Genomic DNA, 230,686 nt, shown 5'->3' on the forward strand with positions numbered 1-230,686 from the left:
CCCCCGGATGTCCTCGTTCAGTCCTATCACTTCCTTGATTGTGCCTGTAGAGGTAGTACCCTGATAAGAAGCCAGCTTGACAAACGAGATTTCACACGGAATGGTTATGTTCTTCATCAAGTCGGCAGCATACATGAACGATCCGTTCAGCACCGCAAGGAAAAGCGGAGTCTTCCCCTCGAAATCCTTGTTTATACGGTCTGCTATCAGCTTTACTCTCTCCAGAATCTTGGCTTCAGGAATGGAAGTCTCGAACGTCTTGTCCTTGATTGTCACTCGACTCATTTCTCTTTAATCTATAATTTAGCGCAAAATTACGAAAATTATACCAAACAATCCCATACGATTAGCATTTATTTTGTAAATTTGCCATCGGTATGAAGATATTCACGAGTGCCCAGATTCACGAACTGGACAGATATACTATAGAGCACGAACCCATCAAGTCGGTCGACCTGATGGAGCGTGCAGCAAAGGCCATTACCCGGGCTGTCGCCGAGGAATGGACGACGCATACACCGGTCGTGGTTTTTGCCGGCCCCGGCAACAACGGCGGTGATGCCCTTGCCGTGGCTCGCCTGCTGACCAATGAAGGTTATAAGGTCAGGACCTATCTATTCAATATCACCAACCACCTTTCCGATGATTGCGTGACAAACCGGCAACGGCTGCTCGACGGCCGGCACGCCAAGGACTTCACGGAAATCACGGCCAAGTTCGACCCTCCTGAACTGACGGCCGACACGCTTGTCATCGACGGCCTTTTCGGTTCCGGGCTCAACAAGCCGCTTGCCGGAGGGTTCGCCTCGTTGGTGAAGTACATCAACCAAAGCCCGGCAAAGGTTGTCAGCATTGATGTTCCGTCAGGCCTGATGTCGGAGGACAATACATATAATGTAAGGGCAAACATTATCCATGCAACACTGACACTGACGCTGCATGAGAAGAAGCTCGCTTTCCTCTTCGGCGATGCACAGCAGTTCATCGGCCGGCTGAAAGTCCTGGACATCCGGCTGAGCCAGGAATATATCCAGAAGACAGAGGCACAGTATTACGTACTCGAAGAGAGCGATGTGCGCTCACGCCTGCTCCATCGCGACGACTTCGCGCACAAAGGCAACATGGGCAATGCACTCATCGTTGCCGGCAGCTACGGTATGTCGGGTGCAGCCATCCTTGCCACACGTGCCTGTCTGCGCAGCGGTGCGGGAAAGGTCACGGTACACACGCCGAAGAAGAACTACGGAGTCATGCAAATATCCGTCCCGGAGGCGGTCCTGCACATGGACCATGAAGAGACGGCATTCACCGAAGCTGTTGATACAGACGGCTTCGATGCTCTGGGGATAGGACCGGGACTGGGATGCCAGGAGACAACGGCAATAGCCATGATCGCCCAGATCCGACGCGCCCAATGTCCGATTGTAGCAGATGCAGATGCCTTGAACATTCTTGCCAGTCACCGTGCATGGATGCAGCAGTTGCCAAAAGGAATCATCATGACCCCGCATCCGAAGGAACTCGACCGGCTGACAGGCTCGCCTGCCAATGCCGACTTCGAACGGCTGCACCGGACACGCGAACTGGCACAGTCGCTTCAGGCATATATCATACTAAAAGGTCACAACAGTGCGCTTTGCCTTCCTGACGGTCAAGTCGTCTTCAACCCTACAGGCAACAGCGGCATGGCTACTGCCGGCAGCGGTGACGTACTGACAGGAATCATCACAGCTCTTCTCGCACGGGGCTACCATCAGCACAACGCCTGCATCGTGGGTATGTATCTCCACGGACTGGCCGGCGACATCGCCGTGAAGACTCTCGGCAAGGAAAGTCTGACGGCAAGTGACATCATCGACTATCTTCCCCATGCCTTCAAGCATTTAGACGATTAACAGCCCGATTGCATACAGACCAGATGACAACAACAATCCCCGCCCGGACATCTCCTGACGAGGATTGTTGTTTCCAACCGATTTCCATTCTTTTCTGAACTACTTCTGTCCGGGCATTATAATGACTGACATAGTCCGTGCTGAGCCTTAACACCCATGGAGAACGCCATCAGCACCAATGGTATTTACCATCAACACACTGACAGGAAACTATCAGAACAACAAAAAGCGGTAGCCTCCACAAAGGAAACTACCGCTAGACTTTATTCAATCAAACTGATATCAATTGATGAGTCGATTAGTCGCAGTTGACGAGCTTACCGTCAGAACCGAGCACATCGGTGATCTTGTGCTTGTACAGATCCACCATGTACTCACGGGCCTTGCCGCAGTACTGACGCGGGTCGAAGTATTCTGGGTGCTCATCGAATGTCTGGCGAACACCAGCGGTGAAGGCGAGACGAGAGTCGGAGTCGATGTTGATCTTGCAGACAGCACTCTTGGCAGCCCTGCGGAGCTGATCCTCTGGAATACCGACAGCGTTTGGCAGTTTACCGCCGTGCTCGTTGATGATGTCAACATACTCCTGTGGAACAGAAGAAGAACCGTGGAGAACGATTGGGAAGCCGGGAAGCTGCTTCTCGATGGCTGCGAGAACGTCAAATGCCAATGGAGGAGGAACGAGACGGCCGGTCTTCGGATCACGTGTACACTGCTCCGGAGTGAATTTGTAAGCACCGTGAGAAGTACCGATGGAGATAGCCAGAGAGTCGCAGCCTGTGCGGGTAGAGAAGTCTACGACCTCTTCAGGCTTGGTGTAGTGAGAAACCTCAGATGCGACCTCGTCCTCAACACCGGCAAGTACACCCAGCTCTGCCTCGACAGTGACGTCGTACTGATGAGCATACTCAACAACCTTCTTGGTCAGTGCGATATTCTCCTCGTAAGGAAGAGCTGAACCGTCGATCATTACAGAAGAGAAGCCGAAGTCAACGCAGCTCTTGCAGGTCTCGAAGCTGTCGCCGTGGTCCAGATGAAGAACAATCTCCGGATGATGGCAACCCAACTCCTTCGCATACTGGACAGCACCTTCTGCAAGGTAGCGGAGCAGTGTCTGGTTGGCATACTTGCGGGCACCCTTGGAAACCTGAAGGATAACCGGTGACTTCAGCTCGGAAGACGCCGTGATGATAGCCTGGAGCTGCTCGAGGTTATTAAAGTTGAATGCCGGGATAGCGTAACCGCCGCCAATCGCTCTCTTGAACATATCACGTGTGTTCACGAGACCTAATTTCTTGTAATCTACTACTGCCATAATTTCTTATGATTTAAATAATGAATAACTCAATACCTATTTACACCTGCAAATTTACAGCTTTATTTTCTGATAACCAAGAGCAGAAGCCTATTAAATGAGCACGAAGTGTTAAATTGCGTAATTAAAAGTCAGCCTAAGAGAGCACCGTCAATTCTCCACACAGACACAGATACCCGCAATTTATCACTTCCCTGCCATACCTATCATGATTTCTTGTTTTGCATCAGTCCCCCTATCAATAAAAAACCGTACCTTTGCATTCTATAAGACAAATACATTCCGGCAACGGAGACTTCTTCCATGGAGCAACGCCGGATCTGTCAAAGGAACGAATATGAAATACAAGATGATCGTGCTGGACCTGGACGGCACACTGACAAACAGCAGGAAAGAGATCACACCCCGTACAAAGCAGGCACTCATGCAGGCACAGGCGAAAGGCATACACGTGGTATTGGCATCGGGCAGACCGACTTACGGCATCATGCCCCTGGCAGAAGAACTGGAATTGAAGAAATACGGCGGATTCATCCTCTCCTTCAATGGCGGGAAAATCATCAACTGCACCGACGGTGCCGTGCTCTTCGAGCAGAAACTGGACGAGAAGCTCGTCCCTCTGCTCTACGACGAGGCGATGAAGGCCGGCATGGCTATCCTGACCTATCAGGGTGAGGGAATAGCTGCTACCGACAAAGAGAACCGGTACGTGCAGGAGGAGGCGTTCATCAACAAGATGCCTGTCGTTCAGTACAATGACTTCCTCGGCCAGCTGGTCTACCCCGTCAACAAATGCCTGATAGTCGGCGACCCTTCCCCACTCCACGAACTGGAGCTGCGGTTAGCCGAGAAGATGGAAGGAAAGATGGAAGTATACCGCTCGGCCGACTACTTCATTGAGTGCGTGCCAAGAGGTATCGACAAAGCACGCTCAATCGACCGTCTCATCACCACGCTCGGTATCCGGCGCGAGGAGGTCATTGCCTGCGGTGACGGCTACAACGACCTCAGCATGATCAGCTTTGCAGGACTGGGCGTTGCCATGGCAAATGCAGCGGAGGGCATCCGTCAGAAGGCCGATTTCATAACTCTTTCCAACGAGGAAGACGGTGTTGCACACGTCGTAGAACGGTTCATTCTTTCAGAAAAGAAAGATATGTAAAGGTGGGAAGGGATTATTGGCCAGCAGTTACAGAATAGAACAGGCAGCCCCGGATGGTGATGACCATCCGGGGCTGCCTGTTTTATCAGGTGTTCTTGTAATCCTTTACCGTATTCTGTCAGCTGCCTTCACCAGGGCTTCATCCGCAAGAATGGCATGGCGCGCAAGCCACAGAAGGATGAAAGCGACGAACGGCAGGCAGGCCGCAAACTCTACGTGGAACGTGAAACCGGTCATAAGTACCTGGCTGAACACGCCGTAGACAACATACCATCCCACAATCATCAGCATGGAAAACAGGCAGAAACGTGCCTGACGCCTGCGGTTGTGATAGTCGAAGATGGCGAAGAGATGGATGGGACAGGTTACCAGAAGAATGGCAAACAAAGCCCACACATTGAAGTTCTTTCCGCCGTTCGCATCACTTATCCAAAGGTTCATCAGCTGGTTCTCCGCCCCCATTCCCTTCGGTTCAAAGCTGCCGACAGGCAGACAGAGACAGGCAATGGTCACAAGGAGGGCAAGAAACAGAAAGATGGTTTGCTTCCGTTGTATCATAATCAGTCTTCTTCCTCGTTCAGAGCGTCCTTGGAAGGATCGCGCCAGTAGACTTCACCCTCTATGAACTCCTGGGTGGCCAGCAGTGTCGGCTTCGGCAGCTTCTCATAATAGCGGCTGATTTCAATCTGCTCTCGGTTCTCGAAAACCTCATCCAGCGAGTCGTTATAAGAAGCAAATTCAGCAAGTTTCTTGCTCAGGTCCTGCTTGATTTCAACCGAGATCTGATTGGCCCGCTTTGCTATGATAGCAACACTCTCATAGATGTTACCAGTATCTTTCCAAAGTTCCTGAACATCCCGGGTCACCGTGTTTGACGGTGCTTTTGACTTCCTGTAATCCATTCTAATTGTCTATGTTTTATAAGTCTGTTATTCTTCTTAGTCCTTTGTTATCTCCTTACATTTCTTTATGTACTCCTCGGCGGTCTTGCGCTCCTTGGAGTCGGGATACTCGTTGATGAATCCGTAGCACTCGTCTTCGGCATCCTGGAAACGCTGCAGTTTCTTTGCCTCGACGCTCATCTGCGCCAGTTCGTACTTGCTCTTCATGACGAGTACGGCGAAATCTTCCCGCATATTGCTGTAAGGATAGTCGTTCAAGGCATTCTGGGCCGTGATGATGCAGGCCTCGTAATTGTTGCCGCCGCTGGTGCAGTTGCCGAAATAGGAACCGAGATTGTAGTACAGCTTTGCACTGAGATACTCCTTTCTGATCAGCTTGTCCTGCAGATCGAACAGCCGCTGCTGGGCCGTACCTTTCAGTTTCCCGTTCGGATAAATGTCCAGATAGTCCTGGAAAGCGGCGATGGCGGCGACAGTAGGCGTCTGGTCAAGACGCGGCTCCGGCGTACCCTCAAAGAGGCTCTGCCCGATGTAGAACGAAGCCATTTCGGCATACTGCCCGCGCGGATAGGTCTGATAGTATTTCTTGAAGGTCTCCGACGCAGCCTGATAGTCTTTCAATCCATATTCTGCCATTCCGAGCATATAAAGGCATTCCTGGGCATTGTCGGTACCTTTCTCCACTGTCACGAGATCCTGCAGCAACGGTACGGCAAAGCCGTACTTCCCCTTTGCAAAACATTCCTTTGCGAACTCATATTTATAATCATTGTTGGTTGTTTTGTAGACCTGATTATATTCATGGGCGCAACTTGTACAGAGCAAGGCGGCGCAAATGCCAATGAGGATTCTTTTCTTCATAATCTGACTTTGAAATGCAAAGTTACATATTATTCTATAAATACGCAAAGGAGGGTTGTTTTTTTAGCAAAAAATCACGGTTAAAGACAAGCTGCCTTCCACTCTTTCAATGATTTTCTGTATATTTGCAAGCAAAGATTATTCCTCTTGAAACATTGCAGATGAATTTCAAACTAACATCGAAATACAGACCGACCGGCGACCAGCCAGAAGCCATCCGCGAACTGACGGACGGGCTGGAACGCGGCGACAAGAGCCAGGTGCTGCTGGGCGTGACGGGGTCAGGCAAGACCTTTACGGTCGCAAACGTAATCGCCAACGTCAACAAGCCGACGCTGATTCTCTCGCACAACAAGACACTGGCCGCACAGCTCTATGAGGAGATGAAAGCCTTTTTCCCCGACAATGCCGTGGAATATTATGTCTCTTATTACGACTACTACCAGCCGGAGGCGTATATGCCGACGACGGACACCTATATCGAGAAAGACCTCGCCATCAACGACGAAATCGACAAGCTGCGCCTGTCCGCCGTTTCCTCGCTGCTGTCAGGCCGGAAGGACGTGATAGTCGTGTCTTCCGTCTCCTGCATCTACGGTATGGGGGCACCTGTAGCCATGAAGGAGAATGTCATTCCTGTCAGGAAAGGGCAGACCGTCGACCGCAATGACTTTCTGCGCCGGCTGGTGGATGCCCTCTATATGCGCAACGACATAGACCTGCAGCGCGGCAATTTCCGTGTCAAGGGCGACACGGTGGACATTGCCATGGCGTATAATGACAACGTGCTGCGCATTACGTGGTGGGACGACGAGATAGACACCATAGAGGAAGTCGACTCCGTCGACTTCCACCGCATTGCCTCCTTTGACGATTATGAGATCTATCCTGCCAATCTCTTCGTCACTTCCAAGGAACAGACCGAGAGTGCCATCCGCCAGATACAGGACGACCTCGTGAAGCAGGTGGACTTCTTCAAGGGCATCGGCGACAACATCAAGGCGCAGCGCATCAAGGAACGTGTGGAATACGACATGGAGATGATCAAGGAGCTGGGCCACTGCTCGGGCATCGAAAACTACTCACGTTATTTTGACGGCAGGCAGGCGGGGCAGCGTCCTTACTGTCTGCTGGACTTCTTCCCCAAGGATTATCTGATGGTCATCGACGAGAGCCACGTGAGCGTACCGCAGATTTCCGCCATGTACGGCGGCGACCGTGCCCGCAAGACCAACCTCGTGGAGTACGGCTTCCGGCTTCCAGCCGCCTTCGACAACCGGCCGCTGCGCTTCGAGGAGTTCCACAGCCTTATCCATCAGGTCATCTACGTGTCGGCCACCCCGGCCGACTACGAGCTGAAGGAAGCTGAAGGCGTCGTCGTCGAACAGCTCATCCGTCCTACGGGGCTGCTCGACCCGGAAATAGAGGTGCGGCCCTCGGAGAACCAGATAGACGACCTGATGAACGAGATTGTCGTCCGTGCCGAGAAGGAAGAACGTGTACTCGTCACGACACTGACCAAGCGAATGGCCGAAGAACTGACGGAATACCTGCTGAACCACGACATCCGGACGGCCTATATCCACAGCGACGTGGCCGGCCTGGACCGCATCGCCATCATCAACGATCTCCGGGCGGGCATCTATAATGTCCTGGTGGGCGTGAACCTGCTCCGCGAAGGTCTGGACCTGCCCGAGGTGTCGCTCGTGGCCATTCTCGATGCCGACAAGGAAGGCTTCCTGCGCAGTCACAGAAGTCTGACGCAGACGGCCGGACGTGCCGCACGCAACATACACGGGAAGGTCATCATGTATGCCGACAACATTACGGAGAGCATGCAGAAGACCATCGACGAGACCATACGGAGGCGCACGAAGCAGCTGAAATACAACGAGGAGCACCACATCACACCGAAACAGATCGTCAGAGCCATCAAGGGAACACTGCCGGCAGGCAGCGAGGGGAATACGACTTCGCAGACGGCATCCATCGCCAGAAAGACAGGACAGGCATACGTCGAACCCGACAACGGCATGCTCTTTGCCGCTGATCCGGTCATCACCAAGATGAGCAGGGCACAGCTGGTGAAGAGCATCGAGAACACGACAGCCCTCATGAAGCAGGCGGCAAAGGATCTCGACTTCCTTCAGGCGGCACAGTACCGTGACGAAATCATCCGGCTGCAGAAAGAACTGGAAACGAAGTAAACGGTCAACGCTCCCCCTGCCGATGCTGCATCTCCATGGTATTCCCAACCGGCCGGGAACACGGTTCCCAGGCCTTGGGACACAGATTCCCGACCGCTGGGAACAGCATTCCCAATCGGTCGGGACCTGCATCACCTGTAAACAATCACTATCTTTGCAGCGTAAACATCCGCTGCTGTAAAAACCCTTCTATGAAGACGAACAAGGACTTACCGGCTCTGGACAAATACCAGTTGTCCGTAGTGGAAGCCGGGCACGGCCATCATCTCGTACTGGCTTCGCCGGGATGCGGAAAGACGCATATCCTGGCCGAGAGAATAAGATACGCAAGGGAACGGGGCGTGAAGTACGAGGATATGCTCTGCCTGACGTTCACGAACCGTGCCGCAAGGGAGATGACCAACCGCATACAGAAAGTCGTGGGAGGCGATTTCTCCGACCTGATGGTGGGCAACGTCCACCGTTTCTGCTCGAAGTTTCTCTTCGAACAGAAACAGATTCCCGCCGACTCAGCCATCATCGACGATGAGGAAGCCGTGAGCATCATCGCCGACTACCGCAACGAAGACGAAGAAGGAGTGACGAGAGACTTCAGCCGCTACAAAGGCTATCAGACGATTATCTTCTTCCAGCATTTCATCTATCAGATGGAACACCGGCATCCCTGGAAATACTACCTGCACCCGGAGAGTTTCACGGACGACGACCGCGAGGCGATAAGGCACATCTGTAAGTCACAGAAGAAGAAATACGACGAACAGGCGGTGGTGGACATCTATCATCATGCACAGGAATACATGGACGAAGCCGATGTGCCCGGACTTGACGGAAAACTGGCTGACAGAATCCGTGTGCTGCTCTGGAAGATGTATTACGCCCGCTGTTACGCCCGCTACAAAGCGGACAACCATCTGCTGGACTTCGAGGACCTGCTGCTCCGCACCTACGATATCTACCGTTCCGACCCTGCATGCAGACGTTATCCGTGGATACAGGTGGACGAGGTGCAGGACCTCAACGCCATGCAGCTTGCCATCATCGACCTGCTGACGGCGGACAACGACCCGACGGTGATGTATCTGGGCGACGAGCAGCAGGCCATCTTCTCTTTCATGGGAGCAAAGGTGGAGACGCTGACGCTCCTGAAGATGCGCTGCAAAGGCCACATCCATCATCTGCAGCGCAACCACCGTTCGCCGAAGTATCTGCTGAATGTCTTCAACGACTATGCTGAGAAGCAGCTGAAAATCGACCGTGAGCTGCTGCCGGTATCTGACTATGACACCCCGGCTGCACCCGGCGACCTGCGAATCATACACAGCACTACGATTGAAGCTGAACGGCAGGAAGTCACGGAGGAGGCGCGCAGACTGTACGAACAGGACAACGACGAACGCACCGCCGTCATCGTCAGTGCCAATTCGGATGCCGACCGTATCAGCGAGACCATGACGCAGGCCGGACTTACCCACTTCAAAGTCTCCGGGCGCGACCTCTTCGACACGCCTGACGTCAAACTGCTGCTGGCTCACCTAAGCGTACTTGCCAACGAGCACAACTCCATTGCCTGGACACGCATCATGAAAGGGGTGCGTGCCTTTCCCTCCCATGCGCTGGCCCGAAGGTTCAACTGGAAGCTGAGACAGCTGGCACTGTCGCCTTCCGACTTCCTGATCTATCCCGGGAGCTGCTATACGGCGGCGTTCCTCCAGGCCTATGATGAGGAAGAAATCATCGTATTCGACACCGAGACAACCGGCCTGGATGTCTTCACCGACGACATCATCGAGATTGCTGCCATGCGCATCAGGGGCGGAGAAATCGTCGGCGAGCCGCTCGACCTGTATATCGAAACCGGCAAGCCCATCCTGCCGAAGCTCGGCGACAAGGAAAACCCCATGTACGCCATCTACCATGAGAAGATGGCTGCCGGCGAGCTGCTCGCTCCGGCAGAAGCCCTGTGCCGCTTCCTTTCCTACATCGGCACGCACTCTATCCTCGGACACAATGCCAGCTACGATTACAACATCCTCGACAACTGTCTGCGAAGATACTGCAACGACACGATGCAGGCACACGGAAACCGCTGTTTCGACTCGCTCAAACTGATACGCCTGCTGGCTCCGAGCCTCCACTCCTACAAACTGGAATCGCTCCTCGAGACCTTCCGTCTGACAGGGCAGAACAGCCACCAGGCCATTGACGACGTGGGGGCAACGGTCAGTCTTGTGCGGCTCTGCGCAGAGAAAGCACGCACAAAGCAGGCACAGCAGCTGGCTTTCATCCGGCATCCGAAGGTGCAGCCCTTTGCCAATGTGCTCTGCAGCAATTACGGGAGCCTCTACCGGGAAGCCGTCAGACGGCTTTACGTCTTGACAGAGGACGATGAACCCGCCCTCGTCAGGGAACTGTCAGCGGCTTACGACACACTGTGCGCCGACAATCTGGTCGGCGAAATTCCCCGGCTGGACTACATCCTCCGGTATCTCCGCATGGATCTGCTGACAGAGGAGACCGTGACCAATGCGCTCGCCCCGCAGCTTTCACGTTACATGATGGATGTCAACACACTGAAAGAAGCCGACTTCTGCAACAGCCGGAGCATACGTGAGCGTGTCTATGTGACGACCGTACACAAGGCGAAAGGACTGGAGTTCGACAATGTCATCATCTACGATGCCGCCGACGGACGCTACCCGAATGTCTACAACAAGACCAGGCAACAGGACGAAGAAGACGCACGGAAATTCTATGTGGCCATGTCGCGCGCCAAACGCCGTCTCTACATCGCCTATGCCATGCAGATGACCGACCGCTACGGACGTGTACACGACCGAGAGCTGACACCGCTGATGGATGCAATACAGAAATACTTCGACTGACGGACAAAATATATCTATGGTTTTCCTTTGCTGTACTTCAAAGAAAAGTATAATCTTTCCCCTAAAGGAAAAAACACCTTTTTTATCCGGCTGGCTTGTAAATCACAGTTTTTATGTAAATTTGCAACCGAAGAATTAAAAATAAAACAGAATTCAGAACAATGAAATCCAAGAGATTTATCATCACGTGCTTCTCCCTGTTCCTGACACTGTCCGTTCTTGCCATAAGCAAGGATTCGCTTCATGCCGTCACGATGGTTTCCTATGAACAGAGGTCAACGGACGACGAGGGGACACTGGCTCTGAGAAATAACACGGGCGAGGACATCAAAGATGTTAGCTTCAGGATCGAATACCTGGACATGGCAGAGAAGCCCCTCGACTACAAGGACTTCACGAAGAAGATAAGCATTGCACCGGGAATGACAAAGAAAGTGAATATTCCGGCGTATGAGCAGAGGCGGAATTACCACTATTACAAAAGTAAAGACGAGCTTTCGGAAACCATCGGAAGCCCGGCTTTCAAGATTGTCTTCAAGCTCAAGGGATACAATGCCCCTGCCATCAAAAATCCTGCCGGCAAGAGCACAGCAGAAGAAGACCGGAACTCCATCACGCTCTCTGATACGGAATCGGAAATCATGGGAACTACTGTGGCCGTCATAGGCATCATCTTCATCGTCGGAATTTACTTCGGCTGGTACGTTCTTGTTGCTGTCATGGCAAAGCACAGAAACCGGAATGCAGCTCTCTGGGTTCTTCTAAGCCTCATAGGAACACCCCTCCTGATGATGATAATCCTTCTTTGCATCGGAAAAGACGAGTCGGCCTCTGCAAGATACGACAGTCCGTCAGACCTCAGGTAGTCGCTGCGGACATAGATGTTACAAAGTTCAATTACACAATTAAAACAAAGAAAATCATGACCAAAGAAAAGTTCTTCACCTCCATGGGATGGGTCGGAATGGTGACATCCATCTTAATGTACATCTTCTATTTCCCGCAGATAGAAAACAATCTTGCCGGACACAAAGGCACCTTCATCCAGCCGTTCATGGCCGGCATCAACTGTACGCTGTGGGTATGTTACGGTCTGTTCAAGGAGAAACGCGACCTTCCGCTGGCCATCGCCAACACGCCCGGCATCATCTTCGGCTTTGTGGCTGCTTTCACCGCATTATAAAGAAGGTCGCCGTTTGCCACTTACAATAAGAAGAGGTAAATTGAAAAACGCACACGACCGTAGCCTGCCGAAATACCGGACAGGCAAAGCCGTTCATGAAAGATAAAGACAGAAAACAGGCTGCTAAGGTTCATCACAGTCACACTGGATGTTCCTTAGCAGCCTGTTGAAATTTTCATAAAAGCCTTTGTCGTCAACATGGGGAAGCAGGCGGATGGCACTGTTCCACCAGCCATAGGTCAGAATCTCTCTGCGTGCATATTCCATTCTGTCCGCCGACCTGTACCGTTCCTCAAAGATACGCTGCAAATGTTCAGGGTCAGCATTCTTCTTTTTCTGTCTTTCGTTCAGGACAGACCACGCCCTAAGCAATCGGCTGCCACCGGCAATAAGGGCGTTACGGAAGAATATACAGTCGCTGTCTACAAGCTTGTAACCGGATAACACTTCAGGATTGGAACGTGCCAGGAGAGTTACCCGCCTAAGTTCGCAGGTACTTTTGACGTATCTAATCATCCTTTTCCTGACTTTCTGCCAGAAAGCGTCATTTATAAACTCACCGTGCTCAAGGACCTCTAATTTCTGCCTGCATTCCTGTTCGAGTGAGGCCAGAAGTACCGCCGGTTCTTCATTGAAATCCGTAGCATCCGTTTCCACATAAGCAGTTCTCCCGCCGCCGTACAGGTAATCGAAGGTGTTTTGCAGCTGCAGTCTCGTATATCTGGTGGAATCGAACTGTGCATTGCAAGTACACAATTCTGTATCATATTGGAAGTCAGCATACTGTGCAGACATACTGACATGGCAGAAGAAGAACATGATTGCCATGATGGCTCTGTACTGCCGGGTGTCTCGTTCTTTCATATTTACGTTTTGTAGGATGAAGCCTCTGCAAAGCCTCCCTTGTCCTGTAACCCATGACTGGTTATCAGTCGATTATTCTTTTTATTGCAGCTCTGGCAGAGGTCTGATGATGTCAGCAGCTCTCATTGAATTGACAAGAAGTCCGTATAAAAACATAGATCCGCACGCCTCGTAAGCCCATAAAAAGGAATGACTTACGGCCACATGATCCATACGTCCCCACTTTGCTGTTTTTTCAGAAGCTGCCTATGTGTTCAATGTTCGTATGTTGCTGTCAGCAGCAGAGCCTGCGCGTACCGTCGGGCTGTTCTTCAATCGTGACCTTAACAGCATTCTCCGGCAGGATTTCCTCAATGAGTTCCGGCCATTCGAGAAGGCAGAGACAACCGCTGTAAAAGTAGTCCTCATAACCCATATCATAGACCTCTTCCAGCTTCTTGATACGGTAGAAGTCGAAGTGGTAGATGGGATTGCCCTGTCCGTCGGTGTATTCATTGATGAGGGAGAAAGTGGGCGATGTGATGACATCCTCTACCCCCAGAACCTCACAGAGAGCCTTGATGAATGTTGTTTTCCCCGCACCCATTTTTCCATAGAATGCGAATACTTTTCCTTTTCCCATCCCTTTGATGAATTCTTTTGCTGCCTCGTGGATGGTGTCGAGGCTCTTGATTGTAATTTCCATATTGCGTTGTAATTTGTAAGCGGTGATAGGCGGTGATAAGCGAGAAGAGGGGATGATGGGGGATGATGGGCGATGATGGGTGGTGACGGGTGGTGATAAGTAATGGCAGGCAAGCATGACATCAGCAACGGGCAATCCGCCAAATGCTCCCCTCCTTCTGAGCGGTTGGGGAAGGTCTTACCTCCTCCTCGGTGTCAATGTCACCAGTGGCACGATCATTTCCTCCATCGATATACCGCCATGCTGGAATGTGTCCTTATAATAAGACACATAATAGTTGTAGTTGTTCGGATAGGCAAAGAACGAGTCGCCGGTGGCAAACACATAGCTTGTGCTCAGGTTTGGAGCCGGCAGCTGTGCAAGGTGGGGATTCTTGATGGTGAAGACCTGCCGCGCATCATAGTTGAGGTTCTTCCCTAACTTATAGCGCAGATTGGTATTCGTGTTCCTGTCACCGATGATCTTCACAGGGTTGGTAGTGCGGATGGAACCGTGGTCAGTAGTGATGATGACCTTGTAGTTCGACTGTGCCAGCTCCTTGAAAACATCTGCCAGCAGACTGTGACGGAACCAGCTGAGCGTAATCGAACGGTAAGCACTCTCGTTGTTTGCCAGCTCGCGTATCATCCGCATCTCCGTACGGGCATGGGAGAGCATATCGATGAAGTTGACGACGAGAACATTGAGGTCGTTCTGTTCCAGGTTCCTGTACTGCTGCATGAACTTGTCAGCACCTGCCGAGTCGTTGATCTTGTGATAGGAGAAGCGATCGTGGCGGCGGTAGCGTTCAATCTGTGTTTCGATGAGCGGTGCCTCGTTGAGGTTCTTCCCCTCTTCTTCGTCTTCATCCACCCACAGGTCAGGGAACAACGTCGCTATCTGCTGGGGCATCAGACCACTGAAGATGGCATTGCGTGCATACTGTGTGGCGGTCGGCAGAATGCTCATATAGAGATCTTCCTCTATGTCGAACATATCGCCGATTTCCTGCGAGAGGATGCGCCACTGGTCGAACCGGAAGTTATCAATGACGATGAGAAACACTTTCTCCCCTTTGTCTATCAATGGGGACACCTTGCGTTTGAAGATGTCAGGACTAAGCAGCGGACGGTCGTCCTCACTGTCTGTCTGCGGCTTCCTGCTGTGTGCGGCCAGCTTGGAAAAACCGTTACCCGACCTTCCGTCCTGCGGTGCCACCCAGTCGAGATAGTTCTTTGCAATGTATTTGGCAAAGCCGTTGTTGGCTTCTTCCTTCTGCATTTTCAGCATCTCTGTCATGTTGCTGTCGGCACTGCTCAACTCCAGTTCCCAGTGTACAAGCCTGCGGTAGACCTCCTTCCAGTCGCCGAACGTACGGCATTCTGCTATCTGCATGGCAATCTGCTGGTAGCTCTGCTGATAACTGCTCTGCGTCACCTCTGTCACAATCTCCTTCTGATGGATGTTCTTCTTGAGCGTCAGAAGAATCTGATTGGGATTGACCGGCTTGATGAGATAGTCGGCGATTTTCGCACCGATGGCCTGGTTCATGATATTCTCTTCCTCGCTCTTTGTCACCATGACGACAGGCGTGGCAGGCTGGATGTCCTTTATCTGCTGCAGCGTTTCGAGTCCCGACAGACCCGGCATCTGCTCATCAAGCAATACGAGGTCGAACGTCTGGGTCTGGCACTGTTCGATAGCATCCGCCCCATTGCTCACCGTAATTACTTCATATCCTTTCTTCTCAAGGAAGATGATGTGAGCTTTCAGCAGTTCGATTTCATCATCCACCCAGAGTAATAATCCGTTGTTCATATATTCTAACTTCTGTTTTTAGAACCCCTCCAGGTCGTAGTACTCATCCTCGATGTCGGGCTGGACGGGCTGTTTCTTTTTATTGTTCTTGCTGTTTGGCTTGTTCTTGTCCTGTTGGGGTTCATCATCGCCGAAATAGATAACCGGACCGTCGTCTACAGGCTTCTTCCTTGCAGGGACTGTCTGCGGTTTCTGTGCAGCAGGCTTTTCCGGACTGCGGGGTGCAACGGGCCTGACCGGTCTGACAGATGAAGCCGGCACTGACGGTCTGACAGGAATTGCCGGTTTCGCAGGTGTGGCAGGCTTCACGGGCCTTTCTTCCGGAATGACGTATGTATTGCCATCTTCCGTTGCCGTTTCCTTCTTTATTGCAGATTTCGTCTCTTCGACAGGAATCTCAAAGACACTTCCATTCCGCTCTTCGGTCTTTTGCTCTGTCTTCACCGGCTTTGGCACATCCAGCGGGATGGTCATCGTGTTGTCAGCAGGCACATCCTGCGTGTCCGGATAGAGGTCAGGAACATTCCCTTGCTTCTGTTCAATCTCCTGCTGCAGGTCACGTTCGCGGGGCGTCGCCACCTCTGCCGGTTCGCTGAGCAGATAACGGCGTGTTACCGTCAGCGGTGCGAAATGTTTCGCATAGAACGCTTCATAATCCTTGTAGCTGTAGGCGGTGCCTATCAGCCTGAGATTCTTGTCACTGATGATGATGCCCTTCGCCGTCCTGCCCATCTGCTGCACGACAGCCTTCGACGCAAAGAGCTGCCGGGCATACTGATAGGCCTCGTCGAAACTGCGGAAGCCCGATACCTGCATCTGGTGCAGGCCGCTGAAATCCTGTATTTCGATCTCGAAGTTACGGACAAGGAAGTTCGTGAAGTTGAACCGTGCCAGTTCGAAGAGCAGCTTGTTCTCGTTCAGTGAGTCAGGATGGTAAACGAGCAGGAATCTGAAGTCTATGTCACGTTCCGGCGAGAGCCTGGCCTGCTGGATACTGTCGCTGTCGTTCAGCACGTTCGACCGGTAGTTCCAGACATTGTCGAGGTCGAACTTCCCGCCACGAAGCCTTTTCCCCGCCTCTACGCCATTGACAATCATGCCTGCCATCTCGCTGATGCGGCTGCCCGGATAGTTCTTCACCACCTCCTTCATGTCACTGATACAGCCCGCAGGATCGCCGCTGTTCAGCCTGCCCAGTCCCCCGATAAAGAGGAACTTGTCCCGGTTGGCCCCCATGGGAAAGCGTGTCCCGGAAATCCGGGTATTGGCCGCCACCTCTCCGTAACGCCCCTGCTTGAAGGCATCGTAGGTCGCTGCATAGAGCGAATCCTCTATCTGCACGCCGAACCGCAGGTTCTGTTTGTAATAGGGATCGGTAAGGAGAACCGTCCACTTGCTCTTCGGATATTTCCGGCTTAGCCGGGTGACGTAGCTGTCAGCCATCTGCTGGTCGCCCTTCCGCATATAAAGAAGATAGAGGTGATAGTACACATCGTCCATCTGTTCATAGTCCGGATAGTCGTCGGACACACGGCGCAAGGCCTTCTTGGACAACCGGAGGTTGTCGAGCCTGTCCTTGAAGATTACGCCGGAATGGTGCAGACCGTCCTCCAGTATCTTGTTGCTTGCCTCCAGCTGTACTGGGGTAAACGGAATCTGTGCCAGATAGTACTCCCGCTTGTGCGGATCGTTCTTCAGCGAGTCTCTGGCATTGTCAATCGAATCCTGCCGTGCCTCGGCCTGCAGGATAGAGTCCCGCTGCTGGTCGGTCAGTTCGACGGGCGTCTTCGTATCACCGATCCTGCCCACGACTCCTTGGTTGATGCGCTGCCAGTTGTCAATGTTCTCACGCTTTCCCCACAGCTGCTGGAACGTGATTTTACCCTGCTGGACAGCCGCCGGACTGTAGAAATACCACGTGCTGCCCTGCTGACGGCGGTTGTCCTGCCGGCTGACGTTCCCAAGGCTGTTACTTCCCATGTCGCCTCCGTTGTCTTGCTGCCGGGCGTTGTCCTGTCCCTGCTGCTGGCTTCTCTCTTCCTTCTCCTTCTTCTTCAGTGCTGCGATGACACGGTCAATCGCCGCATTGCGCTCTTCCTCCGGGCACTTCGCAAGGTGCTGGAGAGAGTCCTGGAGCTGTACGGCATCTGTATAAGGGGCCAGCTCGTCCAGTATCTTCGACCGTTCGGACAGCTGTTCGTAGTCCTTGCGGTCCTTGTCGAGCAGTCCGATGGCTTCACCGTAACAGCGTCGGGCATCACCGAAACGCTCCTTTGCCCAGTAGAGGTCGCCGAGATGGAGCAGCAGCACTCCTTTTTCGATACCGCTCCGTGTGGCTTTCCGGTTCCCCTGTTCGTAGGCGTTGACGGCGGCAAGCGTGTCCCGGTCGGCGAGATAGATGTTGCCCATGGCATAATACACCTGATCGAGATACTCCTTATTGTTGTCTGAAGCAGCCATGTGTTTCAGCTTGCCGATCATCTTCTTCGACTGTCCCTTTGCGGTAACCTCGGTCTGCGCTATACGTGCATTGAAGGCCAGCTCGTAGGGGGGATTGGCACGGATTACCCGCTGGAAGGCCTTGTAGGCTTCCGTATTCCGTCCGAGAGCGGCAAGCACCTGCCCGAGAAGATACAGTTCACGGGCCTTCTGTTTCCGGCGCATTTCATGCTTGATGACCCTCTGGAGATAAGGGACCGCCTTGCTCAGTTCGCCTGAGTGCAGATAATAATCCGCATAGGTATAGTCCCATTCCTTTACGGCCCGCCAGTCCAGGGAGTCCCGCTGCATATTTCGGATAATGTCCTCAGCGTCATAGAGCCATCCTTGTTCTATGTAGCATTTCGCCAGCCATGCCCTTGCCTTGCCGTAGATGGCAGGCTGTCCCTTGTAAATGCGGCTCATGTAAGCGAAGGTGGCGGCCGCTTCCTCAAAAGCCCCTTCGTGGAACTGCGACCGTCCCATCAGCATCCATGCCTTCCACAGGAAAGGATTGTATTCACGGCGTGAGAGCCATTCGATGTCGCGTTCGGTCTTCCGCCTGTTCTTGGTCCACTCCGGTCTCTTCTTGATGCTGTGCCGGGCAATGGCTTTCTCTGCCTTCTCTATCGCCCGGTCGAAGCTGCCCTTGCCTAGTTCACGGCTGCTCTTGTTGCCGACAGTATAGAGCGGTATCAGCTCGGTGAAGTTGTCCTTGTTTCCTTTTTCTTTTTCCAGTGAACCGTCGATGTAAGCCTGCGCACCATTATAATAGACATTATAACGTGTGTTGAAGGCCTGCCACCAGCGCGACTGCGAGGTGTTGCTCTTCGTGGAGCAGCCGGCAGCAGCCAGCAGGACGACTGCCGGGAGAAGGAGAATGATATGTCGGATAGTTCTTTTCTTCACGTTTGTTTTTGTTTTTCCAGAGACTGTGCCTCTGAAGCCGGGACATATTTTCGGAATGGCCGAGCAGAGCAGAAGACAGATGTTCAGCCCTCGATCATCGCTATCAGCTCGTCCTTGATCTGGTCGGGGACATTGATGTCCCGCAGAATGAGGCTCCTGTTCCATCCTTTCGCCTCATGCGGCTGCATGGTGTAGAGCACCTCGGCGAACTCTTCTGCTTCCTTGTCGGTATACTGGTCGGACTGCCGCCCGCGGAAACGGTCGAGCTCTTCGTCGTCATAATACTCTACCTCCTTCGTAGCGGCTTCCATCATGCAGACCTGCTCGCACTTGTCGTCCGTTCCGTCACAGGAGGAGCAGTCGCCCGATGCGGGCATGACGACCTCCGGCTCTCCCTCTTTCCTCCGGGCGAACTTGGTCGTCAGGGCTGCGACAATCGCCAATAGCAGCAGTGAGCATATACCGATAACGAATATATCCATTCTTTCTTTTTTAGTCTGTATATAATAAGGTGAACTTCTCCTGTTGTATGCGAATCGCATAGAAGATTCCGCCCCTTTGTTTCTGTTGATTTCCGGCAGCCATGCCTTGGTTTTCAACCGGGTGTTTACTGGCTTCCAGCCGGACATCGACAGAGCTTCTTCCGGGTTTCAGTCAGAGGACTGCCAGATGTTTTTTCAATGCGTGATCATTTACAAACCGGTTGCTTGTTGATGACGTTTTTAGTGATAGGAAACAGAGCCTGACTTTAGGATTTCTCCGTTGTCCCCCTCCTTGGCAGTCTGGTGTGAAGCAACCAGTTAATCCGTCTGCACGATATGGAATCCGGCCTTTCGCAGATCGTTCCAGTAATGAGGGTAAGACTTCGACACCACCTCCGGGTGGTTGATGCCTATCCGGCCCAGCCGGATGGCCAGCGGAGCAAACGACATTGCCATGCGGTGGTCCTCATAAGTGTCTATGACAGGCTGCGCCGCCGGTTCGCAGCGGTCACCCTCCCATGACAGTTCTGTCCCGCTGTCAGCATGGAGGATATAGCCCAGCTTCTCCATCTCCGTCTTCATCGCCTCGATACGGTCGGTCTCTTTGATTCTCAGGCTTCCAAGCCCTGTGAAGTGGAACGGTATTCCCAGGACAGGACAGGTGGCAATGAGCGTCTGTGCCAGATCGGGCTGATTGGTAAAGTCATAGTCCATACGGTTCAGCATACATGAGTGGCGTGTCAGCGTGGCATCAGTCAGCCGGTCGGCCTCTCTGTCGGCAAAGGCAGTCTTGATACCCAGCAGAGAGAAAATGTACCGGACAGCAGAATCGCCCTGCCGCGACCCGTCCAGCATGCCCGGCAGAACCACTTTCGACCCCAGCTCATCCGTCAGTGCGAGGACTTCATACCAGTAGCTCGCTGCCGTCCAGTCGTTCTCTATCGTATAGGGACGCTGCCGGTAGGGCTGCGGCTTCACCGTGATGCTGTCGATGTCCGTCCACTCCGCTGACACGCCGAACTGGTGCATCAGGTGCAAGGTAAGGTCGATATAGGGCCGGGAGACAATGCCGCCCGTGAGCTTCATTTCCAGTCCCTTCGACAGGACAGGGGCTATCATCAGCAGTGCCGAGATGTACTGTGAGCTGACGTTGCCGGGTATCTCCAGCCGGCCGCCCTCCAGCTGTCTGCCACGGATGCGGAGCGGAGGGAATCCTTTCTCTCCGGCATATTCGATTTCCGCACCCAGGTAACACAGCGCATCTACGAGAACACCTATCGGGCGGTGCTTCATCCGTTCCGTACCCGTTATCGTGTGTTCGCCTTCCGTGACGCTAAGGTATGCCGTCATGAAGCGCATTGCCGTACCGGCCGCCTTGATGTCGATGACCTCCGGCCGATGTGACAGGGCACGGATGATCACTTTCGTATCATCACAGTCCGACAGGTTCTCCGGCATCACGTTTCCTCCTGTAAGCGCATGGATAATCAGCGCACGGTTGCTGATGCTCTTCGATGCAGGAAGCAGGATGCGGGTATCAACGTGTCGGGGGGGAGTTATCATGTATTGCATCGTATTCTGTGCAGATTTATTACAAGACAAAATTACAAAATAAACTTGGCATGAGAGAAAAAGAAGTCCAAAAGTTTGCTAATCTCACAGAAAGTGTGTAATTTTGCACTGCTTTAAACAGAACGGGATGTAGTTCAGTAGGTTTAGAATGCTGGTCTGGGGGACCAGTGGTCGCCAGTTCGAGTCTGGTCATCCCGACAGAAGCAGAGTAAAGGGGGTTGACTGTCAACCCCCTTTTGCTTTTCCAGAGGACGTAACACAACGGAACTGCCAGCCAGCCGCCATCATTCGAGCCGTCTGTTTATGTCAAGATAATTCACCATTGAAAACAAGCAATGCCTGACAGCATTCCCAACAGGCACTAATCGGCCTCCAATAAGTGCCTGATTGAAGCCTTGACAAGGCTTAGTCGGCTTCCAATCAAGCACCTTTTGCAACGGTATGCTTTTCCCCTGTTTTCCAATCAGGTGCCAACCGCAATTCAAATCACTGTAAAATGCTTACAAACAACTTATTAAGAAAAACAGGCCCTGTATTATAAATCAGGAAATATTTTATCCTGCTTTTCCTCCACAACCGAACAAGGAGGAAATCCGGCAGTTAGTTTTGTAAATTTTATTCAAATACCAACAGAACTGTACTGCCGATTCAGGAAAACACATAGAGAGAAGAGGTCTGCTGCCGGGAGCTGGTATCTTCCCGCCTGCCCAGATATTTCCACCTTATTATTATAGGCAGGTCGTAAAAGCTACCTTTGCAGGTTTTCCAGACCGACTGATTCCGTTTTCCCTTGAAAGAACACGGCGGTACGGCTGAAAGATAAAGCAGGATATGCGCATGAAAGCAAAAGGCACGAAGAGGTGGAGACATCCCGCATGAACATAAGTCCATCGGGGGGCTTCAGAACATCTTTATCACGTCTTTACCTTGCGAGTACCGACAGCAAAAACGCCATTGCCCTCCCCCCTGTACAGCGGGACAGCAATGGCGGAAAGCGGTTACGATAAGGATGCGGCAACAGCCGGCAAGGCGACAGGGCCTGCCGGACGGCCGCCGTCACCCACCGTTGTTTCAGTCGATATTCTTCAGGACGGCAAGCAGATGATCCCATACCATCTGGACGGTCGGGATAAGCAGACACTCATCGGGGGTGTGGACATAACGGAGCGTCGGACCGAAACTGATCATGTCCATGTCGGGGTATTTCTCGGAGAAGAGGCCGCACTCGAGCCCGGCATGGATGCCCAGCACCTGCGGATCCTTGCCGAAGAGCTTCCGGTACTGCTCGACGGCGACATTGACCAGCTCCGACTTCGGGTTCATCTTCCATGCCGGATAACTGTCGTCGACGACGACCTCTGCCCCGGCCAGCTCGAAGCAGGCACGGACGGTATTGGTCATGTTCGTCAGGTTGCTCATCACATTCGAACGCTGTGAAGCGACAACCGTCAGCGTATGCTCATCCGTCTGCACACTGGCCACATTGCTCGACGTCTCTACCATGTAAGCCAGCGCCTCGTCCTGGCAATTTGTCAGCGGTCCGTTGTCGACAGCCTGCAGGGCAAGGATGACGTTGTGAGAAATCTGCTTCGGGAGTACACGTTCGGCCTCAGCACTCTCAAGATGCCAGACCATCGCCGTATCAGTCACATGAAACTCATCCTCAACGGCTGCACTGAAGATGTTCCAGTCTGCCTTGACCTCCTCCTTTCTGTCAGCAGGAACAGCGAAGAGCACCTTTCCGTCACGGGGAATCGCATTGTGCATCTTGCCGGAGTTCCAACGGCACAGCCGGAGATCCATCTTCGCCTGTTCGGCATAAAGGAAGCGGGCCAGGAGCTTGACGGCATTGGCGCGCTTCTTGTTGATGTCGTCGCCGGAATGTCCGCCTACAAGTCCCTTCAGGCTTGCTTCCATGAAGAAATAGCCTTCCGGAGCCTGTTCACGGTCGAACCGGAACGTTGCCGTCGCGCTGTTGCCGCCGGCACAGCTGACGAAGATCTGTCCCTCGTCTTCCGAGTCGAGATTGATCAGGTACTTCCCGGTCATGAAGCCTGCCTCCAGACCGAACGCACCCGACAGGCTTGTTTCCTCATCACGTGTGAAGAGACACTCGATGGGACCGTGCTCAATGTCATCCGAATCGAGGAGAGCCAGCTCGAAGGCCACGCCGATACCGTCATCGGCACCGAGCGTAGTGCCCTTGGCATGGAGCCATTCGCCGTCGACATAGGTCTGGATGGCATCCTTGAGGAAGTCGAAGTCAACGTCCACCAGTTTGTCACAGACCATGTCCATATGGCTCTGGAGCACGACCGTCGGCACCTTCTCCATGCCTTTCGTCGCCGGCTTGGAGATAAGCACATTGCCGGTTTTGTCGACCTTTACGGCAAGCCCTCTCTCCTCTGCAAACTTCTGTAAATAAGCAATCATCTGCTCTTCGTGCTTGGAGGGGCGGGGTATCTGATTGATTTTCGCAAACTGCTCGAAGACACGGGCAGGTTTTAATTCTACATTTGCCATTTTTAATAATATTTTATTTTGTAATCTTGCTGTTTTATATTACCTTTGCGGTCAATATCAATGCAAAGATAAAGAAAAATGTTTGTAACTTTATTGTACACACTGTTAATAATTGCTATTGCCATGCTGCTCCTTGGCGTGCGTGTGCTGCTCAGGAAAGATGGGGAATTCCAGTCGCAGCACATCTCGGACAGTGCCTACCTGAAAGCGAAAGGCATCCACTGCGTCATCGATCAGGACAAGGAAGCCCGCAGGAAAAACAGGGCGTATTGAACAGACAGGAAACAATTAATTAAAAATCACATAGAAATGAAGAAATCATTGAGCAATATGGCCGTGCTTGCGATGGCAGCGTTCGCCTTTATTGCATGCAACAACCAACCGCAGAAGAATGACACGACAGCCGGAAAGACAGAAACGGCTTCAGCTGCTCCGGCAGCCGGAAGCCAGAAAGTGGCTTACGTAGAAATCGACTCGATTATGAGCCAGTACACCTACTGGAAGGATGTTACGAAGATCATCAAGGCTAAGGAAGCCAACATACAGCGCACTCTCGCCGGCAAGCAGAAAGCTATTCAGGCCGCCGCCGCTAACTTCCAGCAGAACGTACAGGCCAACAAATACACACAGGCACAGGCACAGCAAATCCAGGCAAGCATACAGAAACAGGCACAGGACGCTGACGCACTGCAACAGCGGTTGGGTGCGGAATACCAGAACGAGGTGGCCAAGTACAACAAGGCTCTGTCTGACAGCGTACACAACTACCTGCGGGATTACAACAAGGACAAGAAATATGCCATCATTCTCGCCAAAAGCGGCGACAACATCCTCTATGCCGACCCTGCTTACAACATTACCAATGAGGTTGTAAAGGGGATGAACCAGGCCTACAAGGGAATGAAGAAATAGCCCGGCAAGTTGACAGGTTGAAGCGTTTTCTGCCGGACAGCAAGAGACCGGCATACCGTCGGGGGGAGACTGTATCAGAAAGGGCATTGATGATGACCGGATTCTGATACAGTCTTTTTTGTCATTTCCTCCCCACCCATGCCGCCTCATCCATTAACACCACCAACACAACCCCGTCTGCGCTTCCTCAAGCACATCCCGGAAACCCTTTGGAGTCGTACAGTCTTGCAGCCGGCACGGCATTTCTCGAACCTCCAGAGGAAGAGACCTTTTTTCGGGAGGGTCGAGAAAAAGGCAGTAGAAAATTTTGAGGAATAAAAATAAAATACTACCTTTGCACTCGCATTTGAGATGATGCGTGGTAATTCGGTTGAAACCCTCTTTGGAAGGATGGGTGAGTGGCTGAAACCAGCAGTTTGCTAAACTGCCGTGCGCATTTCGCGTACCGGGGGTTCGAATCCCCCTCCTTCCGCTTTATCTCGTCAAGACTCAAATGTGTATGGTCGATTCATCTAACGGTTAGGATACAAGATTCTCAATCTTGGCATAGGGGTTCGATTCCCCTATCGACTACCCCCATCTTCATAAGAAATATTTTAACCAGGGTCGATTCATCTAACGGTTAGGATACAAGATTCTCAATCTTGGCATAGGGGTTCGATTCCCCTATCGACTACCCCCATCTTCATAAGAAATATTTTAACCAGGGTCGATTCATCTAACGGTTAGGATACAAGATTCTCAATCTTGGCATAGGGGTTCGATTCCCCTATCGACTACAGACAGAAGTCCGGCTTTACAGCTGGATTTTTTCTTTTCCGCACTTCTCATGGAAAAGATTACCCTTATTCGATTCTTCCTGATAAATGAAGTAATTTACGAAAAAATTTCGTAAATTTGCAGTCACTATTTCAATCCACATTGTATCAAGCATAAGAATACAATCATAAAAGAACGAAGAAGCGAAAACTGATGATGAAGAAAATTTTATTGTCGTGCTGCCTGGCACTGTGTACACTGGCGGCATGGGCGGCCAAAGCCAACCCGACACCTGTCACGGTGACACAGTCTGACGGAACACTGCTCACCGTTTACCAGTATGGTGACGAGCATTTCAGCTGGATTTCCACCGCTGACGGGACACTGCTGACACAGGTCGGGATGGACTTTTATGTTGCAGAAATCGGCAAAGACGGTACGCTGAAAGCAAGCGGACAGCTGGCGCACAACGACGGCCAGCGTTCGGCTGCAGAGAAAGAACTTGTCAGGAAACAGGGAGCGATGCGCAATGCCTTCTTCGACAGCATATCAAGACGACTGAACAAAGAGGCGAAGACACGAGCTGTCGGCAAGCACACCCCACCCTACTTTCCGCACAGCGGCAGTCCGAAAGTACTGGTCATTCTGGCGCAGTTCAGCGACGTGAAGTTCTCTCTTCCTGACCCGGTGAAGAGCTTCAATGATTATTTCAACCACGATGCCAGCGCAGGACCTCTGCCGGATTACGGCAATAACGAGAAACGCAACTATGGCAGTGTGAGACAATACTTCAAGGACATGAGCGGCGGACAGTTCACACCTCAGTTTGTCGTTGTCGGTCCTGTCACCCTTTCCAAGACAAGCAGCTACTATGGTAAGGACGGTACCAACAAAGACACAAATATCGGAGAACTGATACAAGATGCCTGCCATGCCGTAGAAGGCAGTGTCAACTTCAGCGACTATGACGGGAACAACGACGGATACGTAGACCTTGTCTATGTCCTTCATGCCGGGTACGGACAGAACGCTTCCCCCAAGAACCCAGATTTTATATGGCCTAAATCGGGTACGACAACACCTTTCAAGATGGGTGGGAAAACAGTCTGCCGCTATGGGGTAAGCAATGAGTTGAACTACAACCCAGACCATAAGTTTTCCTCTGCTCCCTCCAAACGCATAAACGGTATCGGACTGTTCTGCCATGAATTTTCACATACAATGGGACTGCCCGACTTCTACCCTTACAATAAAGCTGCAGAGAAAGATGACCAGACCATGGAACTCTGGGATCTGATGGACGGCGGAGAGTACACCGACAACGGTTACACGCCGACTCCCTACACTCCCTGGGAGAAAGATGTCATGGGATGGAAGACACTTACCCCCATCCAGGAAACTCCTGCCAAAATCACTCTCAAAGTCGATGAAGCGCTGAAAGTGCCGACCACCTATCAGAAAGAATATCTGATTCTTCACAACATTCAGAAAGAAGGATGGGCTTCCAAACTTCTCGGACAGGGAATGCTGGTGTACCGTGTCAACTACGAGCCGGAGACTATCAATATGTATGACCACGTCAATGATACACCGGGAAAGCCGGGTATGACAATCGTTCCGGCCGACGGGAAGCTCATTTCAAGCTATAGCGTGCATTCTAAAGAGGAACAGCAAAAATACTATGCCAGCCATGCGGGAGACCCGTTCCCCGGAACAAGCCATGTGGACCATATCGGCAGCATCAAGCTGAACCAGAGCACTGTGAACAAGCCGCTCTTTCACATCACAGAAAACACGGACGGCACAATCACCTTCGAGTATCTCAAGGATCTGACAGCCGCCGGTATCAACGACATCACGACAGAGCAGCAGGGAACAGACAACCGCATCTATACGCTCGACGGCAGATTTGTCGGTACGGATCGGACCGTACTTCCTCCCGGCATTTACATTCAGAACCGGAAGAAGTTTGTGAAATAACAGGCAGACTTTCCTGTCCATCACAAAGCAGCCGCTTCCTGACAAAGGGAATTGTCAGAAGGCGGCTTTCATCAGTCTATCCCTTTCTACTTGCTGCAAAGACACGGCAAGAAATTGATCAAGCAGACGATTGCAAGCGCATACAGACTAGTGTCGGTATATTTCTGGATGTATACCGAAAAATGTATGACAGGCTTGCCCGGTACAGTCTTGTGGATTTCCAGAACTTACTTTATAAACCAGGAAAAACAGAAAATCAATGCAACCGGTAGACAGATTGATTTCCAAACATGACTTTCCCCGCCGCCTTTCCGGTCATCTTAGGTGGAAGTTCGTATGTAAGTTCGTAAGTTACCGTCACTGCTGTCATGCGATAATAGATTATAAACAGCTTATAATATGAAAGTTGTGTAAAGTGTTAAAAGTGACAGCAATTAAAAAAGCGGATATGCCTGAGCACATCCGCTTTATGTATAAGGTATCATTCCCGTTAGAAGAAAAGATACCGGTTGTCTACGACATTCGCCTTGAGAATAAGATCCTGCATGAAGTTGCCGACCATCTGCATATTCTGCTGGGCCGTCTGCTGCATCACCATCAGCTCGTTGTACTTGGAACCGGCACGCATCGCCTTCTTGACAACCTGGAACACATACACGCCGGCATTGCCCTTTACAGGAGCTTTGGAGAACTTGCCGGCTGCTGTTGCTGCCACGGCACCAGAGAGTGCAGGCTCGACAGCACCTGTTGCCTGTACGAAGGCTGGAGAAGCAAAAGTAATCTGATTGACCGTACTTACCTTGGCACCCTTTGCCTGGGCAGCGGCAATGCTGCTGACACCCTTGAGTTTCGCCATGAGCAGTTCTGCCTTCTTGTCCTTCATCACCTCACGCTTCAGGATTTCTTTCACCTGTGCATCGTCCCATGCACGGAAGCCCTGCGGATGGATGGCATTGAGGACGATTACCAAGAGATGGTCGTTGTCGCCGCATTCGTAGAGCTGGGACACATCTCCCAGCTTGGCCTCAAAAAGCCACTTGAGGGCATCACGTGTACCATGAATACCTGCCACATAATGTTCGGCAGTTGATATGTCATTGAGAGACTGCACGCGATAGCCATACTTGGAAGCATTCTTCTCAAGATCGGCAACAGTCGTGTTCTTGGCAACAAACTCAGAGAATCTGTTGTAAGCCTCATTGCGTGTTGCCTTGGAGAAGTCGATGAGCTTCTTGATGACAGCCGCAGTCGTCTTGGTTGTCATTGCCTTTTTGTCGAGTACCTGAAGGATGACGTTACCCTGTGCAAGGGCTATGTTCTGGGTTGCATTTACTTCGCCACTCAGCAGTGCATTGATATAAGTACGGTTGTCCTGGCTCATACTTGGTGCAGCCTCATACTGCTGTCCTGTGAACCATACCTTCTCTCCAGTCTGACCATAACGCTTGGCAAGCGCCTCGAAGTCAGCACCGCCTGCCAATGCCTTTTGGATGGAGTCGGCCTTTGCACGTGCCTCATCCGGGGTGTTCGCGGCAACCTGAATCTGACGGAACTGTACAGAGTCTGGCAGCTGCGCCTTTGAGAGTACACGGATGATATTCAGCGTATTGTCCTGCTTGTTCTCTGTCACACCGGTAGTCCCTACAGCAAGCGAGTCAATTCTTGAAGCTATGTCAGGGTATTGCCTGTAAGCCTTGCTGCTTACAGGAACGCCCAGATAAGGAATCTCAGAACCGCTCTTGCTGACAACCGTTGCAGGATCGGCAGCTGTGGCAAGCTGCTTCTGGAGACCGTTCATCTCCTTGACAACAGCGTTGCGGTCAGCAGTGCTTGCCTTGATCTGATAATCGACGAATTTGATGTCACGCGTCTCTACATTCTGGCGGAAAGCCGGCTTCAGCTCGTCATACTTGGCCTTGAGGTCTTCATCTGTAATCTTGATGTCTGCGTCTTTTACAGAACTGTAAGCCAGAGAAGCAAGCTGGATCTGACTTTCTTCATTGTTGTCCTTGAAAGCCATCTTGGCTTCTGCCTTGTTGGAAAGTACACAGCTGGCAAGCAGCGCCTGATACTTCTGGCCGAGAAGCTGTATCCGGAGATTCTTCTCGATAAACAGCCAGTAGTCGTAAACCGTCTGCATCTGGTCGAGCTGGGGAGACTTCTCGGACTTCGCCTTGTTATAGCCGTCCAGGAACTGCTTGAGCGCATTCACGTCAAAACGGCCCGTCTGCTGGTTGACAAACGGTGTCTGCGCCAGCATCGGATTGGTACCATCGTTCAGTACATTCTGTATTTCCTGCTCGGTCACCGTCAGCCCTACCTTCTCTGCATCAGCCTGCAGGACACGGTTGCTGACCAGCTGCTGCCATACCTGGTCCTTCACCTGGTTGAGTTCTTCCTCGGTAAGGTTGTCACGTTGCATGGTAAATTTGATCGCTGACTGGTATTCATCTATCAACTTCTGATAATCCTGGACACTGATTTTCTCGCCCAGGATCTCCCCAATCTGCTGACGGGCTTCCCCCTTGATACCATTACAAGAGCGGAATCCTTCCTCAGCCAAGAAAGCAAACAAGGCCAGACCGATAGCTGCTACCAGCATACCTCCTTTGCTTCTGATTTTTCCTAATGCTGCCATTTTAGATTTATTATTTGATTTTAATTATTTACTCCAGTATGACAAATTGCCTACAAAAATACAAAGAAAAAGGGAAGTATCATAATTTTCCAAGCAGAAATTAGTCTGTCCCGTTGTCTTTCAACCGTACGAGTTCTATTTTTGTCATGGTATTCTTGATAATCCTGAACTCATATTGTCCTACGGTGATGATTTCATTAACCTTTGGAAAACTCTGATAAACGTGCAGCAGCAGACCGCCGACCGTCATGTAGTCATCGCTCTCCGGCAGATCAAGGTTGAACATTTCGTTGACCTTGTCTATTTCCAGCCGGGCTGAAAGAACATATTCATTGTCAGCAATCTGCTTGGCAACATACTTTGTGTTGTCATGCTCATCCTCTATATCTCCGAAGATTTCCTCAACAATATCCTCCAAAGACACGATGCCGCTGGTCCCGCCGAACTCATCCACGACGACCCCGAGACTTTTCTTCTGCTGGAGAAACACCTGCATGAGCTTCTGCGCAGGCATCGTTTCCGGTACGAAAGGCATCTTGCGGATATGCTCTCTCCACCGTTCCGGCGCACGGAACATCTCGGAAGAATGGATGTAACCCTTTACATGGTCGATATCATCCTGATAGACAATAATCTTTGAATTGCCGCTCTCGATGAACATCTGCTGCAGTTCCATCAGCGAACAGTTCTCTTCAACGGCATTGATTTCCGTACGCGGCACCATACAGTCGCGCACCTTCGTGTCCTGGAAGTCCAGGGCATTTTGGAATATCTTCACCTCGTCTTCTATTTCGTCTGCATTCTCTGCATTCTCAATGGAACTCTGGACAAGATAGTCAAGGTCGACCTTCGTGAAAGTACCGTCGTTCTCCTTTTCATCCATCTTCACACCGAACAGCCGCAGGAGGATACGTGCCAGAAAGGTGGCAAATCGACTGATCGGCCAAAGGATGATGAAAAAAAAGTAAGCCAACGGGGCAAAGAAGGTCAGCAGCCGGTTGGGATTGCTCTTGAAGAGGGTCTTGGGAAGAAACTCACCGGTAAAGAGTATGACAAACGTGGAGGAAAGCGTGTCCAGTATCACACGCATGGCAGAATCAAACCCGCTGAAGAGCGTCGCATCAAAGATCTGCGCAAACAGGATACCATAGACGACAAGCACGATGTTGTTACCCACAAGCATCGTTGAGACAAAGCCATTGGGATTCTTATAAAAAACCGTCAGGCATTTCTGAGCAATCCCGTTCTTCTCCCTGTCCATCTCTGCGAGAAGACGGTTGCTGGAAACAAAGGCAATCTCCATTCCCGAGAAGAATGCGGAGAGAACCATTGTAATCAGGATTCCTATGATTAAATTAATATCCAATTTTCCTATTATCGTTGCATTACTACAGGACCCTTCATGTTGTCCGTATGCGTGGTGTCAATCGGAGTAATTCCTGCTTCTGCACCTGGCATCATTTCTTTATCGGAGAAGATGCCCCACCCTTTCGTCTGGCGTATCTCATAGTCTGTCATCTCCTCATCGCTCCGGAACCAGTTGCCCTCCAGATCCTTGTCGGGGGTTCTCAGATGCGAATAAGAGTGTGACCACATCTGATGATTGCGTTCATCCCAATACAGTTCATTGCTGAAAAAAGACAGTCCCTGGGCTGTGAGTATCCGGACACGTCCGTGCAGTTCCCAGCGACGGTCCTGGTCGAAATACACAGCTGTATCACACTGTATATAGCCTACCACGTGCTTCTTCAAATTGAACTGCGTGAGCAGGATCCCCTTGTTGAAAGTCCAGCGGGAAGGCCTTCTGTTCGTATTGACCTCCCACTCTTCAGTGACAATCCTGTATTTTATCACGCCCGAATCGGATATAAGGGTATTGACACCATACGTCGTCATTACCGGAACCGAATCACGGTCATGGATGGCAGGGGCGGTATGCTCCTGCTCCTCTGAACAGGAAAGCACCGCACAGCCTGTTACCGACAGCACCAGACAAAGGAAGAAAGAGCGAAGTCCCGGGCGCATATCACTCAACCTTGAACTTAGCGAACCAGCGTTCATTGAAGGTCAGACCGACATTGATGCGGAACATATTCTCCTTGACGAGGCCCGTAACACTCTGGTTGACCCACTCGGCACTGACATTCAACAGACTGCGGTTGTTGTAACCGTTAACAATTGGAATACCGACACCGAGGCTCGCAGAAAGCTCATGCGGACCGTCCTGGCCGTTTATCTTCAGGTACGGGCTGGCATAGCTCACACCGGCCCGATAGTGCATACGGCTGAAAAAGCCGCGATACCGTTCTCCTTTGCAATAATCACCGCCAAGCGTAACTTTCTGGCGGTCGTTGAAAAGTCCGTCGACAAGACCGTAGCTCGTGGTACCGCCGACGGTATTCAGCTGCGGATAAGCTATCTTTCCCCATTTCTGCAACTGATAGTCAATCCCTATTTTCAGGTTGTTGCTGTGGTTCCACATCAGGCCGATACCGAAAGTATGGGGAAACTCAAGTGCCTTTGAGACGACATAGCGTGTCGTATCGGTCACGCTCGTCTGTGAATTTGTCGAGATGACACTGCACTCCGGATCAGCATTCAGCTTGTGACCGAGCGTGTAGGCCAGGCCCAGGGTCAGCTCGTTCTTCCTGTCAACAGCATAGGTGTACTGCAAGCCAAAATCAAGCCTGTAACTCTTTACCTGTGCCGTGTACTTTCGCGACAGTGTATTGACATAACTGTCACTGTACGTATTCGTCGAGTTACGGTTCAACGTTCCCCACAGATAAGAAATATTCGCACCGAAAGCAAAGCCCTTGAAAGGCTCCCAGCCGGCACCTAAATAGACCTGATGCAGGCCGCCGTCACCGCTGTATATAATAGAATAGGTAGCATTGGGTGATGACGTGCTTGGAAAGGCATTCACATTCTGTGTGTTGCTGAAATTGTAACCGACATTGGAATAAGGCAGAATACCGAAACTGATGCCGACGTGCCTGAATGCACGGAATGATGCGGCGACATACTCTATATCCGCATTGTGTGCATTGACTTTATGGCCGTTCTCCTCGAAATTGGTCAGCTGCAGACTGATGCCTGCATCGAAGATGAATGAAAGAGAGTCGACGGAAGCATAGGAGGCCGGATTCATGTAGTTAACCTGGTTATGCTCGTGAAAACCGTACGCCACACCGTTCATGCCCCGGTTAAAGCCCGTCGCCTGGGAGGCCAGAGAACCCAATCCATACTGGCTGTAAGGAGAATTGGTGCCGCTCTGGGCAGATGCCTGTACCGCAAGTCCGGCAAGGAGCAATACTGCAAATATCTTTTTCATTCGTTTCCTGTTTCTTATTCTGATTATATGTCTGGACAATATAATGGCGCAAAGTTATTAAAAAAAATCAATATAGCAGAAGGACAGTAAGGGATTTTGTTTTTTATAAGACTTCTTTGTGCCATTTATTAAGCCAGGTGTCCACAATCAGGAAATCCACATACAAACAAAAGTCCACATTGACTTTTCAGAACCTGCCGATAATCCTCCCTGCATCCTCCTTCATTCTTCCATACCCCACCAAAGCTGCAAGTCCGACGGCCGCAATCAGCACGAACGACAGCTGATAGCGAACCAATGAGCCGGAGACAGCCGACACGGCAGACGAGACCCTCAACGCCAATGCACCCAGACCGACGCCCAGACCGGAAGCAAGCTGCAGGGCCGTGCTGTAGAGTGTATTGGCCGACGACATCTTCTGCTGCGGCACATCCACGTAGGCTACTGTGTGGAGCGTACTCAGCTGTACGGAACGGAAGCTACCCATCAGGAACAGGCAGATGATGATGGCAATGATGGGAGAAGAGACATCGAAAAACGCACAGGCAGCTGTGGAAAGCGACAGCAGCAGGGCATTGAGAAACAGGATATGCTTGATGCGCCAATGGTGCATCATCCACACCGTGAAAGGCTTGGTTACAAGGTTCCCCAGCATCAGTGACAGCAGGAGCAGACCGGAATGAAAGGCATTGAAGTGCAGTCCGTCCTGGAACAGCAGCGGCAACAGAAACGGAGCAGCTCCGATGACCATCATGGAAAGCGTGCCGTAGACGATCGTCACCGAATAGGTGGGCACACGCATCACCGAGTAGTCTATCAGAGGCGACGGAGAACACAGGGAACGGCGGACGCTGAACGCAAACAGACAGACACACACCGACAGCAGGGAAAGCGGAAGCAGGAAGTCGGCCGCATCACCTCCCAGCAGCTCCAGACTGTACATAACGCCCGACAGCGACAGGGCGCTCAGCAGGAAGTCTGGCACGTCCAGCCGTCCACGCCGCCTGTCGGCAGGCTGTCTGGGGACATACCTTATTGCCAGTAAAAAGACAAGGAGACCGATGGGGATGTTCAGAAAGAAGATCCAGTGCCACGAAAGATAGGTGGCAAGGAAACCGCCTATGGGAGGACCGATGACCGGGGCGACGAGCCCGGGAGTGGTAATCCATGCAATGGCATTCACCAGGTCGCCTTTGTCACAGTTCTTCAACACTGCCAGCCGCCCCACAGGCACCATCATCGCTCCCGCAACGCCTTGCAGGAAGCGCACGACGGCAAACTGCATCAGACCACGGCACAGCGAGCACAGGACGGACGTGCCGATAAACCCCAGCACGGCATAAGCGAACACAGAACGTGTGCCGTACCTGTCGGCTACCCATCCGCTTACAGGAATGAACACTGCAAGCGAAATCATGTACGCCGTAATGCCTATGCTCATCCTTCCGCTCTCCACGCCGAAATCGGCTGCCATCTGAGGCAGGGCGGTCACCAAGGCGGTGGAATCAATATACTCCATGAAGAAAGCCACTGCAACAAGTGCAATGACGATATGTGAGGTGTGCTGTTTCATCTGCCCATTTTCTTTGTCCACTTCCGGCCGGTGGCAACACTGGAAGTCCTTTCTATGCTGGGACTGTACCGGCGGCCGGACACAAAGGTACGTCTTTTTTCCGAAACCGCCATCCGGCTTCCATCCGCCACAGGTTTATTAAATGTTAAATACGAAGCGATTTGAATAAAAAACTTGCTTGTTTACATATTCATTCTTATCTTTGCAACAACAAACGAAGAGGAAGATAACAACAACAGAACACAGACAGAACAAAGAGAAGAAAAGATAAAGTCAGAGTTTATATCGATTATTGCAACAGCATGCAGGAAAAGAGCTGCCGGCAGAAAGGAAAAGAGAATAAAAAGACAAGATACTAGAACTTCCAGATAAATACATACTGTCTGACAGCATACAGTGTTCAGGGCTGTTAACGCTGACTACAGATTCAAAGACATAAGGGTTAGTTTTTAAGGTAAAGGATAACAGACTTGTCCCCTCATGTCCGCCGTCTCCGAAGGGGTGCGGGCATTCGGGAACTGGCAGCCAGTCCCGGTTCCATGTGAGTGGAGCCGGGATTTCTTGTTCTTCCGCCAAATACGTGGACGGTCCGCACATATCTGAAGATATTGTAAACGAGGCATTGTCAGTGCCGACAACATCAATGACTGCTGTTCCCAACAGTCGGGAACAGCAGTCCCAGCGGCTGGGAACAGGATTCCCAACCGGTTGGGAGCATCATTCCCATGCGGTTGGGAACAATCCGGGAAAAGTCCTCCATGGCAGCCAGGAAGTATATGCTTACGGAATGACCTGTTACCCAATGTTTAGGAAAGCATTAAGCACCCAACCTTTCCGTACCGCCAGACGGGCATCCGAAAGCAGGAACAGCCTCCAGCCGACCGGCAAGTGTTTTCAGGGGCTGCCTGTCCGATGCCCGGCTCATCTGTCAACAGTCTCCCGATATTGCTGTTTTATTCTTTCCTCGAGCTCCTCCAGTGTCTCTTTACTGCCCAGCATACTTCTGACAAGCCGGTAGCCGAGCCATATCAGAACCATACCGATGAGTGCAAGGAGATATTGTAGAAGAATACTCTTTACGAGTTCCTCCGTGAAATTCTCACAGATGACGAAACCGGCAATGAAAACAATATAATCCACCCATCCCCAGCTGTTGTAGCTGTGGGCGATGCGCCGGTACTCTTCGTTGTTGGCAAGGACCGTGCTGCGGTTCTCGGCCCATTTTTCTTCAAATTCTTCGTTGGTCATGTCTGGATGTCGATAAGCGATGATGGATGGTAAAAAGACGATGATGGCAGGCGATGATTACACTTTCATCAGCTCACTCATAATCGAGTCGCTGACATAGATGCCCTTGCGGGTCAGATGGAGCCGCCCCCCGTCCTCCTTCAACAGACCTTGCCGCAGAAACGGTACGGCAAGGTGCATGAGATATGAACGGTATTCGGCAGAAAGCAGCGAGAGTTCTATTCCCTCACGTGTGCGGAGAGCCGTCATGACCGTGTCGTTGTAGTGCGTGTCGGCATCAATCACCTCCTCTTCGCAAGGCAGCCGCCTTTCCCGGATGGCATCTATGTAGGCTCTGATGTCCGCCACGTTCCAGCTCCTCTTTCCGTTACCATACGAGTGGGCAGCCGCCCCTATGCCGATGTAGGGAACGTCGTGCCAGTACGAGCTGTTGTGACGGGAGCGGAAAGGGCTTGGGACTTTGAGATTTGAGATTTGAGATTTGAGATTTGAGATTTGAGGGCTGGACTTTGAGGGCTGGACTTTGAGGGTTGGACTTTCATCGCTGAGAGTAGGCGTGAGTCTGGCGAAGTTGCTGATTTCGTAATGTTCGTAGCCTGCACTTCCCAACCGGTCGATAAGCACGTCATACATCTTCCTGTAAAGCTCATCGTCCATCTCCCTGACCTTTCCGGCCTGTAGAAGGCAGTAGAGAGGAGTGCCTTCTTCGTACATGAGACTATAGGCAGAGATGTGTTCAGCCCCCAGCTCGAGCACGTGGGCAATATCGGCCTCCCACTCCTCGAGTGTTTCTCCTGGGAAACCGAACATAAGGTCTACGGATATGTTGCCGATGCCGGCCTCCCTCAGGCGGCCGACCGCACTCACCGCCTCTGCCGCCGTATGCCGCCGGTGCAGGAAACGCAGCCGTTCGTCCGAGAAGGTCTGCACGCCCATGGAGATACGGTTGACAGGCAGCGAGCGCAGTTTCCGGGCAAACTCTGCCGTCACGTCGTCGGGATTACACTCCATGGTAACCTCGATGGGTGCAGCGGCACAGCCCTGTTTCCGGTCCGTCCCCATGTCCCGTCGAAACGGCAGGTGATACACCGTTTCTATCGTATGGAACAGCCTGTGCAGGCTCTGGAAGGACAGCTGGGAAGGCGTGCCTCCACCCAGGTAGATGCTGGTCAGCTCCGCAGTCTCTCCGCCGGATACGGCTTCTTCATCCGTCCTCAGTTCCATCTCATGGCACATCGCATCCACATACCGTTCCTCTACAGACTTCCCCTTTCCATCCCCTCCGGACGGAACGGTGGAATAGAAGCCGCAGTAGATGCAGCGGCTGGCGCAGAAAGGAACGTGTATGTAAAGTCCTGCCATGATGTAGGGAATACGTATATATATAATATGTGTAATGCGGTAAGTCCTGCAAATGTACTAATAAGTTTTAAAAGAATAGGGGTTTTCAGTAAGAACTTTTGGCACTTTCAATGAAAATGTCTACCTTAGACGGCTGAAAGGATGAGCTTCGGCTTGTCTCTTGAGACGAATAAGCATTTTATTACTAACAGCTTAAATCTATCAGATATGAGAGTATATCAGACAAACGAGATCAAGAACATTGCCTTGGTCGGCAGTGCGGGTAGCGGCAAGACGACTCTTGCCGAAAGTATGTTGTTCGAAGCTGGTGTAATCAAACGCCGCGGAACGGTTGAGGCAAAGAACACGGTCAGCGACTATTTCCCTGTTGAGCAGGAATACGGCTACTCGGTGTTCCCGACGGTGTTCCATGTGGAGTGGAACAACAGGAAGCTGAACATCATCGACTGTCCGGGAAGCGACGACTTCGTCGGCGGTGCCATCACGGCACTGAACGTGACCGACGAGGCTGTCATCCTCATCAACGGCCAGTACGGTCCGGAGGTAGGCACACAGAACAACTTCCGTTATACCGAGAAACTCAAGAAGCCTGTTATCTTCCTGATCAACCAGCTGGATTCCGACAAGTGCGACTTCGACAACCTCATTGCCACAATGCAGGAAATCTACGGATCGAAGTGTGTGCCGGTGCAGTATCCTATCGAGACCGGACCGGGATTCAACAGTCTGATAGATGTCCTGCTGATGAAGAAATACAGCTGGAAGCCGGAGGGCGGCGAGCCTGTCATCGAGGACATTCCGGCCGACCAGATGGACAAGGCGATGGAACTGCACAAGGCTCTCGTCGAGGCGGCTGCCGAGAACAATGAAGGGCTGATGGAGAAGTTCTTTGAAGAGGAGACCCTCACGGAAGACGAACTGCGTGAGGGCATCCGCAAGGGGCTTGTCACCCGTTCCATCTTCCCGGTCTTCTGCGTATGTGCCGGCAAGAGCATGGGGGTACGCCGCCTGATGGAGTTCCTGGGCAACGTCGTTCCGTTCGTCGACGAGATGCCGAAGATACACAATACACGCGGCGAGGAGGTCGCTCCGGACAGCAAGGGACCGGAGTCGCTTTACTTCTTCAAGACCGGTATGGAACCGCACATCGGTGAAGTAAGCTACTTCAAGGTGATGAGCGGATGCGTAAAACCGGGCGACGACCTTACCAATGCCGACCGTGGATCGAAAGAACGTATGGGGCAGATCTATGCCTGCGCCGGTGCCAACCGCATTCCCGTCGAGCAGCTGAATGCCGGCGACCTGGGCTGCACGGTGAAGCTGAAAGACGTGAAGACGGGCAATACCCTGAACGGAAAAGGGACTGACCAGCGTTTCGACTTCATCAAATATCCCAATTCAAAATACTCGCGTGCCATCGAAGCAAAAAACACTCAGGACACAGAGAAGCTCATGGCAGCCCTGCTGAAGATGCGGCAGGAAGACCCGACATGGGTGGTGGAGCAGAGCAAGGAACTCCGGCAGACCATCGTCCACGGACAGGGAGAGTTCCATCTCCGTACCCTGAAATGGCGGCTGGAGAACAACGAGAAGCTGCAGGTTGTCTTCAAAGAGCCAAAGATCCCTTACCGGGAGACGATTACCAAACAGGCAAAAGCAGAATACCGCCACAAGAAGCAGAGCGGCGGTGCCGGCCAGTTCGGCGAAGTCCACCTGATAGTCGAGCCTTACGCAGAAGGAATGCCGGACCCGACAACCTATAAGTTCAACGGACAGGAATTCAAGATGAACATCAAGGGGCGCGAGGAGCGCGACCTGCCCTGGGGCGGCAAGCTCGTCTTCATCAATTCCGTTGTAGGCGGCGCCATCGATGCCCGCTTCATGCCGGCTATATTGAAAGGTGTGATGGACTGCATGGAACGCGGGCCGCTGACAGGCAGCTATGCACGTGATGTTCGAGTGATTGTCTACGACGGAAAGATGCACCCGGTCGACTCCAACGAGCTTTCCTTCACCCTGGCAGCCCGCCATGCCTTCTCGGATGCTTTCAAGGCGGCAGGTCCGAAGATTCTCGAGCCTATCTACGACCTGGAGGTATTCGTGCCCGGCGACTATATGGGTGACGTGATGAGCGATCTGCAGGGCCGGCGTGCCATGATCATGGGCATGGACTCTGAAGCCGGCTACCAGAAGCTGCAGGCGAAAATCCCACTGAAGGAACTTTCCAACTACAGTATCTCGCTGAGTTCGCTTACCGGCGGACGTGCAAGCTTCACGACCAAGTTCGCAAGCTATGAGCTTGTCCCGAACGACCTCCAGCAGAAACTGATTGCTGAACATGAAGCGGAAGCAAAAGAGGAAGACGAATAATCTCGCCACAAGGTAAGAACCGTTCAACAAGGAAAGGGGAATATCAGAAAGACCGCCACGGACAATTCTTCTGATATTCCCTCTCTTGTTTTGTCTTTCAAGGACCACCCTCCACTGACAGACAAGTCCCCCACTGACAGAGAGAACAGGACCTTCACAGACACTGACTGAAAAAGGCAAGGAGTATGATGCTCCTTGCCTTTTCCGGCCGATACCACCGGTCGTAGAAAGTTCCACACCCCTGTCCGTGTCCCCTCTCCCGCCCCATGGCAGGACAGACGACAGACCTGACAGGTCTACAGCAGAGCCTCAATCTGCTTAGCGATATTCTCTATCTTCTCTGTCGGTTCAAAGCGAGCGACGACCTGCCCCTTCTTGTTGATCAGGAACTTGGTGAAGTTCCATTTGATATCAGATTTCTCCTTGTAGTCAGGATCAGCTTCAGAAAGCATCTTGTCGAGAACAGGATAAAGCTCGTGCGATTCGTCCCAGCCGGCAAATCCCTTCTGCTCCTTGAGGAACTTGAAGAGCGGATCGGCATCGTCGCCATTCACTTTCACTTTCTTGAAGCGCGGGAATTCTGTTCCGTAGGTGAGCTTGCAGAACTCATGGATGCTCTCGTCGGTACCCGGAGCCTGCTGTCCGAACTGGTTGCAGGGGAAATCGAGAACCTCAAAGCCCTGTGCATGGTACTTCTCATAGAGTGCTTCCAGCTGGTCGTAGGTAGGTGTGAAGCCGCACTTGGTAGCTGTGTTGACTATCAGCAGCACCTCGTTGGCATACTCTTTCAATGATACTTCTTTTCCTTTTCTGTCCTTGACAGAGAATTCATAAACTGTTCTCATTTCTGTTTCTTATCTTCGCTTTATATTAAATGCCTGTTTGTTATATGTTGCAAATGTACGAATTTAATTTCGTTTTCTACTTCATTGCCCGAAAGATTTTGTAGGAAATCCCCATCCCAGGCTCCATGCCGCATTCACAGACAACGTCTTCCCGTGCCTCATCTCGGCATCAAGATGCAATGCCTGTTATAACAGCGTCAGTATCCAACTGATGATGGCAAGTACGACAAGGGTGATGAAGATACGGACAAGACAGCCGGTAATCTTCCTGATGAGAAAAAGACCGACCACAAGTGCTGCAAGCAGGGCGATGTAAAGCTGTAAATGTTCCATAGGGAAAGCCGTTTCCTGTTATTTGAACAGATGCCGGAAAGTTGCCGGAACAGGGGTCTCGAACTCCATGCGCTGATGCGTCACGGGATGATGGAAGCAGAGCACATAGGCATGCAGACAGAGCCGGTGCAGCGGGTCGTCGCCGTTGCCGTACTTCACGTCGCCGCAGACAGGATGGCCCATGTCGGCCGAGTGTACGCGAATCTGATTCTTCCGTCCTGTCTCCAGCCGGTATTCCACGAGACTGTACGCCACCGTACGGTCGAGGACATGGAAATGGGTGACGGCATATTTACCGCCATTATCCACTGGTGAACTGTAAGTGACGTATGCCTTGTTGTCCTTCAGCCAGTTGGCCACCGTTCCTTCGTCCTGTTCCATCTCACCGCTCACTACGCCCACATAACGGCGGTCGTAGACAATGTTGTGCCAGTCATGCTCGAACAGCTGCTCGGTCTGCATGTCCTTGGCATAAATCATCAGTCCCGACGTATCGCGGTCGAGTCGATGCACGACATGTGCCGTACACTTCTGGCGGGTCTTGTAGAAGTAGTCGTCCAGAATGCTCTTCACGTTCAGCGAAGCATGACCGGCAGCCATGGAGAGGATACCGATATTTTTCTCCACCACCACGAGGAAGCGGTCTTCGTAGACTATCTTCACATAGCGGCTGCGGAACTGACCGTTCTTCTTACTCTTGCTGACAGACACCTTGTCGCCAGCCTTCAGCTGACGGTCGAACTGTGTGACGCAGCTGCCGTTCACCCTGATGCCGCGGTTCTGCAGCGTCGCCTTCACCTTGCTCTTGCTCTCTTTCAGGTTTGCCAGCAGCCACTCAAGCAGAGGGGCCGGCTCCGTCACCCTGTAATGCGAATATTTCTCTTCCGTATAGGGATTCTTTCTTATCATGCTGCAAATGTACAAAGAATAAATAAAACAGCAATCCATTCCAGACATAATATACCTGAAATCCTCCATATACGCCGCACCTCCCTGCTGTCCGCTGCAGAGCAGCCGCCATTCTCCGGTGCTTCACATACCCATGGGCACACAGTCTGGAAAGATTCAAGCAGGCTGCCGGGAAGACAACCGAAAGGATCATCAGACATCACAGAATCATGTCACAGAACCATCAGGCAGAGAACAGGAATGGTCGTGAGGCGACAGAGTCCAGACACTGTGAAGCAGACCTGTCGGAACATACCGGATTCCAACACGCCACATCGTACACAGGAAACAAGGCTCAGCCGCAGTGCAGACAGACGTTGATCGGCACTGCAATCAACGCCTCTCCGGCTCCCGATCAAACCTTGTCATCCTTACGATGATGTACTGATTTCAGCGGGGACATACGAAAAAGTCATAAGTCGGAGGCTGTAAGTTCTTTGTTTTTTGTAACTTTGCACACATTGATATCTATCAGACAAAAGCAAAGCAGAATAAGCATGAAAACTTGGAAAAGACTTCTTCCCGATGTGATGGCCGTCGTGTTGTTTGCGGTTATCTCGTTCGCTTACTTCTTCGTACCCGTCACGCAGGGCAAGATTCTCTATCGCCACGATGCCTCGGCAGGTGTCGGATCGGCACAGGAAATGACAGAGTACCAGAACCGTACAGGTGAGACGACACGCTGGACAAACGCCATCTTCGGCGGTATGCCGACCTACCAGATGTCGCCGGCCTATCAGTCGACAGACGGCCTGTCGCAGGTGATGAACGCCTATCACCTCTGGCTGCCGGACAATGTATGGTTCCTTTTTGCCTACCTTCTGGGCTTCTACATCCTGCTGCGGGCTTTCGACTTCCGGCAGTCGCTGGCGGCACTGGGCAGTGTGATGTGGGCCTTCTCGTCCTATTTTCTGATCATCATCGCCGCCGGACACCTGTGGAAGGTAATGGCACTAGCCTACCTCCCGCCGATGATCGCCGGCATCGTGCTGGCCTACCGCAGCAAGTACCTGTCCGGCTTCATCGTGACGGCGGTCTTCACAGCCTTCGAAATAAAAGCCAACCATGTGCAGATGACCTATTACTATCTGTTCGTCATCCTCTTCATGGTTGTCGCCTACCTCGTGAAAGCCGTCCGTGAGAAACAGCTGGCCGCATTCCTGAAGGCGACAGGCGTGCTGGCGGCGGCAGCTGTCATCGGTATTGCCATCAACCTCTCCAACCTCTACCACACCTGGCAGTACCAGAAGGAGAGCATGCGCGGCAAAAGCGAACTGGTGAAGGCGGACAAGGCCAACCAGACCAGTTCCGGGCTCGACCGTGACTACATCACACAGTGGAGCTACGGCATCGACGAGACGCTGACACTGCTTGTACCCGATGCAAAAGGCGGAGCGAGCGTTCCGCTGAGCCAGAGCGAAACGGCGATGAAAAAGGCCGATCCGCAGATACAGTCGATGATACCCCAGCTCTACGATGCCTTCCCGCAGTATTTCGGTACACAGCCGGGGACGAGCGGGCCGGTCTATGTCGGGGCGTTCGTGCTCTTCCTCTTCGTCCTGGGGCTGTTCCTCGTGAAAGGTCCGATGAAATGGGCACTGCTGGCCGCTACGGTTCTGTCCGTCCTTCTGGCCTGGGGACATAACTTCATGGGCTTCACCGACTTCTTCCTCGATTACATCCCGATGTATGCGAAGTTCCGCACTGTGGCGAGCATCCTCGTCATTGCCGAGTTTACGATTCCGTTGCTGGCCGCCCTGACACTGAAACGCATCATCGACGAGCCCGACCTGCTGGGACGGAAGATGAAGTTCGCCTACATCAGCCTGGGGCTGACGGCGGGCGTGGCAGCACTGATCGCCCTGTTCCCCGACATGACGGGGCCGTTCGTCAGCGAACAGGAACGCCAGATGATCAACGGCATCCAGGGAATGGATGCCAATACGGCCGGCACCATTCTTTCCAACGTCTCCACCATGCGGGCCGCCATGGTCAGTGCCGACGCATGGCGTTCGGTCGTCGTCATCCTGATCGGCTTCGCCCTGCTCTTCGCCTACAGGCTGAAGAAGCTGCGTGCCGGTTATATGATCGGCGCATTGCTGATACTCTGCCTCGTCGATCTGTGGCAGGTGGACAAACGCTATCTCAACGACGGAATGTTCGTACCGAAGAGCGAACGCGATATGCCGCAGCAGCCGACGGCGGCCGACGTGGAAATCATGAAGGACAAGAGCCTGGACTACCGTGTACTGAACTTTGCCTCCAACACCTTCAACGAGAACGAGACCGCTTACTTCCACAAGAGCATTGGCGGTTATCATCCAGCCAAACTGCGCCGCTACCAGGAGATGATCGATGCCTACATCGCTCCCGAGATGCAGAAGGCCATGCAGGCCATCGCTGCCAAGGGCGGCAATATGCAGGCTGTGGACGGTGCCAAGGTGTTCCCCGTGCTGAATATGCTGAACACGAAGTACTTTATTCTTCCGTTGCAGGGAGGAGGCACGATGCCGCTGAAGAATATCTATGCACAGGGCAACGGATGGTTCATCGACAGAATCAGCTATGTTGCCGATGCCAATGCCGAATATGCAGAAGTGGGCAAGATGGATGTGCGCCACGAGGCAGTAGCCGACAAGAAGTATGAAGCCGTGCTGGGGCAGGCTGCGGCAAGGGACACTGCCGCCGCAGTGAGACTGGAGAAATACGAACCGAACAACCTGCAATATACCGTCAGCTCGAAGAACGGCGGCATTGTCGTCTTCTCTGAAATCTATTATCCGGGCTGGACGGCGACGGTAGACGGCAGGCCGGCAGAACTCGGACGGGTGAACTACATCCTCCGTGCCCTGCGTGTAAAGCCGGGCCGGCACACTGTCATCCTCGACTTCCATCCGGCAAGCATCTCCGTTACCGAGACGATTGCCTATATTGCCATCGTAATCCTTCTGCTTGCTGCGGCCGGAGCCGGATATATAAGAATGAGACGCTGAACATCGCTCGCAGCCACAACGGAAAGGGCCATGCCAACACTCGGATACAGAGTGCCGGCATGGCTCTTTCCGCGTTTATTCAGCAACAAGCAAGCCTTTGCAATCCTCCGTTAAGTTCGGTAAACGCTTACAGTGCAAGTCAGTCATCAACATCTTGACATAATAATATGGTATCAACGGGGGCAAGAACCGGCCTTCCCTACAGATGTGTTGATGCCCGTCACACATTGTGTTGACGGCAGACACCGGCCGTGTTGAGGGTCCACACCCTTACAATATGTCGCCGGTATGGGAGCAGCTTGCAGCCGGAGAAGAACCGTACCGGCGCAACCTACCGGGTCAGGGGGGCTTGCCTTTCCGAAAACAATGCGGGACTGTCTGTTTAAAAGAGATTACGGAATGATGCAGTCCGAGGTTCATCGGACGGCATCAATTCAGCCCCTTTTGCTTTCCCAGGAGCTGTGGAAAGTACATGGAAAGGGAAAAATCCTTTAAGAGAGTGCTTTTCTCTGATTTTTATTTGTACTTTTGCCCAGGCTGTTGATGAGCTATCTGCAAAGAACAGCAGTAAGAATGTAAAAAGAACTATCCGACAGGACAGCATCCGTGGCCGCACCACCAGTCGCCGGCCAGGGACTCATGATGAATCAAAACTATACGGAATCAAGGAACATGAAGAAGCCCGCTCTACTTATCCTCCTCTGCACACTGGCCCTTGCAGCACAGGCGCAGACGAGCCTTGCCGACTATCTCACACGACGGCTGCCCAAGCACGAGACACGTGCCGTGTGGCTTACGACACTGGCCAACCTCGATTGGCCGAAGACCTATGCAAAGTCTGAGACTGGCATACTGCAACAGAAACAGGAACTTACCGACATCCTCGACTGCTACCGGCGGGCGAACATCAACACCGTACTTCTGCAGACCCGCGTGCGTGCCGCCACCATTTATCCGTCAGCCATTGAGCCGTGGGACCGCTGCATCACAGGCACCGAGGGCTGTGCGCCGGGCTTCGGCTACGACCCGCTTGCCTTTGCCGTGGAGGAATGTCACAAGCGGGGCATGGAGCTTCATGCCTGGATAGCAACCATCCCCGTGGGGGCGAAGAACTCGATGGGCTGTCGACTGCTCAGGCAGAAGGGCTTCCGGATAAGGAACTACGCTACAGGGGCGTACCTTGACCCTGCCGACCCGAACGTACCCTCCTACCTCGCTGCCATCTGCGGCGAAATCGTAAGGAACTACGATGTGGACGGCATCAACCTCGACTACATCCGTTATCCCGACGGATGGCCGCGCCCTTCTTACCGGGACGACGACACACCCGAACGCCGGCGCAGCAACATCACGGCCATCGTACGTGCCATCCACGACGAAGTGAAAGGACTGAAGCCCTGGGTGAAGATATCCTGCTCGCCCATCGGGAAGTATTCCGACCTCAGCCGCTACAGCTCACGGAACTTCAACGCATACGACCGTGTCTCGCAGGAAGCACAGGAATGGATCAGACTGGGACTGATGGACCAGCTCTATCCCATGCAGTATTTCCGTGGCGAAAACTACTATCCCTTCATCGCCGACTGGATGGAGAATGCCTATGGACACGACATAGTGACCGGGCTGGGCACTTACTTCCTTGACCCACGTGAAGGCAACTGGACACTGGGCGACATAACCCGCCAGATGTACGTCAGCCGTGATGCCGGCATGGGCCATGCACATTTCCGCTCTCATTTTCTCACTTCCAACAGACAAGGCATCTACGACTTCGAACGGCAGTTCAATGCAACCCCGTCACTTCCACCTGCCACGAAGAAAGGGAAAGCCGAAGATGCACCTGTCCTGCTGTCACGCACCCCGCTCGTACAGCGGCCGGGCGACGGATCGGCACGACTGAACTGGAAAGGAGCGTCACCTTATTACAACATATATGCCAGCCGTTCCTTCCCCGTCGACACCCGGGACGCACGCAACCTGATATGCACCCGTTACGGCGGTCTGTCGCTGCGACTCAAGGATGTAAGTCCCGCATTGTATTTCGCCGTCACGGCCATGGACAGATACGGCAGAGAAAGCTCCCCCCTGCAGGAAGAACCCCTCTTCACGGTACAGACATCCCCTGCCCTGCTGGACAATGACGGCACGACGCTCATGCTCCCGGCTATGGCCAGACAGGCCGATATCGTTCGTTACGAGATACAGACGCTGCAAGGACAAATGTTCCGCAGCAGCAGGCACTGGGACAGAAAGCATGGAAAACTGGACATCTCTGCCCTCCCCGACGGTATCTACCAGCTCCTGAGCCGTACCCGGAAGAACCGGTCCTATGTATTGGGCACGTTCCTGATAAGACGGAAATGAGAAAGCAAAAACAAGTCGGAAGCCTCCATGAGACGATGCAGACCGACATGGACGCACGTTCCCGGACGATGCCCGGATTCCAGGAAGAGAAGTCAGGCACAACCGAAAAAAGCCATATCAACACTCGCTGTCAGAGTTTGATATGGCTCTTTCCATTGCAGGGCGGCATCTGCAGAATCAGAAGCCGACGACGGACTCCTTATATATCCTTACCCATCCGTCACTTCGCTTCACCCGTCACCTCCATACAGTCCTGCTCCTTCGGGAGGTGGAAACGGTAACTGCGGTCGAATACTTCGCTCACCTTGTTGATTTCAAGGAAAGTCGTACCGCCTCCGTTACCGAACGATCCGGACAGATAGGCAATCTTGTCGTCCAGGTCGATGTACCCCTTCTGGCGGAGCATACGCAAGGCGGCAGTAAACATCTCTTCGTTCGACTTATGCTGCTGCTGGTAGACGGCTATGACACCGTAACTCATGTTCAGCCAACGTTGCACCTTTTCCTTGTAACAGATGGCCAGAACAGGGTTCGGTCCACGGAAAGCGGCAAGATTGCGGGCCGTCTGTCCTGTCTCGCTGTCAGTGATGATTCCCTTGACACCCAGCTGTTCCGTAGCCTCAATGGCGCTGCGCGACAGGAACTCGCGCTGGTCGTTGGGGTTCGTCATGGGAACAGTGATGTGTCCGCGTTTATGGGCATCCCTCTCTGCCGCCTCGGCGATACGCGCCATCGTCTGGACAGCCTCAACCGGATACCTGCCGCTGGCCGTCTCGCCACTCAGCATCAGCGCGTCGGTGTGGCTGTAGATGGCATTGGCGATATCAGTCACCTCGGCACGGGTAGGACGGGGATTGCAGATCATCGTATGGAGCATCTGCGTAGCTACGATGACCGGTTTCTTCTTCAGAATACACTTGTTGATAATACTGCGCTGTATGCCGGGAATCAGTTCTATCGGCACTTCAATGCCCAGGTCGCCGCGCGCAATCATGATACCGTACGAGGCGTCGATGATCTCGTCGATGTTGTCGACACCCTCCTGGTTTTCTATCTTGGAGATAATCTTGATGTCCGAGTTGTGCTCATCGAGGATCTTCTGTACCTCCAGCACATCAGCTGCGGAACGGACGAAAGAGTGGGCAATGAAGTCAATGTCTTCCTCTATCGCCAGCAGGATGTTGCGCCTGTCCTTCTCGGTCAGTGCCGGCAGCTCGATATGCTCTCCCGGCACATTCACACTCTTGTGCGCCCCCAGGTCGCCCTCATTCTTTACCTGCGCCACCAGCATAGGACCGGCGCTCTCGACGATTTCCATGTCCAACGCTCCGTCATCGAAGAGGACGTGGTCGCCCACCTTCACGTCGCGCGAGAAGTCCGGATAGGAAACATTGATGATGTCCCTGGACGAATCGACCTCCGGACGACCGAAGATCTTTACCATGTCGCCTGCCTTGTAGTGGACAGGACTTTCCACACCCGTCGTCCTCACCTCCGGTCCCTTTGTATCAATCAGCAGTGCCAGATGCGGTGATACCGCCCGTGTGTTGCGGATGATTTCACGTATCCCGTCCTGCGTGGCGTGAGCCGTGTTCATGCGTACGACGTTCATGCCCGAGAAGAACAGCTTCTTCAGGAAATCGACATCGCAACGCCGGTCGCTGATTGAACATACTATCTTTGTCTGTTTCATATTTGACTGTGTTATTGTTTTAATTTGACATCGAAGAAAAAAACACGTATAAAAACGTTGACACCAGTATCACGCCCAGCCAGAACAGCACGAAGGCAATCGTCACCTTCCGCACCAGTCCGCCTTTCGGCCATCCACGTTTCCTTCCGCCTGTGGCCTGTTTCTGGCTATCGCCCTGTACCGTCTCCGTACAGCCTGTGCCAGCTGTAGAGCCGGCTACGCCGTCTTCCGGAACAGTCCCGGGCGTGACAACCATCATGCCTTCTCCGCAATAAGGGCAGTTGCACCTTACCGTCCTGCCGGCTTCCGACTCTATGGCGAAGAGACGGTGGCAGTGTTTGCAAGCTATCTGAAACTGCATACTCTTTTCTCCTTTCTCTGAAGTACTGTCTTACATTGAAGCCCTACCTCACATCGTCGATGAGGATGTGACCGTCCGTCATCTTGACCCGTATGTTCCTGGTTTCCGTCAGGCCATGTTCCGACAGTCTGACTTTGTACCAGTCGTTACCCGCAGGGGTTATCCGAAGATTACGCGACAGCTCGTCAAAATCGTATTCATTGTTGAGATTGCCGAAAGCACCCCACCATGCTGCCCACTTGTCTTCCTCGTCATCCGGACCGGTCCCGAAAATCATCTGGCGACAGTAGGGCGTGAGGTAACGGGCATAGTAGGACGGATCCGTATCGTCTGAGAGGAAGACCGCATTCTGATAGAACGACCGCAGGAACCTGCATACAGCCTGCTGCTGCTGTTCCCTTCGCTGTTCTTCCTCCACCTGCGCATCCTGCCGGGCACGGACCTGCATCAACGAGTCGGCATGCGCCTTGCGCTGTACACGGATTTCCTGCTGTGCCGCCTCCTGCCTGTCCTGCCACAGGATAAATCCGAAAGCACCCAGACCGCCCACAACAAGGACAATCAGCACCGTCAGGAGAATCTTTAGCCCCGGGCTGCCTCCCTCGCTGTCTTTCTGTCCGGAGACGGGATGCACCACCGGCGGCGTGGCGGGCTGTGCCATGGCTGGCAGATTGACCAACAGCGTCTGCCCGCAATAAGGACAGCTGCACCGCATACGGTCGCCGCCTTCTGCCGTAATCGTAAACGAACGACGGCATTTGTTACAAGTCACGTGATACTGCATCATTACTGTAATTTCAACAAAAACAATGCAAGCGAGGACAAAGAAAGCGTGCTTTCAATTGGCCAGGCTCGGCTTATTCTCTGCAAATTTAAGACTTTTCTTCCATATTTGGAAATGTTTTAGGCAATATTATAAAGCCCTCCCGGAAAACGGAGCGATGGTATCCTCATTGCATAAAAGCAAGTTTAAAAAGAGAACCGCCGGATTATCTGCATACAGGGCCTGCCCCGGCAAAGAGGGAAAGTACGGACAACCGTTTCCCATATTCTTTCCTGGACCTTGGCTGCCTTGAATGCACAGGAAAGGGGGAAAGACAATCCGATTCTTTTTCATATGCAAAGCAGGAAACATCAGGCTGAATCGGCAAAATGCGAAAAACGTCATCGGAACAGGAATAATACCGTACAGGAGATTTCCTCTTGTTTCTCATAACAGAATGAAACAACGGCTTCATATCCATTGCAGATATGTAACGAAGGACCGTCCGGACGGATGGAGAAGGAGAAAATCTGTAATAAAAAAAATGTTTCATTGTGAATAAAAAAGTTGCATAAAAGTTTGCTCGTACAAAATAAATCCCTTATCTTTGCAAGCGTTATCCTGAATACAATCTTTTTACCTTAAAGAAACTAATACCTATTGAGATTGAATGCCCGTCGCTGTGAAGCGTAGGGCATTTTTCGTTTCCATGAAAATCATCCACTGAATTTTAATGACGTATCAGCAAGCCCGCTTCATGGAAAATATTGAACACTCCCGACCTTATTCTTTCAGTTTGAAACAAAAGAAGCTTATTGTCTGCAAACAATATGTAATCTTTTCTTATTGCAGTCATAGACAGTCATAATCCCATGCCGGCGAAATCCCGCCGTAAACCGTCAGACAGAATGTTTCCCTGCCAGATACCCACTTGTTATGAATTTGCATGCCGTCCTGTGATAATAGGCCGTCAGCATTGCCGTTTCTCGCATAGATATTGTAACTTTGCAGAAAACTTGGACAGAATGAAGAATATATTAAAAGAACTGAAACGCAAGGACCATCCCCGTGTGCTGGGAGCCCTGGATATTTTCAAGTACATCGGCCCGGGGCTGCTCGTGACCGTCGGTTTCATCGATCCGGGCAACTGGGCAAGCAACTTTGCGGCGGGCTCGGAATACGGTTATGCACTGCTGTGGGTCGTGACGCTCTCGACCATCATGCTGATTGCCCTGCAGCACAACGTGGCTCACCTGGGAATCGTGACGGGCCTCTGTCTGAGTGAGGCGACCGTAAAGTATGCACCGAAATGGGTCGGCCGGCCGATCATCGTGAGTGCCATCCTTGCCAGCATCTCCACCTCACTGGCCGAGATTCTCGGCGGCGCCATCGCCCTGCAGATGCTTTTCGGCATGAGTATCCCCACCGGATCCGTACTGACGACGGCGGCCGTACTCATCATGCTGTTCACGAACAGTTACAGGAAGATGGAACGTGCCATCATCGGTTTCGTGTCGATGATCGGCCTGTCCTTCATCTATGAACTGTTCCTGGTCGACATCCACTGGCCGGCCGCCATCGAGGGAGCCTTCGTCCCGACTGTTCCGCAAGGCTCGCTCCTGATCATCATGAGTGTGCTGGGGGCTGTCGTCATGCCGCACAACCTGTTCCTGCACTCCGAAATCGTGCAGAGCCGTGAGATCCATCTGGAGGGGGACGCACGCATCCGCTATATGCTGAAGTACGAATTCATTGACACGCTCTTCTCCATGATTGTGGGCTGGGCCATCAATTCTGCCATGATTCTCCTGGCGGCAAGTACGTTCTTCTCGCACGGCCAGCACGTTGACGAGCTTTCCCAGGCGCAGGCGATGCTGCAGCCGCTGCTGGGCAACAACGCTGCCAACATATTCGCAATAGCCTTGCTGCTGGCGGGAATCTCGAGTACGATAACAAGCGGGATGGCAGCCGGCAGCATCTTCTCCGGGCTGTTCGGCGAGTCGTACAATGCCAAGGACACACACTCCATCGTGGGCATCGTCCTCTCGCTGGGCATTGCGCTCCTGATGATTTTCTTCATCGGCGATCCGTTCAAGGGCCTGATCGTCTCGCAGATGTTCCTTTCCGTACAGCTTCCGTTTACGGTGTTCCTGCAGGTCGGACTGACTTCCTCGAAGCGTGTCATGGGACAGTATGCCAACAGCAGGCCCAACATGATTTTCCTTTATTCACTGGCCGGCATCGTCACCTTGCTTAATATATGGCTGCTGATAGAGAGCGTGGCATAGACGGTATGTGCCGGCATCCGCTCCTGCCGCCTCCACGGTGTCAGGAAAATTCACAACACGCAGCAGACTGATGCCTGACAGCAGTTCAAGTAAGCACCAACCGGCCTCCAAGTAGTGCTTACTTGAAAGCGAGAAGGTGCTTAGTTGGAGTCCAACTAAGCACCTTCTCGCTACTGTTTTGTAACACTTTGATTATCTATAAGTTGCAGACGGCGAAAAGCGAACCTCCAGATGCCGCCCGGAGAACATCGGGTGGACATCTTGTAAAGGAAATTCAAAAACGCTCCTCAGTCCGTCTGTTGCGTCCGCCCGGTACGTCCCACCTTAGTTGATTCCATGTGCATTCAGGGCCTTGGCATATTTCTCGGCATTCACCTGATGCTCTTCATAAGTCCTGGCGAAGTTATGCGTACCGCTGAAGTCTTCTTTTGCACACATATAGACATAGTCGTGATGCACATAGTTCAGCACGGCGTCAATGGCAGCCACCGACGGGATGCGGATCGGTCCGGGAGGAAGTCCGCGGTACTTGTAGGTGTTGTAAGGGCTGTCAACCGTGAGCCACTTTTGATAAATACGGTGAGCCGTGAAATTCTTTGTGGCGAACTTTATCGTAGGGTCGGCCTGCAGAGGCATATTGATATGCAGGCGGTTGATGTACATACCTGCTATCTTCGGCATCTCAGCCTCGTTGTCGGTCTCTTCGTCCACGATACTTGCCAGCGTGACGACCTCCGTCTGCGTGAGGCCGGCCCGCTTCGCTTTCTCTTTCCGTTCAAAGGTCCAGAACTTCTTGTTCTCTTCGCTCATCTTGTCGAGGAACTTGTCGGCCGATGTGTTCCAGTAGAAATCATAGGTGTCCGGGATGAACATCGCCGGGATTGTCTCCGGCGTGAACCCGTATTTCCTGCAGGTTTCCCTGGAGGTAAGCCGTGAAAGAAGCTCGGCACGGGTGAACATCATCTTTCCGCTGACATCTGTCGCGAGATCCTCGAGGGTTCTTACGGGCTTGATGGTAATCCTGACTGGAGCCTGGAGACCGTTGATGATGTGCCGGGAGGTCTGGAGCGAACCTGATGAACCTACGGAGAACCTGCCGGTCCGGATGTTCCCCGCATAGCCCATAATGCCTGCAAGCCGCTTGAAAACCCAGTAGCCCTGCGGCGTAGAAACAGGCTGGAGCTTGGCACAGACAGAGTCTATGTTGTCGTCTTCGTCAATAAGGACGTACTCTTCCTTGCCGGTGCGGGACATTGCCGAGAAGAAAAGGAAGTAGGCCACGCCTGCCAGTACGGCGCAGACAGCCGCCATGCCCCATCGGGCTGATCCGCCCTTGCGCTTTTTATTCGTCTTTGTCATCTTCGTTGTTATAGAATTCCGGGGTGCAAAGTTACAACATTAATGGTTGAAACAAGCAGCAAGAGGATATTTTGATGGCTGCTTTTTTTGAAATTTAAGAGAAAAAATGGTCTGTTGTCTGTATTATTGCGTAATTTTGTCCGGCGAAAACAAAAGGATAATGAAAGATTTTGATACATACATTTTCGACCTGGACGGTACGCTGCTGAGTACACTGGGCGATCTGGCGGCGAGTACGAACTATGCGCTCCGATGGGCAGGCATGCCGGAACGGACAGTGGAAGAAGTGCGTATGTTCGTGGGGGACGGTGTCAGACTGCTCATGGAGCGTGCCATTCCGGACGGAGCGGACAACCCCAGATTCGAGGCTACCTACGCCAGATTCCGTGAACATTATATGCTGCATAACCTTGACACGACCCGTCCTTACGACGGTGTTCCGGAACTGCTGCGTGAGCTGAAGCGGCGCGGCAAGAAGCTGGCCATTGTCAGCAACAAGTTCTATGCGGCCACCCAGGAACTGGCCCGCCACTTCTTCCCCGACACGATCGAGGTGGCTATCGGCGAACGGGAAACCATCCGCAAAAAGCCTGCTCCCGACACGGTGCTCGAGGCTCTCCGCCAGCTGGATGCACCGAAAGAGGGAGCTGTGTACATCGGCGACAGCGACGTGGATGTCATGACGGCGAAAAACTGCGGTCTGCCCTGTATCAGCGTGCTGTGGGGATTCCGCGACAAGGAGTTCCTGACGGAGCACGGAGCAACCTGTTTCGCAGAGAAGCCGGCGGATATCCTGAGCAGGCAGACGGCACGGTAACGATCCGACGGAATCTGCCCGGACGGATGTACTGTACAGGTCTGCCGGTTCCGGCCATGGCTATTTCTGCTCTTTTCCGTTCCAGAACTCCCAGCTTGCGAAAGTCTGGAGCAGAAGCATCTCGAGGCCGTTCTTCACGACAGCTCCCTGTTCGCGTCCCTTCGCCATGAAGAGCGTCTCGTCCGGATTGTAAAGCAGGTCGTAAAGAAGCGTATGGCTGTCCATCGCCTCATAGGGAAGTGCAGGACAGACATCCGTCTTCGGGTACATCCCCAGAGGGGTGCAGTTCACGATGACATTGTATTCACGGACGATTCCAGGTGTGATTTCGTCATACGTCAACACCCCATTACGTTTTGTGCGCGACACGAACATCGTCTCCAGCCCGAGTGACTTCAGACCATAGTTGACGGCCTTGGATGCGCCGCCGGTACCCAGGATAAGGGCTTTCCGATGGTGCCGTTCGAGCAAAGGTTCTATGCTCCGTGTAAAGCCTATCACGTCGCTGTTGAATCCTTTCAGCAGTGTCTTGCTGCCTTTGTGCGTGACACGGATTACATTCACTGCCCCGATGGCCTTGGCTTCCGGGCTCAGGCTGTCCAGATAATCAATCACCTGTTCCTTGTAAGGAATGGTAACATTCAGTCCGCGCAGTTCCGGATTGGAATCGACGACTTCTATGAAATCATCTATCGAGGGGATTTCAAAATTGATATAGGCGGCATTGATGTGCTCGTTGTGGAATTTCTCGTTGAAATAGCCAATCGAGAAAGAGTGCCCCAGGGGGTAGCCGATAAGTCCGTACTTGTCCATGTCTAAACCTTGTTCTATTGTTTTTTCAGCAAACTGTGAGGGACACCTTGCACACGGTGCCCGCTTCTATGAAAAGCCCACCAGAACCTTGCAAATACTTATTTCTCCGCAAAATACATCGTGCAGATACCGAAAGTCAGCCGGCGGAAAGAGCTGTGGGAGAAGCCGGCCTTGCGGAATATCTCCATCATCTGCTCGCCCTGCGGAAACGCCTCTACTGTCCTGTTGAGGTACTCGTATGCACTCTTGTCCTTGGAGATGAACCTGGCATAGCTGACCAGCAGGGTGTGGGAATAAATGTGGAAAAGCTGTTTCATCGGGAAACTGACAGGTGTCGTCAGCTCCACGATGCTCAGATGTCCGCCTTTCTTCAGCACACGGCAGATTTCGGCGAGTCCTTTGTCAAGGTTCTGGAAATTGCGGATGCCGAACGCCGCCGTGACTGCATCGAAGGTCTCGTCAGGAAAGGAAAGGCTGAGACAATCCTCTTTCCGGAACGAGATAACCCCGTCGAGTCCGGCCGCCTTCACCTTCTCGCGGCCGATGGCCATCATGCCTTCAGAGATGTCCGCACCGACAAGATGCCTGGGTTTCAGCTCCCGGGCGGCGAGAATGGCGAAGTCGCCGGTTCCCGTAGCGATGTCGAGCATCTGTTCAGGACGGGAAGGCAGCAGCTGGCGGATGGCCTTCTTCCGCCATCCCTTGTCAATATCCCATGACAGACGATGGTTCAGCGTGTCATAGGTAGGGGCGATATTGTCGAACATTTCAGCAATGAGTTTGCCTTTCTCGCCCTCACCGTCATAGGGTTTAATCTTTTCCTGATCGTACATATTCTATTTAAAGGAATTATTCTGACGTTAGAGGAGTTGAGGAAGTCAGAGGAATCAGACGGGTTAAGCCGAATGTCCATCTTGAAACGGACAGCAAGCGTATGCCGCCCCTGGCTTCAGTTCTCCTGCATCCTTGCCTCCACAGACTTCCCTGACATCTACTTTCTTGAAGCGAGGTACTGCTTTACATTCTTCTCGATACGAGCGGCAATGTCGCCTTCCTCAGCCGCCTTGTCGAACTTCTCACCGGTGATGTGCTCGTAAAGTTCTATATAACGGTCGCTGACACTTGCGGCATACGCATCCGTAATCTCCGGCATGGTCTGCCCCGGCTCGTTCATAAAATCGTGTTCGATGAGCCACTGGCGCACGAACTCCTTTGAGAGCTGCCGCTGCGGCTCGCCCTTGGCGAGCTTCTCTTCATAGCCGTCCGCATAGAAGTAACGGCTTGAATCGGGCGTATGGATTTCATCAATGAGATAGCACTTGCCGTCACGCTTGCCGAATTCGTACTTCGTATCGACCAGAATCAGTCCCTGCCGAGCCGCAATCTCCTGTCCCCGTGCGAAAAGCCTGCGTGTCCAGTCTTCGATGACAGCATAATCTTCGGCCGAGACGATACCCTGCCGGATGATTTCTTCCTTGGAGATATTCAGGTCGTGTCCCTCGTCCGCCTTGGTCGTCGGGGTGACTATCGGTTCCGGGAAACGCTCGTTCTCGCACATTCCGTCGGGAAGTCTCACACCGCAGAGCTCGCGGCAGCCTTCCTTGTAAGCGCGCCATGCAGAACCCGTGAGGATGGAACGGATGATCATTTCCACACGAAAGCCTTCACACTTCAGGCCGACCGTCACCATGGGATCCGGCGTAGCCAGCTTCCAGTTAGGACAGATGTCTGCCGTCTGGTCGAGGAACTTGGCTGCAATCTGATTCAGCACCTGACCCTTGAACGGTATACCCTTCGGCAGTACCACGTCGAACGCTGAAATCCGGTCGGTAGCCACCATGACAATCAGATCGTCGTTGATGTCATACACATCACGTACTTTGCCGTGATAAACACTCTTCTGTCCATCAAAATGGAAATCGGTCTTTGTTAATGCTTTCATTTTCGTTTATGTTTATAGAGTCCTATCTCTTGTCCGCCTTGTCGTGTGTCTCGTAGGCTTTCACGATACGCGTAACCAACTTGTGCCTCACAATGTCCTTCTTGTCGAGCCGTATCACCGAGATGCCCTCCACGTCTCCCAGGATGGCAAGCGCCTCTTTCAACCCGCTCTTCTCCGCATGGGGAAGGTCGATCTGGGTAAGGTCGCCCGTGATGATCATCTTCGTGTTCCAGCCCATGCGGGTAAGGAACATCCGGATCTGTGCCGGCGTCGTGTTCTGCGCTTCATCGAGGATGACGACCGCATCGCTCAGCGTACGTCCCCGCATGAAAGCCAGAGGAGCGATCTGGATGACGTGCCTGTCCATCATGTCCTGCAGCTTTACGGCGGGAATCATGTCCTCCAGCGCATCATAGAGCGGCTGCAGGTAAGGGTCGATCTTGTCTTTCATGTCACCCGGAAGGAAACCGAGCTTCTCACCGGCTTCTACGGCCGGGCGCGAGAGGATGATCTTCTTGGCGACCTTATCCTTGAGCGACTTCACCGCCAGGGCTATGCTGAGATAGGTCTTCCCCGTTCCGGCAGGACCGACGGCAAAAATCATGTCGTTCTTCTCGAAGGCGTCGATCAGCTGCTGCTGATTCCCCGACCGCCCTTTGATCGGCCGTCCCGCTACAGAATAGACAAGGACATCCTTTATCGCATCGGCCTTGGTCTTCCGACCTTTCACGATGTCAAGGATATCCTCTTCCGTCAAGGTGTTATACCGCTCCACATGCCTGCGCATGGTCTCGATGTCCTCCTCTATCTTGGCCATCTCCTCTTCGTCGCCCAAGATCCGGACGACATTGTCACGCGCGACAATCCGCAGCTTGGGGAAGAGCGACTTGATCATCTGAAGATGGCCGTTGCCGACTCCATAGAAGACGACCGGGTCTATATCTTCAAGAACTATATGCTTCTCTATCAACTTCGTCAGCTTTATATTTGCTCGCAAAGTTACTATAAAATCGTGACACTCGCAAATTATTCTCCCAAAGTTTCCAAGCTTTGCCTTTCCTCTATATCCCCTATATTTCAATATATTTTATTTGGGGATAACTTATCTCAAACTTTCTTAGTTTTGGATGTGTTTGGATAAGTCTTCTTAATAGGTTCAAGCTATTATATATCGACGTGCATAAAGAATGTTGCTTTAATAAATAACCATTAGAATATTTATTTCGTTGTATTTTATGAGCTGGATCTTGCCTTTCTTTGCGTAAACACTTTAATGGTATTAATATCTTATCGCAGTATTCATTATTAATATGAGACACCCATTCCTTAAGACATTCTAAAGAACCCCTTGTTTTCCCATCCTTGGTTATTGACATGAATTCCTTAAAAAAATGTATATCAATATTTGAAGTTACAACTTTCTCCATTAAAAGTAGAAAATGATTATATTTTTCTAATGTTGGAAATGGAAGTATATCAAACCCTTCAAGTTCATCTTTCTTAAAAGTCTTCAAGAAAATAGACTTTTGAAAGGCTTCTGAAGTTAGTTCTTTCAAGTTTATGATTTCCTTTAATATCGCACAATACACAGTGTCGGGGAAAGACCAACACATTTGGAACTCATTGTCAATATAATTTTTTAAGACTTTACAGTTTGAAGGGTCATGGACCATATGATTATACCAAATACTTTGGTTCATTTCTGACATATTTTGAAGGTATCTTGGAAATGCTACAATGACAATATCATCACCATCTCGCCCAATTCCAAATGTTTTTAAATTTATAGATTGCCTTTCATCTATATTCAGAACAGAATGGATCTCACCTTGATAGTTGTTGAATTTGAAATTCATTCTTGGGTCAAACGCATAATGGTATAAAATGCTGTATTCAAAATAACACGCTTTCAACTGTGGATACCCTAAAGCCATCATACGATTAAATGGACGCAAAAGCTCCATTGAAACATCTCTATTCTTTTTTAGATATGAAGGTGATGGATATAATACAAGATCCTCGTTTTGAGTATGTTTTTGAAGATATTGTATTTGCTTTTCTTTTGGGGGAAATCCGAACCTTATGATATACGGATTTGGGTCGATCTTTTGTGAGAGTATGCAAATCTTATCCCCCTCTATCAGCTCTAATAAAAATTGCATTGATATTTCTTTACTGCATGAGGTTATTGAACTCTGCGGTAATCCATTATAATCTGTTGAATGGATGAAGTGTTGATAAACTTCATTCAAAAATTTACCCTTATATATATCTATTGTCTCACTCATATGTTATTGATTTAAATAGGATTGTACGTAAAACATTACTTACATTGCTTCCCGAACTTTTTATGCATTTTTCATCATAACATGTTTTGGGTGTTATATATAGCAAAGGTAATTATAATAAGTGAGAAAAAAGCATAAAACCACATAAATATGTAGGTATTATTGTGGGTCCCCGCTCAAAGTACTTGTACAGAGGAGGTTGTATCTCCCGGGATTTTCCGCATGGATTTCAGCAGGCGGATGCCTCCCGGACTGATTGCCGCCAGGGGATGGCCGGCCGCTCATCTGCCGCCCGGTCGCAAAGAAGAGCCGAAGGAAGTATTATGCGACGCTCCCTCCCGTGTCCTGTATCAACGCAATCCATGTTGCATGAAGAAAGAGAAAACCGTCCGTTCTGTCCGATAAAATTACCATCATGCAGAACAACGGAAGGATAAAACCTGCAAACACCGTCAACAGAAGACAGAACTGAAGAAAACGAAATCCACAGGAAATCGCAGCTTTCATAACCAGTTCATAAACAAGAACATAGAACACACCGAGGAAACAAGGCCTGATAACGTTGCAAGTAAGCGTCAGTTGGGTTCCAAGTAAGCATTACTTGAGCCGTTGAAAGGCATTACTTGGGAAGCTGATAACGGCAGGTTGAAATGGAGGCGGTTTCCCCGACTTCTCCGGTGCATATCGTTGCGATAGAATGCGGATGCTTTTATTGTCTGGAATGTATAGTTTTTTCATGCAGATCAACAAATACTTTTAATCAAGGTACGCCCGCCTGTCCGGACTTTCCCAGATACACCTTGATTTTTCCATCGATACATTTGGTGGAAACCTCATGTTTTGGTAAATTTGCAGGAAAAAACAGATCAGATGAAAGATTCGGTTATCATTGTCAGCGGCGGACTGGACTCCATCACATTACTGTACGACAAGGCGGAGACGATAGCCCTGGCTGTCTCCTTCGACTATGGACAGAACCATGGGGCAAAAGAGCTGCCCTTTGCAGCCCATCACTGCCGGAAACTGGGCATTCCCCATATCACGATTCCGCTGTCGTTCATGCACAGGTATTTCAAGAGTTCGCTCCTCGACGGTGCGGAAGCCATTCCGGAGGGACACTATGCGGAAGAAAACATGAAGTCGACGGTCGTTCCTTTCCGCAACGGCATTATGCTGGCGATCGCCACAGGCATTGCCGAGAGCCATGGACTGAAACGTGTGTACATTGCCAACCACGGCGGAGACCATACCATCTATCCGGACTGCCGTCCGGATTTCATCCAGGCAATGGATGGTGCGGCGGCAGCGGGGACTTTCGTCAACGTACGCATTGAAGCACCCTATACGAATATCACCAAGGCGGATATCGTGTGCCGTGGAACAGCTCTGGGCGTTGATTATTCCAAGACATGGAGCTGTTATAAGGGTTCTGATGTCCATTGCGGGAAATGCGGGACGTGCGTAGAGCGCAAGGAAGCCTTTCTGGAAGCTGGGGTAAAGGATCCTACGGAGTACGAACCGGCCTGACCTGCCGGCGGAGGACCTGTCACCGTCTTTCCCATCACTATGGGCAGATCACAGGCTGTCACTGTCTGTTGTTCTTCGGGGGGCAGTCTTCCGCTGCCCGCCTTTGCTTTCATTCAATAAGAAAGGCGGGTGTTTCAAAACACAAATGCCTTTTTTGAAAGTCTTGCAATTTGATGCGACCCAACAGGAAAAGCCCATTTCAAAACTCATCTGTGAGTAGAGAAACAGGCTTTTCCTTTGCTTTTAGAGGATTTCAACGTACAGATTGAAAGTAGTCAAGTTGTGAAGTTATATTTTGACACACCTCTTTTTTGTTTTTCCATTGTCAGTCAACAGCTCTTAACTTGTCAGCCGTTCCGCCATGTTCGCAGCGGCTCTTCTGCCGTCTCCCATGGCGAGGATGACTGTGGCTCCGCCACGTACAATATCGCCGCCGGCAAAGATCTCCGGCTGCGAGCTTTGCATCTGCTCGTTGACGACGATGGTGTCTTTCCGACCCAGTTCCAGTCCCTTGATTGACTTCGGCACCAATGGGTTGGGCGACACACCGACGGCAACGATTACCTGGTCGCAGTCAACAGTGATGGTCTCGCCCGTCGTCTCCGGACGGCGACGTCCGCTTGCATCCGGTTCTCCGAGCCTCATCACATCCAGCACCGCTGCACACACACGCCCTTTCTCGTCGGCCTTGTATTCCTTGGGATTATGCAGCGTGAGGAAATGAATGCCCTCTTCCTTCGCATGCTTCACCTCTTCCAACCGTGCCGGCATCTCGGCTTCCGAACGTCGGTAGACAAGGGTTACATCAGCCCCCAGCCGCTTGGCGGTGCGGCAGGAGTCCATCGCCGTGTTGCCTCCGCCGATGACAAGTACTTTCCTACCTATTATGATAGGCGTATCGGTCTCTGGATTGGCAGCATCCATGAGGTTGATACGTGTCAGATACTCATTGCTTGAGAGGATGTTGATGGCGTTCTCTCCCGGAATCCCCATGAAGTTCGGCAGTCCGGCACCCGACCCGACGAATATGCCTTTAAATCCTTTCTCTTTCAAGTCGGCGATGCTTATGGTCTTGCCCACGATGGTATCGGTCTGGAAGTGAACGCCCATACGCCGGAGGTTCTCTATCTCCACATCGACAATCCTGTTCGGCAGACGGAACTCCGGAATACCGTATTTCAGCACACCGCCTATCTCATGCAATGCCTCAAAGACGTAGACTTCAAAACCACGCTTCGCCATATCCCCGCAAAGCTCAGTCCGGCAGGACCGGAACCCACGACAGCCACCTTGATGCCATTAGAAGGGGCCATGTCAGGCAGTGCCATGTGCCCGCTCTCCCGTTCATAGTCGGCAGCAAAGCGTTCCAGATAGCCGATGGCCACTGCCGGCGAATTCATCTTCAGATGGATGCAGCGGCTCTCGCACTGCTTCTCCTGCGGACAGACCCGACCGCATACAGCAGGAAGTGCCGATGTCTCCTTGAGGACTCTGGCGGCTTCCAGGAAATGTCCACGTTCGATGTTCTTGATGAAGTCAGGTATGTGGATATTGACAGGACAGCCTTCCACGCAGGACGGCTTCGGACAGTCGAGACAGCGTTTCGCCTCCTGCATCGCCATCTCAGGCGTCAGACCGATGTTTACTTCCTCCAGGCGGGTTGTGGCACGGTAGGCAGGATCAAGCTCCGGCATCTTCACCCGCTCTATGGCTGTACGTTCCTTGGGCTTGAGTGCCTTGCGCAAGACCTTGCGCCAATCCTCTCCTGGTTCTCCGGAAGGAGAAGAGGGACGGTCTTCCGCAGCTGTTCCCTGGGCGGCATCACCGGATTCTTCTTCTCCCCTGAAGTCCGTTGACCCTTTTCCATCAGTAGCCTTTTCGTCTTTTGCAGCCTTTCCGTCAATACTTTTCTTTGTCGGAGTCCCGGCCTGACACTCCTCTCCTCCGGACGGACTTGATGCCGTCTCTATCTCCTTGAAGGTTCCCATCCGCTTGAACATCTCATCCCAGTCAACGAGGTCGCCGTTGAACTCGGGACCGTCAATGCAGACAAAGCGGGTCTTGCCGCCGATGGTCAGCCGGCAGGCACCACACATTCCCGTACCGTCCACCATAATGGTATTGAGCGAGACATCATTGGGAATGCCGTACTTCCTGGCCAAGAGAGACGTGAACTTCATCATGACAGGAGGTCCGATCGCCAGTACCTTGTCGACGTGTTCCCGCTGTATCACTTTCTCTACACCCACGGTGACAACACCTTTCTCGCCGTAGGATCCGTCATCAGTCATGATGATGACCTCGTCAGAATACTTCCTCACGTCATCTACCATGATGACAAGCTCCTTGGTCCGTCCGGCAAGCACAGAGATGACCTTGTTGCCTGCCTGCTTCAATGCAGTGAGAATGGGAAGGATGGCGGCGATACCGATTCCGCCTCCGGCACAGATGACCGTACCGTAGTTCTCTATGCGTGAAGGCGTGCCGAGCGGTCCGACAATATCGTGGACCTCATCACCGACATTCAGCCGGCAGAGCTTTGTAGAGGATTTCCCCACCTCCTGGATGACCATGGTGAGTGTCCCTTTCACGGGATCAGACTTGGCGATCGTGTAAGGTACACGCTCGCTGCGGTTGTCAACACGCACGATGATGAAATTGCCGGGACGGCAACTCCGTGCGATAAGCGGTGCTTCTACCTCCAGGCAGAACACCTTCTCTGAAAACTGTTGTTTGCGGATAATCTTGTTCATGGGTAGTAAAAATCCTCACCGCATTCTCTCCGATCGGAACAGAGAGCGAAACTTTCTGTCGGGCGAGGTTGTTAAAATAAGGTGATTATAGGTTTTTGTATATTCTCGGTTATTGATTCCGGGTGAGAGAGGATTCCCATGCGGGAGGGATACGATTCCTAAGAATGCCTCCGATGATCCATCGGTCCCCTGCATACAGGACATAAGAACAAGAGAAGGAAGGTTTAAGGACAGAAGAGGAAAGCCCCAAGCGTAATAGAAGACAGACCTGAAGATAAAGGAAAACCCTCCAGCCCCGCTCGCTACAGAGCGGGACTGAAGGGTAATGCCATTAATCCATCTTCTCGTCCAGCATATCGAATCCACAGTAGGGTACAAGTACCTTCGGGACACGGATGCCTTCCGGTGTCTGGTTGTTCTCTATGATGGCTGCAACAATACGCGGCAGGGCCAATGCCGACCCGTTCAGCGTATGGCAGAGTTCTATCTTCTTGTCATCGGCATGACGGTAACGGCAATGCAGACGGTTGGCCTGATAGCTTTCGAAATTGGACACACTGGAGACCTCCAGCCAGCGTTCCTGTGCGGCACTCCATACCTCGAAGTCATAGCAGATGGCAGACGTGAAGCTCATGTCACCGCCGCAGAGACGCAGGATATGATAAGGCAGCTCCAGCTTCTTCAGCAGTCCTTCGACGTGCTCCAGCATCTCATTCAAGGAAGCGTAAGAATGCTCCGGCTTGTCTATACGGACAATCTCCACCTTGTCGAACTGGTGCAGACGGTTCAGTCCGCGTACATCCTTGCCATAGCTTCCTGCCTCCCGACGGAAACAGGCGGAGTAAGCACAACGCTTGACAGGCAGGTCCTGCTCGTCGAGAATCTCGTCACGGAAGATGTTGGTTACCGGCACCTCCGCCGTCGGGATGAGGTAAAGGTCGTCGAGATTGGCATGGTACATCTGTCCTTCCTTGTCAGGCAGCTGTCCCGTTCCCAGTCCCGAATCCTGGTTTACCACCAATGGCGGCTGCACCTCCAGATAGCCGCTCTTGCGTGCCTCATCGAGGAAGAAGGCTTCCAAGGCCCGCTGGAAACGTGCCATCTTACCGATGTAAAGCGGGAATCCCGCCCCTGTGATTTTCACACCGAGGTCGAAGTCTACCAGATTGAACTTCTTCAGCAGGTCCCAGTGGCACTGCGCATCAGCCGGCAGATCAGGCTTCCGTCCGCCTTCCTTCACGACGACATTGTCGCTGGCATCCTTGCCCTCCGGCACGTCATCATTCGGTACATTCGGAATGGTGAGCAGCACGTCCGTCATATCATTCTGTGCTTTGTCCATGATTTCCTGAAGTGCCTTGTCGGCCGACTTCAGCTGTGCCACCTCTTCCTTTATGCTGTCAGCTTCATCTTTCCTGCCTTCTTTCATCAGTCCGCCGATCTGCCGGGAAAGCTGGTTCTGCTTCTGCTTGTTCGTGTCGAGCTTCTGCTGTGTCTCACGACGCAGACGGTCATATTCCAATACTTTCTCAACGGCCTCACGCGCACCGACGAAGTGTTTCTTCTCCAGTCCCTTGATGACACGTTCGGTCTCCTCACTGATGAGCTTTAATGTAAGCATAACTTCAATTCTTTATTAATTTGTTTCTGAGAGCAAAGTTACAAAAAATCTTCTATAATCCAATAACATTTACCCTACTTATTTAGGCAGGGACACCACTATCGGACCGGCAGGTGAACGAGAGGCCTGTTTTTCATCAGTACTGAAGCGTCTCCACCATCAGCCAGACCCGGCAACGTGAAGACCGGCCGGCCGGTCGGACGTATGGGCTGCGGCTTAGGTCTGCGCCCGGCAGCGATGTCATCGTACAGCCGGGCAGCCGTTTCAAAATCCTTCCAGCGGCGGAGAATATAATCCAGCTGGCGGAGAGCAGCCTGTCTGTCACCCGCCTGGTATAGGCTGTAAGCACGGTTGAACCAGTCATCACGGTTATCGGGACTGATTTCCAGGGCATGGGTATAAGCGACGACAGCACTGTCATAATGTTCTTCACGGATGCTGACCATGCCATAGAGTTCGTAGATCTCTGCGATGTAAGGCTGCAGGTCCAGGGCACGGCGGCAGTCCTCCCCTGCCCCCTTATAATCCTCAAGGTGATACTTCGACAACGCCATCAGATACCACGCTTCATAGAGATTGGGCTTCAGGGCGACGATGCGGGTGAAAATCTGCATGGAAGCAACGTAATATCCCCGGTCGAGTGTCCGTCTACCCTCCTCCATCATCTTCTTGATGTTGTACTGGGCAGCTGACGGCATTGCCAGCAGGCACAGCAAGGACACCACAATTCCACGCACCATCGGGCTTACCTGCGTGGGACCTTCACACGATAGCTGCAGCGAACCTTGCCCTGCAGGAGAGCTTTCAGCTTTCCGCTGATCATCTGCCTGCGGAAAGCAGAGAGATGGTCGGTGAAGACACGGCCGTCAAGATGGTCGAACTCATGCTGGATGACACGTGCAAGATAGCCGTCTACCCACTCATCATGCTCTGTGAGATTCTCATCAAGATACTTCACGTGGATGCGTCTTGCCCGGGTCACCGATTCGTGGATGCCGGGCAGCGAGAGACAACCCTCTTCCATCGTATCAGTCTCCGAGTCGTCGAGTTCAAGGATATGACCGTTGATGAAGGCATGACGGAAATCCTTGTATTCAGGGAAAGTATCAGAAAGTACATCCAGATCAATAACAACGACCCGGATAGACTTCCCGATCTGCGGTGCAGCCAACCCGACACCATCGCTGGCGGTGTTGGTTTCAAACATATTCCGGATCAGCTCCTGGAGGTCGGGGTAATCGAGGGGGATATCCGCAGCGACCTTCCGCAAAACCGGCTGACCGTATGTGTAAATGGGTAATACCATAAATTTCTTTTTCTTGTTAGGCGTGACGAGGACGATGACAAGAGTCCGGACAGGAAACAGCAACAAGCGGCAGAAAGCGATCATCAGCGCCGGTCGCAACCGTCAAAGTCCCCTGGCCTTCATGTAGTCCTGCAGGATAATTGTTGCCGAAATCTCGTCGACAAGCCCCTTGTTCTCACGGCGTGTCTTCTTCTTCACACCGCCGGCAATCATCGCCTGATGGGCAATGACCGATGTAAACCGCTCGTCATAGTAATCAACAGGCAACTCAGGATGAGCCTTGCGCCAGCGGTTGACGAACTGCTCAACACGACCGAGGTTTTCACTCGGCCGGCCGTCCGGCTGGACAGGTCTGCCGATGACAAGCTGCTCAACCGTTTCCGTCTCGATATACTGTGTAAGGAAGTCGAAAAGTCCGGACGTGGCAACAGTCGCCAACCCGTTGGCAATGATGCGCAAGGGGTCGGTGACTGCCAGTCCTGTACGTTTCTTTCCGTAGTCTATTGCCAGGATCCTGCCCATTTACTTGGAGAGCAGCCAGGCATCAGCATAAGTGGCACGCAGCTGGTTCCTGCTCTGCACGGCAGAAGCCTTGCTGTCGTAAGTGGAAGCTACCACACGGTACATATTGTTACCGGCATTGTAAGCCACCTGTGCCTCATAGCCTGCGTTTCTAAGCCGCTGCTGCAGCCCCTCCGCATTGGCCTTTATGCTGAACGAGCCGACGACAACGCTGTATGACTTCAGCCCCACACCGTTGACAACGGACACATTCTCGCGGCGGACAGGCTCATTGTCGTAGTTGTCGACAACAGGTGTCTGGGTGACAGGCTGCGTCTGTGTCTCGACAGGAGCTACGACAGGGGCCTCCTGCTGCGACGTGCTGTCATCGTTGTCAGCAGATGTCTGCTCCTGTGCCTTTGCTTTCTCGTAAGCCTTCTTGTATGCACTCTCGCTGGACTTACAGCCGGTGAACCCCATTGCCACACAGAGAGCTGCACCCAAAACCATAAATTTCTTCATAATCCCTTAGTTGTTTATTGGTTATACTTATATTATTCTACTTTTATCGTGCGAAGTTACGAAATAAGAAGCAAAAGAGAGGAAACAACGTGTCTAAAGTTTGTTAAATAAGGAATTTGCAAGTTTTTTAACACAAAATAGAACTGAAAGTGTTGCCGGTATGAGAAAGTTTGCCTATATTTGCGATTGATAAGAACAAGTTTTCACTAACAATAAAAACAAGTTTTCACTAACAATAAAAAACAATAGATTATGAAGACATTAGGTTACATTGGCGCATTCCTCTGCGGCAGCATCACAGGTGCAGCCCTGGGACTTCTGCTGGCTCCGGAGAAAGGAACTGACACACGTACAAAAATCGCTGACGCAGTGGATGATTTCTGCAAGAAACACGACATCAAGCTCAGCCGCAAGGAAGCTGACGATTTTGTCGAAGACATCAAGGATGCGGCTTCGGAAGCCATCTAACACGCAGAGATGTTCTCCAACGACAGAAACATAGAAACAATAGCACAGCTTATTGAAGTGCTGAGACATTACATCGGGCTTCAGTCTGAGTACGTGAGGCTCGATGTAATTGAAAAGGTGGTGCGGCTGCTGACGGTAATCACCGTGGTGGCGGTGTTCTGCATCATCCTCTTCATTTCGCTTGTCTATCTCTCCTTCGCTGCAGTCTACGCACTGCAGGACTGGACGGGTTCACTCATCGGGGCTTTTCTCATTGTCGGCGGCGGCTATCTGCTGCTGCTCGTCATCTTTATCAGTCTGCGTCACAGACTCATCGAACGCCCTCTGGTAAGATTCCTGGGAAGTCTCTTAATGTCGAAATAGCCCATGAACAACCAGCATATACACCAGTCTTCCGATTATCATACACTGAATGATATACGGCTGCGCAAGGCACAGCTGCGTACGGACATAACCAAAGACGGGAACAGGATTGCAGGACTTTGGGACGAACTGGTACACAAGCCAAAAGACAGGAACACGCCCACACAACGTTTCTCAGGCGCAATCAGCACAGGCGCAGGCATTCTGGACGGACTGATTCTGGGCTGGAAACTGTACCGCAAGTTCAGCGGCAGACAGCCGGGGAACATCCTGGGCAAAAGAAAATTCAGTTTGTTCAGAAGGAAGAAGAGCTGACGAGCAAACGAGCTGTCAGGTGAACGAATTGAAAAAACGAGTTGACAGACAAACGAGTTGTCGGCCTGCCATTCCGTACGATTTGGATGGGGCTGCTTTCTTTCTCGTGGCACAGCCCGATTGATGGAGTGCCCTGCGGACAGCAATCGGACAGTCCGGTTCAAATCATACAGGCAGAGAATCTGTCACACCATCATTCCGCCTTTGTTTTACAGTGACAGTAGGCGTTGGTAGAATCCAAGGGCGTATTCCCACATCACCATCATCCCTCCGTGCTGCATACCGACACCGGCCGTGTCAGCAGCAGACACGACCGGTGCCACACGTAAACACCAAGGAAACAGGGCCTCCCCAACAGCCTGCCGGCTCGACTCCTTTATCTCTAAAGCGAGCTTCCCAATCCCCCGGACAAGCTGACAGCCTGACTCCCATCACGCCCTCCTGCCCCTTCACTCCTAAATACTCCCAGCTCGTCTGGCAGTTGTGATAAAACACGTGCATAATGCCGGAAAAGCAGCCCAGACCTTAAAGTAAGGTACAAAAAGTTGACAATATCCATATCAACGACAGACCGACATGGGATTTTCAGAACATGCCTATAACAACATGATTGATTGTACATGAGCGTGTAGTACCTGACTACGCATCTAATGGAAGATCTATTTTTCAGGGGGCAGACTTTGATTTATCCGTTTTATTGTCTATATTTGTGCCGGAATATATGTATACAGAACGATACAAAAGAGCTGCCTGCCTGCTGCTCTCCGTCTTCCTGTGGGGAAAGGGCATGGCACAACAGCCTCTGAGATTCAGCATGGAGACCCTCCATGACTCGCTTTCGTGGCTGTGCCTGCTCCCTGCGGACAGAACGGAAGGGGAACCGGCTGGGAACGGCAGAAAGCCAGCCGGCATGAAGGCCGTGGCAAGGTGGCGGCTGGATTATCCTGTCTACAGGCTGGCAACGGGCGATGTAGACGGTGACGGAAAGGACGAAGCACTCGTGGGTGTCATCAAACCGACCCGCTTCTATCCGCAGCCGGCACGCAGGCTCTTTCTCTTCAAACAGGTGAACAGCAAGATCCGACCCATGTGGATGGGCTCCCGCCTGGGCGGAATACTCTGCGATTTCCGTTTCGTCCGGCCCTATGTCCGCACACTGCAATCGACAACCGACGGAAAATATGTCGTCGCCGACTACGCATGGGACGACTTCGGCCTGACTTTCGTACGCTTCCTGACCGGAGCCGTGAGCCGAAAGGAAGCCGCGGAAAAATTTGCTTCCGGCGAACCGGAAGAAGCCTTCTGACATTTTAAAGCATGACTATATGAGACGCATCCCTTCCCATTACCATCTGCTGCGGAGAAACGCATTCAGAATGATGACCGGTATGTTGCTGCTGTGCTACCTCCCGGCTGCACGCGCACAGGACCACAGTACCGGCGGCCCTACGGACGACGCATACATCGGACGGACACAGGAAAAAAAGACACCCCTTATCCTCCCCGGTGCAGGAAAAATCAATGTGGAGAAGCTGAAAGGGAAAATCGATATGCAGATGGACCTCTCACAGCTTAACCTCTGCGAACTGCGGGCACTGCGCAATGCCTTCGCCGCCAGACAGGGATATGCTTTCAAAGACGCCACGCTGCGTGCGCTGTACAATACGACAACATGGTATGCTGATACGCTCCTGGGACATTGGGACCAGGAGGAAACCAAAGGCCGGCGTATTCCGCCACGTTATACAAAGGCACAGCTCGACTTTGCCGCACGCATCCGGACGAGAGAAGACGAACTGCGGCAACTGAACTTCCGGCCGAAAGACGGCAAGGGACGGGTCAACATGGACAACCTGCTCAATCCGTTCCAGCTGAAAGAATTTGACCCTAAGCTGCATGAAATGCTGGGACAGACTGGCTTCGCCATCGTCCCGGCAGAACACAACCAGCTTTTCCATGTGTACGAAAAGAACGACTATGCCGACTTCCCGAGCTTCGTCACCACCGACCTGTATCTGCAGCTGTTCCACCTCTACTTCGACTGTGTGCTCCGTGACGTGGAGGAAAAGCGGCTCGACTCGCTCATGATCGCCTTCTCGTCCCGCATGGGAGCGGAACTGAAGGTGCTCGCAGGGAGCAGCCGGGAAGCCGAAGTGAGGAATGCGGCAGCATACGGACAGGCCTGGTTCGCCGTGGCCTCATGGCTCTTCAGCCATGACAAGGCACCAGCGCAGACCGCCCGTCTGGATGTCCCGGAGGACTACAGACAGAGAGTAATGGACGAAATACACAAGGCCTTTGCCGCAAAGAACGCCTGCTCGGAGATGCTGGAGTACTCACCTCCCGGGGAACCGTTCGCCTACGCGCTCTTCCGTCCGCGTGGCCATTACACCCGCTCACAGCTCTGCCGCCGTTATTTCCGTGGAATGATGTGGCTCCAGACAGCCCACTTCCGCACGGACAAACCCGAGAAGATGAAACAGATCGCACTCATCGCCGATGTCTTCAACCGACAACCGGAAATGAGAAAGCTGTATAATAAGATGAACGAGCCGATCACCTGTCTCATGGGGACACCCGACAACATTACACTGGGACAGGTCGCAGACCTCGTCAGACAGACGGGCCTCCCGGCGGAGAAACTGCTGTCATCGGACAAAGCCATGAGAGAACTGACACAGGAAATCGAGAAGCTGGCACAGAAACAGATGCGGATCGTGATACCGTCGGAACGTACCGGCAGATACCTTGTAGACATCATGCCGCAACGTTACCAGCCCGACGCAGCAGCACTGATAGAAACCGTAGACCACAAGAGCAAGGTTTCAATGCGCCCATGCCCGAAGGGACTTGACTGGATGGCCGTAATGGGGCTGCCGGGAGCGGAACGGATCCTCACGGAGGAACTGAAGGAAGCGCAGAAGTGGCCGGGATTTGCCGGAGCTCTGGACGAGGCACGCAGGAAGACTGCCGACACACAGTGGGACGCCTGCATGGCCAACCGATGGATGCAGTCGCTCCAGACGCTGGGCGACACGGCACAGGTACGGCCTTACTTCATGCAGACTCCACAATGGCAGAAGAAGATTCTGAACACAGCCCTCGCCTCCTGGGCTGAACTCAAACACGATGCCATTCTCTATGCCAAGCAGCCCATGCTGGCGGAATGCGGCGATGGTGGCCCGGAAGCTCCGGTCGTAAAAGGCTACATCGAGCCCAATGTGCGGTTCTGGGAGAAAGCCGTCGACCTCGTCACGCAGATGGACAGACTTCTCAGCACTTACGGATTACAGACCGAAAAGGCAAAAGTCTCCTCGGAACGCATCAGGGAACTGGCCGAGTTCTGCCGGGATGTCAGCAGGAAGGAGCTGGCCGGCAAGCAGCTTACAGACGAGGAATACGAACAGATAGAGATCGTCGGTGCGACCGTCGAGAACATCTCCCTGGAGCTTGTCAGCGAGGACAACCAGATGCTGCAGGGGTGGTCGGATGTCGTCAGTACAGACAAGAAGGTGGCCGTCGTCGCAGATGTGTTCACTGTAAACGGAGACAACGTGGCCATAAAGGACAAGTGCGTACTCTACGAGGGTGTGGGTCCGGCTTACGAGATCTACGTGGTCGTAGAAATTGACGGTTCCCTTTACCTTACCCGGGGTGCCGTATTCTCCTACCGCGAGTTCACCCGCCTAATGTCCGACCCGCGCATGACCGACGAGGAATGGCAAAAAGAACTGATGAAAACACCGACTGGCGGCACGCCTGTATGGATGAAAGAAGTGACGGCTCCGGTAAAAGGAATACCTGCTGATGATGAAGAGACTTTCTACAGTTCAGGCTGTTAGCATCCTTCTCTACCTTGTAATCTCCACACCGTCAGCCTCTTTCAGCAGAACCGGCACCAAGGCAGACGGGGCCGGGGAAACGCTGCAGAGCCTTCCTGGCGACACCCTGCACATTGTTGTTGCAGGCGATCTGCTGCTGGACAGAGGGGTCAGGCAAAGAATCGCGCAGGTGGGGGTGGACGGTCTCTTCACACCCTCCATCGACTCGCTGTTCCTTGCTTCCGACTATGTCATCGCCAACCTGGAGTGTCCGGTCACTGCAATCAGAGAACGGGTGTACAAACGCTTCATCTTCCGGGGTGAACCGGAATGGCTTCCGGCATTGCACCGGCACGGCATCACGCACCTGGACCTGGCCAACAACCACAGTATCGACCAGGGCAGGAACGGACTGATGGACACACAGGAGCAGGTAAGGAAAGCGGGGATGGTGCCGCTCGGGGCAGGCAGAAACATGGAGGAAGCAGCTCGCCCCATACTCATCTCCACACGCCCAAGAGCAGTCTGGGTGGTTCCGTCTCTACGACTGCCGCTGGAGAACTTCCCCTATCTTCCGCAGAAACCCTCTGTCAGCCAGGAGAGTGCGGACAGTCTTGTGATGCGTGTAGCCCGGTTGCGCAAGACAGACCGGCACTGCTTCATCCTTGTCCTGCTGCATTGGGGATGGGAACACCACCTACGGGCCGTCCCCCGGCAACGCGAGGAGGCACACAGACTGATCGATGCCGGGGCAGATGCCATCGTAGGACACCACAGCCACACGCTTCAGACGGTCGAGACCTACCGGGGCAAACCTGTCTATTACGGCATCGGCAACTTCATCTTCGACCAGCACCGACCCCTCAATACACGGGCCTGCCTCGTCAAGCTGTCCATCACGGCAGACAGATGCAAGGCGACACCATTGCCTATCGAAATCAGGAACTGTATTCCCTGTCTTATCCAAGAAGCCACGTCCGTCCGCTAAAACCACCATTCTGCCAGATGCTTCGAGAGCATACACATGGCAGATCCATGCAGAATCCGGTCTGAAGAACTTTTGAATAAAAAGACCACTGCACACGGTTTATCCGCCATACCGCAGGATAGAAAAAAACTTACATTCTCTGTCTCAAGACAGACGTTCCCGCCGGTCAGAACACCTCCCGGGAGGAGGGAGAACGGTCACCGGAAAGACAACAGACCCCTGACAGCATTCCAACCAACGCCCGATTGCATTGCAAACAGTGCTTACCTGCACGCCGACTAACGCCTGTCTGCGATATTACCAAGCACCTTTTGCCACACGGAACATACTCGTCTGATTATAAAATACTTACGTTCTATAAAACAGAAGCGGTTACATTCGGTACAGACAGTATTCCGAAGACGGAAGAGAAACGCCCCCTCCGGCAGAAATTCCTGTATGGAGGCAGTAAAAAATACGAATAACATCCGGCGGACAGGACCTGCACTGCACCCGCCGTCAGCCGACACAAAAGATTCCGGGAGCGAAAGGTCTCACGCATCAGCTGCGAACAGGGAAATCAGACGGCAGCACAGACCATGATTTTAATCCGCATCGTTTTGTGTCTTTCTGTCAACTTTTAGGCAAAAAAGTTTGGAGATTTACGTTTTAGTATATACTTTTGCAGCAGGTCTGAGTGTACTGCCCTGCACGCAGATATACCAAAGAAAGCAATTTGAAAGAGTAACACATATATGAAGCGACAAGGACAAGCATTAACGTTAAAGAATCTTACAAAGAGTAATGTCTGGGACATTCAGGAAAACGATGTCTTCCGCCTTTGGGCACAGGCAGAACGTGACGCAGACCTGAGGGATAACGAGCGTCATTATATCGACGTCATCAAGAGTGCCTTCACCATTGAGGAAATCAAAATAGACAAGCCTGAAGTCATCCGGAAATACGAAGCACGGGGATGTCAGGTGGGAAAGGTCAGACTTGACGAAGGGACTACCGTCAAATGGGCCTTGAAGAAAAAACCGATCCAGCGTGTCACCGACCTGACATGGGAAAACATACACCACGTGTCTGCCCGGAAACTGGTAGAGGTACTCGAGCGTAACTTCGGCGGAGGATGGGAAAGCCTGCCGCAGAGCATACAGGACATTATCCAGAGCGGATTCGACATCAGCACCACCACCCTTCCGACGGCACGGCTGAAGAAACCGGGCGGTCTTTACGACAAGAAGGTGGCCGACGGATTCGAGGTCCTGGAGATTTCCAAGGGTTCATGGACAGAGGCCATCTTTGTCAAGGAGAAACCGGTGGAGGGCAGCACACACACCAGGTTCGCGACTCCTGACGAGCTGGAAGAGAAAGAAAAGCAGCTTGACAGCATGGACAACGACGAGGAAGAATTGCCAGAGGAGGACCAGAAGAATCCTGACGAAGAGGACGAGGAGGACAGCTTCGACGAGGACAAGCTCACAGAGGAGAGCTACCGTACTACATTCGACACCAATCCGGAAGATCTGGAGATGCAGGCTGCCGAAGTCGGAGACGACGACGAATTCTAAGCTGCCTGTACCGGCCGCTTACACGCATTCAGGAAGACAGCATATTCTGTCCGTCTGAAAGAAGACAATCCATCAGGGTCTTTGCACCCGCCAAATAAGAATGGCCCGGCCGGCATATACCGGCTGGGCCTTTTCCTTTCATGTTCATCTTGTCACTTTCAACTTCTAATACGGGTTCTCCAAAATGCCGGCAGACTTCCGGCCAGGGCACACAGGAGATACCGGTTCTTTCAGTGTTTCTTCGCCTTGCGGGCCAGAGCCTCACGGCGCGCATTCTGAATCTCGAGGAAACGAGCATCAATGCTGCTGTCGAACACCTGGTTCATTGCAATCAGTCTTTCCATAATGATGTTGTTGTCTTAAATTCGAAACCGGCTGCAAAGATACATCCTTCGAGCTGGAAACCTGTATATCAGTCCGGACTTTTTCCTGACAAGGAACACCTTTTTGATTATCATCAAAGTATTTGACCTACATCAAACAAACAAGCGTTTTACAGCAGAAACAGAGGGCAGGCTTGCCCATACCGGCAGATTTCCGTAACTTTGCAGCGAGATTTAACAGTTCAAGTAATAACCGCAGAACCAAAGGGGTTCCGCATAGAAGAAGAAAGGATAACATTATGTTGACATTCGGTATTGTCACTATTGTCGCGGCCGTACTCGCCGAAGCACTGATTGTTTCAAAGAAAATCAACCTCGGTGAATAACGCAACCAGACAGTAGACCAGAGAAAATCAATCGTATGCTACCGGCAATGCCCGGCAGCTGACAGATAAGCTACAACAGGCCGGTACATCAATGAATGTACCGGCTTTTCCATTATGGTATCCCCCACCTTCCTTCCATGAAGGAGGGAAAAACCGGGCGAAGGAGCACTGCAACAGGCGGCCGGACCACACCGTTGCTACAGGAGGTTGAGTCCCGCAAGGGCCTTCTTTGCGACAGCTTCGAAGTCAGGCCCTAATTCGCAGAAACCGAGAACACAGTTATAGGCGGCATGCCGCAGCGAAAGGTCTTCACCTTCCAGCGTCGTGCGTGCCTGGTCGAGGAACTCGTTGATGCCCCGTTCGTTCGGTTCCATCCTGCGTGCGAACAGACGTGCAAGCAGCTGATAGCCGCAAAGCTGATACATGGTACGGTCGGATGCAATCCACTGATAGGCCAGTGCCGGAGCAAAGTCAAGATGCTGCAGAAGATTGAAAGCCAGAAGTTCGGCCATCTCCTGCGTGCGGAGCCGTTCCATCCATACGTCTACCAGGTCGGCATCCATCTTCTCTGCCGGCATGACAAGCGTTGCAAGTATCTGGCATTCGCGTATGTCTTCTTTCCAGAGTTCTACGGCAAGCCCGTAGTCCTTGCCATATTCAGCCGCCATCTTCTGCAGTTCCGGAAGGGGGACTCCCCAGTTGATCTTATAGGAGACACCTTTCTGGCGCATGGACTGCGAGGCGACACCGTTCATCAGCAGGCGGAAAGACTGCTTGATGGTCTTCAGTTTCTCGTGTATCTGTTCGTTCATTTCTTGTTGATTCTTCGTTTATAATACCCCAACGTTACTTATCTAATACCGGGAAAGTTACTGCAAAAGTACATCAAAAAAACGAGTCGGGAAAACTTCTGGCCTGCAATATTGACATCTGTCTGCCATACCGGCAGACTCTTTATCGGGGGATCATGATGTTTGTTCAGAAAGCTTACTTTCAAGAAACAAACTACTTCTATCCGATTCTTATAATGCTTAACGTGATCCGAACTAAGCCTTGACACCATGGGTGTACACCCTCAACACCATTCGTGTTTACCCTCGACACACTGACAGGAAAGAATCAGTGTGCAGTGTAAATGATAATCCCCATGCAGTGTACTGGCTCGTAAATGACGGAACTCGCCAGGTAAGGAATTGAAACCAAAAAGCACGACAGGGAAACCTGCCGTGCTCTCGAACTATCTTTCTCGTATGAAAAGTCTGTCGTATGCTTGATTTTTGGTTCGCGCCTCACGGCGTTCCCCAATCATCTTGCATCATTGTTATCCCTCAATCAATCTTCTATATTACCTTTGACTAAACCTATGTTCTGTCATCTGAACAATCTCTTTTGTTCTACCTTAAACTAAATAAACTAAAAACCTAAATCTATTACTACTAACCTAAACAATCTATTTATTTGTCTTTCGACGATGCAAAGGTACAATTGTTTGCGCACACACCAAAATTTTCCAGCACAAATTACAATCATTTTAATATTTATTGACCTGCATCAAGATTTATTGACCGAAACAACGTATAAAAGCGGGCGAACGTAACAGTTATTCACCCTTATACGCTCAGTACAGCGCCCCCTCCGCATAGGACAAAGGGGGACTGGTCCTCAATAGAACCTCACCCCCGTAATGACCATCGACCCGACTGCTGCATTCAGTTTTTTCACCAGTTCCGACTGCATCATACTGAGGTCGGCACGCAAGGCCGGGCTCTGCAGCTTCACGAACAGGGTCTGGTTACGGATGAACTTTTCCTGCGTATAGCGTGCCACCACCTTCCCAGCCACACTGTCCCACGCATCCAAGAGCCGCTTCTGCAGCAGCGGGGCCTCCAGTCCGCCCTGGCGGAGGAACTGGTTGAGTACATCGTCCAACGGCTGTACCTTTCGTCTGAACATAGGCTTTACCCCTCCCTCTCGTTGATTTCTCCGCCTTCGACGGAGAACAGTTTATAACTGAATCCGCTGCCTTGCAGGATCTTGTCCAGATGTTCCCGGTTGGTATCGGTAATGAAAATCTGCCCGAAGTCATCGCCAGAGACGAGGCGTACAATCTGCTCCACACGGCTGCTGTCGAGCTTGTCGAAGATGTCGTCGAGGAGCAGCAGCGGCGTACGCCCACCTGCCGTACGGCGCAGAAAGTCGAACTGCGCAAGTTTCAAGGCCAGCACATACGTCTTGTTCTGCCCCTGGCTTCCCTCACGTTTCATGGGATACCCGCCGAGCTTCATCATCAGGTCATCCTTGTGCGTTCCGTGGAGAGAAAAGCCCATGATGCGGTCTTTGACACGGTCGCGCTGTATGATGTCCAGCAGGCTGCCGCGCTGGCAGTGCGAGACATACTCGAGTGACACCTGTTCCCGGTTGTTGCTGATGGTCTGATAGATGCGCCGGAAGACCGGTGTAAGCTCCTGCACGAAAGCAGCCCGCTTCCTGTAGACAGCCTCCCCATGCTCCGCCATCTGCATTTCGAGCAGTTCCATGAGCGTCGGGTCCGGTTCTTCCTCCTGCTTCAGCAGGCTGTTGCGCTGCTGAAGGGCCTTGTTGTAGCGGCCGAGGGATTCTATATAAGGTGTGTCATACTGTGAAATCACGACATCCATCAGCCGTCTCCTCTCCTCGCTCCCGCCCTCTATGAGCGTAGCATCAGCAGGCGAGACAAAGATCAGCGGCAGCCGCCCGATATGCTGGGACAGCCGCCGGTATTCCTTCTTGTTCCGCTTGAAATGCTTTTTCGCCCCACGCTTCATGCCGCAGTACACCTGTTCCTGCTCGCCGGTATCGGTGGTGTAGTCTCCCTCCAGCACGAAGAAGTCGGCATCGTGGCGCATCACCTCGGAATCTTTCGGATTGAAAGCACTCTTGCAGAAGGAGAGATAATAGACCGCATCCAGCAGATTGGTCTTCCCCTCACCGTTGTGTCCGATGAAACAGTTGAGCTTGCCCGAAAGGTTCAGCGTAGCCGTCTGTATGTTCTTGTAGTTTATGATGGATAGTCTGTCTAACTGCATTGTATTTGATTCTGAAAAGCATGGAGACATCAGGACGGTTGCTGTCCCGGCAGGCTTCCGGGGCAGGATGCCGTCCGCAGTCACGCCGTACAGACACCGTAAACCGCCTATCTCCCGACACCTCGACGTCCTGATGCCCTTTTTCCGTTTCCTGCAAAGATAGCTCATTTCCGCTCAATAAAAGAAAAAAGTCATTGATAAATTTCAATATATGCGACTTTTTCACTAATTTTGTCCCGCTATAATGCACGCCTTACAGCTCAGAATATAATAAAAACATCATAACATTAAAATGGCAAACAAAAAAGAACAGGGTACATACGAAGATACCCTCAACAAATCGGAAGCCGTATTCTTGAAGTACAAGAAGCCTCTTCTCATCGCTGTTGCGGCGGTCATCGTTGTCGTAGCAGGTGTAATCCTCTACAAGAACTACATCTCTGCCCCCCGCGAGGCGGAGGCAAGCACGGAACTGGCAAAGAGCCAGATACTCTTCAACGGACAGCAGTACGACCAGGCCCTCGCCGGTTTCCAGAAAGTACAGAGCGATTACAGCGGCACCGATGCAGGCAACCTCGCCAACCTCTATGTAGCTCTCTGCTATGCCCATCAGGCCAAGCCGGACTGGGCGAAAGCACTGGAGAATGCCGAGAAGTTCAGCACCTCTGACGACGAGATGATCAGTCCTGCCTCACAGATGGCACTCGGTGACATCTATGCCAACAACAACCAGAACGACAAGGCCGTCGACTGTTTCAAGAAGGCTGCCAAGATGGCTGATGCCGAAGCCGCCGACAACGTCAACCTCAGTATTGCACCGCTGGCATTGCGCAAGGCAGGCATCCTTCTGGAGAGTGAGGGCAAGAAGGCTGATGCACTCGAAATCTACAAGGAAATCAAGAAGACCTACGTCAACTCTCCTGTTTACCAGGATATTGACAAGTATATCGAGCGGGCTTCCAACTAAGCAGTCATGGCAACAGAACTTCATCATTTGTCCGACTACGACACACAGAGTGTTCCCGATGCAAGCAATATGTGCTTCGGCATCGTCGTAGCCGAATGGAATCCGGAGATTACCGATGCCCTGCTCGACGGTGCCGTCAAGACACTTGAGAAGCACGGGACGCTTCCCGAGAACATCCACATCAAGACGGTCCCGGGCAGCTTCGAGCTTATTTACGGAGCCCAGCAGATGACTAAGAACGACGGATTCGACGCCGTCATCATCCTCGGAAGTGTCATCCGGGGCGAAACCCCTCACTTCGACTACATCTGCGAGGGTGTCACATACGGCATTGCACACCTCAACGCCACACAGAACATCCCCGTCATCTATGGTCTTCTCACCACAAACGACTTGCAGCAGGCAAAGGACCGCAGTGGTGGAAGGCTCGGGAACAAGGGGGACGAGTGTGCCATAGATGCCATCAAGATGGCGAAATTCTAAACGCAACGACATACAGGCCTGTTCTGAAAATCCCATGCCGGCCTGTTGTTGACATGAAGATTGCAGATTCCTGTGTATTGCTTTTATGCAGAATCTGCTCGACTAAAAAGACAAAAAACATCAAAGGTAATTCAGAGCCTGCCTATACGGAAAGGCGGCAGAATACGGACAAATCCGGGTTCTGCTGCCTTTCTGCTTCTCTATGCAAAAACGAAAGACATCCCTGACCTTCCGGGCGGCTTGCAAAGAAAACATACAAAGAACCTACAATATGCGTAGAGGCCCGTCATGTAGGGTGTATTAACGTGAAGGCCTGACCGCTTCTAAATCCATAGCCCCCCCTTTCAACATTTATATCTGCGTCTGGGACGGATAGAGTGCTTATCTCTGTCCGCTCTATCTGAAAGTATGTTCTGAAAAATCACGTTGGTTTGTCGTCGGGATGAATATTGTCAACTCTTTATCCCTTTTTTAGGACATACCTGAACAAATTCGCATGATTTTTTCATGCCTGCGGCTCTTCAAGAAGCTGTGATGTCCGTCAATAATGTTAAATTCCGCTTTTCTTTCTTTCATTTCTTAATTTTTTTATATTTTTGTCCATAGAAACAAATTAACAACTGAGATGAATAGAACTTTCAAAGCAGGGATGCTTGCAGTGCTGCTTCTGGCAAGTACCCATCTATCTGCACAAGAGTCTCCTTTCAGACTGGGTGTCCGTCTGGGTGGCGGTATGTCCGTCAATAAGGGAATAAACAAGATTCTCGTTCCGGAGGATTATTATTCCAATTACAGCTTCAAGGACAAGTGGCAGCTTACTCCGACTGTCGGAGTGTTCGCACAGTATCATGTTACCGGTTCCATCATTGGTGCTGAAGGCGGACTCAACTATTGGCAGAAGGCATCACAGCTTGTCTATAATGACAATAAGGGGTTAAACTACAAGGTTGCGCCTCGTTATAATTACATTGGCGTATCTGCTTTGTTGAAGATCTATCCCTGGCGTAAAGGTTTTGACATTTCAATCGGCGGACGTGCCGGTGCCAACCTTAATGGAAAAGGCATATCTTACGAGAGCAATCAGGAAGACGGCAGGTTCGCAGACTATCATTTTGCCACTGTCGCTGAGACGGAACGGCTGATGAAGGAGAAACTGACAGGACAGCCGGACATAGCCCTCGGCGGTGGCTTCGGATATGAAATAGACCATCACTGGGCTGTGGACCTGCGTTATTTTTATGGTTTGAACTCCACTATCAAGACAGAGACGAATGACTATAACTGGGCAGAGCACTCAACTCACAGCCAGAATATAGAACTCAGTGTAAGTTATCTTTTCAATCTGTAAATCATTGTAATGCCCTATGAATAGCAGATTAAACAAACGGAACTGCCGTCTTTTCAGTATTACATTCGTTGTGTTTGCAATCGTCTTCGCTGCAATGGGTTGCAAAAATGACAAACCGGAACAGGTGCAGGATGTTCAGCAACCAGTTAAAAGCAGGCCCTCCACGTCCTTGCTTCCACCTGTTATCAAAGATGAGCAACCTCCTTTGCCTGAACAGAACGTCCCCAAGCATATATATAATAAGGTGAAGAGCCGGACACATTATACAGCAAAGAAAAATACGAAAAGAGGTCATAAACGTCACCCACTGCGAAAAATAAAGTATACCAAAAAGACATCACGTATCAAGGGACAAGGCGTTTTCGCTTCGGTCTCTGTATCAGATGGGACAGATAATATAAACAATCCGCAAAATAAAAACACGGAATCAGCCCAACAGACTGTGAGTAAGGGAGAGGATTATATTGCCGGAGACAAAACGGAAAGCAATATTTCAACAAGCCCTTCCAACACAGAACGTAATCTTTCGAACGTCCAAAGATATTCTTTCCCTCACAGGCACCTGTTCCGTGTAGGACTTCGCACGGGCATTGGTTACTCAAAGGTAACGGGATTAAGCAGTATTATTGAAAGCCATGACGTCCGCCCTACTTTCACAATGAGTGAATATGGTAGCATAAATCCTCGTATCGGCATCTTCGGCACATGGCAGTACCGCAGGCTGGGTGCCGAACTGGGCATTGATTACATCCGTATTCGCAGCAAGCTGACGGAGCGCAAGATACCGGATAATGTAACTGAGACTACACGATTTCATTATAATTTCATTACTCCACAAATCTTGCTTCGTTTCTATGCTTTCCCAAAGTTCTATATGGGGGCCGGCATCAGTGCCGCCATTCCGTTCGGCAGCCGTAATATCGACTTCACCAATGACCGCATTGGAGAGGTGTACCGGCAGCAGGCTGAACGTACACAGGATCATCTGAGAGAATCAGTCAAGGCACGAGTAGCATTCATTCCTACCATTAAGATTGGCTATGTTGATATAAAGAGCGGTCTTGAGGCGGGACTGGAATACGGTTTCGGATTCAATGACATGCTCCGCACCTGCGCCAATGACTACGGGTATCAGGAACGTGCGAACAATCTGCAGACCGTCAGCCTTACCATCGGGTACAGTCTTCCTCTCGGAAAAGCCCAATAAACAGCATCCTGCAATCCTATTAAAACAGTCTCTGTATGAAACATAAATACCTCACAGCAGTTTCCTTCTTTATATCCACTCTTTCTGCCACAGCCCAGACTCCTGGTGGTGTAGATAAGCCGATGGTCTGGTCACGTGATTCCGCCTCCGTCCGGGTCGCTGCCGGAACCGGACTTACCTATATCGGCGTAAGTAAGGTATATGGCGAGAAGGAACAGGCCATCTGGAGTCTCGGCAGCGGAAAAGCGGTTACCCGTATGCAGACGACTGAACGTACCGCCAATCTTGGTGACGGTACCTTCATGAACTATGCCAAGGACACGCTGTCCGAAATGCGGCTTTACAGCTATACGACCTCCTCCAGTGTGGGCGGCGGTCAGACTCTGCACATCGGGCGGAACGGGAACACTAAGCTGCCTGTGAAGAACCTTGACGGCAGGACTGTCGAGTATGCCGTCTTCGACCGCTGCCTTTCTGATGCAGAACGCTGCCGTGTGGAAAGCTACCTCGCATTGAAATACGGCGTGACCCTTCGCAGCAGTTACCTCAATTCAAGAAGCGAGGTTATTTGGAACGGATATGCCGACAGAGGCTACAGCCACCGCATCGCCGGTCTTATCTCAGACAGAGCCTCTGCTTTACATAAGACAAGAGCCAAGAGCTGTGAGGAAGACGGTTTTCTTACTGTCAGCATGAGCAGGCCGCTTCAAGATGGGGAGAGTATTCTCTGGGGTGACAACAATGGCAGACTTTCTTTCCATTCGAGCAGGGCCTACGGCAAGTGGCTCGGCAGACGGTGGATGGATACAGCGACACGGATTTCCAATCCAAGCGTTGATATTGCAGCCGACAGCCGGCAGCTGCGCCAGATACGGCCGCTATCTGAAGGCGAGAGCTATTATCTTTCCATTGACCCCACGGGCACGGGCAGTTTCCCTGTCAAGGATCTGAGTTATCACAAGGCCGACAGGGTCACGGCCGACAGCATCGTCTTCAGGGACGTGCCGTTGGGCAGCCATTCCGTCTTCACGCTACGAGCTGCCAGGGATATGTTCACGACGATAGAAGTAGTGCAGCCAAAGGAGAAGAGCGGCAGCACAGGAACACTTTCTGTCAGAGTAACAGGCGGTATCGCTCCTTACAAGATGACCCTGCAGAGAGAGCACATGTCCGTTTTCAATCGTAGCACAAGCGACAGCATACAGTCTGCTGACGGACTCATAGAAGGGAAATACCTTCTTACGACGACAGACCATGTGGGCAACAAGGCTGAGAATGAGTTTCAGATATCGAAGACGGGTATCACAGAGATTCCTTCCATGAATCCTTCCGACGGAAACAGTAACTTCTTTGCGAATGTAAGTGTAAGTCCTAATCCAACGGTGAATGGATATGTCAGCGTACAGGTGGAACTGAGCGAAACAGCTCCATTGGATATGGCGCTCTATACGGCTGGCGGCGCTATTGTCAGCCGCCAGACGAATCTGCCTGATACGTATTTCTCAACTAAAGTCTATCTTCCACAGACCGGTGTTTACTTATTGACACTGCAGAGTGGTACCAAAGAAAAGACATTCAAACTGATGAGGAAGTAAATTCCTCTGTCATCCTTTATAGAGCTTACCAACGCAAGTATATATATTGAAGACCTCCAGGCCTGAAATAAAACAGAAAGAATAATGACGCATTCTACACATTCACTCCTCCTTCCGTTCCTGCTGCTCGCAGGAACCGTCCTGAACTCCTGTAATGGCGGCAGCCGGCCGGCAGGGCAGGCTGATGTCACTACGGACACGGCTTCTTCCGTGCGGGGAGACTGTACTTCCCGACAGGCTGCCCCCTTGCGGAAACAGGTCAAGGACAGCATCCAAGGCTCATCCGTGAAGAGTAGCTCCAAGGGCGTAGTACGAAACGACAAGGAGAATCGTGTAGACACGCACAAGCCGGACAGGAAATCTGCAAGACTTTTTACAGACTTAGGCAAACGTACCGTCAGCAAGTTCTTTACCAATGCTGACAGCGACACGCTCAATGTCGGGCGTGCCCAGCTTGCCGTACCACGTGAGGCTATGGCAAAGGGTAAAGTTCTCAGTATTACTCCACTTAGAAAGGGAGAATTACCAACCTTGCCTACAGGTATGGTGAACGTCACAGGTGGCTGTGACACATTAATGGCAAGAACAGATACTGTGTCAGGTTATCGCTTCTTACCTCATGGCAATCACTTCGTCCATCATCTGGCAAGTATCGCCGTACCTTACGACAGCACGTTGATACCGAAAGGCTATACCGTGGATGATATCCACACCTATTATTATGATGAACTGCACCAACGCTGGACCATGCTCCGGTCGAAAGGTATCGATACCAAACGTGAGGTGGCGATGGCGGAGACCTCCCACTTCACGGATGTCATCAACGGCATCATCAAAGTGCCGGAGAGTCCCGAAACACAGAACTATGTTCCCACAGGCATCAGTGAACTGAAGGCCGCCGACCCTGCGGCGGGCATCCAGCAGATAGAAGCTCCATCAGCTAATCAGAACGGTACGGCAACACTGTCCTATCCTTTCGAAGTTCCTGCAGGACGTAATGATATTGGTGTAAGTGCCGGCTTACAGTACAGCAGCGAGGGCGGCAGCAGCTTTGCAGGCTATGGATGGAGCCTTCCCGTGCAGAGCATTGACATCGAGACCCGCTGGGGTGTGCCGCGCTTCGACAGCCGGTATGAGAGCGAGAGCTACCTGCTCATGGGACAGCAGCTCAGCGACCGGCTCTACCGCAGGACCGACTCTTTGTCACGTCAGACTGATAAGCAGTTCTATCCAATGACCGAGGGCGGGTTCAGTAGGATTATCCGAAAGGGCGACAGCCCGAAGAACTATTACTGGGAAGTGACTGGCAAGGATGGTACAGTCTACAGTTATGGTGGTCATGGTGGTCATGTCAGTGATGCTACTTCTCTTACAGATACCAATGGTAACCGTGTCAAATGGGCACTTGATCGTGTTACCGATGTTCACGGAAACTTTGCCGCATTCCATTACATGAAGTCTGGCAATAACCTTTATCCTGAACGTTATACATGGACAGGATTCGGGGAGACGGAAGGACTGTATAGCATTGAATTCAACTGGAATACTGGTAACGTACACAGAGTTGACTATGTTCGTAGTGGTAGACTTGGGGTTCTCCAGACAGACTCTCTTCTGTTGGGAAGCGTCGAGGTCAAAAACAATGGGCAGCAGCTTCGTTCATATACAATCCATTATGAAAAAGGACCCTTCGGGAAAACACTTCTTAAGAGCATTGACCAGAACGACAGTAAAGGTATAGTAGTAGCTGCACAGAGTTTCAGCTACTATAATGATGTGAAAAAGGGACTCTATGCAGATAGTATTACAACCTATACAGCTGGTATAGACAATTATGGCAAGCTTGTAAAAACCAAAATTGGACATTTCGACGAACACTTGTCTCTTCTTGGCGGAGCTTCCTCCAAGGGAAATACCATTGGAGGTGGTATAATGGTTGGCGCTGGCTGGGGGCCGGCAACAGCGAGTGCAGGTGCTTCTTATAGCCATACCAATTCTTCCAATGAAGGCCGTGTGACACTTGTAGATATCAATGGCGATGGGATGCCCGATAAGGTATGGAAAGGTAGCGATGGTAAACTCCATTATCGCCTCAATATGAACAAGGCTCTCTCTCATCCTGTCTTTGGTAAAGAACAGGCTTTGGTGGGTGTAAACAGTTTCTCTTCTGGCAAGGCTACCAGCTATACTCTCAGTGCTAACGTTGCTACAGGTTTTGGACCGGCGAATATGGGCTATGCCATCAGCAAAACTAAGGATCAGAATAAGACCAAGGTTTATTTCCAGGATTTTAATAGTGATGGCCTTGTTGATATTGCAGTTAACGGAATCGTTTATTTCAACCATAGCGACGGAAAAGATGTGACCTTTGCACCTGCCAGTACGGCCACCGGCAACCCAATACCATCAATAGCCGGAGTTAACGTTGCGCCTGCTTTCAAAGTTGACTACAAGACTGTTCGCGACTCTTTGGAGAGAGAGTTCCCTCTACATGATGTCGTACGTGTGTGGCGAGCGCCTTATTCAGGTACAGTATCTGTTATGAGCCATGTAGAGAAGCGCTCTTCTGAGGGAGATGGTGTCAGCCTCAGTATGCAATTCAACAGTGACGTGTTATGGAAGGATACCCTGTTACAATCGGGATCTGTGACCTTACCTGCAATAACCCGTAGCGTAAAACCTGGAGATGTTTTCGTATTTCGTGTCGGAGCCCGCTACTCCGGTATAGGTGATGATGTCATATGGGATCCGGAGATAACTTATACTTCTATCAAGACTGATAAATATGCCGGTGAGGACTTGAAGAGATATCGCAGCAGTGAAGATTATATAAGCGGTGCATATTCAACAGCTGCCCCTTCGGAAACTGCAGTAAACAGATTTGAAGGTACATTCAATAAACAGAAGACTTCTGATGACATTATACTGGCAATCATAAAGACTGATAAGGATGGTAATCAGTTGGTCATGGACAGTCTCCTCCTTAAAGCAGATACTGTGATCAGCCATGGCAGCTTCTCCGGTAATCTAACAGCCACAGCAGGAGAAGAGGCTACTGTTAACTTCATTATACGTACTGCGAGTCCCATCAACTGGAAACATATAGACTGGAGACCTGTCTTTTATGCGGACACCATGAAATATGTTCTTTCCCCGCAATGCCTGATGTTCAGCAAGAATATTTCTCTATGTCCAGACACCGTTATAGGCAGAAATGTCTCTATACAAAGTCCGGTATGGGGGAAAGCACTTACTCTTCTCCCTGAGCTTTCTGTCCAAAGGACATCAAACAAGGATACGGCGCCGGCAACGGTCTATATGACTATCAAGGATGATCATGGATCCTTACTCTACCGCAAAGAATTAACTCTTGGCAGCAGTAATCAGCTGACAGGACCAGCCATCAGAGTTGCAGACGGTTCTGTACTTGCACAGAAGATGTCTGCAGGAAAAATACAGGTGACATATTCTATCTTGAACGAACTTGAAAATGCGACTGCAAAGCTAAAGATATTTAGGGATTCTGTTGTCAGCCCTGCTACAGCAGGAAGCCCTGCAGTGTTAAGACCAGTCAGGGTTTCCACGGTCAATGCGTCTGTCTATTCAAGCTTCAACCGTTTTGACTATGGACAGCTGTACAAAGGTTGGGGGGCTTTTGCATGGAATGGTACGGCAAAGAATGTTGCAATACCGAAGGACAAGATGAAGATTCCTGAGACAAATGAGTACTATCATGATGGAAAAGTCAATGAGAGTGCCGTAGAAGCCAATGAGATGGATATTAACCGTCAATTGTTCTTTACACTGTCTTACTTACCAGAGAAAAAATACTTTGTGAGTGCAACAGATAGTGCCTATGTCGGTTCTGTTGTCATGCGTCCATCACGACTGGGAGAGGATGACATCATTGTGGATACTGTCGATTATAATATACAAGGTGGAGGACTGGCAGCACCAGTGTTACTGACAGAGTCGAAATCAAAGGGTAAGACATATAATATGGGATTCTCATTGGGAGCCAGCCTCGGAGTCAACAAGAGTAATACCTCACAGCAGTCCTATAATATTATCTCCGCCATGGACCTCAATGGTGACGGTTACCCTGACTGGTTGAATGACAATGATGGGAAAGTCGTTGCACAACTGACACAGCCTACGGGTATACTGGGCAAGGGGAGCCTGCAATATGATGTTGAAAATGCTGCTACAGATGGTGACGCCAGCAATATAGGTGGAGATATTGGCTTATCTTCAGATAAGAGTGCCTATTCCTTTAAAGACTTTAAGGAGAAAATGGCTGTCGCAAAGGCTGCCTTTGCACAGCATACAACCACAAAGCAGATCATGAAGCAGCGGGCTGCAGAGGGGAATTCTGCCAGTCACTCTGGTAAAGTAGCAGAATTTTCTTGTGGAGCAAGTGGAAACTTCTCCAGTGGAACTTCGGAAACAGTAAGAGGTTGGGAGGATCTTAATGGAGATGGACTTCCTGATATGGTTACCAACGGCACCGTTCGTTATGGACTTGGCTATGACTTTACACCAGCGATAGCCTCTTCTCTTACACAACTTGAGTCGACTAAAAACAGCAACTTTGGTGACGGACTTGGTATCACGGTTCCCGTATTGGGACTTTTTAGTGTCAATATCGGTCAGAATGATACGGAGAGCTTGACCTCTACGCGTTCTCAGCTTAGTGATGTCAATGGTGACGGTCTCCCTGATCTCCTTCAACTGGATGAAAAGGGCAATCTGAAGGCTACTTTGAATACTGGAAGCGGATTTATGTCTGGCAGTACTTCTCTCGGACAGAGTAATATTTCTGACAATCTCGGTTCCTCTGTTGCCATCTATGCCAGCACAGCCTATACCTATACGATACCTCTTCCTTTCGGTTTCACAATTAGCATTACACCAAGTGTACAGGGATCTCATAGCGAAAGCATAAGCCGTACTACGGCTGCAGTCATGGATATGGATGGAGACGGGCTTCCTGATCTTGTCTATAGTGACAGCGAGAATCATCTCTATGTACGTCGTAACCTCACGGGCAGAACGAATATGCTAAAGAGCGTGACGCTTCCTTTCGGCGGACATATCCATATCAGCTATGAGCAGACAACTCCAAGTTACGATTTGCCGGGACGCCGCTGGGTGATGTCATCTGTTGAGACGACGGGTGGATACAAGGAGAACGGAGCAATACGAAGCAGGAACACCTTTGAATATAGTGGTGGCTATCGTGACCGCCGTGAGCGTGACTTCTATGGTTTCAAGCAGGTACGTACCAATCAGATGGACACGGAGAACGGTGACAGAATCTATCGTTACTCCGTACAGACCTATGGCAAGAACAGGGATTACTATACTCATGGTCTTGTAACGAGCGAGTATCTCTATACGGCTGATGGAAAGAAACTGCAGGGTGCAGTCTATGACTACGACCTGAAGACACTTGCCGTTGGTAATAATACGACAGATGCTGTTGTCTTCCCTGCCCTAAAGACACTCGTTCAAAGTAACTTTGATGAAGCCAGTGGGGACAGTCTTTCGGTTGCTGTCAGCAATACTTACGATGACTATGGTAACCTACAGGGATATAAGGAGACTACAACAGCCTATAGCTTAGAGGCAAGCATTAACTATCATAAGATAGCCGACAAGTATATTGTCAGTGTTCCGAGCCATATCGCTGTCAGCAGTGGCGGTAAGACTTACCGTGAACGCTCAACGAAGGTGGACGGCAACGGTGAGATAACGGAGATCGTGCTCCATAACGGTGACAAGCCATCAGTCTATAACATGACTTACGATGGCTATGGTAACATCACACGCATGACGAAGCCGGAGAACTATAACCATCAGCGTATGTTCTATGCTTATACGTATGACGACCGCTATCACAGTCTTGTGACAAGTGTTAAGGATGCATACGGCTATAGCTCCAGCACGGCTTATGACGGTCTTTGGAATGCTCCGTCTGTAACGACCGACCTTAACGGGCAGAAGATGGAATACACCTACGATGCACTGGGCAGACAACAGACTATCCGTGCTCCGTATGAGATAGAGAGCGGTCAGCCATTTACTATCCGTTTTGAGTACTTCCCTGCAGAACGCAAGGCACATACCATTCATTATTCTAAGGAAGGCAACATAGATACCTATACCTTTGCCGACTCGCTGATGCGTGCCGTCCAGACGAAGCAGACGGGCGTGGTCTGGTCTGGTGGCAGCAATCAAAAGGTCTCCATCGTCAGTGGAAGGGCTGTTATCGATGCCTTTGGACGTAATATTGCGGCTTATTATCCAATGACGGAGAGCTATGGTAATATTGGTACTTACAACCATGCTACAGGTGATCTGCAGGCAAAGACAGAGTATGATGCGCACGACCGTACCATGAGTGTTACGCTTGCTGATGGCAGTGTGACACGCACAGCCTACAGTATCGGTAGTCATGACGGTGAACCGATGCTCCAGACAACGGTCACGGATGCACTGGGACGACATGCGGAGAGCTATACGGATGCCAAGGGGCGCAACCGTGAAACGGTGCAGCATGCTCGTGGTGAGGATATCACGGTGAAGTACAGCTATGACCCTGTCGGACAGGTGATGACGGTTCAGCATCCTAACGGTAGGGAGACGAAGTATGCCTACGACCTACTTGGTCGCAAACTGATGGTGAACCATCCTGATGCTGGTGAAACGGATATGACCTATGATGCGGCAGGTAACCTCCTGACGAAACTCACGGCAGAGCTTAGGAAGTCGATATCTGACAAGGGTTACATCTCTTACACCTACGACTTCGAGCGACTCCATGAGGTACTTTATCCAGAAAACCTCTTTAATCGTGTTACTTATACCTATGGTAAAGCTGGCGATAAGTATAATCGCGCTGGTCGTCTTGCCCTCGTTGAGGATGCGAGTGGCGGTGAAGCCTATTACTATGGTTGTCAGGGTGAGGTGACAAAGACCGTCCGTACAGTCATGGCGAGTGTGGCGGATATTAGGACTTATGTCTATGGTGCTACCTATGATAGCTGGAACCGTGTGCAGACGATGACTTATCCTGATGGTGAAGTGGTGACCTATCACTACAATGCTGCTGGACAGGTTGAGCGTCTTACGAGCAATAAACAGGGACATCAGAGCGTTATTGTTGATAGGATAGGTTATGACAAGGAGGGTCATACGGTCTATACGAAGCTCGGTAATGGCACGGAGACTACCTATACCTACGACAAGCAGCGTGAACGTCTGCAGGTGATGAACCTTACAGCGGACGGTCAGACTGTGATGGAAAACAGGTACCAGTATGATGCTGTGGATAATATCCTCGGTATTACGAATGCCGCCGACCCGACGTCGCTGACGAAGCTCAACAGGGCGAAGCTGGGAGGAAGGAGTGCGCATACGTATGAGTACGATGAGCTGAACCGTCTTGTCCACGCAAGCGGCAGGGCCAAGCGTGCATCGTATGACATGGTGATGTCGTTCGGACGGATGAGTGAACCGCTCACTAAGGTGCAGAAGGTGGACTCAACGACAACTGCCAAATCTTATAACTTTGCTTATAAGTATGAGGACAGTAACCACCCGACAGCTCCAACGCAGATTGGTCACGACCATTACACATACGATGCCAACGGTAATCCAACACTGGTAACGAACGACTCTACGAACACTACCCGCGAGATGTATTGGGATGAAGACAATCGCCTGATGGTACTCTCTGATAACGGCAAGACGAGTCGTTATACTTACAATGCTGCTGGCGAACGTATCATGAAGAGTTACGGCACGATGGAGGGTGTGTATATCAATGGAGCACCGCAGGGAATCACATTCCATGAGACGGACAACTTCACACTTTATCCTGCAAGTATCCTCTCTGTCAACAAAAACAGATTTACGAAGCATTACTTCCTTGGTGACAAGCGCATAGCATCAAAGATAGGGACAGGTCTCTTCAATAACGTTTACGGGCGTAACGGCTCATACGTAACGGCTGGTCAGCAGGATTATGCTGAACGTATGAACCAGATTCAGAAGCAGAAAGAGGCATACTACAAGCAGCAGGGCATTGCACCTGGTGTACCTACAATGAAGGGTGCGTATGGTGACCCAGAGAATACAAAACGAGGATATAACTCTATCATTGACACACTCGGCAACCACGATGTGCCACAGGGTTGGATTCAGACTCCGAAGCCGAACACCACACCGAATACCAACCCTGGTCCACCTGTAAGCTGGAACGACCCAAGCAACCCTGATGACCCGCAGGCTGGTTATGGTTATATTCCAAACGACACAACGAAAGAGGAGACCTTCTTCTATCACAGTGACCACCTCGGTAGCACGTCTTACATCACAGATGACCATGTCAACATTACACAGTATGATGCCTACTTACCATACGGTGAACTTCTCGTTGATGAGCACAGTAGTAGTGAAGAACTGCCATATAAGTTCAATGGTAAACAGTTCGATGATGAGACTGGTCTATACTATTACGGCGCAAGGTACATGAACCCAATCACAAGTATTTGGTATGGGGTGGATCCGTTGGCAGAGAAGTATACAACTACTGGTGGATATGTCTATACTCTTGACAATCCCATCAGGATGATTGATTTGGATGGACGAAAGTGGGATGAGTCTTCTGTAACACAAAAGAACGGAAATGTTACTATTAATCTCACCTTAACAGTTGCCATTTTAAATTCAAGTAATAAAGAATTTGATTTGAAGAAACTAGGAAATGTTTTGTCCAACCAATTACAAAGTTCTTATGGAATTTCATATGTAGAAGGTATGAATTACAAGAACTCTGTTCGTCAAAAAGGAATGGATAATCTTTATGTTGCAAGAACTTTGCCAACGAAATTCAGAAAGGTAAACGTCAATGTTTCAGTTAGATTTCGCGTCATTAGTAATAAATCGGAATTACGAGACAGAGAACATCTATTGAATATACTGCCTGCTTCACAACTTCGAGGTGTTTATGGAAAAGTAAATAAAATAGGTGGCTCAGTAGTATTTCTTAATGAACGATATGTAAATAATATAATTAATGGTAACGACAGAAATACATTACCTCATGAATTTGGCCATTCTTTAGGTTTATTGCATGTTGATGGAGCTGATGCTTGGTTTCTAGGACTTTTTGGACGAAGCCAATACTATGATAGTTACAAACAAGAAAGAAATAGATATAATGTTATGTTTAGTGGAGCTAATAGTAAATATACAAATGATTACAAATCTACTGATATTAATCCAGAGCAGATTAGCATAATTCTTGAAAATTTTAGAAATAATAAAGTAAACAGATAAGAAATTATGAAACAGGTTGTATTTATTATTGCCCTATATGTTTTGATAAATATTCTATCATTATTATTCTATATATTTTCTTTTTCTAGTGATGGAAAAATAGATATTGGTTTACCTTTTATTTTTATCCATTTAACGAGTGCAAAATATGATTCCACTTTTCCATACAATAAGTTACTTATAGAGCCTTTTTTATGGGATGTTGTTTTTTTATTTGCGATAGTCTGTTTATATTCGTGCTGTCTAAAATTTATCAAAAGGATTCGTGATCGAGAGGAGCTTAAGAATGAAAAATAAATGATGACTTATGATGCGGCGAGATCCCACCTCTTCCTATTCCGAACAGAGAAGTTAAGCCCGTTTGCGCCGATGGTACTGCAATGCAATGCGGGAGAGTAGGTAGCCGCCTTCTTTTATAGAGAGCTTTGAAGAGAAATCTTCGAGGCTCTTTTTTTGTTTTATCTTTGGATGAATCCCGTCAGCCGGCTTATATCCTACCTGCAATCCCTCTCCCTCAAATCCTTGCCTTATCCTTATTCCTAACCCGATCATAACCAACTCATCCAAATATACGGCACATGCAAATATATAAGTCATCCAAATATACAACTCATCCAACACATCCAATCAACTTGCAGTCTTTATATTTACTCTAATACCATATTTTTTTGTTTTTCATTTGCTGTCACTTTTAACACTTTGCATAATCGATTTGTTGTCAACGCATTGTAATGTGTGAGATGGTGACAAGAGTGACAGGAAAGTTAAAGGCACTCCATTTTTATGGTTTGAACCTATGAACAGGTGCAGGTACAATTTAAAATGAAATACATCAGCTTTGTGGTTTTATTCTAGCAAAGGGCATTGTATAGCTATTACTGCTTTTCTTCTTTGTACGGATACATTTACAAAATAAAGTTGTATATTTGCCTTAAAATAACACATGACATAGGAGTCTGCGGACATTAGGTCTTACGGTGGAGGAGGTGTTGTGGTGTAGGAGATATAGATCTTTTTTGTGCTGTGATGAGAGTCACAGTAGGGACTGATGTCTCTCATATTTATGTTCTAACTTCACCACAAACACTATTCTTACGTTCTAAACTCTTAGTTGATGAGCACAGTTGCTCTGAAGACCTACCGTATAAGTTCAATGGTAAACAGCTCGATGATGAGACTGGCTTGTACTATTACGGAGCCAGGTACATGGATCCCGAAATCTCCATGTGGTTGGGGGTAGATCCTATGATAGAGAAATATCCAGAAATCAGTCCATACATTTATTGTCATAATAATCCTATTGTCCTAATTGACCCAGATGGGAGACAATCCAAAGTACCACCGACAATTATTCAAATAATAGATTATGGTACAAAAAATAGTAAAAAATTCTCATCTTTAATGAAAGCTGCAAATGTAAATAAAGCAAATATTAATAGTGTTATTCGCTTTGGAAATGAGGCTAGTACGGATCCTATTACGGGGCATATCCAAATAACGAAGGATAAAAGAGTAAAATTCCAAGTTATAAAATTAACACACGAATTATCTAATAGGGCAAATAAAGCTAAGCTTGCAAAAGCTACAAATGATGTTGCAAATAAGAAAATATCTCCAGAAGTTTATGCTAAGAAGATAATGGAGACAGAACTTGATGGTCAGATAAACCAAATAAAGGTTGCGGCTGATATTGGGTTTCAATATCCAGGAGAAGAAAATAAAAGAATTAATTCCTTAATTCAAAATTATTCTAAAAATAAAAATATAAACTTACGGAAGATATTATCTCCCAATACCTCACTCAGAAAAGATTATATCAAACAAGGTAAAGCAGTACGAAAACAATAAAAAATAGATATGAAAAGATTTGGCTTACTATTGATTGGCGTAATGCTTGTTATTACAACTAACTGTAATAATCAGCAGTTAAATAACAGATATTCATCGAATAACTTATCATTTATAAAGAATGATAAACTTCATTATAATATCCTCTTAGTCGCATGTGACACCTGTGTTCCTATTATAAATAAGGGCTATAGAGTGCGTGTTAAGCTGACAGATAAACAGAAAAGTATCGTTAAGAAAATAAAAAAGGAAATGTGGAGGCACTTATTATCTGATAAGAAGACCGATTTTGCAGCAAATCTGATCCTCTATGATATTTATGATAAAGATGCTATTCTACTCTTTGGATTAGGCAACAATATAAGAGATTGGAGGAAAAATCTAAAACGGGATGATACATTGTTTTGGTTGAAGAAATTAAAATGAATTCGTATTGGTCATCAAATATAAAGCGTTATGAGGAATATTATATTCATTTTATCGATGCTTCTCATAAGAGCGGGACACTCCTAAAGCAGATACGAGCAATGGTAGGCTTTGGACAAAGAAAGTGAATTAATAAAAAAATACTTATCAATGGAGTATAGCATATATTGCTCCATTGATAAGTTAAAGTTTTGATTTCCTCTATTAGATGATAAAGACAGGGAGAGTTATAAATAAAGAAGAAATGTCTGTGAAGTCCATCATAGCAGAAACTCTTATAAGCAAAGGTGTTGGACATATCCTCCCGTCAAGCTATCTAAAAAAGGCAACAACAGAGGCTAGGCATAACTATAGTGTTGCTTTACATAAATTAGAAAAATTACAGTCACGTAGAACTCCTAACATGAAATTAATTAGAAATGCTAAATCAGCAATGAGAGAAGCGAGAGCATTATATGGGACTTTGGTCTCATTTACAACAGGGGTAGAGACGGTAAAAAAAGAAGTTGGAAAGAAAGTACAATCACAATTACCTAAAGATTATGGTGGTCAATAAAATGGAATACAAACAAGTTCGTAGATATCTTCTATTGATGATCTCTGGCTGTATTATATATTTATTCTACAGTATTATAGTTGTTTATTACGATACTCAAGCAATAAAATCGGGTCCAATTAAGTCATATAAAATAGTGTCAGAACATAGTGGTGCTATAAATATAACTTCCTATATCATTGTACGTTATATGGGTAAGGAATATACTGTCACTGTAAGTAGGAAGGATATAAATGAAGGGAATCTAAATAAAATTTTATACCATAATAAATGGAATGATACACTTTTTTATGATGAAAAAGAGGATATATATGTTAGATTGGGAATCCTTTCATTAGGCTTACTCTCAGTACTTTGCATGAGATCCTACATGAAAGGCTATCATGGAAGTAAGGAATGAAGCTTATTTTTGTCTTTTTGTCTTGCCCTCGTTGAGGATGCGAGTGGCGGTGAAGCCTACTACTACGGTCGACAGGGTGAGGTGACGAAGACCGTCCGTACGGTGATGGCGAGTGTGGCGGATATTAGGACTTATGTCTATGGTGCTACGTATGATAGCTGGAACCGTGTGCAGACGATGACTTATCCTGATGGTGAAGTGGTGACCTATCACTACAATGCTGCCGGACAGGTTGAGCGTCTTACGAGCAATAAACAGGGACGTCAGAGCGTTATTGTTGATAGGATAGGTTACGATAAGGAGGGTCATACGGTCTATACGAAACTCGGTAATGGCACGGAGGCCACCTATGCCTACGACAAGCAGCGTGACCGTCTGCAGGTGATGAACCTTACAGCGGATGGTCAGACTGTGATGGAAAACAGGTATCGTTATGATGCTGTGGATAATATCCTCGGTATTACGAATGCTGCCAACCCAACGTCGCTGATGAAACTCAACAAGGCGAAGCTGGGAGGAAGGAGTTCGCATACGTATGTGTATGACGAGCTGAACCGCCTTGTCCACGCAAGCGGTAAGGCTAAGCGTGCATCGTATGATATGGTGATGTCGTTCGGACGGATGAGTGAACCACTGACAAAAGTTCAGAAGGTGGACTCAACGACAACTGCTAAGTCTTATAACTTCGCTTATAAGTATGAGGACAGTAACCACCCGACAGCTCCAACGCAGATTGGTCACGATCATTACACATACGATGCCAACGGTAATCCAACGCTGGTAACGAACGACTCTACGAACACTACTCGAGAGATGTACTGGGATGAAGACAATCGCCTGATGGTACTCTCTGATAATGGCAAGACGAGTCGTTACACTTACAATGCTGCTGGTGAACGCATCATGAAGAGTTACGGTACGATGGAGGGCGTGTATATCAATGGTGCACCACAGGGTATTACTTTCCACGAGACGGACAACTTCACGCTTTATCCTGCAAGTATCCTCTCTGTAAACAAGAATCGCTTTACAAAGCATTACTTCATTGGTGACAAACGAGTTGCTTCAAGGATAGGAACGGGTCTGTTCAACAACGTCTATGGACGCAATGGATCATACGTAACCGCTGGTCAGCAGGATTATGCTGAACGCATGAATCAGATTCAGAAGCAGAAAGAAGCGTACTATAAACAGCAGGGCATTGCTCCTGGTGTACCTACAATGAAGGGTGCGTATGGTGACCCCGAGAATACAAAACGAGGATATAACTCTATCATTGACACACTCGGCAACCACGATGTGCCACAGGGTTGGATTCAGACACCACATCCTAACACGACACCAGGCACCAACCCTGGTCCACCCGTAAGCTGGAATGACCCGAGCAACCCTGATGACCCTCAAGCTGGATATGGTTATATTCTTAATGACACTACAAAGGAAGAGACCTTCTTCTATCACAGTGACCACCTCGGCAGTACGTCTTACATCACAGATGACCATGCCAACATTACACAGTATGATGCCTACTTACCATACGGTGAACTTCTCGTTGACGAGCATAGCAGTAGTGAAGAATTGCCATATAAGTTCAATGGCAAACAGTTTGATGATGAGACTGGTCTATACTATTACGGTGCAAGGTATATGAACCCAGTCACGAGTCTGTGGTATGGGGGGGATCCGTTGGCGGAAAAGTATGCTAATATATGTTCTTACACTTATTGCCATGATAATCCTATTAGGCTTATAGATCCTACTGGATTATACGATGAAGATACAGCTAAGAAAGTGGCCTCAGAAAGAGGTGCACAATACCACAAAGATAACGAAAGTGGGGAATGGTTTGTCGCTATGGACGAGACAAGAACAAAGGCATATACAACAGGTGGAACGTTAACAAGGGATTTTGGACCCAAGAAGTTACCAATAGCTGACAATATGATAGTTAATGATTTTTCAACCCCCATAGCAGGTCTCGCCGATATTGCAGCATATAAAAGGACAAAGGATATTTCTAAAATGTACAATTCCATGTTTACTCAATATTTATATAATGGAAGATTGACGCGCAAATAGATCAGACAGGCAAAATATGGAGAAACGCAAACACTTCCCAGCTTGTCAATCAAACTTTAAATAAGAAGCTCCCAATGTTTACAAGGTATTCTAACATCTTTGGACGGGCTGCAGCGGTACTTACAACATTAGATATTGGAGGAAGTATTTATAAGGGTATCACTTCTAGTACTATCCAAGATCAATCATACTATCTAACAGAAGGGGCTCTAAAAACGCCTTCATATATCCCCTATTTTGGTACTTTATGGGGATTAGGCTTTGACCACGCTGTTCGTCCAACTTGGGAAAATGGTGCTAAGAATATAGACAATGCTATAAAACATGGAGCTGATCCTGCTATTATTTTTATTATACCAGGACTAGGATATGTTCCTTCTACAAAATAAGCGTTATTATGGAATATTCATATTTTATAAAGAGAAATATCAAGTTTTTTAATAATAATGGATATACTCTATATCCGAATGGGAATCAAGTGTATAAACGAATAGGTGATTATGATGTTCTAATCACAGATTATACAGGGAAAAAACTATCATTAGATCTTCTGATCATCTTCGAACTTTGGATAAAAAATAATATAACAGATGTGCTTATCTTTAGAAAAATGTATAAGAGGACCTTTTTTTGTCCTAAAATGGAAAAGATTGATAAAAAAATAGCAAAGATAATAGAAGAAGTTTAGTCTTCGAACCATATGTACAGCATGTACAGCTGATAAATAAGATTTTGCACCCTATACCTATAATGTACCTATGACAGCTGGAACCGGGTGCAGACAATGACTTATCCTGATGGTGAAGTGGTTACCTATCACTACAATGCTGCCGGACAGGTTGAGAGTCTTACGAGCAATAAACAGGGACGTCAGAGCGTTATTGTTGACAGGATAGGTTACGATAAGGAGGGGCATACGGTCTATACGAAACTTGGTAACGGCACGGAGACAACCTATACCTACGACAAGCAGCGTGAACGCCTGCAGGTGATGAACCTTACAGCGGACGGTCAGACTGTGATGGAAAACAGGTATCGTTATGATGCTGTGGATAATATCCTCGGTATTACGAATGCTGCCGACCCAACGTCGCTTACAAAACTCAATAGGGCGAAGCTGGGAGGAAGGAGTTCGCATACGTATGAGTATGACGAGCTGAACCGCCTTGTTCATGCAAGCGGTAAAGCAAAGCGTGCATCGTATGATATGGTGATGTCGTTCGGACGGATGAGTGAACCACTGACAAAAGTTCAGAAGGTGGACTCAACGACAACTGCTAAGTCTTATAACTTTGCTTATAAGTATGAGGACAGTAACCACCCGACAGCTCCAACGCAGATTGGTCACGACCATTACACATACGATGCCAACGGTAATCCAACACTGGTAACGAACGACTCTACGAACACTACCCGTGAGATGTACTGGGACGAAGACAATCGCCTGATGGTACTCTCTGATAATGGCAAGACGAGTCGTTATACTTACAATGCTGCTGGCGAACGCATCGTGAAGAGTTACGGTACGATGGAAGGTGTGTATATCAATGGTGCACCACAAGGCATCACGTTCCACGAGACGGAAAACTTCACGCTTTATCCTGCAAGTATCCTCTCTGTCAACAAGAATCGCTTTACGAAACATTACTTCCTTGGTGACAAACGAGTTGCTTCAAGGATAGGAACGGGTCTGTTCAATAACGTCTATGGGCGTAACGGCTCATATGTAACCGCTGGTCAGCAGGACTATGCTGAACGCATGAATCAGATTCAGAAGCAGAAAGAGGCATACTATAAGCAGCAGGGCATTGCTCCTGGTGTACCTACAATGAAGGGTGCGTATGGTGACCCGGAGAACACGCACATCGGCTACAACTCCATCATCAGGGAGCTGGGCAACCACGACGTGCCGCAGGGATGGGTACAGACACCACGCCCCAACACTACGCCGGACACCAACGCCGGCCCTCCTGTCTCCTGGAATGACCCGAGTAACCCTGATGATCCACAGGCAGGTTACGGCTACATTGCCAACGACACCACCAAGGAAGAGACTTTCTTCTATCATTCTGACCATTTGGGCAGCACGTCTTACATCACAGACGATAAAGCCAATATCACCCAATACGATGCCTACCTGCCCTATGGCGAACTCCTCGTTGACGAGCACTCATCATCTGAAGACTTACCTTACAAGTTTAACGGCAAACAATTTGATGACGAAACAGGTCTATACTATTACGGTGCAAGGTATATGAATCCTGTGGCAAGTATTTGGTATGGGGTGGATCCGTTAGCGGAGAAATTTGTTGATTGTAGTGGATATGAATATTGTCTGGGGAATCCAATTAAATTGATAGATGAAAACGGACTCTATCCAACTTCCGTGCTAAAATTACATAAAACAGGTTGGTGGATCTTTTCTCGCAGTTATTACACTTTTACGCCTCCTGCAGCCCACCTGCTTTCTCTAGTTTCTGGTATTAATGAAAAGCATATTAAAGGAATGAGTATTTATGAAAGGAGCCTGTCACATCCTTGGCCGTATTACGACTTTCTTGATAAAACTGATTTTGGAGGTGTAACATTGCCACATGGCAACTCATTTGAGACTACTTATACTAGTAATCTGTTTGATGATGAAAAATTTGGACAAAGTGTTATGGATTGGTTAGCCATAGCAAGCCATGAAGTTGGTCACATTAAACATATCATACAAAGTAATAAGTTGGAAGATCAAATCTATTTAACTTTATTGAAAGCAAGAGAAAATTCAAATGGGAGGGCTATCGTTCCGAGTAAAGATGAATATCGCCTCCAGTATTATGTAGGAATGTTTGCAGATTCATATATTAAGGCCGGTTCTCATGATGGCTCTACTTTAGAACATGAAGCGGAAAGAGGACGTGCTATCTTTTATGACTTCAGTAAATTCTTAAGTAAAAATAAAAAGTATGGATCTGGTTTTTTAAGAAATCTTTTCCATTCAAAAAGATCAGACTCATATAAAATAGGAATAATTGATAAAATATGGAAAGAATATGTTGAGTATCGTAAAGAAAATGATAAGAAATAACACATCGTTTTATATATTCCTAATAGGTGCTTTATTGATGCTAAGCTGTACTCATTCTAATAGATTTAGGTATGACTTTATTTCCCAAAAATTAATACCTGAAGGTACCTTCAAGCGCATTAGGATAATAAGTATAGACGGGAAAGACGACATTATAAAGAATAAATGCTATGATTCTTTGTATATCTATGTAAGGGGGTTAAGGCCTAATATGGTATATGTTATTTCGAATAATGGAGGAGACAGGAAAGGTTACACATCATGTTTTGAGACTAATTCAGAAGGGAAAATATATAAGGAATTGGATGTAAGCATTATTCCCGATTCCTTAAAGGAATGGGCAATATACTAATAAAGTTACAGAGTATGCACGACTTTTACAAAAAACGGTCATTGCTTATTATGAATTAAAAAAATATTCGTGTGGTTTCTGGAATGCAAGATTACATTCAAGGAGGATTTGCTTCTGACGGCGTCAGCTGTACCGAGGCTGCGATAAGGGATATCGACGGTGACGGACATCCAGATATCGTCGTCGCTGACGGAGGAAGGCGGCTCATAGTCTACCGCAACCTTACGTGAAGAACGAACATGCTGCGCTCCGTGACGCTTCCTTTCGGCGGACATATCCATATCAGCTATGAGCAGACAACTCCAAGTTACGATTTGCCGGGACGCCGCTGGGTGATGTCATCTGTTGAGACGACAGGCGGATACAAAGAGAACGGAGCAGTACGAAGCAGGAACACCTTTGAATACAGCGGGGGCTACCGTGACCGCCGTGAGCGTGACTTCTACGGTTTCAGGCAGGTACGTACCAATCAGATAGACACCGAGAACGGTGACAGAATCTATCGTTACTCCGTACAGACCTATGGCAAGAACAGGGATTACTATGCGCATGGTCTTGTAACGAGCGAGTATCTCTATACGGCTGATGGAAAGAAACTGCAGGGTGCAGTCTATGACTACGACCTGAAGACACTTGCCGTTGGTAATAATACGACAGATGCTGTTGTCTTCCCTGCCCTAAAGACACTCGTTCAAAGTAACTTTGATGAAGCCAGTGGGGACAGTCTTTCGGTTGCTGTCAGCAATACTTACGATGACTATGGTAACCTACAGGGATATAAGGAGACTACAACAGCCTATAGCTTAGAGGCAAACATTAACTATCATAAGATAGCCGACAAGTATATTGTCAGTGTTCCGAGCCATATCGCTGTCAGCAGTGGCGGTAAGACTTACCGTGAACGCAGCACGAAGGTGGACGGTAACGGTGAGATAACGGAGATCGTGCTTCATAATGGTGACAAGCCTTCTGTCTATAACATGACTTACGATGGCTATGGTAACATCACACGCATGACGAAGCCGGAGAACTATAACCATCAGCGTATGTTCTATGCCTATACCTATGACGACCGCTATCACAGTCTTGTGACAAGTGTCAAGGATGCCTACGGCTATAGCTCCAGTACGGCTTATGACGGTCTTTGGAATGCTCCGTCTGTAACGACCGACCTTAACGGGCAGAAGATGGAATACACTTACGATGCACTGGGCAGACAGATGACTATCCGTGCTCCGTATGAGATAGAGAGCGGTCAGCCGTTTACTATCCGTTTTGAGTACTTCCCTGCAGAACGCAAGGCACATACCATTCATTATTCTAAGGAAGGCAACATAGATACCTATACCTTTGCCGACTCGCTGATGCGTGCCGTCCAGACGAAGCAGACGGGCGTGGTCTGGTCTGGTGGCAGCAATCAAAAGGTCTCCATCGTCAGTGGAAGGGCTGTTATCGATGCCTTTGGACGTAATATTGCGGCTTATTATCCAATGACGGAGAGCTATGGTAATATTGGTACTTACAACCATGCTACAGGTGATCTGCAGGCAAAGACAGAGTATGATGCGCACGACCGTACCATGAGTGTTACGCTTGCTGATGGCAGTGTGACACGCACAGCCTACAGTATCGGTAGTCATGACGGTGAACCGATGCTCCAGACAACGGTCACGGATGCACTGGGACGACATGCGGAGAGCTATACGGATGCCAAGGGGCGTAACCGTGAAACGGTGCAGCATGCCCGTGGTGAGGATATCACGGTGAAGTACAGCTATGACCCTGTCGGACAGGTGATGACGGTTCAGCATCCTAACGGTAGGGAGACGAAGTATGCCTACGACCTACTTGGTCGCAAACTGATGGTGAACCATCCTGATGCTGGTGAAACGGATATGACCTATGATGCGGCAGGTAACCTCCTGACGAAACTCACGGCAGAGCTTAGGAAGTCGATATCTGACAAGGGTTACATCTCTTACACCTACGACTTCGAGCGACTCCATGAGGTACTTTATCCAGAAAACCTCTTTAATCGTGTTACTTATACCTATGGTAAAGCTGGCGATAAGTATAATCGCGCTGGTCGTCTTGCCCTCGTTGAGGATGCAAGTGGCGGTGAAGCCTATTACTATGGTTGTCAGGGTGAGGTGACAAAGACCGTCCGTACGGTGATGGCGAGTGTGGCAGATATTAGGACTTATGTCTATGGTGCTACGTATGATAGCTGGAACCGTGTGCAGACGATGACTTATCCTGATGATGAAGTGGTGACCTACCATTACAATGCTAGCGTCTTACGAGCAATAAACAGGGACGTCAGAGCGTTATTGTTGACAGGATAGGTTACGATAAAGAGGGTCATACGGTCTATACGAAACTCGGTAATGGCACGGAAACTACCTATACCTACGACAAGCAGCGTGAACGTCTGCAGGTGATGAACCTTACAGCGGACGGTCAGACTGTGATGGAAAACATATATCGTTATGATGCTGTGGATAATTAACGATTATTTACTACAAACCTTAATTCCGCAGTATTTTTTCTTGTGAGAAAATTTTATATGTTGAGATGTCTTTTTGGGGTTCTATATGTTGATATGAGGTGCTTCGGTGTTTCTTGGTTCTTTTCTAAGCATAAAATCCCCCACCCAAACCAATGGGGAAGTATGATAGCCACAAAGAAATAGTGTTTATTCAATGAAGACTTCAGCGTAGTAAGTTTTATTTGTATATAGGTTCAGAACGTTCTGTCTTCCAGTGCGCACCCATTTTGCTGGCACGCTGACGAAATGCAGGATAAAGGCTTTCAGCCTGCTTGTCTTTTTCAACGGCTTGACCTTCTCGCTGATATGACGGACGAGATAGAGATAGAAGTTCTTCAGCATGGCGGTAACCATCATGAAAACCATGTTCTCAGCCATGAAGGAAAATGGCAGATGTGACCATCCGAAGTCATTGTTCTGTATATCGAAGTTCTTTTCGCTCGCTCCGCGTTCATTGTAGAATGTGATGATGTCCTTCTCTGTGGATGTCTGGTTGTTGGTAAGGATACAGCGGTATGTGTATATCACCCCGAACATATCCGTCTGTTCCCTGCCGTGCCTGTCTTTCAAGGGAGTACGCTGTACGACAAGCCTGTATGACTTTCCTTCTATTAAGTTGTCCATGCTGACGGAGGTGACATCGCATTTCTCATAACCAACCTCAACACTCTTCCATTCTTTCAGCTGGCCGAAGTCCTCGTGTCGGCTGCCGCAGTTGGCTGCACGTATGTAGAACGTGTTGCAATGCTGCTCTACGGTTTGGATGATTTCCTTTGAGAACGATCCACAATCGGCACGGAAACGCTCTATTACCACCCCAAGTTCTGAGGTTACACGGTCCATAATGCGACGGAGCGTGTCTTCTTGATGGAATCTCACATTAGTGTTTCCGTCACGATTCTCACCTCCGACTATGATTCCCCCAATGGAAGCCCAACCGGGGAAATAGCCAGAATCCTGCTTGTAAGAATACTTTGCATCGAACTTGTGGGCTGGAATAAACTGGTGGTCAAAGTCTAAGTCAACATGACTGCCTACCTTTATAATCCCCATTCTCCGTATCATCCGTAAAAGTAAGGTATTCAACTTTTCTGCTGTGTTGAAACTATACGACTTGTCGGAGGTCTCGCTCTTATAGACAATATTCTTTTCGGCAAGCTCCTTTAGTCCGCGCCCCACAGTGTCGGCACCGGGTAATTGCGTGTCAGGTCTCTGCTTGAACTGCCCTATAAGCACATTGATGTCCTCAAGGCATTCTCCACCACAAAGGTAGCTGAAGAAGAGAGAGCCGAAAATGCTTCCATGGCTGAATGCCTTGCCGCTGCATCCGCGTCTGCCCAACACGGATTCGGTAAGTTTTTCAAAGCCCAACCTTGAAAAAACGTCCATGATGTGATAAATTCCACCGAAAGAAGCGATATTCTCGTTTTTTATTGCTACCTTTGTCATGTCAGATTTTTGCTTACTTGTTATGTTTGCAGCACCAAGATAGGTGAAATTTCTGACATATCCAAGTGTTTTGAGAACTTTGTTTCTCAGGCACTTGGAGTTCTCACAAGAAATTGTGCTGCGGAATTAAGGACAAAAGTTTATTCCTCATTTGCTGTCACTTTTAACACTATTCACTAACACATTGTTTATCAGCATATTATGTGTATTTACAGAGTGACGGTAGTGACAGGAAAATAATTTCACAGCAGATTGATCACAGGCGCATCTGCCGTGGATGAATGCCAGACTATGTTTTATCCTGAAGTATATTCTTCTGCGGCAGACTCTTTATCGGGAGATTATGAGGTTTATTCAGAAACCTTACTTTCAGGAAAAGCACACTACTTCTATCCGATTATAATGCTTGACGTGACCCGTGCTAAGCCTTGACACCATGGGTGTACCCCCTCAACACCAATGGTGTTTACCCTCGGCACACTGACAGGAAAAAATCAGTAATTATCTACTGGTTCCTCATCCTGCATACTGGGACGAGGACAACCGCCTCATGGTCTTAAGCGATAACGACAAGACAAACCGGTTGCACTTACAATGCTGCCGGTGAACGCATCATGAAGAGCTACGGTACGATGGAGGGCGTGTACATCAACGGTGCTCCGCAAGGCATCACGTTCCACGAGACACCTACATAGATTCTACGAGGAACTCTTTTCCTGTAAGAGTTGAAAGTCAAACACGCCGGCAGGCATCCTTCCTCTCCCCTGAAAAGAGAGGAAAAGCAGATTCTTCCCGACTTCCTCCTGAAGCCAGAACTGAAAAAAGATGAACAGCCGTATATTAGTCCCGACTTCCCTCCTGAAGTCAGAACTGGAAATAAATGAACGGCTGTATATCAGAACTCTTCACCTGCATGATGATGAAGATGACGGCAGTGATGGCGATGGCAGAGAATACCACCCCGCCTTTCTCCAGAATGCGCACGCAGCAATTCTGCCATCTGTCTGGAATCCAGTGCGTGAGAAGGGCGAATGCCATGAGCAGAAAGACATATTTATAGGCTGCAAAGACATCGGGAAGAACAGAGGGATTGAATTTTGTAAACATCTGTCTGAGCATGACCCACACTCCCTCGAAATCCCTGCAGCGGAAGAAAAGCCATGTGAAGCAGAGGACATGGAAAGTGACGAACACTGATACGAAGCGACGCAGGCCGGATGGATGATAATGACGGTCATGCTTCATGACAGTCTGCGACCAGAACTTATGCAGGCAGACCAATGCGCCGTGCAACACACCCCAGACAACGAAGTTCAGCGATGCACCGTGCCACAGTCCGCAGGCTGTCATCGACACCATCTGGTTGAGATACATACGCAGTGTTCCATGGCGGTTTCCGCCAAGCGAGATGTAGACGTAATCACGGATCCACGTAGAAAGCGAGATATGCCATCGACGCCAGAAGTCTGTCATGGAGTCGGCCGTGAGCGGTGCATTGAAGTTCATCGGAATCTTGAAGCCGAGCAACAGTGCAATGCCGATGGCCATGTCCGAATAGCCGGAGAAGTCACAGTAAATCTGTATGCAGTAACCATAAAGCCCGAGCAGCACCTCTCCACCGGAGAAAAGCGTAGGGTTGTCGAAGATACGGTCGACGAAGTTCTGAGAGATATAATCGGAGATGACCGCTTTCTTGAAGAGTCCTATGATGATGAAGAACACGCCCTGCGCAAACATCTCACGGCTGACATGGAGCGGCTTGCGTATCTGCGGACCAAAGTCGGTCGTGCGGGTGATAGGCCCTGCGAGGAGTGTCGGGAAAAAACTGACGTAGAAAGCGTAGTCGAGCATCGAATCCATCGGCAGTACTTTCTTCCTGTAGACATCGACGACGTAGGAGATTGTCTTGAAGGTGTAGAAGCTGATGCCTACGGGCAGGAAAATATCCCATGGCTGGAAGTTCCCGCCGATCATCTGTGCGACCATTCCTGCAAAGAAGTTGGTATACTTGAAGTAGGCCAGCAGGCCGAGGTCGACAAGCAGGCTCAAGGCCAGCCACTGTTTAGGATGCTTTCCTCGGGCCACTCGGCGGGCAATGTAATAGTCGCTGACGGTGACGATGACCAGCAGCAGAAAATAGAAACCACTGCTCTTATAGAAGAAGTAATAGGAGAAGAGCGTCACGAAAAGCAGTCTTGCATCTACTTTGTTGCGCAGACAGTAATAGACCGCCATGAAGACAAGAAAAATGAAAAGGAAGGCCCCCGACGAGAAAAGGAGCGGTTCACGTGGGTTGTAAAGCAGGATGTCTGCCACCTTCGTGAGATCGAGGCTCGAGACATACGATGTTATACTCTGCAGGAACATCTTTAAGACCGCCATAAGCTGGCTGAGAAAATCATTTGTTTCCATCTTGATTCTTTATTGGAAATAGAGAGCTGACCGGCCGACGACAGCTTACTTCTCCATCAGTTTTGCACGACGTGCATAATTCTTCTGTCCGGCTACAATCGACTTGAAGATACGCCGGCTGACGTATTTTCCGCCTTTGTAATTGATGTGTACATAGTCTTTGGTGCCCATGTCCTGTTCGTCGACGATACGCATCATCGTACCGGCACCGCCCATTGCCCGGAAGAGACTGTAGAAACCTACGTGGCAGTCGGCGGCAAGCTGCTCCTGGTAGCCCACAAGCATCTCGACACCTTTCATCGTACCGTCGGGGGATGTTTTCGAACCGCGATCGGGACTGCTGACAATGAGGATACTTGTCTCTGGGAAACACCTGCGGAAGAGTTCCACCACCCGCTTCATATCGGCCATGTATTTCTTCAGCCGTTCGGGGGTCGTCTGCGCATCAACGGCATTGACACCGAACTGGAAGACGATGAGATCGTAAGGGCGTACACTGGAAAACTCCTTCAGCATTTGTGCGGGGAGCTTTGCCAGGGTGATACCGGAAGAGCCACGCATACTGAAGTTGTCGAGCACGACTCCCTCCCGGCCTTCCTGGGAAGTACCGAAAAGGACGGTGCTGCCGCCATTCACCTTGACCGTTGCATGGGCAGTAATTCCGTCCATCTTCACGGCTTGCACTTCGGGCGAAGGACTTACATGCAGCGTGGACTGCCTTCCACCGTCCAGCTCGAAACCGACTTCAGCCCCACCCCTCGAGCGCAGATAGAGCCATGTGACCGCCCACTTCTCCGTGTGCGGATAATCGTGTGTCAAGGTGAAAGGTGCAAACGACATCGTGGCCTGTCCACTCATTGTGTAATAACGTTCGGCTATTCCGGCCTGACTGACATCATAGCCTGCCGGCTTCTTCACCATGTGCTCCGTAAGTCCTGTGAACTTGTCGTCCACGGTATGCTTGTACTGGTCCAGATCGTTGCCGGCATCGATCCAGCCCACGCCATAGCCGCCATACTGCCGCTGGAGGTCTTCACGCAGGTCGGCCAGCAGGATGTCACCCTCAATGAACGAATCGCCGAAGTAGGCAATCCGCACGGGACGACCGACGGCCTGCCGCTGTGCCAGCCGGTTGAGCTGACTGTAGAAGTGATCAAGTCCGCCGGGCTTCCCTGCCGAATAGTCTACGATGCGTTCCGTCCCCTTGGGCCACACTTCCCTGAAGTCGACAGTCTTTCCATCCTTGTCGTACGCAATGGATGCCGAAGGCTCCTTGGGTGATGGGATGACCTCTTTCAGTTCCTTCTTCTGCCGTGCAAGGTCACTCAGGATATCTATCTCCCGCAGTTCCGTCCCATCTATCTTGAAAGTCGGGAGGAAATGGAGGAAAAAGAGGAACAATGCCACCAGAAATGTCAGCAGCAAGGTTCTGCAGATGTTATCTTTCATCTTTTATTTTAAACTTTTTGTCCGGACGTCTCATTTTAATAACCCGACGGCTATATCTACGCCGGGAGTCCTTTATTTGTCACGGCTCGCACATGCAAGCGATTTCAGTTCTTCATCCAGCAACTTGATACCCTTCAACGTACAGAATCCCCTGACAAAGAGCAGGATGGACACGTAAGCCAGCTCGGTCACTTCATACTTCCGGTAAAGGAACTGGTTCATGATGGCCTGCTGTGAAGCATTCGTCAGCGTGCGGATAATCTCGTAGTTCACGTCAGGAAGGAAGAATCCCTCGTCGACCCCCCGCAGTACGAAAGAGCGGACATCACATTCCCGCTTCTCATGCAGTTTGCGGACCTGGGCGAGCAGTTCCGGATACTTGTGGATATCCTCGAAGAAAAGCGGATTGATTCTGCTGAATTCCTCGATACGGTACTTGCAGATTTCGATGACGATCTTGATGACATTCTGCCCATGCCTGTCGATTTCCCCCATCCGACTGCTTTCTTCCAGCTTGTCATGGCGCATCACTTCCAGAATCAGCTCTTCCTTTGTGCTGTAGATTTCATAGAGCGTACGCTTCGATATCCTCAGGTCGTTGGCAATGTCGTCCATCTTGACCTGCCTGATTCCGTATCTGTGGAAGAGTGCTGTGGAAACGCGGAGAATGCTCTCCTTGAGTTCCTGCCGGTATGGGGTTTCTGTCGCTGTATTATGCATGAGCGTCTGTTTTTGCGGCAAAATTACAAAAAACTTTGATAATGCAGTTTGTTTTAGGGTGGATTTTACTAACTTTGTAGAACGAAAGTACAATTTCTAATATAAAAAGGAAAAGATTAATTATGGTCAAGGTAACAAAAGAGGCGGCTCTGGAATATCATCACAACGGTCGCCCAGGTAAGATCGAGGTCAAGCCGACAAAACCTTACAGCACACAGACAGATCTCAGCCTGGCTTATTCGCCGGGCGTGGCTTATCCCTGTCTGGAAATCCAGCAGAATCCCGACGACGTATATAAATACACCGACAAAGGCAACCTGGTGGCCGTCATCAGCAACGGTACGGCCGTCCTGGGACTGGGCAACATCGGCGCCATGAGCGGCAAGCCTGTCATGGAAGGCAAAGGCCTGCTGTTCAAGATCTACGGCGGCATCGATGTATTCGACATCGAGGTAAACGAGCAGGATCCCGACAAATTCTGCGAAGCCGTTGAGAAAATCGCTCCGACCTTCGGCGGCATCAACCTTGAGGACATCAAGGCACCGGAGTGCTTCGCCATAGAAGAACGGCTGAAGAAAAACCTCGACATTCCGGTCATGCATGATGACCAGCACGGAACGGCCATCATCTCGGCTGCCGGACTGAAGAATGCACTGGAAGTCGCCGGCAAGGACATTGCCGACGTGAAATTAGTCGTCAACGGCGCAGGTGCCGCCGCCATCTCCTGTACGAAGCTGTACATGGCCCTGGGACTGAAGAAAGAGAACATCCTCATGCTCGACTCCAAGGGTGTCATCACCTCCGACCGCAAGAATCTGACACCGCAGAAAGCTCTCTTCGCCACCGACCGCCGCGACGTCCATACACTGGAAGAAGCCATCAAGGGAGCTGACGTATTCGTAGGACTGTCCAAGGGCAACATCCTCACACAGGACATGGTACGGTCTATGAACGACCATCCGGTCGTGTTCGCACTGGCCAATCCTGTTCCCGAGATATCCTATGAAGATGCCGTTGCCGCACGCCCTGATGTCATTATGTCGACCGGCCGTTCAGACTATCCCAACCAGATCAACAACGTCATCGGATTCCCCTACATCTTCCGCGGCGCACTGGATGTCCATGCCAAGGCCATCAACGAGGAGATGAAGATGGCAGCCGTAAAAGCGATTGCCGGCCTGGCCAAGCAGGCTGTACCTGACGTAGTGAATGAGGTCTATCATGTGAACGACCTGATCTTCGGACCGAAGTACTTCATTCCGAAACCGGTCGACCCGCGGCTGATAACAGAGGTCAGTGCAGCGGTCGCCAAGGCCGCCATGGAGAGCGGTGTGGCACGCACGCCGATCAAGGACTTCGAGGCCTACAAGCAGAACCTGCGCCAGATGCTGGGGCAGGAAACCAAGCTGACCCGTACCCTCCACGCCACGGCAGCCCGCCATCCGCAGCGCATCGTCTTTGCAGAGGGCGGTCATCAGACGATGATGAAGGCTGCCGTACAGGCAAAACAGGAAGGCATCTGCGTGCCGATCCTGCTGGGGAACCCAGACCGTCTGAACCGTGTCGCCAACCGGTTGAAGCTGGACATCTCCGATATAGAAATCATTGATATGCGTGCCGACAAGGAACAGGGCCGCCGCGCCACCTACGCTAAGCATCTGGCAGAGAAGCGTGCGCGTGAGGGATACACTTTCGAAGAAGCCTACGACAAGATGTACGAGCGCAACTACTTCGGTATGTCCATGGTCGAGAACGGCGATGCAGATGCGTTCATCACAGGACTGTACACGAAGTACAGCAATACCATCAAGGTAGCCAAGGATGTCATCGGCATACGGCCGGAGTACAGGCACTTCGGCACCATGCACATCCTGAACACCAAGAAGGGTGTGTACTATATCGCCGACACGCTGATCAACCGCCACCCCGACGGCGACGTGCTGGCCGACGTAGCCCGGCTGGCAGCCCACTCTGTCAGGTTCTTCAACGACGAACCTGTAATCGCCATGCTCTCCTACTCCAACTTCGGTTCTGACAAGGAGGGCTCTCCGCTGAAGGTACACACAGCCGTGGAGACCTTGCAACGCGAGTGTCCGGATCTGGCCATCGACGGCGAGATGCAGGTGAACTTCGCACTCAACAGACAGCTGCGCGACGAGAAGTACCCGTTCACACGGCTGAAAGGGAAGGAAGTCAACACGCTCGTCTTCCCTGACCTCTCCTCTGCCAACAGCGGCTACAAGCTCCTGCAGAGCCTGAGTCCCGAGACCGAGGTCATCGGTCCTATCCAGATGGGACTGAACAAACCTATCCATTTCACCGATTTCGAGTGTTCGGTACGCGACATCGTGAACATCACGGCCATCGCCGCCATCGACGCTTACGTGGAGAAGCTGAAGAAGAACAAGCAACATTGACGGGCACATAAGCGGCCTCATCATAACAGGTAAAAACCAAAGGGGTGTATCAGAAGATTGTCTGTGACAGTCTTGCTGATACACCCCTTTTCATGTCTTCAACAGAACAGGATGCTGCGTCCGGAGAGATTACACAGGTAATTCAGAATACAGACGGAGCCTTTCCCTATCCTGTCTTGCCAGGTCCTTGCGGCATCAGAAATCCATACCTGCTTCCCTTCCGTCAGAAGCGATAACCGAAACCGAGGTTCAGATAAATCGGATAGAGGCCGAAACTGATGGTCTTGAAACTGCTTTCGAAGATACCGTTGAAAGCCCACGTGAGGTCGGCATTCACCGTGAAGTGGCTGAAAGCACGCCATGTCGCACCCATCTGGCCGCCCCACTGGAAATGGCGCAGGCTGGAAGAGAAATCATAAGGGGCACTGTCTCCATTCTCGAAAGTCAGCTTCTCGCCTACAGGAGTACCCTGACGGAGATAGCCGTCGCTCACCGTCCCGCCGAAATTACCGTCAAGTTTAAGAGAGGAATACAATCCTGCCCGTACTTTCCAACGGTCATTGAAACGATAATTCGCCATGACAGGAACGGTGAGAAGCGTCGTGTTGTAGTCGGTCTTCACAAATCCCGTCCAGTAGCCGGCCACCCGGCTGCCGTCATAAATAATCTCCGTGCTGTAGTTCTTCACCGTCGCACCCGTTATCATACCTTTCTCTTCAAACTTCAGCCCGGCAGAGACTCCCCATTTCCGTTCGCTGCCCAGCCATTTCGTCACGGTCCCCTCCAGCACGCCGTTGAGTTTCGGACTGTAGCTGTTGATATCCCTGATTTCCACAGGGAGCGGAAGCGGAGATGCCCCGCCGATGTTCACACCGGCTTTTACCTCATACTCCCATCCGTTGCGGTCTGATGCCGTCAAAGCCGGTGTGCGGTCTGTCTGCGCCATGACAGGCACTGCACAGCCCCATGCTGCCATTGCAATTGTTATGATTGCTTGTCTCATTTGTCTTTTCACCTTATTTATATGTTTCAACTTGTCAACCTCCCTATTCCGAGAACAGCTTCAACTCGTCAACATACAGCGTACTGCCGACGGCACCGTTGAAGACCGCCCCATCCTTGCTCGACGACATGATGATGGCCAGACTGTACCTGCCCTCCTTCAGCTTCACCGGATCAACCCTCCGTCCCTTCACAGGCACAAAAGGAATGGAGAAACGTGTCCAACTGTCCGCCTCCTTCGCATCCGAAAGCTGTGCAAGCAGGACGATGCGGTCGCTGGTCAACGAGTTGGTTCCGTCAAGATAGTCCACACCGTCGCCTGTTTCAAACAGCACGGCATAGATGGCAAGACTGTCTTTCCTGCCGTCAATCACCTTCAGCTTCTTGTCGGTAAACACCGGACCGGCCTTGTATTTGTAGTAGCCGACAAGTTCCTTGGGTTTCTTCCTGAAAGGGACACCAAACCGGGTTGACTTGGCAGGATTGGCGAAATTAAGTTCAAATGTACCCGTAAACAGGTTCCCTGCGGCAATAGGCGTACCCAGGGCGGCAAAGGCTGCTGTACTGACCGTCTGCAACTTGGCACACTTCCCCTTGTAGCCATGGTCATCCTGGCAGGTCGGATATTTGTCGGCAGAAGCACCATTGGCAGCAAACAGGAAGCCGGCATTGCCGCTCCCCCATTCGAAATCGTGACCGTCCGATGTCTTGTCGACGAAGATATGAAACAGCTTCTGGACAGGAGCCTGCGGATTCCAAGTATCCCGGTACTCGTACCATTTCATCTCATCAAAATGATACTCTGTGGCAACATCGTCTGAAACGAACGAAACCTTGTAAGTCTTCTTCCACTGCCGGTCCTGCGATGTGACAGTATAGCTCTGCGGCTGTGTAAAGTCATGCTCCGTACCACTTGCCGGCTCGATCGTCGCACCCTCCGTAACAGTGAACTGCGGTGAAAGGCGGGTCAGATCCTCCCATCCATTGACGTAGAAAATCACTTCCTCATTCGTGATGACCGGCCGCCTGATAAGCGTCGGGCCATCAACCGTTACTCCGGTAATGTCTGCCTCGGCATTCAGAGCCTCTTCCCTGATACAGGAAGAAAACAGCAGACCTGCCAGCATGGCAGGCAAAAAAGTTCGTATAACACCCATCTTCATTTTCTTGTATTTGATGTATGATAAATCATTTTCAGCTACAAAGGTAAAGAAAAAAAACTTTTCCTACAAAGGAATTGCAGTGATACGGCCTGCATGGCAGGAAGAGACAACGAAACGGCACAAGACCGGCCTGAGGAAACCATCCTGTCAGGATTAATCAGTATGTGAACAGTGCCTGACGCACTTTGCCTTTGCCCGGCATACCCGGACCTGCCTTCAGAAAAAAGAAAAGGTTTTACATCCCAGACAAGAAAATCACCTCCCCTCCTCGCCAACTTTTCCACCATACCATGAAGAAACGAGTCGACAGAAATATAACCTGCCGTTACCTGCATTCCAACCAACGCCTGATTGCACTCCAAGTAGTGCCTGACAACACGTCAACTAACGCCTGATTAGGACGCAAGTAAGCACCGTTTTTTACATAGCATATAGAGTCCTGTCTACCAACCATTTAACCGTATTGCAGAAGTCTTTTCTCCTCACCTTTCCACCAGCTGGCCGGAGAAGTCCTCATGTGCGTAAGCAGACGTGCCAGTTCTCAACCCAAAAGAATGAAAAATAAGGACAAAACGGGACTGCTCCACCGTTTCTTCGGGACAGCAGCTTTCTTTCCTTGCAGGCGGAAACGGTGCAGAGATGAAAAAAACGGGGACAGAAGCCCCGCTGTCTGCATCTGATGATGCTTCAGACAAGCGGGACATCTGTCCCCACTTTCAACTGCTTTCTTATGTTTTTCTTATCAGAGGACTGGCACACGAGCCTATCCGGCACGCTATGCCATCGGACGGACGGCCGACTTACGGTATTGCCCTCTTGCACAAACGGTATTCGTCAGTCCTAGACATTACCGATGGCATGCCAGAGTGTGTCGTCCGGCAGAGGAGACTCTATGCGGATGTTCTCCTTCGAGACAGGATGGACAAACTCGACACGGTGGCTCAGCAGACTGATGCTGCCGTCTGGATTGGAACGCGGCGCACCATACTTCAGGTCGCCCTTTATGGGACAGTCCATATTGGACAGCTGGCAGCGGATCTGATGATGGCGGCCCGTCATGAGGTTGATTTCCAGCAGTGTGTAACGGTCCGACCGGTTGATTATCTTGTAATGCAGAATGGATTTCTTGGACGTAGGTACCTGGTGGTTGTAAGCATAGCTCTTGTTCTGCCGCTCGTTACGCACAAGCCAGTCGGTCAATGTCGCCTCCGGTTCGAAAGGAGGACGCGTGACAATCGCCCAATAGGTCTTGTGTACCTCGCCATTGCGGAACATATTGTTCAGTCGTGCAAGCGCCTTGGAGGTCTTGGCAAAAATGACCAGCCCCGATACCGGCCGGTCGAGTCTGTGGACAATTCCAAGGAATACGTTGCCGGGCTTCTGGTACTTCTCCTTTATCCATCGCCTGACGGTCTCGGACAACGGTTCATCACCCGACTTGTCGCCCTGGACAATCTCGCCGGCTTCTTTGTAGACGATTATAATGTGGTTATCTTCGTAAAGTACTTGCATAGTATAGTAAGGAAAAAAGAAATCTCCCTTGCCCCCCTTCGGGGAAGGATGCCTGACGGAAAGGGATTTCCGCCAGATGCCGTAAGCCCATATCCAGGAGAGGCAAGGGAGAATTCTGATATTGAAAATCCCCCTCCCGTAACAGGAAAGGGGAAGCGGAATTACATGTTCATGCCACCGTCAACCTGGATGACCTGGCCTGACACGTAGCTTGACAGGTCGGAAGCGAGATAGACGGCCGTATTGGCAATATCATCGACTGTACCGCCACGGCGAAGAGGAATCTTGGAAATCCACTCCTTGCGGATGTTCTGCGGCAAGGCCTGCGTCATAGCGGTATCAATGAAACCGGGGGCAATGGCATTGGCACGGATGCCCTTGGGGCCCATCTCCTGCCCGATGCTCTTGGCCAGGGCGATAAGACCGGCCTTCGAAGCTGCATAGTTGGCCTGGCCGGCATTACCATGGACACCGACGACACTGGCCATGTTGATGATGCTGCCGCTGCGCTGGCGCATCATCACCGGTATACAGGCATGGATGAAGTTGAACGCACTCTTCAGGTTTACCGCGATGACAGCATCCCACTGCTGCTCGGTCATACGGAGCATAAGCCCGTCCTTGGTAATACCGGCATTGTTGACGAGGATGTCAATAGAACCGAACTCCTCCCTGACCTGCCTGACAACTTCCTCCGTCTGGGCAAAGTCGGCCGCATTGCTTGCGTAGCCTTTCGCCTTTACGCCCTTTGCGGCTATCTCCGCCTCGGTAGCCTTGCCTTTTTCATCGATGACGAGGTCGGTAAAAGCAATGTTCGCACCTTCTTCAGCAAACTTCAAGGCAATTGACTTGCCAATACCGCGTGCAGCACCTGTGATAAGGGCTGTCTTTCCTTCCAATAATTTCATGTCGTTTTTGATTTATATGTTAGTTATATGTGTTGACCGGTTGACGAGACAACGGACCGGGAATCAGACGGGGGTCATCCGCAGGACGGCCGTCCCGGCTCCATTCCCCGCTGCGGGTGAGACATCTTATTTCAGACCGCTCTTCCCTAATGCGCCGTACACCACCTTTGCCACCAGCGGACGTGAGGACTCTTCCGTGAGCCCATGTCCCAGACGGCCATAGATGAACGGCACCTCAAGTCCCTTGATACAGTAGTGCGTGATGTCTGCGACGAGTTCGACATTGTCAATATCAAACTCACCGTCCGCCTTGGCATCGGCATAGACCTTGCGGAAGAGTTCGATCTCGTCCTCATCGAAGTTCTTGCGTACCCGCTCTACCATCCATATATTCCGGAAGAACTCTGCACGCAGGTTGCCGTTGCGCATCACCGTCTCCTTGATCATGCTGAGATGGGTGTAGATCAGTTCTATGATCTTGTCATGGGGACTGATTTTCTTCGCTGCAACTTCGTCGAGCTTGTCCGACAGACGTTCCAGCTCCGCCTCTATGACGGCATAATACACGTCGTCCTTGCTCTTGAAGTAAGTATAAAGCGTACGCCTGCCTTTCCCGGAGGCCTTGGCTATATCATTCATTGTCGTGTTGGCAATGCCGTTCTTTGCAAAGAGCTGACGTGCCACATCAACAAGTTTCTGTCTGGTTTTCGATATTGACATACCTTTGCTATTCCTCTGTTCTACAAAATTGCACACCACTTGCACATCACAAATCTCATGTGCAAAATTATATATTATCTCGCACATTCACAAATTTAGAGGGACAAAAGTTCGTTGTTTTTAATCTTTTTGTCCAGCCGGTTGTTCTTTTTTTACGTCGGCAAAGCCGTTTCCTGCTTGCGGAACAAGACTGCCGGAAACGGAAGACATACCCTTTTCTCCGCCCGATGGCCGCAGGACGGACCTGTTCACTTTATTCTTGCAACCCTTATGCCGATGCTTGAGGGACGGGACATCATGTAATGGAAGAAGCTCTCGGCAGGCTCCACCACCCGGCAGCCGTTCCGTTTGAGACTCGAGGCGTTCAAAAGATGAATACCGTCCTTATGCCATACGGCGAAGCCCAGGTGCGTAGTGTCAAGGTTGTACTTGCTGGTTACAATTGCGATAATGTCGCCATCGCGGATGACCTTCCGCAGCAGTCTGCTGTCGTTCAGGAGCGTTTTGGGAATATAATGTACATTTGTTCCGTTGCTTACATCTTCCAGCCGCTTCAGTCCGGCGACCCTTTCGGGACGGTTCTTCAGCATATCATACGCACGTGCATTCTGGCTCATATAGTTGATTTTCAAGGTCTGGACAGCCGTAAAAGGAGGAACGGGCGTATTGATCTCCGTGACAAATCCCATGCGGCTGTTGTCTTCCAGCCACCAGTGGAAATAATGAAGGCGGTTCACGTAGCTGATTTTCCCGCCACGGTAGCGCAGCTGTTCCAGCCGGCGCACATAATCGGCAAAACGGGTTTCACCCTTTTCAGCACAGTGTGTCAAGGCAGTCACGGCCTCAACGTATGTGGTACAGTCCAGTCCGTGCAGATTGACGACCAGCTTCTCTTCGTCGTTCCGGTCCAGGGTGTGCGCCACATACGGCACACCGATGAATTTCCGTGCGATCATCAGGACGAGCTGTTCGTGAGAGAGCTGCCGTCTCTTCCCGACAGCCTCATGCAGGATACGGCAGACCAAGGCACTGTCTGCCCCGGTATAGCTGTCCAGATAAGCGGGCAGCGTGTCTCTCCCTGCTGTCAAAACAGAAGAAGAAGCTACGGGCAGTGCGTCACCCATAGCTTCTTCTGAACCGACGTTTTTATTCCGTTCTGTCTTGGCTCCACATGCGGAGAAGACAAAAAGTATTAAACAAAGAAAAGTATATTTCAGATTCATGTCCATAATCCTAAGTCCGTAATCCCATCATCGAATGCCATGTCAGTTCCCCGGTCCGGAAACACCAGACACCCGGGCCAGCCTTCCGGGTCACTTCTTCCTGCCGAAGTTGAAGCCGGCATAGAGGTTTACACTCCCAAAGAAATTGTTTGTAGAGAACTTGCTCCGCCGATAATTGTAGGCATGGAGTATCGTACTCATACCGGCAAACCACCTGCTGTTGTTCCATACCAGACCGAAACGTCCGATACCATCGAAGTTGATGTTGTTGAACTTGAAGTCGCTGAAGGAAAAGCTGCGGTGCGTGACATCACCTGTACTTCGCTTGTACGCCAAGGCTAAGGAGAGCGATCCCGCCAGCAGCCAGTTGCGGGCAAACACCCAGTTGTAGGCGTAACCGCCACTGACGGAGACATCCGTATATTTCACCTGACCGAACATCAGCGTGCTGTCTATCGGCGTGTCGGCAGGCCGGATGCCAAGACGCCCGGTCACAATCCGGTTCAGTTCCTCCCAGTCCACGTCCAGACTGTGTCGGGTGTACCCTATGCCCAGCAGCGGACTCCCTGCCGAATGGCGCTGTATCGTGCTCTGGCTGAATGCCGCAGGATAGGAGAAGCGGCGGTGGTTGAAGATATAATACAGGTTGAAACCCTTGATGGTGGAAGTAAGACCGCCGAAACCGGTGCCGCGGACAGGATCGGTGTTGATGTCCCGCCCCAGGCCCAACTGTCTGATCTTGTAGTCATTCCCGGTCTTCCGGTAATAAATGTCAAGCCCGATCATCGAGCTGTACAGGCTCAGATCGTACTCCTGCCGCGGGCTTTCGTTCTTGTGCCAGAAGTCCAGGTGCTTTATGTCAAGCGTATAACCGAGGAATATCCAACGCCAGCCGAAGTAAGGACCGACACGCACCGTGGCCTCCGGAGCAAAGGTGATGCTCTGTCCGCTTGAGCTGCTCAGACGGTACACTTCATAGGTGTTCGTGTTTTGAAACATTAAGGCGAAATTGTATTCCTGCGGTTCTATATAGGCGGTATCAATCTCGTTGAACTTATGCACGAGCCGTTCTTCCCTGCTGAACCGATGCCCGGAACGGCGCATTGTCGTGTCCCGGCGCATCCACCTCACCGAATCCATCGGCTGCCTGACGGTACGGACCGCACTGCTGTCTGCTGCCGCCAGCATACCGTGAGAGACCGGCAACGGCGGAATGGCATACAGCTTCAGCCCTGCAGAGACGGCAAGGAGAAAGCAGAGACAGGAGAAGTGGTTGGATATCAGTTTCATGTAAAATGGCGAATGTGTGCATCTGTCCAGACAGACACTTACTTTAGATTTTCCCGAGGATGCGGTCCATCACCCAGTTGGTGGGCGTCGCACTGACGCTCGTACAGTCGCAGACGCCATAGCCCTGCATATCCTCAATAACAGACTTGATGATGGGAAGCTGGACATAAGGAGGATTGTCTACCTGAATATTCTTTCCTCCTTCACTGGTACACAGACGGATGGGAGCGTAGGTATAGACGGAGAAAGACAGTCGTCCCTTCGACCCGAAAATCTCGATACGGTCCTCGCGTGCGCTCTCATGGGCCGCAAAGCACCAGGCACCGCTGCCCGTCAGTCCGTTCTCGAAACGGAACACCGCATTCACCGTGTCCTCCAAGTTGTACAGTCCCGCACGGTTGGCCGTATAGCCATGTGCCCTGACAATGACACCAAAATAATTCTGCAGGAGGTCGAGCTGATGGGGAGCAAGGTCGTAGAAGTAGCCGCCGCCGGAGATATGCGACTGCAGCCGCCACGGAAGCTGCACGTTCTGTCCATAGTCCAGGTCGCGCGGAGGAACGGCGAAACGTACCTGCACGGTGAGAATCCTGCCGATCTCCCCCCTGTCAATAATCTCCTTCACCCTCTTGAAATAAGGCAGATAACGACGGTAATAAGCAACGAAACAGGGCACACCGGTCTGTTCGGAAACACGGTTGATGCGTACACAGTCCTCATAAGAGGCAGCCAGCGGCTTTTCAATATAGCAGGGCTTTCCGGCACGCATGGCCATAATGGCGAAGGTGGCATGGGCGGAAGGAGGCGTAGCGATATAGACGGCGTTGACATCCGCATCGTCGACCAGTGCCTGTGCATCGGTGTACCACCGCTGAATACCATGACGCTCGGCATACGAACGTGCCTTCAGCTCACTTCGGCTGAACACAGCCACGACATGTGAGCCCATCACCTCGTTGAATGCCGGTCCGGACTTCTTCTCCGTCACTTCGCCACAGCCTATAAATCCCCAGTTGATCTGTTTCATCGCATATCCTTTATCAGCCCGAACATAGCAGACGGAAGCAAAAGCCCTTGCCTGCGCCTTGCCGGGTGCAGCTTGTTTTTCTGCAAAATTACGAAAAAACCAGCAACCGGCCATTCATAACTATCAACTTTTTAGTAACTTTGCAATAAATTACATTCGCATAAACCCATCAAAATGATCATCAAGAAATCAGAATTCACCATATCTTCGCCATCGGTATCCAGATGCCCGGCGGACACAAAGGCCGAGTATGCCTTCATCGGACGATCCAATGTAGGAAAATCGAGCCTCATCAATATGCTCTGCAATCACAAGGGACTGGCCAAGACATCGGCCAAACCGGGCAAGACACTGCTCATCAACCATTTCATCATCAACAACGAATGGTATCTGGTCGACCTCCCGGGATACGGCTATGCCAAAAACTCGAAGACGGTAAGAAACAAACTGGAACAGATGATTGCACAGTATATTCTTCAGCGCAAGCAGCTTGTCAACGTATTCGTACTGATCGACATCCGGCACGAACAGCAGACCATCGACCGCGAGTTCGTCGACTGGCTGGGGGGAAGTAACATTCCCTTCTCCATCATCTTCACGAAAGCCGACAAGCTGTCGCCTGCCAAAGCGAAGTCGAACGCCCTGATGTGGATGAAGAAGCTGGAAGACAGATGGGAGACACTCCCGCCCTACTTCATCACCTCCGCAGAGAAGAAGGAAGGGAAAGACGAGATCCTGGACTATATCGAACAGATAAACAGGACACTGGAATAAGCGCATGGCACAGACACCTTATCTTGACGTGCAGAACCTGACAAAGAGCTTCGGCGCACAGGTTCTATTCAAAGACATCTCATTCTCCATCGCTGAAGGCCAGCACATAGGACTCGTGGCACAGAACGGTACGGGAAAGTCTACCCTGCTCTCCATACTGACGGACAAGGAGAGCTATGACAACGGAACCATCATCTACCGCAACGACCTGCGTGTGGGACTGCTCGAACAAAGCCCGGATTTCGATCCGGAAGAGAGCGTACTGGATGCCTGCTTCAATCATGAGGGCAACCCGGAACGCATTCTGAGGGCGAAGCAGATTCTCACCATGCTGAAACTCTACGACCTGGAACAGCCGATGGGACAGCTGAGCGGCGGACAGCAGAAACGCGTCGCACTGGCCAATGTGCTGATCCTGGAGCCTGACTTCCTCATTCTCGACGAACCGACGAACCATCTTGACCTGGAAATGATCGAGTGGCTTGAGGGCTATCTCTCCCGCGGGAACAAAACCATCTTTATGGTTACGCACGACCGGTATTTCCTTGACAACGTATGCAATACCATCCTGGAACTGGACAACCAGACCCTCTACACCTATCGGGGCAACTACTCCTATTATCTGGAAAAGCGGCAGGAACGCATCGACAACACACGGGCCGAAATAGCACGTGCCAACAACCTGTACCGGACCGAGCTGGAGTGGATGCGCCGTATGCCGCAGGCACGCGGACACAAGGCACGCTATCGTGAGGAAGCATTCTATGAGTTGCAGGCAAAAGCAAAACAACGGATTGAAGAAAGACAGATACGCCTGAAGTCGTCCAACGTGTATATCGGAAGCAAAATCTTCGAGTGCCAGTATGTCTCAAAGAAGTTCGATGACAAAATCATCCTCGACAATTTCTATTATAACTTCTCACGGTTCGAGAAGATGGGAATCGTCGGGAACAACGGAACCGGAAAGTCTACTTTCGTCAAAATGCTTCTCGGAAAGACGGCACCGGACAGCGGCAGGTTCGACATCGGGGAGACGGTCCGCTTCGGCTACTTCTCACAGGAAGGCCTGCAGTTCCGTGAAGACCAGAAGGTAATCGACATCATCACAGACATCGCCGATTACATAGACCTTGGAAGCGGGAAGCACATGACGGCATCACAGTTCCTCAACTACTTCCTCTTCTCTCCTGAGGAACAGCACAACTATGTGTATAAACTGTCAGGAGGCGAGAAACGGAAGCTGTATCTGTGTACCGTGCTGATGAAGAACCCGAACTTCCTCGTACTGGACGAGCCTACCAACGACCTGGACATCCAGACCCTGCAGATTCTTGAAGAATACCTGCAGGACTTCCCCGGCTGTGTCATCGTCGTATCACACGACCGCTACTTCATGGACAAGGTAGTGGATCATCTTCTCGTATTCAAGGGTGAGGGAGAAATCCAGGACTTCCCAGGCAACTACACGCAGTACCGCGAATTCCTGAAGATGAAGACGAAAGAAGAAGAGCAGAAGAACATCCAACCGAAAAAGAAGACTACTGCCGAGCCGAAGAAGGACTATCACAACAACACGAAACGGAAGATGACCTTCAAGGAAAAGCGGGAGTACGAACAGCTTTCTGACAGGATTTCGCAATTGGAGGGAGAGCAGAAACAGCTTGAAACAGCTCTCTGCTCGGGCAGACTGACCGTAGAAGAACTCACTGAAAAAAGCAAACGGCTGCCTCTGCTGAAAGAAGAACTGGACGGACTGGAACTCCGATGGCTGGAGCTGTCGGAACTGGCCTGACAACAATGCCGTACCCGGCCCGTACGGACAGACCACACTGCAAAGCATGAGCCGCATCATGGACAAATGCTCCGGAAGAGTCGGGAAGAGCGCTCCCGGCCGCATGACAGCCCAGAGAGGCAGCCCATGCGATTACAAAAAATAGCTCTCCAGTTCCCTGATCCGTTCATCCGTCACACCGCAGATGTTCTTTATGACGGAGCCGTTCTCCATCAACACGACTCTGTCGCTTATATCTGTTGTATGATGAAGATTATGGCTTGAAAGGAGAACTGACGCATGATGCCGGTGCCTATACTCCGTCAGCAGCGTTTTCAAATGGTTCTGACTGCTCGGATCAAGAAAGTTGAAAGGCTCGTCAAGGATGACAAACTCCGGGCACGGCAGCAAGGCCGCTATGATGCCGATTTTCTGCTGGTTGCCAGCGGAATATTCACGGATGTATTTCTGACGGTCGAGTATCTCGTCACCAAGAAAAGCACGAAAGGTTTCCAAACGCTCGTCAACCTGCTCTTTCCCGATGCCATGTGCCTTTCCAATGAATGTAAAGAACTCCCTGGGAGTAAGGAAACCGATGAGGAAGCCTTCGTCCAGATACGCCGTAACAAAACGTTTCCACGACTCGCCGAGATTGGATTCTGATTTCACAGCTCCGCCGTCCGTTCCTTGCTGTAGAGCTGAAGGATTACCAGTGACATTGAAGCAGACCGTTCCTCCATCGGCCCTGACAAGGTTCAGAATAAGACGGAAGAGGGTTGTCTTTCCCGCACCGTTGTTGCCGACAAGGCCGATGATCTCATTTTCGGGAAAGTAAAATTCGGGGATAAAGACAGCCGTCTTATCCCCGAATTTCTTTATCAGCCGGTCAACGGAGATTCCGACCATGACAGTTCTTGAATTTCTTGCCGCTGCCGCAGGGACACGGGTCGTTGGGACGCGGCATCTTGTCTGCACGGTAAGGAGTGTGGCGTGCCTGCTGAGCTCCTTCACGGGTATCCTGCCGTGCGGCGGCAGCCTGACCGGGATCATCAAGGTCTACCTTCTCTTCATTGTAACGCTGCGTGCGCTCCTCGGGAGCAGCCTCCTGCACTTCCTCGGCCGGCTGCATCTCCGGAATCTGACCGCGCATGAGCACACTCGCCGTACGGTTGTTCATGTCGTCAATCATGTTGTCCCACAGCTTCACGCTCTCCAGTTTGAAGATGAGCAACGGGTCTTTCTGCTCGTAGGAAGCATTCTGGACGGAATGACGGAGGTCATCCAGCTGGCGGAGGTTCTCCTTCCAGTCGTCGTCAATGATATGGAGCAGGATTACCTTCTCGAACTGTTTGACGACCGACTTGCCCTCGCTTTCATAGGCTTCCTTCAGGTCGCAGGGAATGTTGTAGACACGCTTGCCGTCGGTGACTGGCACCATAATGCGTTCGTACATCGTCCCCTGATTCTCATAAACCTGCTTGATGACAGGCCATGCAACGGTCTGGATGCGCTCGGTCTTGCGCATGAAAGCCTCCATTGCCTGCTGGAAGCTGCGTTCTGCCAGCTCGTCATGGTCAACGCTCATGAACTCGTTTTCAGAGAACGGGCATTCCATTGTCAGAATCTTCAGGAACTCTTCCTTGCAGCCCTCGTAGTCGTTCTTTTCGATGATGTTCACACAGCGGTCCCAGATGATGTTCGAGATGTCCATACCGATACGCTCGCCCATCAGCGCATGGCGACGCTTCTCGTAGATGACGGTACGCTGCTTGTTCATGACATCATCGTACTCCAGCAGCCGCTTACGGATACCGAAGTTGTTCTCCTCGACCTTCTTCTGCGCACGTTCGATGCTGTTGGAAATCATCGAGCTTTCAATGCGTTCGCCGTCTTCGAAGCCCAGCCGATCCATCACCTTGGCGATACGTTCCGAGCCGAAGAGACGCATCAGCTTGTCCTCAAGCGACACATAGAATACGGATGAACCGGGATCACCCTGACGGCCGGCACGACCACGGAGCTGGCGGTCTACACGGCGGCTCTCGTGCCGCTCAGTACCGATGATGGCCAGACCTCCGGCATCCTTGACTTCCTTTGTCAGCTTGATGTCGGTACCACGGCCGGCCATATTGGTGGCAATCGTCACTGCACCGAGACCATTCACCGACCGGCCGGCCTCAGCAACAATCTGCGCCTCCTTCAGGTGCTGCTTGGCATTCAGCACCTGGTGCGGAATCTTGCGCATCGTGAGCATCTTGCTCAGCAGCTCACTGATCTCGACGGAAGTCGTACCGACAAGACAGGGGCGGCCCTGGTTCCGCATGGTCTCTACCTCGTCGATGACCGCTGCATACTTCTCGCGGGCCGTCTTGTAGACACGGTCCTCCATATCCTTGCGGATGACAGGACGGTTGGTGGGAATCTCGACGACATCCAGCTTGTAGATGTCCCAGAACTCACCAGCCTCCGTGGAAGCCGTACCGGTCATGCCGGCGAGCTTGTGGTACATACGGAAGTAGTTCTGCAGGGTAATGGTAGCGAAGGTCTGCGTAGCGGCTTCCACCTTCACGTGTTCCTTTGCTTCAACGGCCTGATGCAGGCCGTCGCTCCAGCGGCGTCCTTCCATGATACGGCCTGTCTGCTCGTCGACGATCTTGACCTCACCGTTCAGGACGACATACTCATCGTCCTTATTGAACATGGTATAGGCTTTCAAGAGCTGCTGCAAGGTGTGTACACGCTCGCTCTGCACGCCGTAATGAGCCATCATGGCATCCTTCCGGTCGATGTAAGTCTGCTCGTCAATCACCTTGTCGTCTTTCTGTTTCTCGAGTGCAGAAAGCTCCGTCGTAATATCAGGCAGGACGAAGAGCTGGTCGTCTTTCACCTGGCGGGCGAGCCATGCCGTACCCTTGTCGGTAAGGTCGCAGGAGTTCATCTTCTCGTCCGTAACGAAGTAGAGCGGTTCGACGGCCTTCGGCATCTCCCGGTTGTTGTTGGCCATGTAGAACTCTTCCGTCTTCAGCATACCGGCCTTGATGCCTTCTTCGGAAAGGAACTTGATGAGTGCCTTGTTTTTCGGCAGGGCCTTGAACGAGCGGTAAAGGGCAAGGAAACCCTCTTCCTGCAGTTTCTGGAAAGCAGCCTTGTCGCCGGCATTCTTCTGTGCCTCCGCCAGCTTGTGGCGGGCCTCCGACAGGAGTTCGGTAGCCTGTTTGCGCTGCACCTCATAAAGACTCTGTACCAGAGGCTGGAACTCCTCGAACATCTGGTCGTCACCCTTGGGCACAGGACCGCTGATGATAAGCGGCGTACGGGCATCGTCGATCAGCACCGAGTCTACCTCATCGACGATGGCATAGTTGTGCTGACGCTGTACAAGGTCGGCCGGCGACACGGCCATATTGTCACGCAGGTAATCGAAGCCGAACTCGTTGTTCGTACCGAAGGTGATGTCTGCCTGATAGGCCTTGCGGCGTGCGGGCGAGTTCGGCTGGTGCTTGTCGATACAGTCGACGGACAGTCCGTTGAACATATAGAGCGGCCCCATCCACTCGGAGTCACGCTTTGCCAGATAGTCGTTGACGGTTACGACGTGGACACCGTTGCCGGTGAGCGCATTGAGAAACACCGGAAGGGTGGCAACGAGTGTCTTGCCCTCACCTGTCGCCATCTCGGCTATCTTGCCCTGATGCAGGACGACACCGCCGAAGATCTGTACGTCATAGTGTACCATCTCCCACTTCAGGTCGTTGCCGCCGGCTGTCCAGTGGTCATGGTAAATGGCCTTGTCGCCATCGATCGTGATGAAGTCCTTGGCAGGGTCAGCTGCCAGTTCACGGTCGAAGTCGGTTGCCGTGACAACCGTTTCCTCGTTCTCCGAGAAACGGCGTGCCGTATCCTTCACAATGGAGAAGGCGACCGGCATCACCTCGTTGAGCGCCGTTTCGTAGTTGTCGAGAGCCTCCTTGTCCAGCTTGTCAATCTGGTTGAAGATTTCCTCGCGCTCGTCAATCGGTGTCTCCTCGATCTTTGCACGCAGCTCTGCTATCTGCTCACGCTGCTCCCTGGCTGCATCCTGTACATACTTCTGTATCTCTTTTGTCTTGGCACGCAGCTCATCATTGCTGAGCGCCTTGATTTCCGGATAAGCCGCCTTCACCTTGTCTACGTAAGGCTGAATCAGCTTCATGTCACGTGTTGACTTATCTCCGAAAAGTGCTTTTAATATCTTGTTGAAATTCATTTTTTATTATATTCTGTTTTGTTCCAATCGCATTCTGCGTGCCGGTACCGTCTCCGTTCCGTACCCGTCGGCAACCTGTCATGCTGTCCCGGACGGTCGGGAATACTGTTCCCACACGGTCGGGAACCGTGTTCCCAGCGGCTGGGAAGACCGTTCCCAACGGTTGGGGAGAAAGCACAGGGACGCTCTGGTCTGACGAATTGCTTTACCTCCCGGACCAGAAGTCCATGTTCCGTACGATGTGTATCGGATATCTGAAAAAATACACAGAGGTAATATTCCCCTTTTCCGTGTCACCTTATTATATTATAAAGACAGGTGAGGAAACAGGAACTCACCTGTTTCCGATTATGCCGCCGGACTGGGCGCACGGATCTGAATCCCCGTCGTCAAAGAGGGATTGGGAAGGAAGAGCTGCTGCCCCTGATGAATATCTGAATAAGATGTTGATGCTGCCGGAAATCTGTCAGTGCGGTCTGCGGTATAGACCGCCTTGCTTTGTGCCGGCTCGACCTCCTCGTCATCCTTCATCTGCTTGAAGGCTTCGAGGACGGAAAGAATCTCCTGTCCGACTCCCGTGAATGCCTGCTGACGGCTGAGGTCTTCAATGCCGACATCACCCAACGCTATCTTCAGCGCAGACTGACAGTCCTGTGCCTCAACCCCTGTTGCGGCAAGGACGACAAGTAAAACGGTGATGTATTTATTCATTTTCTATCTCTTTGAGCCGGCGGCGGCAGCAGACGGCTTATCCGCAAATGCAATATGCAGTGCAACAGCAAGAACAATGCCACAATCAGCACCGGCACAGGGACTTCCTGGAAAAGACTTCCGATGAATCCCAGGACGATGAGCACGCACCATATCTTCCACCAGACTTCTTTCCGTTTCCAGACCGTAGCGTACAGGAAAAAGAGCGGAAGCGGATTGAAGAAGAACAGAATTGCGTTCAGGCTCACACAAGGATGCTGGGAGAACAGCATGAGAAAAAACACGATGCCCATCGCCCCCGAAGCGGTCATCAAGACCGCATCCCAGCCCCGGTAAAGCCGCCGTCTGAGGTTGCTCAACGTCATCATCACGACGCAGACAATGACAAAGACAAGGGCTGCGGACAGCGGAGAGAACGGACAATCAGCCTCGTCCGTTTCCGCCTGAGGTGCCAGCAGCGTGTGCGTCTCCTTGATGAGAGGCTTCCCGTTGTAGGTAGCCCGGGCGAAGTCACGTCTCAGATTATCCGGAAGGAACTGCTGCTCGCTCTTCGTCGTCTTACGGTCGGCATTCACGCCCAGCAACAGGTCTTCGCCGAACTGCGACCATTCGTAGCCGTGGTTCCATTCGTGTATCATCGAGCGGAACGTCGCCGCACTGTCGGCAGCCGGATAGACAACCTTTCCGTGCAGATGGTCGACGAGCATATCACGCGCCCTCGTCGTGCAGTTGTCGAAAAAGAAATTATAGCGGTAGACGGTGTTTTCAGGCTTCATGTTCTCCCGCAAGGCACTGCGGATAGCCTGCTTGTCTTCTGCCGACAGGTCCAGCACCTGTTCCACGATGCCTCTTCTCTCGTAACGATACTGTGCGAGAAACCTGTCCATCGGCTCGACTCCCATGCGGTAGTCGGTCAGTCCGAAGATGAAACGGGGAATGAAATAAGGCTGGTCCTGCGAGAAGATACCGTAGTTGACGACCAGGTCTTCCCCGCTCTTCCTGTCACGGTAGCGGATTGCAGTATGCCCATACTGCGCCCAGACCTCTTCTCCCGGCGAACAGGTCAGAAGTGAAATCTGAACACTGTCGGCACACACAGCCTGTCCTGTTCCTGCTGCTGCGGAAACGGACAGGAGGAACGACAGTACAATATATAATAATCCTTTTTTCATTCCGTCCGCAAAGATAATAAAAAAGCATGAGAAAACAAACTATCCCAGACAAAATATAAGAAACAGGGAGGCTGTCCGATCTCATGCGTCACCCGCCCCGGACAAGACAGAGACTTTTTGGACGGGGCAGGAAAGGACGGGGCGGTATGTCCGCAAGGTCAACCGGGCGTCACGTTTCGCTCTCTCCGAGGAATCTACACCTCTATCTTCAGTCCGTCATAAGCAAGGAAGATGCCGTCGGGAAGCCGTCGCTGCGCCTCCTCATGCAATCCGACCTGATGGGTGAGATGGGTAAGATAAGTACGTCTGGCACCTATCCGCCTGCTGAACTCGACGGCTTCCGGTATCAGCTGGTGCGAATGATGCGGCCGCTCCCAGCGAAGTGCGTTCACCACGAGGGTCTCGACCCCTTCGAGATAAGGAAGCTCGGCATCGTCCATCGTCTTCATGTCCGTTATGTAGGCGAGCTTCCCGAAACGATAGCCGAAGATGGGCAACCTGCCGTGCATCACGTTGACAGGCACCACCTCTATGTCGCCGATTCGTATATGGGAATGAGGCGGAAGAGCATGCAGGTTCAGTTTGGGAACACCGGGATAGAGGTGTTCGGCAAAACAATAGGGGAAATTATGCCGCAGTCCGCCGCAGGTGTCTGCATTGGCATAGACATCTATGTCGCCTAACCTGCAATAGGGACGTACGTCGTCGATGCCGCCCACGTGATCGTAGTGGATGTGTGTTATCAGCAGTCCATCTATCTTCCGGAAAGGCTGCGGCAGCATCTGCTGCCGGAAGTCGGGTCCGCAGTCGATGATGACCCGCGTCTGTGCGGTCTCCAGAAGGGCCGAAGTGCGCAGCCGGCTGTCATGCGGGTCACTGCTCTTGCAGACTTCACAGGTGCAGCCAAGGACGGGTACGCCGTTGGAAGTACCTGTGCCCAGGAAAGTCAAAGTTCCCCCCGTTTCTTCCGAAGAAGAGGAGAAGCCCGCCCCGCCCCCTCCGGAAGGAAAGGAGGGACTGACGGACTGTATACCGGTCGAAGATTGCTGTCTGTCCAAAAGATATGTCGTTTTTGAAATAAAAGCCGCTGTCACCGTAATACTCCCATCACCCTGAGGCGTCCGTTATTACGCATGACACACCTTATTCTATATGATACGTCCTCCATAATATATACTCTGGCACCAAGAAGAATCCTTCCATCCGGCAAGTCACAGACATTGATTCCTCCCTCCGAGGAGCTGGAGGAGACTTTGCCCCCCATCAGCCCTTCTTCTCTCTTTGGACGGTCAAGGGACTTGCTTCTGCCAGGCACTTTCCTCCCTTCGGAGGGGCAGGGGGAGGTCACACCACATTCACTTCCGGATGTATCTCAATACCGAACTTCTCCTTTACGTCATGCTGTATGGCTTCAAAGAGACGGACAACATCGGCTCCGGCAGCACCCCCGAGGTTGACCAGCACCAGTGCCTGCTTATCGTAGACACCGGCACGGCCGAGCGACCTGCCCTTCCATCCACACTGTTCGATCATCCATCCGGCAGGAATCTTCTCGTGCGTACTGTCTATTGTATAGTGAGGCATACGCTCGTACTGCGCCGCCAGTTCATCGTATTTCTCCTTGGAGACGATGGGATTCATAAAGAAGCTGCCCGCATTCCCCGTCACCTTGGGGTCGGGAAGTTTGGCATTACGGATGGCGATAATCGTCTGTCGCAGTTCGTCTGCCGTCGGATGCGCAATACCCCGTTCTGCCAGTGCCGTGCGGATATTGCCGTAATCGAGCCTGGGGCGGTAGGTGCTGGAAAGACGGTAGGTCACCGACGTAATGAGGTACTTGTTGCGCCACTCATGCTTGAAGCGGCTCTGACGGTAGCTGTACCCACAGTCCGTATTCTTGAAGTGACGCACCCTGCCTGTGGCAATCTCCACAGCCTCCACCTCTTCTATCAGGTCCTTGGCTTCCGCACCGTACGCCCCGATGTTCTGTACGGCACTCGCGCCGCACTCACCGGGGATGATAGAAAGGTTCTCTGCACCGTAAAGCCCATGGGAAACACAATACGCTACGAAGTCGTCCCACACATAACCCGACCCACAACGTACACGCCCGCCGCCCACGTCTTCTATAAACGAGATGCCCGAATGGAGTACCGTCCCCTTATAGTCTTCCGTCAGCAACAGGTTGCTGCCGCCGCCGAGTATCAGCAACGGATGATCTTCTTCCTTCAGGGAACGCACAGCCTCCTGTGCATCCTCCACGGACTCGTATTCAACGAAACGCCGGCACTTTGCATCAATACCGAACGTGTTATGCTCTAACAGACTATAGTCACACTCTATCTTCATTTTAACTTATTCCGTTTTGGCGTTGCCTTTGTTTCTGTTCATAACTTATAACAAGGAACTATTCTTCCTGGTATCTGATGACCCTTGCCGGACTGCCGACAGCAACAGCATTGGCAGGTATGTCCTTTGTCACCACTGCTCCTGCGCCTATCACGGCATTACGACCTATCGTCACACCGGGCAGGATGATGGCTCCGCCGCCAATCCACGCACCGTCTTCTATCTTGACAGGTCGGGCATAGATATTCCACCCTCCGCCGGGAATCATCCGTTCCCCGGCAGTGACAGGATGCGCGGCTGTATAGATTTTCACGTCTGAAGCGATGAGAACATGATTGCCGATGTCAATACGGTTATTGTCTACAAACGTACAGTTCATATTGATAACGACCCAGTCGCCCAAGTGGATATTGACACCATACTCACAATGAAAATCAACATCGATATGAACCGGCTCACCGACAGAGCCAAACAGCTGCTCAAAAATCCTGCGTTTGCCTTCGTGGTCGGCATAGTCGCAATCGTTCAACTTACGCAATAAGCGTTTCGTACGTAATATTATCTGCTGCAATTCCGGGTCGACAGCATTAAAGAACTCACCATCCAAGGCTTTCTGACGTTCACTTTTCATAAGCAACAGGCATTGTAAAGTTGGGTATATGCTAAAGAAAGACCCGCTACCGATGATCAGGCAGAGGGCCTTCCCGTCAATAAGCGACGATCTTCTCCAGCCGCCAGTCCTTTCCGTGCCGTCTGAAGAACAGCTGCGTCTCCGCTCCATTGGCCAGTCCGCGGAAAGTAAGAATCTTGCGGTCCGACTCCGAGTACTTCTGGCCATAGAGGATATTGTAAATCATCTCGCCCGGTACTTCCGGAAGGAACGACGACCACTCCCCGGCAGGGATGGTGGTATTGATGGTTGCGACCTCCTCGCCATTGGGATCGGGTCCTGAATAGGCCAGCGGATTCTTCACGAAGCCCCTGCCGCTGTCGGCAAAGAAGCGGGAAAGGAACGTGAAGAACGAAGCGTTATAGCTCTGCTTGAAACCGATAGTACAGATTTTGTTCAGCTTCCATTTCCCCTCCTGATGGTCGAACCAGTACTGCTCCACGGTTCTTTTCCTCAAGTGGATCTTTTCGACAATCACACTGTCCAGATCTGTTGCCTTCGGATACTTCATCTGCTTCTCGTTGTCGAAAATCAGCGTGTAATATCCCTGCGGCCGGAAGAAATGGTCGGTCTTCCACTGGCTGCGCGTCAGCTCTGATGTCTTCCCGCCGTTGACAACCGGCAGCGGGAACTTGATGCGGCTGCGCTGCAGCTTCCTGTTGGCAATGAAATTGAAGAAGAAGTCATCGAACAGCTGGTCGGCCGCCTTCGGCATCGGCGTGGAGGCAATCACCTCCGTGGCAGAGTCGACGGTATCAGCGGTGTCACTGTTCTCCGCCATGGCAGAATCCGTACTGGAACTGTCTGCCGCTTCAATCTTCCTGTTAGAACAGCCTGTGGTGACCGCCATCATGGCCGCACAGACACATACAACAAGTAAAAATGCTTTTCTCATACGCTCGTTTTATTCGTCTCAAATTTCCTGCAAATGTACGATATTTATTTCTAATAAGACAGGAAAAACATAAATTTATATCAGGGTAATTTCTCCGTTCCGATTATAAATCGTACCTTTGCAGGAAAATAACCAAGCAGTATGCTATTAGACAAGATAGAAGAACTTCTCAAGGAAGTGAGTACACTTACGGCACAGAATGCCGGCGACGTGGAACAGCTCCGACTGAAATACCTCAGCAAGAAAGGCGAAATCAGCGCATTGATGGGTGAGTTCCGGAATGTGGCGGCCGACCAGAAGAAGGCCGTCGGCATGAAAATCAACGAACTCAAGCAGCTCGCACAGAACAGAATCAACGAGCTGAAGGACCAGCTCGAGACCAGCGAGGCACAGAGCGACGACATCGACCTTACACGCACCGCCTACCCCATCAGCCTGGGTACGCGGCATCCGCTGACACTTGTCAAGAACGAAATCATCGACATCTTCGCACGGATGGGCTTCACGCTCTATCAGGGTCCGGAGATTGACGACGACCAGCACGTGTTCACCATGCTGAACTTCGCCGCCGACCATCCGGCGCGCGATATGCAGGACACTTTCTTCATCGAGCGCAGCAATACGATGGACGTGACGAAAAACGTGCTTCTCCGCAGCCATACTTCCAACGACGAGGCACATTATATGTCTACCCACAAGCCGCCGATCCGCGTGCTCTGTCCGGGCCGCGTCTACCGCAACGAGGCGATTTCGGCACGCGCCCACTGCTTCTTCCATCAGGTAGAAGGGCTCTATGTAGACAGGAACGTCAGCTTCACCGACCTCAAGCAGGTGCTACTCACCTTTGCCCGTGAGATGTTCGGTGCCGACACGAAGATACGCCTCCGCCCGAGTTACTTCCCATTCACCGAGCCGAGTGCCGAGATGGACATCAGCTGCAATATCTGCGGCGGCGAGGGATGCGGCTTCTGCAAACACACCGGCTGGGTGGAGATTCTCGGCTGCGGTATGGTCGACCCGCACGACCTTGAGGCCTGCGGCATCGACTCCAGCGTCTATACCGGCTACGCTTTCGGCATGGGTGTCGAGCGCATCGCCAACCTCAAGTACCGTGTCAGCGACCTCCGCCTCTTCTCCGAGAACGACACCCGCTTCCTGCGAGAGTTCGAGGGAGCGTGAGCTGCATGACTGATGTTGCAGTGATGGGCGTTGATGAAAACCGTTTTGGTCATTCATCAACGCCCATCACCGTATAAAAACCTCTGTGCATAATGCCCATCGTGTCATCGGGCAGGGAAAGCCTCTGCGGCCTTGACGGTCTTTCTTTTCCATCTGTTCAGGATGACCTTTGTACTGATATTTTACTGTCCGCTATGTCGAAGCCGTTTCAGGAACAGCATCTGACCGGTCTTAGGGGAGGAAAAAGAGAACATGGGAGAGAAGACCGCTCCGCCCCATACGCAAACCGCTAACATACAGACACATACAGGCCCTTTCTGGAAAGGTGCTTAGTTGCAATGCAAAAAGGCCTTACCTGACGTGCAAGTAAGCCTTACCTGGACCGCAATCAGGCCTTAGTCGGAAGGCAGGAAGGCGTTGGCTGCGAAGCCGGCACTCATTCCCCTCGTTTCCAAGGCAGGCAGAAGCGGCAGAAAACAGATGGGAAACAGTTCGGAGTGTAAAGATATTTCTCCTACTGCATATCCTTCTTAGCAACCCCTCCCCATGGGCTTTCCGTCCCTTACGGACAGCCTCATTCCACTTCAACGACCTCCAGCACGTCGCCCTCGACCCTGAACCGCACCTCCTTATTGCCGAACGGCATGCCATACACACGGCCGGCATCGTGCTGGTACTGCGGCCGCGGGTCCTGGGCAAGCACCTCTTTCAAGGCTGCAAGCTCCTCCGCACCGAACAGCCTTGCCATCTCATCGGGAACAGTCACAGACAGGAGCTGCCATGCCTTCTTGTCCGTAAAACCGCCTTTGGCTTCCGGATGACTGTCAACGTAAGGGATGTAAGGCTTCACATCGTAGACGGGTGTCCCGTCCATCAGGTCGGCGCCGGCGACCTCTATCTCTCCGTCAACAATCCGCCTGATGCGGACAGACGACAGGCCGAGCCCGTTCGGGCGGAAAGGCGACCGTGTGGCAAACACACCCAGCCGCACATTGCCGCCCAGACGGGGAGGACGTACCGTGAGCTGCACGCCATCGGAGGGGCGATTGGCCGAGAAGCCCCAGACCAGCCAGAGATAATCGAAGTCTTCCAGTCCGCGCAGTGCCTCTTCACGCCGGTAGGGAGGTTCAAAGACTATCCTGCCGACGAGGCTGCCGGCCAGTCCGCTCTGCCGTGGGATGCCGAACTTCGAGGTCAGCGGAGAGCGGAAAAAGGCAATGGGTTTGATTTCTTTCATGCTGACAAAGGTAATATTTTGCTGTGAACTGATACAGGATAAACGAATTTTATTTATCTTTGCAAGCAAATAATACTATTCAGACAATGGAAAATAAAGCGAACCAGAACATTGAACTGCCTGAAAACGCCTTCAGGGAGCTGAAAGACGGCGAGACATACGAACCGGTCATGTCGCCGCAGAAAACCTACCGGGAGGTGAGCCCATGGTCGGTCACGTGGGGAATCCTCATGGCCGTGCTCTTCTCGGCAGCAGCCGCCTACCTCGGACTGAAGGTGGGGCAGGTGTTTGAAGCGGCCATACCGATCGCCATCATCGCTATCGGCCTTTCGTCCGCCACGAAGCGGAAGAACGCATTGGGCGAGAACGTCATCATCCAGAGCATCGGTGCCTGCTCGGGTGCCGTCGTGGCAGGCGGCATCTTCGTCATGCCGGCCATCTATATGCTCGACCTGCAGGCCGACTTCTTCAAGATTTTCATCGCCGCCGCACTGGGCGGTGTGCTGGGCATTCTCTTTCTGATTCCTTTCCGCAAATACTTCGTCAAGGACCAGCACGGCAGATATCCTTTCCCCGAGGCCACGGCAACTACACAGGTGCTCGTGAGCGGCGAGAGGGGCGGAAGCCAGGCGAAGCCGCTGCTCATGGCGGGCCTGGTGGGCGGTCTCTACGACTTCGCCGTGGCGACCTTCGGCTGGTGGAACGAAAACGTGACCAGCCGCATGATCGGCTTCGGCGAAACAGTTGCCGACAAGGCGAAGCTCGTCTTCAAGGTGAATACAGGTGCCGCCGTCCTCGGACTGGGTTACATCATCGGGCTGAAATACGCCTTCATCATCTGCATGGGTTCGCTTACCGTCTGGTGGCTCATCGTGCCGGGCATGGCCCTCGTCTTCCCCGACACCGTACTGAACCAGTGGGATCCGTCCGTCACGACAGCCGTCGGACAGATGGCCCCGGAAGCCATCTTCAAGGCCTATGCACGCTCCATCGGCATCGGCGGCATCGCCATGTCGGGCATCATCGGCATCGTGAAGTCGTGGGGCATCATCAAGAGCGCCGTCGGACTGGCGGCCCGTGAGATGAAAGGGAAAGGCAGCGGACAGGACGAAGTCATCCGCACGCAGCGCGACATCTCGTTCAAGATCATCGCCTTCGGGAGCATCGCCACGCTTATCGTGACCTTCCTCTTCTTCTATCTGGGCGTGATGGACTTCAATCTCCTCCATGCCGTCGTGGGCATTCTCCTTGTGGCTGTCATCGCCTTCCTCTTCACTACGGTGGCCGCCAACGCCATTGCCATCGTGGGCAGCAACCCGGTATCGGGCATGACGCTCATGACGCTGATTCTTGCTTCCGTCGTCATGGTGGCCGTAGGACTGAAAGGCAACGCCGGAATGCTGGCGGCACTCCTGATGGGCGGCGTGGTCTGCACGGCACTGTCGATGGCAGGCTCGTTCATCACCGACCTGAAGATCGGCTACTGGCTCGGGACGACACCGAAGAAACAGGAGACCTGGAAGTTCCTCGGCACGGTCATCTCTGCGGCGACGGTCGCCGGCGTGATGATTGTCCTCGACAAGACCTACGGCTTCAACTCGGGCAAGCTCGCCGCTCCGCAGGCCAATGCGATGGCGGCGGTCATCAAGCCGCTGATGAGCGGACAGGGTGCGCCGTGGGTGCTCTACGGCATCGGCGCTGTCATCGCCCTCGTGCTCGACCGCTGCAAAGTGCCGGCCCTGGCGTTTTCCCTGGGTATGTTCATTCCGCTGGAACTGAACATTCCGCTGCTGGTAGGCGGTACGGTGAACTGGTACGTGACGACCCGCTCCAAGGACGAGGCTGTCAACAAGGCGCGCGGCGACAAGGGTACGCTGCTGGCCTCGGGCTTCATTGCCGGCGGTGCGCTGATGGGTGTCGTCTCTGCGCTGCTGAAGTTCGGCGGCATCGAGTGTGATTATTCCGCCTGGTGGGAAAACCACCTCTCCGAGCTGCTTTCGCTCGTGGCATATGCCGCATTGATTCTCTTTTTCATCCTGGCCACCCGGTCGGACAAGAGAGAGAAGGCTGCATAAGAAACAGAAGCCCCCCGCCTCTCCGTATGGCTGTATGCTGCGGAAAGGCGGGGGGCTTCTGTCTTTGGGCTGACGGTCAGGTTCTGCCTGGCGGATTCTGTGCGGTGTGCTACACTTTCGGCACAGTCTGGAGATTCCGGACGATGTCTTCGTCCGACAGGGTATAGTTCTGCAGGTCGCCGTTGATATACGAATCGTAGGCGGTCATGTCGATCAGTCCGTGCCCGGAAAGGCAGAAGAGAAGAACCTCCTGCCGGCCGCTCTCTTTTGCTTTCTTCGCCTCGCGGATGGTGGCGGCGATGGCATGGCAGCTCTCGGGAGCGGGGATGATGCCCTCGGTGCGGGAGAAGAGGATGCCGGCCTCGAAACTCTCCAGCTGCGGGATGTCCATGCCGTGCATATAGCCGTCCTTGATGAGCTGGCTCACAATGACACCGGCACCGTGGTAGCGCAGCCCGCCGGCATGGATGTTCGCCGGTTTGAAATCGTGTCCGAGGGTGTACATCGGCAGCAGCGGCGTATAACCCGCCTCATCGCCGAAGTCGTATTCGAACCTGCCGCGCGTCAGCTTCGGACAGCTGTCGGGTTCTGCTGCGATGAACTCCGTATGTCTTCCGTCAAGGAGACTGTGCCGCATGAAAGGGAAAGCGATGCCGCCGAAGTTGCTGCCGCCGCCGAAGCAGGCAATCACCTTGTCGGGATATTCGCCGGCCATCGTCATCTGCTTCTCGGCCTCCAGACCGATGATGGTCTGGTGCAGGGCTACGTGGTTCAAGACAGAACCGAGGGTGTATTTGCAGCGGGGAGTCGTCCGGGCCAGCTCGATGGCCTCGGAAATGGCGGTTCCCAAAGAGCCTGGATGCATGGGGTCGCGGGTGACGATGTCCTTGCCGGCACGCGTCGACATGGAGGGCGACCCTTCCACCATCGCACCGAAGGCACGCATGATCAGCGACCGGTAAGGCTTCTGCTGCATGGAAATCTTCACCTGGTAGACAGCCGCCTCCAGCCCGAACACCTTCGCGGCATAGGACAGGGCGGCCCCCCACTGGCCGGCACCGGTCTCCGTGGTGACGTTCGTAACGCCTTCCTGCTTGCAGTAGTAGCACTGCGGAAGGGCAGAGTTGACCTTGTGCGAGCCCAGCGGATTCACGCTTTCGTTCTTGAAGTAGATGTGGGCCGGCGTGTCAAGGGCTTTCTCCAGGGCGTAGGCACGGACGAGCGGTGTCGAACGGTAATACCGGTACATATCCAGCACCTCTTCCGGAATGTCAATCCATGCGTGCTCCGTGTCAAGCTCCTGACGGGAACATTCCATGCTGAAGATCTCGGCAAGATCCTCGGCTTTCATGGGCTTGTGGGTGACAGGATGGAGGGGAGGAAGCGGTTTGACCGGCATATCCGCCTGAATGTTGTACCACTGTGTGGGAATGTCCTGCTCATCGAGCAGGTATCTTTTCTGGTGTGCCATACTGTTCTGTTTTATAGGATAGATAGTTCTCCTCTATAGGATAGATAGATTTCCCCGGACGTGGGGACGTTCTGCAAAATTACAAAATAAGATTTTCTAAATGCACGGAATACTGATATTTTTCGTAATTTTGCCGCCGCTATGATTATCATCGGTACTATTCTTGCATACTTTTGCATCTTACTGTTAATCAGCAGAGCCACCGGCCACAAGGCCGACAACGAAGCTTTCTTCCGTGCAAACGGCAGGTCGGCGTGGTATCTGGTGGCATTCGGCATGATCGGAGCAAGCATCTCGGGGGTCACCTTCGTCAGTGTCCCGGGCATGGTGATGGCGGGTGACATGACCTATATGCAGACCTGCCTGGGCTTCATACTCGGTTATTTTGCCGTGGCGTTCCTGCTTCTTCCGGTCTATTACAGGCTGCGGCTGACCACCATCTACGCCTACCTGCGTGGCCGTCTGGGACGGCAGAGCTACAAGACAGGGGCAGGCTTCTTCCTGCTGTCCAAGATGACGGGTGCCGCCGTCCGCTTCTATGTGGTCTGCATGATTCTCCAGCAGTTCGTGCTCGATGCGTACGGTGTCCCTTTCCCGGTGACGGTCGTCGTCCTTGTCGCACTCATCTGGCTCTATACACGCCGTGGGGGAATCCGCACGCTCGTGCTGACGGACACCTTCCAGACCCTCTGCATGCTTCTTGCACTTCTGCTTATAATATATAAAGTGGTTGATACCCTCGGGATGACACTCCCCGAGGCAGCCCGCACAATAGCCGCCGACAGCCACAGCCGCATATTCGTCTTCGACGACTGGATGTCGAAGCAGAACTTCTGGAAACAGTTTCTCAGCGGCATCTTCATCGTCATCGTCATGACGGGACTGGACCAGGACATGATGCAGAAGAACCTTACCTGCAAGACCCTGCACGAAGCGCAGAAGGATATGTGCAGCTACGGATTCGCCTTTGTGCCTGCCAATCTGCTCTTCCTGTCGCTCGGTGTGCTGCTGATGACCTATTACAGCAGGACAGGACAGCCGCTGCCGGACCTGCCCGACGACCTTATGCTGCAGGCGGTTGCAGGCGGACAGCTGGGCACATGGGTGGTCATCCTCTTCACAATCGGCATCGTAGCGGCCTGTTTTTCCAGTGCCGACTCGGCGCTGACAGCCCTCACAACCACCTTCTGCGTTGACATCTGCAACCGGGAGAAGGACGAGCAGCTGCGCAAGAAGGCACATCTCGGTATGTCAGTCGTATTCGTACTGTTCATTCTCGTCTTCCGTCTGGTCAACTCAACAAGTCTGATCGATGCCATCTACACCATCGTCTCCTATACCTACGGACCACTCCTGGGACTGTTTTCCTTCGGTCTGCTTACAAAACGGAGCGTCAACGACCGTTACATACCTTATGTGGCAGTCGCCAGTCCGCTGCTCTGTTTTGCCCTGGATGCCGTCGTATCAAGGACGACAGGCTATAGGTTCGGCTACGAACTGCTGATGCTGAACGGCCTGATCACCTTCACAGGATGCTGGCTGTCAGGGCAGACAGCTTCTGCACGGTAGCGTCTCTGCACTGCCACGGCCATATTCTGCCCGGTCTCACACGGTTCGCGGCCGGCCGGCCTGCAATGCCGCACCGATAGCCGTGCAGTATTCAGAATATTTCGGAATGATGAAACGGACATCATAAATCTTCTCCATCACCGGGAAAAGCAGCTCACACTGCGGCAGCAACGTGAGGTTGCCGATGAGTACGAAATCGCGGATGTCGCTGTTCAGCGCACTCAGAATCGTCGCCGAACCGATAGACTGCAACACCAGCCCTATCAGTCCCAGGGCAATATCCTCACGGCTGGCATTCGCCTGTGCATTGGCAAAGAGCGAGGCTGTCGCATCCATCGGAAGCCCGGGAAGCGGATTGGTGGAGATGTCCTTGATCTGCAGGTTGATGCGAGATATGTCGCCTTTCATGGCCAGAGCGATGATTTCCCTGAAGTCGTCCGTCTTCAGGAGCAGGCGCGACAGACCGCTCAGCGTACCTCCGCCGATGCCGATGCCGCCGACATGGCGCACTTCATTGCCGTCGCAGAGTACAAGCGACGTACCGGTGCCCATGGAGACGACTATCATCCGCTGCAGCTTCGATTCAAACTGTGCGCCCAGCCCATCGGCAAGGAACTCATCGGCTTTCGCCGTCGGAAGCCCGTAGACAGGCTTGTTGATATAATGTGCGCCCACGCCGGTGAGCATGACCTGCTCGACATCGGACAGGTCGATCCGGTTGTCATACAGGTATTTCCCGAACGCCCCATACAACGATGTCACCGGATCGGTGGCCTTGATGCGCAGCGGTTTCACCACTTTCCCCTCTCTGATTCCGACAATCTTGGTCGTCGAAATCCCCACATCTATACCAATGGAAATCTTCATACACCTTATTTAATATATGGGACAAATCTGTTCCGACAAATCATGCCGCAAAGTTACAAAAAAGACAAGAGTTTAAGACCGATACCGGGAGTTTTTGCAAAAAAGACATAAAATATTTCTCTATTAAGCTGAAAATGAGTATCTTTGCACTCCGTTATAACGAGAGAACAAAGAATAACATCAACAAAGAACAAAAAACAAAATGACGAAAGCAGACATCATCAATGAGATAGCGACATCTACAGGCATCGCCAAGAAGGATGTTTCAGCTGTAGTTGAGTCTTTCATGGAGGCCATCAAAGGCAGCTTGCTGGAAAAGAAAGAGAACGTTTACCTGCGTGGTTTCGGCAGTTTCATCGTGAAGCACCGCGCCGAGAAGACCGCACGCAACATCTCCAAGAACACCACCATCACCATCCCGGCCCACAACTTCCCGAGTTTCAAGCCTGCGAAGACTTTCATCGAGGACATGAAGAAGTAATCACTTATAAATACAACAACAAATTAAAAACATTTTAAAGCTATGCCAAACGGAAAGAAGAAAAAGGGACACAAGATGGCTACGCACAAGCGTAAAAAGAGATTAAGAAAGAACAGGCACAAGAGCAAGTAAGCCCCACACAGGCCGAAAGCCCTTTCCACAGACTTTCTGAACATGACGGGGCGTGTCATCGCGACAGACTTCCCTTCCCTGGAAGTGCGACGACAGGTTCCGCTTTTTATTATCTGTAAGTATTGTCCGGCACGGTTTTCCATGAAACGGAAGGCAGCGGGAGGATAGTTATAACAAACGAAGAAGATGACAAGCGAAGTAATTATCGATGCCCAACCGAAAGAGATTTCGATTGCACTGCTCGAAGACAAGCGGCTGGTGGAATACCAGCGCGAGCCGAGAGAGGCCAGCTTCTCGGTTGGCAACATCTACGTGGCAAAGGTCAAGAAACTGATGCCGGGGCTGAACGCCTGCTTTGTAGATGTCGGTTATGAGCGTGACGCCTTTCTTCATTATCTCGACTTAGGAAGCCAGTTCAGCTCCTATGCAAAGTATCTGAAACAGGTCCAGAGCGACCGTAAACGGCTTTATCCCATTCAGAAGGCCAGCCGCCTTCCCGACCTGCAGAAGGACGGCACCGTCCAGAACACGCTGCAGGTGGGCCAGGAGGTGATGGTACAGATCGTAAAAGAACCCATTTCCACCAAGGGGCCGCGCCTCACGGGCGAAATATCCTTCGCCGGCAGGTTCCTGGTGCTGATTCCTTTCGGGCATAAAGTCAGCGTCTCATCGAAAATCAGAAGCGGAGAGGAGCGCGCGCGCCTCAAGCAGCTCATACAGAGCATTACCCCCAAGAACTTCGGAGTAATCGTCCGTACGGTGGCTGAAGGAAAGCGTGTCGCCGAACTCGATGCCGAAATGAAGGTGCTCATGAGTCGGTGGAACGAGGCCATCACGAAGGTGCAGAAGACACAGGAACGCCCCCAGCTCATTTTCGAGGAGACAGGACGTGCCGTCGCCATGCTGCGCGACCTCTTCAACCCGACCTACGAGAACATCTACGTCAACGACAACGAAATCTGCACCGCCGTCCGTCACTATGTCTCTCTAATAGCCCCTGAAAAGGCGGGCATCGTGAAGAAGTACAACGGCAAGGTGCCTATCTTCGACAACTTCGACGTGACGAAGCAGATCAAGTCCAGTTTCGGAAAGACCATCAACTACGGACACGGCTGCTACCTCATCATCGAACACACGGAAGCCATGCACGTCGTGGACGTGAACAGCGGGAACAGGACGAAGGAGAAAGCACAGGAACAGAACGCGCTCGACACCAATCTCGGCGCCGCCGACGAACTCGCCCGCCAGCTGCGGCTGCGCGACATGGGCGGAATCATCGTCGTCGACTTCATCGACATGAATCTGGCCGAAGACCGCCAGATGCTCTACGAACGAATGTGCAAGAACATGCAGAAGGACCGTGCCCGCCACAACATCCTTCCGCTGAGCAAGTTCGGACTGATGCAGATCACCCGGCAGCGTGTGCGCCCGGTAATGGACGTGGACGTAGACGAGGACTGCCCCACTTGTTTCGGCACGGGCAAGATCCGCTCGAGCATTCTCTTCACCGACCAGCTGGAACGGAAGATCGACCGGCTGGTGAACAAGGTCGGAGTAAAGAAGTTCTATCTGCACGTTCATCCCTATGTTGCCGCCTACATCAACAAAGGCTTTGTCTCCCTGAAACGAAAGTGGCAGATAAAGTACGGGATGGGGGTTCACATCATTCCTTCACAGAAACTTGCTTTCCTGCAGTATGAGTTCTATGATGCGAAACAGCAGTTCATCGACATGAAAGAACAGAATGACAGGTCCTGACACACGGAACTAAGTCGTTGGATAAAAATGAAAGGCCAACAAGACTACAGACGGCCCGCTGTCTCCATTGTGAGACGGCGGGCCGTTCCGGTTCATGCGGTCTGTACTCGGCTTCCGCCCCGTCCTCTCCCCAGGAAGCTGGCAGAGCCCCGGATCTGTACGGAAGTCCAAGGAGGCTGGATGCAGAGCAACATGGCTAAACAGGAGAATGGCAGACGACATGGAAATAAATTTACATTCCAAAGGGCTGCAAGTCCGTTTCCCACGGCCAGGACAACCGGCAGGAAAGAGGCGGAGGAATGCCAGCGGCGGAAAAGGGCCTTACTTCCTTTCCAACCGAGGCCCTGTTGCGTCCCAACCAAGGCCTACTTCGATGCCAGTTAACGCCTGTTTGCAAGGTTGTCAGGCACCTTTTCCGCCGGAGATGTATATACCTGTAAACCAGCCATCTGCAAACTTCTCTCCACGCTTCCCGCCCTGTACTCCCGATCTTCATCCGCCGCATGGGATCCACGAAACCCCAGAGATGTTTCCCATCCAGAAGGAGATAAAATATCAGTACAAAACACTTGAACGGAAAGCAGGGCCATACCCGGGCGGTACAAGCCGGAAGATCCCGACGGATGCGTGCAGAAGTCTGGGGAGGACAGTCGACTGCACCTTTTTCATGTGAAGTCCCCCGACCGGGAGAAGTCACAGGAATGGCCAGATGCGAAAGCGGTGCCGAGAGACCGTCCCAGAACTGGAACAGAAAGGACAGCAAGCCGTTTTCGGACAATTATAATTGATTATTATTCACCTGGAACGACAAAAACAGTTAACCTTGTTAAAAACATCCAGTTTAATTAACCTTTATATGTTAATGGATTAAGAAATTCTTATCTTTGCAGTCATGTAGGGAAAACAGGATGCCGCATGAGGATTGTTCCTGTACATACATGAAAGAAACAGGAGATAATGAAGAAGAAGACAATTTGGACAATAGCAGTGATCATGGGGCTCTCGTTCCTTGGCTTGCTTCTGCTCCAGCTCAACTACATCGAAGAGATGGCCGAGATGAAGAAGGAACAGTTTGACGAGTCGGTCAACCGCGCCCTCTATCAGGCATCCCGCAACATGGAGCTGAACGAGACCCTTCGTTATCTGGAAGACGATGTCAACAGGAAGGAACGGATGTCGCACACGGAGACGGCGACACCGGGCAACACCCCCACGGCAGCCCACCAGCCACCCGCCACCGACAACCAGGGAGAGCCCTACACGTCCTTCGAGGCGAAACTGCTCCAGTCGAAGCCTTCCCTGACCCCGAAAGCGATGATCCTGCGCAACGACAGCAGTTCGCTCTCGGCGACGAAACGCAATATGCAGGAGATTGTCCGCAACCGTTACGTCTACCAGAAGGCCATGCTGGAAGAGGTTATCTACAACATCCTCTATTCGGCATCGGACAAGCCGCTGCGCCAGCGCATCAACTTCAAGCTGCTGGATCAGGACCTGAAGGCGGAGATGATGAACAACGGCATCAACATCCCCTACCACTTCACGGTGACGACACAGGACGGACGCGAGGTCTACCGCTGTCCCGACTACGTCAGCGACGGCGAGGAGAACACCTACTCACAGGTGCTCTTCCGCAACGACCCGGTGAACAGGATGGGCGTGGTGAAGGTGCATTTCCCGGAAATGAACAACTACATCTTCTCCAGCGTGCGCTTCATGATTCCGTCCATCATCTTCACTTTCGTGCTGCTGGTGACGTTCATCTTCACGATCGTCATCATCTTCCGGCAGAAACGGTACAGCGAGATAAAGAACGACTTTATCAACAACATGACGCACGAACTGAAGACCCCGATCGCGAGCATCTCCCTGGCGGCCCAGATGATGAACGACAAGAGTCTTGCGAAGAGCCCGAAGATGATGGAACATCTGGGCAGTGTCATCAACGACGAGTCGAAACGGCTGCGCTTCCTCGTCGAGAAGGTTCTGCAGATGAGCATGTACGACCGCAAGAAAGCGGTGCTGAAGAAGAAGTACACTGACCTCAACGAGATGGTGGAGACCATCGCCAACTCGTTCAGCCTGCGCGTGGAGCATACGGGTGGAAAGGTCTACACTGACATCGAGGCGGTGGATTCGACAATGTACGTCGACGAGATGCACTTCCAGAACGTCATCTTCAATCTTCTGGACAATGCCGTCAAGTATGCCAGGCCCGACGAGCCGCTGAACGTCTACCTGAAGACCTGGAACACGAACGAGCACCTCTATCTCTCCGTGCGCGATACCGGACAGGGCATCAAGAAGGAGAACCTGAAGAAGATCTTCGACAAGTTCTACCGCGTGCATACCGGCAACCGCCACGACGTGAAAGGCTTCGGCCTCGGCCTGGCCTACGTGAAGAAGATGGTCGACCTGCACGACGGCGAGATCAAGGTGCTGAGCGAATACGGCAAGGGAACGAAGTTCATCATCAAGCTCCCGGTGATCCGCGATGAAGCATTCGAGGAATAAACAAGAATAAAAACCATTTAACACGTATAGATTATGGATGAGAATTTGAAAATCCTGTTGTGTGAAGACGATGAGAATCTCGGCACACTGTTGAGTGAATATCTGCAGGCGAAAGGCTATCAGGCCGACCTCTGCCCCGACGGTGAGGCGGGCTACAGGGCCTTTCTGAAGAACAAGTACGACATCTGCGTGCTGGATGTCATGATGCCGAAGAAGGACGGTTTTACCCTTGCACAGGAAATCCGCCAGGCAAACACGGAAGTTCCTATTATCTTCCTTACCGCAAAGCAGCTGAAGGAAGACATCCTGGAAGGATTCAAGATCGGTGCTGACGACTACATCACCAAGCCGTTCTCCATGGAGGAGCTCGTGTTCCGTATCGAGGCCATTCTCCGCCGTGTCAGGGGGAAGAAGACCAAGGAGTCTACCATGTACAAGATTGGCCGCTTCACGTTCGACACCCAGAAGCAGCTGCTCACACTGGACGGTGACCCGGCGAAGGCCACCAAGCTCACCACGAAGGAGAACGAACTCCTGGCCCTGCTCTGCGCCCATGCCAACGAAATTCTACAGCGTGACTATGCGCTGAAGACCATCTGGATCGACGACAACTACTTCAATGCACGCTCCATGGACGTCTACATCACCAAGCTGCGGAAGCATCTGAAACCGGACGATCAGATTGAAATCATCAACATACACGGCAAGGGCTACAAGCTCATCGTACCGGACGAGGAGTAAACGGTACCGGCCATCATACGGCCCTGCTGTATGGAAGATGCACACACGACAACGCCGTCCTTCCCCCCATGAGGGGCAGGACGGCGTTGTCTTTTTCCCGTTCCGGCGATTTAAAATCTTCTTTTCAAATGGTATTACAGCATTTTTTATTACTTTTGCACTGATGTTTGATTGATATCAGAACAAAGAATTATGATACACAAATTCGACTTCCTCGTTATCGGCGGCGGTATCGCAGGAATGAGCTATGCGCTGAGCGTGGCGAAAAGCGGCAAGGGAAAGGTCGCACTTGTATGCAAGACCTCCCTGGAAGAAGCCAACACGGCCAAGGCACAGGGAGGCGTGGCAGCCGTAACCAACCTTGCCGTAGACAATTTCGAGAAGCACATCAACGACACGATGGTCGCCGGCGACTACATTTCCGACCTGTCTGCCGTGAAGCATGTCGTATGCAACGCCCCTGATGCCATCAGGTCGCTCGTCGGATGGGGTGTGAACTTCGACAAGAACAAGGACGGCAACTACGACCTGCACCGGGAGGGCGGACACAGCGACTTCCGCATCCTCCACCATGCCGACGACACCGGTTTCGAGATACAGCGCGGACTGATGGAAGCCGTGAGGAACGACAGCAACATCACCGTGTTCGAAAACCATTACGCCGTGGAAATCATCACACAGCACCACCTCGGCGTACAGGTGACGCGCCGAACACCGGACATAGAATGCTACGGAGCATACATCCTCGACCCCGAGACCGGGAAAGTCGACACGTTCCTGAGCAAAGTCACGCTCATGGCGACAGGCGGTGTGGGAGCCGTCTATGCCATGACCTCCAATCCGGTGATCGCCACAGGAGACGGCATCGCAATGGTCTACCGGGCCAAGGGAACCGTGAAGGACATGGAGTTCGTACAGTTCCACCCCACCGTCCTCTACAATCCGGCGGAGACCCATCCGGCTTTCCTGATCACCGAGGCGATGCGCGGATACGGCGGCGTGCTACGCCTGCCGGACGGAAAGGAGTTCATGCAGAAGTATGACAAACGACTGTCATTGGCCCCGCGCGACATCGTGGCACGGGCCATCGACCACGAGATGAAGATTCACGGACTGAATCATGTCTGCCTCGACGTGACGCACAAGGATGCCGAAGAGACCAGGCGGCACTTCCCGCACATCTATGAGAAATGCCTGAGCATCGGCATCGACATCACCAGAGACTACATACCGGTCTGTCCCAGTGCCCACTATATGTGCGGCGGCATCAAGGTCGACCTGAATGCGGAAAGCTCCATCCACAGGCTCTACGCCGTAGGCGAATGTTCCTGCACGGGGCTGCACGGCGGGAACCGCCTGGCCAGCAATTCACTGATAGAAGCCGTCGTCTACGCCAAGTCGGCAGCCGAACATTCCCTCCAGGTGATAGACGGCTACGACTACAACACGAACATTCCCGAATGGAACGACGAGGGAACGATGACCAATGAAGAGCACGTTCTGATCACGCAGAGCGTCAAGGAAGTCGGCGAAATCATGAGCAACTACGTCGGCATCGTGCGCAGCGACCTGCGCCTGAAGCGTGCGTGGGACCGGCTGGACCTGCTGTATGAGGAGACGGAAGACCTCTTCAAACGGGTGAAGGCGACGAAGGACATCTGCGAACTGCGCAACATGATCAACGTCGGCTACCTGATAACCCGGCAGGCCATAGAGCGGAAGGAAAGCCGCGGACTGCACTATACCGTGGACTATCCGAAGCACGCCTACGACCGGAAACAGTAAGAACGGAAAACGGAAAGACCATACAGGACACGGGCCGCCGACACTTTCCCCCACCGGACAATTGCATTTCACGTGCATGACAACTGTACCTCGCACGCATTATAATTGAACTTTGCTTGCTTTATAATTGAATAAAATGACAGACAAGAAATGGCAGGAACAGGGCTTCATAGACGAGCCTATCCCTGAAAACACAGATATCAAAGCGGAAATACGCAGGATGTGCAAGGAAAAGAATGCCCTCATCATGGCACATTACTATACAGAGGGCGTCATCCAGGAGCTGGCCGACTTCGTGGGAGACAGCCTGGCGCTGGCACAGAAAGCGGCAGCGACCGACGCCGACATCATCGTCATGTGCGGTGTACATTTCATGGGCGAGACGAACAAGATACTCTGTCCGGAGAAGAAAATACTCGTCCCCGACCTGAATGCCTCCTGCTCGCTGGCGGAAAGCTGTCCGGCCGACGAGTTCGAGACGTTCGTTAAAGCGCATCCGGGCCATACGGTGGTAAGCTACGTCAACACGACGGCCGCCACCAAGGCATTGACCGATGTCGTGGTGACGAGCAGCAATGCACGCCAGATAGTGGAGTCCCTGCCGGAAGACACCCCCATCATCTTCGGTCCGGACCAGAACCTCGGCAATTACATCAACGGGCTTACCGGCCGGAAGATGGTACTGTGGAACGGAGCCTGCCATGTACACGAAAAGTTCTCGGTGGAGAAGATTCTCCAGCTGAAACGTGAGCACCCGGCGGCCAAGATACTGGCTCATCCCGAATGCAAGGGGCCTGTCATCAGCCTGGCCGACAAGGTGGGAAGCACGGCGGCCCTGCTGAAATACAGCATTACGGACGACGCACAGGAGTTCATCGTGGCTACGGAAAGCGGCATCCTGACCGAGATGCAGAAGTCGGCCCCACAGAAAACATTTATCCCCGCACCGCCCGACGACAGCACCTGCGCCTGCAACGAATGCAATTACATGAAGCTCATCACGCTGGAAAAACTGTACAACTGCCTGAAATACGAGTGGCCCTCCATCGAGGTAGAGCCCGAAGTGGCAGAGAAGGCGGTCAGACCCATCCAGAGAATGCTGGAGATTTCCAGACGCTTAGGTTTATAATTTCAAAATCGAATACATCATGCTATCTGTAGAAGAACTTAACGACAGACTCATCGAACTCGCTTTCAGCGAAGACATCGGCGACGGCGACCATACGACGCTCTGCTGCATACCTGCGGACGCCATGGGCGAGAGCCGGCTGCTGATCAAGGAGGAAGGCATACTGGCCGGAGTAGAAATTGCAAAAAAGGTGTTCCATCACTTCGACCCGGAACTGCAGGTGGAGGTCTACATGGAAGACGGTTCGCACGTGAAGCCCGGCGATATTGCCCTGAGCGTAAAGGGGCGCGAACGCAGCCTGCTGCAGACGGAACGCCTCATGCTCAACATCATGCAGCGCATGAGCGGCATTGCCACCATGACGCACAGATACCAGCAGGCATTGATCGATGCCGGTACGAAGACGCGCGTCCTCGACACCCGCAAGACGACACCGGGCATGAGGATGCTGGAGAAGGAAGCTGTAAAAATCGGCGGCGGGATGAACCACCGTATCGGGCTCTTTGACATGATTCTCCTGAAAGACAACCACATAGACTTCTGCGGAGGCATTCACAATGCCATCTCCCGGGCCAAGCAATATTGCGAGGAACACGGCAAGGAGGGGCTCAAGATCGAATGTGAGGTGCGGAACTTCAAGGAGCTGGAGGAGGCTCTGGCAGAGGGCTGCGACCGCATCATGTTCGACAACTTCACACCCGAGGACACACGCAAGGCGGTGGAGATGGTCGGCGGACGCTGCGAGACGGAGTCGAGCGGCGGCATCACCTTCGAGACGATGATTCCTTATGCGAAGGCCGGTGTCGACTTCATCTCCTTCGGTGCGCTTACCCACAGTGTCAAAGGACTTGACATGAGCCTGAAAGCCGCTTCCGGAGACAGATAATCATCTGGGAAACAGACCGGACTTACGGAATGGAAAAGACTGTCCCCACGGAAACCGAAATCTGTTTCCGTGGGGACAAATCGTTTCTGCAGGCAGCTGCACGGGACGTATTGTCCATGTCAGGGCATATCCTGAAACCGCTGCAATGAAAGATTCTATTGAGGTTTCTCTTCCTTGAACAGTTCCTGACAGGCCTTCCAGCCGAAGTGCCTGTAGAGCAGGTTGAGACGTGCCTCGCGTTTCTTGAAAGAAGAGAAGTCTTTTCTGGCGTTCTCTGTCCACCCTGTCTCAGCCATGGCTGCGGTACGCGGAAGAAGCTGGTAGAAAGCCAGATCGCACCCGAAGATATACTCCGTCCAAAGGTTTGCCTGTACACCTTTTATATGCTTCTTCAGCTCCGGAGCGGCATCATCCGGCACAGGATTATAGCCGTAGGTCGTCTCGACAGGCAGCAGACCGCCGATGAGTGTCAGCGCATCGTTCTTCGTCTGGTAATAATCCAGGTAATAGTAGCTGGTCGGCGACATGACGGCATCCAGTCCGCGCCGTGCGGCTTCCTGCCCTCCGGCGACACCGCGCCAGCTCATCACCGTCGTACCCTTATCGACATCCCCCTCGAGAATCTCGTCCCATCCGATGATGTTGCGTCCCTTCTCTGCCAGATGCTTTGCCACCCGGTTCATGAAGTAAGCCTGCAGCTGGGCCTCCGCAGGAAATCCGTTAGCGCCTTTCAGGCCGAGCCTCCGGATTTCCGCCTGACAGCGCGGACACGTCTTCCAGCGGTCGCGAGGAGCCTCATCGCCGCCGAGATGGATGTATTTCGACGGGAAGATTTCGAGCAGTTCGTCGAGGACATTGTACACGAACTCGTAGGTCTTGGGATTACCCGCACAGAGAATGTCGGGGAACACGCCCCACTTCTCCGCCACCTGGTAGGGACCGCCGGTACAGCCCAGCTCGGGATAGGCCGCCAGTGCGCCGAGCATATGCCCCGGCATATCAATCTCCGGAATCACGGTGATATAACGATCGGCAGCATATTTCACCACTTCCCGCATATCCTCCTTGGTGTAACAGCCGCCGTAAGGAGTGTCGTCGTAGAGTCCCGTCATGCGCCCGATGACTGTCTGCGCACGTTTCGAACCCACCTCGGCAAGCCTGGGGTAGCGATCGATCTGCACACGCCATCCCTGGTCCTCGGTGAGATGCCAGTGGAAGGTGTTGATGTTGTGGAGTGCCAGCATATCGATGAACTCCTTGATGAAGCTCACCTTGAAATAATGGCGGGCACAGTCGAGCATCGTACCCCTATAACTGAAGCGGGGATAATCGGCAATGCGGACAGCCGGAAAGTCGACCCTCTCCGTCTGCTCCAGCGGCAGCGACTTGCGCAGCGTCTGGATGCCGTAGAACACGCCGCGAGGCGTCTTGCCTTCCACCGTAATGCCCTTGGCCTTCACGGTGATGACATACCCCTCTTCGTTCTCAATCTTCGCATTGAGCTTCAGCGTAATGGCTGCGCCTCTCCTGTCCGTCCCGTCGGCTACGATTCCCGTAGCCTCCCGGATGTACTGTTTCAGAAATGCGGCATTGCGGAGCATCGCCCCGTCCGTTCCTGCAACGTTGACGGCGGTGCTTCTGTCCAGGACGAAGGCTTCGCCTTTCCCGGGCGTTATGCTTTGTGGCAAGGGTACTACCTGATAGTCGGCATCTGCGGCATGAAGCGAGAGACCCGCCATCATCATGGCTGCGGAAAATAAAATCTTCTTCATTCTTTTCTCTGCTGAATGACTGGTTTTAGGCTTTTATAAATTCGATTGGTATGAAACAGCGGCAAAGGTACAAAAAAGATGAGTATATCCAAGTATTTTGCAAAAAAAGAAAGGAAAAAGTTGAGGCCGGTTCCAAGACCATGTCAAAATAAATCAGAACCGGAATACAAACGGCCCTTACTTGCAGTGCTGACAAGGCTTAGTCGGGCTTCAACCAAGGCTTAGTAAGGGGCCAATAAGTGCTCTTTTGCAATGCTGTCAGGCCTCTTTTCAAACACTGTCTGTAACCATCTGGAATCCTGTCCGTTACAATTCTATTTAAAAGGGAGTACATATTCCACCACGCCCTGTATCCTTATAGATTATGTAAAGATATTTCAGAATCCGGAAAGTAAACCTCAAGAAAAGGACAGCTTTACCATGACGGGATAATGGTCGGAGATGTTGCGGCGTGACTTGCCGAGCCAGTAGCTGTTGGTGAAGATGGCGTAATGCTGAATGTCGAAATCGGAAGAGACGAAGACGTGGTCGATGCGGGCATTGCTGCGGCTGTCCTGCATAAAGTCGTTCCACGTACCGGTGGGTGCCATGCGCTGTCGGGCATGGGCATAGCAGTCGCGCAGGATGCCCGAACGGGAGAATATCCCGTAAATCTCGTCCGTCTGGTCAACGTTGAAGTCGCCCATCAGAATCGTCGGCTGCGACTTGGCGAGCTGCCCGATGCGTTGCAGGATGAGCCGTGTACTCTCCCGCCGTGCCACAGTGCCCACGTGGTCCATGTGGGTATTGAAGAAATAGAACTGCTTTCCCGTCGTCTTGTCCTCAAACTTCCCCCACGTACAGATACGGATGCAGGCAGCATCCCATCCCAGCGAAGGGCGGTCGGGTGTCTGCGAGAGCCAAAAGTTGCCGCTGTCGAGCAGTTTCAGCAGGTCTTTCCGATAGAAGATTGCCGCATATTCGCCCTCTTCCCTGCCGTCATCACGCCCCACACCGATGTAGGCATAGCCCTCCAGCCCCTGCAGGAGGTCATGCAGCTGCGTGGCAAGTACCTCCTGTGTGCCGAAGACGGCAGGCTGCTCGAAGTTGATGAAGTCGCATAGCTGCGGACAGCGTTGTGCCCACGCATTGCCCTCCTTCCGGTCATTCGGGTTGTCATATCGGATGTTATACGTGCCCACATAGAGCTGCTGGGCAGAGAGGCTGCAGGTAAGCAGCATTGCAAGGATGAGTGTTGTCAGTCTGTACATGATTCTGGGTTTTTATGTGCCGCAAAAGTACGCAATCTTTTTGTAACAGGCGAGTGTGACCGGCATGATTTGTCTGTACGCATAAGAAAAGCCGGTTTGCAGCCGCTTTCTGAAAATAATCTGTTATTTTCCTCTAAAGACAAAGAACTTTCTTTATCCAACTGGCTTGTAAATCACAGCTTTTATATAAATTTGCAGACAGCCGTCAGCCCGTAAAGGGCATACCTATGAAGCCTGGGCGGATGGCGGCTTCCCGATATGGAAACAAATGTGCCAGATGCCAAGGGTTCTTATGAGCCCATCTTTTCTTTTTTCCTCAAAATCAGTAAAAACGTATGACGATAAAGCGATTCTTCTATTTCATCATCTGTCTGAACTGCCTCGTAAGTCTCTGCTGGTTAGGGCTTCATTTCTTCCAGCCGGACAACGCTCTGCCCAACGCCACACTGGACACGGCTCTCTATCATGCCATGCTGTGGACGGCACCGTCGTGGGTTTATCTCTTCGGACGGCTTGTAGACTGGGTGGCAGTCTACAGCAAGGTGGGGGCGGTGCTGCTGGGTATCGCCCTGACAGGTGTCATGCTGCTGGCAGGCATCGCCTACATTTTCATTGCCGGCTTCTTTTCGCCGCGCGATGTACTGTATGAAGACGACGCACATATCGTCCTGAGCGGGGAACGCGGCTGCCGTCCGGCCGCCTTCGTCTGTGAGAAGCGGGGGCTGTCGGAACGGCAGCTGATAGATTTTCCCTTGCCTTATGAGGCCGGGGAGACGACCGAATGGAAGTTCTACGACAGACTGGGCATCGTTGTCGTCGGGGAGGTAAACGAAGGGCTGATGAGAGAGTCCGGGAATTCAAGATGCTACCAGTTCTATGTGACTGACACGACGGCCTACACACGGCATCAGGCTGAGGTGCGGCGGTTGCGCAAGACGTACCTGAAGAAAGAGGAGGCGTTACTTCGCCAGCGGACGCATAGACGACAACAGTGACTTCCCTCCTGTTCTTTTGAACATGACACGGGGATGCACAGACCGAGAGGGTAGCAGATAAAAAAAAACAGCCCTGTCGAAGCATGACTACGACAGGACCGTTCCTTATGAAGCACTTTCTCCATCCATAGCAACAGCTGCACCCACATGACAGCTGCATCCGCCCGGTCACATCTTGACAATTTTGACAAATCAGACAGAAGCGCTAAAAGAATCCTGACTGCCGGACAGCGTACGCTCTGGCGAGAAAACGTTAAAAGTATTTATAAACCTTGATTAGCTAAGTTTTATTTTGTATCTTTGCTTCTGATTGTTATTTGGACAAAAGTTTGAGATTATGAAGAAGACTCTGATATTCCTGTTCATGTGTCTGCCGATGATGAGCATGGCACAGTCCACGCTCACTCCGGAACAGAAGCTGGAGCAGGCACAGCGACAGCTTGAACAGGCGAAAGCGGCTCTGGAAGAGGCGAAAGCGAATGCCGCAAAGGCGGAAGCGGAAGCGAGGGCCAGGAAAGCGGCTGAAGCAAAGGATATCGAAAAGAAGATTGCCGAAGCGAAGGCAGAGACGGAACGGCTGAAGCATGAGGCCGCCGCCATCAACGAAGCTGCCGGAAAGCTGCAGACTGCGACGGCCACCGCCCCGGCTGGTACGGACACGAAGAAGGACCATGCCGACAGGAAGAATGCGGCAGATGCGTGGAGTGTTCCGGCTGCACCGGCTGCTGTGCCACGTGCCGCCCAGACTCCCGGCAAGGACAGCAAAGAAAACAAGGAACTTTATCTTCAGAAGAATGCCATTCCGGAAATAAACGGCCAGGTAATATGGACAGAGCAGGTGGAGGTGCCCGGGGCGACGGCGGACGAACTGTACGACAAGGCCTATGCCTATCTGACAGAACTGACGCAGGGAAGCAACCAGCTGGAAGGCAGCAAGGTCGCCCTGGTAAACAGACATGAACACAGCATCGTTGCAACAGTACACGAGAAGCTCATCTTCTCGTCGTCATTCCTCTCCCTCGATTATACCCGCTTCAATTATGTCCTGCAGGCGACCTGCCGTGACGGACAGGCCATGCTGACCATGAGCCGGCTGACCTACAACTATGACGTACAGGGCAATATCTCGAACTTCGCAGCAGAAACGTGGATTACCGACAAATATGCCGTGAACAAGAAACAGACACGTCTTCTGCCTGTATCAGGCAAGTTCCGCCGTGCTACCGTCGACCGGAAAAACAGCATCTTCGAGGGTTTCGGCCAAGCTCTGAAGTGACGGAGGACAGGGAATAAGTCGGAAAGGGACATACGGGGGCTGTACATCTCGCCACAGCACCTGTGTGTTACAGATTGCGGATCAGTCGCCCCGACTTCCCGATATTGTCTTCATGAAACAACCGGACTCCCTGATACATCCCGCCTGGAACAACGGAACAACCCGGACTTCCGATATAATCTTCATCATACAACAGAACAATTAGGAAATGGAAATACAGAACAGTACGGCACGCCGCCCCGACCACCGCATACACAGACATGAACCAGCAGACCGGTTCCTGCACATCCGGCAGTGGCTCAACATTATCTTCATGCTGGGTGCAGTCGTGGGAGTAGCCGTCTACTTCCTCGCCGACACGACAACCGTCGGAACAGTCATCATTCTCGCTGCGATGGTTTTCAAAATCATCGAATGCCTACTCCGTTTTATCCGCTGAATGAAGAGATACTTTTTTTTGCTTGCCTTTCTTGGGCTGTCGGTCAACGCAGCGGTGGCACAGATAGAAGACGGTACGTCCGGCGATGACGGCACATTCACTTCCGGTGACTACAGGAACAACAGGAAGACGGGACGGTCGGACTCTATACAAAGCCAGCACAAGGAAATACCGCGTGGCGTGAAGGTGTGGACGGTCGACGAGCGTTTCGGCGACCGCAGGCCGGCCGTTCCCGACACGCTTTCATACATGTTCATGAACACGGGGCTGAATACAGGACTACGAGGGGAGTATAACGCTCTCGGCAATCTTGGTTCGCCACGTCAGAACCGCATCTTCATCGACCGCAGGCCGCAGTCAGAGTTCTTCTTTCTCGATCTGTATGATATGTTCATCGTACAGCCGTCCGACTTCCAGTTCACTTCCACACTGTCGCCGATTACCGTCCTTACTTATAATACGGCAGGCAACCGGACCAACGGAGAAGACCATTTCAAGGCTCTTTTCGCAATCAATGCAGGAAAGGAGTGGGGCTTCGGCTTCAAGTTCGACTACCTTTACGGACGCGGCTACTACAGCAACCAGAACACCTCCCACTTCAACTATACTATGTGGGGGAGTTATTTGGGAGAACGGTATCAGGCGCATCTGCTGCTATCGCTGAACCACCAGAAGGTCGCCGAGAACGGGGGGATTGCCAATGATGCCTACATAACCCATCCCGAGTCGTTCAACGACACCTACAGCGAGGAGGAGATACCTACGATTCTGCAGAAGAACTGGAACAGGAACGACAACCAGCACGTATTCTTCAACCACCGGTACAGTCTCGGATTCTTCCGGAAAGTACCCATGACGGAAGAGGAAATCAAGGCAAAGCAGTTTGCACTGAAATCACAGAAAGCAAAGGAAGAACAGCAGGAAAAGGAGAAAGCCCGCCGCCGTGCAAAGGCTAACGGAGAGAAATTCGACGAAGAGAGATACGACAAAGAAAAAAGGTCTTCCGGACGTCCGGAAGACGCAGCGATAGCCGGTGACGTGGCACAGGCCGGAGCAGTCGCAGACAGCAGTAAGGCTGGCGACCGCATGACCGTCAATCTTGAAGACTCCGTGCAGATGGAGACTCTCAGGAAGCAGGATGCACAAAAAGAGACGGCAGAGCAATGGATGAAAGAGGAATATGTTCCTGTCACGAGTTTCATCCATACCGTACGTTTCGACAATTACCGCCGTATCTACCAGGCTTACAACACACCGAAAGACTTCTATGCACAGAACTATTTCAATTACGGCACAACAGTCAACGACTCCATCTACGACCGGACAAAGCACTGGGCATTCAGGAACACGTTTGCCGTAGCCCTCCTGGAAGGATTCAACAAATGGGCGAAGGCCGGGCTGAAAGCATTTGTCTCCTACGAACTGCGCCATTACGAATTACCGGTGATGACTACTCCTGCAGGAGCTTCCGCCGCATTCTTCGACGGTGAACAGAAATGGAACCAGCACGACGTTTCGGTCGGCGGTCAGCTGCTGAAGACGCAAGGACGCACGTTCCATTATGACATCAGTGCAGAGGCATGGCTGGCCGGGGACAGAGCCGGACAGTTCCACATTGACGGCCATGCCGACCTCGGCTTCCCGCTTCTGGGTGACACCGTACAGCTGGCAGCCACGGCGTTCCTGCACCGTTCTGCAGCATCGTTCTACATGGAGCAGTTCCACAGCAAGCATTACTGGTGGGACAATCATCTCGACCAGCAGATTCATTCACGCATCCTGGGCGAGTTCTCCCTGAAGAAGACACGCACCCGGCTGCGTGTAGGCTATGACGTGCTGAAGAACTACACCTATTTCGGAATCCAGAACGACCGGACAAAAAGCGGTGACAACTACCTTGTACAGCACAATGCGTTGAATGTAAGGCAGTCGGGCAGTCCTGTCAGCCTGCTTACACTGCAGCTGCAGCAGGACCTGCGGCTGGGCATCCTCAACTGGCAGAATGTGCTGACACTGCAGAAGTCAAGCAAAGATGACATTCTTCCTGTCCCGCTCTTCAATGCCTACAGCAACCTCTTCATACGGTTCAGAATCGCCCGTGTGCTGGATGTCGACCTCGGTGTGGACGGTCGCTATTTCACGGACTATTATGCCCCTGAGTATATCCCGGGCATCGGGGCTTTCGGCATACAGGAGACGGAAGCAAGCCGTACAAAGATCGGGAATTATCCGGTTCTCGATGCCTACGCCAACTTCCAGCTCCAGCATACCCGTTTCTTCGTAATGTTCTCGCACGTGAACAGCAGTGACGGAGGCGACTATTTCTTTACACCTCATTATCCTTTGAACCAGCGGATCTTTAGATTCGGTATCAGCTGGAACTTCTTCAACTGATTTGTACACATTAATATAATAAGGTAATCTCCAGAAAACGATATTCACATCATAAATAAAGTGGTTTCAGAAAACGACAAGATAAAGACCAACAGCCTTGCAGCATGGGTGCTCGCCGCACGCCCCAAGACACTTACGGGCGCAATGGTGCCGGTAATGATCGGTGCGGCATGGGCATGGAAGCTGGGCGGCAGCGAACATTTCCGGATTGTCCCGGCGGTACTCTGTTTCCTCTTTGCCTTCTTGATGCAGATAGACTCAAACCTCATCAATGACTATTTTGACTGTGTGAGAGGGAATGATGACCGTTCCACCCGGCTGGGGCCGAAGCGGGCCTGCTCGGAAGGCTGGATAACACTCCCGGCGATGCGTGCAGGAATGGCCGTCACATCGCTTCTTGCCTGTATGGCCGGTCTCCCGCTTGTCTTCTACGGTGGCTGGGAAATGATCGGCGTAGGGGCGGCCTGTGTCCTCTTTGCCTTTCTCTATACTACGTTCTTCTCTTATCTCGGCCTGGGCGATGTGCTGGTACTTGTCTTCTTTGGTCTTGTTCCCGTGACATTCACCCCCTATGTGATTCTTCCCGATCATCTTCAGGCAGTCTGTGCAGACGTGATTCTGTCGGGGCTGGCCTGTGGTCTGGTCGTTGACACCCTCCTTGTGGTCAACAATTACCGGGACCGGGACAATGACTGGAGGGACGGAAAGAGAACGCTCGTCGTTCGCTTAGGGACAAGGCGGACAGAGAAGCTGTATCAATGGCTGGGTGTCCTGGGGATTCTGCTGGTGTACAACCTCCTGTTCGTCGGGAGAGAGAACGGAATTCTCTATTGTGGCCTGGCACTGGTCCTCTATGCACCTTACGGGATTCTCCATGGGAAAACCAGTGCGCTCATGATAAGGATAAAGCAGGGAAGAGACCTGAACATCATTCTCGCACAGACAGCCCGCAATATGTTTGTCTATGGGCTCTCAACCGCCCTCGCCATCCTCATCTCGTAAAGTCTTACGCCTCACTATCAGCGCTTATCATCGCCTACACTGCTTATCACCGCCTATTACCTCCTATCACCACCTATCACCGCCTATCATGCCTCAACCCAACCTCGAAATAATGACCTTCGTGGAGCGTCAGATTCTCCCACGCTATAATGCTTTCGGACAGAGCCACGGTCTCGGCCATGTCCAGCGCGTCATCAGGAATTCGCTTGCCCTGGCAGCCGTCACAGGAGCCGATGTGAATATGGTATATGTCATTGCAGCCTATCACGATCTGGGCATGGAAGGACCTCGAGCCATCCATCACATCACCAGCGGAAGGATTCTCATGGCTGATGCACGGCTCCGCAAATGGTTCTCTGCCGAACAGCTGAAGATCATGAAGGAAGCCGTCGAAGACCACCGTGCCAGCAGTTCGCGCACACCACGCAGCATCTATGGCAAGATTGTCGCCGAAGCCGACCGGGATCTGGAACCGGAGGTCGTCTTCTCGCGCGCCATACTCTTTGGCATTGAGAACTACCCCGAGATGGACGAAGACCAGATGTGGGAACGTTTCCACACCCACATGAAGGAGAAATACGGCCGGACAGGCTACCTGAGGCTATGGATTCCCGGCTCGCCGAATGCCCGGAACCTCGAGGCCATCCGAAAGACCATCGACAATGAGACGGAACTGCATGAAGTGTTCCGGCATCTCTACAGTCAGATACACAGAAAAATAGAAGAACAAATCATAAACCATACGAAATGACGAAAGAAGAACTGATGCGGAGGGCGATTGAACTCTCTGCCGACAGCGTGCGGAACGGCGGCGGACCGTTCGGAGCTGTCATTGTACGCAATGGCGAAATCATCGCCGAGGGAAGCAATGGCGTGACTATCTACAACGACCCGACAGCCCATGCGGAGGTCTCCACCATCCGCAAGGCTTGCCAAAAGCTGAACACCTTCGACCTCACCGGCTGCGAAATCTACACCTCCTGCGAACCATGCCCGATGTGTCTGGGTGCCATCTACTGGGCGCACCTCGACAAAATCTACTATGCCAACGACCGCAAGGATGCGGCCGGAATCGGGTTCGATGACGATTTCATCTATCAGGAAATAGAGCTGAAACCGCAATACCGTAAGAAGCCATCGGAAATACTCCTGCGTAACGAGGCCATCAAGGTCTTTGAGCAGTGGACTGCAAAGACCGACAAGACAGAATACTAACAAAAGGGAACATGCCAGTGCAAACCGTCTGCACTGGCTTTTTTTATTCGGGACCGGTCACATAAAGGGGCAATCCACGCATCGACAAGGCGAACAGCGCTGACCGGGAATATCAGAACAAAGTTTGATGACGCCTCCGTTCTGCCACTACCTCCTTTCTTGGAAGAAACGCCGCATGAGGGCCTTGCACTCCTCCCCCATCACACCGTACGTGACATCTGCCCTGGGATGCAGTGCCTTGGGCGCATAGAGGTGATAGCCCCGCTTCTCATCCGGACATCCGTAGACAATGCGGCGGAACTGCGCCCACCCGATGGCGCCGGCACACATGACACACGGCTCTACAGTGACGTACAGTGTACAGTCCTGCAGGTACTTTCCGCCCAGCTCGCCGGCAGCCATCGTGATGGCCTGCATTTCGGCATGAGCCGTCACGTCGTTGAGCGTCTCGGTAAGGTTGTGCGCCCGGGCGATGATGCGGTCGCGGCATACCACCACGGCACCGACCGGAATCTCCCCCTCTCTATAAGCAGCCCCGGCCTCGTCCAAGGCACGCTGCATATAGTACAGGTCTTTCTTCATCTGCTCTTCTGTACTCATGGTGCAAAAATACAGGTTTTATTTTGATTTTACGAAAGATTATCCTAACTTTGTACTGTAAATAATAATGTAGCCGATCTGGGCAGGAGCAACAGATTCGAAGAGATAACAAGGGTGGAGGCGCATCCGGACTCCAGACAAACCGGCAGCACAGCCTGCACAGGTACCGGATCAACTCCTCCCGACAAAGGAAAGACGCATGGCATACCATAACGAACTGGGCAGATGGGGAGAGGACGTGGCGGCAAGCTATCTCCGCCAGCTGGGATATACCATTCTCCACCGTGACTGGGACTACCGCCACCGCGACCTGGACATCGTTGCGGTAGACGACGGCGTGCTTGTCATCGCCGAGGTGAAGACACGGAAGGACGAGCAGTTCGCCGATGCCGACGAGGCCGTCACACCACAGAAAGTGCGATCGCTCTCCCTCGCAGCCAATGCCTATGTCAAACGGTACGGCATCAGTCTCGACATCCGTTTCGACATCATCACCGTCGTGGGACAGCCTGCAGGAACAAGCGAGGTACGCCATGTAAAAGATGCCTTTCTGCCTTTCATATAAAGAACAGCTGACAAAATGAGAATCATAGATGCCGTATTAGGACTCTTCAAGCCTTCCGTTGTAACAACAGAGACAAAGATAAAAACGGTAAGACTGGAGACCGTGGACAGCACCAATTCTTTCCTGCGTACCTACACGCCTGCTGCAGACGAACCGATGACCGTCGCCGTTGCCGCCTATCAGACGGCAGGGCGGGGACAGGGGGCGAATACCTGGGAGAGTGAGGCCGGCAAGAATCTCCTCTTCTCAGTCCTTGTCCACCCCGTAATGCTGCCCGTCCGCAGCCGGTTTCTGCTCTCGGAAGCTGGTGCGCTGGCCTTGAAGGAGGCACTGGCAGACTATGTAAAAGACGACATACGCCTGAAATGGCCGAATGATATTTACTGGAAAGACCGGAAACTGAGCGGGACACTGATCGAGACGAAACTCGGCGGCGGCCACATCAAGGACTGTATCTTCGGCGTGGGACTGAATGTCAACCAGACCGTCTTCCACAGCGATGCGCCCAACCCTGTTTCTCTCTGTCAGATCTTAGGGCACGAAGTGGACAAGGACGAACTGCTGGACAAGATCATCAGGAAGTTCTCCGACTTCTACCATCTGCTGGAGATGGGCGGCTACAATGACATCAGTGCGATGTACCACGAGGCATTGTACCGGCGCGGCGGCTTCCACCGGTTCCGTGATGCCGACGGCGATTTCAACGGATCCATCATCGAGGTGGAGGACGACGGCCATCTGATTCTCCGCGACCGCAACGGCAGCATCCGTTCCTATCAGTTCAAAGAGGTGGAATTTATTGTTTAATCAGAAGTTAATGTGATCAAAGGAGTTAAAGAAGTTGACATCACATTTGGCATTAACTCCTCTGACTCCTTCAACTCCAAAACAAACTCCTAAATACAATGGCAAGATTCAAAAGAATACTCCTGAAGCTCTCCGGCGAGAGCCTGATGGGAAAACAGGGCTTCGGCATCGATCCGGAGCGGCTCGGCGACTATGCCAGGCAGATCAAGGAAGTACACGACATGGGCGTACAGATCGGTATCGTAATCGGCGGCGGCAACATCTTCCGGGGACTGAGCGGCAGCCAAAAAGGCTTCGACCGCGTGAAAGGCGACCAGATGGGTATGTGTGCCACCGTCATCAACTCCCTTGCACTGAGCTCGGCACTCGAGGCCATCGGCGTGAAAGCCAAGGTGCTGACGGCTATCCGGATGGAACCGATCGGCGAATTCTACAGCAAGTGGAAAGCCATCGAGGCGATGGAGGCAGGCTACGTATGTGTCTTCTCGGCAGGAACAGGCTGTCCTTATTTCACGACGGACACAGGGTCGAGCCTGCGAGGCATTGAGATAGAGGCCGATGTCATGCTCAAGGGAACCCGTGTGGACGGCATCTATACGGCCGACCCCGAGAAAGACCCGACCGCCACGAAATTCACCGAAATCACTTACGACGAAATCTACAACAAGGGCCTCAAGGTGATGGACCTCACTGCGACGACCATGTGCAAAGAAAACGGCCTGCCGATCTACGTCTTCAACATGGATGTCGTCGGCAACCTGAAGAAGGTGATTGACGGAGAAGACATCGGCACGCTGGTACACAACTGAAAACTGAGTAGACAGAATGACAACAAGACAGAAGGATTGAATAAGCAGAAGGACGGAATGAATTGTCGTTCTGTCTGTCTTCTTTCAGTGTATTCGCCCCTCTCGGACGCTCTTCCATTCTGTCTACATTCTTTCTGTCCACAGTACCTGCGTATACGGAGAAGCAGCTGTTATAATTCCTTAATCTATACATTGTCCATGAATAGTAAGAAATAATTTTCTTATCTTTGCAGGCAAAATACCAAATTTACAGATCAATGAACAAAAGAAACACTTTACTTTTTCTCTTCACACTGTTGCTAAGCCTGACCGCCATGGCACAGCAGAAGCCTGTTCACTTCTCTGTGCAGCAGAAACAGGTGTCGCCGACAGAGGTCGACATCGTCTTCACGGCGAAGATCGACCAGGGATGGCATATCTATTCCACCAACCTGCCGGCCGGCGGCCCTACATCGGCGAGCCTGCACGTAGAGAAAAGCGAGGGCCTGACACCTGTCGGCAGGCTGACACCCCACGGCAAGGAGACAAGCGCGTATGACAAGAACTTCGAGATGACGCTCCGTTACTTCGAGCACAGCGCCAGCTTCGTGCAGCGTTACAAGATTACCGCCAAGACCTACAGCATAAAAGGCTATCTGGAGTACGGCACCTGCAATGACGAGATGTGCATGCCGCCGATGCAGGAAGAGTTCAACTTCAAAGGCAACGGACCTGCCTCCGCACCGGCAGCCACACCGACGGCATCCAACACCGAAACCGATAAAACGACAACAGCTGCCACCCCCGTGGCAGCTGATGGTTTATCTGCACTTGCCACCATGACGGCCGACACCGCCGGCGGCAAGGCCGTACAGCAGGTCGACACGGCGGTCTCCGCACGGCAGGCAAGCGTGCAGACCACGCCGGACGCCGACCTGTGGAAGCCCGTCATCAAGGAACTGTCAGCGTTCAACAACACGAAGGACGGCGGCAGCAGGTCCCTGTGGGCGATCTTCTTCATGGGCATCGCAGGCGGTCTGGTGGCTCTGCTGACCCCCTGCGTATGGCCGATCATCCCGATGACGGTCAGCTTCTTCCTCAAGCGGGCCAAGGACGACCGCAGGAAAGGCATCCGCGATGCGGTCACGTACGGCCTGTCCATCATCGTCATCTACATGGGGCTGGCAACGCTGATTACGGCCGCCTTCGGCCCACAGAAACTGAACGAACTGGCCACGAACGCCCCTTTCAACATCTTCTTCTTCCTGCTGCTGCTGGTCTTCGCCTTCAGCTTCTTCGGCTGGTTCGAGCTCCGGCTGCCCTCCTCATGGGGCAATGCGGTCGACAACAAGGCTTCCGCCACGACCGGTCTGCTCTCCATTTTCCTGATGGCATTCACCCTGTCGCTGGTAAGTTTCTCCTGCACAGCCCCAGTGGTAGGCCTGCTCCTTGTCCAGGCGGCCACAAGCGGCGACTGGGTGGCGCCGGCCGTCGGTATGTTTGGCTTCGCCCTGGCACTCGCCCTGCCCTTTACGGTCTTCGCCCTCTTCCCTTCCTGGCTGAAGCAGGCCCCGAAGTCCGGCTCGTGGATGAACATGATCAAGGTGGTCCTGGGCTTCATCGAACTGGCGTTCTCGCTGAAGTTCCTCTCTGTGGCCGACCTCGCTTACGGCTGGCACATCCTCGACCGTGAGACCTTCCTCTCGATCTGGATCGTACTCTTCGGTCTGCTGGGCCTTTACCTCATCGGCAGGCTCAAGTTCCCGCACGACGACCCGGAGCAGAAAGCGATGCCGGTACCGGCCATCATGCTGGGACTGTGTTCTCTGGCCTTCTCCGTCTATATGCTCCCGGGACTGTGGGGCGCACCCTGCAAGGCGGTCAGCGCCTTCGCCCCTCCCATCAACACGCAGGACTTCAACCTTGCCCCGCAGAGCGTCCATGCCCAGTACACCGACTATGAGGAGGGGATGCGCGCGGCGGCAGCAGCCGGCAAGCCGGTCCTGATCGACTTCACCGGCTTCGGCTGTGTCAACTGCCGGAAGATGGAGGCATCCGTATGGACCGACGCACGCGTGGCCGACAGGCTCATGAAGGATTACGTGCTCATCTCGCTCTATGTAGACGACAAGACGCCGCTGAAACAGCCTGTACAGGTGAAATCTGCTGACGGAAGCACCCGCACGCTGCGTACCGTCGGCGACAAGTGGAGCTACCTGGAGCAGACGAAGTTCGGCTATCTGGCACAGCCGTTCTATGTCCCTCTGGACAATACCGGCAGACCGCTGAACGGCAGCTTCAGCTTCAAGGAGGATGTGCCTGCCTACCTCAGTTTCCTTGACAAGGGGCTGGAACGCTACCGGGCGAAGAGACAATAGGATTTACGCATAGCGTCATCCGTTCCTGCGAGCTGCTGCTACGGCACACCCGCCGGACGATGACACATTGACAAAAGGGGCTGTATCAGAAACCGGGATGAAACCCAGGCTTACTTCTGATACAGCCCCTTTCGGCGTTTTCCGGCAGGAGACCGGATTACGTTGCAGCCCCCATGTCCACCTGTATGAACCATACAAAAAGCAGAACGGCAACTGCCAGATTTCCAGTAGCTTACAATCCATGCTGAAAAGGTGCCTAATTGAAGTCCAGACAGGCGTTACTTGAAGGCCAAATGGGCGTTAACTGAAAGCCAAACAGGCGTTATCTGAATGGCAGGCGGGCATCGGTCAGATAACGGATAAGCGGAAGCCGTGATTTCCATCATGGAATGCGAGTCCGCCGACAGCAAATGAACAAAAACGCCCAATACATCCCTTCTCTTCCCAACGCTCCCTTTTCTCCCCGCATCGGAGACGCTCTGCCTCTGTGCTCTCCGTGCCTCCGTGTGAGACCTTTTCCTCAAATAGTCGGAAGAAAACGGGGCCCGTCATCGTATCTTTTGCAACAACCCACACCGAAAAACAAAGGGAGTCGAAATGCAAACATCATTCTTGGAATCATACAGTTCAAGACTATCCAACAAAAAAAGACCACTTCAAAACTCGTTTTGAGTAAAGAAATGGTCTTTTCTTTATTTTCCAGGGAATTGCTGCTTACAGACAGGAAGTCGTCAGACCCTGCATTCAGGCATACACACTCCTTTCTATTGTTTCTCCGGCATCAGCCCCTCGATGTACCTGCAGAGGATATTGATGCCCTTCACGTTCTCTCCCCCCTGCGGAATAATCAGGTCGGCGTAACGCTTCGTCGGCTCGATGAACTGCTCGTGCATGGGCTTCAGCACCTCCAGATAGCGTTCGACAACCATCGAAACGGTACGTCCACGGTCGATCGTATCGCGCTGGATGTTGCGGATGAGGCGTTCGTCAGGGTCGCAGTCGACAAAAATCTTGAGGTCCATCATGTCGCGCAGACGCTTGTTGCTGAGTGCCATGATGCCTTCGACGATGATGACGGGCTTCGACTCGACGTGGATGGTCTCCGGCAGACGGTTGCTGAGAATGTAACTGTACGTAGGCTGTTCGATGGCTTTCCCCTCACGCAGTTCATTCACCTGCCTGATCAGCAGCTTCCAGTCGAAAGCGTCAGGATGATCGAAGTTGATGGCCTTGCGCTCTTCGTCAGTAAGTCCCGTCGTATCATTATAATAGGAGTCCAGCGGGACGACAGCCACGTAATGGGGAGGAAGACTCGCTACGATTTTCTTCACTACAGTGGTCTTTCCCGACCCTGTTCCGCCGGCTATACCGATGATTGTTATCTTTTCCTTCATCTTTGTTGGTTTAATTGTCTTTCTCGCTGCCGCACCTCTCATCCTAACAAATCAATCTCCTCGAACATCCGCCGGTAGTATTCGGCCTTCTTCTCCACCTTCATGGGATAGGCACGGCTGCTACTGGGCTCACGGTAGAGACGGATGACACGCTGGCCGAAGCGGAACTCCCTGTGGTCGCCCATCTTCATCTTGCGTGCGTCGATTCCGTAATGGTCCGTGAAGACTTTCGTCGCCAGCTGCCCCGCTGCCAGTACGGCCCGGCACGCCGGAAGCGAACGGAGCATTCCGTCAAGGTCGGCCGGTTCGACGATTTCCAAATCCTTGTCGGAAGCAGTGCCCGTAGTACGGCGGATGCGCAGTGCGGTGTCGAAGATGGCAATCCCCTTCTCCTTCAGGAACGGCTTGAGCAGATCCAGCTTATAGGTTCTGTCCGCTTCGTTCACGAAATACTGTTTGTCGCCGAAGAAGACATGACCGAAGATGCGCCACATATCATTCGTGTAATTGGGGTAATACCATTCCATGCACCACCGCTTGGGTGCCGGCGGGAAAGTTCCCAGCAGCAGAAGGCGGGCATTGGAAGGCAGCCACGGTTCAAAGGGATGGGTTTCTATTTCCATCTTTCTGCGGAGTTAAGGGAGTTGAAGGATTCCGGTCATCACCTTTGCGTCCCTGGGTTTGAATTTACAGGAGTCGAGGGGGCAAGGGAGCTAAGACAACCGGCAGAAGCATCTGCCGGTACAACGGCCGCTCCCTGTATCTTTCTTCCTCTTGCCGGAGGGAAGGGCAGGACTTCTACTGTTCCTTGACGAAATAAGCCACCACCGGCAGGTGATCGGAATAGCCGTCGAGCCACACGCCGCCGGCCGTAGTGCGCTTGGTGTTGCCCTTGTACTTGCCTGTTTCCTGGAAGAGATAGTCGCGGCGGAAGATCTGGCTCTTCCAGAACCTCAGCTCTGAGAAGTCTTTTCTGTTCTCTTTGTTCAGCAGGCCGGGGCTCATGAGAATCTGGTCGAAGAGATTCCACTTGCCCTGATACTGAAGGGTGCCGGTGCCTTCCTTTACAAGGACATTGTACCAGGGATTGTACATATCGTCCGGACCGACCTCGCTGATTTCCGCCTTTGCCGACAGACATTCACGTATGCTTTTGTTGGTAGGGTCGTCGTTCATGTCGCCCATCACAAGCACCTTCACCTTCGGGTCGTCACGGAGAAGGGAGTCTTTCAGGGCCTTCACCTGGCGGCCGCCCAGCTCACGGTAGTAGGAGTCTGCACCGCGGCTCGGCAGATGGCAGACGACAACCGTCACGTGTTCGCCGGCAAGCGTACCGCTGACGGTGAGGAAGCCGCGGGTCGCACGCATACTGTCCTTCGGAAGGTCGTAGACGTAAGGGACCAGCTTTGTATTTCGGACTGAAAAGAGCTTCGGATTATATATCAGGGCGCAGTCGATGCCACGGTGGTCAGGGCCTTCAATATGCACGTACTGATAGTTGCGTGCAGCCAGTTCGGGCTGGGCCGTAAGGTCGCGCATGACATGGTCGTTCTCCACTTCGGCCAGACCGATCAATGCACAGCCCACATCCGGAAGGACATCAGTCCCCATCTCGGACAGCACCGTCGCCATATTGTACAGCTTGTGCGTGTACTTCATCTCGTTCCAATGATAACTTCCCTCCGGTGTGAAATCATAGTCGTTCTTTCCCTTGTCATGCGTGCAGTCGAACAGATTCTCCTGGTTGTAGAACCCGACAGCATAGACTGAAAACTTCTTCTGTGCAGAAGCTGACGCACCGAAAAGAACGGTACAGAAAAGAACAAATAGTAACTTTCTCATTCTCGTTAAATATTGTTGTTTGCGATTAGTTCACCCGTGCATGATGCCGTACCTCGAAGCGGGCCGGCCGCAAGTCGCAGGCCGGAGCGGACGGCAGCGGATTCCCGCCGACAGACACAGTGCCCCATGCCCCGAAACCAGAATACGGTCACATTGGACTTGCAAATATCGGTAAATAATCTGAGATTTGAGCATAATTCCTGAAAATTTAATCAAAAAGCCTTTCTTTTTTAAAATTTATTTCGTTACTTTGCACACAAAGTATAACATTTTTTAAAGGAATCAACTATGCAGAAAAAGCTGAAACTTGCCGTTTTAGCCCTGTGCAGTTCGTCGATGGTGGCCGCTCAGAACACCGATACGGGCAAGCAGGAGCAGACGGCCAACGCCATGGATGAATCGGCATTCACCTTCACTGAAGCGCAGCTGGGGGAGAACAATGACATGAACGACAACGTCACGATTCTCAACTCGAACAGTAACGTATATGCTTCTCAGGTGGGTTTCCTGTACTCTCCCATGCGCTTCCGCTACCGTGCGCTGAACCAGAAGTACAACGACATCTATATCAACGGCGTACCGGTGAACGACATGGAGAGCGGACAGTTCCGCTACTCCATGGTGGGCGGCATCAACCAGCAGACACGCAACGTAGACTTTGCCCTGCCCTTCGAGAGCAACAACTTCTCCATGACGGGACTTGCAGGGAGCAACAACTATGACTTCCGCGCAGGCTCAATGGCCGCCGGACACCGCGTCACCCTTTCTGCAGCCAACCGCAACTATACCCTGCGCGGGATGTACAACTATGCCAGCGGATTCAATGCCAAGGGCTGGGCGATAGCGGCCAGCATCGCCTACCGCTGGGCAAACCGGGGCTACGTGGAAGGGACGTTCTACAACTCCCTATCCTACTATTTCGGTGTACAGAAGAAGTGGGACAACGGACATTCACTGGCCTTGTCGACATGGGGCAACCCTACCGAGCGCGCCTCGCAGGGAGCGAGTACGGACGAGGCTTACTGGCTTGCCAACGACTATCAGTACAATCCTTACTGGGGCTACCAGAACGGACACAAGCGCAACAGCCGCATCGTCAACGACTTCGCACCGTCCGCCGTCCTCACATGGGACTGGGACATCAGCAAGAAAACGAAACTGACAACAAGCCTCTTCGCCAAATACTCGATGTACAAGAGCACCAAGCTGAACTACAACAACAGCGAAAATCCGCAGCCGGACTACTGGAAGAACCTCCCGAGCAGCTTCTACGACGTATGGAACGAGGGCGATGCACGCTACAGGACGGCACAGGCATACGCCGACTGGAAGACAGCCGTCGCATGGTGGGGCAGCAAGGAGAACCGGCAGATTCAGTGGGACAGGCTCTATTATGCCAACCGTCAGGCTGCCGCCAACGGACAGGACGCCCTCTACTACGTGCAGGCAAAGCACAATGACAACATGACGGCAACCCTCTCGTCTACATTGACCAGCCACATCGGGAAGAACAAGGTGCTCAACATCGGACTGGCACTCGGCCAGAATCTTGCCCGCCACTACCAGACGATGGAAGACCTCCTGGGTGCAAAGAGTTTCCACAACGTAAACACATACGCCATCGGGACATACCCGGCCACTGACCCGCACATTCAGTACGACCTCAACACAATGGGCACTCTGGGCTTAGGCAAGCTCGTCTACGAGGGTGACAGATTCGGCTACGACTATAACATCAACGTACGCCGGGGGCAGCTGTGGACAGACTATGCCGAGACAGTCGGCAAACTGCATTATATGGTAGCAGGAAGAATCGGATACGACAACATGTACCGTGTCGGCCATATGCGCAACGGTATGTTCGCCGACAACTCCGACGGCAAGAGCAAGCACGCAGAGTTTCTCTCCGGCGGCCTGAAGACGAATGCCACACTGACACTCGGCGGCGGCAACGCCCTCTCGCTCGGTCTGGGCTATGAGCACCGTGCGCCGAACGCAGGCAATGCCTTTGCCTCCCCGGAAATGAACAACGACTTCGTGCTCAACCTCCGCAACGAGCGTATCTTCTCAAGTGAACTCAGCTACCAGTATTCCGGCAGCTGGCTGCACGCCAACGTCAGCGGCTATTACAACCACATGACCCACGTGGCCGAATGGCAGAACTTCTTCTTTGACGATGCCAACTCCTTCACCTACGTCAGCATGACAAACATGAAGAAGAACTACTACGGCGTTGAACTGGGACTCGACTTCAAGCTCACCAGCTACCTCAACTTCAAGGCACTCGGGACATGGAGCGAAGCTGAGAACGCCAACAATGCGGATGTCATCTACATGAACTCTACCAAGAGCACTTACAACAGGGACATCGTTTACAATAAAGGAATGCACGAGGCGAGCACGCCGCTGAGTGCCTACAGCGGCATCCTCAGTTTCCACAAGGCCGGATGGTTCATCGACCTGAGCGGCAATTACTACGACCGCATCTACCTCTCCTACGCACCGAGCCTGCGTTACGGAAGCACGCTACGGACAATGGGTACGGCACTGGGCGGCATGGATGCCGACGGCAATTACACCCCGTATGCACAGAGCGAAGGCAAAGGCGGCTTCATGCTCGACGCCTCTATCGGCAAGAGCCTTTACCTGCGCCATGGCAGTCTCTCCATCAACCTGATGATCACCAACCTGCTGAACAACCGGAAGATTGTCAGCGGCGGTTACGAGCAGAGCCGCAGCAGCTACACCGTCAACAAGACGACAGGCGAGGCGACTACACGTGCCTACGACTTCTACCGGAATCCGAAGAAATATTACGTCAACGGCATCAACGGGATGCTGAATATAGCATATAAATTCTAAGATGAAAGGACAAGAACGATTATGAAGAAACTGAAATATACAATGATGGCTGCTGTCTGCGCCCTCTTTGCTTCCTGCATGGGCGACAGCTATGCAGAGCCGGATGAGCATGCACCGGCACCGTACGGCAACAACGAACTGACCGAAACGAATGTCATTTCCATTGCCCAGCTGAAGAACAACTATGCAACCTATATTGCTACCGACTACCGCGATGGCAACAGCTATGCAAAAGTGACTGACGACATCAAGATAAAAGGCATCGTCACCAGTTCTGACGCCGGGGGAAACATCTACCAGGAACTGGCCCTGCAGGATGCAACAGGCGCAATCATCGTCGCTGCGGCCCAGGGCGGCCTGTACGGCCCGTTGCCGGTCGGCACAGAGATTCTTGTCAGCCTGAAAGACCTCTATGTGGGGAACTATGGCAAGCAGGCGGAAGTCGGCGTGCCGACAACCAACAAGAACGGTGCGACCTTCGTGGGACGCATGAGCCGTGCCACATGGGACCAGCACTACAAGATCCTCTCAACGGGCAACAAGGTTGAACCGACAGAGTTCGCCGTCGGCAGCAATGCCACCACATGGAGCCTCGATGCCGACGGCGGAAAGCTCGGTGTCATCCGCAACGTAAGTTTCAAGAGCAGCAACAATCCCAAGGTGACAGACACATTCGCCGATGCTGCCGGCGGTGCCGGCAGCGTAAGCTGGACATTGAACGAGCAGGACGGCAAGAAAGTCATCGTTTATAACAGCAACTTCGCCAAATTCGCCAACAGCAAGATACCGACAGGCAAGGTGGACATTACGGGTATCTTCAAACGTTTCAACAATCAGTGGGAAATCCTCATCCGCTCACTTGACGACATCAAATCAGCAGAGAAGGCAGATCCGTTCAAAGGACTCCCCGGCAAGGGTGACGGTACACAGGCTAACCCATTGGACATCAAACGGGCTCTGGCTTATGCGAAGCTGAACAAGAAGGATGCTACAACTTACTATATCAAGGGAATTGTCTCACAGGTTGACGAGGTGTCACTTCAGTATGGCAACGCACGCTACTACCTGTCCGACGACGGTACAACAGCTAATCAACTGATGGTATTCCGCGGCTTCTATCTGAATGGTGAAAAGTTCACAGACGCCTCACAGATCAGTACCGGAAAGAAGGTCGTCATTCTCGGCACCTTAGATTATTACGAGGCAACCTCTACACCACAGGTAGGAAAGGGCAGTAAGATTATCTCCATCAATTAACAAGACAAATAAAAGAACAGAAATATGAAGAAGATTATTTTTTCGATGATGGCACTGGCTATGACCGCCACAGCCCTCACTGGCTGCGAGGATGTTCCGGCACCTTACAGCATGAACTTTGACGACAGCAATGTCACCCCGACTCCCAAGCCTGCCGCTGAGCCGAAAGGCACCGGCACGGAGGCCGACCCGTTCAACGTCGCCGCCGCATTGAAATACATCGAGGCCGGCCAGAACCTCGACAAGCAGGTGTACGTTTCCGGGACAATCGCAAGTGTCAAGGAGATTGATGTAACGAACTACGGCAACGCCACCTATTACATCTCCGACGACGGTACGGCCAGCGGTCAGCTGACTGTTTACCGCGGTTACGACCTGGGGAACAAGAAATTCACGGCGGCCGACAGAATCAAGGCCGGCGACAAGGTCATTGTCTGTGGGAAGCTCGTCAACTTCAATGGGACAAAAGAGTTCACGCAAGGCAACTACATCTATTCCCTCAACGGCAACAAGGCTCCACAGACACCTGCGGCAGACCTGAACACAGAGGCTACGGCATGGACCGTGGCCGAAGCCGTGCAGAAGATACAGGCAGGACAGACTGCCGGTGGCGAGGCATACGTCAAAGGAATCATCTCTGATGTCAACTTCTACGATGCAACCCACAAGAGCCTTACCTACTACCTCTCTGACAACGGAACGGACAAGACACTCAAAGTCTACTCGGGGAAGGGGCTGAACGGTGCCGACTTCGCTTCGAAGGAAGACCTGAAAGCTGGTCAGACCGTCGTTGTCAAAGGAAACCTCAAGTCCTTTACCAACAAGCAGGGACAGGTTATCATGGAAATGGATCTGGGCAGCAAGATCGTCTCCATCAGCGGGACACCTTCCCCACAGCCTTCCACCGCAGTGCTTACGGCAAAGTTCGAGACTGGCATGGACAACTTCACAATCAAAGACATCAACCTCCCGTCCGAGCTCACTTACATCTGGAAGCATGATGCCTCCAAGAAATACATGAAGGCTTCTTCACATAAAGGCACTACTGACTATGCAGCACAGAGCCGTCTGGAATCACCTGTCTTCAGTCTCGCTGGCAAAACCTCGGCAACGCTCACATTCATGGTTGCTGCCAACTACTTCTCAAATGCGGCCAACAACTTTAAGGTACAGGTTTCTACCGACGGTACAACATGGAATGATGTCACCCTGTCAACCTATCCTGCCAAAGACTGGAAGTTCGTTTCCACAACCTGTGACCTCTCCGCATACGCCGGTCAGACTACAGTCCGCATCGGCTTCCTTTACACCTGCGATGGTACCCATGCCGCAGGCACATGGGAGATCAAGGACGTTGAAGTAAAGTAAAAACAGCTTGAAATATTTGGCAGGGTGCGGAATTATTCGTAATTTTGCACCCTGTTGAGTGTCTGTTCCTTGAATTGCATTCAAGCGAGAGACTTGCAGCAAGCACATTATTAACAAACAGATAAAAATTAAAATGAAACAAGGTATTCATCCCGAAGACTATCGCCCCGTCGTATTCAAGGATATGTCCAACGGCGATATGTTCCTTACAAAGTCTACATGCAAGACTTCAGAGACAGTAGAGTTTGAAGGCGAAACTTACCCATTGGTAAAAGTCGAAATCTCAAGCACCTCTCACCCGTTCTACACAGGAAAGAGCAAGCTTGTCGATACAGCAGGTCGCGTCGACCGCTTCATGAGCCGCTACGGTAAGCTGAAGAAGTAATCGGTCAATACCCCTTCGATAATCATACATAAAGTGCGGACAGACGTAGTTGCATATGCGTCTGTCCGCACTTCTGCATTCAACAGGACCCGTTTCATAACATCATCCGACAAAGAAAGAACAATGAACAGAACAAGGCTGATCACCGTCCTCTTTCCGCTACTTTCCTTTACCGCCTTTACCTCTTGCAGTAAGGACGAAGGCAGCCCCACGGACAAAGGAAGAAAAGAGGAGACTGCCAATAATACCAACGCCAACTTCAAAGACCCGCAGCGGGCGACACACCGGCTGGAATTTCCGAAACTGAAGGGCGGGAAGAGCGTCATCCTCACCCACAGACTGGACAACGGCGAGGTGAACTACAGCGTAGAATGGGATACAGAGAAGAAGTCGAACCGCTGGACCTGCTACCAGATATATGCCGGCAACGCAAGACAAGCCGTGAAAAGAAAGGACCAGAAGAGTCCCGACCTCTACCCTATGGATCCGCTCTTCCCTGCCGGTGCCTTCTTCCCCTACGATCCTTACCGGGGCTCCGGCTACGACCACGGGCACCTCTGTCCTTCGCAAGACAGGGTCAACAGCCGGAAATCCAACGACCAGACCTTCTATCTCAGCAATATGCAACCCCAGGTCCACGATTTCAACGCAGGCATCTGGGAAACAATGGAAAGAAAGATGAGAACTTATATCACTTTCTCCAACGGCTCAAAGGACACCCTCTTCATCTGCCGCGGCGGTACGATCGACAGGCAAGGACAGTTCACCTATATCAGAAACAATTTCATAGTACCTGCTTACTTCTTCTCTGCCGCCCTGATGAAATACAAGGTCAGAGGACAGGACGACTGGCAATACAAGGCCGTCGGATTCTGGTTCAGGCATGAGCGGAATCTCGGCACTACCCTCAGACCCTACGTCGTCAGTATCAAGGAACTCGAGGAGAAGACCGGCATCGACTTCTTCTGCAATCTGCCCGACAATATCGAACGGGATGTAGAGAACAAGACGGCAGAACAGATGATCAGAAGCTGGAACATACAATAGAAATGCTACCCTTCCACCCATCTGCCGCCGTCATCCGGCAGTATTCCCGGAAGAATGAAAGAGAACATTCAGCAGCAGCCAGAGGATTTAATTCTCCTGAACCCTGAACCGGGAGAAATCCGTCATGTGCAGGAGCTCTTCATACGAAGTCTTCGGATGCCATTTCATAAAGTCCTCCACGGCCTCTTCATACCGGCTGTGGTAAACACGCTTCGACATGATCTGATTGACGATCCACTGGATCTTTCCGATATGCAGGTCACGCTCCAGCTGCGGGCGCGACTCGAAACGCTGCAGGGGATAGATGCTCATGAGATAGAATGTCAGACAATCCGGGAGGATATACTCGCGCGACATCTGCTTGCGCTGTGACGGCGAATAATATTTTGCATACAAAGGATAACCGGGCCCGAGGTACTTGTCGAGAGAGATGCCGATTGTCCCGTTACCCACCACGATACTCTGGTCCAGGGCCGAAATCTGGGTATAGACCTTCGGCACCTCGATGGCAGGCAGCGACTGTTTCAGCCGGTTGAAGGCGGTGCTCAGCTGACGGTTCAGGTCGTCCGTATTGGCATATTCCGACTCGACCGCCGCAATCATCGACTGGAGCGTGGTGTCCTGATAGAATTTCAGGAACTTCGTATTGATGTCCGGGTCGGTGATTTCGCCGATTTTCACCACATCCTCTATCAGCGTCCTGGTCTCGATCGGATATTCCGTATTCATCTGCTGCAGGGCCGAGAAGTCTCCCGTGGTAAGATAACGGTATTCCAGACGGTCGTAGCGGTCCACCTCCAACAGCAGAGAATTGTCATTCTCATTGTCAGGGGACAGCTTGAACTGGCAGCCGGCACAGACGAACAGAACAAGTGACAATATGTAATAGAGATGCTTCACCGGTCTTTTTACAATATTTGAGCGTTGTTTGCAAAATTAATAAAAAGTATTTTCAAAAGCAAGCGTTTTGCTAAAAAAGTTAAATTTCAGCCGAAAATAAGCCCACCATCAGTCGGACAAGGCACTGAAGACTCTCCTCCCCTTCGCATAATACTGCCAGAGGACAGCATATTTCTTGCGGCCGTCCTGCGTGCAGTCCGCCATGCGTCCCGTGTTCTCCGGAGCCGCCGGGACCGCCGTTTCCGGCATCCGCTCAAACTCATGCCGCCACCGCCTGAAGGCACGGCGTGCAGAGAAGATTGCCTTGCAGTCGCCCCAGTTCCCGTTCATGACGAGTGTCTGGAAAGCAGCCAGATAGTCGAGGAACCAGCGCACCCGCATCACATGGCGCAGCTCTTCTTCGGGCAGGTTCTTCCACAACATCGTCAGGTTGTTGCGGAAGTTGAGGAAAGTCTTGCGCGGATTCGACTTCGGCAACGTCCCCCCTCCCACATGATAGACAAAGCTCTCCGGGAAGCAGAAGATACGTTTCCCCATCCGGTGCAGCCGCCAGCAGAGGTCTATCTCTTCATTGTGGGCAAAGAAGCGGCCGTCCAGTCCGCCCGCTTCCCAGTAGTCCCGGGCACGTATCATCATGCAGGCACCTGTCGCCCAGAGGATTTCCTCGTTGTTGTCATACTGTCCGTTGTCATCCTCCACCGTATCGAAGATGCGCCCGCGGCAGAAGGGGTAGCCGTAGCGGTCGAGGAATCCGCCCGACGCACCGGCATACTCAAAGGCATCCCGATCTGCCATGGAGAGCAGTTTCGGCTGGCAGGCGGCAATGTCCTCATGGGCATCCATCTCCTCAATCAGCGGCGTCAGCCAGTGATGCGTCACCTCCACGTCACTGTTCAGCAGCACATAATACTCGCTCTCCACCTGTCTGAGCGCACGGTTGTACCCCCCGGCGAAACCATAGTTACGGTCTAACCGGATAACCCGCAGACGGGGGTACAGCCTATGCAGCCACGCCACGGAATCGTCTGTCGAGGCATTGTCGGCAATGATGACTTCCGCCTCGCTGCGCGAGAACTCCAGCACGGAAGGAAGGTACCGTTCCATCATGGCACGGCCGTTCCAGTTCAGTATGACGATTGCTGTTTTCATAAGAGTTCTGCCTTTAATGAGCTTTGGTCGAAACTGAAGCCCCCCAGCCGCACACGGACAATCTGGTTGTCGTATGCTTCATCGGCCTGGGCCGGCGACAGTTCCACACGGATATAATTGTCCGTGAAGCCGTGCATGGCCTTGCCGCGCGGTGCCTTCTCAAAGAGCACGTCCGCCTCCTGCCCGATATGGGCGGCATAGAAGGCGTGCGTCTTCTCGTCGGAGAGTTTCAGAAGCCTGTGCGAACGGCGCTTCTTCTCACGGTCGTCCACCACGTAGGGAATGGAAAGTGCCGACGTACCGGGACGCTCGGAATAAGGGAAGACATGGAGCTGTGTCACCGGCAGGGATTCGAGGAAACTGTAACAGTCCTCGAAATACTCCGGACGCTCGCCCCGTGAGCCCACCATGACATCCACGCCGATGAAAGCATCGGGCATCATTTCCTTGATGAGCCGTATCTTGTGGGCGAAGAGTGCGGTGTCGTAACGGCGATGCATCAGTTTCAGCACCTCGTCAGAACCACTCTGGAGCGGAATGTGGAAGTGGGGCATAAACGCACGCGACTGTGCGCAGTACGCTATCAGTTCGTCATCAATCAGGTCGGGTTCGAGCGAACTGATGCGGTAACGCCGGATGCCCTCAACCCTGTCCAGAGCCTTGACAAGGTCGAGGAAACGCTCTCCGGTCGTCTCCCCGAAGTCGCCGATGTTCACGCCTGTCAGGACGATTTCCCTGCCGCCCTCATGCGCCGCCTCCTCCGCCTGGCTGACAAGCGAAGCGATTGTCGGATTGCGCGAGAAGCCGCGGGCATAAGGAATCGTACAATAGGTACAGAAGTAGCTGCAGCCGTCCTGCACCTTCAGAAAGTAGCGGGTGCGGTTGCCGCGGGAGCAGCTCGGCTGGAAACTCCTGATGTCCTTCGTCCTGACCGAGTGGTATTCCGCCGGGGAAGCACCGTGTTCTTTCCCGGCCTCCGGCCTGTTCCAGGCATCACTGAGATACTGTATGAGATCGGCCTTCTCATTGCTCCCCAGCACCAGGTCAACCCCCTCTATCCCGGCTACGGCGGCACTCTCCAACTGGGCATAGCAGCCTGTCACGATGACGAAGGCGCCGGGGTTCTGGCGCACCATCCGATGGATTACCTGACGGCACTTGTGGTCGGCGACCTCCGTAACCGAGCAGGTGTTGATCAGACAGATGTCTGCCTTCTCGCTTTTCTTCGCTTCCCGCACGCCCATATTATATAAGGTACGCGCGAAGGTACTTGTCTCCGAGAAATTGAGTTTGCACCCCAGTGTATAGAAACGGGCCGTCTTGCCCTGAAATGCTGCAGTATCTATCATAATCTGCAAAGTTACGGTAAAATGAAGACAAAACCAAAGAAAAGCCGCCGTTTGCGCATCCGAGGAGGAAGAAGACGGCACGGGAAACGGCTGTTCCGGCTTCCCGGAGAGAATGCTCCGATGGCATGAAAACGGAGAAAAGTGTACTGTGCAGGCACACATCAAGAACTTTAACATTTGTTTAAAGTCTATATTATACTGATTATCAGTATATTATACATTTGTTACAAAAGGGGATAAAAAAAGTACTTAAAAAATGATTGCCGAATAAAAAAAATACTTACCTTTGCAACGTTTTAACAAACAAATGATTGTTTTACAGATTTAAAAAGCAAAGAAAATGAAGAAATTAGTTTTAGCATTCGTAGCTGTAGCAGCTATCTCTTTCGCATCTTGTGGTAACAACTCTAAGCCGGCTCAGAACGCTGACTCTACTGCAGATTCAGTTCAGCAGGATTCTGACAGCCTGTCTCAGGACTCAGCTGCCGCTCCTATGGATAGCGCTGCTGCAGACTCTGTTGCCAAGTAAGCACAGAACGAACAGAAAAAGAGAGAAATTGGCCGCAGGACTTCCGTCCTGCGGTTTTCTCGTTTTAAGGGGGCTGAGGCCCGCTTCCTTGTCCGCACAGATCAGCCATCCGGGAGACAGGCAGACCAGGAGCGGAAAACAGACAAGCCCCGGATGATTTTCAGACAAGGCCTAATTGAGGGCCAGAAGGGCGTTACTTGCATGGCAAGTAACGCCCTTCTGCAATGCAACTAAGCACCTTTCCAAAGCAGTATCGTAATCCTTTGATTGTCAATAGGATTCAAACGGCATCAAAAGCCATGCTGACAGACAGAGGAGATGGCCATGATGGGTACAGACCGGAATGCCCACACGGAATAAAATCATAACAAATGGGTATTGTGCCGTTGACTGAATTCTGATAACTTTGCAGCTGAGTTTAAATTTAATAAACAGAATCAGCAACATGAGATTTAAAAATTTATTCCGGACATTCGCCGTCACGCTGCTGCTATCGGCGGGGACAGTCTCTGCCGCTGCGGCCGACTATGTGAAGGTGACTGACAAAGCGGGTGCGGCCACGACCTTTGCCCTCTCCGAGAAACCGACCGTCACCTTTACGGCCGACAAGCTCGTCCTGAAAGCCGGCAGCCAGACGGTGGAATATCCTTTGGCAGACATGGTAACCTTCGAGTTCGCCGACCAGCCCACCGGCATCAACACCGCCGGCGGTGAAGAGACCCATGCCATCTTTTCGTTCAGCAGTTCTTCCGTAAGAGGAGAAGGCCTGAAGCCGGGCAGCCGTGTGGAAGTCTACACCGTCAACGGACAGCTCGTAAGCAGCGCCCGTGTGAGCCAGAGCGGCTCCGTAGAGGCTCCTCTCAACGGACAGACCGGTGTGTTCATCGTAAAATCATCAAACAAGACATTTAAATTTATCAATAAATGAAGAAGTTCTTTACTTTAGCAATCGTATCGCTTTTGAGTACCGCAGCCGTACAGGCACAGAAGGTTGTCATCAACAAGGCTGACGGCACACAGGTGACATTCCAGGCAAGCGAAATCACAAACGTACAGTTCGTACCGGCATCCCTGACAGACAATTTCGTCGGGAGCTACAAGGGGGAAGACAAGATAAGTGTAGGTGGATTGTTCTCATATACTTCTTCTGAAGCCGTCACCTACAAGGTAACTGCCAACGAAGACGGTACCGTCAATCTGACTGTTCCGGAGGAAACTTTCAAAAAGACCATGATGGGCAACCTCACTTTGAGTTCTTACACCATCAGCAAGATTCCTTACGACGAGAGCAAGAAGGCTTTTATCAAGGCCTACAAGGACGACAACATCAAATTCCACTTTATCATCAAGGATGACAATGGAGCGGTGACCAGCGACAAGGAATATACATTTGACAGCAGAATCTGCAAGGTCACTATTACCAAAGGTGCTGACGGCAAACTGACAGTAAGCAACACCTACCAGATGGGGAAAATGCCTTTCCCGATCTCAGGCACATTCACCGGCACAAAGCAGTAATCGCATAAAGAGGGAGACATGAACCTCAGAAAACATATCTTAGACACGCTTGCAGGCGTTGCCGTTCTACTGACGGCGACAGCCTGCAGCGGCGTTTTCGACGGCATCTACGATGAAGTGCCGGCCACTCCGACCGTCACGGAGGGACAGCTGCTCGTCGACGCCACCAGCTGGAAAGACTGGTACTACGTCGACTTCGACTCGCTGCGCACGTACATAGAGCAGAAGGACACCGCAGGGCTGCTGAAGGCGCAGACCCACTTCGCCCATTTCCCCATCCCGACGACGCTGTCGGGCGGTGCAGGCGACGGCCAGACCGGTATCTATACCTACTGGTTCGATGTCTTCGGGAAGGGCATCTCGGTCAACGAGAAGCGTTCTTTCACGCCTGCCGATGCACAGGAAGAGCCGCCGTCGTGGAGCATTGCCATCCACCGCAACAACGTGCGGACGAACGGCGGAGCCGTGCTGGAAACCAACTACAAATCGATGAACGAACTGCCGAAGAGTAGCATCGACTTCCTGGGCGCAACCTTCCAGCCCGACGAATGGAGCGAGAACGAGGTGTGGGCCGACCAGTCGCAGATGCTCCAGAGCCTGATCGGCTGTCAGGGCATCAAGATCAACAAGGTGCTCTCCACCTGGCTCCGGCTCGACATACCGCCCATGCCGCCGGCCTTCACCATGAACAGCCATGTGTTCATCATCCGGATGAAGAACGGCAACTATGCCGCCGTGCAGCTGGAGAACTATATGAATGCCGAAGGCGCCAAGTGCTGGCTGACGATCAATTACAAGTATCCGTATTAAATTACCCATAACCGCCTCCATTCCAGTCACTCCCCAGCGGAAGAAGCGGAGACGGCAGTGGGCTTCCTGATATATGATGAAACGAACAGTCTTTATCTTGCCGGCACTGTCGTGCCTGTTCCCCGCTGCGCTGCGGGCAGACCTGCCGGGCGACTCCATCTACAAGTGCGTCGAAATGGAGCAGGTCGTCGTGACGGGTACACGCACGCCGAAGCTGCTCGCCAACACCCCTGTGCTGACGAAGCTCATCACGGCATCCGACATCGCCAAGGCCGATGCCACCAATCTGCGCGACCTCCTGCAGCAGGTCCTGCCGGGTGTGGAGTTCTCCTACGCCATGAACCAGCAGGTACACATGAACTTCTCGGGATTCGGCGGACAGAGCATGCTGATTCTCGTGGACGGCGAACGGCTCGCCGGCGAGACGATGGACGACGTCGACTTCTCACGGCTCTGCATGGACAATGTCGACCACATCGAAATCGTGAAGGGAGCGGCATCGGCACTCTACGGCTCGAATGCGGCCGGCGGTGTCATCAACATCATCACCAAGAACGGCATCCGTCCGTTCGCCCTCAACCTCAACGCCCGCCTGGGCCGTCACCATGAGCAGCGTTACGGACTGTCATGGCAGCAGGGAGCGGGCAGATGGAGCAACCTGCTGACTGTCAACCGGAACAGATCGGACAACTACGACGTACACAACGGAGACAACCCCGTGACCCGCGTCGTGGCCACCATCTACGGCGATGCGACGTGGAACTTCAAGGAGCAGCTGTCCTACCGTCCCAGCGAGAAGCTCTCGCTGACAGGGCGTGCCGGCTACTTCTACCGCCAGCTTGTCCGCACCTCTGAGACGCCGGAGCGTTACCGTGACTTCTCGGGCGGACTGCGCGGCATCTGGAAACCGGACACGCACAACAGTCTCGACCTCTCCTACGCCTTCGACCAGTACGACAAGTCGGACTACCAGCGCATCACACGGCTCGACATCCGCGACTACTCGAATGTGCAGAACAGCCTCCGCCTGCTTTACAACCACACTTTCGGAAGCGACGATGTCCTTTCGCTGGGAGCGGATTACATGCACGACTATCTCTTCAATACGAATCTGGAGGACCGGACACGCAGGCAGGATTCGTTCGATGCCTTCGCACAGTACGACTGGAACGTCAGCCGGCAGTGGGAAGCCGTGGGCGCGCTGCGGTACGACTACTTCTCGGACGGGCGCATCTCGCGCCTGACACCCAAGGTGAGCGTGCGTTACCAGCCCGTACGCAACCTGAATTTCCGTGCCAGCTACGGCATGGGCTTCCGTGCGCCGACGCTGAAGGAGAAGTATTACAACTTCGACATGGCCGGGATATGGATTGTTGAGGGCAATCCTGCCTTGAAGCCGGAAGTGAGCCATAACTTCAACCTCTCGGCCGACTATACGCACAGGCACTACAACTTCACCCTCGCTGCTTATTACAACCGGATCAGGGACAAGATCGCCACGGGCGCACCGTTCTACAAGAACCCCTCCGACCGCATTCCCCATCTGCCCTATCTCAACCTCGACGACTACTCCGTCAGCGGCGGAGAGGCCACCGCACAGGCACGATGGCCGAACGGACTGACGGCACGCCTGTCCTACGCCTATACGCACGAGCGGCTGCCCAAGGACAAGAACAGCAATGCGGTGAACAACCAGTACATCCCGGCCCGCAAGCACTCCATGACGGGGCACATCGACTGGGACCGACAGTTCTCGACGGCATACGGACTGAACATCGGTCTCGACGGCCGCTTCCTGTCGGCGGTAGACAACCAGGAGTTCGTGGACTACTACGACATCTCCAAGGGCATACGCACCATCCACTATCCCGCCTACGCCCTCTTCAAGCTCTCGCTGGTACAGCGCATCGGCAAGGCGGTGAAGGCAAGTGTCATCCTCGACAACTTCTTCAACTACAAGCCGGAGTATTATTATCTGAACTGTCCGCTGACAGACGGCACGAACCTGATGGTAGGCCTGTCGGTTGATGTGGACAAGTTCTTCAAGTTCTGAAACACATCCTACAGACAATGGAAAAGAAAAAGATATACTGGTGGCGCACGCTCGCCTCGTTCATTCTCGTATTGTTCACGATGCCGCTGGGCCATGCCCTCATGATCCTGATGGAGAAGTTCATGCAGCCCGAGGCCGTACATTATGCCGGCTTCATGATGGGTTTCGCAGGACTGGTGATGGTCATCATCGGCGTGTTCGTCAAAGGCGACACCCGCCAGACGCTCTGGGGACTCCTCGGCGGCCTACTCTTCTGGACCGGCTGGGTGGAGTTCCTCTTCCTTTATTATGCCCGCCGCTACGGCGTGCAGCCCGAGATAGAGAACGGCGTCGTCGTCACGAAACCTGAATACCTCATCATGCCGGCCTCCTTCGGGCTGTGGATGATGGTGATGACGATGTACATCTTCAGCACGCGCAACGGCTGCGACTTCATCACGTGGATTCAGGAAAAGCTCTTCGGTGCGCGCAAGAACAAAATCGTCATGCAGCCCATGACGCACCACACCTCCATCATCACCTTCATGGAGCTGAACATGATCCTCTGGGCGTTCTACCTCCTACTGATGTTCTGCTACGACAAGAACTTCCTCGGCGACCACCATCCGGTGACCTATCTCGTGGGCATCGGCTGCTTCATCGGGTCGCTCTTCATGCTCCGCCGCCAGCTCCACATCGCTGCGTGGGGGGCCAACATCCGCATGGCCGTGGCGACGGTGATCGTCTTCTGGACACCTGTCGAGATCCTCGGACGCATCAACTTCTTCCACGAGTTCTGGGTAGAACCGGAGAAGTACAGCACGCTGCTGCTCTGCATCCTTGTTGCTTTCGTCCTCCTGCTGGCTTATTTCTGGCTGAAGGCTTCCAAGCGGAAACGTGCCGGCAGCTGACTCCTATACAGAACAGGGGCGAGGAGCTGCCCTGGAAGGAAATGGCAGGAAAGACATTAATATGTTTCTGTTCCGGCAAACATCATAGGATAAAACAGCGGCACGCATAGTTTCAAAAAGCCATGCGTGCCGATGTTCTTAAATGCGCACGTCCTTTCTCTAAATTCCGGACCAGTAGATAATGGATGGGGATTATCATTTACACCGCACACTGATTCTTTCCTGTCAGTGTGCCGAGGGTAAACGCCAATGGTGTTGAAGGGTATACACCCATGGTGTCAAGGCTTAGTACGAATCACGTTAAGCATGATAATAATCGGACAGAAGTAGTCTGTTTTCTTGAAAGTAAACCTTCTGAATAAACATCATAATCCCCCGAAAAAGAGTCTGCCGCAGAAGAATATACTTTAGAATAAGACACAGTCCGGCATTCATCCACAGCAGGTGCGCTTGTGGTCAATCTGCTGTGAAATTATTTTCCTGTCACTGCCGTCACTCTGTAAATATATACAACATACTGATAAACAAAGCATTAATGAAGAATGTTAAAAGTGACAGCAAATGAGGAATAAACTTTTGCAGTAAACAGTCGGTAATTCTGTCCCCATTGTCAGCATCCTGCCACTCTAAACTTTAGAAGTTTTTTAATAAGTAGAATGAGGCTACCCCGACGAAGGAGCTACTGTCCCAAAATTCCACGTATAAGAACCTCGGCTGCTCGTTTTCAGCCGTCTGCGGACAGACAGGAGGCAGAGAGAAGAAGAGGAGGATCTGAGGGAGAGGATCAGTATCCGGCAAAACGCCCCTTAAGGGATGGTAAGCCGCCTTTGTGGTATCGTTTTTTTTTCGTAAATTTGCAGCCGCATTATAACTAAACGAGATGAAAAAGTTTTTTTTATCCCTGTGTTTATTGATAATCAGCTTTGCGGCCGGCGCACAGGAACGCCTGCCTGAAGTAATCCTCAAAGACATAGAAGGGAGAACTGTACAAACCGACACTATTTCTAATAACGGGAAGCCCCTTGTTATTGCTTTTTTTGCTACTTGGTGCAAGCCTTGTAATCGTGAACTCAAGAGTATTGACGAGCTTTACGATGACTGGCAGCGCGAAACAGGCGTGCGAATCGTAGCCGTATCCATCGACCAAGCACAGAATGTCAACAAGGTGAAGCCACTGGTCGACCAGAACGGATGGCGGTATGATGTACTGCTTGACCCTAACGGCGAGCTGCGTCGTGCGTTGGGCATCCAGTCAGTACCCTACACTTTACTGCTTGACGGACAGGGGAATATCGTCTATAAGCACAACGGCTATACCGATGGTGCAGAAGCAGAGCTTTATGAAAAGGTGAAAGAAGTCGCCGGCAGACAGTCGCTATGAAAAGATATATACTGACAGGATTACTCGCAGCCACAGCCTTCATGCCGCTCTGCGCACAGGAGCCTTCTGACAGACTGCGGCTTTCCGGGAGTATTCAGAGCGATATTCTCCTGCCTGAAAAGGATGATAAAACGGGAGCTGAGACTCCTGACGGACGTTTCCTGACGAATACTTATCTCGATCTGAAAGCCACAAGCCGTTATGTAGAGACCGGGGCAAGGCTGGAGTATCTGAAGCATCCGCTCCCCGGATACGAGAACGATTTTAAAGGTTGGGGCATTCCCTACGCTTACCTGAAAGGTCGTTATAAGAATGCGGAGCTGACCTTGGGCAGTTTTTACGAACAGTTCGGGTCGGGTTTCATTCTCCGTTCCTATGAAGAGCGCAGTCTCGGTATTGACAATTCCCTGCAGGGCGTGCGGTTAAGCTACCGCCCTGGGGCTGGTATCGCAATCAAGGCACTCACCGGTCGTCAGCGTAGATATTGGAATCACAACAAAAGTTGGATGACAGGAGCTGATGTGGAATGGAGCATTGATGAGCTGTATAAGTCTCTCCGACAGCATAACACCTATGTTACGCTGGGAGCCTCCTATGTCAATAAGTATGAGAAAGACGAGGTGATAATGACCGATCCGACTCACCGTCTGCACCTTCCTCTCTATGTCAATGCCTTTGATGTGCGCCTCCGTGTGCAGCATCGTTCGTTTAATGTATTGGCAGAGATGGCAATGAAGACGCAGGATCCTTCTCACGACAATGGTTACATCTATCGCAATGGCTATGTGGCAATGCTATCCGGTTCATACTCCAAACGTGGAATGAGCCTGCTCCTGCAAGCCAAGCGCAGTACGAATATGGCTTTCCGCAGCCGTAGAAGCATGGAAGGAAGCTCCTCCTTCATCAATCATCTGCCGCCATTCACGATGGAACATACCTATGCCTTGGCAACACTCTATCCCTATGCCACACGTCCCGAGGGGGAGTGGGCTTACCAGGCGATGGCAGCCTATACCTTTCCGAAAGGTTCTATGATGGGCAGTAAGTATGGTACAACGGCAAAAGTGAACTTCTCCCATGTCCATTCTGTGCGCAGGAATGACACAGGTGGCAGTGGTACCGACGGCTACGGAAGTCCGTTCTGGGCGTGGGGAGCATCCACTTATTATCAGGATATTGATGTACAGCTGGAAAAACGTCTCTGTAAAGATACAAAGCTCAACCTGATGTACATGAACCAGCGTTACAACCAGACCCTCCTCGAAGGACATGGCGGCATGTTGCGTTCGCATATCTTCGTGGCGGATGTGAAACAGAAGCTGGCTCCCAAGACAACCTTGCGTGTGGAGGGGCAGTACCTTTCCTCGAAAGATGGTGACAAGGACTGGGCGTTCGGGCTTGCGGAATTGTCGCTTGCACCGCATTGGATGCTCACAGTGAGCGACCTCTATAATGTGGGCAATACTCATGTGCATTATTATCAGGGCTATGTAACTTACAGTGGTGGGGCACATCGTCTGCAACTGGGCTATGGTCGTACCCGCGCTGGGTTTAACTGTTCGGGTGGAGTATGTCGTTATATTCCTGCAACCAAAGGACTTACACTCTCTTATAATTATAACTTCTGATAGAAATGAAAAGTTTATATATCTTTCTTCTGGCTGCAGTTGCCCTTCTAACAGGTTGCGATTCTGTTGCATCTGACGATCGGCTTATTGAAGTCCCGGCAGCTACTATTCAGCGCAATGTGCTGATTGAAGACTTCACAGGGCAGCGTTGCATCTTCTGTCCTGCAGCTACTGAGGCTATTACACAGCTGCAGGCCCGCTATGGTGATGACAAGCTGATAGCCGTCGCCATCCATGCTGGTCCGCTCTCATTCAAGAGCATGTCTGGCTTTACAGGCTTGCGCACAGATGCGGGCGATGCCTATTATAAGCATTGGGCCGTACCGAACGTGCCGAAAGCCATTATCAATCGTCGGGGAGGAGTGCTCTCCAAGGATGCTTGGGCAGGTCGTGTGTATGATGAGTTTGCTCGGACGACAACGGTTGGTATAGACCTTAAATGTCAGTATGACGCTGACAAACGCCGTGTGGAGATAGAAACAGACCTGAAGACACTGGCGGAAGAAATGCAGGGAAGGCTGCAGCTCTGGCTGGTGGAGGACGGAGTCGTTGCGCCACAGCTATTCCCTGGGGATAAGTTGGACAAAGAGTACACGCATAATCATGTGTTCCGTGCTGCTATCAACGGGGAATGGGGTGCGGAGTTGACGCTCACTCCCAAGAATGTACAGAAGGAAAAGACCACTTACCCACTTCCTGATGGTATCGTGCCGGACAAAGCATGGGTGGTAGCATTCTTCTATAACGACAGCGGTGTGTTGCAGGTTGTCCGCCAAAAGATTTCCCTTTTATAAACAGATTACAATTAATTAAAACATAAAATTTAAAAGACTTAATATGAAATTGCGATTACTGATGTTCTTTGGTCTGCTGACCAGTCTTTTTGTCAGTGTACAGGCACAGACAAGTTCTAACGAAGTAGCCTTTTTAGATGAGCAAGGCAGAGTTATCCCCAGCAACACAACGGTTGTTCTGAATAAGGTAGAAAAAACTTCTTTCCCTTTTGAGGAAAATAAAATCGCAGGAAAGGTGGCTATCCAGAATCAGTCAGATAAGCCCCAGAATATAACTCTTCACTGTACGATTAACAATATTGATGAGGGAGATGTGAAGGTTTGTGCATTTAATAATTGTACTCTTGAGGAGGAGACGGGTACTTACGAGGTAGGCAGTAAGCTTTTCCCTATCGGTCTCGATAAGGAAATTGTTGACATAGAGCATTTTTATGGAGAAAGCGAAGTATGTACAGTTACCCTGAAGCTTACTACAAAAGAATCTGGTTCAGAGGAAGAGAAGGAAGGTCCGACGATTACCGTTAAGTTCGATACTAAGGCAACAGGCATTGCGTCCGCATCTTCACAGAACAGCGGCACTTACGATGTCTTCAACGTCCGGGGCGTATTGCTGCACAAGCAACTCACGTCTTTGTCAGAACTCCCTAAGGGTGTCTATATCGTAAAGCAGAAAGATGCAAAGGGGATTGTTTCTACCCGCAAGTACATTGTCCGTTAAGTTTTCACCTCATATAATCCGCTATCTGATATGTCAAAAAAACTTTATCTACAATTCCTTTTCCTCGTCGCTGTCATCTGTTATGCAGGTAATGTCAGTGCCGAGGATCATAACCTGATACCTTCTGCAGGGCAGAAAGTATATGTACCCATCGCGGCAAAGAGTGCAAAAGGGAAGCTGCTGATTACCAATTACGGCAGCACAGTTATCCGTAACTTCGACTACACGCTGTCCTTCAATGGAGAGGTGTTGGCATCGAAGAACTATGTCCTTCCAGAACCATTGAACCACATGGAGGGAGCGACGATAGAGGTGGATGTACCGCCCCACACACAGGTTTCGGAAACAGACCTTCTGTTTACGATTACCAAAGTGAACGGTGAGGTTAATAGTACTTCAGTTAACCAGGCTACGCTTCCGAGAGTTACGGTTACAAAAGTGCCCCATCGGAAAATCGTGGTAGAGGAATATACGGCAATGTGGTGTGGCTACTGTCCACGCGGCATTGCGCTTATGGAGAATCTTGCAAAGACCTATCCCGATGATTTCATCGGTATTGCAGTTCATACAGGAGGCAGAGCAGATCCATTAAGTTGTACGGACTATGCCTGGAAAGCTACAGACTACAGAAGCCGCCCCACACTTCTCATGAACAGGAATCTCTTTCTGACTAATTTCAAGGCTATAACCGAGTTTGAAGAGGAACGCTCAAGAGGGGCTGATATGGACATAGATGTCACAGCTACGTGGGATGACCGGCAGGAGAACATCACGGTTACTCCTCGTGTCACGTTCCGCATAGACAAGAAAGATGCGACGTACGGCTTTGCCTACGTGCTGACGGAAGATGGAATGTCAAATCCCAACTGGCAGCAGAACAACTATTATTCGGGAAGAACGGAAGACCTCGGCAAGTCGGATGAACTTGATTACTTTATCAAGGCCGGTTATGCAGTCAAGGGTCTTGAGAACAACTTTGTCGCTATTGCAGCAAAAGGTGTCAAAGCTCCTTTGACAGACCACATCCAAACTCCGATTAAGGCAGACGAACCGCAGACCCATACATACGTCTTCAAGAATATTTCCAGTAAAAAAGTCATACAGGACAAGGCAAAGCTGAAAGTCTGTGTATTGCTGATTAACATCAAGACAGCACAAATTGAAAATGCTGCCAAGTGCAGTATCTCTCCTGCCAACCCCACTGCCGTCTCTTCTGTTTCAGAAGGACAGAACTCCGTTGTCGAGACTGCACGCTACACCCTTGACGGTCGTCGTATTACGACTCCACAGAAGGGTATCAACATTGTGAAGTACAGCGACGGGCGTGTATACAAAGAGGTGGTGACGCATTGATGTCGCTTCAGCTGATTATTTGTTTGCGCTATGAATAAGGATTTGACTGATTTGTATCAGCAGAAGGCAGCGGAGACGGGCAGAAGGCTCGCCTCTCTCCGCAGTCACAGCCGGGCTTTTATTCTGACAGAAATTAGTTCTTTTTTACTTGTAATTGGTTTTGTAGTTCTCTACACCTTATTGGCCAATGCAGTCTGGGCACTTCTTTGTGCCTTGGCTGCATTGTTTTTTTATCTCTATATCCGGCGACTTGATGTGCGGAACGACCGCAGGATAAAGGCCGGAGAAGCGTTGCTGCAGGTTTATCAGAACGAGATAGACTATCAGCATGGCGATTTCTCGGGCTTTGATGCCGGTGAACAGTATGTCTGTCCGCAGCATCCCTATACATTCGATATGGATGTCTTCGGTGCAGGTTCGCTGTTCCAGAGGATGAACCGCAGCATCTCAACCGGCGGCAGCGACCAGCTGGCAGCCTGTCTGTCTACGGAATGGGGGAGTACGAAGAGAGAAGAGCTTGTCGGTCAGATCCGACGGAGAACGGAGGCTGTCGACGAACTGGGACAAGAGGAAACATTCCTGTCAGCCTTCAAATCCTTAGGCGTAAAGGAGCGTATCTGTACGGAAGAGGTGCTGAAAGCACTGACGGCTGTCCATCATCAGACCTTCCCAAAGATTTTCCACAGTACGCTGTTCCGTTATTTCTGTTCTGCCGATCTGCTCGGTTTCTACTTGAGCATCGTCCTTTCCGTCATGGGATGGGTCCCATCCTTGCTGCCCATGTGGTGGGGAATGTTCAACTTTATGTTCTCCTTCCTTTGCGGACATAAGTATATGCATGTTATCTCCGGGCTGATAGCAAAGGTACATACACAGGTGGATGGCTACTTGCAAGTGTTGAAGTTGATCGACAAGGCCGAGTTCAGATCGGCTGAACTCCAGGCGTTGAAGAAGAAACTTTCGGGTGCGGAAGAATCTTTTGAACAGTTGGAACTTATCCTGCAGAAGATTGACAACAGAAGCAACGAGGTCGGTGTATTCATCTTCAACAGCTTTGCCTTGATAGACATCACCATCATACGGCTCTTCCTGCGCTGGCAGCATACGTATGAACAGCGCACAGACGAGTGGATCGGCACCTTGAATCTCTTTGATGCACTGGTGTCAATGGGCAACTATCGGTTGAATGAAGACAGGGCGGCACAGGCTGAAATCAGCGGGGACGACAGGGTGGTTTATGAAGCGAAAGGGCTTTATCATCCTTTCCTCGGCGAGCAGGCTGTGGCAAATGACTTCAATATCCTCGACCATGAGTATTATATCATCACGGGGGCGAACATGGCAGGCAAGAGCACCTTCCTGCGCTCCATAGGCATCAATTATCTGCTGGCGATGAACGGTCTGCCTGTCTTTGCCCGCCAGTTGAGGGTCTCGGTGTTCCATCTCTTCACGAGTATGCGTACCACCGACGACCTCACCCACGGCATCTCCTACTTCAATGCCGAACTGCTCCGTCTGAAACAGCTGCTCTCCTCACTGGACGAGCGTGTGCCGAGCCTGATCGTCCTTGACGAAATACTGAAGGGTACGAACTCGCTCGACAAGCTGAACGGATCACGTCTCTTCCTGCAGCACATCGCCGGTCGGAACGTCACAGGTGTCATCGCCACGCACGACCTCGAACTGTCGAAGCTGGAAGACGAACAGCCCGCCCGCTTCCACAACTACTGCTTTGAAATCGGACTGGGCGAGGACATCACTTATTCCTATAAAATTACAAAAGGGGTGGCACGCAACCAGAATGCCACGTTCCTGCTGAAAGGAATACTGAAGTAAAGGTTCTTCTGCTCAACGTGCAGATGGCTGTCGTGCAGAGACCATTCCGCATTGTTCTCGGGGAGGCAGCCCCCCGACCGGACAAGTTCTGCCGGCGCAGCTCTTCTCCGGCTACAGACTGTTCCCGTCCCCGGCGACATACGGCAGGGAGCGGACCGTCGGCACGACTTGCGTTCACTGGCAACACAGTATGTGTCGGGCATCAGCACATCCGCAGGAAAGGCCGGTTTAATCCTGCCGCCATGCTATGTGGCAAGACACCTACGCCCGACTTACACGGAAGATGTCTGCCGGACAGCACTGATATTCATCCAGGGTCTGTTGCTGCAAATATATAATGCAGGGCATTTCCTGCATATTATAAGCCTCTGTTTTATTTCCTGTCCACATACATTTTGACGGAAGAACGAGACAAAGAAACAATCCCTCTCCCTGCACGAGGCAAGACGGATGCAAAGGAAATCCACAGGAGGACAGGCTTCAGGTCAGAATCTGCCGCTGCTTCATTTCCAGATACTTGTTGATGACATCGACACTGAGACTTTCCGGTGTTGTCAGCAGACTGTAGATGCCTTGCCGGCGGAGCGTGGAAACAATCATCCGCTTCTCGTAAACGAACTTCTCGGCTATCACGTGCCGGTAATAATCCTCGGTCGACTGCTTGGGCGAACGGATATAGGCCTTCATTTCGGCATCCTCGAAGAAGACGACCAGTACCCGGTGCCACCGGCTGAGCAGTTTCAGATAAGCCAGCTGGCGACGGAGTGCCGTCATGCCGGAGAAGTCCGTGTAGACGACAAGCAGGCTCCGCTTGCCTACCTGCTTGTGTACGTTGGCGCAGAGGCTGCTGAAGTCGGTCTCCCCGAAGTTTGTCTGCTGCGCATAGAGCGATTCCAGAAGGCGCTGCATCTGTCCGGTACGGCGAGAGGGAGCGACGAACGTGTCCAGCCTGTCGGCAAAGGTAATCAGTCCTGCCTTGTCCTCACGGCGCATGGCGACGTAGGACAGTACCAGGGCGGCATTGATGCTGTAGTCCAGGAGCGTCATTCCACGGAATGACCGCTGCATGACACGTCCCTTGTCGATGACCGAGAAAATCTGCTGCGAGCGTTCGTCACGGTAGACGTTCACCATCAGCTGGTGCCGCCGCGCACTCGCCTTCCAGTTGACGGTCCGGTAGTCGTCGCCCTGTACATAGTCCTTGATCTGTTCGAACTCGGTGTTGTTTCCTACCCGCCGTATTTGCTTGATGCCCATCTCGGTCAGGTTGTCGCTTATGGCGAAAAGCTCGTACCGGTTCAGCATGAGGAAAGAAGGGTAAACCTTCACATCTTCCGCACTGCCCAGTGTATAGCGGCGTTCCACAAGGCCGACGGCCGTACGGACGAAACAGCGGATGTGTCCGAAGGAATACACACCGCGCTGTGTGGGGACAAGACTGTAACCGACGGTTCTCCCGGCCTCCGCACGGAGCCGGACCCTGTAGTCTATGTCGCGTCGCTGGAACACCGCGGGAGCCTCATCGATGACGGTCAGCCGCACAGGGAAAGGATATTCACTCTTCAGATGTATCCTGACCTCGTTTCCGTCGCCGTTGGAGAAGCGGTCCGCACAATCTCTTCGTGCATCCATCCCCCTGCGATGATAAAGCAGCAGGGCGTCTCCCGCAACCAGGAGAACAAAGCCGGCCCACAGCAGCTTTGCCGCCGTGAAGAGCAGCGGGAAGACATAGCCGAAGCCGGTAAGCAGCGTCAGACACGTGAACAGTATATAAAACCTCCGGGTAAGATACATTCGTTGCAGAGAATTGAGGAGTTAGGGAGAGCTGGGGTCGCACAGCCCGCTATGCCCGTTCAGGAAGAAGCAGGAACCTGCCGCCTGAAGGCTGAACACCCTCAAATGCGACTTTCAGGACCTGCCTTATATAAGATTCTCACTTCGGCACTTCCACCTTGTCAATCAGCTTCTGTGCCACCTTCAACGGCGTGTACCCTTCCATTTCGGCCTCGGCAGTGAGGATAAGGCGGTGCTGGAGGATGCTCGGCGTGACGGACTTGATGTCCTCCGGCGTGATGAAGTCGCGTCCGGCAAGCAGTGCATGGGCTTTCGAGGCGTTGAGCATGGCGACGGAAGCACGCGGACTGGCACCGAGGTAGACCGCTTTCGACATACGGGTCTGCTGCACGACGGTCGCTATGTAGCGCAGGAGACTCTCCTCGACATAGACGGTCTCCAGCTGCCGACGCATCCGTAACAGCTCGCCGACGGTCAGCACAGGGCGCACCTCCTCCAGGCGGGTGAGCCGTCGTTTCTCCAGATGACGGCGGAGGATGTCCGTCTCCTCGTCGACGGAAGGATAGCCCATACGTATCTTGAAGAGGAAACGGTCCAGCTGGGCTTCCGGCAGCCGGTAAGTGCCTTCCTGCTCCACGGGGTTCTGGGTGGCGATGATCGTATAGACCTCATCCATGCGGTGTGTGACACCGTCGATCGTCACCTGCCGCTCCTCCATCACTTCGAAGAGGGCGGCCTGCGTCTTGGCTGGGGCACGGTTGATTTCATCCACAAGGACGAGATTGGAGAAGACCGGGCCTTCATGGAAATCGAACCCGGAGGTCTTCATGTTGAACACCGTCGTACCGAGTACATCGCTCGGCATAAGGTCGGGTGTGAACTGGATACGGCTGAAGCGTGCGTCAACGAGTTTCGCCAGCAGCCGGGCCAGCAGTGTCTTGGCGACTCCCGGCACACCCTCTATCAGCACATGACCGTCTGCCAGAATGGCTGTCAGCAGCAGGTCGACCGCCTCCTGCTGGCCTACGATGACCTTGCCGATTTCCTTTCTCAATTCCATGACCTTCCCGCTGAATGCAGCAAGGTCGGTTCTTTCTTCTTTATGTTCTTCCATCTTGTCTGTTGTTTGCACATCTGTTCTGTTTTCCGTCTGCCTTTCCGTAAAGCCTAAAGGCTGTTGATGATGGTGTCCATACCGTCAACCGCCTTGCGCAACATGGTGTCTGTCAGTTCGCCGCTGTCCTCCAGGCAGGACCTGACACGTTTCAGGGCACTCCTCACTTCCGCCTCTGCCATGCCTGTCCGGAGGGCTGTCTGCGTGATGTTCTCCTTCTCTGCCGCCTCGTCCTCTACGTCAATCATCAGTTCCCGGCGCAGTGTCTCTGCAAAGTAGCCGTACTTCTTCTGCAGCAGGTCACGGTTGACGTGCTTCTGGTGATAGAGTGTCCCTATCTGCTTCACGAACTCCAGCGAGCGGTTCTCCGGTGCCGTCACTACGGGAATGACGCGCTGCCGCCTCCGTGCAAAGAAGACACAGAAGAGCAGCAGTCCCAGCATTGTCAGGTAGACGGTCCACCGCAGCGGTGTGTGCTGCAGCCAGAAACGCAGGGGAGTGGCCGTCTCGCCCAGCTCCGTCTTCGGGGCGTACGCCTCGGTACGGACGACCGGCAGTCCCCGGAACTGCGACATCATGCGGAAGACAAGGCCGTTGGTTCCCCTGTCGAGAATGCCGTAGTTCGTCAGCAGCAACGGTTCGCAGGAGACGAAAAGATCGCCCTTCCCATGCCGTATGCTGACCACACGCGCCTGCCAGTAGCCTCCGAGGCTGTCGTCTTCCTCGTCTTCCGCCCAGCTTCCGACAAGCGTGTCGCACGGAATCTCCCTGTCTGTCTCAACGTTGTTGCCGGTCATGGCCCTGTAGACGGGGAACGCTTTCTCATGATAAGGCAGCTGGCAGCCCCACTGCAGCGTATCATAAGGGATGGAGCGGTTCTCTATGGAGCTTCTGACCCACGAGGGCGAGAAGCCGGACGAGCCGCTGACGGTGACGTTCAGGTCCACTGCCAGCGAGTCACGGTCCATGTAAGACGTGGCGACAAACACCTTGCAGCCCGCTTTCAGAAGCCGTTCCATCGCACGGAGATCGGTCGCTGTGGGCTGGAATCCGACCGCCTGCACGAGGATGGCATGGGGCTTCCTCCCGTAGCCCTCCCACTCCAGCTGGGCAAAAGTCTTCCGTGTGACCTCGTAGCCGGCGGGCACCGACCGGCGCATCAACGAGTCGAACACCAGACATCCGAAGGGCTGGCTGTCTCCGTGGCTGAAGGTGGGATTCCACACGAACTGCGACGGCACTTTCCACTGCATGACGAAGACGAAGACAAGGAAAACCGCAATGAAGAACAGGAACCGTTTGTTCATGCGGCACCTCCTTTCCTGATTTCGTCTTCGAGACTGACAAGCAGGTCCACGAGTTCTTCCGATGCCGGGTAATTGCCATATCTGACACGCATGAAAACGGATGTCATGCGCTGGAAATCAGCCGACAGGAACTCACGGGTGTACTCCGTCGGTGTCTTGTAGAGCTGCCAGCTGATTCTTTGGCTGTCGGACAGCCGGCGGAGCGTACGCAGGTAGACGATGCGCACGGCACGGTAATAGTCTTTCTGCGCCATGGCCCGGGCATAAGCGGCATCGAAATCAATACCGTAGATGTCGTCCTCCTCATCGTCAGCCCTGTTTATATTTCCCGCTTTCCCGAACAGCCCGGGACGGTGTCGATACAGCAGAAAAACAATCAGTGCCGAGAAAGCCAGTGCAATGGCAATGTAGATGAAAATGCGGAAGTCGCCGTCACCCTGGATGCTGAACACGTCTGACAAGAGCCTTTCGATTTTCCGTGCCAGCCAGTCCCACCAGTCCAGATCGGGTGTCTGCAGTTCGCCGGCATAGTCATAGGCCTCATCGGAACGGAACCGATGAAGCAGCGTCGAATCGCAGGTCAGGGTGTCGGTCAGCGGCTGTAGCATACGGGAGGGAGGTCAGAGACGTTCAAAATTGTCGATGTCAGCGTCCTCCCCGGCCAGCCGCTCGAAGTTTTCGATGTCCTCTTCGACGGAGAAGCCATCGAGGTCTTCCGCCACACTCCCATAATGGAAAGCGATGGCAAAGGTCGACAGAGACATGGTGAGATACATGCCGAAATTCATGACCACGGCCGTCAGATACTGGGCAAAGCCATAGAGGGGAGAAGCCGCAGCGGCACTCTGCGTGCTGTCGGACACCGTAAAGAGGAATTGCATCAGGGTCAGCGCATACCAGGGAAGGGTCGTGACCGTGGAAAGGACATTGGCGAGGAGACCGATGACAAACAGCAGTCCCAGCAGCGACCAGAACGAATGGAAGCCAAGCGTCAGACCGCGGCGGACAGAACTGAAGGCGGTCTCGCCGTCCTCAAAGACATAGACCGGAATGGCCAGGGAGAGCGGTATCATGCACACGAAAGCGGCAATGACAGAAAAGAATATCAGCCAGTAGCTCTTCATGACAGCGGCAAGCATTATCAGGACCGTCAGCCCGGCCACCAGGAGGACCGTGAGCAGAACGACCATTACAAGCGACCGCTTGACAGCCTGGGCGATGAGCGGCTTCAGGTCACGCATCGTCACGCCGTACAGTCTGTCACGGCTTCCATGATAGTATTTCAGCATGGCATAACAGATTCCGACCAGCAGAACCGATCCTGCCGTCATGCAGACGAAATAGCCCACATAGGAGGCTATCATCCTTACGACCATGCCTGCCGACGGGTCCAGGCTGCCCGGACCGCCCAGTACAGCGGAATAAAAAGGGAGGAAGATGCCCATCAGGCTCTGCAGGGCAAATCCCTGCAGCAGGCAGAGGGGCAGAATAAGGTAGGTACACGCCCGCAGCCAGAGGCGGAAGTTCTCTCGGAGGAAATCGAAGGTGGCAGAGAACTTCTCTCCGAAGCTGCGCACCTGATACAGTTCAATCTTGGGTCGTTCCATTTGCATTATCGGGACAGCGGTTACGTTTATAAGGAAGATATAAGAAATAATATACGACGAATGACAGCGACAGGAGGATGATGCCGAGGCGGACATAATCGTTCATCTCCGTATGACGGGTGATGAACCCCTCGATGAAACCGGCCAGGATGAAGATCGGGACAGTGCCGACAACGATCTTCATGCCCCGCTTCGCCCCTCTCTGGAAACTCGCCAGACGGGAGTAAGTGCCGGGGAACAGCCATCCTGCACCCATCGCCAGCCCCGCCGCGCCCGCCACGATGATGGCCGACAGCTCAAGGGTCCCGTGCAGCATGGTCGCCAGAAGGCTCTCGCCCAGCAGTCCGTGCTGGAAGAAGAACGTGTCGAAACAGCCCACCATGATGCCGTTGCGGAACAGCAGGAAGCCCGGCATGAAACTCGTCAGCACGCCCGACACGAACATATTGAACGACACCATGACGTTGTTCAGCGTGATGCCGAGGAACATCTGCCCCTCTTCCTCACTCCCATAAACCCCCATCGGCCTGCCCTGCGCAATGTTCTCAAGGGTCATGTCCATATAGCCGTCGCCGAGAATCAGGCGCGGGAAAGACGAGTCGCCGAGCGTCGAGACGACACCTGTCAGCACGCTTGCCATGAAGATGACGAACGACAGCAGCAGCAGCCGGCGTTCCTTCCACATCACGTCGGGCACTTCCTGCGTCCAGAAAGTCAGCAGGCGGCTCCACTTCTCCCGTCTGTTCCGGTAGATTTCGTTGTGGAGTGCGGAAGCAAGGTTGTTGAGGTAGACGGTGATGCGCGACCGGGGATAATGCGTCTGTGCAAAGGCAAGGTCGGCCGTAAGCTCCGTGTAGACATCGGCCAGACGGTCAGGCATTTCGAAGTCGATATTGTCTATCAGCTCCTCCATCGCCCGCCATTTCTCTATGTTGTTACGTATGAAAAGGACTTCCTTCATGGAAAGGACATTGCTTTTTGCACATTATTCCGTTATCAGGAAGCAAAAGTAGAGTTTTTTTCTTACATTTGCAACAGAAACAACATTTTATTGTCAAGGAAATGCCAGAAGCCAATATCGTCACAGGACAGTACGTGCAGATCAGCCAGTCGCCGGCCAGCATCGGGGAGCGCGGCATCGCACAGCTGATCGACCTCTTCCTGACTGGCTGTTACATCATCGGAATCACGCTGCTGATAAGCAGGCTCAACCTGTTTTCCCTGCGGTCCGGAGTGTTCTTCCTGCTGTGCATCTACCTGCCGGCCCTCTTCTACCCTTTCCTCATGGAACTGTTCAACCACGGACAGAGCGTGGGAAAGATGGTCATGCACATCCGTGTGGTGAAGAAGGACGGCACCACACCGGGCATCGGCGAGTTCTTCCTGCGCTGGCTCCTTCAGCTGATCGACCTCGGATTCTCCTGCGTGGGTGCGCTCGTCATCCTTCTGTCCGCCAATTCGCAGCGGCTCGGCGACCTTGCTGCCGGGACGATGGTGATACGACTACATGACTACCGGAAGATACAGGTGTCGCTCGACGAGTTCTCCTACCTCGACCGCAGTTACAGACCGGTCTATCCGCAGGCGGAAGACCTGTCGCTCAACCAGCTTGACGTCATCCGCCGCACGCTCGCCTCCGAACCCGGCGCCGACCGCAACCGACGCATTGCCGCCCTTGCCTCGAAGGTGCGCAGCCACCTCGCCATCGCCGGTCTGCCGACCGCCGACGAGAAGTTCCTCTATACCATCGTCCGCGATTACCAGCACTATGCGCTGGAAATCGTGTGAGGACAGGCCGCCGCCTTTTTCCTGCACGCCGGAAAGACAGAAGTCCGCCAAAGCCGGTCCCCCTGTACCGGCCTGCCTCCTGTCCGCGAGAAATCCGCCCCCATAAGTCATTCACAATCAGGCGTATGCAGGCAGCCGCCGAAAAGGTGCCCACTTGCACTCCAAGTAAGGCCCTTCTGGCCTTCAATCAGGCCTTATTTGGCTTTCAATCAGGCCTTACTTGGAATGCCGTCTGCGGCTGTCTGCAATGCGGCTTGATTTTTTCATGCGATTTCCCAACATAAACCTGTCCAGACACTTGACATTACGTTTTTTTTCCTAACTTTGTCCGCAGCAATTCAGCAATGCTTTGCCGTATGACCATTTACAATCAACTAAAAGTTTCACCTAAAAACCAATCAGACACAATTATGAAAAAAACATGGAGAGGATTTACCGGTACAAAGTGGCTTGATGAAGTCAACGTGCGCCAGTTTATCCAAGACAATTACAAGCGTTATGACGGTGATGCTTCATTCCTTGAGAACCCCACTGAAGCAACGGACAAGCTCTGGAGCATGCTCAAAGACCTCCAGAAGCAGGAGCGTGCCAAAGGAGGGGTGCTGGACATGGAGACCGACGTCGTTTCCAGCATGACCGCCTATGGGCCCGGGTATATCGGAGAGGGAACGAAGGAGCTGGAAAAGATAGTGGGCTTACAGACCGACAAGCCCCTGAAGCGTGCCTTCATGCCATACGGCGGCATAAAGATGGCAGAGCAGGCCTGTACGACTTATGGCTACGAACCCTCCGGAAAGCTCCATGAAATCTTCACGAAGTACTGCAAGACGCACAACGACGGTGTCTTCGACGCTTATACAGACGAGATGAAACACGTAAGGCACAACCACATTCTTACCGGACTTCCCGACACTTATGGCCGCGGACGTATTGTCGGCGACTACCGTCGTGTCGCTCTTTATGGAATAGACTTCCTTATCAGGGAGAAGGAAAAAGACCTGCGCAACTGCGGTGACGGTACGATGACGGAGGAAGTCATCCGTCTGCGCGAAGAAATCTCCATGCAGATAAAGGCCCTGCATGAGATGAAAGAGATGGCGTCCATCTACGGCTACGACATATCACAGCCGGCAGGCAATGCCCGGGAGGCCGTGCAATGGCTCTATTTCGGTTATCTCGCAGCCATCAAGACACAGAACGGCGCAGCCATGTCGGTCGGCCGTATCTCAACCTTCCTTGACATCTATATCCAACGTGACCTGCAGGAAGGGACACTTACGGAGAGAGAAGCGCAAGAGCTTATAGACCACCTGGTGATGAAATTCCGCATGGTCAAGTTCGCACGAATCCCCTCCTACAACCAGCTGTTCTCCGGCGACCCCGTCTGGGCCACGCTGGAAGTTGCCGGATTGGGCATGGATGGCCGTTCGATGGTGACCAAGAACGACTTCCGTTTCCTGCACACGCTGGAGAACATGGGTCCTTCCCCGGAACCCAACCTCACCGTCCTGTACAGCGCACGTCTTCCCAAGGCCTTCAAGGACTATGCTGCAAAGATCTCTATCACCACAAGTTCCATCCAGTATGAGAATGACGACGTGATGCGTCCGATATGGGGAGATGACTATTCCATCTGCTGCTGTGTGTCAGCTACCCAGACGGGAAAGGAAATGCAGTTCTTCGGCGCACGTGCAAACCTTGCCAAGTGTCTCAACTATGCCATCAGCGGAGGGGTCGACGGCAGGACACGCGAGCAATGCGGCCCGGCCTACCGCCCGATAGAGGGCGACGTCGTCACCTATGAAGATTTCATGCCTCGCTTCAAGGACATGATGGAATGGCTTGCAGGCGTTTATGTAAACACCTTGAACCTGATTCACTACATGCACGACAAGTACTTCTACGAGGCGGCGGAGCTGGCGCTTATTGATACAGACGTGCGCCGCACCTTCGCGACAGGCATTGCCGGCTTCAGCCATGTGGTCGATTCCATTTCAGCCATCAAGTACGCCAAGGTGAACATTGTCCGTGATGAGACCGGTTTCCCGGTAGAATTCAAGACAGAAGGCGATTTCCCACGTTACGGAAACGATGACGACCGTGCTGACGAGATTGCCGTCTGGCTGCTGAAGACATTCATGACCATGATCCGCAAGCATCACACTTATCGTGATTCAGAGCCGACGACAAGCATTCTTACCATCACTTCCAATGTGGTATACGGCAAGTTTACAGGCAACACGCCTGATGGCCGTGCCGCCGGTACGCCCCTGGCTCCAGGTGCCAACCCGTCTTACGGCGCAGAGCAGAACGGCCTGCTGGCATCTCTGAATTCAACGGCAAAGCTCCCTTATGAGTATGCGCTTGACGGAATCTCCAACACACAGACCATCAGCCCGGATGCGCTTGGACATAATGATGAGGAGCGTGTAAACACCCTCGTCGGTGTCTTGGACGGCTACTTCAACCGCGGCGCACACCATCTGAACGTCAATGTCTTTGGCGTAGAGAAACTTATCGACTGTATGGAACATCCCGAGAAGGAGGAATATGCCAACTTCACGATCCGTGTCAGCGGTTATGCCGTGAAGTTCATCGACCTCACGCGGGAGCAGCAGCTGGATGTCATTGCCCGTCGTGCCCATGGCTCAATGTAAAACGGACCGTCTACAGGCAGATGCCCCGTCTTTGCCGGCTTCCGATGCGATGCTCCGGGTACACTCCGTGGAATCGTTCGGGTCGGTTGACGGGCCCGGCATCCGTTTCGTCATCTTCCTGAAAGGGTGTGCAATGCGATGCCGTTACTGTCATAACCCGGACACCTGGGACAGAGCGGGGGGCATCCTCCGCTCTGTCGACGATGTCCTGTCCCAGGCATTGCGCTATCAGAGTTACTGGGGAGAAAAGGGCGGAATCACGGTGAGCGGCGGTGAAGCCTTGTTACAATTACGGCCGCTGACAGAACTTTTCCGCAAGGCAAAGTCCTTGGGAGTCAACACTTGTCTTGATACTTCTGCACAGCCGTTCTGCCGGAAAGGCGATTCCTTTTCCGCTTTTGAGGAGTTAATGCAGTATACAGACCTGGTGCTGCTGGATATAAAGCATATCGACAGCGATGCTCACAGACGGCTTACCGGCTGGGGAAACGAGAATATATTAGACTGCGCACGCTATCTTTCCGATATTCAGAAGCCGGTCTGGATCAGGCATGTGTCTGTGCCGGGAATCAATGACGATGATGAATCACTGCGCCGGCTTCGCACTTTCCTCGACACATTAGGCAATGTCGACCGCGTGGAAGTACTGCCTTATCATACGCTGGGAGTATATAAATGGGAGCAGCTGGGGATTCCCTACACACTTGCAGAGGTCTCCCCTCCTGATGAGGAAAGCCTGATTCATGTGCGCAGGATATTGACAGGACAATAGGCTCTTGTCCTTTGGACACCTGCCGTCTGCACCGCTTGGAAAGGTCCGCAAAGGACGCAGCATATCAGCCGGATGCCGCCGATGGAAGACAGGAGAAAGCCGTGCGGAACACACACAGGAAGCAAGGGCGATTTTTGGGGAAATGGAATAAAAGTAGTACCTTTGCAGCCGAATTACAATATAATAAGGTATTAGAAAAAGATGATTACACTTTCAAACCTTGCCATCCAATTCGGCAAGCGGGTTCTCTACAAGGACGTCAACATGAAGTTTACACCGGGCAACATCTACGGAGTCATCGGTGCCAACGGTGCCGGCAAGTCGACGCTGCTCCGGGCCATCTCCGGCGACCTGGAACCCAACAAGGGAACCGTGGAACTGGGGCCGGGCGAACGGCTGTCGGTATTGGAGCAGGACCACTTCAAATATGACGGGTATAAGGTAATGGATACCGTCCTCATGGGCCACGAGACGCTCTGGCGGAACATGAAGGAGCGTGAAGAACTTTACGCCAAACCGGAGATGAGCGAGGCGGACGGCAACCGTGCCGCCGACCTCGAGCTGAAGTTCGCCGAGATGAACGGATGGGAGGCTGAGAGCAATGCGGCACAGCTGCTGCAGAACCTCGGCGTCAAGGAGGACCTGCACCAGAAGCAGATGGCGGAACTGTCGAATACGGAGAAAGTGCGCGTCATGCTGGCAAAAGCCCTCTTCGGAAAGCCGGAGAATCTGCTGCTCGATGAGCCTACCAACGACCTCGACCTCGATACCGTTGAGTGGCTGGAGGACTACCTCGGCGAAATCGACGAGCACCAGACGGTACTGGTTGTTTCCCACGACCGTCACTTCCTCGATTCCGTCAGCACGCAGACCATCGACATCGACTTCGGCAAGGTGACCGTCTTCGCCGGCAACTACTCTTTCTGGTACGAAAGCTCTCAGCTGGCTCTCCGTCAGGCCCAGAACCAAAAGATGAAGGCTGAAGAGAAGAAGAAACAGCTGGAAGAGTTCATCCGCCGGTTCTCGGCCAATGTCGCCAAAAGCAAACAGACCACATCACGCAAGAAGATGCTGGAACGCCTGAACGTCGAGGAGATACGCCCGTCGAGCCGCAAGTACCCGGGCATCATCTTCAGCATGGAGCGCGAACCGGGCAACCAGATTCTGGAAGTGGAGAACCTGAAGGCAGTGGATGCCGACGGCACGGTACTGTTCGACAACGTGAACTTCAACATCGAGAAAGGGCAGAAGGTCGTCTTCCTTTCCCGTAATCCGAAGGCAATGACGGCCCTCTTCGAAATCATCAACGGCAACCGCAAGGCTGACGGCGGCACTTACAACTGGGGCGTGACCATCACCACGGCCTATCTCCCGCTGGACAACACCGGGTTCTTCAACAGCGACCTGAACCTCGTCGACTGGCTGTCGCAGTACGGGCCAGGCAACGAAGTCGCCATGAAGGGATTTCTCGGGCGTATGCTCTTCAAGCAGGAAGAAGTGGAGAAGAAGGTGAACGTGCTCTCCGGAGGCGAGAAGATGCGCTGCATGATTGCACGTATGCAGCTGCAGAATGCCAACTGCCTGATTCTCGACACGCCTACCAACCACCTCGACCTGGAGAGCATCCAGGCTTTCAACAACAACCTGGTGAGCTTCAAGGGAAACATCCTTTTCAGCTCCCACGACCACGAATTCATCAACACCGTGGCCGACCGCATCATCGAACTGACGCCGAAGGGGACCATCGACAAGCTGATGACCTACGACGAATATATCCACGACGAACAGATCAAGGAACAGAAAGCAGGGATGTATGAAGCGTGACAAAGATGGCATACTTTTTGCGAAACATACCCTGACCAACAGCATTCAGATATGAGGAAAGAAAAGAAGAATATAAACGTGGAAGGCGAAGAGCTGGAACAGTACAGCGAAAAGACAGCCCGGAACGAAGAGCCGGAGCAGTCGGAAAAGAACGCTGGAGCAGAGACCGAAGCGGATGAAACCGCAGAACAGGAGGCTGATACGGAGGCCGCAATACAGAAAGAGGCCGAGGAGTGGAAAGACAAATATATCCGTCTGGCTGCCGAATTCGACAACTACAAGAAGCGTACGTTGAAGGAGAAGTCGGAGCTTATCCTCAACGGAAGCGAGAAGACGGTAACCGCCGTCCTGCCGGTTCTCGACGATTTCGAGCGGGCCATTGCCGACAAGACGGAAGACCCGCAGGCTATCAGGAAAGGCTTCGAACTGATATTCAAGAAGTTTGTCAAGGTGCTTGAAACCTTGGGCGTGAAGAGAATCGAAACCGACAACGCCGACTTCAATGTCGACTACCATGAGGCCATTGCAATGGTCCCGGGCATGGGCGACGAAAAGAAAGGCAAGGTCATCGACTGTGTACAGACGGGTTACACGCTCAACGACAAGGTCATCCGCCACGCGAAAGTGGCCGTCGGACAATAATATCGGAAGGAGACAGAAAGAGACGCAGAGGCGTTGAAGGAAATCCCACTCATGCGGCTGTCCCTTCGACACTCCGGATATAAGGGTCGAGACGGCCGCCTTACCCTTTGCGGCTCTCCCTGCCTCCTTAAATTCTATAAAGAAGAATGGCAAAAAGAGACTACTACGAGGTGCTGGGTGTCAGCAAGAGTGCCTCAGAAGACGAGATAAAGAAAGCATACAGGAAACTTGCCATCAAGTATCATCCCGACCGCAATCCGGGTGATACGGAGGCAGAGGCAAAGTTCAAGGAAGCCGCCGAAGCATACGATGTGCTGCATGATCCGCAGAAACGGCAGATGTACGACCAGTTCGGTTTCGATGCACCAGGCGGTGGATTTGGTGGCGGCAGTCCGTTCGGTGCAGCCGGCGGATTCTCCATGGACGACATCTTCTCCATGTTCGGCGACATCTTCGGCGGGCGTGGCAGAGGCGGACATCAGGCACAGAGATACCGGGGTACGGATCTGCGTCTGAAGGTCCGGCTATCCCTGCAAGAGGTAGCGACAGGTGTCACCAAGAAGTTCAAGGTGCGCAAGGATGTTACCTGCGACCACTGCCACGGCTCTGGAGCAGAGGCCGGCAGCGGTAGCGAGACCTGCCCGAACTGTCATGGGACGGGCGTGGAAATCCGCACTCAGCAGAGCATCTTCGGCATGATGCAGACCCAGACTGTCTGCCATGTCTGCGGCGGCGAGGGGACCGTTATCAAGAACAAGTGCAGCCACTGCCATGGGGAAGGCATCGTCAAAGGCGAAGAGGTCGTCGAAATCAACATTCCGGCAGGCGTAGCCGAGGGTATGGTCGTCAATGTCCCGGGCAAGGGTAACGCCGGAAGACACAACGGTGTGACGGGAGATATCCAAGTGTACATAGAGGAAGAGCCCGACGACACCTTCATCCGAGACGGACAGAATGTCATCTACAATCTCCTGCTCGACTTCCCGACAGCTGCATTGGGCGGACAGGCTGACATCCCGACCATTGACGGGAGCAGCGTGAAAATCAAAATCGAACCGGGCACGCAGCCGGGCAAGACGCTCCGTCTGCGCGGCAAGGGACTGCCTGCCGTCCAGGGCTATGGAATCGGCACAGGCGATCTGATTGTCCACATCAGCGTGTATGTCCCGAAGGAACTGAACAAGGCAGAGCGGAAAGCCATCGAAGAACTGCGCCAGAACGAGAACTTCCGCGGTGACACCTCTACCAAGCGTTCTATCTTCGAGAACTTCCGTAAACTGTTCTCATAGCCGCTTATCACCGTCCATCATCGCTTATCATCGCCCATCACCAGCCATCATCGCCCATCCCCTCCTACCCCACCCATCCCATGACATACCAAGAAACTGTAAAATACCTGTTTGCCAGCACCCCCGTCTTCGAGCACATCGGTGCTTCCGCCTATAAAGAAGGACTGGGTACGACAAAGGCTCTGGACGAACACTTCGGCCATCCTCACACCCGTTTCCTGTCCATCCATGTTGCCGGAACCAACGGCAAAGGCTCCTGTTCGCACACACTGGCCGCCATTCTCCAGGCCGAAGGCTACAAAGTAGGACTCTACACCAGTCCGCATCTTGTTGACTTCCGAGAGCGCATCAGGGTCAACGGACAGATGATTCCGGAACAGGAAGTCATAGATTTCGTCGAACAGGAGCGCAGCTTCTTCGAACCGCTCCATCCGTCTTTCTTTGAGCTGACGACAGCATTGGCATTCAAGTACTTTGCTGAACAGAAGGTAGACATCGCCGTCATCGAAGTAGGTCTGGGCGGCAGGCTGGACTGCACGAACATCATCACCCCCGTCCTGTCCATCATCACCAACATCTCACTCGACCACACGCAGTTCCTCGGTAACACCCTGGCAGCGATTGCCGGCGAGAAAGCAGGCATCATCAAGCAGGGCGTACCCGTCATCATCGGCGAGGCCGTACCCGAGACAAAGGCGGTATTTCTGGCAAAGGCACAGAAGATGGACGCACTCATTGTCTTTGCGGAAGACATTCCGGCCGTATGCGCATCACACGCACTCCCTACCGGCGGCATCGCTTACCGGACGCGCTTCTTCGGCAACATCACCGGCGAACTGGGCGGCAGCTATCAGGAGAAGAATGCCAACACGGTGCTGACAGCCGCCATGCTCCTGTATAATAAAGGTGTGATCAGAAATACCGACAGCATCGCCCGAGGCTTTGCCGATGTCTGCGAGGCTACAGGCCTGATGGGGAGATGGCAGAAACTGCAGGACCATCCGCTGGTCATCTGCGACACGGGGCACAATGCCGGAGGCTGGCAGTACCTCTCCCGGCAGATCCGTCACCAGCCCTGCCGCTGCAGGCGCATCGTCTTCGGCATGGTAGACGACAAGGATCTGCACGCAGTCATGTCCATGCTGCCCGACGATGCCGCCTACTACTGGACACAGCCCTCCACCCGCCGTGCCTTCCCGGCAGAGAAAGTTGCCGCCACAGCTGCCGGCTACGGCCTGCACGGAGAGACCTTCCCTACCGTTCCGGAAGCCTACCGCGCTGCCTTTCATGCTGCCGACAAGGACGATTTCATCTTCGTCGGTGGTTCCAGCTATGTAGTGGCCGACCTTCTGGCAGCCATCAGATGACCTCCGGGCAGCCTTCCGGTACAGGCTCTCAAAGCAGACATAAGTCCGATGAAGCACACGAAAGGACAAAGACACACAAGGGGAAACGAAGACACACACAAGGGAAGCAAAGAGACATAAGAAAAGCAAAAAGAGACAAAGACACACAGAGGGAATGAAGGGGCGACTGCTGCAAAGCACGTCCCTTCATTCCCTTTTATCAATCCCCCTTCCCGCCGATGCCGAAGCCGTCAGCTGCCTTTGTATTCCTTTGGAGACACCTTGTACATCCCGGTAAAACATTTGTTGAAATACGACAGACTGCTGAAGCCCACCTGGTACATCACCTCGGAAACCGTAAGCTGTCCCTGTCCAAGCAGCATGGCAGCCCGCTTCAGCCGCTGTTCACGTATGAAACTGACAGGTGTCTGCCCTGTAAGCAACTTCATCTTTCTGTAAAGCTGCTTCTGTTCGATTCCGATCAGCTCGCACAGTCTGCTTACATTGAATTCTTCCGACGACATATTGCCGTTGATGGCCTTCATGATCTCGGTCATCAAACGCTCGTCATCATTCACCGTTTCAATTCTCCCCTGTCCCTCTTCCGCAATAGAAACGATATGGACACTCTTGACAATCGAAGCCTTCCGCCTGAGCAGCTGCACCATGTGCAGCTGGAGTTTCTGCAGATTGAAAGGCTTGGGAATGAACACGTCGGCACCGCACGAAATGCTCTTCAGTTCTGTCGTCTGGTCATCTTTTGCCGTCAGCATGATGATGGGCGTGTCTGCTGTCGCATGGTTATGCCGCAGCCGCCTGCACAGTTCCATCCCATCCATGCCGGGCATCATCTGGTCGGTGATGATGATGTCGGGGACTGTCGCCGCCACGTGTTCCATCGCTTCCTCACCGCTGTAAGCCACCATCGCCCTGTAGTTCTCGTTCAGGGCAGACTTCAGGAAGTCCACCATGTCATGGTTGTCATCCACGACAAGCACCGTCGGCCGGCCGTCCGCATCGCCGGTACGACTTCCGTCGCCCGACAGTCCGTACCCGGACTCGCCGACAGGAATCGAAAAGGTCACTCTCAACCCGCCGGCATTCTCGGCGGCAATTGTCCCCCCATGGAGTTCCACATATTTCCTCGCCACGGCCAGCCCCAGCCCCGTACCGTCATGCTGGCTGTCGCCTTTGTAGTACTTATAGAAGATCCGGCGGAGTTCGCCTGCCGGGACACCCGGCCCGTTGTCAGCAACACTGACCGTTGCGCAGCCCTGCCCCATACCGACGCTGACCGCAATCCGCCCCGTCCTGTCGTCAACATATTTTGCAGCATTGGACAGGAGGTTGCGGACGACCGACTGTATCTTGACTATGTCAACATCCATCCAGAGCGTCTCTACGGAGCTGTGGAACGAAAGCGACACCTGCCGGTCCCGTGCCCGGTCAGAAAACTCACGGACACAGTTGCCCACCAGGGAGACGAAATCGACGTGCGAGTCGAGAATCCGGTCATCGCCCTCGACTTCCATCCGCTTGAAGTCCAATATGCGGTTGATGATGTCGCTCAGCCGCATGGCATTGCCATGTATCGACCGCAGCTTTCCGCGGAAACGGGCATTGGTCGTTTCCGACAGCAGCTTCTCCAGCGGGGCTATGATCAGGCTGAGCGGTGTCTTGACCTCATGCGACATCTCGACGAAGAAGTCCATCTTCTGTTCCGTCAGAGCGATGGCGTTCTCCCGTTCGCGTTCTCTTAGCTCCTGCTGCGCACGCCTTCTGTAAAAGGAGAAGACCACATAGACAAGCGACGAGGACGACAGAAGATACAGCAGCCATGCCCACCACTGCCGGTACCAGGGATAGGGCACCCAGAGCGTGTACTTCCTGACGCTGCCCGACCGGGGACCGGCCGACACATACAGTTCGCAGGCGCCGCCCGGCAGGGCCGGCAGGGCGATGCTGTTCGTCCCCGCAGCCAGCGGCATCCAGCGGCTGCCGTCGCCCAGTCTGTACCACAGTACTTCCGAGCTGCCGTTGCCGTAGTCGTAGGTGGAAAGGAAGATGGAGATGTTCTTCCTTCCGCCAAGGCGGATATCCGTGGCAAAGCGCGGGACAATGCCGCCGACAGCTCTGCCGTCGACGCTTATCCCCGTGACGTAAACATCCACGTCACGGCTGTTCCTTCCGTCCGATATCCGCTGCCTGGCCACGACATCCTGTCCGCCCCAGCATATCGAACGGTCTGCACCCACGTAAGTACCGGCCGTGAATCTGTACTCGGGCTTACCCGAAGAATGGACCGTATTGTCGTGCAGGTCGATGTAGAAAAGTCCTTCTGACGTCGACATCCATACCCGGGCGTTCTCGTTCACGAAGGCATAGATCATGCCGTCATCCACGCTGAACCCGGTATCGGTGTACCTGCCCGATGCCATCTCGTATCTGTAAAGACGGCCCTGCACGTCAATCCATACAGAGCCTCTTGCCACCGTCATGCCGTCAAGAAACATCTTCCGCCTGAGCGACACGCGGAAACTGCGTGTGTCGATGGACACCAGTCCCTTGCCGGTATAGGTCCACAGGTGTCCGCTGCCGTCCGGAACAAGCCGGTAGGCCGTGCTTACCAGCTCGGCATCCTTCCCGAAGGGCGACCGCAGCATCCGGTAAGTCCCGCCGCTCCGCAGCAGCGCCTTCTTGTCGACGACGTACAGTCCGCCCATGTAGGTGGCCACCCACAGCCTCCGCCGGTCGTCTTCATAGAGGGCATAGGCCCAGTCCGAATTCCGTCCGTCGCTGCCGGTGAGGGTGAAATAGTCGAACCGATCCGCCTGCCGGTCGTACCTGGCTATACTCGCATCCGTGGCGATCCAGATGTCATGGTCACGGTCTTCATAGATATGGCGTATCATGTTCTTCTTCAGTCCGCTGCCGACCCTGAACCATCTGCAGCCCCGCCTCGTGACGTGCAGGATTCCGTTCTCTCCTCCGAGCCACTTCTCCCCGTCAGCCGTCTCGAGGACGTTCGTGAAGGTGTTTCCCTCGTTCGAGCGGGTCATGTCGACAATGCGGGTGTACTCGAAAGGATCCGCCTGCCGGGCGAATGCCGCCCCGCGGTCGGTGGAGATCCATATATTGCCCCGACGGTCGCGGAAGAAGCTGTTGATACGGTTGCTGGGCAGACTGTACAGAGGCGACGACACATCATGGCTCACCGTCCGTCTGCTTCCGCTTTCCGGGTTGAACACCAGCATGCCGTATTCAGAAGCGACGAGCAGGTTGCCGTCAGGCAGGACGAGGGGATGGTTGTACGTACTGCCCGACAGAGCACGGGCCGTCTTTCCGCTCACCAGACTGCGGTGCAGGAGACCATGCTCCGTGCCGACCCACAGACACCTGCGTCTCCGGTCTATATCGATGCTGTAGACATTGTCGTGTATGCCCGTGTCCCTTAAGTTTCCCCTGCCGTCCATGAAAGAGAGTCCCTTCAGATGGCCTATGTACACGCCGTTGCTGACAGGCCGGATGGTGTAGATGATATTGTCCTTGCCGCCCGGAACCATATACCGCTGCCACAGCCGGCGCCGGGTGTCGAAGCTGAAGAGACCGTTCGACTTCGTCCCTGCATAGAGGACTCCTCCCGACATGACGACGACACGTATCTCGCCCGTCTGCGGGACATTGCCCAAAGGGTTGCAGAGCCGTTCGGTTCTGATGTCGAGAAACCGGAGTCCGTCGTCACCGCCCAGTATAAGGATGTCGCGGTTCAATGCGGCAGCAGTCCAGAAGCTGCCGCCGGTAATCTTCCGGGTGCTGTAACCGTCGTAGGTGAACACGCCCTGCCTCGTGATGAGCCAGACCATCCCCTGGCGGTCCTGCCACACCTGCTCCACCTCGTTCGCCGCATAAGGCAGAGAAACATTGAAAAACCGGGCGAAGTGCGGTGTCCGGGCTGCCATGCGGCCCGTCATCAGGAGGATGAGCACCAGCAGGGCCGTGCCTCGTCTCGAAAATCTGAACATCTTTGTCATACCAAAAGACTGCAGCCGGAAGGCGGACGGCTCTGTGCCTGTCCTGCCGATACGGCCAGATATCTGCAAATTTACTGAAAAAACCACTTTCCCGACAACCAAGGCCTGCCTGATTTTCAATCAAGGCCTACTTGCACGTCAATCAAGGCCTACTTGGGCTTCAATCGAGGCCTACTTGCAAGGCAATCAGGCACCTTTTCCAAGGCGGTTTATAAACGACTGTATATCAGACGCATACAACACGGACAACTAATGCCGGAAGCACAGCGTCCGGAAGACACGGCGACAGCAGCAGGAAAGTGTGTCACATACCATATAGACCTTTGACACACCCTCCTTCCAGCTGTTCTCTCCGCCGTACCTATTCGGCGTAGGCGTCCAGTGCCACTGTCGGTGTCCCATTGACGAAACAGCCCTTGTTGTAGCCTTTGTTGTAACCAGCAGGTGCTTCCGGCTCCCAGTAGAAGACCCCTTCAAGATGTCCTGTGGCCTTTCCTTTGCGGATGACCGAGGCGATGCAGTCGCGGCACTCCTCGGCATTGTCGTAGTCCATTCCTATCTCGCAGACCATCACCGGTTTTCCATAGGTGGCATACAGGGTCTTGATATTGTCTACACATTTGTCTGCATAGACGGCACCCTTTCCCTTTTCGGGATAGAGCGACATACCGATGACATCGTACTTCCCGCCGTATTGCCGCATATAGTCGAAGACACGGGTATAGAACGCCAGGTTGTCGCCGCAGTCAATGTGGACAATCACCTTGGCCCCGGGGAATACGGCCTTTACCGCATCGTAGCCTGCATTGGACAGTTCGGCATAGTTGCCGCCCTTGTCAATGCTGCCCAGCGGCCATAGCATGCCCGTGCGGGTCTCGTTGCCTACCTGTACCCATTCAGGGGTGATGCCGAACGACTTAAGTTTCGTCAGCACCGACGTGACATGGGCGGCCACCGCCGTCTTCATCTGCGGGAGGTCGTAGCCTGCCCACGCTGCCGGAACGGTCTGCTGTCCCGGATCAGCCCAGCTGTCACTGAAATGGAAGTCGATCATGACCCTCAGCCCCAGTGCAGCTGCCCGGCGCGCCTTCACCAGCACATCGTCGGCGTTGTTCCAGCCCGATGCCGGGTTGACCCATACACGGAGACGGACAGCATCTACGTGACAGTCTTTCTTGAGCAGTGCCATCAGCTCTGTCGGCACACCGTTCCTGTCGGTGAAGGTCAGTCCTTCGCTCTCCATCTGGGTCACCCAGCTTACGTCCGCACCTCTGGCGAACGTACCGGCTGCGGTCGGTGTCTGTTCCGGCTGCCGGGGGGAGGTCACGGGACTGTCTTCTTTGTTGCAGGATGCCTGCACGCCTGTGATGAACAGCAGCAGGGCAATCATATTAAAAAACTTCTTCTTCATTTTATAGTTGTATAAGGATGTTGTTTATTGTTCAGTTAATGTATAAGTGCCTTTGCAGAGATCGACCGTGAAGGCATAGGTCTTCCCGGTCTTCCATCCCTTCGGCGCACCGGTCCCTTTCCTGCCCCAGCAGAGTGTGCCGTCACCCTGCGTGCCGAAGAAGTGCGTCCAGGAACCGTTGAGGAGTATCTGTACGCCCCACGGCGTGCCGGCCGTCGCGGCAACGGTCGCGGTGTACACACCCGGACGGCCCTCGACGGCCTTCATGCCGACCGGTTCCCAGCTGTCGTTGAAGCCGGCATATGCGACTTCCGTGACAGCCTCGTCCATCGGGTACCAGTAGTTCATCCATCCGAGCGAGGCGCATACGACATACAGCCCTTTGCCGGGCTGGGGAATGTTCCGGCCTTTCGTGGTGAGTTTCTTCTCCTCCGTGGCGGGATCCTGATTGATTTCCGTCCAGTCCTGATAAGCCTTCGAGAAGTAATAACCCCATGAGGAATTGAAATTGACCGCTGCGGCATAGCAGAGATGATCCTCGTCGTACAGTGTAAGATATTCCGTGTAGTCCCACAGGTCGTCGTTGCCGAGGATGTACAGCTTTCCCGGGACTTCTTCCGAAGTGCTGCCCTTGCCCGCCGTGCAGGTCCATCCGGAAGGGTCGGAAAGGTCCAGTGACAGCACCATCTCGCCGGCAGAGGGAACGTTGACCGTGATGTCCTTCGGTACGGATCCGAACGTAATCTTCCCGTTCTTCATCCCGAATGCCACGGCTGTACCGGCGGCAGCCCCGTCGTCGGTGCCGGTGGATACATCGTACTGCCGTCCGGTGCCGCTGATGCGGATGACAGCCGTTCCGGCAGATGCAGCCCTGAAAGACAGTGTCCATCTGTTGTTCTGCCGGTCATAGGCCATTTCTCCCCGGATGTCTCCACTGACAGAGAGCGAGGGAATGTACAGCGCACTCCACTCCTGGCGCAGGGTGTTCACGACCGTGTAGTAACAGCCTGACGGTCCCGGGAACCAGAAGTTCCAATGCTGCTCGCCGCTGCTTGCCGCAAACGCCTTGCCGCCGCTGTCGTTGCCCCAGAGAATGCCGTTGCCTTCCTGTAGCCACCAGTTGTACCATCCGGCGACACCCATGAAACCGCTGTAGATGCCGTTGGATTCAGGCGAACAGAGGGTTTTGCCGGTGTCTGTGCGGTCGGAAGCGAGGATGGAGGCCCGGCTCATGTCGATACGGTACGGCGTAACCTGCAGCCGGCAGACATTGCTGTATGCGGGGGCCAGATTGTCTGACAGCACCGACTTCATCCGTATGTACAGCGTCGAGGCCGCGTCTCCGGCCAGGTCCAGCCGCCCGGCAAGGGCATTGAGGCTTTCGGCCGTATATTGCAGAGACGTGGTCCCGGCATCGGTGAGGATCTCTATCGGCGAAGAGAAATCCTCCGTGGCCGAGAACTGCAGCGTGTTCGCCGTCGCATTCACCGGTGTCTGCACACGTCCGTCGCTGGTCGTCAGCCTTGAATTGTCCGTCCAGTAGAGCGTCAGCGCCAGGCCCGAAGTATTGTTCCGGTCGAGGACGACATCGCCGGAACTGCTCAGCTCAACCGCCGGGACACCGCCGGCGGTGATCAGGTCGCCATCCGTATTGCATGCGGCAAGCGACAGTACGGCCAGCAAAGATAGTAAAAAATATTTTGTCTTGTTCATGACTTGTCAGAAGTTAATAGTTTTCGTTGGATAAATTGGGATTGGCCGACAGCTCGGCTGTGGGAATCGGATAGACGTTGTACCGGCTGTCGGTGGCACGTCCGTCTGCCACGCCGCCTTTCCACTGCCACTTATAGCCGCCGCCCGTGAACAGTCCGTACCGTATGAGGTCCGTGCGGCGTGTACACTCCCAGTAGAGTTCGCGTCCGCGTTCGTCAAGGATGAACTTCAGTGTGAGCTGTGCGGCAGTGATGTCGTCTCCGGTGCTGCCGGAAGCACGTTCCCGTACACGGTTGACATACTGCAGAGCTTCGCCCAGCGACGCGCCCTGTCCGCCCCGCAGGACGCTCTCGGCAAGCATGAGATACACATCCGCCAGGCGAAACACAGGATAATCAATGCTGCACCCTGCCGCTCCCGTGTTGCTGGCAGGCTCGCCTGCATCGGTAAGATTGGAGTATTTCTCGCCGAAATAACCTTCCGACTGGTTGTCGATGCCCTTTCCGAGCCATTGCTCCTGACCGTCGGTATAGAACCTGTACCGCCGGTCGGTCTTCTCCCTGCCTGCGAAAAGCTGCGGCAGTTCACCCCGCACACGGAACATACCCCATCCGTTCGTCAATCCATAGCGGGCAGGATTCTGGGTACTGGTGTTGCCGCATTCGCCACAGACGATATAGGTCGTGGCACCCCAGGAGACCGTGTGGACGGCATCGACGACAAGCGGGAAGATAATCTCGTAGGTACGCTTGTCATTGTCGGCATTGAACAGTTTGCCGTAATCCTGCTCAAGGGAAAAGCCGGCACTGACGATTTTCTTGCAGCAGGTAATGCAGTCTGTGTAGTGCGTACCGGCACCGTACACCTCGGCGTTGAGATACAGCTTCGCCAGCAATGCCCAGGCAGCGGCCTTTGAGGCGCGGCCGTATTCACAGTTTCCGGGGTCGGACAGTCCGTCGGCAGCAATGTCCTTCAGCTCTCGCTCTATGTAGGCAAACAGCTGCCTGTTGCTGTAACACCCGGGCGTGTAAGAGCCGACACCCATCGTCTCATCGACGAAAGGACCTTTGCCGAAAAGGTCGAGCACGTAGTAGTAGGACAGCGCACGCAGGAAGCGAGCCTCTGCACGGTAGGCCTTCAGATGGGCGTTGCCGGCGGCAGCCGCTTCCGTGTCGTGCCGCAGGAACTCGTTGCACAGTGCGATGGTGTAGTACGCACGATAGTAAGTGTCTGCCACCCAGGGGTCGCTGGCATCCCACGTCATATAGGTCAGCCCCTCGATCTTGTCGCCCGAGAGCCATGTGGCGGCCATCTCGTCGGTCGGAGCTTCCTGAAGGTTGAAGTAACCGCGGAGGAAGTCATAACCGCTGTTGCTTGCCAGATCGGCATTGCCGCCGCCCTGTTCCTGTCCGGTGATGACAAACGAGGCATACAGCTTGGCGAGAGCCTGTCTGTAGCCTTCTTCCGTACTGTAGACGGCAGCGGCCGTCGACTGACTGTCGGTGTGAGGGCTCTGGTCGAGGTCGGCCGTACAGGAGTGCAGGCCGCACATGGCCAAGACGATGATAATGATATGTTTTGTATTCATTGTTTTCGGTGTTTTAGAAATCAAGTCCAATGGTCAGAGAATAGATACGGGGACGCGGATACACACTCATGTCTATGCCGCCCTGGCATTCGGGATCTACTCCGGTATAGCCGGTGAGGGTAAACACGTTCTGCACCATGAACGATGCGTTGAGCGAGCACCACTTCGCAATCTTCCCGAAGTTGTACGACAGCTGCACGTTGTCCATCTTCAGGAACGAGGCGTTCTCGACATAGAAGTCGCTCTCATACTGCCGTTTCCGGAAGTGTGTATCCAGATAGCTGGCGTGGAGGCGGTTGAGCTGGTAGCTGTTGTACGACATTGTTTCCCAGGCTCCCGTGTTCATGGCCATTCCGTTGTAGAGGTAATTGCCGACACTGGCCCGGAGCGATGTGCTCAACGTGAGACGCTTCCAGCGCACTGACGTGGAGAAGCCGAAGAGCCAGTCAGCCGACGGCGAATGGTGATGGTACAGGTCCTTCGAGTCTACCTTTCCGTCGCCGTTGAGGTCGGCATAGAGTCCTTCTATCGGCAGTCCTGTCCTCTCGTCATAAATCTGCTTGTAGACGTAGTAACTATAAGGTGCATACCCCTCTGACAGCACCTGTACATAATGCGAGTCGATGGCACCCGCCGGTGTGTGGGGCGATGCCGAACGGGCATTGAGACGGAGGTTCGTGATCTTGTTGCTCTGCCACGTGGCGTTGCCGCTGAGACTCCACTCCCAGCTGTCTGTCTGCACAGGCGTCGCAGACAGGGAGATTTCCACACCTTTGCCCGTGATATTCCCCACGTTGCTCAACATCTGCTTGTTGAAGTTGGTGCCGGCGGCAACAGGAACGGTAGCCAGCAGGTCTTCGGTCCGGCGGTAGTAACAGTCTATCGAACCTGTGATCCGGTCGCCGAGAAATCCGAAGTCAAGTCCCCAGTTCCATGCTTTCGTCGTCTCCCACTTCAGCCCGCTGTTGTAGGCCGACGGACGGTAAGTGGCAACGGGCCGGCCGCCGAACATATAGCAGGCGCCGGCCTGGCTGAGTGTGTACAGGGGCTGATAGCCGTAGTTGGCAATACCGTCCTGCTGTCCGGTCACGCCATAGCTGGCACGCAGCTTCAGCGTGCTGAAAACCGGCTTCAGCGGCCTGAAGAAATCTTCCTCCGACATACGCCAGCCCAGAGCGACAGACGGGAAGGAACCCCATCGGCTCCCTCTGCCGAAGCGTGACGAACCGTCACGGCGCAGACTGGCCGTAAGCAGATACCTGCCGTTGAAGCTGTAGTTCAGGCGGCCATAGTAGGAAAGCAGCACATGACGCTGGTCGTCGGCGGCGGATGCCGACTGCACCTCTGCCGGCTCTCTGTCGTTCAGCTCGGTGTAGGCGGCATTGGTGTATTTCCATGCCTGGTAATCGTAACCGGCCGTGACCTCGATGTTGCTCTTGATGCGGTCGAAGTATCTGCCATAATCGAGATAGAATGTAAAGAGCCGGTTGCTGTTCCGCTGCGGACCGTAGCTGTAGTTGCGGCCTCCTGTGTTGTAATACTGGTAGGCTTCGTGTGGCACATAAATGTGTCCCCGGCCGCGCGACCCGTCATAGCCGAGCGTAAGGTGGGCATGGAGTCCCGGCAGGAAACGGAAGCTGTAGTCCGCATCGAAGCTGCCGATGGCACGGTAGACTTTGCTCGTGGAGTGATAGTTGTCAAGCAGTCCGGCCGGATTCCCCGTGGCACCGTTGACCGGGACGCCGTTGGCATCGGCCGCCTCATAGTAGCCGAGGAAAGCATCGCTGCCGGAATACACAGGCGAGCAGGGATTGTGCGTGGCACTGCTCCAGATGGCCTCCGTATTGGCAAAACGGTTGTCGCTGCAAGTGCCTTTCAGATTGATGTTCAGCTTGAGGCGGTTATCCAGGAGCATGGGAGTGAGCGTGATGCTGCCGGTGTAGCGGGTCACGTTGTCGGTCCGCAGAATACCGTTCTGGCCGCTCGCACCGAAAGACAAACGGTAAGGTATCGCACCAGCCCTGCCGGAGATGCCGAGGTTGTTGTCCGTTCCGAAAGCGGTATGGAATATTTCTTTGTTCCAGTCGGTGTCGACACCGTCGTTGAGCAGCGACTTCTGGCTGTCATTGCCGTAAGTGCGCACCAGACGGTACAGCTCTTCACGTGTAATCATGTCAGCCGTCCGAGTGGGAGTCTGGAGGGCGTTCGTCGAGGAGAACGTGATCTTCGGGCGGACGGAACTGGTGCCCTTCTTGGTGGTGATGATGATGACACCGTTGGAGGCACGCGATCCGTAGATGGCCGTCGAGGACGCATCCTTGAGGATGGTCATGCTCTCGATGTCGTTCGGATTGATGAGACTCAGGAAGTTTCCGCTGCCGGAAACCGACCCGCCGACCTCCATGGGCATGCCATCGAGGACAATCAGCGGGTCGTTGGACGCATTGAGCGACGCACCGCCACGGATGCGGATCGTACTGCCGGCCGACGGAGAACCGCCGCTGCTGATAATCTGCACACCGCTCACCTTGCCGTTGACAAGTGCCTCGGGCGAATTGACGACACCCTGGTTGAAATCCTTGCTGTTCACACTCGACACAGAACCGGTCAGGTCGCTCTTGCGCTGTACGCCGTAGCCGATGACGACTGCCTCCTGCAGAATATGTTCGTCCGATTCAAGCGTGACGGCAAGCGGTCCGCCGGAAGAAATCTTCACCGTCTTCGTCTTGTAGCCGACGTAGGAAATCTGAAGCTCGGAGACGCGCCCGTCCACATCAAGGGAAAAACGTCCGTCAAGGTCGGTGACGGTTCCTGCCCCATGGGTTCTTTCCTTTACTGTTGCCCCGATAAGGGTCTCCCCCTTATCGTCTGTCACCGTACCGGTCACCCTCCTGACATTCTGTGCGACGGAAGACACCGTGACAAAAAAGACAAGGAAAACCATACAGAACAAGCGCATTGTAAAATTGCTTTTGTAAATCATATTGGTTTTTAGTTATAAATTATTGTACGCCATGCAAGGAGTTTTCTGCCGGAGAAAGTCCCACAGGCAGCGGGTTCCGACAACACCTCTCCAGTCTTCTGAGGATAAAATCAACAGGCCGGCACAGGCGGCACCGTTCACATGGGAATAGCCTGTCCGGCAGTACCTGTCGTGTTTGATGCGGCAAAATTAATAGACTTTCAAGTGCGGTGCAAGCACAAAACAGACAATGTTTTGCTCATTTCGGACATGGCGGGAATCCGCCTGGACAAACCTTCTTATACAGGTGCGGGAGAACGAACGGAAAGGACTGCCGTCGCCCCGTTGAAACAACAGAAAACGCCATTCACCCAGAACACCTGCACGACAGACCACCCTGGAACAAGCATGACAGACTGCAGCCACAGCACAATGGGCAGACCAACCTTATATTCGCTTTTCAGAAGGCAATAGACTTGTTGGATGCCGTATGTCGCAAGGCTCTGAAAACCGTCATCGACTTTGCCAAGGAACCACTTACCAAACAATTCACATTCGAACAGGCCTGTGCTGTCAATGATTTTTTCATACAGACACCGACAGACAACATGCTGCCGATACATTGTCTGTATTGTCCCATCCCTTCCTCACGGAAGACGACCATACCAAAGGGGGGACAGTAGATAATGAATGGGGATTATTATTTACGCACACTGATTCTTTCCTGTCAGTGTGTCGAGGGTAAACACGAATGGTGTTGAGGGTGTACACCCTTGGTGTCAAGGCTTAGTTCGGATCGCGGTAAGTATTATGATAATCGGTTATTCTTGAAAATATGCTTTCTGAATAAACATCATGCTCCCCCCGATAAAGAGTCTGCCGCAGAAGAATATACTTTAGGATAAAACATAGTCTGGCATTCATCCACGGCAGATGCGCCTGTAATCGGTCTGCTGTGAAATTTTTTCCTGTCACTGCCGTCACTCTGTAAATACATATAACATGCTAATAAACAATGTATTAGTGAGAGATGTTAAAAGTGACAGCAAATGAGAAATAAAATTTTGCAGTAAACTGTTGGTAATTCTGTCCTCATTGTCAGTATCCTGCTACTCTAAACTTTAGAAGATTTTTCATAAGTAGAATGAGTCTACCCCCCCCAACAGAAGATCTACTGTCCCCTTTTCTCTACTGCTCGGTATGTGTTGCAATTTGCGTCCTATTTGCACCCTGTAAAAATAAAACACCCTGTAAATCAAAGATTTACAGGGCGTAATTTGTAGCGGGGGTGGGACCCGAACCCACGACCTCCGGATTATGAATCCGACGCTCTAACCAGCTGAGCTATCCCGCCATCCACGGTGCTTTCGTTCTCGAAAGCGGGTGCAAAGGTATGGAAAAAAAGTTAAGTCTGCAAATTTTAAATCACTTTTTTAGCGGATATACAGGAAAAAGTTTTATATTTGCAGGCGGCTGCTGTCTGCGGGGCTGGTTTCTGTCTTTCCGTAGAGCCGGATGAGCGGCTGCATGACGGGATGTACAGGGAATGTACCGTTCCGCCGACAGGAGGGGGCGGTGGCTGTCCTGCAAGTCTGGGACAGGTAGCGGGATGCCGGCAGGCCGGAGCGGACGGCCGGGGAGAAGAGTTATAAAAATAATGAAAGAAAATGCAGAACATTTGAATAATGAGCAGGAAAATAGAACTGGAATATGAGCTGAAGACCCATTCGGGCAGTGCCGTGTGGACGCTGATCAGTACGCCGATCGGTATGATGAAGTGGCTGGCGGACGAGGTGACCCTGGAGGGGGAAACGGCGACTTTCGTATGGGGCGACCCGCTCCGTGAGCATGATACGCATACAGCGACCGTGATCGAGATGGTGAAAAACAGTCACATACGGCTGCACTGGGACTCGTCCGACAGTGATGCCTACTGGGAAATCAGGATGTTCCACAGCGAGATAGCCGGCAACTATCATCTGGCTGTCACCGACTTCACCGAGGATGACGAACCGGAGGATCTCGTCAGAATCTGGGACCAGAATATCGATCGGCTGCACCGGATTACGGGAGTTTGAGGTTTGAGGTTTGAGGTTTGAGGTTTGAGGTTTGAGGTTTGAGATTTGAGATTTGAGATTTGAGATTTGAGGTTTGAGGTTTTTCCAAGTCTGTTTCTTCTGTTGAAAAGCCGGAATGCTCTGCCTTTCTTTTCACGACTTTGAAGCCTACAGTTCCGTTTCAGACCTATGGTTCAGTTTCAGATCTGCCAGAATCATGCTGGACAGGTTGCAGGACAGGTTGCAAGAAGGGGACAGAGAATAAAAATACTAAAAAAGACCATTACTCTGATATTTTTATGTAATTTTGCACGGAATACGCTGCACCCGGGGAAAAGAAAGTGCAAGTACTTTCCATACCGGCCCGCACGCTCTTTGCAGCGGACAGGCTGCACCGGCGGGATGGGATCGGCCTCCTCCGCATCTGCAGGCTGTATTCACGCACGTTAAACAAGGGGTGACACTCCGCTCGCCACCGTCATGATGTTTCGGATCAGGAAATTAGACATATTCATAGCCAGGCAGTTCGGCATGCTCTTCGCCGGGACATTCTTCATCAGTCTGTTCGTGCTGATGATGCAGTTCCTGTGGCGGTATATCGACGACCTGATCGGCAAGGGACTGTCCATGGATGTTCTCGGACAGTTCTTCTGGTACATGAGCCTGATGATGGTGCCGCAGGCCCTTCCGCTGGCCATCCTCCTCTCCTCGCTTATTTCCTACGGCAACCTCGGCGAGAGTTCCGAGCTGACGGCCATCAAGTCGGCCGGCATCTCGCTGGTCCAGTCGTTCCGCGGTCTGATCGTCATCAGTGTCCTCATCGCCTGCGGTTCGTTCTATTTCCAGAACAATGTAGGGCCGAGCGCGCAGAAGCACATCGCCCAGCTTCTCATTTCCATGAAGCAGAAAAGTCCGGAGCTGGAGATACCCGAAGGCATCTTCTATGACGGCATCCCCAATACCAACCTCTATGTGGAAAAGAAAGACCTGAAGACCGGACACCTCTATAACATCATGGTGTACCGGATGACCGACAGCTACGAGGACCAGGCCATCATCCTTGCCGACTCGGGCATGCTCCAGTCGACGGCAGAGAAGAAGCATCTCGTGCTGAACCTGTGGAGCGGAGAGTGGTTCGAGAACATGCGCTCGCAGGAGATGGGCAGCAGTGCCAGCGTTCCTTACCGCCGGGAGACGTTCACCCACAAGCACATCGTGCTCGACTTTGACGGCGACTTCAACCTCACCGACATGGCGGGTATCTCGAACGATGCCCGTACGAAGAGCATCACCAAGATACAGCACGACAAGGACTCGCTGGTCCACGTCTACGACAGCGTAGGAAAGGCCTATTACAAGGATGCACAGTCAATTTACTATCCTTCCCCCAGGCTCCGGCCGTCAGAGATGAAGCAGGCCGTCAGACTGGCGGAAGGAAAGAGCTTCAATGTCGACTCGATATTCAGCAGGCTGCCGGCCGACCAGCGCCGCCAGGTCGTCGACCAGGCTCTGTCTACTGTCCAGCAGGAGGTGGGCGACCTCGAGTTCAAGAGTCTGGTGACCAGTGACGGCGACAAGCTGATCCGTCTGCACGACATCGAGACCATCAACAAGTTCACGCTGTCGCTGATCTGCATCATCTTCTTCTTCATCGGCGCACCGCTCGGTGCCATTATCCGCAAGGGCGGACTGGGCATACCGATCATCATCAGCGTCATCGTGTTCATCATCTTCTACATCCTCGACAACACCGGCTACCGTATGTCCCGCCAGGGCGACTGGGCCATCTGGTTCGGCAAGGGACTGTCGATGGCAGTGCTCATCCCGATGGCGGTGTTCTTCACCTACAAGGCGAACAACGACTCGGCGGTGTTCAATGCCGATATGTACATGAACCTGCTGCGGCGGATGTTCGGACTCCGCCTCAAGCGCAGCATATCCGGCAAGGAAGTAATCCTGAACGACCCGGCCTACAGCCGTGATGCCGCCCAGCTCCGGCTGCTGAACGGACAGATCGCCGAATATGCGAAGTCGCGCAGCCTCAAATCGCCGCCTGACGTGATCAAGGTGTTCTTCCGCTATCATGCCGACCATGTCATCGAGAACATCAGCGACGAACTCGAAGCCGTCATCGAAGACCTGGGCAACACGCGCAACAAGCTCATCATGACCGTGCTGAACCGCTATCCCATACTGGCCGTGAAGGCGCATACGCGGCCTTTCGACCGCCGGTGGCTGAACATCCTCGCCGGGCTGATTCTCCCGGCAGGCATCTTCTTCTACTTCCGTATGTGGCGGTTCCGCCTGCGTCTCTATCGTGACCTCCGTGCCATCACTGCCTGCAACGATGTGCTGATTGCCGAGATAGAACGGATGGAGAGAGTCGCTTTTGGGCTGCATAAAAAGAAACATTCATAATCAGTAACAAGTATATGGAAGACTTTAAACTCGATAGCATCGAAGATGCACTGAACGACTTCCGGGAAGGAAAGTTCGTCATCGTGGTAGACGACGAGGACCGCGAGAACGAGGGCGACCTCATCATGGCGGCAGAGAAGATCACGCCGGAGAAGGTGAACTTCATGCTGAAGAATGCGCGCGGCGTACTCTGCGTGCCCATCACGCTCTCACGTGCCGACGAACTGGACCTGCCCCATCAGGTGTCCGACAACACGTCCATGCTCGGCACGCCGTTCACCGTCACGGTAGACAAGCTGGAAGGCTGCACGACGGGCGTCTCCGCCCACGACCGTGCCGAGACCATCAGGGCACTGGCCGATCCGGAATCTACTCCCCAGACCTTCGGCCGGCCGGGACACATCAATCCGCTCTATGCCCAGGACAACGGCGTGCTGCGCCGCTCGGGCCATACCGAGGCGGCCGTCGACCTCTGCAAGCTGTCCGGCTGCTTCCCGGCAGGCGTGCTCATGGAAATCATGAACGAGGACGGCACCATGGCACGTATGCCGGATCTGCAGAAGCGTGCGAAGGAATGGGGCATGAAGATCATCAGCATCAAGGACATCATTGCCTACCGTCTGAAAAAGGAGTCGAGCATCGAGGTGGGCGACGAGGTGGAACTGCCTACGCAGTACGGCACTTTCCATCTGATTCCGTTCCGCCAGGCGAACGGACTGGAAAACATGGCACTCATCAAGGGTACGTGGAAGGAAGACGAACCGGTGCTCGTGCGTGTACACTCGTCCTGTGCGACGGGCGACATTCTCGGCAGCCGGCGTTGCGACTGCGGCGAGCAGCTCCACAAGGCAATGGAAATGATCGAGAAGGAAGGCAAGGGTGTCATCATCTATATGCAGCAGGAAGGACGCGGCATCGGTCTGATGAACAAGATTGCGGCTTACAGGCTGCAGGATGAGGGGCTCGACACCGTCGAGGCCAACATCCATCTCGGCTTCCGCCCCGACGAGCGCGACTACGGCTGCGGAGCGCAGATGCTGCGCCACCTCGGTGTACACAAGATGCGGCTGATGACCAATAACCCGAAAAAGCGGGTCGGCCTGGAAGCCTACGGCCTGGAAATAACAGAGAACGTGCCGATCGAGATTGCCCCCAACCCGTTCGACTACCGCTATCTGAAGACGAAGCGCGACCGCATGGGACACGACCTGCACCTGTAGAGACCAGGCCAGCCTCACCCCTGGCACAGCCTCACCCCCGGCCCCTCTCCGAATGGAGAGGGGAGTAGACAGCGGGATACCCCTTCCGTCTGAACAGCGGGGGACAGTAGATATATCTATTGGGGATAAGCTGATTTTTTTACTCCTGGAGTGGGGGGACACCGGCCTTGCAGTCGGGACATAAGAAACTGCAAACCTAGACATAAGAAACTGCAAGGGGCATAAGAAAACGTGGGAACTGCCATATTGAAGTAAAAATCTGCTTCGATATGGCAGTTTTCGCATTGGCGGGAGCGTGGATGGTATGGGGATATGCAGGGGGATGGAATGAGGCCCCTGTAAAACTCCATTACATGAGACGCTCGGAAAATGCAACTTGTTGATAATCAGATATACGGTTCTGAGACAAATAGATTTCTGCAGAGGTCCCGGAATTTCTTAAAATGAATATCCGCAATCATCCAAATCAGTAAATTCTTAATATCCGGATTCGGAGTAAGATATTACATCATGACGAGATGATTCCGTGGGATTTGAACGGACCAGCTTTTTTCCCGGATGCAGTCCGACTTTCATCGGCATACCCTTTGTGCAGACGTGTTGGTGAGCCGTAGACGAGTAAACCGTGCAAATCTGTTTGATTCGAACAGGAATCCCCGGATTCTCTTGCCTGACAAAGGATGCCGAATAAAATACTCTCCTTTGATTATCCTCCTTTTTGTCACCGGACCCCGGGTTCATTGTCACCCATTTTCCAACTAAACTTTACTTGCATTTGAATCAAGCCTTAGCTGCATTCCAAGTAAGGCCTGATTGAAGGCCAGGTAAGGCTTAGTTGCGTTCCAAGTAAGGCTTACTTGGAACGCAATCAGGCACCTTTTACATCCTCAATCGTATCTTCCTGACTACAAGCTGTTTGCAAAGACAGGAAAAACACGGCAGACTTCCTTTCCAATCTGCCGCCGCTCCTGCCATCCCTGTCGCACGCACGGTGTTCCAGAGGAGGACGCTGCATGGAGTTCCGCAGACCGTGGCGACCACTCCTTGAAATCATGAACACTGCCTGCCGGACAGTCCTCTTGTCTTTTAGAAAACACTTTCCTTGTTTTCCATAAAACAGTTTCCCTGTCTTTTATAAATATGTACATGAACGGTGCGTGCCGTCCTCTCTCCCGGCTATCCGTCATCGGCGGGACAGGAAAGTTCTTCGTACGGCGGGAGGCATTGCACACATACCGACCCAGATATTCCGGTTAATTGTTTTTAACACACCACTAAGGCTTATTTTCCGCATTAAGTTTGCCGTTTCCGTTTATTTTTATTTACTTTGCAGGTCATTGGAAAGTAACTAAAAACAAAACATCATGGTAAACAGCGAAGAGACGCAATATGTCTGCGGCATGAGGAAAGAGGATTTCCAGACCACGATAGACGGCAGGGAGACCGACCTCTA

Annotated in this window: 175 protein-coding genes, 6 tRNA genes, 3 pseudogenes and 1 other annotated feature (2 of these 185 only partly in view); of the genes and pseudogenes, 99 read left to right on the top strand and 85 right to left on the bottom strand. The window is 52.3% G+C overall.

Features of this window, described 5'->3' with window-relative positions:
- Positions 1-285 carry the 5' portion of a hypoxanthine phosphoribosyltransferase gene (gene hpt / locus DYH27_RS08360; protein ID WP_025067321.1) on the bottom strand. Its footprint begins 255 nt before the window's first position, so only the first 285 of its 540 coding nucleotides appear in the window; the start codon lies at positions 283-285; its stop codon lies off the left edge, out of view.
- A gap of 92 nt (positions 286-377) precedes the next feature.
- On the opposite strand from hpt, the gene DYH27_RS08365 reads away from it, so the two are divergent.
- On the top strand, positions 378-1,895 hold the full coding sequence (locus DYH27_RS08365) for a bifunctional ADP-dependent NAD(P)H-hydrate dehydratase/NAD(P)H-hydrate epimerase (RefSeq protein ID WP_029216368.1): 1,518 nt from the start codon (positions 378-380) through the stop codon (positions 1,893-1,895).
- 298 nt (positions 1,896-2,193) lie between these two features.
- On the opposite strand, the gene DYH27_RS08370 is transcribed toward DYH27_RS08365, so the two are convergent.
- Positions 2,194-3,210 carry a class II fructose-bisphosphate aldolase gene (locus DYH27_RS08370; RefSeq protein WP_004351503.1) on the bottom strand — a complete coding sequence of 339 codons (1,017 nt, stop codon included), beginning with the start codon at positions 3,208-3,210 and terminating at the stop codon, positions 2,194-2,196.
- Between the two features lie 337 nt (positions 3,211-3,547).
- Between DYH27_RS08370 and DYH27_RS08375 the strand changes: the two genes are divergently transcribed.
- Positions 3,548-4,372, top strand: coding sequence for a Cof-type HAD-IIB family hydrolase (locus tag DYH27_RS08375; protein ID WP_029216367.1), 825 nt, complete (start codon positions 3,548-3,550; stop codon positions 4,370-4,372).
- A 105-nt stretch (positions 4,373-4,477) separates the two neighbouring features.
- Here the strand turns inward: DYH27_RS08375 and DYH27_RS08380 are convergent, their stop codons facing one another.
- From DYH27_RS08380 to DYH27_RS08390, 3 genes are read right to left on the bottom strand one after another with little or no spacing between them, the layout of a single operon-like run.
- The gene (locus DYH27_RS08380) at positions 4,478-4,930 is read right to left on the bottom strand and encodes a DUF4293 domain-containing protein (protein WP_013670353.1); all 453 of its coding nucleotides are present in this window, start codon (positions 4,928-4,930) and stop codon (positions 4,478-4,480) included.
- 2 nt (positions 4,931-4,932) lie between these two features.
- Positions 4,933-5,274 carry a DNA-directed RNA polymerase subunit omega gene (locus tag DYH27_RS08385; protein WP_004351442.1) on the bottom strand — a complete coding sequence of 114 codons (342 nt, stop codon included), beginning with the start codon at positions 5,272-5,274 and terminating at the stop codon, positions 4,933-4,935.
- Between the two features lie 36 nt (positions 5,275-5,310).
- Positions 5,311-6,135 (bottom strand): outer membrane protein assembly factor BamD, encoded by an 825-nt coding sequence (locus DYH27_RS08390; RefSeq protein WP_029216366.1) that lies wholly within the window; start codon positions 6,133-6,135, stop codon positions 5,311-5,313.
- A 161-nt stretch (positions 6,136-6,296) separates the two neighbouring features.
- Between DYH27_RS08390 and uvrB the strand changes: the two genes are divergently transcribed.
- From uvrB to DYH27_RS08410, 4 genes are all read left to right on the top strand, one after another.
- Positions 6,297-8,342 (top strand): excinuclease ABC subunit UvrB, encoded by a 2,046-nt coding sequence (uvrB, locus tag DYH27_RS08395; protein ID WP_025067322.1) that lies wholly within the window; start codon positions 6,297-6,299, stop codon positions 8,340-8,342.
- A gap of 191 nt (positions 8,343-8,533) precedes the next feature.
- Positions 8,534-11,224, top strand: a complete 2,691-nt coding sequence (locus DYH27_RS08400) for a 3'-5' exonuclease (RefSeq protein ID WP_025067323.1) — start codon at positions 8,534-8,536, stop codon at positions 11,222-11,224.
- 161 nt (positions 11,225-11,385) lie between these two features.
- On the top strand, positions 11,386-12,090 hold the full coding sequence (locus DYH27_RS08405; RefSeq protein ID WP_025067324.1) for a hypothetical protein: 705 nt from the start codon (positions 11,386-11,388) through the stop codon (positions 12,088-12,090).
- 56 nt (positions 12,091-12,146) lie between these two features.
- Positions 12,147-12,407, top strand: coding sequence for a membrane protein (locus tag DYH27_RS08410; RefSeq protein WP_004351402.1), 261 nt, complete (start codon positions 12,147-12,149; stop codon positions 12,405-12,407).
- 123 nt (positions 12,408-12,530) lie between these two features.
- Here DYH27_RS08410 and DYH27_RS08415 read toward each other — a convergent pair whose 3' ends face one another.
- The 6 genes from DYH27_RS08415 to DYH27_RS08440 all read right to left on the bottom strand — a co-directional run bounded on the left by DYH27_RS08415 (position 12,531) and on the right by DYH27_RS08440 (position 21,194).
- Complete coding sequence (locus DYH27_RS08415; protein WP_025067325.1) at positions 12,531-13,271, bottom strand: hypothetical protein; 741 nt, start codon at positions 13,269-13,271, stop codon at positions 12,531-12,533.
- Between the two features lie 274 nt (positions 13,272-13,545).
- On the bottom strand, positions 13,546-13,956 hold the full coding sequence (gene tsaE / locus DYH27_RS08420) for a tRNA (adenosine(37)-N6)-threonylcarbamoyltransferase complex ATPase subunit type 1 TsaE (RefSeq protein WP_013670363.1): 411 nt from the start codon (positions 13,954-13,956) through the stop codon (positions 13,546-13,548).
- Positions 13,957-14,133: 177 nt separating this feature from the next.
- The gene (gene porX / locus DYH27_RS08425; protein WP_025067326.1) at positions 14,134-15,753 is read right to left on the bottom strand and encodes a T9SS response regulator signal transducer PorX; all 1,620 of its coding nucleotides are present in this window, start codon (positions 15,751-15,753) and stop codon (positions 14,134-14,136) included.
- 18 nt (positions 15,754-15,771) lie between these two features.
- Positions 15,772-19,140, bottom strand: coding sequence for a type IX secretion system periplasmic lipoprotein PorW/SprE (gene porW, locus DYH27_RS08430; RefSeq protein ID WP_025067327.1), 3,369 nt, complete (start codon positions 19,138-19,140; stop codon positions 15,772-15,774).
- An 83-nt stretch (positions 19,141-19,223) separates the two neighbouring features.
- On the bottom strand, positions 19,224-19,622 hold the full coding sequence (locus tag DYH27_RS08435) for a hypothetical protein (RefSeq protein ID WP_004351523.1): 399 nt from the start codon (positions 19,620-19,622) through the stop codon (positions 19,224-19,226).
- 318 nt (positions 19,623-19,940) lie between these two features.
- A complete protein-coding gene (locus DYH27_RS08440; protein ID WP_025067328.1) occupies positions 19,941-21,194 on the bottom strand; it encodes a 3-phosphoshikimate 1-carboxyvinyltransferase in 1,254 nt (417 codons plus the stop codon).
- Positions 21,195-21,317: 123 nt separating this feature from the next.
- On the opposite strand from DYH27_RS08440, the gene DYH27_RS08445 reads away from it, so the two are divergent.
- Positions 21,318-21,392: transfer RNA gene (locus DYH27_RS08445), tRNA-Pro, on the top strand.
- Between the two features lie 873 nt (positions 21,393-22,265).
- Here DYH27_RS08445 and DYH27_RS08450 read toward each other — a convergent pair.
- A complete protein-coding gene (locus DYH27_RS08450; RefSeq protein ID WP_025067329.1) occupies positions 22,266-23,717 on the bottom strand; it encodes an aminoacyl-histidine dipeptidase in 1,452 nt (483 codons plus the stop codon).
- Positions 23,718-23,795: 78 nt separating this feature from the next.
- On the opposite strand from DYH27_RS08450, the gene DYH27_RS08455 reads away from it, so the two are divergent.
- The 7 genes from DYH27_RS08455 (at position 23,796) to DYH27_RS08485 (ending at position 27,368) form a co-directional block, all read left to right on the top strand.
- Positions 23,796-23,990 (top strand): hypothetical protein, encoded by a 195-nt coding sequence (locus DYH27_RS08455; protein ID WP_004351493.1) that lies wholly within the window; start codon positions 23,796-23,798, stop codon positions 23,988-23,990.
- Between the two features lie 36 nt (positions 23,991-24,026).
- A complete protein-coding gene (locus tag DYH27_RS08460) occupies positions 24,027-24,629 on the top strand; it encodes an OmpH family outer membrane protein (protein ID WP_004351539.1) in 603 nt (200 codons plus the stop codon).
- A gap of 384 nt (positions 24,630-25,013) precedes the next feature.
- Positions 25,014-25,101, top strand: a tRNA-Ser gene (locus tag DYH27_RS08465).
- 29 nt (positions 25,102-25,130) lie between these two features.
- Positions 25,131-25,202, top strand: a tRNA-Glu gene (locus DYH27_RS08470).
- Positions 25,203-25,233: 31 nt separating this feature from the next.
- Positions 25,234-25,305, top strand: a tRNA-Glu gene (locus DYH27_RS08475).
- Positions 25,306-25,336: 31 nt separating this feature from the next.
- Positions 25,337-25,408: transfer RNA gene (locus DYH27_RS08480), tRNA-Glu, on the top strand.
- A 193-nt stretch (positions 25,409-25,601) separates the two neighbouring features.
- Entirely contained in the window at positions 25,602-27,368 is a 1,767-nt protein-coding gene (locus DYH27_RS08485) for a M6 family metalloprotease domain-containing protein (protein WP_081640735.1), read from the top strand.
- A gap of 490 nt (positions 27,369-27,858) precedes the next feature.
- Here the strand turns inward: DYH27_RS08485 and DYH27_RS08495 are convergent, their stop codons facing one another.
- The 5 genes from DYH27_RS08495 to DYH27_RS08515 all read right to left on the bottom strand — a co-directional run bounded on the left by DYH27_RS08495 (position 27,859) and on the right by DYH27_RS08515 (position 34,913).
- Positions 27,859-30,006 (bottom strand): peptidylprolyl isomerase, encoded by a 2,148-nt coding sequence (locus DYH27_RS08495; protein WP_029216365.1) that lies wholly within the window; start codon positions 30,004-30,006, stop codon positions 27,859-27,861.
- Positions 30,007-30,106: 100 nt separating this feature from the next.
- Positions 30,107-31,372 carry a hemolysin family protein gene (locus DYH27_RS08500; RefSeq protein WP_013670371.1) on the bottom strand — a complete coding sequence of 422 codons (1,266 nt, stop codon included), beginning with the start codon at positions 31,370-31,372 and terminating at the stop codon, positions 30,107-30,109.
- A gap of 8 nt (positions 31,373-31,380) precedes the next feature.
- Positions 31,381-32,031: an LptA/OstA family protein gene (locus tag DYH27_RS08505; protein WP_025067332.1), complete on the bottom strand. Its 651-nt coding sequence runs from the start codon at positions 32,029-32,031 to the stop codon at positions 31,381-31,383.
- Position 32,032: 1 nt separating this feature from the next.
- The gene (locus DYH27_RS08510) at positions 32,033-33,340 is read right to left on the bottom strand and encodes a hypothetical protein (protein WP_025067333.1); all 1,308 of its coding nucleotides are present in this window, start codon (positions 33,338-33,340) and stop codon (positions 32,033-32,035) included.
- Positions 33,341-33,527: 187 nt separating this feature from the next.
- Positions 33,528-34,913, bottom strand: a complete 1,386-nt coding sequence (locus DYH27_RS08515) for an MFS transporter (RefSeq protein ID WP_029216364.1) — start codon at positions 34,911-34,913, stop codon at positions 33,528-33,530.
- Positions 34,914-35,087: 174 nt separating this feature from the next.
- Here DYH27_RS08515 and DYH27_RS08520 point away from each other — a divergent pair, with 174 nt between their 5' ends.
- On the top strand, positions 35,088-35,285 hold the full coding sequence (locus tag DYH27_RS08520; protein WP_025067334.1) for a hypothetical protein: 198 nt from the start codon (positions 35,088-35,090) through the stop codon (positions 35,283-35,285).
- Positions 35,286-35,834: 549 nt separating this feature from the next.
- On the opposite strand, the gene DYH27_RS08530 is transcribed toward DYH27_RS08520, so the two are convergent.
- The gene (locus DYH27_RS08530; protein ID WP_004351457.1) at positions 35,835-36,161 is read right to left on the bottom strand and encodes a hypothetical protein; all 327 of its coding nucleotides are present in this window, start codon (positions 36,159-36,161) and stop codon (positions 35,835-35,837) included.
- A gap of 57 nt (positions 36,162-36,218) precedes the next feature.
- Positions 36,219-37,523, bottom strand: a complete 1,305-nt coding sequence (locus DYH27_RS08535; protein ID WP_025067335.1) for a coproporphyrinogen-III oxidase family protein — start codon at positions 37,521-37,523, stop codon at positions 36,219-36,221.
- 207 nt (positions 37,524-37,730) lie between these two features.
- On the opposite strand from DYH27_RS08535, the gene DYH27_RS08540 reads away from it, so the two are divergent.
- Positions 37,731-39,893: an elongation factor G gene (locus DYH27_RS08540; protein ID WP_025067336.1), complete on the top strand. Its 2,163-nt coding sequence runs from the start codon at positions 37,731-37,733 to the stop codon at positions 39,891-39,893.
- 296 nt (positions 39,894-40,189) lie between these two features.
- Here DYH27_RS08540 and DYH27_RS08545 read toward each other — a convergent pair whose 3' ends face one another.
- From DYH27_RS08545 to DYH27_RS08550, 3 genes are all read right to left on the bottom strand, one after another.
- A complete protein-coding gene (locus DYH27_RS08545; protein ID WP_013670379.1) occupies positions 40,190-40,738 on the bottom strand; it encodes a glutathione peroxidase in 549 nt (182 codons plus the stop codon).
- A 186-nt stretch (positions 40,739-40,924) separates the two neighbouring features.
- Complete coding sequence (locus DYH27_RS13405) at positions 40,925-41,071, bottom strand: hypothetical protein (protein ID WP_004351494.1); 147 nt, start codon at positions 41,069-41,071, stop codon at positions 40,925-40,927.
- An 18-nt stretch (positions 41,072-41,089) separates the two neighbouring features.
- Positions 41,090-41,980, bottom strand: a complete 891-nt coding sequence (locus tag DYH27_RS08550; RefSeq protein ID WP_025067337.1) for an RluA family pseudouridine synthase — start codon at positions 41,978-41,980, stop codon at positions 41,090-41,092.
- 536 nt (positions 41,981-42,516) lie between these two features.
- Between DYH27_RS08550 and DYH27_RS08555 the strand changes: the two genes are divergently transcribed.
- Both DYH27_RS08555 and DYH27_RS08560 read left to right on the top strand, forming a co-directional pair.
- Positions 42,517-45,012, top strand: coding sequence for a YfhO family protein (locus DYH27_RS08555; RefSeq protein WP_025067338.1), 2,496 nt, complete (start codon positions 42,517-42,519; stop codon positions 45,010-45,012).
- Between the two features lie 672 nt (positions 45,013-45,684).
- Complete coding sequence (locus tag DYH27_RS08560) at positions 45,685-47,376, top strand: glycoside hydrolase family 10 protein (protein WP_025067339.1); 1,692 nt, start codon at positions 45,685-45,687, stop codon at positions 47,374-47,376.
- A gap of 220 nt (positions 47,377-47,596) precedes the next feature.
- Here the strand turns inward: DYH27_RS08560 and pyk are convergent, their stop codons facing one another.
- Genes pyk through DYH27_RS08575 form a run of 3 tightly spaced genes read right to left on the bottom strand, consistent with a single transcriptional unit; the run spans position 47,597 to position 50,214 of the window.
- Positions 47,597-49,069 (bottom strand): pyruvate kinase, encoded by a 1,473-nt coding sequence (gene pyk, locus DYH27_RS08565; RefSeq protein ID WP_025067340.1) that lies wholly within the window; start codon positions 49,067-49,069, stop codon positions 47,597-47,599.
- 19 nt (positions 49,070-49,088) lie between these two features.
- Positions 49,089-49,430 carry a hypothetical protein gene (locus DYH27_RS08570; RefSeq protein WP_025067341.1) on the bottom strand — a complete coding sequence of 114 codons (342 nt, stop codon included), beginning with the start codon at positions 49,428-49,430 and terminating at the stop codon, positions 49,089-49,091.
- Positions 49,431-49,473: 43 nt separating this feature from the next.
- Complete coding sequence (locus DYH27_RS08575; protein WP_025067342.1) at positions 49,474-50,214, bottom strand: hypothetical protein; 741 nt, start codon at positions 50,212-50,214, stop codon at positions 49,474-49,476.
- A 1,004-nt stretch (positions 50,215-51,218) separates the two neighbouring features.
- On the opposite strand from DYH27_RS08575, the gene DYH27_RS08585 reads away from it, so the two are divergent.
- Positions 51,219-52,481 carry an Nramp family divalent metal transporter gene (locus DYH27_RS08585; protein WP_025067344.1) on the top strand — a complete coding sequence of 421 codons (1,263 nt, stop codon included), beginning with the start codon at positions 51,219-51,221 and terminating at the stop codon, positions 52,479-52,481.
- A 324-nt stretch (positions 52,482-52,805) separates the two neighbouring features.
- Here the strand turns inward: DYH27_RS08585 and mltG are convergent, their stop codons facing one another.
- Entirely contained in the window at positions 52,806-53,840 is a 1,035-nt protein-coding gene (gene mltG, locus DYH27_RS08590; RefSeq protein WP_004351511.1) for an endolytic transglycosylase MltG, read from the bottom strand.
- Between the two features lie 160 nt (positions 53,841-54,000).
- On the opposite strand from mltG, the gene DYH27_RS08595 reads away from it, so the two are divergent.
- The gene (locus DYH27_RS08595; RefSeq protein ID WP_025067345.1) at positions 54,001-54,657 is read left to right on the top strand and encodes an HAD family hydrolase; all 657 of its coding nucleotides are present in this window, start codon (positions 54,001-54,003) and stop codon (positions 54,655-54,657) included.
- Between the two features lie 60 nt (positions 54,658-54,717).
- Here the strand turns inward: DYH27_RS08595 and DYH27_RS08600 are convergent, their stop codons facing one another.
- The 5 genes from DYH27_RS08600 to DYH27_RS13290 all read right to left on the bottom strand — a co-directional run bounded on the left by DYH27_RS08600 (position 54,718) and on the right by DYH27_RS13290 (position 59,700).
- Positions 54,718-55,470 (bottom strand): shikimate dehydrogenase family protein, encoded by a 753-nt coding sequence (locus DYH27_RS08600; RefSeq protein ID WP_025067346.1) that lies wholly within the window; start codon positions 55,468-55,470, stop codon positions 54,718-54,720.
- Between the two features lie 98 nt (positions 55,471-55,568).
- The gene (ubiE, locus tag DYH27_RS08605) at positions 55,569-56,303 is read right to left on the bottom strand and encodes a bifunctional demethylmenaquinone methyltransferase/2-methoxy-6-polyprenyl-1,4-benzoquinol methylase UbiE (protein ID WP_025067347.1); all 735 of its coding nucleotides are present in this window, start codon (positions 56,301-56,303) and stop codon (positions 55,569-55,571) included.
- A 158-nt stretch (positions 56,304-56,461) separates the two neighbouring features.
- The gene (locus tag DYH27_RS08610; RefSeq protein ID WP_025067348.1) at positions 56,462-57,412 is read right to left on the bottom strand and encodes a phosphoribosylaminoimidazolesuccinocarboxamide synthase; all 951 of its coding nucleotides are present in this window, start codon (positions 57,410-57,412) and stop codon (positions 56,462-56,464) included.
- Positions 57,413-57,434: 22 nt separating this feature from the next.
- Entirely contained in the window at positions 57,435-58,382 is a 948-nt protein-coding gene (locus tag DYH27_RS08615; RefSeq protein WP_025067349.1) for a PhoH family protein, read from the bottom strand.
- Positions 58,383-58,482: 100 nt separating this feature from the next.
- The gene (locus DYH27_RS13290; RefSeq protein ID WP_025067350.1) at positions 58,483-59,700 is read right to left on the bottom strand and encodes a hypothetical protein; all 1,218 of its coding nucleotides are present in this window, start codon (positions 59,698-59,700) and stop codon (positions 58,483-58,485) included.
- A gap of 870 nt (positions 59,701-60,570) precedes the next feature.
- On the opposite strand from DYH27_RS13290, the gene queC reads away from it, so the two are divergent.
- On the top strand, positions 60,571-61,227 hold the full coding sequence (queC, locus tag DYH27_RS08630) for a 7-cyano-7-deazaguanine synthase QueC (RefSeq protein WP_029216362.1): 657 nt from the start codon (positions 60,571-60,573) through the stop codon (positions 61,225-61,227).
- Positions 61,228-61,566: 339 nt separating this feature from the next.
- On the opposite strand, the gene DYH27_RS13750 is transcribed toward queC, so the two are convergent.
- The 7 genes from DYH27_RS13750 to DYH27_RS08660 all read right to left on the bottom strand — a co-directional run bounded on the left by DYH27_RS13750 (position 61,567) and on the right by DYH27_RS08660 (position 67,930).
- A complete protein-coding gene (locus DYH27_RS13750) occupies positions 61,567-62,469 on the bottom strand; it encodes an FAD-dependent oxidoreductase (protein ID WP_394366010.1) in 903 nt (300 codons plus the stop codon).
- Positions 62,418-63,980: a sulfide/dihydroorotate dehydrogenase-like FAD/NAD-binding protein gene (locus DYH27_RS13755; RefSeq protein ID WP_394366011.1), complete on the bottom strand. Its 1,563-nt coding sequence runs from the start codon at positions 63,978-63,980 to the stop codon at positions 62,418-62,420. The genes DYH27_RS13750 and DYH27_RS13755 overlap by 52 nt, the downstream gene beginning before the upstream one ends.
- Before the next feature lie 331 nt (positions 63,981-64,311).
- The gene (gene serS, locus DYH27_RS08640) at positions 64,312-65,601 is read right to left on the bottom strand and encodes a serine--tRNA ligase (protein WP_025067353.1); all 1,290 of its coding nucleotides are present in this window, start codon (positions 65,599-65,601) and stop codon (positions 64,312-64,314) included.
- A gap of 98 nt (positions 65,602-65,699) precedes the next feature.
- Entirely contained in the window at positions 65,700-66,341 is a 642-nt protein-coding gene (locus tag DYH27_RS08645; RefSeq protein WP_029216361.1) for a tetratricopeptide repeat protein, read from the bottom strand.
- 5 nt (positions 66,342-66,346) lie between these two features.
- Positions 66,347-66,907 (bottom strand): peptide deformylase, encoded by a 561-nt coding sequence (gene def, locus DYH27_RS08650; protein ID WP_025067354.1) that lies wholly within the window; start codon positions 66,905-66,907, stop codon positions 66,347-66,349.
- A gap of 102 nt (positions 66,908-67,009) precedes the next feature.
- Positions 67,010-67,429: a Holliday junction resolvase RuvX gene (gene ruvX, locus DYH27_RS08655; RefSeq protein WP_025067355.1), complete on the bottom strand. Its 420-nt coding sequence runs from the start codon at positions 67,427-67,429 to the stop codon at positions 67,010-67,012.
- On the bottom strand, positions 67,430-67,930 hold the full coding sequence (locus DYH27_RS08660) for an SPOR domain-containing protein (protein ID WP_004351426.1): 501 nt from the start codon (positions 67,928-67,930) through the stop codon (positions 67,430-67,432).
- Between the two features lie 252 nt (positions 67,931-68,182).
- Between DYH27_RS08660 and DYH27_RS08665 the strand changes: the two genes are divergently transcribed.
- From DYH27_RS08665 to DYH27_RS08710, 8 genes are all read left to right on the top strand, one after another.
- On the top strand, positions 68,183-68,398 hold the full coding sequence (locus DYH27_RS08665) for a YtxH domain-containing protein (protein WP_004351478.1): 216 nt from the start codon (positions 68,183-68,185) through the stop codon (positions 68,396-68,398).
- Between the two features lie 9 nt (positions 68,399-68,407).
- Entirely contained in the window at positions 68,408-68,761 is a 354-nt protein-coding gene (locus DYH27_RS08670; protein ID WP_004351474.1) for a phage holin family protein, read from the top strand.
- 3 nt (positions 68,762-68,764) lie between these two features.
- Complete coding sequence (locus DYH27_RS08675; protein ID WP_025067356.1) at positions 68,765-69,076, top strand: hypothetical protein; 312 nt, start codon at positions 68,765-68,767, stop codon at positions 69,074-69,076.
- A gap of 610 nt (positions 69,077-69,686) precedes the next feature.
- Positions 69,687-70,382 (top strand): hypothetical protein, encoded by a 696-nt coding sequence (locus tag DYH27_RS08680; protein WP_025067357.1) that lies wholly within the window; start codon positions 69,687-69,689, stop codon positions 70,380-70,382.
- 19 nt (positions 70,383-70,401) lie between these two features.
- Positions 70,402-72,918: a DUF3160 domain-containing protein gene (locus DYH27_RS08685; protein ID WP_025067358.1), complete on the top strand. Its 2,517-nt coding sequence runs from the start codon at positions 70,402-70,404 to the stop codon at positions 72,916-72,918.
- Positions 72,884-73,885, top strand: coding sequence for a CapA family protein (locus tag DYH27_RS08690; RefSeq protein WP_025067359.1), 1,002 nt, complete (start codon positions 72,884-72,886; stop codon positions 73,883-73,885). Before DYH27_RS08685 ends, DYH27_RS08690 begins: the two co-directional genes overlap by 35 nt.
- A 734-nt stretch (positions 73,886-74,619) precedes the next feature.
- On the top strand, positions 74,620-75,441 hold the full coding sequence (locus DYH27_RS08700) for a hypothetical protein (protein WP_025067360.1): 822 nt from the start codon (positions 74,620-74,622) through the stop codon (positions 75,439-75,441).
- A 466-nt stretch (positions 75,442-75,907) separates the two neighbouring features.
- Entirely contained in the window at positions 75,908-76,150 is a 243-nt protein-coding gene (locus DYH27_RS08710; protein ID WP_025067361.1) for a hypothetical protein, read from the top strand.
- Between the two features lie 197 nt (positions 76,151-76,347).
- On the opposite strand, the gene DYH27_RS08715 is transcribed toward DYH27_RS08710, so the two are convergent.
- The 3 genes from DYH27_RS08715 to recF form a co-directional block, all read right to left on the bottom strand.
- Positions 76,348-76,962: a DNA alkylation repair protein gene (locus tag DYH27_RS08715; RefSeq protein WP_025067362.1), complete on the bottom strand. Its 615-nt coding sequence runs from the start codon at positions 76,960-76,962 to the stop codon at positions 76,348-76,350.
- Between the two features lie 850 nt (positions 76,963-77,812).
- Positions 77,813-78,103 (bottom strand): DUF721 domain-containing protein, encoded by a 291-nt coding sequence (locus tag DYH27_RS08720; protein ID WP_025067363.1) that lies wholly within the window; start codon positions 78,101-78,103, stop codon positions 77,813-77,815.
- Positions 78,104-78,108: 5 nt separating this feature from the next.
- Complete coding sequence (recF, locus tag DYH27_RS08725; protein ID WP_029216666.1) at positions 78,109-79,215, bottom strand: DNA replication/repair protein RecF; 1,107 nt, start codon at positions 79,213-79,215, stop codon at positions 78,109-78,111.
- 292 nt (positions 79,216-79,507) lie between these two features.
- Between recF and DYH27_RS08730 the strand changes: the two genes are divergently transcribed.
- From DYH27_RS08730 to DYH27_RS08815, 18 genes and pseudogenes are all read left to right on the top strand, one after another.
- Positions 79,508-80,182: a tetratricopeptide repeat protein gene (locus DYH27_RS08730; protein ID WP_025067364.1), complete on the top strand. Its 675-nt coding sequence runs from the start codon at positions 79,508-79,510 to the stop codon at positions 80,180-80,182.
- A gap of 6 nt (positions 80,183-80,188) precedes the next feature.
- The gene (gene ribH, locus DYH27_RS08735; protein WP_025067365.1) at positions 80,189-80,665 is read left to right on the top strand and encodes a 6,7-dimethyl-8-ribityllumazine synthase; all 477 of its coding nucleotides are present in this window, start codon (positions 80,189-80,191) and stop codon (positions 80,663-80,665) included.
- A 625-nt stretch (positions 80,666-81,290) separates the two neighbouring features.
- Positions 81,291-82,013, top strand: a complete 723-nt coding sequence (locus DYH27_RS08740) for a porin family protein (RefSeq protein WP_004351464.1) — start codon at positions 81,291-81,293, stop codon at positions 82,011-82,013.
- Positions 82,014-82,083: 70 nt separating this feature from the next.
- The gene (locus tag DYH27_RS13760; RefSeq protein WP_115338033.1) at positions 82,084-83,220 is read left to right on the top strand and encodes a porin family protein; all 1,137 of its coding nucleotides are present in this window, start codon (positions 82,084-82,086) and stop codon (positions 83,218-83,220) included.
- A gap of 35 nt (positions 83,221-83,255) precedes the next feature.
- Positions 83,256-84,815 (top strand): T9SS type A sorting domain-containing protein, encoded by a 1,560-nt coding sequence (locus tag DYH27_RS08750; RefSeq protein ID WP_025067367.1) that lies wholly within the window; start codon positions 83,256-83,258, stop codon positions 84,813-84,815.
- Between the two features lie 84 nt (positions 84,816-84,899).
- Positions 84,900-94,160, top strand: a complete 9,261-nt coding sequence (locus DYH27_RS08755) for a SpvB/TcaC N-terminal domain-containing protein (RefSeq protein WP_244595168.1) — start codon at positions 84,900-84,902, stop codon at positions 94,158-94,160.
- A gap of 6 nt (positions 94,161-94,166) precedes the next feature.
- Complete coding sequence (locus DYH27_RS08760) at positions 94,167-94,457, top strand: hypothetical protein (protein ID WP_025068432.1); 291 nt, start codon at positions 94,167-94,169, stop codon at positions 94,455-94,457.
- A gap of 15 nt (positions 94,458-94,472) precedes the next feature.
- Positions 94,473-94,561, top strand: a sequence feature (5S ribosomal RNA rRNA prediction is too short).
- Between the two features lie 700 nt (positions 94,562-95,261).
- Positions 95,262-95,483, top strand: a pseudogene (locus DYH27_RS13580) (RHS repeat domain-containing protein); the annotation flags it as partial.
- Positions 95,484-96,017: 534 nt separating this feature from the next.
- On the top strand, positions 96,018-96,434 hold the full coding sequence (locus tag DYH27_RS08775; protein ID WP_025068434.1) for a hypothetical protein: 417 nt from the start codon (positions 96,018-96,020) through the stop codon (positions 96,432-96,434).
- Positions 96,435-96,642: 208 nt separating this feature from the next.
- On the top strand, positions 96,643-96,990 hold the full coding sequence (locus DYH27_RS08780) for a hypothetical protein (RefSeq protein WP_025068435.1): 348 nt from the start codon (positions 96,643-96,645) through the stop codon (positions 96,988-96,990).
- The gene (locus DYH27_RS08785) at positions 96,977-97,390 is read left to right on the top strand and encodes a hypothetical protein (RefSeq protein WP_025068436.1); all 414 of its coding nucleotides are present in this window, start codon (positions 96,977-96,979) and stop codon (positions 97,388-97,390) included. The genes DYH27_RS08780 and DYH27_RS08785 overlap by 14 nt, the downstream gene beginning before the upstream one ends.
- 177 nt (positions 97,391-97,567) lie before the next feature.
- Positions 97,568-99,154 (top strand): annotated as a pseudogene (locus DYH27_RS08790) (RHS repeat-associated core domain-containing protein); the annotation flags it as partial.
- A gap of 389 nt (positions 99,155-99,543) precedes the next feature.
- Positions 99,544-99,858 (top strand): hypothetical protein, encoded by a 315-nt coding sequence (locus DYH27_RS13295; RefSeq protein WP_147287460.1) that lies wholly within the window; start codon positions 99,544-99,546, stop codon positions 99,856-99,858.
- 8 nt (positions 99,859-99,866) lie between these two features.
- Complete coding sequence (locus DYH27_RS08795) at positions 99,867-100,157, top strand: hypothetical protein (RefSeq protein WP_029216700.1); 291 nt, start codon at positions 99,867-99,869, stop codon at positions 100,155-100,157.
- A 732-nt stretch (positions 100,158-100,889) separates the two neighbouring features.
- A complete protein-coding gene (locus tag DYH27_RS08800; RefSeq protein WP_051528037.1) occupies positions 100,890-102,545 on the top strand; it encodes an RHS repeat-associated core domain-containing protein in 1,656 nt (551 codons plus the stop codon).
- The gene (locus DYH27_RS08805; RefSeq protein ID WP_029216706.1) at positions 102,532-102,897 is read left to right on the top strand and encodes a hypothetical protein; all 366 of its coding nucleotides are present in this window, start codon (positions 102,532-102,534) and stop codon (positions 102,895-102,897) included. The genes DYH27_RS08800 and DYH27_RS08805 overlap by 14 nt, the downstream gene beginning before the upstream one ends.
- An 83-nt stretch (positions 102,898-102,980) precedes the next feature.
- Positions 102,981-103,127, top strand: coding sequence for an FG-GAP repeat protein (locus DYH27_RS13765; RefSeq protein WP_115338011.1), 147 nt, complete (start codon positions 102,981-102,983; stop codon positions 103,125-103,127).
- 9 nt (positions 103,128-103,136) lie between these two features.
- Positions 103,137-105,403: pseudogene (locus DYH27_RS08815) on the top strand (toxin TcdB middle/N-terminal domain-containing protein); the annotation flags it as partial.
- 189 nt (positions 105,404-105,592) lie between these two features.
- Here the strand turns inward: DYH27_RS08815 and DYH27_RS08825 are convergent.
- The 4 genes from DYH27_RS08825 to DYH27_RS08850 form a co-directional block, all read right to left on the bottom strand.
- Positions 105,593-106,894 (bottom strand): IS1380 family transposase, encoded by a 1,302-nt coding sequence (locus DYH27_RS08825; protein ID WP_115338012.1) that lies wholly within the window; start codon positions 106,892-106,894, stop codon positions 105,593-105,595.
- An 864-nt stretch (positions 106,895-107,758) separates the two neighbouring features.
- A complete protein-coding gene (locus tag DYH27_RS08840; protein ID WP_029216339.1) occupies positions 107,759-109,306 on the bottom strand; it encodes an MBOAT family O-acyltransferase in 1,548 nt (515 codons plus the stop codon).
- Positions 109,307-109,351: 45 nt separating this feature from the next.
- Complete coding sequence (locus tag DYH27_RS08845; protein WP_025068426.1) at positions 109,352-110,755, bottom strand: SGNH/GDSL hydrolase family protein; 1,404 nt, start codon at positions 110,753-110,755, stop codon at positions 109,352-109,354.
- 72 nt (positions 110,756-110,827) lie between these two features.
- A complete protein-coding gene (locus DYH27_RS08850) occupies positions 110,828-111,475 on the bottom strand; it encodes a TetR/AcrR family transcriptional regulator (RefSeq protein WP_025068425.1) in 648 nt (215 codons plus the stop codon).
- A gap of 122 nt (positions 111,476-111,597) precedes the next feature.
- Between DYH27_RS08850 and DYH27_RS08855 the strand changes: the two genes are divergently transcribed.
- Entirely contained in the window at positions 111,598-113,892 is a 2,295-nt protein-coding gene (locus tag DYH27_RS08855) for an NADP-dependent malic enzyme (RefSeq protein ID WP_025068424.1), read from the top strand.
- Between the two features lie 223 nt (positions 113,893-114,115).
- On the opposite strand, the gene DYH27_RS08865 is transcribed toward DYH27_RS08855, so the two are convergent.
- The 8 genes from DYH27_RS08865 to DYH27_RS08900 form a co-directional block, all read right to left on the bottom strand.
- Positions 114,116-114,895, bottom strand: a complete 780-nt coding sequence (locus DYH27_RS08865) for a porin family protein (RefSeq protein ID WP_013670447.1) — start codon at positions 114,893-114,895, stop codon at positions 114,116-114,118.
- Between the two features lie 43 nt (positions 114,896-114,938).
- Positions 114,939-116,057, bottom strand: a complete 1,119-nt coding sequence (locus DYH27_RS08870) for a PCMD domain-containing protein (protein WP_081640726.1) — start codon at positions 116,055-116,057, stop codon at positions 114,939-114,941.
- Positions 116,058-116,897: 840 nt separating this feature from the next.
- Positions 116,898-117,569, bottom strand: coding sequence for an RluA family pseudouridine synthase (locus tag DYH27_RS08875; protein WP_025068422.1), 672 nt, complete (start codon positions 117,567-117,569; stop codon positions 116,898-116,900).
- Positions 117,570-117,730: 161 nt separating this feature from the next.
- The gene (gene fabG / locus DYH27_RS08880) at positions 117,731-118,477 is read right to left on the bottom strand and encodes a 3-oxoacyl-[acyl-carrier-protein] reductase (RefSeq protein WP_025068421.1); all 747 of its coding nucleotides are present in this window, start codon (positions 118,475-118,477) and stop codon (positions 117,731-117,733) included.
- A gap of 126 nt (positions 118,478-118,603) precedes the next feature.
- On the bottom strand, positions 118,604-119,197 hold the full coding sequence (locus DYH27_RS08885) for a TetR/AcrR family transcriptional regulator (RefSeq protein ID WP_013670451.1): 594 nt from the start codon (positions 119,195-119,197) through the stop codon (positions 118,604-118,606).
- Between the two features lie 248 nt (positions 119,198-119,445).
- On the bottom strand, positions 119,446-120,321 hold the full coding sequence (locus DYH27_RS08890) for an N-acetylmuramoyl-L-alanine amidase-like domain-containing protein (protein WP_394366012.1): 876 nt from the start codon (positions 120,319-120,321) through the stop codon (positions 119,446-119,448).
- A gap of 189 nt (positions 120,322-120,510) precedes the next feature.
- Positions 120,511-121,710 carry a DUF4421 domain-containing protein gene (locus DYH27_RS08895; protein WP_025067687.1) on the bottom strand — a complete coding sequence of 400 codons (1,200 nt, stop codon included), beginning with the start codon at positions 121,708-121,710 and terminating at the stop codon, positions 120,511-120,513.
- Between the two features lie 43 nt (positions 121,711-121,753).
- Positions 121,754-122,737 (bottom strand): Gfo/Idh/MocA family protein, encoded by a 984-nt coding sequence (locus DYH27_RS08900; protein WP_025067688.1) that lies wholly within the window; start codon positions 122,735-122,737, stop codon positions 121,754-121,756.
- Between the two features lie 174 nt (positions 122,738-122,911).
- Here DYH27_RS08900 and yihA point away from each other — a divergent pair, with 174 nt between their 5' ends.
- Both yihA and abc-f read left to right on the top strand, forming a co-directional pair.
- Positions 122,912-123,511: a ribosome biogenesis GTP-binding protein YihA/YsxC gene (yihA, locus tag DYH27_RS08905; RefSeq protein ID WP_004353112.1), complete on the top strand. Its 600-nt coding sequence runs from the start codon at positions 122,912-122,914 to the stop codon at positions 123,509-123,511.
- A 4-nt stretch (positions 123,512-123,515) separates the two neighbouring features.
- Complete coding sequence (gene abc-f, locus DYH27_RS08910; protein WP_025067689.1) at positions 123,516-125,303, top strand: ribosomal protection-like ABC-F family protein; 1,788 nt, start codon at positions 123,516-123,518, stop codon at positions 125,301-125,303.
- 132 nt (positions 125,304-125,435) lie between these two features.
- Here abc-f and DYH27_RS08915 read toward each other — a convergent pair whose 3' ends face one another.
- From DYH27_RS08915 to DYH27_RS08950, 8 genes are all read right to left on the bottom strand, one after another.
- Positions 125,436-126,188: an ABC transporter ATP-binding protein gene (locus DYH27_RS08915; protein WP_025067690.1), complete on the bottom strand. Its 753-nt coding sequence runs from the start codon at positions 126,186-126,188 to the stop codon at positions 125,436-125,438.
- Positions 126,169-129,528: a preprotein translocase subunit SecA gene (secA, locus tag DYH27_RS08920; RefSeq protein ID WP_029216341.1), complete on the bottom strand. Its 3,360-nt coding sequence runs from the start codon at positions 129,526-129,528 to the stop codon at positions 126,169-126,171. Before secA ends, DYH27_RS08915 begins: the two co-directional genes overlap by 20 nt.
- A 348-nt stretch (positions 129,529-129,876) precedes the next feature.
- A complete protein-coding gene (locus DYH27_RS08925) occupies positions 129,877-130,239 on the bottom strand; it encodes a hypothetical protein (RefSeq protein WP_025067691.1) in 363 nt (120 codons plus the stop codon).
- Positions 130,236-131,411 (bottom strand): Lnb N-terminal periplasmic domain-containing protein, encoded by a 1,176-nt coding sequence (locus tag DYH27_RS08930; RefSeq protein ID WP_025067692.1) that lies wholly within the window; start codon positions 131,409-131,411, stop codon positions 130,236-130,238. The genes DYH27_RS08925 and DYH27_RS08930 overlap by 4 nt, the downstream gene beginning before the upstream one ends.
- 194 nt (positions 131,412-131,605) lie before the next feature.
- Positions 131,606-132,361: an MBL fold metallo-hydrolase gene (locus tag DYH27_RS08935; RefSeq protein WP_025067693.1), complete on the bottom strand. Its 756-nt coding sequence runs from the start codon at positions 132,359-132,361 to the stop codon at positions 131,606-131,608.
- A 394-nt stretch (positions 132,362-132,755) separates the two neighbouring features.
- The gene (gene murB / locus DYH27_RS08940) at positions 132,756-133,760 is read right to left on the bottom strand and encodes a UDP-N-acetylmuramate dehydrogenase (protein ID WP_025067694.1); all 1,005 of its coding nucleotides are present in this window, start codon (positions 133,758-133,760) and stop codon (positions 132,756-132,758) included.
- Positions 133,761-133,818: 58 nt separating this feature from the next.
- Positions 133,819-134,391, bottom strand: coding sequence for a sugar O-acetyltransferase (locus DYH27_RS08945; RefSeq protein WP_004353142.1), 573 nt, complete (start codon positions 134,389-134,391; stop codon positions 133,819-133,821).
- Positions 134,392-134,467: 76 nt separating this feature from the next.
- A complete protein-coding gene (locus tag DYH27_RS08950) occupies positions 134,468-135,325 on the bottom strand; it encodes a DUF4348 domain-containing protein (protein WP_025067695.1) in 858 nt (285 codons plus the stop codon).
- A gap of 141 nt (positions 135,326-135,466) precedes the next feature.
- On the opposite strand from DYH27_RS08950, the gene pheS reads away from it, so the two are divergent.
- Entirely contained in the window at positions 135,467-136,504 is a 1,038-nt protein-coding gene (gene pheS / locus DYH27_RS08955; RefSeq protein ID WP_025067696.1) for a phenylalanine--tRNA ligase subunit alpha, read from the top strand.
- A gap of 574 nt (positions 136,505-137,078) precedes the next feature.
- Here pheS and tsaA read toward each other — a convergent pair.
- Positions 137,079-137,741 carry a tRNA (N6-threonylcarbamoyladenosine(37)-N6)-methyltransferase TrmO gene (gene tsaA / locus DYH27_RS08960; RefSeq protein WP_025067697.1) on the bottom strand — a complete coding sequence of 221 codons (663 nt, stop codon included), beginning with the start codon at positions 137,739-137,741 and terminating at the stop codon, positions 137,079-137,081.
- A gap of 86 nt (positions 137,742-137,827) precedes the next feature.
- Between tsaA and DYH27_RS08965 the strand changes: the two genes are divergently transcribed.
- Entirely contained in the window at positions 137,828-139,816 is a 1,989-nt protein-coding gene (locus tag DYH27_RS08965) for an OPT family oligopeptide transporter (protein ID WP_025067698.1), read from the top strand.
- A 109-nt stretch (positions 139,817-139,925) separates the two neighbouring features.
- Here DYH27_RS08965 and DYH27_RS08970 read toward each other — a convergent pair whose 3' ends face one another.
- The gene (locus DYH27_RS08970) at positions 139,926-141,287 is read right to left on the bottom strand and encodes a TrpB-like pyridoxal phosphate-dependent enzyme (RefSeq protein ID WP_025067699.1); all 1,362 of its coding nucleotides are present in this window, start codon (positions 141,285-141,287) and stop codon (positions 139,926-139,928) included.
- Positions 141,288-141,428: 141 nt separating this feature from the next.
- On the opposite strand from DYH27_RS08970, the gene DYH27_RS08975 reads away from it, so the two are divergent.
- Complete coding sequence (locus tag DYH27_RS08975; protein ID WP_025067700.1) at positions 141,429-142,856, top strand: sodium:solute symporter; 1,428 nt, start codon at positions 141,429-141,431, stop codon at positions 142,854-142,856.
- A gap of 36 nt (positions 142,857-142,892) precedes the next feature.
- Here DYH27_RS08975 and coaW read toward each other — a convergent pair whose 3' ends face one another.
- Positions 142,893-143,723, bottom strand: a complete 831-nt coding sequence (gene coaW / locus DYH27_RS08980) for a type II pantothenate kinase (RefSeq protein WP_025067701.1) — start codon at positions 143,721-143,723, stop codon at positions 142,893-142,895.
- 202 nt (positions 143,724-143,925) lie between these two features.
- Between coaW and DYH27_RS08985 the strand changes: the two genes are divergently transcribed.
- From DYH27_RS08985 to nadC, 7 genes are all read left to right on the top strand, one after another.
- A complete protein-coding gene (locus DYH27_RS08985) occupies positions 143,926-144,204 on the top strand; it encodes an HU family DNA-binding protein (protein WP_004353167.1) in 279 nt (92 codons plus the stop codon).
- 318 nt (positions 144,205-144,522) lie between these two features.
- Positions 144,523-146,094 carry an Rne/Rng family ribonuclease gene (locus DYH27_RS08990; RefSeq protein ID WP_013670472.1) on the top strand — a complete coding sequence of 524 codons (1,572 nt, stop codon included), beginning with the start codon at positions 144,523-144,525 and terminating at the stop codon, positions 146,092-146,094.
- Between the two features lie 957 nt (positions 146,095-147,051).
- Entirely contained in the window at positions 147,052-148,608 is a 1,557-nt protein-coding gene (locus DYH27_RS08995) for a sensor histidine kinase (protein ID WP_004353127.1), read from the top strand.
- 33 nt (positions 148,609-148,641) lie between these two features.
- A complete protein-coding gene (gene rprY / locus DYH27_RS09000) occupies positions 148,642-149,349 on the top strand; it encodes a response regulator transcription factor RprY (protein ID WP_004353013.1) in 708 nt (235 codons plus the stop codon).
- Between the two features lie 192 nt (positions 149,350-149,541).
- Positions 149,542-151,134, top strand: coding sequence for an L-aspartate oxidase (nadB, locus tag DYH27_RS09005; protein ID WP_025067702.1), 1,593 nt, complete (start codon positions 149,542-149,544; stop codon positions 151,132-151,134).
- 136 nt (positions 151,135-151,270) lie between these two features.
- Positions 151,271-152,263 carry a quinolinate synthase NadA gene (gene nadA, locus DYH27_RS09010; protein ID WP_025067703.1) on the top strand — a complete coding sequence of 331 codons (993 nt, stop codon included), beginning with the start codon at positions 151,271-151,273 and terminating at the stop codon, positions 152,261-152,263.
- 19 nt (positions 152,264-152,282) lie between these two features.
- Positions 152,283-153,149, top strand: coding sequence for a carboxylating nicotinate-nucleotide diphosphorylase (nadC, locus tag DYH27_RS09015; RefSeq protein WP_025067704.1), 867 nt, complete (start codon positions 152,283-152,285; stop codon positions 153,147-153,149).
- Between the two features lie 155 nt (positions 153,150-153,304).
- Here the strand turns inward: nadC and DYH27_RS09020 are convergent, their stop codons facing one another.
- Positions 153,305-154,921, bottom strand: a complete 1,617-nt coding sequence (locus DYH27_RS09020) for a beta-N-acetylhexosaminidase (RefSeq protein WP_025067705.1) — start codon at positions 154,919-154,921, stop codon at positions 153,305-153,307.
- A gap of 398 nt (positions 154,922-155,319) precedes the next feature.
- The gene (locus DYH27_RS09025; RefSeq protein ID WP_025067706.1) at positions 155,320-156,171 is read right to left on the bottom strand and encodes an endonuclease/exonuclease/phosphatase family protein; all 852 of its coding nucleotides are present in this window, start codon (positions 156,169-156,171) and stop codon (positions 155,320-155,322) included.
- Positions 156,172-156,506: 335 nt separating this feature from the next.
- Here DYH27_RS09025 and DYH27_RS09030 point away from each other — a divergent pair, with 335 nt between their 5' ends.
- The 7 genes from DYH27_RS09030 (at position 156,507) to DYH27_RS09060 (ending at position 163,492) form a co-directional block, all read left to right on the top strand.
- On the top strand, positions 156,507-157,166 hold the full coding sequence (locus DYH27_RS09030) for a hypothetical protein (protein ID WP_025067707.1): 660 nt from the start codon (positions 156,507-156,509) through the stop codon (positions 157,164-157,166).
- 337 nt (positions 157,167-157,503) lie between these two features.
- Complete coding sequence (locus tag DYH27_RS09035; RefSeq protein ID WP_025067708.1) at positions 157,504-158,442, top strand: DUF4468 domain-containing protein; 939 nt, start codon at positions 157,504-157,506, stop codon at positions 158,440-158,442.
- 208 nt (positions 158,443-158,650) lie between these two features.
- Complete coding sequence (locus DYH27_RS09040; RefSeq protein WP_004353024.1) at positions 158,651-158,881, top strand: hypothetical protein; 231 nt, start codon at positions 158,651-158,653, stop codon at positions 158,879-158,881.
- Complete coding sequence (locus DYH27_RS09045) at positions 158,882-161,275, top strand: putative porin (RefSeq protein WP_025067709.1); 2,394 nt, start codon at positions 158,882-158,884, stop codon at positions 161,273-161,275.
- A gap of 60 nt (positions 161,276-161,335) precedes the next feature.
- A complete protein-coding gene (gene menA, locus DYH27_RS09050; protein ID WP_025067710.1) occupies positions 161,336-162,277 on the top strand; it encodes a 1,4-dihydroxy-2-naphthoate octaprenyltransferase in 942 nt (313 codons plus the stop codon).
- A gap of 88 nt (positions 162,278-162,365) precedes the next feature.
- On the top strand, positions 162,366-163,028 hold the full coding sequence (locus DYH27_RS09055; protein WP_029216342.1) for an HD domain-containing protein: 663 nt from the start codon (positions 162,366-162,368) through the stop codon (positions 163,026-163,028).
- Positions 163,025-163,492 carry a nucleoside deaminase gene (locus DYH27_RS09060; protein ID WP_025067711.1) on the top strand — a complete coding sequence of 156 codons (468 nt, stop codon included), beginning with the start codon at positions 163,025-163,027 and terminating at the stop codon, positions 163,490-163,492. Before DYH27_RS09055 ends, DYH27_RS09060 begins: the two co-directional genes overlap by 4 nt.
- A 147-nt stretch (positions 163,493-163,639) precedes the next feature.
- On the opposite strand, the gene DYH27_RS09065 is transcribed toward DYH27_RS09060, so the two are convergent.
- Positions 163,640-164,092 carry a nucleoside deaminase gene (locus DYH27_RS09065; RefSeq protein WP_025067712.1) on the bottom strand — a complete coding sequence of 151 codons (453 nt, stop codon included), beginning with the start codon at positions 164,090-164,092 and terminating at the stop codon, positions 163,640-163,642.
- Positions 164,093-164,291: 199 nt separating this feature from the next.
- Here DYH27_RS09065 and DYH27_RS09070 point away from each other — a divergent pair, with 199 nt between their 5' ends.
- The 4 genes from DYH27_RS09070 (at position 164,292) to DYH27_RS09085 (ending at position 168,630) form a co-directional block, all read left to right on the top strand.
- Entirely contained in the window at positions 164,292-164,657 is a 366-nt protein-coding gene (locus DYH27_RS09070; RefSeq protein WP_025067713.1) for a YraN family protein, read from the top strand.
- A 15-nt stretch (positions 164,658-164,672) separates the two neighbouring features.
- Positions 164,673-165,464 (top strand): biotin--[acetyl-CoA-carboxylase] ligase, encoded by a 792-nt coding sequence (locus tag DYH27_RS09075; protein ID WP_025067714.1) that lies wholly within the window; start codon positions 164,673-164,675, stop codon positions 165,462-165,464.
- A gap of 98 nt (positions 165,465-165,562) precedes the next feature.
- Positions 165,563-166,273 carry a UMP kinase gene (gene pyrH / locus DYH27_RS09080; protein WP_025067715.1) on the top strand — a complete coding sequence of 237 codons (711 nt, stop codon included), beginning with the start codon at positions 165,563-165,565 and terminating at the stop codon, positions 166,271-166,273.
- Between the two features lie 257 nt (positions 166,274-166,530).
- On the top strand, positions 166,531-168,630 hold the full coding sequence (locus DYH27_RS09085) for a protein-disulfide reductase DsbD family protein (RefSeq protein ID WP_025067716.1): 2,100 nt from the start codon (positions 166,531-166,533) through the stop codon (positions 168,628-168,630).
- A gap of 764 nt (positions 168,631-169,394) precedes the next feature.
- Here the strand turns inward: DYH27_RS09085 and udk are convergent.
- The 3 genes from udk to DYH27_RS09105 form a co-directional block, all read right to left on the bottom strand.
- Entirely contained in the window at positions 169,395-170,024 is a 630-nt protein-coding gene (gene udk / locus DYH27_RS09095; protein WP_025067718.1) for a uridine kinase, read from the bottom strand.
- Positions 170,025-170,062: 38 nt separating this feature from the next.
- The gene (locus tag DYH27_RS09100; RefSeq protein WP_025067719.1) at positions 170,063-170,647 is read right to left on the bottom strand and encodes a uracil-DNA glycosylase family protein; all 585 of its coding nucleotides are present in this window, start codon (positions 170,645-170,647) and stop codon (positions 170,063-170,065) included.
- A 175-nt stretch (positions 170,648-170,822) separates the two neighbouring features.
- The gene (locus DYH27_RS09105; RefSeq protein WP_025067720.1) at positions 170,823-171,866 is read right to left on the bottom strand and encodes an endonuclease/exonuclease/phosphatase family protein; all 1,044 of its coding nucleotides are present in this window, start codon (positions 171,864-171,866) and stop codon (positions 170,823-170,825) included.
- 288 nt (positions 171,867-172,154) lie between these two features.
- On the opposite strand from DYH27_RS09105, the gene DYH27_RS09110 reads away from it, so the two are divergent.
- From DYH27_RS09110 to DYH27_RS09130, 5 genes are all read left to right on the top strand, one after another.
- Positions 172,155-174,728, top strand: a complete 2,574-nt coding sequence (locus DYH27_RS09110) for a TonB-dependent receptor (protein ID WP_029216343.1) — start codon at positions 172,155-172,157, stop codon at positions 174,726-174,728.
- 21 nt (positions 174,729-174,749) lie between these two features.
- Positions 174,750-175,985 carry a DUF5689 domain-containing protein gene (locus DYH27_RS09115; protein ID WP_029216344.1) on the top strand — a complete coding sequence of 412 codons (1,236 nt, stop codon included), beginning with the start codon at positions 174,750-174,752 and terminating at the stop codon, positions 175,983-175,985.
- Positions 175,986-176,009: 24 nt separating this feature from the next.
- On the top strand, positions 176,010-177,353 hold the full coding sequence (locus tag DYH27_RS09120; RefSeq protein WP_029216345.1) for a choice-of-anchor J domain-containing protein: 1,344 nt from the start codon (positions 176,010-176,012) through the stop codon (positions 177,351-177,353).
- A 133-nt stretch (positions 177,354-177,486) separates the two neighbouring features.
- A complete protein-coding gene (locus tag DYH27_RS09125) occupies positions 177,487-177,738 on the top strand; it encodes a type B 50S ribosomal protein L31 (RefSeq protein ID WP_004353122.1) in 252 nt (83 codons plus the stop codon).
- A 123-nt stretch (positions 177,739-177,861) separates the two neighbouring features.
- The gene (locus DYH27_RS09130) at positions 177,862-178,785 is read left to right on the top strand and encodes a DNA/RNA non-specific endonuclease (protein ID WP_025067721.1); all 924 of its coding nucleotides are present in this window, start codon (positions 177,862-177,864) and stop codon (positions 178,783-178,785) included.
- An 87-nt stretch (positions 178,786-178,872) separates the two neighbouring features.
- Here the strand turns inward: DYH27_RS09130 and DYH27_RS09135 are convergent, their stop codons facing one another.
- The 3 genes from DYH27_RS09135 to mtaB form a co-directional block, all read right to left on the bottom strand.
- Positions 178,873-179,685 carry a gliding motility protein GldB-related protein gene (locus DYH27_RS09135; protein ID WP_013671699.1) on the bottom strand — a complete coding sequence of 271 codons (813 nt, stop codon included), beginning with the start codon at positions 179,683-179,685 and terminating at the stop codon, positions 178,873-178,875.
- A gap of 108 nt (positions 179,686-179,793) precedes the next feature.
- The gene (locus DYH27_RS09140; RefSeq protein ID WP_025067723.1) at positions 179,794-180,834 is read right to left on the bottom strand and encodes a glycosyltransferase family 2 protein; all 1,041 of its coding nucleotides are present in this window, start codon (positions 180,832-180,834) and stop codon (positions 179,794-179,796) included.
- The gene (mtaB, locus tag DYH27_RS09145) at positions 180,831-182,183 is read right to left on the bottom strand and encodes a tRNA (N(6)-L-threonylcarbamoyladenosine(37)-C(2))-methylthiotransferase MtaB (RefSeq protein ID WP_025067724.1); all 1,353 of its coding nucleotides are present in this window, start codon (positions 182,181-182,183) and stop codon (positions 180,831-180,833) included. The genes DYH27_RS09140 and mtaB overlap by 4 nt, the downstream gene beginning before the upstream one ends.
- Positions 182,184-182,523: 340 nt before the next feature.
- On the opposite strand from mtaB, the gene DYH27_RS09150 reads away from it, so the two are divergent.
- The 12 genes from DYH27_RS09150 (at position 182,524) to DYH27_RS09205 (ending at position 195,693) form a co-directional block, all read left to right on the top strand.
- Positions 182,524-182,712: a PG1828 family lipoprotein gene (locus DYH27_RS09150; RefSeq protein ID WP_025067725.1), complete on the top strand. Its 189-nt coding sequence runs from the start codon at positions 182,524-182,526 to the stop codon at positions 182,710-182,712.
- 445 nt (positions 182,713-183,157) lie between these two features.
- Complete coding sequence (locus DYH27_RS09155) at positions 183,158-183,640, top strand: hypothetical protein (protein WP_013671702.1); 483 nt, start codon at positions 183,158-183,160, stop codon at positions 183,638-183,640.
- Positions 183,637-184,230, top strand: a complete 594-nt coding sequence (locus DYH27_RS09160; protein WP_025067726.1) for a calycin-like domain-containing protein — start codon at positions 183,637-183,639, stop codon at positions 184,228-184,230. The genes DYH27_RS09155 and DYH27_RS09160 overlap by 4 nt, the downstream gene beginning before the upstream one ends.
- Before the next feature lie 18 nt (positions 184,231-184,248).
- Positions 184,249-185,040 carry an HmuY family protein gene (locus tag DYH27_RS09165; RefSeq protein ID WP_025067727.1) on the top strand — a complete coding sequence of 264 codons (792 nt, stop codon included), beginning with the start codon at positions 184,249-184,251 and terminating at the stop codon, positions 185,038-185,040.
- A gap of 73 nt (positions 185,041-185,113) precedes the next feature.
- Complete coding sequence (locus DYH27_RS09170; protein WP_081640728.1) at positions 185,114-187,093, top strand: TonB-dependent receptor plug domain-containing protein; 1,980 nt, start codon at positions 185,114-185,116, stop codon at positions 187,091-187,093.
- A 17-nt stretch (positions 187,094-187,110) separates the two neighbouring features.
- Positions 187,111-187,983 carry a hypothetical protein gene (locus DYH27_RS09175; RefSeq protein WP_013671705.1) on the top strand — a complete coding sequence of 291 codons (873 nt, stop codon included), beginning with the start codon at positions 187,111-187,113 and terminating at the stop codon, positions 187,981-187,983.
- An 880-nt stretch (positions 187,984-188,863) separates the two neighbouring features.
- Entirely contained in the window at positions 188,864-189,364 is a 501-nt protein-coding gene (locus DYH27_RS09180) for a TlpA family protein disulfide reductase (RefSeq protein WP_025067729.1), read from the top strand.
- Complete coding sequence (locus DYH27_RS09185; RefSeq protein ID WP_025067730.1) at positions 189,361-190,992, top strand: DUF6029 family protein; 1,632 nt, start codon at positions 189,361-189,363, stop codon at positions 190,990-190,992. Before DYH27_RS09180 ends, DYH27_RS09185 begins: the two co-directional genes overlap by 4 nt.
- A 5-nt stretch (positions 190,993-190,997) precedes the next feature.
- Positions 190,998-191,786: an Omp28 family outer membrane lipoprotein gene (locus DYH27_RS09190; RefSeq protein ID WP_025067731.1), complete on the top strand. Its 789-nt coding sequence runs from the start codon at positions 190,998-191,000 to the stop codon at positions 191,784-191,786.
- Between the two features lie 43 nt (positions 191,787-191,829).
- Positions 191,830-192,504, top strand: a complete 675-nt coding sequence (locus DYH27_RS09195; RefSeq protein WP_025067732.1) for a hypothetical protein — start codon at positions 191,830-191,832, stop codon at positions 192,502-192,504.
- Positions 192,505-192,534: 30 nt separating this feature from the next.
- On the top strand, positions 192,535-193,857 hold the full coding sequence (locus DYH27_RS09200) for a thioredoxin domain-containing protein (RefSeq protein ID WP_025067733.1): 1,323 nt from the start codon (positions 192,535-192,537) through the stop codon (positions 193,855-193,857).
- Between the two features lie 30 nt (positions 193,858-193,887).
- Complete coding sequence (locus DYH27_RS09205; RefSeq protein WP_025067734.1) at positions 193,888-195,693, top strand: MutS-related protein; 1,806 nt, start codon at positions 193,888-193,890, stop codon at positions 195,691-195,693.
- A gap of 480 nt (positions 195,694-196,173) precedes the next feature.
- On the opposite strand, the gene DYH27_RS09215 is transcribed toward DYH27_RS09205, so the two are convergent.
- The 6 genes from DYH27_RS09215 to DYH27_RS09240 all read right to left on the bottom strand — a co-directional run bounded on the left by DYH27_RS09215 (position 196,174) and on the right by DYH27_RS09240 (position 202,476).
- Positions 196,174-197,487: a DUF58 domain-containing protein gene (locus DYH27_RS09215; RefSeq protein WP_025067735.1), complete on the bottom strand. Its 1,314-nt coding sequence runs from the start codon at positions 197,485-197,487 to the stop codon at positions 196,174-196,176.
- 139 nt (positions 197,488-197,626) lie between these two features.
- Positions 197,627-198,601 carry an AAA family ATPase gene (locus DYH27_RS09220; RefSeq protein ID WP_004353148.1) on the bottom strand — a complete coding sequence of 325 codons (975 nt, stop codon included), beginning with the start codon at positions 198,599-198,601 and terminating at the stop codon, positions 197,627-197,629.
- A 53-nt stretch (positions 198,602-198,654) separates the two neighbouring features.
- Entirely contained in the window at positions 198,655-199,908 is a 1,254-nt protein-coding gene (locus tag DYH27_RS09225; RefSeq protein WP_029216346.1) for a DUF4350 domain-containing protein, read from the bottom strand.
- Positions 199,905-200,516: a DUF4129 domain-containing protein gene (locus DYH27_RS09230; RefSeq protein WP_025067736.1), complete on the bottom strand. Its 612-nt coding sequence runs from the start codon at positions 200,514-200,516 to the stop codon at positions 199,905-199,907. The genes DYH27_RS09225 and DYH27_RS09230 overlap by 4 nt, the downstream gene beginning before the upstream one ends.
- 12 nt (positions 200,517-200,528) lie before the next feature.
- A complete protein-coding gene (locus DYH27_RS09235; protein ID WP_036853947.1) occupies positions 200,529-201,515 on the bottom strand; it encodes a hypothetical protein in 987 nt (328 codons plus the stop codon).
- Positions 201,496-202,476: a stage II sporulation protein M gene (locus DYH27_RS09240; RefSeq protein ID WP_004353099.1), complete on the bottom strand. Its 981-nt coding sequence runs from the start codon at positions 202,474-202,476 to the stop codon at positions 201,496-201,498. The genes DYH27_RS09235 and DYH27_RS09240 overlap by 20 nt, the downstream gene beginning before the upstream one ends.
- Before the next feature lie 101 nt (positions 202,477-202,577).
- Between DYH27_RS09240 and DYH27_RS09245 the strand changes: the two genes are divergently transcribed.
- The 7 genes from DYH27_RS09245 (at position 202,578) to DYH27_RS09275 (ending at position 211,854) form a co-directional block, all read left to right on the top strand.
- Positions 202,578-203,303, top strand: coding sequence for an RDD family protein (locus tag DYH27_RS09245; protein WP_025067738.1), 726 nt, complete (start codon positions 202,578-202,580; stop codon positions 203,301-203,303).
- Positions 203,304-203,713: 410 nt separating this feature from the next.
- Positions 203,714-205,960, top strand: a complete 2,247-nt coding sequence (pflB, locus tag DYH27_RS09250; protein WP_029216347.1) for a formate C-acetyltransferase — start codon at positions 203,714-203,716, stop codon at positions 205,958-205,960.
- On the top strand, positions 205,947-206,732 hold the full coding sequence (gene pflA / locus DYH27_RS09255) for a pyruvate formate-lyase-activating protein (RefSeq protein ID WP_170315234.1): 786 nt from the start codon (positions 205,947-205,949) through the stop codon (positions 206,730-206,732). Before pflB ends, pflA begins: the two co-directional genes overlap by 14 nt.
- Before the next feature lie 201 nt (positions 206,733-206,933).
- A complete protein-coding gene (locus tag DYH27_RS09260; protein WP_029216348.1) occupies positions 206,934-208,556 on the top strand; it encodes an ABC-F family ATP-binding cassette domain-containing protein in 1,623 nt (540 codons plus the stop codon).
- A gap of 51 nt (positions 208,557-208,607) precedes the next feature.
- Positions 208,608-209,198: a nucleotide exchange factor GrpE gene (locus DYH27_RS09265; protein WP_025067740.1), complete on the top strand. Its 591-nt coding sequence runs from the start codon at positions 208,608-208,610 to the stop codon at positions 209,196-209,198.
- 146 nt (positions 209,199-209,344) lie between these two features.
- The gene (dnaJ, locus tag DYH27_RS09270; protein WP_004353102.1) at positions 209,345-210,487 is read left to right on the top strand and encodes a molecular chaperone DnaJ; all 1,143 of its coding nucleotides are present in this window, start codon (positions 209,345-209,347) and stop codon (positions 210,485-210,487) included.
- Between the two features lie 80 nt (positions 210,488-210,567).
- Positions 210,568-211,854 (top strand): bifunctional folylpolyglutamate synthase/dihydrofolate synthase, encoded by a 1,287-nt coding sequence (locus DYH27_RS09275; RefSeq protein WP_025067741.1) that lies wholly within the window; start codon positions 210,568-210,570, stop codon positions 211,852-211,854.
- 230 nt (positions 211,855-212,084) lie between these two features.
- Here the strand turns inward: DYH27_RS09275 and DYH27_RS09280 are convergent, their stop codons facing one another.
- From DYH27_RS09280 to DYH27_RS09310, 6 genes are all read right to left on the bottom strand, one after another.
- Positions 212,085-215,855 carry a hybrid sensor histidine kinase/response regulator transcription factor gene (locus DYH27_RS09280; RefSeq protein ID WP_244595170.1) on the bottom strand — a complete coding sequence of 1,257 codons (3,771 nt, stop codon included), beginning with the start codon at positions 215,853-215,855 and terminating at the stop codon, positions 212,085-212,087.
- Positions 215,856-216,225: 370 nt separating this feature from the next.
- Positions 216,226-217,275 carry a glycoside hydrolase family 53 protein gene (locus tag DYH27_RS09285; RefSeq protein WP_013671728.1) on the bottom strand — a complete coding sequence of 350 codons (1,050 nt, stop codon included), beginning with the start codon at positions 217,273-217,275 and terminating at the stop codon, positions 216,226-216,228.
- A 24-nt stretch (positions 217,276-217,299) separates the two neighbouring features.
- Entirely contained in the window at positions 217,300-218,988 is a 1,689-nt protein-coding gene (locus tag DYH27_RS09290; protein ID WP_025067743.1) for a DUF5114 domain-containing protein, read from the bottom strand.
- Between the two features lie 13 nt (positions 218,989-219,001).
- Positions 219,002-220,576 (bottom strand): RagB/SusD family nutrient uptake outer membrane protein, encoded by a 1,575-nt coding sequence (locus DYH27_RS09295; RefSeq protein WP_025067744.1) that lies wholly within the window; start codon positions 220,574-220,576, stop codon positions 219,002-219,004.
- Between the two features lie 13 nt (positions 220,577-220,589).
- The gene (locus DYH27_RS09300; protein ID WP_025067745.1) at positions 220,590-223,559 is read right to left on the bottom strand and encodes a SusC/RagA family TonB-linked outer membrane protein; all 2,970 of its coding nucleotides are present in this window, start codon (positions 223,557-223,559) and stop codon (positions 220,590-220,592) included.
- Between the two features lie 1,259 nt (positions 223,560-224,818).
- Positions 224,819-224,892: transfer RNA gene (locus DYH27_RS09310), tRNA-Met, on the bottom strand.
- Between the two features lie 331 nt (positions 224,893-225,223).
- On the opposite strand from DYH27_RS09310, the gene DYH27_RS09320 reads away from it, so the two are divergent.
- The 4 genes from DYH27_RS09320 to DYH27_RS09340 form a co-directional block, all read left to right on the top strand.
- A complete protein-coding gene (locus DYH27_RS09320) occupies positions 225,224-225,616 on the top strand; it encodes an START-like domain-containing protein (RefSeq protein WP_013671736.1) in 393 nt (130 codons plus the stop codon).
- 462 nt (positions 225,617-226,078) lie between these two features.
- Complete coding sequence (locus tag DYH27_RS09325) at positions 226,079-228,013, top strand: LptF/LptG family permease (RefSeq protein WP_029216349.1); 1,935 nt, start codon at positions 226,079-226,081, stop codon at positions 228,011-228,013.
- Positions 228,014-228,027: 14 nt separating this feature from the next.
- The gene (locus DYH27_RS09330) at positions 228,028-229,233 is read left to right on the top strand and encodes a bifunctional 3,4-dihydroxy-2-butanone-4-phosphate synthase/GTP cyclohydrolase II (protein WP_025067748.1); all 1,206 of its coding nucleotides are present in this window, start codon (positions 228,028-228,030) and stop codon (positions 229,231-229,233) included.
- 1,364 nt (positions 229,234-230,597) lie between these two features.
- Positions 230,598-230,686, top strand: the 5' end (the start) of a protein-coding gene (locus DYH27_RS09340) for an aldose epimerase family protein (protein WP_025067749.1). Its footprint extends 1,030 nt past the window's final position; the window shows 89 of its 1,119 coding nt (coding positions 1-89); its start codon is at positions 230,598-230,600; its stop codon lies beyond the right edge, outside the window.

The organism is Prevotella denticola (assembly GCF_900454835.1).
Lineage (GTDB): Bacteria > Bacteroidota > Bacteroidia > Bacteroidales > Bacteroidaceae > Prevotella > Prevotella denticola.

Excerpts from the sequence above, each read along its gene's own strand:
- DYH27_RS08365 (WP_029216368.1), top strand. The coding sequence starts at position 378 with ATGAAGATATTCACGAGTGCCCAGATTCACGAACTGGACAGATATACT.
- DYH27_RS08370 (WP_004351503.1), bottom strand. The coding sequence starts at position 3,210 with ATGGCAGTAGTAGATTACAAGAAATTAGGTCTCGTGAACACACGTGAT.
- DYH27_RS08375 (WP_029216367.1), top strand. The coding sequence starts at position 3,548 with ATGAAATACAAGATGATCGTGCTGGACCTGGACGGCACACTGACAAAC.
- DYH27_RS08380 (WP_013670353.1), bottom strand. The coding sequence starts at position 4,930 with ATGATACAACGGAAGCAAACCATCTTTCTGTTTCTTGCCCTCCTTGTG.
- DYH27_RS08385 (WP_004351442.1), bottom strand. The coding sequence starts at position 5,274 with ATGGATTACAGGAAGTCAAAAGCACCGTCAAACACGGTGACCCGGGAT.
- DYH27_RS08390 (WP_029216366.1), bottom strand. The coding sequence starts at position 6,135 with ATGAAGAAAAGAATCCTCATTGGCATTTGCGCCGCCTTGCTCTGTACA.
- uvrB (WP_025067322.1), top strand. The coding sequence starts at position 6,297 with ATGAATTTCAAACTAACATCGAAATACAGACCGACCGGCGACCAGCCA.
- DYH27_RS08400 (WP_025067323.1), top strand. The coding sequence starts at position 8,534 with ATGAAGACGAACAAGGACTTACCGGCTCTGGACAAATACCAGTTGTCC.
- DYH27_RS08405 (WP_025067324.1), top strand. The coding sequence starts at position 11,386 with ATGAAATCCAAGAGATTTATCATCACGTGCTTCTCCCTGTTCCTGACA.
- DYH27_RS08410 (WP_004351402.1), top strand. The coding sequence starts at position 12,147 with ATGACCAAAGAAAAGTTCTTCACCTCCATGGGATGGGTCGGAATGGTG.
- DYH27_RS08415 (WP_025067325.1), bottom strand. The coding sequence starts at position 13,271 with ATGAAAGAACGAGACACCCGGCAGTACAGAGCCATCATGGCAATCATG.
- tsaE (WP_013670363.1), bottom strand. The coding sequence starts at position 13,956 with ATGGAAATTACAATCAAGAGCCTCGACACCATCCACGAGGCAGCAAAA.
- porX (WP_025067326.1), bottom strand. The coding sequence starts at position 15,753 with ATGAACAACGGATTATTACTCTGGGTGGATGATGAAATCGAACTGCTG.
- DYH27_RS08435 (WP_004351523.1), bottom strand. The coding sequence starts at position 19,622 with ATGGATATATTCGTTATCGGTATATGCTCACTGCTGCTATTGGCGATT.
- DYH27_RS08440 (WP_025067328.1), bottom strand. The coding sequence starts at position 21,194 with ATGCAATACATGATAACTCCCCCCCGACACGTTGATACCCGCATCCTG.
- DYH27_RS08450 (WP_025067329.1), bottom strand. The coding sequence starts at position 23,717 with ATGGCAAATGTAGAATTAAAACCTGCCCGTGTCTTCGAGCAGTTTGCG.
- DYH27_RS08455 (WP_004351493.1), top strand. The coding sequence starts at position 23,796 with ATGTTTGTAACTTTATTGTACACACTGTTAATAATTGCTATTGCCATG.
- DYH27_RS08460 (WP_004351539.1), top strand. The coding sequence starts at position 24,027 with ATGAAGAAATCATTGAGCAATATGGCCGTGCTTGCGATGGCAGCGTTC.
- DYH27_RS08485 (WP_081640735.1), top strand. The coding sequence starts at position 25,602 with ATGATGAAGAAAATTTTATTGTCGTGCTGCCTGGCACTGTGTACACTG.
- DYH27_RS08495 (WP_029216365.1), bottom strand. The coding sequence starts at position 30,006 with ATGGCAGCATTAGGAAAAATCAGAAGCAAAGGAGGTATGCTGGTAGCA.
- DYH27_RS08505 (WP_025067332.1), bottom strand. The coding sequence starts at position 32,031 with ATGCGCCCGGGACTTCGCTCTTTCTTCCTTTGTCTGGTGCTGTCGGTA.
- DYH27_RS08510 (WP_025067333.1), bottom strand. The coding sequence starts at position 33,340 with ATGAAAAAGATATTTGCAGTATTGCTCCTTGCCGGACTTGCGGTACAG.
- DYH27_RS08515 (WP_029216364.1), bottom strand. The coding sequence starts at position 34,913 with ATGAAACAGCACACCTCACATATCGTCATTGCACTTGTTGCAGTGGCT.
- DYH27_RS08530 (WP_004351457.1), bottom strand. The coding sequence starts at position 36,161 with ATGACCAACGAAGAATTTGAAGAAAAATGGGCCGAGAACCGCAGCACG.
- DYH27_RS08535 (WP_025067335.1), bottom strand. The coding sequence starts at position 37,523 with ATGGCAGGACTTTACATACACGTTCCTTTCTGCGCCAGCCGCTGCATC.
- DYH27_RS08540 (WP_025067336.1), top strand. The coding sequence starts at position 37,731 with ATGAGAGTATATCAGACAAACGAGATCAAGAACATTGCCTTGGTCGGC.
- DYH27_RS08545 (WP_013670379.1), bottom strand. The coding sequence starts at position 40,738 with ATGAGAACAGTTTATGAATTCTCTGTCAAGGACAGAAAAGGAAAAGAA.
- DYH27_RS13405 (WP_004351494.1), bottom strand. The coding sequence starts at position 41,071 with ATGGAACATTTACAGCTTTACATCGCCCTGCTTGCAGCACTTGTGGTC.
- DYH27_RS08550 (WP_025067337.1), bottom strand. The coding sequence starts at position 41,980 with ATGATAAGAAAGAATCCCTATACGGAAGAGAAATATTCGCATTACAGG.
- DYH27_RS08555 (WP_025067338.1), top strand. The coding sequence starts at position 42,517 with ATGAAAACTTGGAAAAGACTTCTTCCCGATGTGATGGCCGTCGTGTTG.
- DYH27_RS08560 (WP_025067339.1), top strand. The coding sequence starts at position 45,685 with ATGAAGAAGCCCGCTCTACTTATCCTCCTCTGCACACTGGCCCTTGCA.
- pyk (WP_025067340.1), bottom strand. The coding sequence starts at position 49,069 with ATGAAACAGACAAAGATAGTATGTTCAATCAGCGACCGGCGTTGCGAT.
- DYH27_RS08570 (WP_025067341.1), bottom strand. The coding sequence starts at position 49,430 with ATGCAGTTTCAGATAGCTTGCAAACACTGCCACCGTCTCTTCGCCATA.
- DYH27_RS08575 (WP_025067342.1), bottom strand. The coding sequence starts at position 50,214 with ATGCAGTATCACGTGACTTGTAACAAATGCCGTCGTTCGTTTACGATT.
- DYH27_RS08585 (WP_025067344.1), top strand. The coding sequence starts at position 51,219 with ATGAAGAATATATTAAAAGAACTGAAACGCAAGGACCATCCCCGTGTG.
- mltG (WP_004351511.1), bottom strand. The coding sequence starts at position 53,840 with ATGACAAAGACGAATAAAAAGCGCAAGGGCGGATCAGCCCGATGGGGC.
- DYH27_RS08595 (WP_025067345.1), top strand. The coding sequence starts at position 54,001 with ATGAAAGATTTTGATACATACATTTTCGACCTGGACGGTACGCTGCTG.
- DYH27_RS08600 (WP_025067346.1), bottom strand. The coding sequence starts at position 55,470 with ATGGACAAGTACGGACTTATCGGCTACCCCCTGGGGCACTCTTTCTCG.
- ubiE (WP_025067347.1), bottom strand. The coding sequence starts at position 56,303 with ATGTACGATCAGGAAAAGATTAAACCCTATGACGGTGAGGGCGAGAAA.
- DYH27_RS08610 (WP_025067348.1), bottom strand. The coding sequence starts at position 57,412 with ATGAAAGCATTAACAAAGACCGATTTCCATTTTGATGGACAGAAGAGT.
- DYH27_RS13290 (WP_025067350.1), bottom strand. The coding sequence starts at position 59,700 with ATGAGTGAGACAATAGATATATATAAGGGTAAATTTTTGAATGAAGTT.
- queC (WP_029216362.1), top strand. The coding sequence starts at position 60,571 with ATGAAAGATTCGGTTATCATTGTCAGCGGCGGACTGGACTCCATCACA.
- DYH27_RS13750 (WP_394366010.1), bottom strand. The coding sequence starts at position 62,469 with ATGGCGAAGCGTGGTTTTGAAGTCTACGTCTTTGAGGCATTGCATGAG.
- DYH27_RS13755 (WP_394366011.1), bottom strand. The coding sequence starts at position 63,980 with ATGAACAAGATTATCCGCAAACAACAGTTTTCAGAGAAGGTGTTCTGC.
- serS (WP_025067353.1), bottom strand. The coding sequence starts at position 65,601 with ATGCTTACATTAAAGCTCATCAGTGAGGAGACCGAACGTGTCATCAAG.
- DYH27_RS08645 (WP_029216361.1), bottom strand. The coding sequence starts at position 66,341 with ATGGTGCGTGGAATTGTGGTGTCCTTGCTGTGCCTGCTGGCAATGCCG.
- def (WP_025067354.1), bottom strand. The coding sequence starts at position 66,907 with ATGGTATTACCCATTTACACATACGGTCAGCCGGTTTTGCGGAAGGTC.
- ruvX (WP_025067355.1), bottom strand. The coding sequence starts at position 67,429 with ATGGGCAGGATCCTGGCAATAGACTACGGAAAGAAACGTACAGGACTG.
- DYH27_RS08660 (WP_004351426.1), bottom strand. The coding sequence starts at position 67,930 with ATGAAGAAATTTATGGTTTTGGGTGCAGCTCTCTGTGTGGCAATGGGG.
- DYH27_RS08665 (WP_004351478.1), top strand. The coding sequence starts at position 68,183 with ATGAAGACATTAGGTTACATTGGCGCATTCCTCTGCGGCAGCATCACA.
- DYH27_RS08670 (WP_004351474.1), top strand. The coding sequence starts at position 68,408 with ATGTTCTCCAACGACAGAAACATAGAAACAATAGCACAGCTTATTGAA.
- DYH27_RS08675 (WP_025067356.1), top strand. The coding sequence starts at position 68,765 with ATGAACAACCAGCATATACACCAGTCTTCCGATTATCATACACTGAAT.
- DYH27_RS08685 (WP_025067358.1), top strand. The coding sequence starts at position 70,402 with ATGAGACGCATCCCTTCCCATTACCATCTGCTGCGGAGAAACGCATTC.
- DYH27_RS08690 (WP_025067359.1), top strand. The coding sequence starts at position 72,884 with ATGATGAAGAGACTTTCTACAGTTCAGGCTGTTAGCATCCTTCTCTAC.
- DYH27_RS08700 (WP_025067360.1), top strand. The coding sequence starts at position 74,620 with ATGAAGCGACAAGGACAAGCATTAACGTTAAAGAATCTTACAAAGAGT.
- DYH27_RS08715 (WP_025067362.1), bottom strand. The coding sequence starts at position 76,962 with ATGAACGAACAGATACACGAGAAACTGAAGACCATCAAGCAGTCTTTC.
- DYH27_RS08720 (WP_025067363.1), bottom strand. The coding sequence starts at position 78,103 with ATGTTCAGACGAAAGGTACAGCCGTTGGACGATGTACTCAACCAGTTC.
- recF (WP_029216666.1), bottom strand. The coding sequence starts at position 79,215 with ATGCAGTTAGACAGACTATCCATCATAAACTACAAGAACATACAGACG.
- DYH27_RS08730 (WP_025067364.1), top strand. The coding sequence starts at position 79,508 with ATGGCAAACAAAAAAGAACAGGGTACATACGAAGATACCCTCAACAAA.
- ribH (WP_025067365.1), top strand. The coding sequence starts at position 80,189 with ATGGCAACAGAACTTCATCATTTGTCCGACTACGACACACAGAGTGTT.
- DYH27_RS08740 (WP_004351464.1), top strand. The coding sequence starts at position 81,291 with ATGAATAGAACTTTCAAAGCAGGGATGCTTGCAGTGCTGCTTCTGGCA.
- DYH27_RS08750 (WP_025067367.1), top strand. The coding sequence starts at position 83,256 with ATGAAACATAAATACCTCACAGCAGTTTCCTTCTTTATATCCACTCTT.
- DYH27_RS08755 (WP_244595168.1), top strand. The coding sequence starts at position 84,900 with ATGACGCATTCTACACATTCACTCCTCCTTCCGTTCCTGCTGCTCGCA.
- DYH27_RS08760 (WP_025068432.1), top strand. The coding sequence starts at position 94,167 with ATGAAACAGGTTGTATTTATTATTGCCCTATATGTTTTGATAAATATT.
- DYH27_RS08775 (WP_025068434.1), top strand. The coding sequence starts at position 96,018 with ATGAAAAGATTTGGCTTACTATTGATTGGCGTAATGCTTGTTATTACA.
- DYH27_RS08780 (WP_025068435.1), top strand. The coding sequence starts at position 96,643 with ATGATAAAGACAGGGAGAGTTATAAATAAAGAAGAAATGTCTGTGAAG.
- DYH27_RS08785 (WP_025068436.1), top strand. The coding sequence starts at position 96,977 with ATGGTGGTCAATAAAATGGAATACAAACAAGTTCGTAGATATCTTCTA.
- DYH27_RS13295 (WP_147287460.1), top strand. The coding sequence starts at position 99,544 with ATGTTTACAAGGTATTCTAACATCTTTGGACGGGCTGCAGCGGTACTT.
- DYH27_RS08795 (WP_029216700.1), top strand. The coding sequence starts at position 99,867 with ATGGAATATTCATATTTTATAAAGAGAAATATCAAGTTTTTTAATAAT.
- DYH27_RS08800 (WP_051528037.1), top strand. The coding sequence starts at position 100,890 with ATGTACTGGGACGAAGACAATCGCCTGATGGTACTCTCTGATAATGGC.
- DYH27_RS08805 (WP_029216706.1), top strand. The coding sequence starts at position 102,532 with ATGATAAGAAATAACACATCGTTTTATATATTCCTAATAGGTGCTTTA.
- DYH27_RS13765 (WP_115338011.1), top strand. The coding sequence starts at position 102,981 with ATGCAAGATTACATTCAAGGAGGATTTGCTTCTGACGGCGTCAGCTGT.
- DYH27_RS08825 (WP_115338012.1), bottom strand. The coding sequence starts at position 106,894 with ATGACAAAGGTAGCAATAAAAAACGAGAATATCGCTTCTTTCGGTGGA.
- DYH27_RS08840 (WP_029216339.1), bottom strand. The coding sequence starts at position 109,306 with ATGGAAACAAATGATTTTCTCAGCCAGCTTATGGCGGTCTTAAAGATG.
- DYH27_RS08845 (WP_025068426.1), bottom strand. The coding sequence starts at position 110,755 with ATGAAAGATAACATCTGCAGAACCTTGCTGCTGACATTTCTGGTGGCA.
- DYH27_RS08850 (WP_025068425.1), bottom strand. The coding sequence starts at position 111,475 with ATGCATAATACAGCGACAGAAACCCCATACCGGCAGGAACTCAAGGAG.
- DYH27_RS08855 (WP_025068424.1), top strand. The coding sequence starts at position 111,598 with ATGGTCAAGGTAACAAAAGAGGCGGCTCTGGAATATCATCACAACGGT.
- DYH27_RS08865 (WP_013670447.1), bottom strand. The coding sequence starts at position 114,895 with ATGAGACAAGCAATCATAACAATTGCAATGGCAGCATGGGGCTGTGCA.
- DYH27_RS08870 (WP_081640726.1), bottom strand. The coding sequence starts at position 116,057 with ATGAAGATGGGTGTTATACGAACTTTTTTGCCTGCCATGCTGGCAGGT.
- DYH27_RS08875 (WP_025068422.1), bottom strand. The coding sequence starts at position 117,569 with ATGCAAGTACTTTACGAAGATAACCACATTATAATCGTCTACAAAGAA.
- fabG (WP_025068421.1), bottom strand. The coding sequence starts at position 118,477 with ATGAAATTATTGGAAGGAAAGACAGCCCTTATCACAGGTGCTGCACGC.
- DYH27_RS08885 (WP_013670451.1), bottom strand. The coding sequence starts at position 119,197 with ATGTCAATATCGAAAACCAGACAGAAACTTGTTGATGTGGCACGTCAG.
- DYH27_RS08890 (WP_394366012.1), bottom strand. The coding sequence starts at position 120,321 with ATGGGTGACGCACTGCCCGTAGCTTCTTCTTCTGTTTTGACAGCAGGG.
- DYH27_RS08895 (WP_025067687.1), bottom strand. The coding sequence starts at position 121,710 with ATGAAACTGATATCCAACCACTTCTCCTGTCTCTGCTTTCTCCTTGCC.
- DYH27_RS08900 (WP_025067688.1), bottom strand. The coding sequence starts at position 122,737 with ATGAAACAGATCAACTGGGGATTTATAGGCTGTGGCGAAGTGACGGAG.
- yihA (WP_004353112.1), top strand. The coding sequence starts at position 122,912 with ATGATCATCAAGAAATCAGAATTCACCATATCTTCGCCATCGGTATCC.
- abc-f (WP_025067689.1), top strand. The coding sequence starts at position 123,516 with ATGGCACAGACACCTTATCTTGACGTGCAGAACCTGACAAAGAGCTTC.
- DYH27_RS08915 (WP_025067690.1), bottom strand. The coding sequence starts at position 126,188 with ATGGTCGGAATCTCCGTTGACCGGCTGATAAAGAAATTCGGGGATAAG.
- secA (WP_029216341.1), bottom strand. The coding sequence starts at position 129,528 with ATGAATTTCAACAAGATATTAAAAGCACTTTTCGGAGATAAGTCAACA.
- DYH27_RS08925 (WP_025067691.1), bottom strand. The coding sequence starts at position 130,239 with ATGAATAAATACATCACCGTTTTACTTGTCGTCCTTGCCGCAACAGGG.
- DYH27_RS08930 (WP_025067692.1), bottom strand. The coding sequence starts at position 131,411 with ATGAAAAAAGGATTATTATATATTGTACTGTCGTTCCTCCTGTCCGTT.
- murB (WP_025067694.1), bottom strand. The coding sequence starts at position 133,760 with ATGAAGATAGAGTGTGACTATAGTCTGTTAGAGCATAACACGTTCGGT.
- DYH27_RS08945 (WP_004353142.1), bottom strand. The coding sequence starts at position 134,391 with ATGAAAAGTGAACGTCAGAAAGCCTTGGATGGTGAGTTCTTTAATGCT.
- DYH27_RS08950 (WP_025067695.1), bottom strand. The coding sequence starts at position 135,325 with ATGAGAAAAGCATTTTTACTTGTTGTATGTGTCTGTGCGGCCATGATG.
- pheS (WP_025067696.1), top strand. The coding sequence starts at position 135,467 with ATGCTATTAGACAAGATAGAAGAACTTCTCAAGGAAGTGAGTACACTT.
- tsaA (WP_025067697.1), bottom strand. The coding sequence starts at position 137,741 with ATGAAAGAAATCAAACCCATTGCCTTTTTCCGCTCTCCGCTGACCTCG.
- DYH27_RS08965 (WP_025067698.1), top strand. The coding sequence starts at position 137,828 with ATGGAAAATAAAGCGAACCAGAACATTGAACTGCCTGAAAACGCCTTC.
- DYH27_RS08970 (WP_025067699.1), bottom strand. The coding sequence starts at position 141,287 with ATGGCACACCAGAAAAGATACCTGCTCGATGAGCAGGACATTCCCACA.
- DYH27_RS08975 (WP_025067700.1), top strand. The coding sequence starts at position 141,429 with ATGATTATCATCGGTACTATTCTTGCATACTTTTGCATCTTACTGTTA.
- coaW (WP_025067701.1), bottom strand. The coding sequence starts at position 143,723 with ATGAAGATTTCCATTGGTATAGATGTGGGGATTTCGACGACCAAGATT.
- DYH27_RS08985 (WP_004353167.1), top strand. The coding sequence starts at position 143,926 with ATGACGAAAGCAGACATCATCAATGAGATAGCGACATCTACAGGCATC.
- DYH27_RS08990 (WP_013670472.1), top strand. The coding sequence starts at position 144,523 with ATGACAAGCGAAGTAATTATCGATGCCCAACCGAAAGAGATTTCGATT.
- DYH27_RS08995 (WP_004353127.1), top strand. The coding sequence starts at position 147,052 with ATGAAGAAGAAGACAATTTGGACAATAGCAGTGATCATGGGGCTCTCG.
- rprY (WP_004353013.1), top strand. The coding sequence starts at position 148,642 with ATGGATGAGAATTTGAAAATCCTGTTGTGTGAAGACGATGAGAATCTC.
- nadB (WP_025067702.1), top strand. The coding sequence starts at position 149,542 with ATGATACACAAATTCGACTTCCTCGTTATCGGCGGCGGTATCGCAGGA.
- nadA (WP_025067703.1), top strand. The coding sequence starts at position 151,271 with ATGACAGACAAGAAATGGCAGGAACAGGGCTTCATAGACGAGCCTATC.
- nadC (WP_025067704.1), top strand. The coding sequence starts at position 152,283 with ATGCTATCTGTAGAAGAACTTAACGACAGACTCATCGAACTCGCTTTC.
- DYH27_RS09020 (WP_025067705.1), bottom strand. The coding sequence starts at position 154,921 with ATGAAGAAGATTTTATTTTCCGCAGCCATGATGATGGCGGGTCTCTCG.
- DYH27_RS09025 (WP_025067706.1), bottom strand. The coding sequence starts at position 156,171 with ATGTACAGACTGACAACACTCATCCTTGCAATGCTGCTTACCTGCAGC.
- DYH27_RS09030 (WP_025067707.1), top strand. The coding sequence starts at position 156,507 with ATGACGATAAAGCGATTCTTCTATTTCATCATCTGTCTGAACTGCCTC.
- DYH27_RS09035 (WP_025067708.1), top strand. The coding sequence starts at position 157,504 with ATGAAGAAGACTCTGATATTCCTGTTCATGTGTCTGCCGATGATGAGC.
- DYH27_RS09040 (WP_004353024.1), top strand. The coding sequence starts at position 158,651 with ATGGAAATACAGAACAGTACGGCACGCCGCCCCGACCACCGCATACAC.
- DYH27_RS09045 (WP_025067709.1), top strand. The coding sequence starts at position 158,882 with ATGAAGAGATACTTTTTTTTGCTTGCCTTTCTTGGGCTGTCGGTCAAC.
- DYH27_RS09055 (WP_029216342.1), top strand. The coding sequence starts at position 162,366 with ATGCCTCAACCCAACCTCGAAATAATGACCTTCGTGGAGCGTCAGATT.
- DYH27_RS09060 (WP_025067711.1), top strand. The coding sequence starts at position 163,025 with ATGACGAAAGAAGAACTGATGCGGAGGGCGATTGAACTCTCTGCCGAC.
- DYH27_RS09065 (WP_025067712.1), bottom strand. The coding sequence starts at position 164,092 with ATGAGTACAGAAGAGCAGATGAAGAAAGACCTGTACTATATGCAGCGT.
- DYH27_RS09070 (WP_025067713.1), top strand. The coding sequence starts at position 164,292 with ATGGCATACCATAACGAACTGGGCAGATGGGGAGAGGACGTGGCGGCA.
- DYH27_RS09075 (WP_025067714.1), top strand. The coding sequence starts at position 164,673 with ATGAGAATCATAGATGCCGTATTAGGACTCTTCAAGCCTTCCGTTGTA.
- pyrH (WP_025067715.1), top strand. The coding sequence starts at position 165,563 with ATGGCAAGATTCAAAAGAATACTCCTGAAGCTCTCCGGCGAGAGCCTG.
- DYH27_RS09085 (WP_025067716.1), top strand. The coding sequence starts at position 166,531 with ATGAACAAAAGAAACACTTTACTTTTTCTCTTCACACTGTTGCTAAGC.
- udk (WP_025067718.1), bottom strand. The coding sequence starts at position 170,024 with ATGAAGGAAAAGATAACAATCATCGGTATAGCCGGCGGAACAGGGTCG.
- DYH27_RS09100 (WP_025067719.1), bottom strand. The coding sequence starts at position 170,647 with ATGGAAATAGAAACCCATCCCTTTGAACCGTGGCTGCCTTCCAATGCC.
- DYH27_RS09105 (WP_025067720.1), bottom strand. The coding sequence starts at position 171,866 with ATGAGAAAGTTACTATTTGTTCTTTTCTGTACCGTTCTTTTCGGTGCG.
- DYH27_RS09110 (WP_029216343.1), top strand. The coding sequence starts at position 172,155 with ATGCAGAAAAAGCTGAAACTTGCCGTTTTAGCCCTGTGCAGTTCGTCG.
- DYH27_RS09115 (WP_029216344.1), top strand. The coding sequence starts at position 174,750 with ATGAAGAAACTGAAATATACAATGATGGCTGCTGTCTGCGCCCTCTTT.
- DYH27_RS09120 (WP_029216345.1), top strand. The coding sequence starts at position 176,010 with ATGAAGAAGATTATTTTTTCGATGATGGCACTGGCTATGACCGCCACA.
- DYH27_RS09125 (WP_004353122.1), top strand. The coding sequence starts at position 177,487 with ATGAAACAAGGTATTCATCCCGAAGACTATCGCCCCGTCGTATTCAAG.
- DYH27_RS09130 (WP_025067721.1), top strand. The coding sequence starts at position 177,862 with ATGAACAGAACAAGGCTGATCACCGTCCTCTTTCCGCTACTTTCCTTT.
- DYH27_RS09140 (WP_025067723.1), bottom strand. The coding sequence starts at position 180,834 with ATGAAAACAGCAATCGTCATACTGAACTGGAACGGCCGTGCCATGATG.
- mtaB (WP_025067724.1), bottom strand. The coding sequence starts at position 182,183 with ATGATAGATACTGCAGCATTTCAGGGCAAGACGGCCCGTTTCTATACA.
- DYH27_RS09150 (WP_025067725.1), top strand. The coding sequence starts at position 182,524 with ATGAAGAAATTAGTTTTAGCATTCGTAGCTGTAGCAGCTATCTCTTTC.
- DYH27_RS09155 (WP_013671702.1), top strand. The coding sequence starts at position 183,158 with ATGAGATTTAAAAATTTATTCCGGACATTCGCCGTCACGCTGCTGCTA.
- DYH27_RS09160 (WP_025067726.1), top strand. The coding sequence starts at position 183,637 with ATGAAGAAGTTCTTTACTTTAGCAATCGTATCGCTTTTGAGTACCGCA.
- DYH27_RS09165 (WP_025067727.1), top strand. The coding sequence starts at position 184,249 with ATGAACCTCAGAAAACATATCTTAGACACGCTTGCAGGCGTTGCCGTT.
- DYH27_RS09170 (WP_081640728.1), top strand. The coding sequence starts at position 185,114 with ATGATGAAACGAACAGTCTTTATCTTGCCGGCACTGTCGTGCCTGTTC.
- DYH27_RS09175 (WP_013671705.1), top strand. The coding sequence starts at position 187,111 with ATGGAAAAGAAAAAGATATACTGGTGGCGCACGCTCGCCTCGTTCATT.
- DYH27_RS09180 (WP_025067729.1), top strand. The coding sequence starts at position 188,864 with ATGAAAAAGTTTTTTTTATCCCTGTGTTTATTGATAATCAGCTTTGCG.
- DYH27_RS09185 (WP_025067730.1), top strand. The coding sequence starts at position 189,361 with ATGAAAAGATATATACTGACAGGATTACTCGCAGCCACAGCCTTCATG.
- DYH27_RS09190 (WP_025067731.1), top strand. The coding sequence starts at position 190,998 with ATGAAAAGTTTATATATCTTTCTTCTGGCTGCAGTTGCCCTTCTAACA.
- DYH27_RS09195 (WP_025067732.1), top strand. The coding sequence starts at position 191,830 with ATGAAATTGCGATTACTGATGTTCTTTGGTCTGCTGACCAGTCTTTTT.
- DYH27_RS09200 (WP_025067733.1), top strand. The coding sequence starts at position 192,535 with ATGTCAAAAAAACTTTATCTACAATTCCTTTTCCTCGTCGCTGTCATC.
- DYH27_RS09205 (WP_025067734.1), top strand. The coding sequence starts at position 193,888 with ATGAATAAGGATTTGACTGATTTGTATCAGCAGAAGGCAGCGGAGACG.
- DYH27_RS09215 (WP_025067735.1), bottom strand. The coding sequence starts at position 197,487 with ATGTATCTTACCCGGAGGTTTTATATACTGTTCACGTGTCTGACGCTG.
- DYH27_RS09220 (WP_004353148.1), bottom strand. The coding sequence starts at position 198,601 with ATGGAAGAACATAAAGAAGAAAGAACCGACCTTGCTGCATTCAGCGGG.
- DYH27_RS09225 (WP_029216346.1), bottom strand. The coding sequence starts at position 199,908 with ATGAACAAACGGTTCCTGTTCTTCATTGCGGTTTTCCTTGTCTTCGTC.
- DYH27_RS09230 (WP_025067736.1), bottom strand. The coding sequence starts at position 200,516 with ATGCTACAGCCGCTGACCGACACCCTGACCTGCGATTCGACGCTGCTT.
- DYH27_RS09235 (WP_036853947.1), bottom strand. The coding sequence starts at position 201,515 with ATGGAACGACCCAAGATTGAACTGTATCAGGTGCGCAGCTTCGGAGAG.
- DYH27_RS09240 (WP_004353099.1), bottom strand. The coding sequence starts at position 202,476 with ATGAAGGAAGTCCTTTTCATACGTAACAACATAGAGAAATGGCGGGCG.
- DYH27_RS09245 (WP_025067738.1), top strand. The coding sequence starts at position 202,578 with ATGCCAGAAGCCAATATCGTCACAGGACAGTACGTGCAGATCAGCCAG.
- pflB (WP_029216347.1), top strand. The coding sequence starts at position 203,714 with ATGAAAAAAACATGGAGAGGATTTACCGGTACAAAGTGGCTTGATGAA.
- pflA (WP_170315234.1), top strand. The coding sequence starts at position 205,947 with ATGGCTCAATGTAAAACGGACCGTCTACAGGCAGATGCCCCGTCTTTG.
- DYH27_RS09260 (WP_029216348.1), top strand. The coding sequence starts at position 206,934 with ATGATTACACTTTCAAACCTTGCCATCCAATTCGGCAAGCGGGTTCTC.
- DYH27_RS09265 (WP_025067740.1), top strand. The coding sequence starts at position 208,608 with ATGAGGAAAGAAAAGAAGAATATAAACGTGGAAGGCGAAGAGCTGGAA.
- dnaJ (WP_004353102.1), top strand. The coding sequence starts at position 209,345 with ATGGCAAAAAGAGACTACTACGAGGTGCTGGGTGTCAGCAAGAGTGCC.
- DYH27_RS09275 (WP_025067741.1), top strand. The coding sequence starts at position 210,568 with ATGACATACCAAGAAACTGTAAAATACCTGTTTGCCAGCACCCCCGTC.
- DYH27_RS09280 (WP_244595170.1), bottom strand. The coding sequence starts at position 215,855 with ATGTTCAGATTTTCGAGACGAGGCACGGCCCTGCTGGTGCTCATCCTC.
- DYH27_RS09285 (WP_013671728.1), bottom strand. The coding sequence starts at position 217,275 with ATGAAGAAGAAGTTTTTTAATATGATTGCCCTGCTGCTGTTCATCACA.
- DYH27_RS09290 (WP_025067743.1), bottom strand. The coding sequence starts at position 218,988 with ATGAACAAGACAAAATATTTTTTACTATCTTTGCTGGCCGTACTGTCG.
- DYH27_RS09295 (WP_025067744.1), bottom strand. The coding sequence starts at position 220,576 with ATGAATACAAAACATATCATTATCATCGTCTTGGCCATGTGCGGCCTG.
- DYH27_RS09300 (WP_025067745.1), bottom strand. The coding sequence starts at position 223,559 with ATGATTTACAAAAGCAATTTTACAATGCGCTTGTTCTGTATGGTTTTC.
- DYH27_RS09320 (WP_013671736.1), top strand. The coding sequence starts at position 225,224 with ATGAGCAGGAAAATAGAACTGGAATATGAGCTGAAGACCCATTCGGGC.
- DYH27_RS09325 (WP_029216349.1), top strand. The coding sequence starts at position 226,079 with ATGTTTCGGATCAGGAAATTAGACATATTCATAGCCAGGCAGTTCGGC.
- DYH27_RS09330 (WP_025067748.1), top strand. The coding sequence starts at position 228,028 with ATGGAAGACTTTAAACTCGATAGCATCGAAGATGCACTGAACGACTTC.